Origin of the sequence: Devosia sp. UYZn731 (assembly GCF_040546795.1) — a bacterium.
Classification (GTDB): Bacteria; Pseudomonadota; Alphaproteobacteria; order Rhizobiales; family Devosiaceae; genus Devosia.
This window is the reverse complement of sequence record NZ_JBEPOL010000005.1, coordinates 1-230,021: the sequence shown is the minus strand read 5'-3', so window position 1 is coordinate 230,021 and position 230,021 is coordinate 1. Positions and strand designations below refer to the sequence as shown.

The following is a 230,021-nucleotide window of genomic DNA, read 5'->3' as shown; positions in this document are numbered from 1 at the left end:
AGCTTCCGCGGCAGCGCCATATTGCCGACCTCGGCCACGCCGGGATAACCGCGCGGCCCGCAAGGACCTGCCAGGAGCCGACGCGGATGCCGCGACGCCATGCCTGAGCGGTTGCGGCGCGGGCCGTGCTGTGACTGGTGCCGTTGCACCGGGACCAGTGGCCAGCGTGATCCGGCGTTCATAGACAGCGAAGGCAAGCAGGCACCCGGCGTCGAGCCGGGGCAGCATTCGGGAGCACCAACGACGACAGTGGGGATGGCCCTCGGGGCGTCGGCTGCAGGCGGTCGAGACCGCCTGCAGGTGCGCCGGTCAGCCGCGGTTTGGGTTGACCTGCTGCAGATTGTCGGCGTCGAAGAACACCATCGTGCTGCCGCCATTGCCATTGGGGACCCAGGCCAGGATGAGATCGCCCCAGGCTTCGACGCCGGTGGCAGTGACGCCGCGGTCGTGCAAGGCGCTGACCAGAGCGAATTCGGAGCGACCGTGAATGGTGGCGCCGTCGCTATTGAAAGCGCCGTTGTCGCTGGCTAAGGCCGGCACGATCGAGAGGCTGGCGACGGTCAGCATGGTGGCGATGGAGAGGGTTTTCATAGTTATGTTTCCTTCTGTTTTGAACACCAGCAGTGTCGCTCCCTTCCATTGCCTGAACATTGCAAGGTACTTTTATTTTCAACTGTTTAACTATGAAAAACCGCAACGGCACCCTGCCGAAAGCAGGGTGCCGTGCCGGTGCGACGCTGTGGAGGGATCAGCGTCAGACGTTGGGGAGCGCAGGCTCCATTTGAGGCGCGTGATGGTCCGGTGCGCGGGGCAGGAAGCGGCCGACGAAACGCGAGAACGCATCCACATAGGTCAGCATGACCGGCACCACGACCAGCGTCAGCAGGGTCGAACTGATGAGGCCGCCGATCACCGCATGGGCCATCGGGGCACTCTGCTGGCTGCCCTCGTGGATCGCCAAAGCCAGCGGCAGCATGCCGAAGATCATGGCCAGCGTGGTCATGATGATGGGACGGAAGCGGGTGAAGCCGGCCTCGATCAGGGCATCGACAAGGGTCGCGCCCTCGCGTCGCCGCTGATTGGCATTGTCGACCAGCAGGATCGCGTTCTTGACCACGAGACCCATCAGCATGACGAAGCCGATCATCGAATACATGTTGAGCGTCGATCCGCCCGCCAACAGGCCCAGCATCACTCCGACCAGCGAAAGCGGCAGCGCCATCATGATCGCCAGCGGCTGCAGGAAGCTGCCGAACTGGCTGGCCAGCACCAAGTAGATGAAAATCACCGCGAGCAGCAGCGCCGAAACCATGCTGCCGATCGTGTCGGTGAGCATTTCACCATCGCCGCCCTGGGCGATGGTGACGCCAGCCGGCAGTTGCAGCGCCGCGATGGCGGTATCGATATCAGCGGTGACGTCACCCAGCACGCGGCCTTCGATATCAGCCGTCACGCTGACCTGCCGGGTCAGGTTCTCCCGGTTGATCTCGCTGGGACCGACGGTGGGTTTGACCTCGGCAATCTGGTCCAGCCGGATCGCGACCGGCGTATCGGTCTGGCTCTGGGCGATCGGCAGGCTGCCGATGGCGTCCATGCTCTGGCGCAGGGCTTCGGGCAAGCGGACCACGACATCAAGCTGGTCGCCCTTGGCATTGGTCCATTCCGAGGCGGTTTCTCCGCCCAGCATGGCGCGAAGGGCAGACCCCGTCGCTTGCATGCCGACGCCCATGTCGCTGGCGGCCTGGCGGTCCAGCACAATATCGAGCATGGGCTGCGCCTGCTGCAGGCTGACATCGACGTCGACGGCACCCGGTACGGCCCGCATGGCGTCGGCAATTTGCGCCGCAGCGGTCGACAGGTCATCGAGATTTTGCCCGAGCAGCTTGATTTCAATCGGGCTACCGCCACCCAGACCGCCGCCGGAGCTGACGACGAAGGTGGCGCCCGGTATCGAGCGCAGCGCCTCGCGCACTGGCGCCGTCATCTCCAGCGAGGACTTGGCGCGGTCACCCGGATCGACAAGCGACACGACGACCGAGGCGCGGTTTTCGCCTGAGGCGGTGCCCGCATTGACGGTGGTATAGATGCTCTCGACCTCGGGCATGGCCTTCAACAGAGCCTCCACCTGATGGGCTTTGACCGCCGTATAGGCCGTGGACGAGCCGGCCCGGGTTTCAACATCGACCTGGATCTGGCTGTTGTCGGCCGCCGGCATGAATTCGGCACCAACCATGGGGAACAGCAGGAAGCTGCTGCCGAACGACATCAGGGCCACCAGCATGGTGATGATGCGGTGCCGCAGCGACCAGCTCAACACGGCGCGATAGCCATGCGACAGCTTGTCGAACCCCTTGTCGAACAGCCCGATCAGCCGGCCGATCGGACCGCGCTTGGCATTTGGCTGGGAGTCGGGGTCGTACCACACGCTCGACAGCATCGGATCGAGCGTGAAGCTGACGAACAGCGAAATCAGCACCGCCACGGCGACGGTGACGCCGAACTGCACGAAGAACTTGCCGATAATGCCATCCATGAAGGCCAGTGGCAGGAACACCGCCACGATCGACAGTGTCGTCGCCAGCACGGCGAGCCCGATCTCCTTGGTGCCATCGAGCGCCGCCTGAATATGGGATTTGCCCATATGCAGGTGGCGCGTGATGTTTTCGCGCACCACGATGGCATCGTCGATGAGAATGCCCACCGACAGCGTCAGCGCCAGCATGGTCATCATGTTGAGCGTGAAACCGAGCAAGCTCACCACGGTCAGCGTCCCGATGATCGAGATCGGCAGTGTCAGGCCGGTGATGATGGTCGAGCGCCAGGAATTGAGGAACAGGAAGACGATGACGACGGCCAGGACCGCGCCTTCGATAAGGGTCGCCTGCACGGTTTCGAAATTCTGCTCGACCGGTTCGGCCGAATTCTGCAGTACGTCGATCGACACATCCTGCGGCAAGCTGCCATCGCTGTTGAGCTTGGCAATGGCTGCCTCCACGGCATGGGCGATGGCGACGGTATTGCCGCCTTCGATCTTGACCACGTCGATGGCCAGCGCCTGTTCGCCATCGCGGAACGCCAGGCCCTCGGTATCGGATTGCCCTTGGATAACAGTGGCGACATCGCCCACCGTAATGGTCTCGCCGCCCTTGCTCGACACGATAATGTCGCGGAAACCGGCCACGGAGGGGACTTCGGCGTTGATCTGCACGGTCTGCACCAGCATGCCGTTGATGATCGAGCCGGTGGGCAGGGTCTGATTGTCCTGCTGCAAGGCCGAGATCACGTCGCTGACGCCGATGCCAAATGCATTGAGCAGGTCGGGATCGATGGAAATATTGACCTGGTTGTCGAGGCCCCCAACCACCGTGGCGCTGCCAACGCCGGAAATGGCGGTCAGGGCAGGTGAGACGATATCGTCGGCCAGAGCGGTCAGGTCCAGCACCGATTGGGTGGGGCTGCTCAGCGCCAGCGACATGATCGGGCTGGACGTCGGATTAAAGCGCAGCACCTGGGAGGTATCGGCCGTCTCGGGCATCTGGCCGACAATCGCCGCCAGCCGGTCGCGGACATCTTGCGCCGCGACGGCTGGGTCGGTCTCGAGGGTGAATTGCAGGATGACGGTCGAGTGACCGGCACTTGAGGTCGAGGTCACCGAATCGATGCCGCCCAGCGTATTGACCGCTTCTTCGATGGGCTTGGTAATTTCGGTCTCGACGGCTTCCGGCGATGCGCCCGTATAGGGTGTGAGCACGGCGACGACGGGAAAATCGACGTCGGGATACTGCTCGATGGGCAGGCTGCGATAGGCGGAAATGCCGAACACCATGATCGCCACCATGACCATGGTGGCAAAGACAGGATGGCGGACGCTGATGGCGGTCAGGAACATGGCTCAGTTCCCCTCAATGATGACGGGCGCGCCGTCGATCAGGCCTGACAGCGGCGTGCGCACGATGGTGTCGCCAGCCGCAACGCCCGAGCGCGCCTCGACCAGTTCGGCCGCGGCCCACTTGGTGCCGGTCTCGATGGTGTGTTCGGCGAGCACGCCATCCACGATCGCCATCACATAGCTGGCATCACCCCGCTGTTGGATGGCCTCGGCGGGCAGTGCCAGCACGTCGTCATCCTGTTGCACGACGATCTCGCCGGTGACGAACATGCCGCCGCGCAGCTTGCCTTCTTCATTGTCGAGGTCGAGATAGACCTTGATCGAGCGCGTCCCCGCCTCGGCAATCGGGCTGACCCGATCGACGGTGCCGGTGAACTGCTGCCCGGCCATGCCTTGCACGGTCAGCCGCACCGATTGACCGGCCACGATACGCGTTGAATCCTTAAGCGCGGCGACGACTTCCACCCGCACGCTCGACAGATCGACGAGCGACAGCATGGTCGTGCCGGGATTGACGATTTGCCCCGGCTCGATCGTGCGCGTGGCAATCGTGCCGGCAAACGGCGCCATCACGCGGGCTCGGCGCAGATTGGTTTCCGCCAGCGCGACCTGGGTCTGCTGGGTGGCGATCGTCGCCGTTAGCCGGTCGGCTTCGGCTTGCGCGGTATCAAGCGTCGTCTGCGCTGCCAGGCCCTTGTCGGCCAGCAAGCGCGTGCGATCGAGCGTCGCCTGAGCGGCACGCAACTGCACTTCGTTCGACGCCATGGTGCTGCGCTGCTGGTCCAGTTGCAGTTGCAGGTCGGTGGTGCCAACCTCGACCAGCAATTGACCTGCCGTGACGCTATCGCCGGGCCGCACATTGACGGCTTCGGCCAGCCCGCTGACCTGGGCGGCAATCGCCGCCTCCTGCATGGGATGGATCGTGCCAGTGACCTTCACCAGATCTTCGATCCGCTGCGGCGCGATGGTCACCACTTCCATGGGATGCAGCCGCATCGTGCGAACCGCCTCCGGCGCCGCTACGGTGGCTGCGACCGGCGCGGGCGGGAGCTGATTGATCAGCAGCATCGAGGCGCCGCCGGTTGCGATCACCAGCGCCACGCCGGGCCAAAACCATTTTGCCCGACGGCGGGGTGTTAGGGCGACGGTGGCGGTTTCGGCAACGGGATCGGACGGGTTCATTGCGGCCTCGCATGGCGAAAAAAGACGGCCGAGTGCGGCCTGTGATCTCACCAATGAGGGCTCTTGATTGCGTGAACGTTGCGGAGCGCGCAATGCAGCCGCAATGTCTGTCGCTAGACTGGGCGGAAATCAGATAGGATAGCGGCATGCGAATTTTGCTGGTCGAAGACGAGATGGACATGGCGGCAGCGCTGACAGCCGCGCTCAGCCGCCATGACATTGTCGTGGACCACGCCCGCACGCTGGAGATCGCCGAGGAGGCCTGCCGCAGCGGCGTGCACGACGCGGTGCTGCTCGATCGCAAGCTGCCCGACGGCGATGGCCTGTCGCTGATCCCGCTGCTGCGGCGCGAACAGGCCGGCCTGCCGATCATCGTGCTGTCGGCGCTCGGCAGTCCCGACCAGCGCGTTGCCGGGCTCGATCACGGGGCCGACGATTATCTCGCTAAGCCATTTTCCACCGATGAACTCCTGGCGCGATTGCGCGCCGTGATGCGGCGGCCCGCCCAGCTCGGGGAAAGCTCGGTCAGTGTCGGCAAATTGCGGTTCAACCTGACCGATCGCCTGGCCGAAGTGGAAGGCGAGCCGCTGGACCTGACCCGCCGCGAACTGCTGGCCCTCGAAATCCTCGTGCGCCGCTCGGGCCGCACGGTTGCGCGCAGTGCCCTCGAGGAAGCGGTTTACGGTTATGACGACGAAATCGCGTCCAATACGCTCGATGCCCATATCTCCCGGCTGCGCCGCAAGCTCGGCGACGCGGGCGTGGAAATCCACGGCATTCGCGGCTTGGGCTATCTGCTGAAGGCAACGGCATGAGGGGCTGGGGATCAACGTCGCTTCGCGGCCGGCTGACCTGGCGCATGGTGCTGATGCAGGCATTGGTGCTGCTGGCCTTTACCAGCGCTGTCGCCATTCCAATCTTGAGGCTTATCAGCGCCGAGCAGGGCCTCGACGACCGCGTCGTCAATGACATCGCCGACTCGGTGCACCGCAATACCGCGGGCGGATTGGATCTCACCCCCAACGACGCATTGCAGCGGGTTGCCGCCAATTACCCCACACTGTGGTTCTACGCTTCCGACGCCAACGGCGCCTCGGTACAGATGGGGCCGGTGCCGGCGCGCATCGTGCCCATGCTGGTGGGCTTGACCCGGCTGAACTCGGCCAATATCGCCGATATCGGTACGGGCGCGTCGACAGTCGCTATCGTGCGACGTCACGATAGCCAGGCCGGCCAGTTGTGGGTTCTGACTGCCGGCGGCCCGCAAATTGGCGCCAAGTCGATCGTGGGAGCCTTCGCCAATCCTATCTTCCTCGGCCTGCTGTTTGTCTTTACCGTGGCCTCGTTCCTGTTCATCCCGGTGATCGTGACGCGCCAGTTGCGCGGCGTCGACCACATCGCGGCGGAGGCGGACACCATCGATGTCGACCAGCGCGGCGTTCGCCTATCGTCCGCCCATGTGCCTGACGAATTGCATCCGCTGGTTCGGGCCGTGAACTCGGCCCTGCAACGGCTCGACGATGCCATGGAGCGCCGCCAACGCTTCCTTGCTGACGCCGCTCACGAATTACGCACCCCGATCGCCATTCTCTATACCCGCGTCGAGCTGTTGCCCGATGACGAGCAGCGCAGCCGCCTGATGCTCGATGTCGCGCGCCTGGGCAATCTGGCCAACCAGTTGCTGGACCTGCAACGGCTCGACGCCGACAGCACGGTGTTCCAACCGGTCAATCTGGTGAACCTGGCCGCGCAAGTCACAGCCGACATGGCACCCCTGGCAATCGCCGCCGGCGACGACATATCCTTCGATGCCGAGATCGACACTGTCACGGTGGCCGCCGACCCCGCCTCGCTGTCGCGCGCCATCGTCAATCTCATCCAGAACGCGGTCATTCACGGCGGCAAGAAAACCGCGATCCATGTCGCTGTCGGCCGCGACGGCTCGCTGCGTGTCGCCGATACCGGCCCCGGCATCGCCGAAGAGCATCGCTCGACCATCTTCGAGCCCTTCAACCGCATCGTGCCGCTCGATCAGGGCGCGGGGCTCGGGTTGAATCTGGTCCGCGATATCGTGGCTCGCCACCATGGCCACATCACTGTCGGCGATGCGCCTGGCGGCGGCGCCCTGTTCGAGATTTCCCTCCCGCTCGCCGCATCCCGCTCGCGCTGATCGTGCAGCGCTGTTGAACCAATGCCGTATCCTTGGCAGTAATGCGGGGCGGTCAAACGAGGCCGATGGGGGAGTGACAATGAGCCAACACACGCGGGCACTGGCCTGGGACCATGGCGTAACCAGCGTCGAAAGCCTTGGCGGCATGTTGGGCGCGACATCGTTCGTCCTGCCCGACGGGCGGCAGGTGGCCCCCTTCCAGATCGCGCCTTGGGCCAACGAGCCGGGCGGCGCGGAATTGCCGGGAATCTTGCGGCGCTTGCGCGGCGAATGGCCCTGCGTGCCGTTCGGCTCCGATGCCGACCGCGCGCCGATCGGCGACTGGCCGGGTTCGCACAGTGCCGGCACCCTCGACAGCTTTCCGCATGGCTTTGGCTCTAACAATGCGTGGACCTTTGTCGAGGGCGGCGCCGGGCTCGCAATGTCGATCGCCTATCCGGACGACCATCCGATCGCCTCGCTTGAACGCCGCATAACCCCGGACCCAACCAGCGCCGCCCTCGATTTCGAGCTGGTCATCAATGTCCGGCACAGCTGCGAATTGCCGCTGGGCCTGCATCCCTGTTTCCGCCTGCCGACGACCCCCGGCGCCATGCGCATCGAGATCGCCCCTGGCGTGAGCGGCATGACCTTTCCCGTCGCCACGGACGCCTCCTCAATCTTCCAGACCGATCAGTTCCTGCCACGCTGGCATGACGTAGCCCTGCGCGATGGCTCGCGGCTCGACGTCAGCCGCGTGCCGCTGCCGCATCACACCGAGGAACTGGTGCAACTCATCGACATGCCCGGTTCCGCCGAGTTGTGGAACACTGCCGAGGGCTATCGCGTCCGTCTTAAGTGGAACCGCGAGCATTTCCCAAGCGCGCTGCTGTGGTTCACCAATCGCGGCCGCACCTTTGCGCCGTGGAACGGCCGGCACCTCGCACTGGGGCTGGAGCCGATCTGCTCGGCCTTCGATCTCGGCCAGCAAATCTCGACGTCCGACAACCCCATCTCACGACGCGGCGTCGCCACGGCGCGAAAATTCACCGCCGGCGAGCGGTTCGTCACCCGCTATCGGGTGGAAGTCGAGCCCGCCGAGGTGCTTTAACCTCTTCACCTCTCCCTTCGGGGGAGAGGTCGACGCGCAGCGGCGGGTGAGGGGGCCTTCCCCGCACACCGCACCCGACAAAGGCCCCCTCACCCGTCTCGCAAGAGCGATCCGACCTCTCCCCCAAGAGAGAGGTGAAGACGTTCAGGCCTTATGCGCAAATCGCACCAGTACCGTGCGGATTTCCCTTGGCCGGAGGTCGACGCTCAGCGCCTTGCCATCGAGCGGCAAGGCCGCCCCCGGATGCTCGATCGGGTCGGCTGCACGCGCAGCGGCCGGCGAGCCGGTGAAAGTGACCGTCTGCGTAGCCGTACGGTTCGACAGGTTCTGCAGCCGCAGCGCCACCCAGCCATTGTCCTCGCCCGGCTTGGTCGTGACCAGCACTGGCGAAGTGGGATCGGTCGAGAAGAAGCTATCCGAACGCTTGCCGGTCGGGGCGATGTCGCGCATTGCAACGGGCGGCACCGCGACTTCGGCGGCAAAGCGCGCGGCTGCCGCAGTATCCACCGGACCGTCATGCGTCACCAGCCGATACCGGAGCGGGATGCGCCCGGACTGGCTGGCGGCGAAATTGACCAGCCAGTGATTGTTCAGCGCCCAGCTCATGATGGTTGGGCCTTCGGGCCGCAGTGTGCGCGCCCACTTGCCCGTCGTGATGCCACCCAGATGCACCAGCGGCGCATCCAGCGGCACGACCGTGACGCCGCGCTGGCCATCGCTGACATCCACCCAGCGGCCGACTGGATACCAGTCCTTGGCCGCGCCATCGAGCTGGTCGTCATTGGGCACGGCCGGAACGCCGTTGAGATCGAGCGTGAAATTGGCGGCGTCCAGCTTGAACGGAAAGGCGATGAACACCGCCTCGGCGTCCGAATGTTCGAGCTTGTCGATGCTCCAATCGACCACGACGCATTTGGTGGCCGCATCCAGCGCATAAACGACGCTCGCCGCCGAAACGCCGGGCGCCTCTATATGCACGGTGATCGAGGCGCGACCCTCGACAATCGTCGCCTCATCGAGCCTGACCATACTCGCCGTCTCGCGCTTCCACGGCGTATCGGTGTGGCCGGTGAAGAACTCCGGCTTGTCGAAGCTGATATCGGCGATGGCGAGGCGATCGTCGGGGGAATCGACGGTCTCATAGACATATTCACCCGGACCCCAGCCCTGATACTTGCCCGCGAAATCGTGGCTCTGCGCCTTGTCGAAGAACTCGGCGATGGCACCGGTCTGGCGGTCGATCCGCAGCCGGTAATGCGCATTCTCGATGGTGTCGCCATCGGCTTTGAGATCGCCTGCAGGAACGCCATGCTTGAGACTGAGAAAAGCGTAGCCCATCGGCGGCACGGTGCCGGACACGCGCCGGACTTCGGGCAGCGGGCGAGGGCCGCCCCAGGTGCTGCGGCGATTGAAGAAGGTATCGAGCATGCCGACCGGGGCAGCGCCACCGCGCGGTTCGGGTTCTTCTACAATGACCTGCCGCTCCCAAGGGAGCGTATTGAACACCAGAACCTCATCGATCCCCGATGGCTGGAAGGCTTCAGCGGGATCGAGATTGCCAAGATTGAAAATGCCTTCTGGACCTTTGGTGCCGAGTGGCGCTGCGAGGGCGTTTGCTGCCTTGGCGACCGAGCCGTGGCCTTCCATGGCGGCCGTATAAGCATAGCCGGCCTTGCGATTCCATTGCGCCCGGCTGAACAGGGAATGGGGCGCCTCGACCGAGGAATAAGCGCCCCAAGTGTGCTCGTCGAACAGCGTCATCGACTCGTAAATCTTGGCGGCATGTTCGCCATTCCACTGGCCTTCGCCCTTGGAGCGGCGCCAGGCCTCCAGACTTTCGCCAATGCCGACGATCTCGTGCGCCGCGCGGTTGACGCCCACTTCGAAGGCTGAGGACCCAACGCCATCGGCCCAGTGATCGGTCCAGTCACCGCGCTGGGTGCCGATCACGCCCGCATACCTCTCCTCTAGCAACCGCCCAAAATCGGTGACGGTGATGAACTCCATCCGGTACGGGCGGCCCTCGGCGTTCCAGCGCTTGACGAAGTCCGGCATGCGGGCATCGGGCGGGCCGTTATCGACGCGCACCGGATGGGTGGATTCGCAATAAAGGAAATCGAACGGATAGCTGTCGTCGACCTCCAACTCATCGATCCAACGCGGGAGCAGGCGATCGACCAGATCCCAATTGCCCAGCCCGGCCTGACTGCGGCCGAACAGGTAATGATAACCGTTCCAGGCCAGCACCTGTTTGCCGCTCGGCCCTTCCCAGCGGAAGGCCCCGGGGAACGGCTTTGGCCGCGCGCCGCGAATGGGATTGATCGCCGCGGTATAGAACTTGATGCCGAGATCGGCGAGGAGGTCGGCATAAAGCCAGGATACGCCATTGACGTCATCCTGCATCGCCGCCTCGACATGGAAGCCGAACTCGTCTCGCAGCGCGCGCAGCGGATACAGACTGCGATGCATCTGCTCGACATTGAGCAGCGGCGTCATGTTGTATTGCATAGCGGCGATGTCCACGCGGCCCTGCTCGTGCCAGTGGCGGAAGCGGGCAATCTCGGCCTTGGTGGCTTGCCGCAGATATTTGAGGAATGGCCCCGTGGTCTCGATGGTCCAGCGATATTGCGCCTCGGCCGGATAGCCGTCCGTGGCTTCGATCAGATCGAGCGCCTGGCCGACAAACTCGCCATGCTGGCGCAGCGCCAGCTCCTGATAATCGGTGAAGCCGATATCGGTATGGGCATGATTGGCGATGTAGATGGTCTTGATCTTGCTCATCGGTAATCCTCTGCGCGGCTAATTATCCTTGATCTGACGATCGCCCTTGGGGGCTGGGGTGGGGGCGTCCGCACCGTACTCCATGGCAGTGGAGCGTGAGCGATCGGCGCCTCACCCTCAATCCCTCCCCGAGGGGAGAGGGGCGGCTGGTGCTCGCCTTAGGGCTTGAGCGCCAGCCGGGTCCAGGCGCGCGGCGCGACGCTGAGGCGCACCGTGCCGCTTTCGCTGGGCAGCGCCTCCAGAATTTCGCCGCTCAGCAACGTCCGGTTGCCACTGGCCGGGGCGAAGGTTCCAGCGCCGATCCGGGCCTCGACGGTCTCGTCGCTGGGATTGAGCAGGGTCAGCGCGACCCCGGTGCCCTCAGCCTCAATGCGGGTGAGCAGGATGGGGCCAAGCTCGGTGGTCAGCAGCGACGCCGCCTCGTGCTTGACCGGACCGCGCTCCGCATAGACATGGGCAGCCAGCGGTTGTGCGCGGGCCAAGGCACCCTGCAGCGATTTGCCCAGCGACTGACGTTCCGATGGCAGCAGCCAGAAATTGAAGCGCAGTTCGCCACCCTGGTCGGCCTGGAAGTTGGTGCTCCAGTAATTGTTGGTCAGCCAGGCCAGCAGCGTCGGACGCTCGCGGGTGACGCGGCCATCGGGCTCGCCAAACCGGCCAAAGGTGAAGCCGCCGATCTGCCATAGCGGGGCATCGGGGCAGGCGACCGTCAGCTCGCGCTGGTCATCGCCGATGCGGATGAAGCGTTGCGTCGTGATGTAATGGCGGCTGGCATAGGGCAATTGCTCGCTATCGAGTTTTACCGTGGCGCCGCCGGTTTCATAATCGACATCCCAGTTTTCCCCCAGCGCCGCCGGCAGCGGGAGATAGATCGAATGCGCCTCGGGGTGCGGTTGCTTGGTGATGACAGCCTCGATCTGCAGGGCCGGATCCTCCGGCAGCAAGCGATAGAGCACGCGGACCTTGTCGCCATTGGCGAGCGCAAAAGACTGGGCGATCTCGGCACTGCCGCGCGAGAGCGTGGCCGTGGTTTCGTGGACCGTGGGCAGATCGCGCTGGGCTGTCCAATCCAGGTGCCAGGCCTTGTGCCAATCGGGGGATTCGAGATCGACCTGGTCGAACATGTCGCTGCGTACCCCCGAGGCGATTGCCTCGAGCACCGGCACGCCGAAGCGCAGGTTTTCCGCCGCCGCCCCGGCATATTCGACGCCATCGAGCTTGAGCGAAGTGACTCCGCCGGCGCTCTGGTCGAGCACGAGAGTGATCCGTCCATTGGACAATACTCCGTCGTTCGCCGACAGGCTGCCGGTTTCGGCCGGTAGCACGCCGTCGGCGCGCATGGTGACATAGGACAGCGCCGGCACCGCGATCGGCGCGGTCCAATAGGCGCGTGCATCCGACAGGTCCGACATCACCACATCCTGGCGCTGGATACGGTGCGACGATGGGCCGGTCGGCACCAGATCCTCATGCCCGGCGCCCTTTTTCGGGTCGGGCGCGCCCGCCAGCGGCGGCAGGTAGGGCAAGCGCAATGCCTGGGTCACGGCGAATGGATGCGGGTTGAACACCAGCAGGCGCGCTTCGTCCCCGCCGGCATCTGCGCCCAGTTGCTCCAGCGCGTCACGGCGTAGCATTCGCGCCACGCTGGCGCCGTCTGCGGCGGTTGCCAGCTTCAGCAATTGCTGGGTGCGCGTTTCGGGTGAATTGGGATGGCTGATCGAACGATCGGCGCCCCAGGTATGTTCGGCATAGAGCGCCAGCCCCGCCCGCGCGGTGTCATGCAGCATGGCGCGGCGGCGCGGGGTGGCGCCGGGATGGAAGGCCTCGGCCGCCAACGCCGCATCCAAATCGCGCTGGCCGCGCAAGGCTTGCGTCGTCTCGTGTGCGGTGCTACCGGCGCCGAAATTCCACCAGTCGGTCCAGTCGCCGCGCAGGGTCGGGATGCTCTCGGCAGGCTGGGCGCGGACGCGGTCGAAGAACTCCGAAATCGTGCCCATGCGCAGCTTGACGCCGCCATTGGACGCATTGCCGTCATTGAACTGCTGCACGAAATCGGGGAGCGCGTCCTGCGGCGCACCATTGTCATGGTAGCGGACATTGGTGATCTGCATCATCAGGAACGGATGGGTATAGCCATCGTCCTCGAAGCGCTTGGTCCAGGCCGGCACGCGGCGGCGCGCTTCGTCCATATCGGTGGGGATGCGGAGGGCCTTGTCGCTGGTGACGCCGTAGATGAAGCCATTATAGGCAGTGATGCTGCGTCCACCGGGGGCCTCCCAATTGAAGGCCCGCGGCCAGGGTTTTAGCGCGTGGCCATAGTGTTCGTTGATGGCCATGCTGATGCCGGTAATGCCGTGATCGAGCAGCGCATCGACCATGCCCCAAGGCAGGCCATTGACGTCGGTATTCATCGCCGAACGCACCGGAATGCCTAGGTCGCGGAAGAACTGGATGGATTTGAGCACGTCCACCACCATGCCGTGGTCCATCAGCGGGGTCATATGCCAGCCCATGCCGGCCACTTCGAACTGGCCGCGCTTGACGGCGGCGAGGAAGCGGTCGCGGTCGATATTGCTGGCGCTTTTCCACCAATCCATGGTCACGCCGGTCACTTCGCAGGTCCAGCGGAAACGGCTGTCGTCGGGATAGTTCTGCGTACGCTCGGCGATATCGAGCGCCTCGTCGATGAAGCGGCGGTGCAACTCCATCACCACGGGTTGGGGATGGGTGTAGCCAATATCGGTGTGGCTGTGATGGACGAAGAGGATTTCGTTGATCATGACAATGCTCAGGTTGGCGAGTGGGAAGCGGCGAAGGCGATGGATATGGGCGTGCCGACTCGGTGCTGCTGGACGATGTCGCCCAGCAGGCCTCGGTCGGCGTCGAAAGCGAAGACGGTCAGCGTGTCGGCGTCCTGGTTGGCGACGATGACGTGGCGGCCGGACGGGACAAATTCGAGCGCGCGCGGGGTGACGCCACCGCAGGGCCAGCGCCCGGTCTGGCGCAGCACGCCGGTTTTGGCATCGACGGCAAAGCCGACGATTTCGTCGCAGACACGCAGCGAGACTAGCAAGTGGCGGCCATCCGGCGACAGCACGATGCCAGCGGGCTGTACGATGGTGTCGCTGTAGGGCGGGACCGGGATTGTCGAGACAACGCCCAGGGCGCCATCTGCCGCCAGCGCGAAACTCATCACCGTGGGCGTGAGTTCGCTGACCATGAACAGGTGCCGCCCATCCTGCGAAAAGACGATGTGGCGCGGGCCAAGGCCGGGCGGCAGGACAAAATCGCGCTCGGGAGCCGCAGTGAGGTCGCCCTCACTGCCGAGCCGGTATGCGACCAAACGGTCGATGCCGAGATCGGCGACATAGAGCAATTGGCCATCGGGCGTCGCGATGACGCAATGCGCGTGGGCGGTGGTTTGCCGGTCGGCATTGGGACCGGAGCCGGTGTGACGGATATGGACGGCGGCCCGCAGCAGCGCACCATCCGCGGCGAGCGGGAAGATGGCGATGGATTGGTCGGGCCAGCCGGCGGGCGTGGCGCCGTTGTAGTTGGCGACGGCGAGAAAGCGGCCGTTCGGCGTGAGGCTGGCGTGGCAGGCCTCGTTGCCGCCGGTGGGGACCTGGTTGATCAGCGTGAGGTCGCCATTTGATGGATCGACACGATAGGCGGTGACGGCGCTTTCTCGCGTACCGGCGACCTCGCACGTAGCGTAAAGCCGGTCACCGGCGCGGTTCGTCACCAGCCAGCCGCTGTCGTCAATGCCCCCTGTCACGCCCAGAGCGACCAGTTTGCCGGTTGTCTCATCAAAGCTCAGTCGGCTGATTCCTGCGCCATTGGCCGCGCCATACTGCGGCATGGCGCGCGTCAGGCTGCCGACAAAAGCGTGAACAGGCATCGCACTCTCCTCAGGGCTTCGCGCGGCTTGCTGCCGCAGTTGGACGCTCCGAACCGGACCATCAAAAGCCAATTGACACGACTAGTATGGTAGCTCTACATTCGTTTGGCAAGAGCGGGAGGACGTCGGTGAACGACGCAAAAAATACAGTGCTGGTGACCGGCGCCGCCATGGGCATCGGCCGGGCCGTCGCGGAAGCGCTGGCGGCGGCAGGCAAGAACCTCGTGCTGCTGGATCGCGATGCCGTGGCACTGGAAAACACGGCCCGCGAGATCGGCGGATCAGTATTGACGCAAGTTGGCTCGGTCAGTGTGTTGGCCGATTGCGAAGCCGCAGTGCGGCTCGCGACCGAGAAATTTGGCGGGCTGGGCGGCGTTTCCCACAATGCCGGCATCCAGCGCTATGGCGACGTGGTGACCACCAGCGAAGCGCTGTGGGCCGAAGTGCTCTCGGTCAACCTGACCGGCGGTTTTCTTGTCGCCAAGGCGGCCATGCCGGAGCTGCGCCGCAACAAGGGCGCCATCGTCATCACCGCCTCGGTGCAGGGCATGGCCGCGCAAAAAGGGGCGCTTGCCTATGTCGTCGCCAAGCATGGCCTGATCGGTCTCGTGACCGGCATGGCCATGGATGAAGCGGCCAATGGCGTGCGCGTCCTGGGTGTGGCGCCGGGATCGGTGGATACGCCGATGCTGCGCGACGCGATCAATCTTGATCCCGATCCGGCTAGCCTCAATGTCGAAGTCGACACCATGCATCCGCTCGGCCGCCGCGCCCGGCCCGACGAAATCGCCAATGTGATCGCCTTCCTATTGTCCGAAAAAGCCTCGTTCATGACCGGCGAAACGGTGCGGGTCGATGGCGGTCTGCTCGCCCGCATTCCGGGCGCACCCACGAAATTTGGGAAGTAACGCGTATGAAGATCGTCGATATCAAAGCCACCACGATCGCGCTGCCGCTGGAGGCGCCGCTGCGCCACGCCTCGGGCGCCCACTGGGGCCGCTTCGTGCGCACCATGGTCGAGGTTATCACCGACGAGGGCCTGTCCGGCTGGGGCGAATTGGGCGGCGGCGGCGAGAGTGCCGAAAATTCGGTGACGAGCCTGCTGCCCTATCTTAAGGGTCACGATCCGCTGCAACTCGAACAGCTGCGCTGGAAGATCATGAACCCCGTCGCCAGCCTCTATAATTCGCGCATGCAGGTGCATGCCGCCATTGAAATGGCCTGCATGGACGTCGCCGGCAAGGCGCTCGGCATTCGCGCCTGCGATCTCATCGGCGGCGCGCTGCGCGAGTCGATCCCCTTCGCCAGCTACCTGTTCTATCGCTACGGCAATGCCGAAAATGGCTTTGGCGACGAGTTCTCGGCCGACGAGATCGTCAAGGAAGCCAAGCGGCAAAAATCGCTCAACGGCTTCAAGACCCACAAGCTCAAGGGCGGCGTGTTCAAGCCGGATCACGACGTCGAGGTGTTCTCGGCGCTGGCCGATGCCTTTCCCGGCGACAGCTTCCGGCTTGATCCCAACAGCGTCTGGTCGGTGGAAGATTCCATCCGCGTTGCCGGGCAGATCGCCCATATCCGCAACGACTATTTCGAGGACCCGTGCTTCGGTCTTGAAGGCATGCGGCGGCTGCGTGACCGCATTTCCATTCCCACCGCGACCAATACGGTGGTGGTCAACTTTGAACAGCTTGCCACCTGCATCCGCAACGAATCCGTCGATGTCATCCTGCTGGACACCACCTTCTGGGGCGGATTGCGCCAGGCCTATCGGGCCGGCCAAATCCTCGAAGCCTTCCAGTTCGGCACCAGCGTGCATTCCTCGGGCGAGGCGGGCGTGCAGCTTGCTTCAATGCTGCATCTGGGTGCGGCGCTGCCCAATATGAACTTCGCTGCCGATGCGCATTATCACCACCTGCTCGATGACATCATCGTCGGCGGCAAGATGAAATATGTCGATGGCGAGATCGCGCTGCCCAAGGGGCCGGGCCTCGGCGTCGAGGTCGATCGCGACAAGCTGGAGCACTATGCCGGCCATTACCGCGATGTCGGCGGCTACACCTATGATCGCGATCCGCAGCGGCCCGGCTGGTACTCGGTACAGCCCGAGAGCCGCTATGCCGATCCGCTGGCAAGGAGGGCTTGATTTGGCAACGGTCACCCTGCGCAACATCATCAAGATCTACGGCGAATTCGTCGCCATCAAGGGCGTCGATATCGATATCGAGGACGGCACCTTCGTGGTGCTGGTCGGCCCCTCCGGCTGCGGCAAGTCCACCTTGCTGCGCATGATCGCAGGGCTGGAAACCATCTCGCACGGCGAGCTCAAGATCGGCGGCAAGCTGGTCAACGACCTGCCGTCGCGCGATCGCGGCATAGCCATGGTGTTCCAGTCTTATGCGCTCTATCCGCATATGAGCGTGGCCGACAATCTCGGCTTTGGCCTCAAGATTTCCGGCGTCAGCAAGCCCGAGATCGACCGTCGCCGGGGCGATGCCGCCACCATGCTGGGGCTCGATCCCTATATGGATCGCCGGCCGTCGCAACTGTCGGGTGGGCAGCGCCAGCGCGTCGCCATCGGCCGCGCCATGGTGCGCCAGCCCGAAGTGTTCCTGTTCGACGAACCTCTATCCAATCTCGATGCCAAGCTGCGCAACCAGACACGCATCGAGATCAAGCGCTTGCAGCGCCAGCTCGGCGCCACTGTAGTGTTCGTCACCCACGACCAGGTCGAGGCCATGACGCTGGCCGACAAGATCGTGGTGCTGCAGGACGGGCTGGTCGCCCAGATCGGCACGCCGCTTGAGGTGTTCGAGCGGCCCAAAAACCAGTTCGTGGCCGGCTTCATGGGCGCGCCGTCGATGAATTTCATCGATGCGGTCGTGGGCGCCGACAATGCCATCGAGGCCGGTGGCGTCAGCCTGCCGGTGCCCGCCGATCGCTTCGACCTGCCGGCGCCGGGAACGCCGGTCACGCTAGGCATTCGCCCGGAAGATATCGTGCCGGAGGGGCATGGCACCCGGCCGGAGGTGGGCGCCGACTTTACCGCGACGGTCAATTTCGCCGAAATGCTCGGCAACGAGAGCCTGCTGTTCGCCGACTTCGGAGGCACCGAAGTGGTGGCGCGCATGCAGCAACCTAGACCCATCGAACCTGACCAGATCATCGGCTTCAGGATCGATGGCAGACGCGTTCATGTTTTCGACAAGAACAGCCAAATGTCGCTGCTTAGGTGACGCCTGGCCGCCGGATCACGGCAAAAACGGGAGAGAGAAGCATGTCATACCTCAAGACTATCGCTGCGCTTGGGCTGCTGACCACGGTTTCGGTGGGCAGTGTCTTCGCGCAGGATCTCAGCATCTATTCGGACAAGACCCCCTGGAATGCCGGCATGACTGGCGTTGCGGCGGACGCTTCGACGGCGTCGGGCCAGTCGATCAAACTGCAGGAAATCACGCCGACCGACAAATATCAGGCGTTCATGCAGACTTCGATCGCCGGCAACAACGTGCCGGCCTTCTTCACCTGGTGGAATGGCCAGCAGCTCAGCGACGTCGTCGCCACCGGCATTGCCGCCGACCTGACGCCCTATTGGGACAAGGCTATCGCCGATGGTGACTTCACCGCTGCCCAGCGCGATCTGGTCAGCGTCGATGGCAAGCCCTATGGCGTGCTGCTGAACGTCGCCAACTGGGTGGTGTTCTACAATACCGCCGCCTTCGAAAAGGCCGGAATCGCCGCTCCCCCCACCACCTGGGCAGAGCTGATGGCCGATGCCGACAAGCTCAAGGCGGCCGGCTATACGCCGTTCAACGCCCCCACCTCGGGCGGCTGGATGCCCTTCATCTGGTTCTCCCAGCTTGTGCTCGGCAATGATCCGGACGCCTTTGTGGGCCTGACCGACGGCTCGGTGCCCTATGACGGCCCGGCCGTGAAGAAAGCCTTCGAAATCTGGGGCGACATGTATTCCAAGGGCTACTTCACCGACCCGCGCGAACAGGACGATTCCAAGTTCTTCGCCAACGGCACGGCGGCCATGTTCCTGATTGGCGATTGGCATTCGGGCCAGTTCGCGGATCTCGGCATGAAGCCCGGCGTTGATTTCAAGACCTTCTTGATGCCATCGGTTGACCCTGCCGTGCCGCAGTCGGTCATCGTAGAAGCCTCCCCGATCGTGGTCTCCAAGGCCGCGCTCGATGCCAATCCCGATCTGGGCAAGGCCGTCCAGGCCATGATGGGCGCCGATGTCTCCAACGTTCTGGGCTCGCAGTCGCAGGTCTATAACGGCAACCTCAAGGGTACTCCGCCCAACGACATCATCAAGGCCGACAACGACCTGGTTGCTGCCGCCAAGCCACGTGCGCTGGTGCGCTGGTGGGAAGCCGTGCCGTCGCAGATCCAGGGTGATCTAGTGGCCGCAATGGGCGCCTTCATGCTCGATCCGACGCCCGAAACGGCGGCGAAGTCAATGAGCACGATGCAGGCCATCAACGCCGATTACTGGGCCAATAAGTAAGCCTCCCCTGCCGGTCGCGCCTTATGGTGCGGCCGGCATACACCGTAGGAAAATCCGCCATGATCACGACGGCCTCGGCATCGCTCAGCCCCGAAGTCTTGAAGGACGCCCGCCGGCGCGAACGGCGCGTCGCCTGGCGGCAGACGCGGGTTGCCTGGCTGTTCATCGCCCCTGCCGTGTTCATGGTCAGCGCATTCCTGCTGACCCCCGTAGTGTTCAACGTCATCCTCAGTTTCACCAAGTGGCAGAAGTTCACCGGGCTGGACAAGTTCGCCGGCTTCGCCAATTACGCACGCCTGTTCGCCGTGCCGTATTTTTCCGAGGCGCTCAGCAATACCGCCATCTGGGTGGTTGGCGCCATGGTGCTGCCGCTGGCGTTCGGGCTCGGCCTAGCGCTATTGCTGCGCAATATCCCGCTGCAGGAAACCTTCAAGAGCTTGTTCTTCCTGCCCAAGGTGCTGGCGCCGACCGCCGTGGGCGCGATCTGGTATTATGTCTATGCGCCCCACGGCGTACTCAATTCTGCCGTTGCCGGCATCACCGGCCAGCCCTTCGATGTTGGTTGGCTCTATTCCGCCCAGACCGTCACGCCCTCGGTGATCTTCACATTCGTCTGGCAGACCGTGGGCATCACCATGGTGCTGTTGCTGCTGGGCCTCGCCGCTATTCCGCGCGATCCGATCGAAGCTGCACGGGTCGACGGCGCTTCAGGGTGGCAGATTTTTCGCCACATCATCTGGCCGCTGCTGCTGCCCACGGTGCTGGTCGTGACCATCCTCAACGTCGCCGCAGGCTTCACCACCTTCGACCTGCTCTGGGTGATGGCGGGCGATTACCCTGGCAAGCGGACCCTCTCGCTGGCGGTCTATATGTACTACGAGAGCTTCTCCAACGGCGCCTGGGCCTATGGCTCGGCGGTCGCGGTGGTGCTGGGCGCCATGGTGATCGCGGTGACGGCGGCGTTGGCGGTGTTGCAGGCCCGCGTCGAAAAGAACATCCGGTAGGGCAGGACCATGAGCGTGGATATCACCAACCAGAATTTCATCAATGGCCTGATCGAACAGGAGCGCCGCGCGCAGCGACCCCGCGGGCGCTGGCTGGTCGTGCCGATCCTCGTGCTGACGATCGCCTACCTGACCCCGTTTTATTATCTCTTCGTCACCATCTTTAAGACCAGTGCCGAATATGCCCAGAAGGGCGTGCTTGAACTGCCCGCCTCGCTGGCGCCGTTCGCGGACAATGTCGTCCAGGCCTGGACCATTGCCCATCTTGGGCAGGCGGGCCTCAACTCGCTGAGCTATGCCGTCATCGGCGGCGCCATCGCCGTCGCCTTCGCTGCCGCCGCTGCCTTCGGCATGACGCGCCTCAACCTGATCGGCGCCAATGGCTGGTTCATGCTGATCTTCACCGGCACGCTGTTTCCGTTCCAGATGTATCTGGTGCCCCTGCTGTTCGGCTATCAGCGGCTGGGGCTGATCAATTCCTGGCTCGGCATGCTGCTGGTCTATGTGGCGATCTGCATTCCGTTTCCGCTGCTGGTGCTGCGCAACTCGTTCTCCGGCATCACCCGGGAGGTGGATGAAGCCGCGCGCATCGAGGGCGCGAGTGAGTGGCGGGTGTTCGTCTCCATGATCGTACCCAATGCCAAGGGTCCGCTGATCGCGCTATTCCTGCTGCAATTTACCTTCATCTGGAACGACTTGCTGTTCTCCTCCATCCTGGCCAATGGCATCGAAGTGCGCTCGATCATGGTGGCGCTACAATCATTGCAGGGCACCTATTCGACTATTGGGCCGAACGTGGTAATCACCGCCACCCTTATCTCCAGCATTCCAACTGTCCTGCTGTTTGTCGTGCTGCGAAAGTACTTCATGGCCGGTCTGCAACTTGGCAACAAATGACCAAACCCATGCCCGTCTCCGACCATAGCGGCGATGAGACCTATGCGTTCCGGCAGAACAGTGGCTCGATCGCCTCGCAGGTCTACGACTACCTGATGCAACGCATCCTCGACATGGAGTTGGAGCCGTTCCGCGAACTGTCGGAGGCCAAGCTGGCTGCTGAATTCGGCATCAGCCGCACCCCGGTGCGCGAAGCGCTGGCGCGGCTGGCCCGGCGCGGCCTCGTTGATATCCTGCCGCAGCGCGGCACGCGTGTTTCCCCGCTCAGCATCGAGCTGATCGCCAAGTCGAGGTTCATTCGCGAAGCGCTGGAGCGTCCCTTAGCGCGCATGGCGGCCGAGAAACTGACGCCCGAGATCGCGAGCCTGATGATGCGCGAAATCGCCCTGCAGCAGACCTTTGCAGGCCTCAGCGATGACCAGGCCTTCCTTGAATCGGACGATCGGTTCCATGCCCTGATCGCCCGCGCGGCGGGCTTTGAGTCGATTTGGGACGATGTGCGCGAAGCCAAGTTTCACATGGACCGGGTGCGCCGGCTGTCGCTGCTCAGCCAGCAGCACATGTACTTCATCATCGGCGAGCATCAGGAAATTATCGAACGGCTCAAGGCCCACGACGTGGCCGGCGCCGATGCCAGCATGGCCGTCCACCTGGTATCGGTGATGCGCGAACTCGACCTGATCCGCGAGCGCCATCCTGAATATTTTGCCCGCGAAGGTGCCCGGCAGCGCTAGGCCGCCTCAGGCTGGCGGCGTCCAGTCCTGCATCTGCAGCACGTTGCCGCCGAGCTTGGCAAAGGCGCGCTGGCGGCAGGAGAACACCAGGATCTGCTGGTCGCGCGATTGGCGGTGCAGGGCATCGAACATGCGCTCGATCCGGTCGTCATCGGAATAAACCAGCGCATCGTCGAGGATGACCGGCGTTGGGCGACCGTCGCGGGCCAGCAGGCGGGCAAAGGCCAGGCGGGTCAGCACTGATAGCTGTTCGCGCATGCCACCGCTGAGCCGGTCGACATCCTCGTCCTGCCCATTGCGGCGAACTGATTGAGGCAACAGGGTATTTTCGTCGAAGACGATGGAAATATCGTCGAATAACAGGCCGATCAGCGGCAGGAGTTCGCTGATAACGGGCTTGAGATAAAGGTCGCGGGCGGCTGAGCGGGCCGCGGCGAGGGCCTTGCGCAGGCGGTCGAGCACGGCGATCTCGGTTTCGAACTGCTCGACCCGTTGGGCCGCGGCGGCGAGGGATTCAGTGGCTTCGCGCCAGGCTTCCTCGACAGCGTTGTCGGACCGGGCGTGGATGTGACCATTGAGATCGGCCAGCGTTACGCGCAACTGGCCTATCTCCTGAGCGGCGGCGTCCTGCACCGAACGGGTGCGACGCAAGGTGGCTTCGGCGCCCGCCAGATCATGAGCGGCAGCGCGCAAGGGGACGGCGCGAGCCTCGGCGGTATCGTGCAGAGATTTCTGGGTAACGTGCTCTGCGGTCAGCGAAATTTCGCGCGATGACCGGTTGTTTTCGGGCCCTAGGACTGCTTCCAACGCCGCCAACTCGGCCTGAAGTGCGGCATGGGCGGTCTCGGCGGTGACGACGGCGGCGTCGGCCTGATTGCGCAGGGGTTGGGTCTCGCGAGCGTTGTTGCGGGTGGCGGCAACCTGCTGGGTGGCGGCGGCGAGGCGGTCTCGGGCCTGCTCGGGATCAGCCTTGAGTTCGAGGTCGCCGGCGCTAAGCGCGGCCAGCCGGGCGATCTCCTCATGCAGGTGCGGCAGGCCCTTGGGGGCGAGGTCGGTGAGGCGCTGGCGGGCGAGGTTGAGTTCAGCGCTTTTGTCGCGCGCTGCGACGAGTCGTTGACGGGCGGCGGCAAGGCTATCGACCCCCAAATCATCCAGCATGCTGGATTTCTTGTTCTCGGTCCGGTCGAGTGCCTGATCCGATTGCAGTGGTCGGTTCGAGCGCAAAGAGATTGTCCCGATGCCGGCGATGTCCAATCGAAGTGATCCGGCAAAACTGACATCGGTCGCGTCGGGAACGGCTTCATCCGCGATGGTGATCGAACCAGCTGCGCCGTCGGCATAATCGAGGCGCAAGGTCGGCAAGCTTGCGGCTTGAGCGGCGCGCAGACCGACGAGTTCGATTTCCAGTGCCTGCAACTGATCGACGGCGTGTTGGGGCAGCGACAGGAGGGTGAGGGCGGCCTGGCCATCCTCGACTTGTTTGCGGGCGGCGTCGGCCTGGAGCAGGCGCTGCCGCAAGTCGGTCAGGCGCTCGGCGGCGTCGCGGGCCAGGAGGGCGGCATCGAGGCGGGCGAGGAGGTCGCGGGCTTCGTGTTCGTCATGTTCGGCCACCTGAACGGCGGCGATTGCTTTCTCATTGCCGGCGATGGCGGCGGCGCGGCTTGCATTGGCCTCGTCACGGCGGTTTTGCGCCAGGATCGATTGGTGGCGCAGGTCCTCGGCGCGTTGCAGCGCGGCGCGGAATTCCAAGAGGGCCCGCGCGGCGGTGTCGCGGCGGTTGGCGGCCAGCGCGGCTTCGGCTTCGGCGGCCTTGAGGGCTTCGCTATGGGATTTGGCGGCTTCCAGCGCCTTGTCGGCGGCGGCGATGGCGGCGCGGCGGGCGGCGTCTTCGTTGGGGTTTTCCAGGTCCGCCAACCGGGTGAGGGCGATGCGGCGCTTGTCGAGGGCATCGCGCAGGCTGGTGACCTCGGTGGCGAGGCGTTGTTCGAGTGCGAGCCACTTATCGCGCTCTTCCAGAGCCGCCGCGTAGCGGCCGCCGGTTTTGGGGCGCAGGGTGGCGGTGACGAGGCGATAGAGTTCTTCTTCGCAGGCGGCCGCGATTTCGGCCATGCGGCGGCCGCCGGTAAGGGCCTCGACTTCGCCCTGCACGGAGGAGAGCAGGCTCTCGCGGACGCGCTTTTCGCTTTCCTCCTCGGTATTGCTACGTTTGTCGATGCCTGTAATGCCCTGGCGCACCCAAAGGAGGCCGGCTGGACCGGCAGTGCCGCCCCGGATCAGCCCGGCAATGAAGGTTTCGGCCTCGTCGGCCTGGGCCACGAGGCGGCCGGTGGCAAGGTCGGTGACGCTGGCGCGCTTGCCGCCATAGTATTGCTTGGTCAGGCGGAAGCGGCCCTCGTCGGTGGCGATATCGGCCTCGACCATGGGATTGCCGCCACTATACGGGCGCAGCAATTGCACGGCTTTGGGCGTGCCGGTATGGGGCTGGAAGAACAGGGCGTGCAGCGCCTCAAAGCAGGTCGATTTGCCATATTCGTTGGCGGCGCTCAGGACATTGACGCCATCGCTGATACCCTCGATGGCGACACCGCGACCGGCAAAGCGCTTGACGTTATGCAGCCGCAGCGCGGTGAGTTTCATGGCTCGACCGCCTCGGCATAGCTGAACAGGCGGACGAGAGCGGCGCGGGCAATGTCGCGTTCGACGGCAGAGCGGGCTGGGTCGTCGCTTTCGGCCAGCAGGGCCTGGGCGGCTTCGCGCAGGGCGCCGGCGCGATCGATCAGGTCGAGATCGTCGCTCTCGCAATCGGTGGCCAGGTCGGTTTCATCGAGTTCGAAATGGGCGAAGTCGTGCGATGCGGCCTCGGCGGCGGCCACCAGCGCGGTACGTCCACCCAGTCTTGTGCGACCCGAGGCGGCGATGCGCAAGAGAGTCTGGCGACGCAGTGGAGCGGCGGGCAGTAGCGCGTCCAGTGCCATGGCGCTGTCTTCGTCGCCCAACAGATGCAGCGGTATTGTGCGCCAGGCGAAGGCGGCGGTATCGACGGGTGTGATCTCCGGCAAGCTGCGCGGTCCGGCGATGGAGACCAGCAAGGCCTGTCCCGGCTTGTCGTGCTTGAAGCGGTCGGGCTCGGGAGTGCCGCTATAGCGGGTGCGATCGTTGACGGTGACCTGGCCGTGCCAATCGCCGAGCGCCAGATAGTCGAGCCCGGCGCGGGCGGCCCGGTCGGGCGCGATGACGTCGGAGGCGGCGGCATCCTCGGAAAAGTCCTGGATGGCGCCATGGGCGAGGCCGAGGCGGATGGTGCCGTCGCCGGTCGCGGCGCTGGTCATCCACTCGGTCAGATCGCGGCCGGGCCGTCGCGCGGTGCAGGGCGCAGGCAGCACGACGACGCCGGGGGCCACGGTGAGCGGCTCCGCGCGCAGGGCCAGCGTGACGTTGTCCGGCACCACGGCGCGCGCCGCTTCCCACAACTGGTCGGCGAGGAGGCTATCGTGATTGCCGGGCAGCACGATCCAGCGCAGGGGGGCGTGATGGGCCATTTCGGCGAGGGCCTGCCGGAGCATGGCGGGAGTCGGCGTTTCGGTATCGAAGGTGTCGCCGGCCAGCAGGATTGTGGTCGCGCCATTGGCGCGGGCCTGTTCGGCCAAGCGGCCAATTACCCCGTGGCGCGCCTCGCGCAGCCGCCCGCGCAGGTCCCCGGGCAGGTTGCCGAAACGCTTGCCGATATGCAGATCGGAGCTGTGCAGGAAACGAAACATGACTCCCCTTGGCCTAAACGGACCCAAGATGCAATCGCGCACTAGTATCGGCCCGATCAAGACCTAACGAGCAAGCGCAATCTCCCGCGTGATCCCGATATTTTCGAGGAATTTTCTGTCGTGGCTGATGACCAGCAGCGCGCCGTCATAGGCACGCAGGCCCGCCTCGACCGCTTCGATGGCAGTGATGTCGAGGTGGTTGGTGGGTTCGTCGAGGATCAGCAGCTCGGGCGGACGCGTCCCCCCAATAGTGGCAGCGAGGCCCGCGCGAAGCATTTCGCCGCCGCTGAGGGTGGCGACGGCTTGCAAGGCGGCGTCGGCCCGGAACATGAAGCGCGCGAGGGCCGACCGGCCGGTGTTCTCGTCGGCATCGGGGTTGAGGAGACGAAAGTTGTCGCGGATGCTCAAGGCGGGGTCGAGCAGGCTGACGGTCTGGTCGAGCAGGGCATAGCGGCCCAGGATGCGGGCGGTGCCGGATGTGGGCGGCAGCGCGCCGGTCAGCAGCCGCAACAGCGTGGTCTTGCCCGAGCCATTGGGGCCGGTGATGGCAACGCGCTCGGGGCCGATCAGGGTGAAGGAAAGGTCGCGGATGATCGAGTGGCCGGGAAGCGGGCCGCCGCTCAGGCTATCGCATTGCACGATGGTCTTGCCGGCGGCGAGACCCGTCGGCGCCAGCTTGACCGACAGCGGCGCGAGGATTTCCACCTGCGAGCGGGCTTCGCTCAGTGCTTCGCTGGCTTCGCCGCGCATTCGGCTGGCCAAGCGGGCATTGTCGCCACCGGTGTTTTCGGCGTTTTCCTTGCGGGCGCCGAGCAGGATTTTGGGAATGTCGCCGCGCTTGGCTTTGCGCGTGCCGGCGCCATCCTTGCGGGCCTTGCGTTCGGCCGCCTGTTGCAGTTTTTGATCGATTTCGCTGACTTTGCGCTCGGCCACGGCGAGGCCATGTTCGGCGGAGGCCAGCTCGAGCGCCTTGCGTTGCGCATAGTGCGCCCAATTGCCCCCATAGGTGCGAGCGCCCAGCGTGGTCAGCTCGACGATGGCGTCCATTTCGGCGAGCAGTTCGCGATCATGGCTGACCACGATGGCGCCGCCGCGCCATTGCCGCAGCAGGTCGGCAACCGCCGCGCGGCCGTCGGCATCGAGATTGTTGGTGGGCTCGTCGAGCAGGATCATGTCGGGTTGGAGGAGGATCAGCCCGGCCAGAGCCAGCCGCGTACGCTGGCCGCCGCTGAGCGTGCCGAGGAGGCGGTCGGGGGCAAGATCGGGCAGGCCGACTTGCGCCAGGGCCGCGGTAATCCGGTCGGGCAGGGTCCAGTCGGCCTCGCCGGCGTCCTCGATCGTGCCATTGCCGGCTTCGAGGCGAGCAAGGCGGTCAAGCGCTTCGGTGACGCCCAGCAGGTTGGCAAGGGCTTGACCGTCCTCGACCTGCACGGATTGGCGGAGCACGCCGAGGCTGCCGCTAATGGCCATGCTGCCGTCGGCGGGTATCAACTCGCCGGCGATCAGCCGGATCAGGGTGGATTTGCCGGTGCCATTGCGGCCGATCAGGCCCGTTCGGTGCGGACCGAAGGCGAGATCGAGGCCGGTGAAAAGCGGCTGATTATCAGGGGTGGCGTAGGACAGACGTTTGAGCGTAACCGAGGCGGGCATGGGCGGATTCCAGATGGGCGATGCGGGTGAGGCAGTCGGTCATCGTGAAATCCATTGGGTACCGTCCAGTCAGTGCTGCGTATGGCCTGAAAATAGGCCCGCGGGCGGTGATGTCAAGGCCACGGAGTGGCGGAGTGTCTTGGTGGAGCCCTGTGGCTCCCTACCCCCACCCTTGATCCCTCCCCACAAGGGGGAGGGAGACGATGAACACTGGCCGCTCAGCTATCGCCTCCCTCCCCCAATTGTGGGGAGGGATTGAGGGTGGGGGGCTCGAGAAAGGAAGATCAGGCGCAGGAGCGAAAGACCCTAAAACGACAAATCCAACACCTTGCCTTCGAACAGGCGGTCGCGGGAGCCTTCGAGGTGGGCGCGCATGGTGTCGCGGGCGGTTTCGGCATCGCCACGGGCGACGGCTTCGTAGATGGCGTTGTGCTCGTCGAAGACGCGCTCCAGCTTGATGCGCGGGCCCATCAGCGACAGGCCATGCAGGTGCATGCCGACGGCGATGTGCTGTTTCAGGGCGTCGATCGAGGCGGTGTAATAGTGGTTGTTCGCGGCCTCGGTGACGGCGCGGTGGAACTGGAAATCGGCATCGGTGCGGTGCAACTGGTGGCGGGTGGCGTCGCGCAGGTCGGCCAGGGCGGCGGCGATTTTCTGCACGGCCGCATCGTCGCGGCGCTGGGCGGCAAAATAGGCGGCGAAGGGCTCAATGGTCAGGCGGAATTCATAGCAGCGCTGGATATCGGCAATGGTCTTGACTGGGGAATAGCTCAGGGCCGAGGTGGGAGTCTCCTGCACGGCCACGAAGGTGCCGGCGCCCTGGCGCGAATAGACCATGCCGGCTTCGCGCAGGCGACCGAGGGCATCGCGGACCACCGGGCGGGACACGCTGAGGGCGGCCGAGAGTTCGTGCTCACCCGGCAGGCGGGAGCCGGCGGCGTAATCGCCCGACAGGATGCGTTCGCGCAATTGCTCGAAGACGCGATCGACCAGGTTCGGCTTGCTGGCCTTGTCGCCATCGGCTTTGACGGTATCGGGTTGTTGCGTCATTGCCCAAGCCTTGCAGTCAGTGAATGCGAATTGCCCTGCTGATGTGTCGCCTGCGCAGCGGATGCAAGCAAGCTGGCAAGCACATCGATATCGCCGAATCCACCGGATTTGACAACGCAACGCAGCGGACGAAGGTTTGGACGGTTGATCCAGAACCAAGGCAGGCCCGGCGCGGCCTCGCCCTGGGGCTCGACCATGGTGATGCCGAGGGCGCGCAGGATGGCGAGCGCCGTATCACCGCCGCCGGTGACGAGAGTGGCGGGTTGTTCGGTTGTGATCAGCGTGGTGACGCCAAGGCCGAAGCGGCGGGCGACCTGTTCGGGGTCGTCGGTGAGGGGGCCGGAGCAGCGCAGGATCAGGGGCAGGTGCTGGGGATTGGGCGGGACGGCGCCGGCGGGGGCGTCGAGGGGGAGAATGCCGCTTTGACGCAGATGATCGATTTGGGCGTCGGTGATCGGGTCGCGCGAGCCGAGGGCGAAGAGGGTTTGCGCGTCGGGTGCGAAGGCAGCGGGGCCCTGGGCCGGGTGGCCGAGCAGGCGGGCAAAGGCGATGCCGAGGCCGCGCGCGCCGACGGCGATGGCGCCGGACCAGTCGTGATCGGCGACGAAGGCGTCGAGATCGGCTTGGGTTTCGGCGTCGATGACCGCAGCGCGACGATGGGCGTGGGTAAACAGCGCGGCGATATCGATGGGTTTGTCGACGCCGCGACCGATCACCTGGCCATTCTGCGTCAGGCGCTGTTGGTCCGGCACGGCGGGGGCAACGACAAGCGCAGTGCGGCCCGTCATATCGGCGATGGCGTGGGCCTCGACGCCGGGATTGCCCTTGAGGCGGGAGTCGATTTTCTTGAGGATGATCGGCGGCTTGGCGGCGTTGAGCGCGGTGGCGGCTTGCGCGACGCGTGCGGTTGCCTCGAACGCGGGCAAGGCGCGCGAGGCGGTGTTGACGGCCACGATATCGGCGCCGGTGGCCAGTGCCGCCGCGATGCCGTCGAGCGTGATGGCGACGGCGACGCGGAGGCCGGCTGCAACGAAGGGCGTGGCGGTGTCGAGAGCGCCGGTCAGGTCATCGGCGATGATGGCCAGCCGGAGCGTCATGCGTTAAGGCCCCCCGGCACGAGGTGGCAGGCCACCATGTGGCCCGGCTCGATCTGGCGCCATTCGGGGATGGTTTGCGCGCAGACATCCTGCGCGATCGGGCAGCGGGTGTGGAAGCGGCAGCCGGTCGGCGGATTGAGCGGGCTGGGCACGTCGCCCTGCAGCACTTGGCGTTGGCGGGTTTTCTCCAGCACCGGATCGGCTTCCGGCACGGCGGAGAGCAGGGCCTTGGTGTAGGGATGCAGCGGATTGGCGAACAGCTGTTCGCGGGTGGCGAGTTCGGCGAGGCGGCCGAGATACATCACGCCGACGCGGTCGGAGATGTGGCGGACCACGGCCAGATCGTGGGCGATGAACAGGTAGGTCAGGCCGTATTTTTCCTGCAGGTCAAGCAGCAGGTTGATGATCTGGGCCTGGATCGACACGTCGAGCGCTGAGATGGCTTCGTCGCAAACGATGAACTTGGGCTCGCAGGCCAGAGCGCGCGCGATGGCGACGCGCTGGCGTTGGCCGCCACTGAGTTCATGCGGGTAGCGGCCGGCAAAGCGGACAGGCAGGCCCACATCGCCGAGCAGGCGGTTGATGCGCTCGGGCAGTTCGGCCTTGGTGCACAGCTTATGGAACAGGATCGGCTCGCCCACGGCTTCGCCGATGGTCATGCGCGGGTTCAGGGTCGAGTAGGGGTCCTGGAACACGATCTGCAGGTCGCGGCGCAGCGGGCGCATGGCCTTGTCGTCGAAGGTGGCGATGTTCTCGCCCTTGTACATCACCTTGCCGGAGGTGGCCTGATGCAGGTTCAAAATGGTGAAGCCGGTGGTGGACTTGCCGCAACCGGATTCGCCCACGAGCGACAGCGTTTCGCCCTCGATGATCTCGAAATTGACGTCGTCCAGTGCATGCACGGTCGCGCCGCGTTCGCCGAAGGCGCCGAGGCGGACATTGAAGTGCTTGACCAGGCTCTCGATTTTAAGCAGCGGCTCGCCTTGCATTATGCGGCCTCCAACTGGCGCTGGGCAACGAAACAGGCGACGCGGTGCGGACCGGAGCCGCCGAGCGGTTCCAGCGGCGGCACCGACTGGCGGCAGATATCCTCGGCCAACTGGCAGCGCGGCGCGAAGGGGCAGCCCTGCGGGCGCCGGCCCGGCTCGGGCGGCGTGCCGCCGATCGAGCTGAGGCGGTTGGTCGCCACGTCGCTGAGCTTGGGGATCGAGGCGAGCAGGCCGCGCGTATAAGGGTGGCTGGGGCGGGCGAACAGCTCTTCGACCGGCGCGTCTTCCACCACGGTGCCGGCATAGAGCACGGCGACGCGGTCGACGAGGCCGGCGATCAGCGCCAGGTCATGGGTGATCCAGACCACCGACATGCCCAGCTTGACGCGCAGTTCCTTCACCAGATCGACGATCTGGGCCTGGATGGTGACGTCGAGGGCAGTGGTGGGTTCGTCGGCAATGAGCAGTTCGGGATCGCAGGCGAGGCCGATGGCGATCATGACGCGCTGGCGCATGCCGCCGGAGAGTTCATGCGGAAAGGCCTCGAGGCGCTCGGCGGGGCTCGGGATACCCACAAGGCGCAGCAGTTCGGTGGCGCGCACGCGGGCGTCGGAGCGCTTCATGGCCTTGTGGTAGATCAGCGGCTCGCAGATCTGGTCGCCGATGCGCATCACCGGATTGAGCGAGGTCATCGGGTCCTGGAACACGAAGCCGACCTGACCGCCGCGAACCTTGCGCAGCTCGGATTTCGACATGGTCAGCAAGTCGCGGCCAGCAAAGTTGGCAGTGCCGGACTTGACCTTGATTTTGTTGGGCAGCAGCCGCATCAGGCTCAGCATGGTCAGCGATTTGCCGCAGCCGCTTTCGCCCACAATGCCCAGGGTCTCGCCCTTGTTCACGTGAAGGTTGATGCCGTCCACGATGGTGGCGGGACCGCGGCGGGTATCGATCTCGATGCTGAGACCCTTGACGTCGAGCAGGCGTTCGGGGGCAGGCATGGTCATGGCGTTCACTTGCTGCCTCGCGGATTGAGGGCATCGTTGAGGCCGTCGCCGAGGAAGCTGAAGCCCACGGTGGCGAGGCCCAGCACGGCGGCAGGCGCTGCCAGCAGATGCGGATAGTGCTGCCAGACGCGCAGGCCGTCGGAGATCATGTTGCCCCAGCTTGGCGTGGGCGGGTTGACGCCGACACCGAGAAAACTGAAGGCGCTTTCCAGCACCATGGCGGTGCCGAGGCCCGCGCTGACCGAAACGATCAAGGGGCCGACGGCATTGGGCACCACATAGCGCAGCAGGATGATGCGGGTGGTGAGGCCCAGCGCGCGGGCGGCGGTGATATAGGGGCGGCTGCGGATCGACAGCACCTGGGCGCGAACGAGGCGCGCATAAGGCGGCCAGGAGATGAGCGCCATCGAGCCGAACACCAGAATGAAGTCGACCCAGATGGTTTCGCGGAAGAACGGGTTCAGCGTTGCGAGATATTGGGCTTCCATCCAGCCGGCCAGCGGGGCCTTGAGCGAGGCGTTGATGACCACGACCAGCAGCAGGTTGGGAACCGACATGGTGACGTCGGTCAGCCACATGATGATGCGATCGAACCAGCCGCCGAAAAAGCCCGCTATGGCGCCGAGGGCGACGCCGATGGTCACCGCAATGGCGGTCACCACGATGGCGACCACGAAGGCGGTGCGGGTGCCATAGATGACGCGACTGAACACATCGCGGCCCAGATCGTCGGTGCCGAACAGGTGCGCCCAGGACGGAGCGGAATTGCGCGCGTTGAGGTCCTGGCTGAGGAAGTCATAGGGCGTCAGGTACGGACCGAAGGCGGCCGCAAAGGCCAGTACGACGATGACGAACAGGCCAAAGATCGCCAGCTTGTTGCGGACGAGGCGATACCAGGCATCGCGCCACAGGCTGGTCTTGGGTTCGTCGAGTTCGGCGGGAGTCATTGGGATGGTGGCCATGTCAGCGGCTCTTCATGGTGTCGGCGGCGCGCGGGTCGAGCAGCGGGTACAGCACGTCCACCAACAGGTTGGACAGCATCACGAGGAACGAGCCGATCAGGGTAATGGCGAGAATGACGGGGTAGTCGCTATCGGTCAGCGCCGAAACAGTCAGGCGGCCAAGGCCCGGCAGGCCAAACACCAGCTCGACGAAAATGGCGCCGTTGACGATGGTAATCATGATCAGGCCAAGCTGGGTGACGACGGGCGTCAGCACGGGACGCAGGATATGCTTGATGGCCACGATGGTCTCGGGCACGCCCTTGGCACGGGCGGTGCGCACGAAATCCTCGGACAGCACCTCGATCACGGCGGCGCGGGTCTGGCGCACAATCAAGGCGATCGGCTGGAACGACAGCACGATCAGCGGCAGGATGATGCGCGCATCGAAAATGCCGCCCCAGCCATAGGGCACCGGCACATTGGGTAGCAGCACCAAGAGGCCCACCATCAGCAGCGGACCGGCCACGTAAGGCGGGATGGCCCAGAGGAACAGGGCAGAGCCCAGGATGGTGTAGTCGATGCGGGTATTCTGGTTGAGCGCTGCGATCATGCCGAGCGGGATGGCGACCACGGCAGTGAGCACAATGGCGCATAGGCCGAGACTCATCGACACCGGCGCGGCGGCCGAAATGATGGCCCAGACCGAACGGCCCGAACTCAGCGAATTGCCGAAATTGCCATGCGCCAGATTGAGCAGATAGCTGATGAACTGTTCGATGAACGGACGGTTGAGCCCCGCCGTTTCCCGGATCGCCTCGATGCGCACGGGATCATAGGCCACGTCGCCCGGCGCGCGCAGGAAGATCAGCTTGATGGGGTCGCCCGCGCCGTAGAACGCCAGCGCATAGACGCCGAGCATGACTAGGATGACGGATGGAATCCAGAGCAGGAAACGTGACGCTATATAGCGCAGCATGGCGGCCTCCCGCAGTGAGAATGTCCCGCCCTGCACCATAATGCAGGGCGGGCGAGAGCAAGTTTAGGCTTAGCTGATGGAAATGTCCCAAGGGGCAACGACTTGCCAATCGAGGTTCTTTTCCATGCCGGCGACATTGGCATTGGCCCAGCGCGACATGGTCTGGCTGTACCACGGGATGAACATGTAATCGTCGTGGAACAGTTTTTGCGCGTCCTGCGCCTTGGTCACGCGTGCCGGATCATTGGCGGGCAGCGCCGAGGCTTCGGCGAGCAGGGCATCGATAGCGTCGTTCTTGTAGTTGCCAAGCTTGCCCTGGGCATTGCCCGAGGTCGAGGCGATGGAGCCGAGCAGATAGCTGGCCGCATCGGGAACACGGGTGCCGACGTCGTCGCGGAAAATCTGCACGGCGTTCTGGTCGGGGCCCGCATAGGCGTCCTGCTGCGGCTTCATGTCGACGGCGGTGATGCCCAGGTTCTGGCGCCACTGTTCGGCGATGAACTGCGCGGCCGCTTCGATTGCCGGGCCGGAAATACCGACGAACAGCAGCTTGGGCAGGCGCTCCGGGCCACCATAGGTGGACTCGGCGAGCAGCTTCTTGGCGGCTTCCGGATCGTAGGGGAAGGGCACGAAACCCGAGTCTTCAGCGCCGGGAACGGAATTGAGGATCTGGTCGGCCTTGACGTGCGGACCATCGGGGAACGAGGCCTTGAACAGGTCGTCGCGATTGACGGCCATGATCAGCGCCTGGCGCACCTTGGGATCGTCCATCGGCGCACGGCTGGCATTGAACCAGAAATGCTGGCTGGTGGGGATCAGCGGACCATCGGCGAATTCCTTGCCCAGGTCGGCCACGATGGTGGAGGTCACCAATTCGGTATGGGCATTGAATTCGCCCGACTTCAGCAACTGCGTCGCAGTCACATTGTCTTCGACCGAGGTGATCTCGATGCGGCTGAGCTTGGGCTTGGCGAGGAAGAAGTTCTCGTTGACTTCGAACACCAGCTTGCCGGCATCCAGATCGATCGAGGTCGGCTTGAACGGGCCGGATACGACGACGCCGTTCTGCGGCATGTACCAGTCCTGCACCTCGGCGCCATCAGCGCCGCGGGCCTGGGCCACCTTGACGATGGGCGCGATGTGGTTGGCAACGCGCATGAAGAAGATCGGATCGGCTGCGGCGAGCTTGACCACCACGGTGGTGGCGTCGGGCGCGGTGATGCCGGAGATTTCAGTGCCCGTGCCGCCGGTCACGTCGGTATAGCCGACGACGCCGCCGAGGACCTGGGAAATGCGCTGGTTCTTGGAAGCCGGCATTGCCGACAGTTCCCAGCTTCCCTTGATGTCGGCCGCGGTGATCGGGCTGCCATCGGAGAATTTCGCATCCGGGTTGACCATGAAGGTCCACTCGGTGTTGTCGGCATTGGGGTTCCAGGCGACGCAGATATAGGGGTGGATTTCGCCAGCCTGGTCGAAATACATCGGGGCGGCATGCCAGGCTGAATTCCAACGGTAGGGTGGGCCACCGCCGCGCAGGGGCGACCAATCCTGATCGAATGCCGGATGCGCGACCTTGAGCACCTGCTCGCCCTGGGCCATGACGATCTGCGCATTCATGCCAACCAGCGCCACGCCGATGGCAGTACCGAGGCTATATTTGAGCACGTCGCGACGCGACATGCCCGCGCCGATGCTGGCGCCAGTATCCTTGTGAGACATCCCTGTCCTCCCTTGTAGCTCGATCATGGTTCCTCCCTCGGTTTTGCAGACGGGCAATCCGAGGCGCCGTGACGATGGCCGGACATTTGCGCCGGATTGTAAAGATGTCAACATAATTTCGATGAGGATTCTGCGGTGAAATTGCCGACATATCAAAAAATCCAGCATATTCAGCATATTATGTGGATTCTAGGCTGTTGATGAGGACGGCTGTTGCAAATGGCAACTTGACAAGTTTGCGCGATTTGGGGAGTTGTCAGGGCAGCGATAGACACAAGGAGGCGCCAGTGAGCACGGACCTGAATGGCAAACGATGCCTGATCATCGGGGCAAGCTCGGGAATCGGCGCGGCGGTCGCGCGGCGGTTTGGCGAGCTCGGCGTGCGGCTGGTGATCGTGTGCAACGAGAATCGGGCCGGTGCCGATGCGGTAGCCGACGAGGTTCGGCAGGGCGGCGGATTGATCGACGTGTTGCAGGCGGACGTGGCCGATCCCAAAATTGCCGCGCAAGTGATCGACGACGCCGTCGAACTGCTCGGCGGGCTGGATATCCTGATCAATAATGCTGGCGCCATGTTCGGGCGCACCGCCATTGTGGACGCCACCGACGAGCAATATGCCAAAGTGATCGAGCTCAATATCGGCGGCGTGTTCTTCGCCTCGCGCCGGGCGGCGGCGATCATGCAGGCGCAGGGCCACGGGGCCATCATCAACACCACCTCGATCGCGGCGCGCACCGGCGGCGGCGGTGGGGCGGGCCTCTACGGCTCGGCCAAGGGCTTTGTCAGCACCATCACGCGCGTGCTGGCCAAGGAACTGGCGCTATCGGGCGTGCGCGTCAACGGCGTGGCGCCGGGGGTGATCACCACGCCATTCCACGAGCGCGCTTCGACGGCTGCGCAGCTCGAAGAGTCGCGCAAAGGCATTCCGATGGGGCGGCTGGGTACGCCCGAAGACTGCGTGGGGGCCTACGAGTTTCTCGCCAGCGCGGCGATGAGCGGCTACATCACCGGACAGATCATTGAAGTCAACGGCGGACAATTGATGCCATGAGCGAGATCAGCAAGACAGTCGGCATCACCATGGGCGACCCCGCCGGGGTGGGGCCCGAAATCATCGCCAAGGCACTGGCGGAAATGCCGGTGGAGCAGCGCCTGCTGACGCGGGTTTACGGCGATATCGACATGATGCGCGCGGCGGCCGGCTTTGTGGGCGCTGACATTCGGTTCAGCGAAGAGCGCAATCCCACCGATGGCTCGATCAGCGTCGATCATTCGCCCACCCCCGGCGGCATCGAAATCGGCAAGCTCGATCCGCGCGCCGGCGACGCCTCGTTCCGCTATATCGCCAGTGCGGTCAAAAGTTCGGTCAGCAACGAGATCGGCTGCATCGTCACCGCGCCGATCAACAAGGAAGCGCTGAACTCCGCCGGGCATCATTACGATGGCCATACCGGCATGCTGGCGGCACTGACGGGCTCGCGCTCGTCGTTCATGCTGCTGGCCGATACGCGCATGTCGGTGATCCATGTGTCGACCCACGTCTCGCTCAAGGACGCCATCGGCCGCGCCACCACCGCGCGGGTGCTGGAGACGATCCGGGCCGGCTACAACCATTTCCGCCGCATCGGCGTCGAAAATCCCCGCATCGCGGTGGCGGGCATCAACCCGCATTGCGGCGAGCATGGCCTGTTCGGCACCGAAGACGAGGACAATATCGCCCCGGCGGTGGAGCTGGCGCGGGCCGAGGGCATCAACGCCATGGGGCCGATTTCGCCCGATACGGTGTTTTACCGCTGCTATTCCGGCGTGTTCGATCTCGTGGTGGCGCAGTATCACGACCAGGGCCATATCCCGATGAAGCTGGTCGGCTTCGACACCACGGTCAACGTCTCGCTCGGCCTGCCCATCGACCGCACGTCGGTGGATCACGGTACGGCCTTCGACATTGCCGGTACCGGCAAGGCCAACCACGTCAACATGAACGCCGCCATCGCCTATGCGCGCAAGCTGGCGGGCACCCCCAAGATCATCGTCGAGGAAGCCGCCCAATGAGCCAGTTTGCCATCACCGGCGTCTACAGCGCCGCTGCGACCCCACTCAATGCCGATTTCTCGCCAGATCTCGGGCTGTTCGCCGAGCACTGCAAGCATCTGATCGCCGACGGCTGCCACGGTATCGCGCTGCTGGGCACCACCGGCGAGGCCAATTCGTTCTCGATTGCCGAACGCAAGACGATTCTGGAAAGCGCGCTGAAATCCGGGCTGACTCCGGACCAGTTGATGCCGGGGACGGGCCTGGCGTCGGTGCCCGATACGATCGAGCTGACGCGTCATGCGCTGTCGCTGGGCGTGACCAAGGTCGTCATGCTGCCGCCGTTCTATTACAAGGGCGTCACCGACGAGGGGCTGTTCGCCGCCTATGCGCAGATCATCGAAGGCGTGAAGGACGACCGGCTCAAGGTCATCCTCTACCATATCCCGCAAATGTCCGGCGTGCCGCTGACGCTGGGGCTGATCGAACGGCTGATCAAGGCGTTCCCCAATACCGTCGTCGGCATCAAGGATTCGGCCGGGCAGTTCGACAACATGCAGGCCATGGTTTCGGCCTTTCCGGGCTTTTCCGTGCTGGCTGGCGCCGACCCGCTGCTGCTGCCGCTGATACAGGCCGGTGGCGCCGGTTGCATCACCGCCACCTCGAACCTCGTGGCGCGTTCGCTCCGCACGGTGTTCGAGCACGGCGCCGACGCCAGCAAGGCGGCCGAGGTCGAAACCGCGCAGGCGCGCATCATGGCCTATCGCACGCTGTCGAACGACTACACGCAAATCCCGGCGATCAAGGCGATGATCGGCCTGCAGTCCAAGACGCCGAGCTGGTCGCGTGTGCGCGCGCCGATGCTGGCGCTGGACGAGGTCAAGCTCGCCGATCTCGCCACGAAGTTCGCTGCGCTCGAGGCAATCCATGGCTGAGGCGCTGCAACCCGAACAGATCGCCGAGCTGATGGATGGCGTGGTGCGGCCGGTTGATGCCGATCGCGCCGACGCCTTCCTGCCCTGCGGCACGGTGCAGAACCATGCCGCTAACCTCGCCTATCTGCCCGATGGCACGCTGACCTGCGTCTGGTTTGGCGGCACCATGGAAGGCATGGGCGACATCTCGGTCTACCTGTCGCGCCTCGTGCCCGGTAGCGATACCTGGTCCGCAGCCGAACAGCTTTCGGACGACGCCGCCAAGTCCGAACAGAACCCGCTGCTGTTCGTCGCGCCCGACGACAAGGTGTGGCTGCTTTATACCTCGCAGACGTCAGGTAACCAGGACGGCTCGGTGGTCAAGCGCCGCATCTCGAGCGATGGCGGCAAGAGTTTCGGCCCGGTCGATACGCTCTGCGACGTGCCGGGCACCTTTGTGCGCCAGCCGATCATCGTCAACGGACGCGGCGAATGGCTGTTGCCGCTGTTCCGCTGCATCAAAATCCCCGGCCAGCGCTGGACCGGCGACGCCGATTTCGCCTCGGTGCTGATCAGCGCCGATGGCGGCGCCAGTTGGAGCATGCACGACGTGCCCGATAGCATCGGCGCCGTGCACATGAACATCGTGCCGCTGGCCGGCGGCGAAATGGCGGCCTTCTATCGCCATCGCTTTGCCGAATACGTGCTGCGCAGCGTCTCCCTCGATGGCGGGCGGACCTGGTCCGCGCCACTGCCGACCAATTTGCCCAACAACAATTCCTCGGTGCAGGCGGTCAAGCTGCGCTCCGGCGGGATCGCCATCGTCTACAACCATTCCAGCGCCGCGACCTCATCAGACCGTCGCCTGTCGCTCTATGACGAGATCGAGGGCGACGAGCCGGAGGCTGCGCCCGTTGTCTCGGACTCGACCGAGCGCAAGGCCATTTGGGGCGTGCCACGCGCGCCGCTAAGCCTGGCTTTCTCGAGCGACGACGGCATGACCTTTACCGATCGGGTCGATCTGGAAACCGGCGACGGCTACTGCCTGACCAACAATTCCAAGGACGGGTTGAACCGCGAATTTTCCTATCCGTCGATTATCGAGGGATCGGATGGCGCGCTGCACATCGCGTTTACGTATTTTCGGCGCGCCATCAAATACGTGCGGCTGACGCAGTAGCGCGCGCCGTTAACGCCAAGTCATGAGGGCGGCCCCAATCGGGCCGTTCTTGGCCTATAGTGGGGCGATCCTTATCCGTCCCAGGTGAACCGTGACGTCTTCCGCCGCTGGCCCAGACCGCCTCATGACCACCAGCACCCGACGCCACAATGCGGTGTCGCTGCTGTTTCTGATGTGTGCGGCCTTTGCCTTCTGCCTGCGGTTTTTCGTATCGCCGCAAGTGCTGGACCTCGTGGTCGACTACTCCATCGATGCCGGCTCGTTCTACGAAAAGCTGCATTTCGGCACCTATGCGGTGCTGCTGCTGCTGCCGCTGGTGCTGTTCACGCGGCCCTTTGTGCTGGCCGGCGACGACATCGGCAAGTTCAAGGCGCTGCTGGCCTATTGCGGCTTTTTGCTGCTGCTGGTCGCCTATCTGTTTGCCTTCGGCCACAGCGGCTCGTCGGTGTTTGTCGTCGATACCTATATTGCGGCGGGTGCTGCCGGCCTGATCATGCTGGCGCTCAATCCCAGCGTGCGACGGGCACTGGGCGACCTGACGCTGATCATGCTGATCCTGAGCGCGGTCATCGGCCTCGTCGAGGAAATTACCCATCACCGGCTGCTGCCTTATCCCTATGTGGAACTGCAATTCCGCCCGATCGGGCTGTCCGAACATCCGCTGGCGCTGGGGGCACTTTGCGCCACGGCGGTGGGGTTTGTGGCGGTGACCAATTGGCGGCTTTGGGTTCGGGTGGCGGCGATCTTTATCCTGCTGATCGGGTGCGCAGCCTCGGGTGCGCGTTTCGCGCTGCTGCTGACCGCCGCCGAAATCCTGGCCTTGCTGATCTTCGTGCGCTGGCCCCGGCTGTCGCCACGTCATGAGCGGCAGGCCAAAGTGCTGGTGCTGCTGACCACGCTGATCGGTGGGGCGATCCTCGTCGCCATCCTGTTCGCCGCAGGGCTGCTGGGGCGGTTCAGTGACACCATTTTCGACGAGAATTTCTATGCCCGCGTCAACATCTATCAGGTGTTCAACTATGTGGACTGGAAGGACATTACCTTCGGCATGAAGGCCGCCGACCTGATCGGCATCGTGCGCGAGCAATTGCATTTGCCCGCCATTGAAAGCGCCCCGGTGGTGCTGATCCTGCTGCTGGGCCTGCCGATTGCGCTGGCTTTTGCGGTGCTGGTATTCTGGATGCTGTTGCGCCTGTTGCGCGGCGCCCCAATGCCGATCTGGATCGCCACCATCACCTTCCTGCTGGCCGCCTTGTCCAACAATACGCTGTCGGCCAAGACGCCGGTGGTGATGATGATCGTGGTGCTGATCCTGGCCTACAATTCCAGGCCAGCGCCGGCCCGCCCGGAGCGGGTCGAGGATGAGCCTCGATCACATTAAGGGCATTTACTGTCCCCGCGGTTTTCGCTGGGTTAGGGGCTTGCGAAGGATTAATCCAAGGTAAACGGGCCCGCCATGGCCCAAGGACATAACCTTGCTGCTGCGCTCAACTCTTATCTATGCCCCGGCGATCCTGCTGACGCGCATTTCGGCGCTGTTGCTGCTGGTCATCGCGACGCGGCTGATCGACCAGAGCGAATATGGCCTGCTGACGCTGGTCGTCACCGTTGGCGAAATGACCGATGTGGCGGTGACCAACTGGCTGCGCATTGCGCTGTTGCGGTTGGGGGGCAAGGGCGACGTGAGCCGGGGGAGCCTGTTTCTCGCAGGTCGGGTGCTGCTGGCGACCACCGCTTTGGGCATCGTCATCTCCATTGCCGGCGCCACCCTGATCGCACCCGAGCGCTGGGTGGAATTTTCCATCGCCGTTTGCAGCTATCTGGTCGCCGGGTCGATCGGCCGTTTCGCGCTGACCGTGCTGCAGATGCAGCAGCGGCATTCGACCTATTCGCTGCTCGAAGCACTGCGGGCGGCACTGCAGATGATCCTGCCTGTAGCGGCGATTTTCATCTTCCACAATTCGTTCCTGATGGTGTCGCTCGGCTCCTCGCTGGGCGTGTTGATCGCGGGGCTGGTGGCCAGCGCCATGGCGTTTGGCCGGGTCGCGCCGGGGCCGGCGCGGTTTACCCATCGCGCCTTCTTCGCCTTTGGCGTGCCGCTGATCGTGATGGCGCTGATGGGCTTTGGCCTCAATAGCGCCGAGCGGGTGTTCCTGAAAGTCTATTACGATGCGGGCGCGGTGGCGGTGTTCGCAGCCGCCTATGCGCTGGCGCGCCAGCCTATCGACATGGTGGCCAACGCCATCAATATGGGGGCTTTTCCCGAAGTGGTCAGCCGCTTCGACGAGCACGGCCCCTCGGCAGCGGCGGATTTCCTGTCGCACCTGATGGGCTTGATGATCCGGCTTTGCCTGCCGGTGGCGGCGCTGCTGATCGCGCTGGCGCCTGCGATCACCGAACTGGCGCTGCCGGCGCAATATCATGGCCATGTCGCGCAATTGTTTCCGCTTATCGCCTTCAGCGTGCTCTGCGCAAATTTGACCAGCTTCGTTTATGGCGATGTCGTGCATGCCCATAAGCGGCCGTGGTTGCTGAGCATTCCCACAGCTTTGGGCTCCATCGGCACGATCGCGCTGTCGCTGCTGCTGGTGCCGCCATATGCCGAGCTCGGCGCGGCCTCGGCGCTGGCGGGCGGATCGCTGGTGAGTCTGGTCGCGTGCCTGGTCATCAGCGAGCGGTTGACACCCATCCCGGTGCCATGGCGCCATATCGGCATTTCCATTGTCATTGCGCTGGCGACTGGGCTCGTGGCCAGCCTTGCCGCCGCGGCATTGGGGGAAGGGCCGACTATCGTGCGGCTGGCTGCTGGCGGATTGCTGGGCGGCGCGGTGTTCCTGGGCCTCAACGCGCTGTTCGATCCGGCGGCGACATTGCAATTGACCGGCAAGCTAAAGGCCCGGCTGGGCATGGCATGATGGCTGCGCGTACAATTTTACCGATTAAGAACGTTGGGATTTTGGGCGCCAATTGGCCCGCTCGATATGGCATCTTGCGCCCATTCGATGGGTCAGCCTTGCCACTGCCACGCCCATCGGTCGTCGATCCTCAGGTCAGCACCGCCATCGGATCGCCGCGTTGCGGACCCAGGAGCGCATCATGATTGCCGATCTTGCCAACATAGTCGTCGAGAAGCTGTGGAGCGCCAACGGGCTCGCGGCGGGCTTGTTGTTTTTGACGGCGTTCGGCAGTGCGCTCGTCGCCTATATCAAGATCGAAGAACACAAATCCTTGCTCGATTTCCTGAGCTTTGCCTTCCCCAAGGAGGTGATCATGCACCCCTCGGCGCGGGCCGACGTGCTGTTCTGGATCACCAAGCGGGCGATCATGCCGTTTTTCCTGATCCCGTTCGGCTTTGGTTTCGTCGCCGCGGTCGCCTATGGCACCAACCAGCTGATCGGCGGCGTGTTTCATCTCGATGGGCCGTTGATGGCCGGCCCGGCAAGCCCTTGGATCATCGTGCTGTTCACGCTGACCATGCTGGTGGCTTACGATATTTCCTATTACCTCTACCATGTGGCACAGCACAAAGTGCCGATCCTGTGGGAACTCCATAAGGTGCACCATTCGGCCGAGGTGATGGTTGGCATCACCAAGGATCGGGTGCATCCGGTCGACGAATTGCTCAACCGCGCCTGGGATGGGGTCATTCCGGGCATCTGTTTCGGGCTGTGGAGCGTGATCGCGCTCGACCCGGTCGAGCTGACCATTTTCGGCATCAATGTCTATGTGATCCGCAATATCCTGATGATGGATTTCGTGCGGCATACCCATTTCAAGATTTCGTTCGGGCCCCTCGACAATGTCGTGCTGTCGCCGCACTGGCACCAATTGCACCACAGCACCAATCCCAAGCATTACGACAAGAATTTCGGACTGCTGTTTTCGTTCTGGGACCGCATGTTCGGGACGGCCTGCGTGCCTGAGCCCGATGAGGATTTTAAGTTCGGGCTGCTCGATCGCGACCATCGCGATTACCAGTCGCTGTTCGGGCTTTACATCATGCCGCTTCAGAAGATGGGCGGACACGTGGCCAAATGGATCGGCCGGCGGCCTCGGGTGACCGCTCCGCCGCCGGAAAGTCCGCAGTCATGAATGCGCATGCCGCTATTGGGATGGCGGCAGATGAACGGCTTGAGGTCGTTCAATCAGGCGAGCGGCTAGCGGAGATCGGTCCCGCCTGGCTGGCGCTATGGCGCGAAGCCGATGGGCTGATTTTCCAGAGCCATGCCTGGATTTCGGCCTGGTGGACGACGCTGCCGGATCATCGCGACCGCGCCTTGCGGATCGGACTGGTCTGGAACGGCGAGCGACTGGTTGCCGTGCTGCCGCTGGCAATCAGCCGGCGCAAGGGCCTGCTCATGCTTGAATGGGCCGCCAACGCGCATAGCGACTACGAGGATGTGCTGGCGACGCCGGACTGTGCGCCGGAGCTATTGCAGCGGTTGTGGGCGCAGATGTCTGCCTTGGGCGGATATGATCTGGTGCGGCTCAATCGCCTGTTGCCGGGCGCGTTGGCCAATGCGCTGACCGGGGCCACGGGTGGTGTAAAACTGCGGCCCAATCATCGCGAGGAAATGAGCTATCGCGTCTCCGGGCAATGGGCGGACGGCGCGACCTGGTTCAACGAGCAGCCCAAGAAGACGCGGCAGAACTATCGGCGCGGGCGCAAGGCGCTGGAGGAGAGGGGTGCCGCGCAGTTCCGGCTGTTGCCAGCGGATGCGCCACTGGGGCCAGTGCTGGACCGGCTGGCGGCGCTCAAAGGCAAATGGCTATCGGCGCGCGCGATCGAGTCCGAATTGTTCGAGGACGGGGCTGTGCCTCTCGCCGCGCTAGTCGAGGCATTGGCGCAGGCGGGCGTGCTGCATGTGTTCGTGCTGGAGAGCCAAGGCACGGTCATCGCCGTGTCGATCAATTTCGTGCAGCGCGGCACGATGATGGCGTTCGTGACGACTTATGACCCCGATTTTGAGCGGGCGTCACCCGGCATGGTGCTGATGATGGATTACATCCAGTGGTCGATCGATCATGGGCTGCACACGGTGGATTTCCTGTGTGGCGCCGAGGCGTTCAAGCGCCGGTTTGCCACGGAGGCGGTGACGCTGAGCACGATTGCCGGGGCGGGGAGCGCCAAGGGCGTGGTGGCGGAGCTGGTGGATCGGACGCGGCATCAAGTGCAGGTGTTGCGAGCGCGGTGGCGGGAACGGGGTGCAGCTCCACAGGTGGAAGCGGCGGACTAACGCGATTAAGGACGAACACCGGTCTGCCTCCCTCCCCCTTGAGGGGAGGGATTGAGGGTGGGGGTGTCGAGGTCGGTCACACTCAGAATTCGAGGTTGGCTGGGGCGCCGACACCCCACCCTGGCCCTCCCCTCAAGGGGGAGGGGACCGATCGAGTATCTGGCCGGCTCGGGGCCTAAGCCACCAGCCGCGCGTCCGACTTGCGGCTCTTCTTCCAGGTCCACAGCCCGCGCGTGTCGATCAGCTTCTTGTTGCTGAGGGCTTCGGGGTCGATGAAGTTGAAGTGGCGGTGATCCACCAGCAGCACCACCACGTCGGCGCGATCGATGGCGGTCAGGGCATCGCGGAATTCGATGCCGAGGCCCTGCAGTTGCGGGGGCAGGGTATCGGTATGGGGCTCGCTGGCGATGATCTTGTGGGCGATGCCGGCCTCGTGCAGCAGGCGCACCACTTCGACGGCCGGGCTTTCGCGCAGGTCGTCGATATTGGGCTTGAAGGCCAGGCCCAGGCAGGCCACGGTCTGCTTCTTTTTCGGGTCGAGCACCGACTTGATCTCGTCCACCACCGCTTGCGGGCGAGCGCTGTTGATCTTGCGGGCGCGGGCCATCAGCTGGCTCTGCTTGGGAGCGGCGTCGATGATGAAATAGGGATCGACCGCGATGCAATGGCCGCCGACGCCGGGGCCGGGCTGCAGGATATTGACGCGCGGATGGCGGTTGGCCAGCTCGATCACTTCCCACACATTGATCTTGAGATGCGTGCACACCGATGCCAGCTCATTGGCGAAGGCAATGTTGACGTCGCGGAAGGCGTTTTCGCTGAGCTTGACCAGCTCGGCCGCCTCGGCAGAGGTGAGGAATAGCTCACCGGTCAGGAAACTCGAATAGAGCAGGCCGGTGGCTTCAGACGACTTGCGTGACAGGCCGCCGACGCTGCGATCGTTCTGCACCAGTTCGGTCAACACCTTGCCGGGCAAAACCCGCTCGGGGCTATAGGCGACCAGCACATCGGCGTCTTCGCCGGCGCTCGTGGGAAAGCTCAGGTCGGGACGCAGCGTCGCCAGCTCCTTGCACATCGAGCGGGTGGTGCCGACGGGCGAGGTGGACTCCAGCACCACCAGATCGCCCTTTTTGAGCACCGGCGCGATGGAGCGGGCGGCCGCATACACATAGGTGGTGTCCGGCCGGTGGTCCTCGGTCATCGGCGTGGGGACGGCGATGATGTAGGCGTCCGAGGTCTCTGGCTTGAGCGCGGCGCGCAGGTTGCCGTTGGAGACGACCTTCTGGATCAGGCCATCGAGGTCGGGCTCGACGATATGGACCTCGCCGCGATTGACCCTTTCGACGACGCTCTGGTTGACGTCGACGCCAAGCACCTTGAGGCCGCGGCTGGCGAAGATGGCGCAGGTGGGCAGGCCGATATAGCCCATGCCGACGACACAGACGGTCTTGAAATCACGCATCGCGCGCAAGCTCCTCGAGAATTCGCAAACTGGCCTTGCCGTCGCCGTAGGGATTGTGGCGCAGGCTCATCTGGCCATAGGCCTCCGCATTGTCGAGCAGCCGATTGGCCTCGCCGACGATGCGATTGGTATCGGTGCCGACCAGGATCGCGGTGCCGGCGCGCACGCCTTCGGGGCGTTCGGTATTGTCGCGCAGCACCAGCACCGGTTTGCCCAGCGATGGGGCTTCCTCCTGCACGCCGCCCGAGTCGGTCAGCACCAGATCGGCGCGCTTGAGCAGGTAGAGGAAGGGCAGGTAATCCTGCGGCTGGATCAGGTGAATGCCCGCGACATGGTCGAGCGCGGCGTGGACCGGCACCATCACCTTGGGATTGGGATGGACCGGGTAGACGATCTCGACATCGCCACGCTCGGCCAGCGTCTTGAGCGCGACGCAGATGCGCTCGATGCCAGTATCAAAGTTCTCGCGGCGGTGGCCGGTGACAAGGATGAGGCGCTTGGTGGGATCGAGGAAGTCGAAACGCTTGGCCATGGGCGCCGCGAGGCTGGCATCGGCATCGAAGCGTTCGCTGAAATGCAGCAGGGAATCCACCACAGTATTGCCGGAGACGAAGATGCGGTCGGCAGGCTCGTTCTCGGCCAGCAGGTTATCGCGGGCTTCGGTGGTGGGCACGAAATGCCAGGCGGCGATATCGCCGATGACCTTGCGGTTCAGCTCTTCGGGCCAGGGCGAATAGAGATCGTGGCTGCGCAGGCCCGCTTCGATGTGAGCGACGGGAATGCGCTTGTAGAAACTGGCGAGCGCCGCCGTCATCGCGGTGGTGGTATCGCCCTGTACCAGGACCACATCGGGGCGGGCAGCGTCGAGCACGGCTTCCATGCCTTTGAGGATGCGCGCTGTGACGTCGAACAGGCTCTGGCCGGGCGACATGATATCGAGATCGTAATGCACCGGCAGGCCGGTCATGGCGATAATGGCGTCGACCATTTCGCGATGCTGAGCGGTGACGCAGATTTCGGTATGGAAGCGCGGATCGGCGAGGGCGTCGCGCGCCACGGGAAAACATTTGATCGCCTCGGGGCGCGTCCCGAAGACGATGAGCAGGCGACGCGGCGGCCGATTTTCAGGGGTCATTGTCGTTCTTTCTGCAGCACCGGAAATTACCACGCCTCGCGCCGGAAAAGCATCAAAGCTCGCATTATCCTTAAGCTCTCCGGGCACCTCGGGATTAACGATGTTCCCTCTCAACAGCGGTGTCGAGCGATGTGACATGCTAAACAAGACATTAACAACACGGATGTGACGGCCATGCTGACCAAAAGAATAGCTCTGCTCGCGGCCAATCCGGCTTTTGGCGCTATCGTCGGCAGCAGCCTGCAAAGCGAAGCCCGGCTCAAGGTCTTCCCCTTCCAGTCGCTCGAGGCGGTGACCACCTTCATTCGCATATCGCCGATCGACATGGTGATCCTGGACGCCGATAGCGTGCCGGCCGATATTGTCGAGACTGTCACAGCGCTGCGCGACCTGCCCAAGCGGGCGCAGCAGGATCTGGCGCTGATGCTGCTGACACGCGCCGAGCCGGCGTTCCACGCCGCACTATTGGCCCAGGGCATCGATGTGGTGCATGGCAAGCCGGTGGCGCCGGGGCGGTTGCTGGAAAGCGTGCGCAGCCAGTTGAATATGCGCGCAGCGGGCCCGATCGTTGACGGCGTTTATCGCGGGCCGGAACGCCGCCGCCATGGCGGCGCCAGCCGCACGGCGCCGGTCGTGCCCCGGCATGACAATGTGATCCAGCTGTTCGGCCGGGCCAGCAAGACAGCCTGAGCGGTCCGCGCTTAAAGCGCTAACAAAGCCTCGTACTGATCGCCGATCCGTTCGACCGAGAAATCGGCCGCGCGCGTCTGCAGGCGGTTGGCGGACGTGGGACTTGCCAGCGTGCGCGCCATTGCGGCCGCAATAGCCCCCGCATCGCCGACCGGCGTCAGTTCTCCCAGGGCGCCGTTGTCCAGGATTTCGCGCGGACCATGGGGGCAATCGGTGCTGACCACCGGCACGCCGGCCGCCAGCGCTTCGACGAGGACATTGCCAAAGCCCTCGCTGGTCGAGGTCAATACGAACAGGTCGGACGCCAAAAGGCTCGGTCGGATATCGGCGACGAAGCCGGGCATCAGGACGTCCGCCTCAAGACCGCGCTCGGCCACCAGCGCCGTCAACTCGTCGCGCAGCGAACCATCGCCCAGGATGACGAGCTTGGCCGGCATGTTGCGGCGAAACAGGGCAAAGGCCTCGATCAGCGTGCGGTGATCCTTGACGGGCGCCAAGCGGCCGGCGGTGATGATGATGGGGATGTTGGCGGCGCGTATCGTCGCCAGAGTGCGCATCCATGCGCTGTCCTCGGCCGGCTTGAGTGACGGCGGGGGCAGGGGATTGTGGATGACCGCGATCTTGTCGGTTGCGATGCCGGCGCTGAGATCGCCCGCAATGCCTTGCGATACCGCAATGGCCCGTTTGGCGCGTCGCGCCATCAGGCCGGTAAACCGGCGCGCCAGTTCCGAGCCGGTGCGGCTATCGCGCAGCGTGGCGGCAGCGTGAAAGCTGGGATAGAATTTCGCCCGGCTGAGCGAAAGCCATAGGGCGAGCGCCGTCGTCAGGTTGGCGAATTCGGGGGCGCTGAACACGGCATCGGGCTGGTGGCGGCGGAAGTAAGCCGCCATGCGCAGCAGTCCGCGCAGCGTGGCGGGCTTGCCGAAGCGTTCGCCGGCAAACAGCGGGATGCCGAAATCCACCAGATGCACTTGGGGGGACACATGCACCCGGTTGGGGCCGAGACCATTCCAGACCAAAAGCGTCGTATCATGCCCGCGCCGCGCCAACTCATTGGCGACCAGCACCCAGACCCGCTCGGCGCCGCCGCCGATCAGGCTGGGGACGTGAAAGATCAGCTTGGCCATGCGGGTCGCTAGGCCGTCGGTTCGGAGCGCGGGCCGCGAATGTCGCTGACAATGCCCAAGCCGAGCGCCAGCACCAGGCCGAGCGCGAGACCGCCGGCGGCGCCGAGCGTGATCATCAGGATATTCCGCGGCGGCCAGCTGCGCGCCAGCGGTGGCACTGCTGTCGAGATCACGCGCACATTGCTGGTATCGAGATTGCCGCTTTCGCTGAGCTGCTGCGAGCGGCTGAGGAAGGCCTCGTAGACCGCGCTGCGCGATTTGGCTTCGCGCTCCAGTTCACGCAAGGCGATCTGCGCCTGGTTATCGGAGAACACCGCCGCGCGCTGGCTGTCGGACTTGGCGGTCAGCGCCTGCAATGCCGTGGTCGCCTCGTCGAGGCGGGTCTTGGCGGCGGCGATCATGCGGGTGCTTTCGCTGGCCACCTGGGCCTGCAACGCGTCCACATCGGTCTGTGCTTGCAGGATGATCGGGTGGCGGGCGCCATAGATCATCGACTGGCTCTGCAGCTTTTGCTGCGCAGTCGCCAGTTGTGCCCGCAACGCGTCCAGCGTGGCATTCTGGGCGGCGTCGCCGCTGCCGGTGCCGCCGGCACGCAAGCCGTCATAGGCCGATTGGGCGGCGATCACTGCGCCCTGCGCGGTGACGACCTGTTGGGTGAGCTGGTTGAGCAGCAGCGTGCTGGTCAATTCGCCGGCGCTCGACTGCAGGCCATTGGCGCGCTTGTAATCCTCGACGGCCGCATCGGCCAGGTTGACGGCCTTCTTGAGGTCTTCGAGGCGGCTATCGAGGCCGCTGACGATCTGGTTGGAACCGTCAGTTTCGGCGCGCGCGAGTTCGGCCTGAAAGGCCACAAAGACAGCGTTGGAGATGAGGATGGATTTGTCGATATCCTCGGTGGTGACTGCCATGGTGGCGACGAAGGATTTCTCGTCGGCGGTGACCTTGATGGCGGCGCGCAGGGCCGCCAGGGCCGCCACTTCCGGATCGATCTTGCCCGCCGGGTCGGCGAATTCGGGGTCGCTCGACAGGCGCAAATCGCTGACGACGCGGGTCAGCACATTGCCCGAAGTCATGACGCGCAACTTGCTGGCGGCGGCCAGCAACGCGCTGTCGGGCTGTTGGCCGGCGGTGACGGCGGCAGCGTCGCCGAGCACCTGCAGCCCGGCGGGGTCGATCAGGATGTCGGAAGTTACCGTATAGCTGGGCTTGCTGAGCACCCCATAGGCGCCGCCCGCGATGGCGCCGAGCATGGCCAGGATAGCGATCCACGGCAGGCCCTTGCGCAGCCAGACGGTGATCCGGCGCAGGTCGAGTTCGAGAAAATCGCCGATCTTGTCGAGCGTGACGGTTTCGGGTTGCGGCTTTGGCAAGGCTTGTGCCTGGACTTTGGCAGTCGCGCGTGGATCGGCAATGCGCACCATGGGACGCTCGCCGACGGCACGTGTGCGAGGGCGGGCCAAAAGGCGGCCAACCGCATCCGGCGTGGCGGGGGTCATGCTGTCCGAGGCGTTGGCCATCGTGGTGAGCTTCCGTGGCTTTGTTCGCCCCCTTTATAAGCCCGAACCACGGTCTGCCTGCGCGGCTTCTGGATTCTTGGTAAATCTCAGCGCGGCTGGCGTACCACCCCGTCGACCACTTCAAGCCGGCCGGCCCGGTTGGTGGTGTGTTTGAACTCGCAGCGCCAGCCGGGGGTATCGAGCGGACGGACGGGGCCAATGCGTACGTGGTTGAGATTGAGTTCGGTGATGTCCACGAGGCCCATGCCGCTGCCATAGCCACTGGTGCCGTCCTGCACCGGCAGGACCGGGAATGGGCCGCCCAGGATGAAGGCGCCGGCCGGACGCGCCGAGGCCTGATCGATCAGGATGGGGTTGGCGAGGTGAGGCAGGAACGGGCCGGCGAGGGTTTTGGCGTGAAACACCAGCATGGCGTCCGAGGAACTGCCGCGGCCGCCATCAGCGGCGAACAGCCAGAACCGGCCATCATGCTGCAACAGGGTGGCGTCGGAGAGTGGGGTATCGGCGATGAGCACGGCGTGGCGCACCCAGCGGTCGGGAAACTGCTCGGCGCGATAGAGATAGAGGTCGCGACCGCCGGCGGTTTCGGGGATCATCCAGAAGTCGCCATCATGCGCGAAGACTTGCGGATAGGACAGGTGGAACGGCTCCTCCAGCACCACGCGGGGCGTTCCGAAGGTGCCATCGTCATTGGCCTCGGCGACGGCGATGACGCCTTTTTGGGTGGCGTGGGGGAAGTCCTCGACGAAAAGCAAATAGCGGCCGTTGACCTCGACGGGGAAGGGATCAGCGTAGAACCGCGATCCATCCTCGGGCAGTTCCTCCCACGGCGGGGCGGGCAGGGTGGCGTAGCCGGTAGCAGTGCTATCGAAGCCGAGCCCGGCGAGGGGCTCAGGGTGAAAGCGATAGCCGACCCGCCAGTGGAAGGGCTTGTAGCGCAGCTTCAGGAACAGGCGGTGCGCCAGCTTGGGCGCAATTCCCAGCCAATAGGCGGCGGTCAGTGCGGTGGATGACTTCGCCGCCACGAGGGGCTGTGGCGTCGTCCTGCCCCCGGCAAACTCGCGGATGCAGCGCTCCAGCAGGTCGAGCGTGCGGATCAGAATGTCGTTGAGGGCGCGGGTAAGCCAGATGCGCTCGCTCACCATCGGGCGGGCCGTGCCGATCGGCTGGCCATCGAGCAGCACTTGAACCACAGGTTGGCCACCGGTGAGCACGCCACGTGCAGTGGCATCCAGCGTGTGATAACCATCGAACAGGATGCTCAGCGTTGGGATGTTCTGTGCGCTGTCGCGCTCCGACAGATTGATGATGAGATCGGGCGCTTCATGCTCGCCGTCGAGCGGGATTTTCGCCCGCGACGCAAGTCCAGGGCCGAAGCGCAGGCTTTCGAACACCAGGATATGATCCAGCCCGCTGGTTGTTCCGTTAAAGCTTGACGAAACACGAATGCGGTGGCCGGACTGGCGCAGGTGGTCGATCAATTCCGCATGCCAGCGGCGCGAAAATTGCGTGGGAAGGATGATGCTAATGGCGATAGACATAGCTCATCCTCCCTCGTGGTCCCGCCACGGAAACACTGCAATTTTAGCCGTTAAGGATGCCTTAAGGGACTTGGCGACGGACGGTCCCACTCGGCGTATTTCTACGCACAAGGCCTGCGTCGGGGCGAACGGACGACACGAAGATGACTGATACCAAGATCAAGGCACCCGATGCGGGACGCATCTGGCCGCCGTTTTATGCCTACCGCCCCTATCCGCAGAAAAAGGCGCCCGAGGCTGAGCCGCAATTCTGGCAGCAGCACCCGGTGATCGCCGAGCATCGCACAACCTTCCTCGATGCGCCCATGCATACGCTGACCATGCTCGAAACGCTGGAACTGGCGGACGAGGCGATGCGCTCGCGCCAGCCCCTGCACCACACGGTTATCAACGTGTCCAAGCTGGTCAACATGCACTCCAATCCGGAGCTGGCGCGCGACGTTTCGGAAGCCGACCTGATCAATATCGATGGCGCCGGCGTGGTTTGGGGCGCGCGGCTGCTGGGCATTGCGGTGCCCGAGCGCGTGGCGGGCGTCGAGATCATGGAGCGCCTGTTCAAGCTGTGCGCCGAGAACGGGTTCAAGCCCTATCTGCTGGGCGCCGAGAGCCAGGTGCTCGAGGCGGTGCAGGAGCGGTTGAAGCGCGACTATCCGGCGCTGCAGATCGCCGGCGCGCATGACGGCTATTTTACCGACGAAGAAAAGATCGTGCTCGACATCAATGCCTCGGGCGCCGATTGCCTGTTCGTCGCCATGTCGAGCCCGCGCAAGGAGCGGTTCCTCTACAAGTATCGCCTGGTGCTGACGCCCTATTTCATCATGGGCGTGGGCGGCAGTTTCGATGTCTATGGCGGCAAGGTGCGCCGCGCCCCGGCCTGGGTGCAGACGATCGGCATGGAATGGCTCTATCGCGTGCTGCAGGAGCCGCGCCGGCTGTGGCGGCGCTACTGGGACACCAATCGCGCCTATGCCAAAATGCTGTGGACCAGCTATTGGACGCAGCGGCGCGGCCCGCGCCCTTAACCTACACATCGGCATTGCATTGCAGCAAAAGGCCTGGCGGCGCGATAGTGGCCGGGCCGTAAGGGCCGGACATGTCTCGGCAGCGGAGACCGGCGAATGGCTAAAGCGGACGGGATGTTGGACGTTCTGGTGGCGACACCGGGCGGCGGCGGTGGGCAGGGTGGTATCGACCGCATGATGGCGTCGCTGCGCACCGAGGCGGAACGCCAGGGCCGGCCCGATCTTCGCATTCAGTTCGGCGCCTCGCGCGGACTCGGCCATATCGGCTTTTCGATCTGGCACATGAGCGTCTTCATCATCCGCATGCTGGCGCTTCGCCTGGCCGGCCGCCTCGATGTGCTCCACCTGAACCTCGCCATCCAGGGCAGCACCTGGCGCAAATTGATCCTCGCCTGGATCGCTCACGCCATTGGCGTGCCCTATGTGCTGCATCTGCATGGTGCCGAATATCAGGAATATTGGACCGATGCGCCGAGCCGCCGCAAACGCGCGATCGGCTGGCTGTTCGCCCATGCCGGCCGGGTCATCGTGCTCGGCAACACCTGGGCGCAATTTGTGACTTCGCGGGTTCCCGGTATCGGTCCGCGCGTCCTCATCGTCCCCAATGCGGCGCCGCGCCCGGTGCTGGCCCATCGTGGCGGTGGCAACCTGGTGCATATCTTGTTCCTGGGACGCGTCGGCGACCGCAAGGGCGTGCCCCAACTCGGGGAGGCCCTGTCGCGGATGCAGGGCGATCCGGGCTGGCGCGCCACTATTGCGGGCGATGGCCACGTCGAGGCGGCGCGCGTTGCGGCCAACGAAGCGGGCCTGGCGGAACGCGTCGATATTCCCGGCTGGGTCGGGCCCAACCAAGTCGCCGAACTGATTGCCAATGCCGATATCATGGTGCTGCCCTCGTTCCATGAGAACCTGCCGATCTCGGTGATCGAGGCGATGGCGGCCGGACTTGCAATCGTGGTGACACCGGTGGGCGCGGTCGAGGACATCATCACCGATGAGGTCAATGGGCTGCTGGTGCCGCCCGGCGATGTCGATGCGTTGACGGTGGCGTTGCAGCGGCTGGTGGCGGATCCCGAACTGCGAGCCCGGCTTGGACGGGCCGCCCTTGAAGTGCATCGGACGCGGCTCGATATGGAGCCCTATCTCGGCGCGATCACAAATGCGTGGCGGGGTGCCGCACAGCGCGCTGTGCATTAAGCTTAACGAAGGGTAAAGATTGGGTCGGCCGGCGCAGCGGTCTACTACAGTGGAACCAGTCGGAACGAAGCGGTTACGCTATGATTCATGAGACATCGGCCAAACTGACTGCGGGAGCCGTGCCGGTCTTTCCGGCCCGCGACGATACCGACCACGTCACCATCACGCAAATTCACGATGCCACGCGCTGGGATGCGTTGCTGGCCCTGGCCGACCGGCCCCATTTAACCCAGACCTTCGCCTATGGCGCCGCCAAGGCGACACAGAACTGGAAGCTGATCCGCGTCTGCCTGTCCATCGGCGATGTTCCGATCGCGCTTTGCCAGGTGCTGGAGAAGCGGGTTCTCGGCATTCGCGTGGTTTCGCGCATCAATCGCGGCCCGGTCATGCTGGAAACCAATCCGTCCAATGAGCGGGTGCTGGCGGCCTATCGGGCCATTCGCCAGCGCTGGGGCCATTGGTATTCGGGTCCGTTGTCGATCGCGCCGGCCCTGACCCAAAGCGACGAGAACGCCGCGCTGCTGCGCCAGGCCGGGTTCGTGTTTCGTGGCGTCAAAGGGTGGTGGTCGGGTCGCATCGACCTGACGCAGCCCGTCGAGGCCATCAAGGCGGGCTTCGCCTCGACCTTCCGCAACCGGCTGCGCAAGACGCTTGAGAGCGCGCTGACCCTGCGCGTCGCCAGCGATATCCAGACCGTCGACTGGATGATTGCCCGCCATGTGGAAAACATGCGCGACAAAGGATTTACGGCGGTCGACGCTAATTTTTTGATTAACCTAAGGGCGACCGCGCCGCAGGATTATATCGTTTTTCAGGCTATGCTGGATGACAAGCCGATTGCCGGCATGTCGGTGGTTCGCTTCGGCGACATTGCCGAATACCATACCGGCTGGTTCGGGCCCGAAGGGCGCGATGCCAATGCGGGGAATTTCCTGATGTGGGCCATCATGGCCGAGATGAAGGCGCGCGGTTGCACCACCTTCGATATCGGCGGGCTCTATGAAGGCCATGGCTATACTCAATTCAAACGCGGCATGAGACCGCTTGAATATCAGCTCGCGGGCGAGTGGGTCGCGTTTTAAGGGTGGGGTAATGTTTAAACTGGACGCGGCGCGAGGCGCCTATGTTCGCAGCCCGGCTATCGTGCGGCGAGCACTGGCACCGCTTTTGCGGTTGCTGCCGACCAGTTTTATCTATGGCCGCACCTATCGCGACTGGCGCGCCACCATTGCGCGTGGCGCCAGCGACGATCGTTTTGCCGCGGGCTTCCAGCTTAGTTCCCTGCGCCAGTTGATGGCCAAGGCGCTGGCCGGCAGTCCGTTCTACGCCGACGTGTTCGCGCGCACGTTCGGCCCGGATTTCGAGGCGGCGACCATGACGCTCGCCGATTTCCGCAAATTGCCGATCATCGACAAGCAGACGCTGGCGGCGGCGGGCGACGCCATGCTGGCGGTTCCCAAATCCAGCATGGATGTCGCCCGTACCAGCGGCTCCAATGGCGAGCCGCCGTTCAGCTTTTATCTCGACAAGGACCGCAGCGTCCGCGAGATCGCGTTCGTGCACCAGGTCTGGAGCCGCACCGGGTATGAGCCGGACCACGCCAAGGTGGTGATGCGCGGTTTCGCCACGCAAGTGCCCAGCGGCAGGAGCCACGAATGGTCGCCGGCACTGCGCGAACTGCGCCTCGCCGTGTTTCCGATGACGCGGGCCGATGCGGCCGTTTACCTCGACCTGATCGACCAGCGCCGCATCCGCTATCTCTACGGCTATCCGTCGGCCATCGAGACCTTTGCGCGCCATCTCAACCGGCTCGACCGCCGGCCCAAGCTGCCGCTGCTGGGCATCCTGCCGATTTCGGAGCCGCTATATGGCCACCAGCGTCGGCTATTCGACAAGATTTTCGGCGACACGCCAATCGCGCCATTTTATGGGCTCAGCGAAAAGACGCTGTTTGCCGCCGAGCTGAGCGGCCAGCCCGACATCTATGAATTCGATCCGCTGTATGGCGTGGCCGAACTCATCGGCGATGACGGCGCCCCCGTGACCCGGATCGGGCAGGAAGGACGCCTGATCGGCACCGGCTTCGTTTCCACCGGCATGCCCTTCATCCGCTATGACAGCCAGGATCGCGCCAAGCTGGTGCAACTTCCGAGCGCACAGAATGGCCAGCGCCTGCGCGTGAGCGGCATCATGCCCCGCCGCAAGCCCGATTTCCTGATCAGCCACGACGGCGACCGCATCGTGGCGATCGACCTGACACCGGAAGATCCGGCATTCTTCGAGGATATCGAGGGGTATCAGTTTTTCCAGAGCGTGCCGGGTCTCTGCGTCATCAAGTATGTGGCGACGCCCGGTGGCTGCGACCAAAAAGTCGAACGCATCCGCAGCGAACTCGCCCGCAAAGCCAAGGGCAAGCTCGACTTCGTGGTGCAGCGTGTCGAGGGGCTGGAAAACCCGGGCAGCGGCAAACGCGCCTATATCGATCAGCAGCTGGACCTTGCCGACTATTGAGCAGTGGGCGGCAATCCCAGCGGCGCCAGCAGCGTTTCGTCGGGCACGGCAGGGCCCGTCGGCACGATGAAGGTCATCCCATAAGGATTGGCATATTCCCAATACGCCCAGGCCATGCCGTAGCTTTCCGCCAGCGAGCGCGCGTCGGTGATATAGCGGTTGCGGTCCTCGGGAAGCGCGCCTGAATCGCCCTTGGCGTTCATGTCGATGACGCCGAATTCGCCCATGAAGAGACGATCGGCTGCGATACCCTGGCTCTTGGCCCAATCGACGCCCTGGGCGAACAGCTTGGCCATTTCTGCCTTGTCCCAGTTGCGGGCGTAATAATCATCGATATCGCCCGATATCTTCAGCCAGTTGGCCTGCTGTTCGACAAAGCCGACGCCGGCAGCGTCCATTCGTGCCGTCAAGTCGGCCTCGACATCTTTGCGACTGCGTGAACTGGCCGGCCAGGGCAGTCCCGAGGCCCAGCCGCCATCGTCTATGCGCTGATGGGTGAAGCTGTGGGGGTCGTACATGTGGAAGCTGTAAAGGATGTTGGGATCGTCGAACGCGGTGGCGTCCAGGTTCAGCAGGTCTGCGATGTCGCCACCGCAGGCGCCGGTCGCCACGATGGTGATGTCGGGACTGACGGCGCGGATCATCTGCACCTGCGCGGTCTGGATGCGCTGCCAGTCGTCGGTGCCGGTATCGTCGCAGGGATAGTAATGCGGCTCGTTATACGGTTCGATGGCGACTTTCTCGATGCCGACCGCCGCCAGCATTTTGGCGACATCAACCACCATGGCATTGTAGCGGGCAACGGGTTCAGAGTCCGCGCCCTGCTCGATGGCCTCCTGGCTATAGGCATCCACCTGCGAGCTGAAATGCAGGTTGAACACCACTTTGAGGCCCGCCGCCACGACGTGCCGCACAGCTTTATCCAGCACGTCGAGCGCCGCCTGCCGCTGCGCGCCGTCATTGGCCAGCAGAGGGCCCGGATCGACTGAGAGGCGCACGAAGTCGAAACCGAGGCCTTTCATGCGCTCGAACTGGTCTTGCGCGGGCCAGGCGTCAAGCGGTCGGTAACCGCTCAACCATTCCGACATGGTGTTATAGGGCGGCTGGCGGTAGTTTCCCGAAGCATCCAGCGGTGCCCAGTTGAGCCAATCGTGGACCCCAATGCCGCGATGCAAAACCAGGGGCGCAGCCTGCGCGGACCCCAGGGCCAGGAGACTGATCAAGGCGATGGCAAAACTGCGGTTTTTCACGATCGGGCTCCACGCCTTCTGGTGCGGTCATTGGCCCGCATGGCGCTCGTCGAGCGCCTTCGTGATTTTTAGCAGCATGCGCCGGCCTCGCCCTGGGCTTTCGCGCGATATGGTATATGCGGACGGACACGGATGAAGCTGGGCTGGTATCTGGCGCGACTGCGCAATATGAGCCCTGGCGAAGTTCTGCACCGGCTGGTGGAGAACCGGAAGCGCATTGAATCGCGCGGACGCCATGAGGGTTGGCAGCGATTTTCGGATGAGCCGTTGCCGACGGCGCTATCGGGTCTGAAGGCGACGTTCCTCGCTACCCCGGCCTCGCATCCCGCCACCACGGCTGCCGCGCAATCGATCATGGAGGGCCGATTTGCCGCCCTCGGTCTGGAATGGCCCCAGCGCATACCCGCCGACCTGTTTCCCGCCACGCTGTGGCGATTGTCGCCCGATACCGGCAGCGCCTGGCCTGCGGGCGCCTATTGCTTTGACATCAACTATCGCCAGACAGCAGGCGTCGGCGACATCAAATATGCCTGGGAGTTCAACCGGCTGCAATTTCTGCAGCCGCTGGCCGCACAGGTGGCGCTAACCGGCGGGACGGCAGAACTCGGCGTTATCGAGCATGCCATTGAAAGCTGGTACGCCGCCAACCCGCCGTTCCGCGGCATCGGCTGGGCCTCGGGCATCGAAGTGGGCCTGCGGGCCATCAGCCTGTTGCTCGTCGTGTCGCTCTGCGGCGAGCTTCTGTCGCAGACCACATTGACGCGGATCGGCGCGATCCTGCGCGCCAGCGCCTTCTGGCTGCACCGGTTTCCCTCCGATTTCTCGTCGGCCAACAACCACCTGATGGCCGAACTTGCCGCCCGCTATCTGATCGCCATAGCGCTGGATGACAAAACCGGCGCGACGCAAGTGCAGGTCGATGTCGAACGCGAGGTCATGCTGCAGATATTGCCCGACGGTGTGGGCGCCGAGCAGACGCCCACCTATGCGGCATTCACCGCCGAAATGGCACTGCTCTGTGCCCTGGTGGCGCAGAATGCCGGAACGCCATTCGCCGCCGAGGTTGTGGAGCGGCTGGGTCTGTTCGCCGATTTCATCTTCTGGATCAGCGGACCCGACGGAACGGTGCCGGCCATCGGCGACGATGACGAAGGTCGCGTGATCAGCCTCTGCCAGCCGGAACCCGATTATCCGGTCTCCGTTGCCGTCGCCATCCGCGGGTTCCTGGGTCAAAGCGCGCCAACCGCGGCGCCCCCGACCTTGCGCAATGGCCTCTTCGCGGCGCCCACTGCGCTCGATCAGATGACAAGCGGCGTCCGCACATTCCCGGTTGGCGGATATAGCGTGTGGCGCGGCAAGCACACCGGCCGCCATGTCGGCGCGGTGCTCGATCACGGCCCGCTCGGCTATCTGTCGATCGCAGCGCACGGCCATGCCGATGCCCTGTCGCTCAGGCTCACCATCGACGGAAAGCCGGTGCTGGTCGATCCCGGCACTTATCGCTACCAGGGCGGGGGAGCCTGGCGCGACTGGTTCCGCTCCAGCCAGGCGCACAACACCATGACGGTCTCCAATGCGAGCCAGAGCCTGGCTGCCGGGGCCTTCAACTGGTCGCACAAGGCGCGGACGCGTCTGGATGGCAACACCGACAGTCCCTGGCGCGTGACGGCCTCCCATGATGGCTATCAACGCCGCTTCGGCGTCCGGCACCAGCGCACCACTGCCGTGACGGAGCGGGGGATGTCCATTTCGGATCGCCTGTCGGGCGCAACCTCGCCGCTGGACTGCGTGCTGACCTTCCAGCTCGCGCCCGATCTGCTTGGCCAGATCGATGGCAATACGGTCGCGGTGAGCCGGGGCGGAAAGCCTGTTTTCAGGCTGGTCCTGCCCACCGACGCGATCCAGATCATCCGCGGGGGCGGCCCTACCGAGGGCGGGTGGGTCTCCACCCGGTTTGGCCACAAGGAACCCGCCGATCGCATTGTATGGAGCGGCGAGGTCGATACCAATGGGGTAACCACCAATATTGAGTTCGATCGTCGGCGCGTCGCCCGATAGGCGGCATTTTAGCGTTAACCGCGCCGCGAAGTAACGCGCCGCAGCGTGGTGAATCAATGCTAAATGCTGGCGTGAAACGTGCAGCCATGGACCACTGAGGCCATTGTGGATCGGCGGGCGTTCGACATGCGGCAGGCCAATGAACCAGGACAGTTTGCATCGTTGGCCCGTGGAGGCCCGGAAGCGGCGCCGCTACCGGATTCCGAGCCGGACCTATTTTGGCTATGCGGTGGGTTTCGTCGAAGGCGTGCTGGCAATATTGCTGGTGCTGATCGCGGCCCGCGCGCGTCCTGAATCCCCGCAAAGCTTCGCCCTGACAGTGCTGGTCGGCGGCGCCTACGGCGTGAGTTGCGCGCTGGCTTCGGCGCAGTACCTGCGATCGCTGGCCACGCGGCGCCCGATGATGCTGCGCTCGGTCTTGATCTGGATGGTCGGCGTTATCGTGCTGGTCGGCGCGATGCTGCTGTCGGGCGGCTATGCGCTGGACGGCGGATGGGCCATGCCGGTGGCGGCCGGACTGGGGCTGGTGGCGGCGCGATTGGCATTTATGGGGATCAGCTCCACGCTGATGCATGCCGGCCGGCTGCAGATCGAACGCGTCGCGCTGGTCGGCCGCGCGGCCGATCTGGCGCAGTTCCGCCAGAATGTCGAAGTGTGGCGCCAGGGTGCCCAAGTGGTGCGCTCGCTCACGCTGGACGACACCGGGGTGTCGCAAGCGCGGACCGTCGAGTTCGCCCGCGAATGCGTCGAATACCGCTGCGATACCGTGCTGCTGGTCGGCACGCATGGCGACGCCAGGACATTCAATGCGCTGGTCGCGCCGTTCCGCTCCTACGCGCTCAATGTCATGCTGGCGCCGTCTCAGACCAACGAACGCCAGATGCTGGTCGACCTGCTGCCGGTGGGCGCGACGCAGCCCGGGCGCGTCTTGGCCAAGCCGATCGGCGATACCGGCCGGCTGTTGAAGCGGGCTTTCGACGTTGTGGGGGCGGGTTTTGGCCTGCTGCTGCTGTCGCCGCTGTTCCTGATAGTGGCGGTATGGATCAAGTTCGATAGCCGTGGGCCAGTGCTGTTTTTGCAGGAGCGGCGTGGCTTCAACGGTGAGAGTTTCCAGATCTACAAATTCCGCTCGATGAGCGTGATGGAGGACGGTCGCTCCATGACACAGGCCGTGCCGGACGATCCGCGGATTACGGCGATCGGCGCCGTGCTACGCCGCACCAGCATCGACGAACTCCCGCAATTGATGAACGTGCTGCTCGGCAATATGAGCCTGGTGGGTCCGCGCCCGCACGCCATTTCGCACGATGCCGAACTGGCGCTGCGGTTCGAGCGCTATGCGCAGCGACAGCGCATCAAGCCCGGCATTACCGGCTGGGCGCAGGTCAATGGCTTTCGGGGCGATACCTCGACGCAGGAAAAGATCGAAGGGCGCACGCTGCACGATCTGTATTACGTCGAACACTGGTCGCTATGGTTCGACATCCGCATCCTCGTGCTGACTTTCCTGTCACGCAAAGTCCGTGACAACGCGCTCTAGCGCCCGCTGTCAGCCTCGTCGTGCCCAACAATTGAGCATGTGGAAACTCTGCCTATGCGGCTTGACAAAATGTGTCGTGGCGGCAAAAGTGAAACCGATTTCATAGTGTGAAAGCGCATGCGGATAGACCTCTCGCTGCTCGTGCCATATCTGCCGTTTATGCTGCAAGGCGCGCTATTGACGGCGCAGGTCTGCGTGCTGGCTTTGCTCGGCAGTCTGATCGTTGGCGCGCTGATGGCGGTGGCGCGCACCTCGGCCAATACGCTGCTGCGCCGGGCGGCGTCGGTCTATGCCGACCTGTTCCGCAATGTGCCCTTCATCGTGCAACTGTTCTTCTTCTATTACGGCCTGCCCGAGATCGGCATCTATATCGACGCCTTCACTACAGGGGTGGTGGCATTGTCGATTGCCGGTGGGGCATTCACCTCCGACGTTATCCGCTCAGGCATTCTGGCCATTGAGCCGGGCATTATCGAAGCGGCGCAGGTTAGCGGCCTCTCCAAGCGCAAGACCTTCACCACGATCGTGCTGCCCGTCGCGCTGCGTACCTCGGTGCGACCGATGGGATCGGTGTTCATCAACCTGATCTTGACCTCCTCCATCCTGTCGACCATCACGCTGAACGAGCTGACCGGCACCGCCAAGATCGTCGCTTCGGACACGTTCAAGCCGTTCGAGGTCTATGTCGTGCTGCTCGTCGCCTATGCCAGCCTGACCTATCTGGTGTCGTTGCTGATCGCGGCACTGCATCGTCGGCTCAACCGCGATCTCGGGGAGGCGGTTCGCTGATGCGCTATACCGAATTTACCCCATTCGACATCGTGCTGCTGGCGCAGGGGCTGGGCGTCTCGGTCGGATTGTTCCTCGCCACCACGGTGATCGGCCTGCTGATCGGCACACTCTGGGCCGTGGTGCGGTTCTATCGCGTGCCGGTGCTGATGCAGGTCATCACCTTCGTGGCCGAACTGCTAAAGAACTCGCCGGTGCTGGTGCAACTGTTCCTGGTGTTCTTTGGCTTCCCGGCCTTCTTCCATATCAATCTGGGTCCGGTCGAAGCTGCCGTCATCACGCTGTCGGGCAATACCGCAGCCTTCGTCTATGTGATCGCCGTTTCGTCTATCGAGAGCATCGGTCGCGACCAGATCGAGGCGGCCCGCGCCTTCGGGCTGACCAAGTGGCAGGTGCTGCGCCACATCATCGCGCCGCAGGCCATGGCCTTCGCCATCGGGCCGCTGACGGGATTGCTGGTCAATCAGTTGCAGGTCACGTCCTTGATCTCGGTGATCGGTGTGATGGACCTGACCAAGATCGGCAATATCCTCAACCTGCGCACGCTCAAGCCATTCATCGTCTGGGCCGTGGTCGGGGTGCTGTATTATCTGGCCGCCAAAATCATCGCCTATGCCGGCGCAACTCTGGAACGGCGCCTGCGGGCCCATACCGCCTGGAAAGGTCTCTGATCCATGATCAAGGCACAATCGGTCCGCAAGGTTTTCGGCAGCGTCACCGTCCTCGATAGCGTCGATCTCACCGTCGCGCCGGGTGAAGTGGTGTCGATCCTCGGCTCGTCAGGCTCGGGCAAGTCGACGCTGATCCGCTGCATCAACGGGCTGGAACGGCTCGACGGCGGCAGCATCACGGTCGACGATTTCGACGTGAGCAAGCCCAAGGAACTGGCCGAGGCCCGCAAGCGCAGCGGCACCGTGTTCCAGATGTTCAACCTCTACCCGCATATGACGGCGCTGCAGAACGTGACGCTGGCGCCGGTTGAAGTGCTCAAGCGCCCCAAGGCGGAAGCCGAGGCCGAGGGCAGGGCGCTGCTCGCATCCGTTGGCCTGGGTGACCGCGCCGACGCTTTCCCCAGCCAGCTTTCGGGCGGCCAGCGCCAGCGCGTCGGCATCTGCCGGGCTCTGGCGATGAAGCCGCGCTACCTGCTGCTCGATGAAGTCACCTCGGCGCTCGACCCCGAGATGACCGCCGACGTGCTCGATATCCTGGCCAAGCTGGCCAAGGAAGGCACCACCATGGTGTTCGTCACCCACGAGATCGAGTTCGCCCGCACCATCTCCTCGCGCGTGGTGTTCCTCGAAAAAGGCCGGCTGGTGGTCGATCTGCCGACCGAGCAGTTCTTTGCCGCCGATGGCGGCCTCGCCAATCCGCGCATCGCGCAGTTCCTCTCCAAGATGCGGAAAGACTAGACCATGCAGCTCCTCGCCAATGTCGAAGCCTATCCGGGCTTTGACACCACCATCGCCATGCTCAAGGATGGCGCGCCGGGCCTTGAGGCCATGGTCGCCGGCATGGGGCATGTCGAACGCGATGTCCGCGTTCGCTCCGTCGGCTTTGGCGGCTGGCCCAACATGTTGGGCAAGATGGAGTTCGACGCCGGCGTCATGAACGGCACCACGCGCGAAGTCGGCTCGGTCGGCGCGGTTCCCGATACGCTGCCGGTCTCGGCTTTGGCGCTGGAGGTGATGAAGCGCCTGCCCCACGTCATGCTGACGGGCGACGGCGCGCGCCGCTTTGCCACTGAAATCGGTTTCAAGATCGACGAGACGCTGTACGAAGACAGCAAGCGCGTCTGGTGGGAAAAGCTGGAAAAAGAGCTCACCGCTGAAGAGCTTGCCGCGTTCCCGAACATTCCGCTGGCGCCGCTGAGCCGCACCATCACCGATCCGGAGCGCGTTCGAGACACCACGGTGTTCCTGTCCTCGGACGTGAGCGATACCATTTCGGTCGCTACCTCGACCTCGGGCTGGGGCTGGAAATATCCGGGCCGCCTCGGCGACAGCCCCATTCCCGGCGCCGGCTTCTATGCCGATAGCCGCTATGGCGCGGCCGCCTGCACCCATACGGGCGAAATGACCATGCGCTGCTCGACCTCGCGCACCATCGTGCTGGCCATGAAGCTGGGGCGCTCGCTCGACGACGCCATCAAGCTGGCGGTCGAGGAACTTGCCGAATTGACCACGGGCTTTCTGGCAGGGGTCGTGATCCACGCGATTGACGCCGCCGGCAACCACAGGGTCGTGAACTTCAGATGCCAGGACGACATCTTCTATTGGTACTGGAATCCGAAAATGGCCGAGCCGGAGCGCCGGACGGCCGAGAAATCATCAATCTAAAGGGAGAACTGCAATGAAGCGTATTCTGACTACCCTGGCTGCGCTGGCGCTGGTCGCCAGCTCGGTTATCCCCGCAACCGCCGGCATGATCGACGACATCAAGTCCCGCGGCGTGGTCCGCATCGGCGTGTCGCTTGGCGGCGAGCCGATCGGCTTCCGCGATGCCCAGAACAACCCCGTGGGCTATGACGTCGATGTCGCCACCATGCTGGCCGAAAAGCTCGGCGTACCGGTGGAATTCACCGACGTTTCGGGCGATGCCCGCGTCTCCATGCTGGTCGCCGGCCAGCTCGATATCGTCGTCGCCAACACCTCGGCGACGCTGGAACGCGCCAAGTCGGTCAACTTCTCCATCCCCTACAACCGGGCTGGCCTGCGCATCATCGTGCAGAAGGACGCCGGCATCACGACGCTTGAAGGCCTGGCTGGCAAGAAGGTCGTGGTCGGTCGCGGCACTACGGGCGAAGCCTTCCTGAAGAAGGCCGTGCCGGACGCCGAACTGGTCTACACCGACAACTTCTCCCCCGATGGCGTGCTGCTGCTGCAGCAGAAGCGTGCCGACGCTGCGATCGAGGATTCGTCCTTGCTCGATTACCTGGCAACCACCAATGAGAACCTGGTGACCCTGCCGGGCCTCTATTCGAATGACCCGATCGGCATCGCTGTCGCCAAGGGCGATCCGGAATTCGTGCGCTGGATCGACATGTTCGTTTCCGACTACATCCAGTCGGGCGCTTATGACGCCAACTACAAGAAGTGGTGGGGCGAAAAGGCCAACCCGCCGGCTTTGACGCCACTCTGGTAAGCTCCAGGCAAGTCACACACACGATCTGGTCCCCTCCCCTTAAGGGGAGGGCTAGGGTGGGGGGAACTGTCCTCCGAGTGGAGCTTTAGCGGCCTCCACTCCAGCTGAAGCCTCCCCCCACTCCTAACCCCTCCCCTCAAGGGGGAGGGGAACCCGCTCCGCGACCCTACTCCGCTGTAGCGCGCGGGACGAACGTTGTTGGCACCAGCACTGGTTTGTCGCCCGGCTGGAACCGCTGCGGATCGATCACGAACCGCACCACCTGCTCGACATAGACCGCCTTGTCATAGCCGATCGAGGCGATCGGATAGGCCCCGAAATCGGTCAGCGACAGATTGTCGAACCCATAGAGCCGGAACCGCTGAGGTCTGTTCAGCACAAAGTCATCCCGGCAGGCGTCTAACACGCCCATCGCCATGGCGTCCGAGGAGCAGAACACCGCATCGGGCACTTCGTGGCGCTTGATTTCAGCCGCAGCGGCAAGACCGCTCGCATAGGAGTAGTCGCCCTGTATTTCGCGGACCAGCTCGATCCCGCTTTGCGTCAGGGCATCCTTGTAGGCCTGCGTCCGCGCCAGTTCCACCAGCGAGGAATTGCGGCCCGTGACCAGAACGGCCGTGTGCACGCCCTTGGCGGCAGCGTCGGCGACGGCCTGGCCGATGCCACTCGCATGGTCTGCGATCACCGCTGGCGACAAGGCATCGTGGCGCCCGTTCAGCATCACCACATGGTCGGAGCGGAACATGCGTCGCACCGTGGGGGCGTCGGCGAAATCGGAAAACACCAGAGCCGCATCGACGTGATAGGCGACGCCATTGCGCAAAAATTCCTCGACGCGGCCGACCGAGCCGACGCGGATCAAGATCACCTGTTTTCCAGTCGATTGAATTGCATCGAGCAACAGGTCGAACAGGTCGAGATCGGACAGGTCGTGGATATGGTTGACCACCACGGCGACGAGGTTGACGGTCTTTTTGGTGAGGCTCTGGGCGAGCAGGTTAGGCTTGTAGCCCAGTTCCTCGGCGGCCTTGATGACGCGCTCGCGCTTGTCGGCCGAAACCGGGCGCTTCTCGGTCGAGAGCGCGCGAGACGCGACGGCGCGGGACACGCCGGCCAGTTGGGCGACATCGGAAATGGTCGGGGCGGCCGGGCGTCCGTTGTCTTCGGCCATAGGCGATGCGTCCCTGTTTTCCGTTTTCACCAGCGGATTTCCCCAAACACCGGCGACAATCCTTCCACTATCATGTCTGTTCGAATCGGCAATCGTCTAGACGCTTGTTTCGCCAGCACTATCCTCGCAAACTACAGGTCAGCATGATCATCTGCATCGATATTGGCGGCTCGGCCATCAAGGGCGCCATCGCCACCAGCCCAGACGCCATCACGCCGCTCGAGCGCATCGTCACGCCCCTCGATGATCGCGCCGCCTTCGACGCCGCCATCGCTGCCGTGGTCGCGCAGGCGCCGGACGCCAGGGCGGTGTCGATCTCGATTACCGGCGTCGTCGATCCGCGCGACGGGCGCATCAAGGTCGCCAATATTCCCTGCATCGACGGACGCGCGCTGGCCGCCGACCTATCGGCGCAGTTGGGCAAGCCGGTGCTGGTCGCCAATGATGCCGACTGTTTTGCGCTGGCCGAAGCGGGTGCGGGGGCAGGGCGCGGTCACGCCATTGTCTTTGGCGTCATCCTCGGCACCGGCGTCGGCGGTGGATTGGTGGTGGACGGCAAGATCGTCAATGGCGCCGGCGGATTTGCGGGCGAATGGGGGCATGGGCCGGCGACGGCAACCAGTGCCGGCAATCCGCCCCTTGCGGTTCCACGGTTCCCCTGTGGCTGCGGTCAGGTCGGGTGCGTCGACACCATCGGGGCGGCGCGCGGCATCGAGCGGCTGCATCAGCATATCCACGCCATAGCGGCGACCAGCACGGACATTATTGCGGCCTGGCAGGCCGGTGACGTGGCGGCGGCGCGCACTGTCGACGTGTGGGTCGATCTCGTCGCTTCGCCACTGGCGCTGGTGATCAATGTCGTTGGTGCGTCCATCGTGCCGGTCGGCGGTGGGCTCGCCAATGCGCCGGCCCTGATCGCGCTGCTGGACCGGACCGTGCGCCAGCGCATCCTGCGCCGCACCGATGAGCCGCTGGTGGTGGTGGGACAATGCAAGGTCGAACCCGGCCTGATCGGCGCGGCCATTCTGGGCCTGGGGGCACATCATGACTGACATCCTGCTGGAAATTTGCGTCGATAACGCCGAAGGCCTCGCGGCGGCCATTGCGGGTGGGGCGGACCGGATCGAACTATGTTCCGCGTTGGAGCTGGGTGGCCTGACGCCATCGCCGGGCCTGATCCGTCAGGCGGCAAAGGCCTCGATCCCCGTCTACGCCATGGTGCGGCCACGGCCCGGCGATTTCATCTTCGGCGGCGCCGATGTCGAGATCATGCTCGCCGAGATCGACATTATCCGCGAAGCGGGTCTCGCCGGCGTGGTGCTGGGGGCCAGCCTGTCGGGCGGCGCGCTGGACGAGCAGACCCTGCGCCGGCTGACGACGCATGCTGCGGGTCTTGGGACGACCCTGCATCGCGCCATCGACTTGGTGCCTGATTTCGATCTGGCGGTAGACCTTGCCGCCGATCTTGGTTTCGAGCGCGTCTTGACCTCGGGTGGCGCGCGTCATGCGGTCGAGGGCATGGATACCATTGCAGCCATGATCGAGCGCGCCGCTGGCCGGATCGGCATTCTGGCTGGTTCGGGTGTGCGTCCGGGTAATGTCGGCACGCTGCTGGATCGCCTGCCGCTGACGCAGGTGCATGCATCCTGCTCCGCGCCCGCTCGCCCGGCCGACGCTGCGGCCGTCCGGCTCGGCTTTACCAACCCGGCCGGCAAGGAAACCAGCGCCGAAATCGTCGCCGAATTGAAACGCGCATTGCGGCGCTGATCGCATCAACCGGGAGCACTGTCGTGAGCCGCCGCGTGTCCTCCAAGATCGACTCCTGGCTCCTGGGCGTTTTGCGCTCATTCGTCGGCGTCGTTGTCGGCGTCGCGCTGATCGTCGGCATGGTGGCGTTGCTGTCCTGGACCGAAATCGGCGTCCTGCAGGCCGAACGGGCGCTGGAGCTGGGGACCGCGCCGGTGCTGGCCAAGCCCGATATCCTCGTCTGGACCATCCGCCCGCTGGCGCTGATCGGGATGATTGCCGGCTTCATGCTGGTCGGCGGGCCGCTGGCGGCCATTGCCAATCTGAGTTCGGGGTTTGGCGCCATGGTGCGGTTCGGCACGGCCATTTTCGCGGCGGCGCTCGGACTTGGCCTCGGCACGCTGACCATAGCGCTGGTCTGGCTGTTCTATCGGCCGTGGGTATCGCTCATCGTCGTGCTGGCCGGCGCGGCGGTGGTTGCGGGCATCCTCTATCTGGGCGTCCGCATCGCCGATGTCCGCTACACGTCCGATCCACTGCCGCCGCCCGACCCGGAGCCTCCGGCGGTCTAGCCGGGCGGCGACAACAGGTCGTGGCGCTGCTAAACTGTTCAGCGGCCTGACGGAACGGGCGGCGGTCGCCCGGCGTCATGCACAGGGAGGTATGCCATGCGTCTGATAAAGCTTCTCCAACTCGCCTTGATTGCCCTCGGCCTGACGCTGGGTGGCCTCGCGCCGCCGGTCACGGCCCAGGATGCCAACACTAGGGTGATCGTGCCCGATGTTCCGGGCGGTGCGCTGTTATCGGGCTGCTACCGCGTCACGGAGCGGCTCTACGGCCCCTATCGCATGGAGTTCTGCCTCGAGCAGCGTGGCACCTATCCGTCACCGGCGCCGGTGTCAGCTGCAATGGACGCCTGAGCTGGTCGGCCCAGGGCCGCGATGTCAGCATTAACCTGCGCCGCTCGTCCTGCGGCAATGGCGTTGCCTGGAGCGCGGATCGTCTCTCCTGCCGCGGCACGGGCCTCTTTGCCGGCATCCTGGCGCGGATCATCGTTCCCGACCTGCCGGCGATCGGCGCGCTGCGCTGCACCTATACGCCCACGGCCGGCAATGCGCGGCCGGTGACCATCGTGGCGCGACGCATCAACTGACGCATCGGGGCGCCGGTGTCTGTCACCGGCGTTCCGTTCTAGTGGCCCAGCATCAGCTTGATCACGAGGCCGATGACGCCGACGGCCGCGACGCCGCCGACCCAGAGGGCGACGAACCACAATAGCCGCGATCCGAGTGCTTGCGTGGCCATCAGTGATAGCCCTCCTGCGGATCGATCTTGCCGCGGAACACCCAATAGGCGTAGCCGGTATAGATCAGGATGATCGGCACCAGCACGGCCGCGCCGACCAGCAGGAATTGCAGCGAACTGTCGGGCGCTGCGGCGGCCTCGAAGGTCAGCGCCCCCGGAATGATGAAGGGGTAGAAGCTGATGCCGATGCCCGCAAAGCTCAGCACGAACAGGCCCAGCGCGGCCAGGAACGGTTGCAGATGCTTGTCATGGGTCAGTCCATGCCACAGCCCGTAGCTGCAGACCGCCAGCAGCAGCGGCACGATCGAGGAGAAGAATGCGGTCGGAAAGCCGAACCAGCGCTCGAAATAGACCGGGTTGAGCGTCGACGTCCAAATGCTGACCACGCCGATCAGAGCGACGGTGATCGCGGTCGTCACGAGAGCAATCCGCCTGGCGTGGGCCTGCAATTGGCCGCTGGTCTTGAGATTGAGCCAGGTGGCCCCCAGCAGCGCGTAGCCGATGACGACGGCAACGCCGGTCAGGACGCTGAACGGGGTCAGCCAGTCCCACCACCCGCCGCCATAGGCGCGGCCCTCGACCTTGATGCCTTGCACCAAGGCGCCCAGCGCGATCCCCTGGGTGAAGCCCGCCACCATCGAGCCGATGGAAAAGCCCCAATCCCACAGGTGGATCCAGGGCCCGGAACGCCAGCGGAATTCGAAGGCGACGCCGCGGAAAACCAGACCCAGCAGCATCAGCATGATCGGCATGTAAAGCGCGGGAAAGATGATGGCATAGGCCAGCGGGAACACCGCCATCAGCCCGCCGCCGCCCAGCACCAGCCAGGTCTCGTTGCCATCCCAGACCGGGGCGACCGAATTGGTCATGACATCGCGGTCATGCCGCGCGGGAAAGAGCGGGAACAGGATGCCGACGCCCAGATCAAAGCCATCCAGGATCACATAGGTCAGCACCACGAAGGCGATCAGCGCCGCCCAGATGAAGGGGAGATCAATGACCATGTTCGGCTCCCATCGGTGCGTCCTGATGCGGGCCGGGATTGATGCCGGCGGCTCGAACCGGCCCCTTGTCCAACTCCTCGTCGCCCGACAGCAGCGGCCGCCGCATCAATTGCAGCAGGTAGAGCACGCCGGCACCGAAGACGACGAAATAGACCACGATGAAGGCGATCAACGAGGTGCCGACGGCCGGCGCCGAAACCGGCGACAGGCTCTCGGACGTGCGCATCAGCCCATAGATGGTGAAGGGTTGCCGCCCCACTTCGGTGGTATACCAGCCGGCGAGCACGGCGACGAAACCCGACGGTCCCATCACCCAGGCGGCGCGATGCAGCCATTTCCAGTCGTAAAGCTTGCCGCGAATGCGCGCCAGGATCGACCATGCGCCGACCAGCAGCATCAGCACGCCCAGCCCCACCATGATGCGGAAGGTGAAGAACGGGATCAGCGCCTTGGGCCGGTCTTCCTTCGCCCAGGACTTGAGGCCCTTGAGCTCGCCATCCAGGCTATGGGTCAGCAGCAGCGAGCCCAGCTTGGGAATTTCGATGGCAAACCTGGTTTCCTCGGCCTCATCGTCAGGAATGCCGAACAGGATCAGCGGCGCGCCCTTCTGGTCTTCGTAATGGCCCTCCATGGCGGCGATCTTGGCCGGCTGGTGCTCCAGCGTATTGAGCCCATGCTGGTCGCCGACGAAAATCTGGATCGGGGTGACGAGCGCCGCCATCCACATCGCCATCGAGAAGATGATGCGCGCCGGATGGTTGTTTTTGTTCTTGAGCAGATGCCAGGCACCGACCGCGCCCACCGCGAAGGCGGTGGTGAGGAAGGATGCCAGCACCGTGTGCACGAGGCGATACGGGAAGGACGGGTTGAAGATGATCGCCCACCAATCAAGCGGAATGAACTGGCCGACCTCATTGATGCCGTAGCCTTGCGGCGTCTGCATCCAGCTATTGACCGCGATGATCCAGGTTGCCGAGATCAGTGTGCCGATCGCCACCATGCAGGTAGCGAAGAAATGCAGGCCGACACCGACGCGCTTGCGGCCGAACAGCATGATACCGAGGAACCCGGCTTCGAGGAAGAATGCTGTGAGCACCTCATAGCCCATCAGTGGGCCGACAACCGGCCCGGCCCGGTCCGAAAACACCGACCAATTGGTGCCGAACTGGTAGCTCATGACGATGCCGGTCACCACGCCCATGCCGAAGACGATGGCGAAGATGGTTTTCCAATAGTCGAACAGGCGCAGGTACGCGTCGTCCTTCTTGATCAGCCACAGCGCTTCCAGCATGGCCAGAAAACTCGCCAGCCCGATCGAAAACGAGGGGAAGATGAAGTGGAAGGAGATGGTGAAAGCGAACTGGATACGCGCCAGGGTTTCAGCATCAAGGCCCAAAAACATGGCGTCCCTCCAGTTGCTTGCCCAAGCAAATTCGACTTGCTCAAGCTAGACCACAGTTCAACCCGACACCACCGGCAAGGTGACGCGGGTCACGGTGACGCGCGACAAACGGCACGCTGTTCGCCTAGGCCATGAATGCCGGGTCGGGGATTGCTCCTGCTGGCGCTGGCCTCGATCAATACCGGCCTGGTCCCAGATCACTGATATCGATATCCGGCTTGGTGCCGGAGATCATGTCGGTCATCACCCGTGCCGAACCGCAGGCCATGGTCCAGCCCAGCGTGCCATGGCCACTGTTGATGTAGAGGTTGTCCAGTTTGCTGATGCCGACGATCGGCGTGCTGTCGGGCGTCATCGGCCGCATCCCCGTCCAGAATGTGGCCTTCACTGTATCCCCGGCGCCGGGGAATAGCTGGTTGACGACGAAGGCCAGGGTTTCCTTGCGATGGGGCGACAGGTCGGAATTATAGCCTGAAAGTTCCGCCATGCCGCCGACGCGGATGCGGTCGCCCAGCCGGGTGACGGCGATCTTGTAGCTCTCGTCCAGCACCGTCGAGACGGGTGCGGTGGCTTCCTTGATGATTGGCGCGGTAATCGAATAGCCCTTGACCGGGTAGATCGGCAGGTCGATGCCGATTGTACGGCCCAGCCTGGGCGAAAAGCTGCCCATGGCCATGATGTAACGATCGCCGGTAATGCGGCCCGCGCTGGTCTGTACGCCCGCGACTTTTCCGCTTTGCACGTCCAGCCCGTTGATGGTCACGCCATAGCGGAACACCACGCCCAGTTCGACCGCCATCGCGGCCAGCTTGGTGGTGAAGATATGGCAATCGCCGGTCTCGTCGCCGGGCAGGCGCAGGCCGCCGGCGATCGGCGCGTCAGATGCGCCCAGCCCCGGCTCGGCGCCGATGCAGCCGGCCTTGTCGAGCACCTCATAGGCCACCCCATATTGCGCCAGCACCTCGATGTCCTTGTGCGCATCGTCAACCTGATGCTGGGTGCGGAACAATTGCAGCGTGCCGGCCATGCGCTCGTCATAGGTGATGCCCGTGTCCGCGCGCAGCGCCTTGAGCACGTCGCGCGAATACTCGGCGACCCGCACCATGCGCGCCTTGTTGGTCGCGTAGCGCCCGGCGGTACAATTGGTCAGCACCTGGAACATCCAGCGCACCATGTAGGGATCGGCGACCGCTTTGACGATTAGCGGCGGATGCTTCATCAGCAGCCACTTGATGGCTTTGCGCGGAATGCCCGGCGCGGCCCAGGGCGACGCGTAGCCTGGCGAGACTTCCCCCGCATTGGCGAAGCTGGTTTCCAGGGCGACCCCGGGCTGGCGTTCGATGACTTCAACCTCGTGCCCGGCCTTGGCCAGATAATAGGCCGACGTGACCCCGATAACGCCGCCGCCAAGGACTATGACTTTCATATAGGGTCGCGCTCCGTTGCCTCTTTGCGGGCGATAGTGGCCTTGGCGGCGACGCCGCGCAATCGCAGAAATGCCCTGGTGGGACCGCCGACACCGCCCGTCCGCAACCTTACAGTCTGCGGGCCGTTGCGGCTGCAACCAGTCCGCTTGCGAAAGTGCATCCATGACCATGCCAGCCGCCGTTCCGCGCGCCACCTATCGGCTGCAGTTGAACAAGGATTTCGGCTTCGCCCAGGCGCTGGCGCTGGTGCCCTATCTATCGCGGCTCGGCATCAGCCATCTCTACCTGTCGCCGATCCTGCGCGCGCGTGCCGGCAGCGCGCATGGCTATGACACGGTCGAGCATCGCGAAATTAACCCAGAATTTGGGACCCTCGACGATTTTCGCCGTCTCGCTGCTGCGGCGCGTGAGCGCGAAATGGGGATTATCCTCGATTTCGTGCCCAACCATATGGGCATCGGCGGCACCGAAAATGTCTATTGGCTCGATGTGCTCAAACTCGGCAAGGCCAGCCGCTATGCCCATTGGTTCGATATCGACTGGGCCCCATCCGACGCCAGCCTGACCGGAAAAGTCCTCGTGCCGGTGCTCGGCTGCTCTTATGGCGAGGCACTGGCGGAGGGCCGCCTGGTGCTGAAATTCTCGGCTGAAACCAATAGTTTCGCCATTTGGGCCGATGACGCCAACTTGCTGCCGCTCGACCCGAAGACCTATCCGGCGTCCAGGGAAGTGGAGGCCATCAATGCGGACAGGAACCGCCTCGATCGCCTCGTCAAACAGCAAAACTGGCGAGTGGCCCGCTATTCGGTGGCACCCGACGACATCAATTATCGGCGCTTCTTCATCGTCAACGAACTGGCGGGCATTCGCATCGAAGAGCCCGAAGTGTTCGATCATGCCCATGGGTTGATCTTCCAGTTGATCGAGGAGGGGCTGGTCGATGGGCTGCGCATCGATCACATCGATGGGCTGCGTGATCCCAAGGCCTATGCGGTGAAGCTGCGCGAGAAATCGCCGCGACCGATCTATCTGGTGGTCGAGAAAATCCTGGCTGCCCATGGGCAGTTGCGGGGCGATTGGGGCGTGGATGGAACCACGGGCTATGAGTTTTCTACTCATCTGACCGCACTGGGCAGCGATCCGGCCGCTGAGGCCGGGTTGACTCAGGCCTACGAGGATTTCACCGGCGAGCGGCGCGCATTTGTCGAGATCGAAACTGAAGCCAAGTTGATCATCATCGACACCGAAATGGGCGCCGAGCTCGACCGGTTGGCAACGCTGGCGCGTGCAATTGCGGTGGGCAAAAACGCCACAAGCGACCTCACCCGCAATGGGTTGCGCAATGCGATCAGGGCATTGGTGGCGAACATGTTCGTCTACCGCACCTACGTGGATGGGGACGGCAGCAGCGAAACTGACCGTCGCAATGCCGGCGTGGCGCTAGCTGAAGCGCGGCGGGCAGCGCCGACGCTGGACCCGGCCGTGTTCGACTTCCTCGGCGACGTAATCGCCAAGCCGGCTGATGCGGCCAGTTTGGAATTTGTCCTCCGCCTCCAGCAATATACCGGGCCGGTGATGGCCAAGGGATTGGAGGATACGGCGCTTTATCGCGGTAACCGATTGATTGCGCTCAACGATGTCGGCGAGCGGCCGGACCGGTTCAATATCGGCATCGCGGCGTTTCACGATTTCAACGCGGCGCGGCTGGCGCAATTTCCTAGTGCCATGCTGACCACGTCCAGCCACGATACCAAGCGCGGGGAGGACACCCGTGCCCGCATTTTGACGTTGTCGGGTCGCGCCGGTGAATGGAAAACCGCCGTCGATGAATGGACGGCCTTGATTGGCCAAGCGACAGAGGGCATCGAGCGCAATGAGCTGTGGTATTTCTTCCAGATGCTGCTTGGTGCCTGGCCTGCAGATTTTCCGGAAACCGGCGCTTTGCCACCGGCGGCCCTGGACCAGTTCGGCCAGCGACTTCGGGCGGCGATGCAAAAATCGGTTCGTGAAGCGCGGGTCAATTCCAGCTGGACCAAGCCGAACGAGAGCTACGAAGCGGCGCTGGCTGGGCTGATTGATGCGGCATTGGCCGATGGGCTGGACAACGCATTTCTGAACGCCTTCAGGCGCTTCGCCGCGAGTATCGGCGAGCAAGGCGCCAGGATCGGGCTGGCGCAGACCGTGCTCAAGCTCACGGTGCCCGGCGTGCCCGACATCTATCAGGGGGCTGAACTGTGGGAGCAGAGCATGGTCGATCCCGACAATCGCCGCCCGGTCGATTTCGTCGCGCGCTGGCAATTGCTCGACAACGCCGATGCGCCGCTCGATATCGCCAATTGGCGCGATGGCTCGCTCAAGCTGCAGGTGATCGAGCGACTGCTGCGCCTGCGAGCCGATGACCCGGAGTTGTTTGCCAGGGGTTCGTATGAGCCCATTGCGGCGGGCGACCACGTGGTGGCGTTTGCGCGGCACCATGATGGACGATCGATGCTGGTGGCGGTGGCCTTGCATCCGTGGATTGCGCCAGCGACCGATCTGCGCCTGACCGGGACACGGGCGCAGACCCAGTGGCAGGATGCCTTCACCGGAGCAGCCAGCGTGCCCGACAGCGCAGCCTTGGCTGCTCTGTCGGTTGCAGTGTGGCGGTCGGTCTAGTCTTTCAGATTATCTTCCACTACGGCCTCGGGGCGGTCTTCGCCCTCGGCGACTTCCTGGTGCCAGACGCCGTCGCGGGTTTCGTATTCGATGCCGGTTGAGGTGCCCGAGACCTGCTGGCGCTGCGCCGCGTTGGCTGCAGCCTCGTGTGCGTCCTTGTGGGTGCGGAACGTTTCGGAGAACACGTCGCCCACCTTATAGGCGAAGCCACCATCGTGTTCGACGATATCGTAGGTAATCCTGGTCATTGCAGTCTCCTTGGAGTGGGCACAACGCGCCAGCCGGCCCCGAGTTCATGCTAGCTTGACGCCGCCCGTTTGGCTGCGCAAAAGCGACGCATGTCGCACGAAATCCATCCGCTCGACCGTTCCTTCTTCGACCGCCCCATGCTGGAGGTGGCGCGCGACCTGATCGGCACCACGCTTTTGGTCGATGGCGTGGGCGGCATTATCGTTGAAACGGAAGCCTACGATCCGTCCGATCCTGCCTCGCATACGTTCAACGGCCCAACGCTGCGCAATGCCGCGATGTTTGGTCCGGCCGGCCACGCCTATGTTTATAAAATCTACGGCATCCACTGGTGCCTCAACTTCGTCTGCCAGCCCGGCAGCGCTGTGCTGATCCGGGCGCTGCAGCCGACCCATGGCCTCGATACCATGGCCGAACGGCGTGGAGGGTTGGCGGCGCGGCAGTTGTGTTCCGGTCCCGGCAAGCTGTGCCAGGCGCTGGGCATAACGATCGCGCAGAATGCCATGCCGCTCGACGAGGCCCCGTTCACTCTGCTGCCTGCTTCCGCCGTGGCCGACATCGCCACCGGACCGCGCATCGGCCTCACCAAGGGCGTCGATACGCCTTGGCGGTTCGTGCTGCGGGGATCGCCATTTCTCAGCAAGCCGATCCCTGTCTCTTAGGTTCGCAAGCGCACCATAGGGAACATTTTTTGGCCTCACATGTTTTCATGCCGAGGCGTGGACGCGCGTCGACCGGACATGGCGGCATAGGGAACAGGACGGTTTTTCCGGTCTCCCATCCTGGCCAACGAAATGGCAGCCGAGCCCTTATCCCGCCCGCGTCACGCCTCACCAATTTTCCGAGGAGAGCATCATGCCCAGAGGGGATAAATCTGCCTATACGGACAAGCAGGAGCGCAAGGCCGACCACATAGCCGAGGGCTATGAGGATCGCGGCGTCTCCGAAAAGGAAGCCGAGCGGAGGGCCTGGGCCACCGTCCGGCTCCGGCCGCGGCAAGGATACTGGCCATCCCGCAACGCATAAGGGCGGCGAAAAAGGTGGCAAGGCCGCCGCGAACCGCACCGCCGCCGAACGCTCGGCATCCGCCAAGAAGGGCGCCGCGACGCGCAAGCGCAATGCCGAGAGCCACGCCGCGCACTAGCCGCGGATAAACTCGCGATTATCCACACTCGCGCCCGTGACCGCCTTGCGGCTCACCCCCGCTCATGATTCAAGGGCAGGGTGAACGCGCTGGATTCGACATACGACATGTTCGGCACGGGAAACGTGCGCAGGCCCCGCGACCCGCTGGCTGTGCTGCGCGATATCTTTGGCCATCAGAGCTTTCGCGGGCAGCAGGAAAAGGTGGTCCGCCACGTCACCGATGGCGGTGACGCGGTAGTGCTGTTTCCGACCGGCGCCGGCAAGTCGGCCTGCTTCCAGATACCCGCCATCTGCCGCCCCGGCGTCGGCATTGTCATCTCGCCGCTGATTGCCTTGATGCGCGACCAGGTCGAGGCTTTGCGTCAGGCGGGTGTGCCGGCGGCGGCGCTGAACTCCTCGCTGACCCCAGAAGAGTCCGCCGACGTGCGCCGCCAATTGCGCAATGGCGAGCTCGATCTGCTCTATGTCGCCCCCGAACGGGTCGCGACGCCGGGCTTTGCCAACATGCTGTCGGGCATCGATATTGCGCTGTTCGCCATTGATGAAGCCCATTGCGTGAGCCAGTGGGGGCATGATTTCCGACCGGAATATCGTGAGCTCAGCAAGCTGACCGAGCTGTTCCCCGGCGTCCCCCGCATCGCCCTGACCGCGACCGCCGATCCGACGACGCGCGAAGACATTATCGAGCGGCTGGGGCTGGAAACCGCCAAGGTTTTCACCACCAGCTTCGATCGTCCCAATATTGCCTATTCGATCGTCGAGCGCGACAAGGCGCGCGATCAATTGCTGAGTTTCCTCGCCGCGCACAAGGGCAGCTCGGGCATCGTCTATTGCCTGTCGCGCGCCAAGGTCGAAGACACCGCCGAATGGCTCTCGGGCAAGGGCATTCCCGCTCTGCCATATCATGCCGGGCTCAGCGCCGAGCGCCGCAACGCCAACCAGGACGCGTTCCTGCGCGAAGACAATATCTGCATGGTCGCGACCGTGGCCTTCGGCATGGGCATCGACAAGCCCGACGTCCGCTATGTCGCCCATATGGACCTGCCGGCCTCCATTGAAGCCTATTACCAGGAAACCGGGCGTGCTGGCCGCGATGGCGCGCCGGCCGATGCCTGGATGAGCTATGGCATGGCCGACGTGGTGCAGCGCCGCCGCATGATCGACGAGGGCAATGCGCCCGACGAGGTCAAGCGCGTCGAGCACACCAAGCTCAACGCACTGCTCGGCGTCTGCGAAACGGCAGATTGCCGCCGCAAGGCGATCCTGGCGCATTTCGGTGAGACCTATGAGGCGCCCTGCAATAATTGCGACACCTGCCGATCCCCGGTGGAGAGCTGGGACGGCACCGAGGCGGCCATCAAGGCGCTGGCGGCGATCTATCGCACCGGTCAGCGGTTCGGCGCGGCCCATGTCATTGATGTGCTGGTGGGCAAAGCGACCGAAAAAGTCGAGCGCTTCGGCCACCAGAACCAGGCCGTGTTTGGCGCCGGCAAGGATATCGACGCCAAGACCTGGCAATCGGTGCTCCGGCAATTGACCGCCAATAGCCTTGTGGTGGTCGACCACGCCGCCCATGGGGCGCTGACGCTGGGCGAGGGCGCCCGCGCCGTGTTCAAGCATGAGCGCAAGGTGACGCTGCGCAAGGACCAGCCGAAAAAGGCCGCCGATGTGCGCCGACAACTGGCGGGCGCGGTGCAATTGGCCGAGCCGGCGATGACGGTATTCAATGCCCTGCGCGCCGAGCGCCTGCGCATCGCCAAGGAACAGGGCGTGCCGCCTTATGTGGTATTCCAGGATGCCACCTTGCGCGCCATGGCGCTGGCGCGGCCGCGCCAATTGCATGACCTGCTGGAGCTGCCCGGGGTCGGCCAGGCCAAGCTGGAGCGCTACGGCGACGCGTTCTTGGCTGTTCTGGATCGGCATACGTAAATGCGCGTAAGTATTCAGCTATGTAGTCCTGCGTTGAAACTCGCGCGGTTAAGGTAAAGAGCGCGTTTCATTACCTGAAGTTCATCTCACCTGCTAGAAAATCTGCAGCGGTAATAAACCGTTAAGCATGATCTATTGGGGGCAGTGATGGCGAACTCTTTCAGGACGGAATCTTCCGGCGAAGCGCTGGTCCGTGCTTTTCGATCAAGCCCGGCCGCGTCATTGCCTGCTCCGTCATCGGTCAGCCACTCGATGTTTCGCAGCGACCCGGCGCCAGGCTTTCCCGGACTGCCGTCCCTGCCGCTGAGCCTGGGCGACTTCGGTTCGCGGCTGTGGCGCACCAAGGGCTGGGCGCTATCGACCGCCTTGGCGTTCGGCGCACTGGCAGTGGTCTTCTGTCAGGTGATGCCAGCTAATTATCGGGCCAGCGCGCAGATCTATATCGATCCGCAGAACCTGCAATTGCTGGAACGCGATCTCGCCCCCAATGCGGCAGGGGGCGATGCCGGCGTGGTGCTGATCGAAAGCCAGGCCCGCGTCATGGCCTCGCAATCGGTGCTGCGGGCAGTGGCCATCCAGCTCGATCTGGACCACGATCCCGAATTCGTCGGCAGCGGCAGCCCGCTCAAGGCGTGGCTCGATCACGTGCTCAACGGACCGCCCGGCGCCGATGTCGATGATCTGCAGCGCGCGGTGACGGCCCTGGGCAAGGCGGTTTACGTGGTTCGGCTCGACCGTACCTATGTGGTCGATGTGCATGCCGAATCCGAAAGCGCCACCCGCGCCGCCGAGATCGCCAATGCCGTTGTGCAGCAATATCTCAATCTGCGTGAAAGCCAGCGCGCCGGCCAGGCAGGGCGTGCCTCGGGCGAGTTCGAGGGGCGGCTGGCGCAATTGCTCAAGGAACTGGAAACGGCCGAAAACGCCGTCGAGAGCTTCAAGAGCGCCAACAATATCGTCGAGACGGGCGGGCAATCACTGCTCGAAGGCGAGGTCAGCCAAGCCAATCAGGGCCTGCTGTCGGCAAATGCGGCTGTCGCATCGGCGCAAATCCAGCTCGATCAGTTGCAAGCACTGGCCGGCGATCCGAACCGCATCATGGCGCTGCCGGAGGCCCAGGGGTCGCCCGATATGGTTCGGTTGCGTGGCGAGTTACAGGTTGCCAGCAGCGATGCCGCCGTGCTGTCCGCCACACTGGGTGCGCAGCATCCGCGCCTGTTGGCGGCAAAGGAGCGCGTGGCTGGCGCTCGCGCTGCACTCAATGCTGAAATTGACCGCTTGCTGGCCAGCGCCGAACTTAATCTCGATCGCGCCAAGGACAATGCCGCCTCGCTCGATGGCCGCGTTTCGGGGCTCACGGGGGACTTGCAGAGCACCGACAGCAAGCGGGTCCGCCTGCGCCAGTTGGAGCGCGAGGCAGACGCCAGCAAGGCCGTCTATGAGGATGCCCTGCTGCGCTCGCGCGAAACCGCCGAACAAGCGCAGATCGATACACTCAATGCCCAGGTGGTGTCGCAGGCCTCGCCGCCGGTCAGCCGCAGCTTTCCGCCCAAGTTGAGCCTTCTGCTCCCAGTGGCGCTGTTGTTTGGCCTCTTGGCGGGAGCGGGGATCGGGCTGGGTCTGCAGGGCATGCCCGCAAAGGGACGGGACCATGCGTGATCTGTCTCGCCGTGCCGTGGTCGCCGGGTTGCTGGTGGCCGGTGTTCTGCCCGCCCGTGCGCAACCGGCAACGCGCATTGAGATCGACGGCCATCGCATGACTTGGAATGGCCAAATCCTGCGGCTGCGCGGTGTTGCCATGGGCGATCCTGTCTATATCCGCGCCGGCCGCTCGCTGAGCGACTACATGACGGTGGCAACAGACTGGTCGGCCAATTGCGTGCGCATCAGCGTGCATCCTGGCCACTGGCGGTATGATCGCAACCAGATGGCAGCGCTGCTCGATGCCGATGTGCAGGCGGCGCGGGCGCAGGGCCTGTTCGTCATCATCGACTGGCACGCCATCGGCTTTCCCGGCATGTATCAGCCGATCCCTCCGCCCGAATGGGGGCTGCTGGCGGACGCTTATCTGTCCACCATCGAGGACGCAGCCGACTTCTGGCGCGCCATGGCAAAGGTCTACGGCAATGACCCGGCGATCCTGTTCGAGCTGTGGAACGAGCCGGTTACTGACGATCACCATTGGGTGTCCGACGGCGCCGGCTGGCCGCAGTTCCGCGCCGCATGGGTGGAGCTGACGGCGGCCATCCGCGCCATCAGCGACAATGTCATCCTCTGTGCGGGCGGCCGCTGGGCGCATGACCTGATCGGCGCGGCCGCTGCGCCGATGGACGATCCACGCACCGCCTATGCGTGGCACGTCTATCCCAACGAGGATCGCGACGACCCCGATCGCTGGTTCAAGAGCCTCGCGGGGTTGGCCGCGCAAAAGCCCATCGTCGTGACGGAATGGGGCTTCCTGCCTGATGGCCTCGGTGATCTGACCGGCGGGCTCGACGACTTTGCCCGCCCCTTCGTTGCCGACATTCTCGACGGGCTGGGACTGGGCCATACCGCCTGGTGCTACAGCCCGGGCGCCACCCCGGCATTGCTGGCCGCCGATGGCGCATCTCCCTCGGCCTATGGCCGCTTCGTGCGGGATCAGTTGCGAAGCTCGGCTGCTGCCGAACCGTTGATACTTGCGCCGGCAGACAGATCATGAGACGCCGCCTTTCGCCCCCCGCGCTGCGGCCCAAGCCGGTTCCGGCCCATGCTTTTCCCCGCTTCGAGACTGTGCAATTCGCCGGCCTGCCGGTGGCTCGGCTGGACCGCGCCCGCACAACGCAATTGCTGATCGACCTGGCGGTGAAGTTCCGCCGCGGTGATCGGCCCTGGATCTCCACCAGCGTCAATGGCCAGGTGCTGTCCAACGCGGCCCGCGATGGCGACCTGCGCGAGGCCATGCTGTTTGCCGATCTGGTCAGCGCCGATGGCCAGCCCATGGTGTTGGCGAGCCGACAGGTCACCGGCTTTGACTTGCCCGAGCGAGTGGCGACGACCGACCTGTTCCACGATGTGGCGCGGGCCGCCAAAAGCCGGCCGCTGACCATGTATTTTTTGGGTTCCAGCGAGGCCGAAAACGCCCGCGCGGTGGCCAATGTGCGCGCAACCTATCCGCATCTGCGCATTGTGGGGCGCATGCATGGCTATCATAGCCACGCCGAATGGATCAGGCGGGTCGCCGAGATCAATGCGGTGGGGCCGGACCTGCTCTGGGTGGCGCTAGGAGTGCCGCGCGAACAGCAGTTCTATATGCGTTTTGCCCATGCGCTGCCTAATGTCGGGCTGATCAAGACCAGCGGCGGGCTGTTCAATTTTCTTTCCAGTTCGGCCAGCCGCGCGCCGCAATGGCTGCAGGACAACGGGCTTGAATGGGCCTATCGGCTTGTTCAGGAACCGCGCCGCCTGCTCTTGCGCTATCTCACCACCAATCCGCATGCGGCCATGCTTATGCTCACCCAGCGCCAGTTCGGACGGCGAATTTGCCATCTCGGGCGTGATCGCCATGAGCGCTGACAGCCAGACGCTGGGCCGCGCCGTCGGCGGAATCGATGCCGGGCGCCTGCTGGTCATTGCCTTCGTGGTATTCACCATGCTGGTGCTGTGGACGCAGGCGCAACCCCTCGCCAGCCTGCAGAATTATGGCGTGCTGGATGATCCGACCCAGTCCAATGCGCTGCGCCGCAACCTGACCCTGGCCATTGCGGGCGGCGCGCTGTGGATGGTCGTCCGCGATGGACAGATGCGCCAGCTCTGGCATGCCATGAGCCCCGGGCTCCTGGCCATCTTCGTCTGGTTCGCGCTGACATCGGTGATCTCGCCCAGTCCCGGCCTGGCGCTGAACCGGCTGGTGCTGGCGGGCGTAGTCATCGTCATCGCTTTTTGCCTGCCGCAGCTATTCGCCCGATTTGCGGACTTCGTCACTAGCTACGGCGTGGCGGTGAGCATTGCGGTGGCGCTGTGTTTCCTGGGCGTGCTGTTCGTGCCTGACCTGGCGATCCATTCAGCGCGCGACAATGTCGAGCAGGGTCTGGCGGGCGACTGGCGCGGCGTGTTCCGCCACAAGAACGACCTGGCGCCGATGGCCATCCATTTCGTGTTCGCCGGCCTCCTGCTGTGGCGGGTGGCCAACAAGGGTTGGGGCGCCGTGGTGATCGCCGGCTCGATGATCTTGCTGATCATGTCGGGTGGCAAATCGGCGGCGTTGCTGGTGCTGCCGACGCTGGTGGCCGCAGCATTGATCGTTCGACTGCGCAACCCGATGGTTGTTGCCGTGGTGGCCTTCATGACCGTAGCCGGGCTGGCGCTGCTGACGCTCGGTTCAGTGGCGTTTCCCGCGGTCGGCGCCGTGGTCGCCCATCTCCCCGATCCAACCTTCACCGGCCGCGCCGATATCTGGACGCTTGGGCTGGAGGCTGCCGGTGCAAGGCCGCTGACCGGGTTCGGCTACAACATCTTCTGGGATACCGGCGCCGCCTATGGCCTCGCCAATTCGGGCGATACGGCGGCCCAGGTGTCCCACGCGCATAACGGTTTCCTCGATGTGGCCATTTCGGCAGGTTTGCCCGGCTTGCTGCTGGTGCTGATCTGGGCCGGCTATGCGCCGTTGAGGCACATTGCGACCATTCGCCGGAAGGCGCTTGACGCCACCGAGGCGGCCTTTCTCGAATTCCTGGTGCAGGGCTGGCTGTTCACGCTGATGATCTCCAGCCTCGAGGCAGTGCTGTTCAATCGCGGCGACTCCATCTGGTTCACCGGCCTGCTGTCGATCGTCTGCCTGCGGCTGTGGTCGCGCGCGCGATGACCCGTGTCCTGCAACTGGTCACCCGCGACGAGCCCGGCGGCGTGCAGGTGCTGACCCGCATGATCGAAGCGGGGTTGCGGGACCGCGACATCGAGGTGGTCACGCTGGCACTCGATATCGGCGGCAAGTTGCCAGCGCGTCTTGCCCATGCGGTCAAGGTGGTGCGAGCCTTGCTGGTGGGGCGCTACGACGCCGTGCTGTCGTATCAGGCGGCCGCCAGCGTGGTCGCGGCGGTGTTTGGCTGGATCGGGCACATTCCGGTGCGTGCCGTTCACCAAACGGCCATGCCGCATGCCGTGCGCCCTCATTGGCGCCTCCTTGACCTGTGCTGTGGCGCACTGGGTCTGCACACCGTGGTCATCGCCAATTCCCGGGCTACCGAACTGGCTTACGCACCTTATCCTGCCGCCTATCGGGCGCGCCTTCGCACCATCCTGCATGGCGTGTCGCCTCTGCCGCGGCCAAAGTTCTCGTTCAACTGGCGCTCGGCCCTGCTCATTCCGTCGCAAGCGCCCCTATTGGTGAGTACCGGCAGGCTGACGCCGCAGAAAAACCATGCGGTGGCTGTCGCGGTCTTGGCCAGACTCCCCAGCATGCATTTGATCATCGCCGGCGAAGGCAGCGAGCGCGGGGCGCTGGCGGCGCAAGCCAAAGCCCTGGGGGTCGCCGACCGGCTGCATCTGATCGGCGATCGGCCGCGCGACACTGTGGCGAGCCTGCTGGCCGCAGCCGATCTCTACGTCTTCCCCTCGATATGGGAAACCTTCGGCCTGGCGGTGGTCGAGGCCGGCATGACCGGCCTGCCCATCGTGGCGGCGGATTTGCCGGTGCTGCGGGAAGTCCTGCAGCCCGCCTGCGGGCATGGCCTGGCCCAGTTTCATCAGCCCGCCGATGCGGCGAGCCTCGCCGCTGTCGTGCGCTCCATGCTGGCCCAATATCCCGATGCCGCGCACCGCGCTGCTTCGGCCCGAGCGATGGCCGACCGACATGGCATTGCGCCGATGCTCGATGCCTATGAGCTTCTGCTTGAGGGCGCGAGGCGGGTCAGCAGATAGGCGGCGATCCGTCCAAGATCGAACAGGTTCCACATGACGGCCAGCCCAATCCCGCCCAGCAGGGTGATGGCGAGTCCGCCGAACCAGCCCACGACGCCGCCCAATCCCGCCATTATGAGGGCCGCGAGCAGCGCCGTGGCAATGGCTATGACTGTAGCGGTGCCGGCTTGCGTCCAGTCGATGGGCATGATCGCCGTCTTGCGGTCGGCGATAAGGAAATAGGCGAGGCCCGTGGCCTGGGTGGCCGTGAAGGCGGTGGCGGCGCCGATCAGCCCGAATGGCGGGATCAGGATCGCGCAGCTTGCCGCGGCCACTGCAACCATCAGCAGCGACGCCCGGACCTCGCGCCGGGCTGAGCCGGCGAAGTAGATGACTTGGCCGAAATAATAGGCGCGGAGCACGAGGCAGGCGGTGCCCAGCACCAGGATGGGCATCGCCGCCAGCGCGCTATCGCGATAGTCCGGCGCCAGCACGACGCTGATCACGCCGGTGCCGAACAACACGAAACCGACGACGCCGAATACCACGATGACCCAGAGCGTGACGAAGGCCCGCCTCAGGATGGTGCGGCTGGCTTCCCGCTCGGCTGCCAGCGCCTTGGCTTGCGACACATAGGCGGCGGCGATGGCTTCGCCGAGGACGACGAAGCTCTGGCGGATGATATCGGCCACCGCCCCATAGGGGCCCACGGCGCCGGCTCCGGCCCACCAGCCCAGCGCGATGCGGTCGAGATTGATCGACAGCGCCCCGGCCATCAAGGCCAGGATCAGCGGCCAGCCATAGGTCAACAGGGCCAGCACATCGCTGCGCTCGGGCGAGACAAATCCGGCTTTCCATATGCCCTGCCGCAACGCGAGCAGCACCGGCAGTGCTGCCAGGATATGCGTCAGGCCAATGGCTGCCAGCAGCGCCGTAGCATCCTTGAGCACCAGCAGCGTGGCGCAACCCAAGGCCAGCATCAGCACGCCGCGCAGCAGGCTGGCCACCGTCACCTGACCGACCAGCAGTTGCGCCCGGCCAACCTCCACGGCCGCGATGTGCACGACCAGCCCGAGCACGAGCGCGGCGATGCCGAGCCCTTGTGGGGCGCCGATTAGCCCAAATGCTATCGCGCCGCCCAGAACGATCAGGGCCGCAAGGGCGATAGCCCCCAGCAGCGCGCACAGGGCGACAGCCAGCCGCGTGGCGCGGGCCGGGGTGTAGACGCCGAAATGGGCGTGCAGCAGCCATTGGAACGCCGTGCCGAAGACGATGAAGCTTGTGGCGAAGCCCACGAGGTAGTGCCCGAACACGTCGGGCGGCGCCAGCCGGGTGAACAGCGCCACCGAGATGAGGTTGAGGACCGCCGCGGCAACGCGCGACACCAGATAGAGACTGGCATGGCGATCGTTCAAGGACGAAGCTCTTTATAAGTATACATGGATAAGTAGTTTCCAGTACAATTAACTCAGTAATGAAGTGTTCGGCGCGATGCAATTACAAATACCAAGGAATGTGTAACACAATTGCCCATGGTATTCGCGTTGTTGAGACATGTTTGAAATTTCTAAAAATAGATCCGGCCGGATCGTCATGCTGGTGCGCGCCTTTTCGGGCGGCGGGGCGCAGCGCGATGCGGTGGAACTGGCCAATGGGCTGCATCGTGATGGCTGGCCGATGGCTATTGCGACGCTGGATGTCGGCGGTCCACTGCGGGCATTGATCGAGCCGGACATGCCCGTGATCGACCTGGGGCAGGGGCGCAAGCGCCGCATGGCGCTTGCTGCGCCCGCGCTGGTCAGCATGCTGCGATCACTGCGTCCGGCCGTCGTCATTGCCTCCGAAGCGGCCGCGAATGGGTTGCTGGTGCTGGCCTCGCAAACGCTCGCGCGTAATATCCGGCCCCGCATCGTGCTGCGCGAGGTGGCGAGTCCCGTGCAGGCCCTTCGGGACGACCCATATGTTCAAAACCGTATGGCCTACCGGCTGGCGCCGCTGTTTTATCCGCTGGCCGATCGCGTGCTGAGTTTGACCGAAGGTGTGCGGCAGGACCTCATCGCCCGGTTCGGGGTGCGGCCGGAGCGGGCGATCAACCTGGGCACCAATGCGGTGTTGACCGAGGCGCGGCTTGCGGACATTTCGCAGCCGGCGGCGCGGACGCCAGGCCTGATTGTCGGCATCGGGCGCTTGTCGCCGGAAAAGGACTTCGCCACCTTGATCGCGGGTTTCGCCGCATTGCGTGAGGTGCGCGATGTGAGCTTGCGGATCCTGGGGGAGGGGCCGGAACGGGCAGCGCTGGAGCGGCAGATTGCGACGCTCGGCCTGACGGGGATCGTGCACCTGCCCGGCTTTGTGGCCGAACCGATCGACTATCTGCGTGAGGCCTCGCTGTTCGTCAGCACTTCGCGGCATGAGGGGTTCGGCAATGCCATCGTGGAGGCGTTGGCTTGCGGCGTGCCGGTGGTGGCGACCGACGCGCCGCATGGGCCGCGCGAGATTCTGCGCGACGGTGCCTTGGGCGCATTGGTGCCGCTTGGCGATCTATGCGGATTGGTTGACGCGATGGATGTGGCGCTCGATCGGCCGGCCGATCCGATGCTGCTGCAGGCGCGGGCGGCCGATTTCACCACCGAACGTGCCGTCGCCCGCTTTGCAGATGTGCTGGCGGGGCTCGGTGTCATCAAAACGCCGCTGGCCATGCTGGAAGTCGCATCATGATGACCGCAGCCGATGGCCTGCTGGGCATGTCGCGGCGGATGGCGCGGGCGGTTCCCTATCGACCGTTCCGGCTCGCACTGGAGCGGCCGGTCGTGACCTTCACCTTCGACGATTTCCCGCTTTCGGCAGCCGAGCACGCGGCGCCACTGCTGGAAGCGGCCGATGCGCGCGGCACGTTCTTTTTCGCCGATGGCCTGGCCGGCGGGTCCGAGAACGGACAGCCGATCGCCAGCCGCGACGTGGTGGCGGAGCTTGCCGCGCGCGGGCACGACATCGGTGGCCACACCAGCCAGCATATCAATGTGCAGCGCAGCACGACCAAAGACCTTATTGCCGATGTGACTGCCAACACCTCGGCGATCGCGACGCTGACCGGGCAAGCGCCGACCTCCTTCGCTTACCCGTTCGGCGTCGTGTCAATTCGCTCCAAGGCCGTGCTGGCGGCCCGCTATGCCGGCCTGCGCGGCATAGCGGGCGGCATCAATCGGGGCTGGATCGACCTGGCGCATTTGCGGGCGCAGGAACTGTACGACGTCAGCTCCAGCCTCGGCAGCATGTACGCATTGCTGGACGATCTCGAACGCGACGGCGGCTGGCTGATTTTCTACACCCACGACGTGCGGACCGATCCGTCCGGCATCGGATGCTCGCCGAGCTATTTTGGCGCGGTGCTGGAAATGGTCGTCAGCCGTGGCATTGCTGTCCAGACCATGGCGCAGACGCTGCAGGAGCTGTGAAATGGACGTCATGACCAAGCCCAGCGCCATCGCGCCGATGCACCCGGCCGATATTCCCGCAGTCGCGGCGATCTTCTATCGCGCTTTTCGCCGCCCCGATCAGCACCCGGACGACGAATTCCGCGCCTATCTCGAGCAGAGCTTCTTTGGCAGCCCCTCCTATGATCCGGCGCGGGCGGGCCTCGTGCATCGCGATGAGGATGGGCGGATCGACAGTGCGCTGCTGGTCATTCCGATGCAGGTCAGCGTGCATGGCCGCACCATCACCGGGCGCCTGATGAGCAATTACATGACCGATCCGCAGCGGCGAACCGGGGGCGGGGCCGGCATGGTGCTGACCATTCGCGCCCGCAACCAGGACTTCTGCTTTTCCGACAGTGCCAATGCGGTCAGCGCCGGGCACTGGAAAGCGGTTGGCGGCAAGGTATTGCCGATCCATAGCCTCGATTGGCGCATGGTGTTCCGGCCCGCCCGCTGGTTGGCGCTCCGCGCTCGCTCGCGCCTGCCGCCTTTCGTTCATCGGCTGGTGTCAGGTTTGGCGTTGCCTGTCGATGCAATGCTGCGACGCATGTTGCCCAAGATGTCCTCCGGACCGGTGGCGCATGTTGCGCCTATGTGTCGCCCCGCCTTCATTGCCGCTGCGCCACGCTTTGTGGAACGCTTTGCCGTCCATCCTGTATGGGCGCCCGACGAGCTTGGCTGGCTGCTCGACATGGCCGCCCGCAATACCGTCGATGGCCCGTTGCGGTTGCTGGAAGTGCATGACGATAGTGGCGCCCTCTGCGGCTGCTGCGCCGTCTACGCGCGGCCGGGCGCCACCGCCAAGGTCCTCAACATCATGACGACGCCCGGCAGCGAGGCCATCGTGGTGGGCCATCTGCTGGCCTATCTCGATGCGCTGGGATGCGTTGCCGCGCAGGGCATGGCGCAGCCATTCCTGCTGGAGGCGCTGGGGCAGCAGAAGCGCATGAGTTTCGTGCCGCGGGGCGCCTATTGCATCAGCACCAGGCATAACGAGATCGTCGATGCCGCGCTCAAGGGCGATTGCTACCTTGGGGGCCTGATGGGCGAGGATTGGAACCGGTTGGTGACCGACTTTCACGATTGATCGGCGCGGCGGCGCGCGGCATGGTGCGACCGTATCGAGATGCCGGAAGGTTCGCCCCGCCATGACTGAGCTTTCCGCCCCCCGCCCGCGCTTTGCCGTGCTCGATATCGCGCGCGGCGTCGCCATCATCGCCATGGCGATCTACCATTTCTGCTGGGACTTGGCCTATTTCCGGTTCATCGACGCCGATGTCGGCTATGGGCTGGGCTGGGTGATCTTCGGCCGGCTGGTGCTGACGGCCTTCCTGCTGCTGGTCGGCATCGGTCTAGTGCTCGGCCACGGGCGCGGTATTCGCTGGCCGGCCTTCTGGCGGCGCGAGGCCATAGTGGTGGGCGCCGCAGTCATCATTACGATCGCCACCTACTTCGCCTTCCCCGATAGCTTCGTCTATTTCGGCGTTTTGCATGCCATCGCGCTGACGAGCCTGTTGGCGCTGCCCTTCCTGCGCGCGCCGCTGGCCCTTGTGGTGGCGGTGGCAGCGATCGTCATCCTGCTCCCGGTAATCTACTCCGATCCGTTTTTTGATTTGAAGCAAACCTCGTGGATCGGCTTCTGGGTCAAGGCGCCGCCGACCAATGACCTGGTCTCGGTATTCCCGTGGCTGGGCATCGTGTTGCTCGGGGTGATCGGCGCGCGGATGGTGCTGGAATCGGGCGCCGCAGTTTGGCTCGCCGCGATCCGGCCGGACAATCGGCTGGCCCGTACGCTGTCGAAAATGGGCCGCTGGAGCCTGATCATTTATCTCGTGCATCAGCCGACCCTGCTCGGCATTCTGTTTCCGCTGGCGGGGATATTGCATCCCGAAGTGGCGGCGCGGGAAAGCCAGTTCCTGGCCTCGTGCCACTCCACCTGCGAAGAAGGCGGCACTTCGCCCCAGCTTTGCGTCACCTATTGCCAATGCGGGCTCAAGGGCGTCGCCGACAACGATTTATGGAATGCCGTCTATACCGGCATGGTCACTGCTGCCGAGCAATCCAAGCTCGACGAAACCACGCGCCAGTGCTCGGCACTAATTTATCCTGTTGCACCATCGGCACAGTAGTTTGCGCTGTCACAAAATATCGATAATCGAGTGCCGTTAGCCTCAATTAGGTCTTGAACAGCCTAAAAAATGGGCTTTGTATACGTCCATACGCGATTTGCCCGAACAGGGGCCGGTTTCTCCGACTCCCCTCGCCCGGGCGCCCCAATTGTTGAAGTCTGGATTTCCCGTGACCACCGAAAAGGTTGGCCGTGCGTATCTGCGCGGCGACTCCCGAGCCCATGTTGCCGATGCCCATGTGGGTAAAGGCCAAAGGCCGCTGACCCGCATCACCATCTATTCGCTGCGCCATCCTTGGCAGGCCTCCATCGCAATCGGGGCGACGATTATCGCCTCGGTGCTGCAATTGATGATCCCGCGCCTGTTGGGGCACGCGGTCGACCAGGCCCAGGGTATTTTGAGCACCGGCGCCGAGGGCGCGCAACAGGCGCTGCTGTGGAGCGCGCTGATCCTGCTCGGCGTGTCAGTGGCGCGCGGGTTTTTCACGCTGGCGCAGAACTATTATTCGGAAGCCGTTGGCCATCAGGTCGGCTACGAATTGCGGCTCGCCTTTTACGACAAGGTGCAGCGGCTGTCCTATTCCTATCATGACAAGGTCCATACCGGCGACCTTATCACCATGGGCCTGCTCGACCTCGATGGCGTGCGCATGTTCTTTTCCACGGGCCTCGTGCGCACGGTGCTGTTGGCCGTGCTGATCGGGGTCGGCGCGTTCATGTTGCTCTCCACCGATTGGTTGCTGGGGCTGCTGGCGCTGAGCTTCGTGCCCTTCGTGGCCTGGCGCTCCTCGGTGGCGCAACTCACCCTGCGGGCGACCTGGGTCACCCTGCAGGACAAGCTTTCGGCCATGACCCGCGTCATGGAAGAAAACCTCGGCGGCATTCGTGTCGTGCGGGCCTTTTCGGCGCAGAAGTTCGAGCTCGACAAGTTCGACCGGGCCTCCAAGGAGGCGCTGGAGCTGTCGCATGACCGCGTCAATATTCGCGTACGCAACACCTCGGCGATGACCTTCTCGTTCTTTACAGCGATGGGGCTGGTGCTGTGGTTCGGCGGCAATAAGGTGATCGCCGGCGACATGAGCGTGGGCACGCTGGCCTCGTTCCTGACCTTCATGACCATTTTGCAGATGCCGGTTCGTCAGCTCGGCCTGATGGTCAATTCCTTCGCCCGCGCCTCAACCTGCGGCGACCGCCTGTTTGCCTTTCTCGACGAGCCGCTGGCCATCGCGGACGTGCCGGGTGTGCCCGACCTCAAGGTCACCAAGGGCACGCTTAAGTTCGAGAATGTGCACTTCACCTATCCGGGCGCCAATCATCCGACGCTGGACGGCGTCAGCTTCGAGGCCGTAGCCGGCCAGACCGTGGGCATTGTCGGCGCACCGGGCAGCGGCAAGTCGACGCTCGCCCATCTGATCCCGCGTTTTTACGATGTCAGCTCCGGCAAGATCACCATCGATGGCCAGGATGTTGGCCAGGTGTCGCTGCAATCGCTGCGCCGCTCGGTCGCGGTAGTGCAGCAGGACTCGTTCCTGTTCACCACTACAATCGAGAACAACATCGCCTATGGCGATCCGTGGTCCAAGGAAACCAAGATCGAAAAGGCCGCCGAAAGCGCGCAACTGCACAATTACATCATGGGTCTGCCCTCGGGCTACGAGACCATTGTGGGCGAGCGTGGCGTGTCGCTGTCGGGCGGGCAACGTCAGCGCCTGTCGATTGCGCGGTCGCTGGTGCTCAAGCCGGCTGTCATGGTGTTCGATGACTCCACCGCCGCCATCGATGCCGGCACCGAACACCGCATCCGCAGCGCCATGCGCCGCTATGCCAGCAACCGGGTGACGCTGATTATTTCCCATCGGCTGAGTTCGCTGATGCATGCCGATATGATCCTGTTCCTCGATGATGGCAGGATCGTCGAACGTGGCAGCCACGAGGAATTGCTGGCCAAGGGCGGTCGCTACAGCGCGCTCTATGACCTGCAGACCCGCCCCAGCGAAGACCTCGAAATCGGGAGCGCCGCACAATGAGCGCCATCGAAGAAGACGAGCGCGACGTCGCCAGCTTTCCCGGCCAGCGCCCCCCGCGCGCCAGCGTGGGCTCGCACCGCATCGAGGAAGAGGTCTTCGGCAAGGCCTATGATCCCAAGACGGTGCGCCGCATCTGGGCCTTCGTTTCGCCCTACCGGGCCAAGATCGTTCTCTCGGTCATCGCCGTGCTGGTGTTTACCGCCAGCCAATTGGCGATCCCGCTGATTATCGGGCGTGCCATCGATAGCGGCATGATCAAGGGCGGCGACCAGGCCAACCTGCTCTGGGCGGTCGGCGCCTTTGCGGTGGCTGTCCTCGTCAACTTCGGCGCCTCCTATGTGCAGGAAACCCAGGTCGGCGCGGTGGCGGAAAACGTGCTGTTCGACATGCGCCGCGCCATGTTCGCCCAGCTCCAACGCGTCTCGCTCAGTTTCATGGACAAGACCGAAGTCGGCCGGCTGATGAGCCGGTTGCAGGGCGACGTCAATTCCATGCAGGAATTCCTCGAAACCTCGGTGATTTCGGTCGGCGATATCGTGTTGCTGGTCGGCATCGTCGTCGTGCTGTTGAGCCTGGATTTCCGGCTCGGGCTGCTGACGCTCTCCACCATGCCGGTGCTGTTCATCGTGCGCATCTTCTGGCTGCCGCCGGCCAAGCGTGCCTTCTGGGCGGCGCACGAAACCAATTCGATCACCGCCGGCGCCATGGCCGAAGGCATCAATGGCGTGCGCACGGTGCAGAACCTGGATCGCCAGAAGGTCAATTTCGACCTCTATGACGACAAGGCCTATACCAACCTTTTGACCCAGCTCACCGGCTCGCGCTTTGCGCAGGTCATGGTGCCGATTGTCGATAGCCTGACCGGCATCGCCATGGCTATCGTCGTGGTGGTGGGTGGCTCGCTGGTGCTCAATGGCGGGATGGAAATCGGCGTCATCGTGACGTTCCTGTTCTATATCCAGCGCTTTTTTGATCCGATCCGCTCGCTGACGATGCAATATTCGATCATGCAGCGGGCCATGACCTCGGGCCGCCGCATCACCGAAGTGCTCGATATTCCCGCTTCGATCAATGACAAGCCCGACGCCGTGGTGCTGACGCGCGACATGGATGGCTCGGTCGAATTCAAGGACGTGGTGTTCGGCTATAGCGCCGACCGGCCGGTGCTCAAGAATGTCAGCTTCACGGTTCTGCCCGGCGAGACGGTGGCGCTGGTTGGCCCGACGGGATCGGGGAAAACCTCGGCCATGTCGCTGGTGCATCGCTTCTACGAAGTTCAATCCGGCGCGGTGATCGTGGGCGGCCACGATGTGCGCGACATCACCCAGGAATCGCTGGGCGAACAGGTCGCCATGGTGCTCCAGGAGCCGTTCCTGTTCACCGGCAGCGTGTTCGACAATATCCGCTACAACAAGGCTTCGGCGACGCTGGACGATGTAATCGCCGCCGCCAAGGCAGTGGGGGCGCACGAGTTCATTTCGCGCCTGCCGGGCGGCTATGACAGCGTGCTGGAACAGCGCGGTTCCAACCTGTCGCTGGGGCAGCGGCAATTGCTGAGCTTTGCCCGCGCGCTGGTGGCCGATGCCAAAATCCTCGTGCTGGACGAGGCGACGGCCAATATCGACAGCTATACCGAACGGCAAATCCAGAAGGCGCTGCTGATCCTGCTCGAAGGGCGCACCGGCATGGTCATCGCCCATCGGCTGGCCACCATTCGCGGGGCGGATCGCATCATCGTGCTGCAGAATGGCGAGCTGATCGAGACCGGCAACCATGATGAGCTGATGGATCTGAACGGGCTCTACGCCAAGCTGTACAATATGAACTACTCGTCGTTTGACGATATTCCCGATGAGATGATCGCGGGGAATGGACCGAAGGCGGCGTCGACTTAAGGCGATTAAGACAGGCTTGCAGCGCCGTTGAGAGATAAGACGAGACGAACCAAAGCATTCCCCACCCACGGTCTTCCCGCGGACTTGATCCGCGGGTCGTTCACCGCTTGTGCCGGCCTGAGGGTGGCCCGCGGGTTAAGCCCGCGGGAAGGCGGGGGGCGATTGAGATTGAAAGGCGGTAGCGGAAATAGATGGTGCCTGACCAAGCACGGGCCCCACTCTAGCCCTTTCCCTCAAGGGCACGATCGTATCGCTTTGCAGAGTGCGGCTGCATCACAATGTCTCTGCCCCGCGGGAGGGCGCGGCCCACCCTTTCGTTCAGCCCCCGTTCAACCCCCGCTGTTAGGGTCGCGCCAACTCAGCCCAGGTGATCCATGCGCATATCCGTCTCCGTTCTCGCTTTGCTTGCTCTCACCGCGCCCGGCTTCGCCGCCGAGGCGATCACCTACAAAGGCACGCTCAATGGCGCGCCGATCGTGGTGGAGTTGACCGATCCGGCCGATGGCCCGGTGGTGGGGCGCTATAGCTATATCGAGCATGGCGTCGATATTCCGCTGCAGGCGGCCGAGGGCGCGGCGGGGCAAGTCGCCTTGACCGAGGAGGCGCCCTGCGCGCCGGGGCTCTGCCCGGTGGATGACGACTACAACGTCACGTCCTGGCCGGTGGCGGCAACCTGGACGCTGTCGATGGCGGTCGACGGGAGCATAACCGGCACCTGGCAGGCCCGGGGCAAATCCAAGACACTGGCCATTGACCTGCAAAAAGCCGGCCAGCGCACCTTGCCCGATGGCACCGAACACACCCCCCATGGCCTGCCCGATAGCGCCGACGCGCTGTTCTACTCTCCTGACGCGGAATTGTCGGCCCAGACCGACCCTTATGACGTCATCAAGCTGGCCATTCCGCTTATCGAGGGGCCCCTCGAGACGCTGGACGGTTCGCACTTCCGCTACGTCACCGACCCGCGCACCAAGTTCGCTTTTCCGCGCCTGGTCGATCTGGTCGATGGCGGCGATATCGCTCCTGCCAACCTGGCCATGGCCACCGCGCATGCCGGCATCAGCCTTGGCGCTTTCGATTGCCTGTCGCAGATCTACGCCGGCTTTGGCGGCCGCGACGACATGCTCGACATGGGGATCGGCACGCTGGCGGGCTATGACGACGAAACTGTCACCATGACCTACCTGTCGCCAACGCTCACCACCTGGACGGAATCGGGCAGCACCTGGTGCGCCGGCGCCTACCCCAACAATCACGACAATGTCTTCATGATCGACACCGGGACCGGTGAGCCCCTGGCCCTTGCCCGTGTGTTCAAGGACTGGGTCGCGGTGAGCAACACCACCGATTATTCCGCGCCGGTCGACCAGGCTGCCGCGCGCGCCGCCCCCCAAGACTACACCTGGCAGGCCGGCCAGACGCTGATCGACTACGTCATCGCCAACAAGACCACCGAGGATGCCGCCTCCGACGACGATTGCGGCATCAATGACCTGATCGCCAGCAATCTGGGCGTCCGCTTCCTGCCGGGCGATAAGGTGGTGTTCGATCTTGAGGGTCTGCCGCATGCCATCCTTGCCTGTGGCGAGGACCTGCTCACGGTCAAGCTGGCAGATATTCCCGAACTGCTGGCTCCGACTGCCGCCGAAGTGTTTCCCTCGCTCGCCGCAAAATAAGCGCCCTCCGGCATGACCTCATGCCGGATCGCGCCTAGCGCGACTGTCATCCAGGGTTCACAAGACCTCCAGAATTGGCGGAGGAATCATGAGCATCTGGATCGGTGTGGCCATGCTGGCGGCGGTGTTCACCACCTCCGCCATCTCGGGCGTTTTCGGCATGGCGGGCGGGCTGATCCTCCTGGCGCTGCTGCTGATCGTCCTGCCGGTGGGCACCGCCATCGCCGTGCAGGGCGTGATCCAGATCGTCGCCAATGGCTCGCGCGCCATCCTGTCCCGCAAGTTCATCAACTGGCGCATTCTGGGCACCATGATGATGGGCCTTGCAACGGCCGGCGTGATCCTGTGGATCGCCCGCTATACGCCCGCTTTGGCGACCGTCTACATCGCCGTCGGCCTGATGCCGATCCTGGTTTGGATACCGGCGTCCTGGCTGCAACTCGACGCCGCCAAGCCCGTGCATGCCTTCGTCTGCGGCTTTGTCGGCGGCGGGCTCAACCTGACGGTGGGGGTTTCCGGGCCCTCGATCGACATCTTCTTCATCCGCACCACGCTGGATCGGCGCACCGTGGTGGCCACCAAGGCGGCGATGCAGGTGCTGTCCCATATCGCCAAGGTCGTGTTCTATTGGCAGGCCACCATGGTGCTGACCTCGCTCGAATGGGGCGCCGTCGCGCTGGCCGCGCCCTTCGCCATCGCCGGCACCAGCGCCGGCTACTGGGTGCTGCAGCGCATGACCGACGTCAATTTCCGCGTCTGGATGCGCTGGATCGTCACGGGTATCGGGGTTTATTATCTGGTGCAGGGCACCTTGCTGCTGATCTAGGACCATCTTGTCGCTATGGTGTGCCATCTGGGGAGATGGCATGCATAGTTTCGACAGCGTCACCGCGCGCTTGATTTTGCTCCTGGCGGAAACCGGCTCGATCGGTCGCGCCGCCGAGCGCGAGGGCATCGCGTCCTCTGCCGTCAGCCGGCGCGTATCGGACCTCGAAAGCCGGCTCGGCGTGGTGCTGTTCGATCGCTCCGCCCAAGGTGTGCGGCTGACCAGCGCCGGAGAGGCTTATGCGCAAGCCTGCCGCAGCGTGTTGCGCGCCATCGCCGATCTGGATGCCGTGATGGTGGATTTCGGCAATGGCCAGCGCGGCAGCCTGCGCCTGGCCTGCACAAGTTCGGCCCTGACCGGCCGGTTACCCGAATTGCTCGCGCGCTTTGCCAAGGAGCACAAGGCGATCGTGCTGGAAATTCAGGAGATGAGCGCCGCCAAGGCACTGCTGGCGCTGGACGAGGGGCGCGCGGATATCGCCATCGTCTCCGACAATTACGATTTTGCCCGCTTCGAGATCAAACCCTTCGAGGACGATCGCGTCTGGGTGGTGGCGCCGCCCGATCACCCGCTCGCCAAGGTGATCGAGCCGCGCAAGGACATCGCTTTCGATGCGGTAATCGTCCACGACATTGTGGGCATCCATCATGCCGGCTCGCTCGATCGGCTGTTGATCGAAGCCGCTAACAAGGCCGGCAAGCCGCTGGGCGAAACTGTGCGAGTGGAGAGCTTTCCGGCATTGGTGCGCATGGTGGAGGCCGGCTTCGGTGTCGGCTTTTTGCGCAGCAACAGCCTGCATCTGCTGGCGGGGACCGACCTGATCTGCGCGCCGCTGGCCGAGCCTTGGGCGCTGCGCCAACTGCTGGTGGCGCGGCGTAAGTCCAGCCCACTGTCGGCCGCCATGAAGCGCTTCATCACGCTCTGCGCCGACACCTACACACCCTCGATGTAACCCCTTGCGACAATAAGGGCCTTGAGCCGGTTTCGCTTCCGCACTAGAGCGGAGGCAGGGAGATGCCGCATGTCCACGTCGCGCAGGTTCAGCAAGGAGATCGGGACGGCCCTTGCCGTGCTGGCGCTCTATCTGCTGACCATCCTGACGCCGCTGCATCAGGCCCGCGCCACCCAGCTCGACTTCGCCGCCCTCGGCTATCAGACCATAGAAACCGGCTGGGTGCTGTGCTCGGCGGAGACTGACCGCAACGAGGGCAAAAGCCTCGTCACCAAATGTCCGGCCGCCGGTATCGGCAAGCAGCAACTGGTTGTGCCGACCTTGGCGGTCATCGCCGTTGGTGCGCCCACAATGGTGCTCACGGTCGGCTATGCGGAGTTGGCCCATCATCTGGTCGCGCCCCGCCTCAATCCGTCCGCGCCACCCCGAGCCCCTCCGGCAATCGCCTGATCCCGCGGCCTTCTGGCCGCTTCAGTTCCTTTGTTTCCTGGAGAGATCCAATGCTTCGCGCCTTTTTCCGAGCCGCCTTCGCGGCCGTCGTCATGCTGTCATCCACCGCCGCCTTCGCCCAGGAGGGCCACGGTCCAGCGGCTCCCGTCGCCGTCGGCACGCTCGAATTGAGTGGCGGCTTTGCCCGCGCCACACTGCCCAATGCCCCCGTTGGCGGGGCTTTCGTGACCATCACCAATAAGGGGGCGACCGATGACCGGCTGGTCTCGGTGTCGTCGCCCGCCGCTGATGTCGGGCAAATCCACGATATGTCGATGGAGGGTGACGTCATGAAAATGCGCCAGCTCCCCGATGGCGTCGTCATCCCGGCCGGAGAGACCGTGACTTTGGAGCCCGCCGGCCTGCACATGATGTTCATGGGGCTCAAGCAGCCCTTCGTTGAGGGTCAGACCGTCAAGATCACCCTGACTTTCGAGGCTGCGGGCAGAGTCGATCTCGACGTGCCGGTGCTCGGTGCTGCCGCCGATTCGGCGATGCATATGGACCATTAGGGGCGGGCGATGATCAGATCTTTTCGTCTGTGGCTCTGGGTGGCGGTTGTCGCCCTGGGCCTGACCGCCGGCGCCGCGGCGCTGCTGCTGCGCCAACCGGCGCAAGCGGCTCGCAGCTTCGGCGGCGGTACCTATTCGCTGGTCGACCAGAACGGCAAGGCGGTGGACCAGACCATGTTCCAGGGTCATCCGTCGGTGCTGTTCTTTGGCTATACGCATTGCCCCGACGTGTGCCCCACCACCATGGCCGAGATGGCTTCGTGGTTCCAGGAATTAGGTAATGAGGGCAAGGACTTACGGGCCTATTTCGTCACCGTCGACCCGGGACGCGACACCACCGCGGTGCTGGGCGATTATGTGAGTTGGGTGTCTGACCGCATCACCGGAGTGACCGGCGATCCGGCAGAAATTGCCAAGATTATCAAGGCCTGGGGCATCTTTGCCGAGAAGGTGCCGCTGGGGGATGGCGAATATTCGATGGACCATACGGCCTCGGTCTTCCTGCTCAACACCAAGGGCGAATTCGAGGGCACTATCGCTTATGGCGAGGCTAATGACACGGCCTTGGGCAAGCTGCGGAACCTCTTGGCCAAGTCTTGAGCTTGCGGGGCGGGTGCGAATCCGCCCCGCCTTGGTTAAGGTGATTGCAATAAGCATGCTGGAGTTCTTGCGATGCAGCCACGGATCAACATCATCACCATCGGGGTCGATGACCTCGAACGCGCCTTCGCGTTTTATCGGGCGCTGTTCGACTTGCCCGATGACAGCATCGGGGCCGGCGAGGATCATGTCGCCTTTTTCATGAGCGATGATTTTTCCTTCGTGCTGTTTCCGCGCGAACAGATTGCCCAAACCTCGGGCAAGGAAGTCGCCATCACCGGGACGGCGCAGTTCGTGCTCAGCCATGCGGCGGAGAGCCCCGAAGAGGTCGATGAGATTCTGGACCAGGTGCTGGTCGCCGGCGGAGCCATCATTACGCCGGGCACGCAATCGGAATGGGGCTATTCGGCCTATTTCGAGGATAGCGAAGGCAATGTGTGGGAATTGATGGCGACCGCGAAGGCCAACTAGATCTCGCCGTTCCGCGCCCGGAACGCCGCCCGCGCGGTCTCCACCTCGGCGTGATGCTCTTCCGCCCACATCCACACCCCGCAGAATGCCGCGCCGAGGCTGCGGCCGAGGTCAGTGAGGGTATAGTCGACATGCGGCGGGATCACCGGATGGACGGTGCGCTTGATCAGCCCGTCATATTCCATCTGGCGCAGCGTCTTGGTCAGCATCTTCTGGCTGATGTCGCCGACGAGGCGCCCGATCTGGGTGAAGCGCACCGTGCCATGCTCGTTCAGTGTCTCGAGGATCAGCATGGTCCACTTGTCGGCAACCTGGCCGATGACATTGCGCACCAGTGCCTCCAACGCCGGATCGAGCGGCTCCATCGCCACGCGTTCCGACCATCGATAGATTTTTGGTGGCGCAGAGGGCCTATTCACTGACACTCTCCTTTGGGTGTGTATCGAACTTTCGGGAGCCTACTTCCATATGGAGAGTGTGAGGCATATCTGTGCTTCACGCAACCTAGGACGAAGGACATCGCCATGCAGATCACCGGCAACACCATTCTCATCACCGGCGGCGGCTCAGGCATCGGCCAGGGTCTGGCCGAGGCGTTTCACCAGCGCGGCAATCAGGTCATCATCTCCGGCCGCCGCCAGTCGGCGCTGGACGAGGTCATCGCGGCCAATCCCGGCATGGTCGGCTATACGGTCGACATGGCCGACAAGGCGGATGTGGCTGAGTTCGCCAGCCGCGTGGTCTCTGCCCATCCAGCGCTCAATGCCGTCATCAACAATGCGGGCATCATGGTGGATGAGGATGTGGTCGGCGGGGACTATCTCGATATCGCCGAGGCCACTATCGCCACCAACCTGCTGGGGCCGATCCGGCTGATCGCGGCACTGCTGCCGCAGTTGCAGCGCCAGCCCAGGGCTGCAGTGTTGACCGTGTCGTCGGGGCTGGCTTTCGTGCCCAGGGCGTCGACGCCGACCTACAGCGCCACCAAGGCGGCGATCCATTCCTATTCGCAGTCGCTGCGCTATCTGCTGCGCGACACGGCGGTGGAGGTCATCGAGATCGCGCCGCCTTATGTGCAGACGTTTTTGCAGGGGGCGCATCAGGCCAGCGATCCCAATGCCATGCCGCTGGATGCCTATCTGGCTGAAACCATGGAATTGCTGGCCAGCGCGGCTGGTGGGGAGATTTTGGTCGAGCGGGTCAAGCCGCTTCGCTTTGCCACCGAGACGGGCAATGGGCAGGCGGTGTTTGATCTTATCAATCCGCAGTGAATGGTGAAGAAGCGCCCCCTGGAAGGGGGCACCCGATTATCCCCACACTCGGTCTTCCCGCGGGCTTGATCCGCGGGCCACTCGCCGCTTGTGCCGGACTGAGAGTGGCCCGCGGGAAGGGCCGGTGGGTGGGGTGGCATACGTGTAAACGAAAGAGGGCCGCGAGATACGCCTCGGCCTGCGCCGGGGTGACATCGTGGGTGGGGATGGCAGAGGCTGCCAGGCGAAGTTTATTCGGCAGCCTTAAAACCCGCCGCCAGTCTTGAACCCTGTCGGGCCCTTGCGAGTGCCTTGCGAGCCGGTGCGGGGGCGCGAGAAGCCGCCGCTGGAGCCGGAACTGGGGCGCGAGCCAGAATTGCCCGATGGCCAGTTGAAGCCGCCGCCGGACCGGGACTTGCCGCCGCCGATACTGGAATCGGGCCAGTCAAAGCCGCCGCCATTGCCGGACCAGGGGCCCGAATTGCTGCGCCCATTATTGGGCAGGCCGACGCCGCCGCCCCAATCGGTGGTGCCGGCTTGCCAGTTCTGGCTTTTCTGCCACTGGCCCCAATAGGTCGCCGCCGAAATGCCGCCGCGCAGGAAATCGTTGAGCAGGTCGCCCACGAGACGGTCCTCGCGGAAAGTCGAGCGGGGATCGTCGAATCGCTGCTTCTTGAACTCCCACTGGATGTCTTCCAACTCGCGACGTCGCGCAGCGAGCGTTTTGAGGCGATCCTTCTGCTCCAGCGTTTCGCTGTCCTCATCCTTGATGCGGGCGCGGGCATCGTCGATCTGGGCCACGATAGTGTCGTCCTGGCCGGTGCGGGTCAGGCGGGCTTCGGCCAACAGGGTCTGAATATCCTCGCGGCCGAGACCCGCGGCAAGGGCGGCGAGGGCTTCGGCAAAAGCGGGGTCATTGCCTTCCGACAGGCTGGCCAAGGCCTTGGCGGTGTCGTCGCGCTTGTCCTCGGCGGCGACGATTTCGGCGTCGATGGCCGCAATGCGGCTCTGGATGGCTTCGAGCGCATCGCGGATTGGCTTGCCGCCAGCGGCGTCGATGGCTTGCGTTTCCAGCGCATCTGCCTCAGCCTCGGCCTGTTTTGCCAGCGTGATCTGCCGCTCGGCATGCTCGCGCAGCCGCAGCGGGATTTCATTGAGCATGGCGAAGTTGGGCCGGGCCTTTTCGAATTTGACCAGCCCCGCAACAAGGCTATCGAGATAGCGGATCAGGTTGTTGGCGCGGTAGCCGCTGGTGCCGTAGCCGCGCTCCCACAGATACATGAACAGCCCGTCGTCGCGATAAGGGCGGCCCTTCTGCTCGCGGTCGGCCTCGGCCTGCTCGGTCTTGCGCATCGATTGGGCCGCGATATCGGCCAGCTCGGTGGCGTCCTTGCGCTTGGCGGCAAAGCTGGGCTCTTTGGCGATGCTGGCGCCGATGCGCGCGGCCAGCGCCTTGAGTTCGGCTTGGTGCGCATCGAGTTCCTTGAGCGCTGCGCCGCGGTTCTCGGTCGCCTGGACCAGCCCGGCATCGATCGCCGCCAGTTCCTTTTCGGACTGGCTCAAATCCTTGGCATGCGCCCTCATCATTTCGCGGGCCTTGATCTCGGCCTGCGAAATACGTCCGTCCAGTTCGGTCTGGATTGCGGGATCGAGCCGCAATTGCGCCAGTTGGCGGAACAGCTCGGCCTCGGTCTCGCGAATCTTGGAAATGCGCTCGGCCGAACGGGCCAGGCGCTTACTGATCTCATCCTCTTCGCGACGGATATCGCGCATCGCTTCATCGAGCGAGGCGAGGGCTTCGGGTCCGCGGATGCTCATTGCTCTACCACCGCGTCAACGCGCCGCCCAAGGTGGGCATGAGATATTCGACATCGAGGAAACCATCGGACTTGCGACCGACCTCGTTGGTCTGGATGATGCCATCGTCCTGCTTGTCGGCGGCGACGGCATTGTAGACGCTTTCGGGGACCCGGAGCGCCCACATGGCGACGGTTTCGGTCTGCCCGGTTTCCTCGTTGAGGATGGGTAGCGACAGCGCCTGGTCGTCCGGATCGATGGCCTCGACGATGATGTAATAATTGGTCGCCGCGGTGTTGACCTGGGGAATGGTCCAGACCCCCGATTGCACGCCGGGCCGGTTGACCACGCGCAGGGTATATTGCTGGCGCAACTGGTCGCGCAAAGCCGTCAGATGGCCCAGCGCCGCCTCGGCTTGCGGGCGATTGCCTTCGGCCGCATAGGCCTTGCCACGCGTGCGCCAGTCTTCGGCCTGGACCACGGCCTGCTGCACCTTGGTCTCTTCGAAAATGGTCTGGTAGATGGCGTCCATCTGCGCCGGCAGGCCTTCGACCAACTCGATCCGCGCCTGCTCGGCGATGTTGGCCTGATAGGGCTTGTAGACCAGGTAATAGCCACCAAGGAACACAGCCAGCGCCACGACCACGCCGACCACCGGCCGGCCCCATTTGCCGCGGCTGGTATAGAGCCGCGCCAGGGTGGTGCCGAAGCTGGGCTTGGGGGGATCGTAGACGAAGCGGCTCTCGGCCAGCGCCGAAACGCCCGCCTTGAGGATGTCGTCGGTGACCTCGATGCCCTGCTGGTGGTAAATCGCACGCAGCTTGTCGATCAACTGCTGCTCGCGGGTGACCCCGTCGAGCTCGCGCGTCGCCAAATCCTGACGATGGCGCAGTGTGTCCACCACGTCCATCGCCAGCATGATTTCGTCCAGCGGCGCCGCCGGTTTGGCCGTCACGTCACTCATCGTCGTGGGTCACCGTATCGGGGTGTTCCTTCAGGACTTGGTTTCGAGCAGGAGCGCATTGCCCTCGGCTGCCAACGTCGCGAGGCGCCGCTTGCCATCCTCGACCGCATCGCGGATTTCGGCCGAATTCTTGGTCGAGGCCACGCGCATCTCGTTGATGATGGTACGGCTCTTTTCCTGGAAGTTGATGACGCTATCGAGCAGCTTCTTGACTGCGTCGGCGCGAATGGTGGGGCCATAGCCGGCCTTGATTGCCTCTTCCTGCACCTTGTCGCCAATCTCGGAGAGGGTTTCGAGGCTCTTGCTCATCCCTTCCTTCATGGCGTTGAGGGTTTCTGTGGATTCATGCAGGCCGAACATGCCGGTGAACGAGGCGGAGAGTGCGGTCAGCACGGTCTCGTTGGTCGAAAAGAACGAGATGGACTGCTGGTAGACACGTTCCTTGGCATTGGTGGTCTGCATCAGGCGCGCCATCACCACTTCGGTGGTGCTGTAGGAAATCGTCAGATTGTCCGAGAGGTCCTTGGTGATCTGGTAGCGACCCTCTTCGTTCTGCATGTCGCGCAGCTTCTCGTCGCGGTCCATTTCCAGCCGAGCGCGTTCTGCCGGAACGGTGCCCGCATAGGCCGCAACCGCAGCCGAGGACGCTTCCAGAATAGCTTTCTTTTCGGCCAGGCGCTTTTCGGCAGTTTCCAGCACTTCGAGCGCCATCACTTCGGCCTGCTTGAGCGCGCCGCGGAAATCGCGATAGGCCTCGAGAATGGTGTGCTCGCGATCGATCTGGTCCTTGGTGTCGGCGGTGACCGACAGGTAGATGTCCCGAATCTTGTTGAAGCGCTGGGAGATGTCGCCGCGGCTGACTTTCATCCACACATTGGAGGCGCGCTCCAGCAGGTCGATCTTGTTGTCGGAGAGCTGGTCGACCATGCCCTTGGCGTCATCACGAATGGAATCAAACCCCTTGGTGATCTCTTCGTAGCGCTCGCCGATCTTCATGGCGGCGATCTGCACGCGCACCACTTCGTTGAACGCACTGGCCTGGCTCAGCGTGCGGCCGATCAGCACGACACGGGTTTCATCCAGTTCGGTGATCTGGGAGAGGAGGCCGGTAATCGGCTGCTCGCCCTGCTGCTCGGGCCAAATGCCCAGGTCGCGGATGGCGGTGACCGCTTTGTCCAGGTATTGCAGGGGGCGTTCGGCGATAACAGTCGTCGGCGGCGTCGCACTCAATGTAGCATTGGCGGTGTCGTCGGTCATATTTCGCTCCCCGTAGTGAACGCCGCGGACGGGCGTTGTGCGCTTGGCGCGCTTATAGATTGCCGCTGGTCGGCAGGCTGACAATTGCAACTGCCTCTCAGGCCAACTATTTAGCTCATATTGGTGCGAAAAAGCCGCACGTAAAGAGCGAGATGGCACCACATGGCGGGCAAATGTAGAACCGGGCTTTCGGGCCACAATGGGGCGCTGCCGCAGATGGGCCAAAACCAAGTTGCCGGGGGCCCGCGCTGATGGAGTTCGGAGGCCGCTATCATGTCGCCGCGCCACGCCGGAGCGTTTGGGCGGCACTCAACGATACCGCGGTGCTCAAGGCCGCGATTCCGGGCTGCCACCGCATCGATTGGGCCGGGGAGACGGCCTTGGACCTCGAGATCAAGGTCAATCTCGGCGTGGTCCATCCGGTGTTCAAGGGCGGGCTGTCGCTGTCGGGCATCGTGCCGGCCGAACGCTATACGCTGACCGGCAAGGGCAAGGGCGGGCTGCTCGGATTGGCGGAAGGCGCGGCCGATATCGTCCTCACCGACGCTGGCGATGAGACCGAACTGGTTTTCACCGCTACCGGCGGCGCGTCCGGCCAGATCATGCGGCTGGGCAAGGCCATCATCGGCAACTCGGCGCAAAAGGTCATCGACGGCTTTTTCGAGCGTTTTGGGGCGGCGATGGGCGCCACGGTGACGCCCCTGCCGCCGCCGTCTTAAGAGGGGCTTAACCACGCCCCTATCTGCCTCAAAAGCATCACGATTGGACCCGCTTTGTTGGGTTAGGAAACAGCTAACGTTTTCCCCGCAATGCCAGCCAATCGATGTGACATGACCGACCGCACCCAAGATACCATCGCCCTGTTCGCCATCGCGCTGGCCGCCATGCTGGCGGTGTCCTCCGCTGACGGGAACCTCGCCGATCTGTTTGCTCACATAATGGCCTGGTTCTAAGTCACGATCTGCCTGTCGCGGCGTACTCCCGCCCAAATTTTGACCATCCGGAAAAAATTGCTGCTTTTCCTCTTGCGGGGCGAACGTTTGCACGATTGTATCGCCAGTCAGCGCACGGGGATTGTCCGCTGGAGCCACGCTCCAACGCTCATGTGCGATACAGGGAGCATCCAATGACACTGACTTCTTTGACCAAGGCCATTGCCGGCGGCGTCGCACTGAGCGCCATCGCAGCAGGCGCCGCTTTTGCCGACCCGGCCGTGATCTATGACGGCGGCGGCAAGTTCGACAAATCCTTCAACGAGGCCGCCTATAACGGCGCCGAGATGTACAAGAAGGAAACCGGCGGCACCTACGGCGAATTCGAAATCACCAATGACGCCCAGCGCGAGCAGGCTTTGCGCCAGTTCGCCTCGCGCGGTTACAGCCCGATCGTTACCCCGGGCTACAATTTCGTCACGGCTCTGCAGGCTGTGGCCCCTGAATTCCCCGATCTGCACTTCGTGATTCTCGACGCCGTCGTCGATCTGCCGAACGTGCGCTCGGTGCTGTTCAAGGAACAGGAAGGCTCCTACCTCGTCGGCATGCTCGCCGCCATGAAGTCCGAAAGCGGCACCATCGGCGTGATCCCGGCCTTCAATCTCGATCTGCTGGAAGCCTTTGCTTGCGGCTACAAGCAGGGCGCACACGCTGCCCGCCCGGACATCAAGGTTCTCGAGACCTATATCGGTTCGGGCTTTGACGCCTTCAACGACCCCGCAAAGGCCACCGAAGTCGCCAAGAGCCAGCTCGATCAGGGCGCGGACGTGCTGTACCAAGTCGCCGGCGGTGCCGGTGCGGGTGTGCTGCAGGCCGCGGCCGACGCCGGCAAGTGGGGCATTGGCGTCGATAGCAACCAGAACTACCTGCATCCCGGCAATGTGCTGACCTCGATGACCAAGCGCGTCGACGTCGCCACCTACAATGCCTTCATGGATGAGAAGAACGGCAAGTGGACTGCCGGCGTGCTGAATCTGGGCCTGGCCGAAGACGGCGTCGGCGCTGCGTTCGACGACAACAACAAGGCGCTGATCACCCCGGAAATGACTGCCGCGGTCGACAAGGCTCGCGCCGATATCGTCGCCGGCACGCTCAAGGTGCACGACTTCCGCGAAGACAAGGCTTGCCCGGTCTGATGGCAGCACAGGTTTAGTCGCCTTATGGCAACCCAGACCTCATCGAAGCAGCGGCTGGAAACAGCCGCTGCTTTGGCGCCCGCAATTGAATTGCGCGGCATCAACAAGCATTTCGGTGCGGTCCACGCCAATCGGGATATCGACCTGATCGTGCGGCGCGGCACCGTGCATGGCATCGTGGGCGAAAACGGCGCCGGCAAATCGACGCTGATGTCGATCCTTTATGGTTTTTACACTGCCGACAGCGGCGAAATTCTCGTCAACGGCAAGCCGCAGACCATCACCGACAGCCGCCACGCCCTGGCGCTTGGCATCGGCATGGTGCACCAGCATTTCATGCTGGTCGAAAACTTCTCGGTCCTCGAAAACGTTGTGCTCGGCGCCGAAGACAGCCCGCTGCTCGCCAAGACGCTCAACCATGCGCGCGCCCAGCTCAAGCGCCTGGCGACTGACTATGGCCTGGAAGTCGATCCCGATGCGATCATCGAGGACCTTTCGGTGGGCCAGCAGCAGCGCGTCGAAATTCTCAAGGCGCTGTATCGCGGCGCCGAAATCCTCATTCTGGACGAGCCCACCGGTGTGCTCACACCGGCCGAGGCCGACCACCTGTTCCGCATCCTGCGCACGCTGCGCGATGAGGGCAAGACCATCCTCCTGATCACGCACAAGCTGCGCGAAATCATGGCGATCACCGACGAAGTCTCGGTCATGCGCCAGGGCGCCATGGTCAAGACGCTCGTGACCGCCGAAACCTCGCCGCCCGAACTGGCCGAGGCCATGGTGGGCCGCCGCGTGCTGCTGCGCGTGGAAAAAGGCCCCGCGGCACCCGGCAAGGTGATGCTGGAAGTGCAGAACCTGGTCGTCACCGACGATTTTGGCATTCCGCGCATCAAGGATGTCAGCTTCTCCGTGCGTGCCGGCGAAATCGTCGGCATTGCGGGCGTTTCGGGAAATGGGCAATCCGAACTGCTGGAATCCATTTCCGGGATGCGCGACCAGTTGCTCGGTTCGGTCATGCTCAACGGCCAGCCGCTATCGTTGCAGGGCGATGACGGCGCGCACCGCGCCCGCCTCGCGGGACTGGCGCATGTGCCCGAAGACCGTCAGCGCATGGGGCTGGTCACAGTGTTCCAGGAATGGGAAAACTCCATCCTTGGCTATCACCATGAGTATGGCAGCGGCCCCGGCCTCGATATCGCCAAGGCCAAGGCCGAGGCCAAGGAGCGCATCGCCAAGTTCGATATCCGCCCCGCAAATTCCGATCTCAAGACCGCCAATTTCTCGGGCGGTAACCAGCAGAAGATCGTGCTGGCCCGCGAGATGGAGGGCAATCCCGACGTGCTGATCGTCGGCCAGCCGACGCGCGGCGTCGATATCGGCGCCATCGAATTCATTCACAACCAGATCATCAAGATGCGCGACGCCGGCAAGGCGATCCTGCTCGTCTCGGTGGAACTGGACGAAATCCGCTCGCTGTCCGACCGTATCCTGGTGCTGTTCGACGGCCATATCGTTGGCGAAGCCGACCCTGCGACGGCCGACGAAGGCGAGCTGGGCCTGCTGATGGCAGGCGTCACCAAGGACGGCCATGCCCCCGATGCCGGTCCCGGCACCGTGCCGGCCCATGAAACCCTGATCGAGAAGAACCTCACGCAAATGAGCCCGCAGGATAACAAGGACAAGTCGGGGTTGGACGAATGAGCGCCCGCGTCCCTCTCCCGCGCTGGGTCGATGTGGCCCTCTTGCCGGTTCTCAACGTCGTGCTGGCCTTCCTGATCGGCGGGCTGATCGTGCTGTCGGTCGGCCAGAACCCGCTCGATGCGGTCGGCTACATGATCTATGGCGCCTTCGGCTACGGCAGCGGCTTCGGCTACACGCTCTATTACACCACCGATTTCATCTTCGCCGGCTTGGCCGTGTCGCTGGCCTTCCATGCCGGCATGTTCAATATCGGGCCCGAAGGGCAAGCCTATGTGGCGGGGCTCGGCGTCATCATCGTGGCGCTCATGTTCAACGGGCTGCATTGGGCATTGATGTTCCCACTGATGATCATCGCCGGTGGCCTGTTCGGGGCGTTCTGGGCGTTTATCCCGGGCTACCTGCAGGCCAAGCGCGGCAGCCATATCGTCATCACCACGATCCTCTTCAACTTCATCGCCATCTCGCTGATGGGCTATGTGATCACCAAGATCCTCAAGCCCGCCGGCGTCGATTCCGACGAAAGCGCACCGATCCAGGCAATTTCGCGCGTGCCGCAATTGCGCGAATTCCTTGCCCTGTTCAAGAATTCGCCGGTCAACCTGACCTTCCTGCTGGCCATCGTAGCGCTGTTTTTCGTGTATTGGCTGGTCTGGCGTACCAAGTTTGGCTACGCCATGCGCACGCTGGGCCGCAACCCGACGGCGGCGCGCTATGCGGGCATTTCTTCGTCGCGCATGATCATGACCACGATGGCGCTCAGCGGCGCGCTGGCCGCCATGGTGGCGGTCAACAATGTGGGCGGCGTGCAGGGCCGGCTGATCCTCAATTTCGTCGCCGGGGCCGGTTTTGTGGGCGTCGCGGTGGCCTTCATGGGCAAGGCCCATCCGGTGGGCGTGGCGCTGGCCTCGCTGCTGTTCGGCGCGCTCTACCAGGGCGGGCAGGAACTGGCCTTTTCGATGCCCGGCATCACGCGCGAGATGATCGTGACCATCCAGGCTCTGGTGATCCTGTTCACCGGCGCCATGGGGGACATGCTGCGGATACCGCTGGAAAAACTTTTTGCGCGATGGCAGCGCCCGGCCGGAGGCGGATGATGCAGTATTTCAACGATCTGGTCTTGATCCTCGATTCCACGGTTCGCCTTGCCGTCCCGCTGATTTTGGCGTGTCTGGCGGGGCTGTATTCGGAACGCTCGGGCATTGTCGATATCGGGCTTGAGGGCAAGCTGCTGGGCGCGGCCTTTGCCGCCGCCGCCATGGCGGCAGTCAGCGGTTCGCCCTGGCTTGGCCTGCTCGCCGGTATCGGCGTGGCGCTGTGCATGTCGGCCATCCACGGCATCGCCTCGATCAACCTCAAGGGGGATCAGACCATTTCCGGCGTGGCGCTGAACTTCCTCGCCGCGGGCCTGACCACGTTCCTAGGCCAGAGCTGGTTTCATCGCGGCGGCTTCACGCCCCAACTCAGCGCTGATCAACGCTTCAATCCGATCACGCTGCCCTTTGCCGATCAGGTCAAGGACGTGCCGGTTCTGGGCGGGCTCTATTCCGAGCTTATCTCGGGCCATAACATACTGACCTATGTGGCCTTCATCGCCGTGCCGGTGACGGCCTTCGTGCTGTTCAAGACCCGCTTCGGCCTGCGCCTGCGGGCCGTGGGTGAAAACCCCAAGGCGCTCGATACCGCCGGCATCTCGGTCACCGGGCTGCGCTATAAGGCGCTGGTCATCACCGCCGTTTTGGTGGGCACCGGCGGCACCTATCTATCGATCGCCCAATCGGCCGGCTTCAACAACAATATGTCCGCCGGGCGCGGCTATATTGCGCTGGCGGCGCTGATTTTCGCCAAGTGGAAACCCTGGCCGGCTTTGCTGGTCTGCCTCTTGTTCGGCTTTCTCGATGCGATGCAGTTCCGGCTGCAGGGCATCAAGTTCCCGGTGATCGGCGAGGTGCCGGTGCAGGCCATTCAGGCGCTGCCCTATATCCTGACCATCATCCTGCTTGCCGGCTTCATCGGCCGCGCAGTGGCGCCAAAGGCGTCGGGCATTCCCTATACCAAAGAACGCTAAGCGCTTCCGGCGCAGAGGACGAGCGATGTCACAGACTCCGACGGACAAGGCCTTATACGAGGCCGCCGAAGCCATTCGCGCCAAGGCCTATGCGCCCTATTCGAAATTCTCGGTGGGCGCCGCGATCCTGGCCGATGACGGAAAAATCTATTCGGGCTGCAATATCGAGAACGCCGCCTATCCGCAGGGCAATTGCGCCGAGGCTTCGGCCATTTCCGCGATGATCGCGGGCGGCGGCAAGCGCATCACCCGCATCTACGTGACCGGCCCCGGCTCGGCCCCCGTCACCCCCTGCGGCGGCTGCCGCCAGCGCATCCGCGAATTCGCCGATCTCGATGTCACCGTGATTTCCCATGGCGTCGAGGGTGAGGCGCTGGTCTGCACGCTGGAACAATTGCTGCCACATAGCTTCGGCCCGGAGTATTTGGGGAAATGAGCAAAGCTCTCAAGACCATCCACAAGATCGCCGGCAGCGAGCCGATTGCCGCTGCCATCGTGCTGGGCTCGGGCCTGTCGGCGCTGGGCGATGAGCTCACCGACAAGGTCATCATCCCGTTTTCCAGCCTCAAGGGCTTTCCTGCGGGCGGGGTATCGGGCCATGGCCGTGACCTGCTGATTGGCACGATGGGCGGCAAGCGGGTCGCTATCCTGACCGGCCGCGAGCACTATTACGAACACGGCAACGCCGCCGCCATGCTGCCGGCGCTTGAGACACTGGCCGATCTCGGCGCGAAGACCCTGCTGCTGACCAATTCGGCCGGCTCGCTCGACGAGCGCTTCCGCCCCGGCGACCTCATGCTGATTTCCGACCATATCAATTATGCCGGCATGAACCCTTTGATCGGCGAGCCGACCGATCGGCGCTTCGTCAACATGGTGGATTGCTACGCGCCCGATCTGCGCGCCAAGGCCAAGGGCCTCGCCGAAAAGCTGGACATCCGCCTCAATGAGGGCATTTATCTCTGGTACTCGGGCCCCAGCTTCGAAACCGTCGCCGAAATCCAGATGGCCATCCGGCTCGGCGCCCACGCGGTGGGCATGTCGACCGCGCCCGAAGTTATTCTGGCGCGGTTCCTGGGGCTGAAAGTGTGGGCCTGCTCGTCCATCACCAATATGGGCGCGGGGCTTTCGAACGAAAATATCAGCCATGAGCATACCAAGACCATGGCAGTGCAAGGCGCGGAAAAACTGAGAAAACTCATCCCCGCGCTGGTGGAGGAACTATGAGCCTCAAAGTCGTGGACAGCACGCAGCATACCGTGGGTCACAAGCGCAATCCGGGTTTTCCGCTCGATCTCGATTGGGTCGGCCGGGTGCGGATGAACCGCTCGGCGCTGGAGCGCCGCGCCGGCAGCATCGGCGCGCGGCGGACGGTCAAGAAGGACTATCAGCTGGCGTGGCTCTTGAAGGCCATCACGCTGATGGACCTGACCACGCTCAATTCCGACGATACCGATGGACGGGTGGAACGGCTCTGCGCCAAGGCGCGCAATCCTCTGCGCCGCGATATCATTGAGGGGCTGGGGATCGAGGGCTTGCGGATTTTGCCGGGCGCGGTGTGCGTCTATCACCCGTTCGTCAAAACCTCGGTCGCGGCGTTGGCCGGCACCGGTATTCCGGTTGCGGCGGTGTCGACGGCGTTCCCGCATGGGCTGGCGCCGCTGGAAACCAAGCTGCGCGAGATCGAGCTATCGGTCGCCGATGGGGCCAAGGAAATCGATATCGTCATCGAACGCGGCATGGTTTTGCGCGGCGACTGGCAGGCGCTGTACGATCAGGTCAAGGCCTTCCGCAAGGCCTGTGGCGACGCCCATATCAAGACCATTCTGGGTACCGGCGAACTGGCCACCCAGACCAATATCGCCAAGGCTTCGTTGGTTTGCATGCTGGCGGGCGCGGATTTCATCAAGACCTCGACCGGCAAGGAAAAGGTCAATGCCAATCTGGTCACCAGCCTGACCATGATCCGCATGATCCGCTGGTTCGCCGAGGAAACCGGTATCGAAATCGGCTACAAGCCGGCCGGCGGCATCGCCCATTCCAAAGACGCGCTCAACTACATGGCGCTGATGAAGGAAGAACTGGGCACGCACTGGTTGCAGCCGCACCTGTTCCGGTTCGGCGCGTCGAGCTTGCTCACCGATATCGAGCGGCAGTTGGAGCACGGCCTGACCGGGCATTATTCGGCCGATTATCGCCAGCCGATGGTTTGAAGGAGCATGGCGATGAAGCAGGTTGCTGCGATGGCAATCGCTTGCTTTCTAAGCTCTGTGGTCGCGTCGCAGGCGTGTGATGTCGCCTACGACCCCGCTTTCACTTGGGACAGGGCTGTCGATCAGGCAGACGTGGTATTCGTCGGACGCGTCATACAAGCATCGCCGGAAACGAGTGACAGTTGGGGGCGCGCCCAGTTTGAGGTCGATAGCTGGATCAAGGGCGGCTCTGGAACACGCTTCGTTGCGGCGAACGGTAGCGGTAGCAATTGCGTAATGGAGTTTGGGGTTGGCTCGCAGCGTCTGATCTTCGTGGGCGAATGGCTCACGCTAAGTGATGGAAAAGTAGTCGCGGTTGCGGACGACGTCGGTCCCCCGTACCCCGTGACTTCTCTTTCCGATCCGCCAACGCCAGAGCAGCAGGCTAAACTGGACTATCTCAAAACCATCACTGACGTTCGTTAGTCGCGCCACTTGGCTGCAGACGGAGCAATGCAATGAACAAGATCGCGCAAATCTTCCAATCCCTCGATTACGGCCCGGCGCCGGAGGGCCCCGAGCAGGCCAATGCCTGGCTCGATAGCCATGGCCGCACCTTCGGCCACTTCATCGACGGCGAATGGACCAAGCCAGGCAAAACCTTCGCCTCGGACAATCCCGCGACCGGCAAACCCCTGGCGCAGATCACCGACGGCACTGCCGCCGATGTGGACCTCGCGGTCAAAGCCGCCCGCGCCGCCTTCCCGCTGTGGAGCGCACTCTCTGGCTACGAGCGCGGCAAATATCTCTACGCCATAGCCCGCGCCGTCCAGAAGCATGCTCGCCTGTTCGCCGTGCTGGAAACCATGGACAATGGCAAGCCGATCCGCGAGAGCCGCGATATCGATATCCCGCTGGTGGCCCGCCACTTCTACCACCATGCCGGCTGGGCCCAGCACCTCGCGAGAGAATTCCCCGATGCGGTGCCCTATGGCGTCTGCGGCCAGGTCATCCCGTGGAATTTCCCGCTGTTGATGCTGGCCTGGAAGATCGCCCCGGCTCTGGCCGCCGGCAATACCGTCATTCTCAAGCCGGCCGAATTCACCTCGCTGACCGCACTGCTGTTCGCCGAAATCTGCGACCGCGTCGGCCTGCCCAAGGGCGTGGTCAATATCGTCACCGGCGAGGGCGGCACCGGTCAGGCTATCGTGGCCCATGAGGGCATCGACAAGATCGCCTTCACCGGCTCCACCGAAGTTGGCAAGGCCATCCGCGCAGTCACCGCCGGCACTGGCAAGGGTCTCTCGCTCGAGCTGGGTGGCAAGTCCCCCTACATCGTCTTCGAGGACGCCGATATCGATAGCGCCATCGAGGGCCTCGTTGACGCCATCTGGTTCAATCAGGGCCAGGTCTGCTGCGCCGGCTCCCGTCTGCTGGTTCAGGAGAGCATCGAAGAGCGCTTCATCACCAAGCTCAAGCTGCGCATGTCGACGCTGCGCGTCGGCGATCCGCTCGACAAATCCGTCGATATCGGCGCGCTGGTGGCTCCGGTGCAGGTCGCTAGGATCAAGGAGCTGATGGCGCGTGGCGCCGCCGAAGGCGCGGTGATCTACGAGCCCGATGGCATGACCCTGCCGGGCGCTGGCTGCTTCCTCAAGCCAGCCCTCGTCACCAACGTTTCGCCGGCCAATACGCTGGTGGCCGAAGAAATCTTCGGGCCGGTGCTGGTCGCCATGAGCTTCCGGACGCCCGAGGAAGCCGTGGCGCTCGCCAACAATACCAAATACGGCCTCGCCGCCACCATCTGGAGCGAGAACATCAATCTCGCCCTCGATATTGCCCCCAAGATCAAGGCCGGCGTGGTCTGGATCAACGGCACCAACAATTTCGACGCCGCCGTCGGCTTTGGCGGCTACAAGGAAAGCGGCTTCGGTCGCGAAGGCGGCCGCGAGGGCATGAGCGCCTATCTCAAGCCGAGATGGGAGAAGGACCTCAAGCTGGCGCCCGTTGCCAAGCCCGCCCCCGAAAAATCCGCTAACCCGCTCGACACCGCCCATCTCGACCAGACCGCCAAAATGTATATCGGCGGCAAGCAGGCGCGGCCGGATAGCGGTTACAACCGCCCCGTGCTCGACCCCTTCGGCAAGCTGGTCGGCGAAGTCGGCGACGGCAACCGCAAGGATATCCGCAATGCCGTCGAGGCCGCCCGTGGGGCGCTGGGTTGGGCGACGACCGCGGCGCATTCGCGGGCGCAAATCCTCTACTTCCTCGCGGAAAACCTCGATTATCGTCGCTACGAATTCGCGGCGCGGATCAAGGCGCAGACCGGCGAGGATGGTGCGGTGGAAGTCGCGCTGTCGGTGGAGCGGCTGTTTGCTTTTGCGGGCTGGGCCGACAAATATGATGGCGCGGTGCACAATCCGCCGCAGCGTACCGTGGCGGTCGCCATGGTCGAAGCGCTCGGCGTTATCGGCATTGTGGCCCCGCCGTCCCGGCCGCTGCTTGGCTCCATCGCGCTGATTGCCCCGGCTCTGGCCATGGGCAATCCTGTGGTGTTGGTGCCCTCGGCGCAGTCGCCGTTGAGTATCACCGACCTGTATCAGGTTATCGAAACCTCCGACGTGCCCTCGGGCGTCATCAATATCGTCACCGGCGATAGTGTCGCATTGGCGAAAACGCTAGCCGAACACGATGGCGTCGATGGGCTGTGGTTCGCCGGCGACGCGGAAGCCTCCACCATGGTGGAGAAGGCATCGATCACCAATCTCAAGCAGACCTGGACCAGCCGGGGATTGTACTACGATCTGGCGGATCGCCTGTTCGAGGGGGATTACTTCCTCGGCAAGGCGACGCAGGTCAAGAATGTGTGGATTCCATACGGGGCTTAGCAGAAGGCCCCCTCACCCGGCGCTACGCGCCGACCTCTCCCCCAGAGGGAGAGGTGTGCACCGAGCTCTCTTCACCTCTCCCTCTGGGGGAGAGGTCGGCGCGTAGCGCCGGGTGAGGGGGCCTTTCAGTTTGGTAGCCAAAAATGGTCTTCCTCCCCCAAGAAGTCATTGCCAACAAGCGCGACGGTCGCGTTCTGAGCGCTGACGAAATCGCCACCTTCATCGCTGGCTTCGGCTCGGGCTCCGTCTCGCATGCTCAGGCGGCCGCCTTCGCCATGGCGGTGTATTTCCGCGACATGAGCATGCCCGAACGCGTCGCGTTGACGCTGGCGATGCGGGATTCGGGGACCGTGCTCGATTGGTCGGATCTCGACGGCCCGGTCGCCGACAAGCATTCAACCGGCGGCGTGGGCGACAATGTCAGCCTGATGCTGGCGCCGATCCTCGCGGCTATCGGCATTTATGTGCCGATGATTTCGGGGCGCGGGCTGGGCCATACCGGGGGCACGCTCGACAAGTTCGATGCCATTCCCGGCTACACCACCAGCCCGGATAATGCGCTATTCCGCCAGGTGGTGAAGTCGGCCGGCTGCGCCATTATCGGCCAGACCGCCGACCTCGCCCCGGCCGACAAGACGCTCTATTCCATCCGTGACGTCACCGGCACAGTGGAATCTATTGCGCTGATCACCGCCTCGATCTTGTCCAAGAAGCTGGCGGCCGGGCTTGGTGCGCTGGTGCTCGACGTCAAGACCGGCTCGGGGGCGTTCATGCCGACGCTGGAAAAGTCGCGCGATTTGGCCCAGAGCCTCGTCGAGGTGGCAAATGGCGCGGGCCTCAAGACCGGGGCACTGATCACCGATATGAACGAGCCGCTGGCGACGGCCGCCGGCAATGGGCTGGAAGTGCGCAATGCCGTCGATTTCCTCACCGGGCGGCATCAGGATGCGCGGCTCAAGGAGGTGACGCTGTCGCTCTGCGCCGTTGTGGCGGAAATGACGGGTGTGGCGACGAGCCCCGAGGCGGGCCGTGGCATGGTCGAGGATGCGCTCAATAGCGGCCGCGCCACTGAGCGCTTCGCCCGCATGGTGGCGGCGCTGGGTGGGCCGGCCGATTTCGTCGAGAACATGGACGCTCATCTGCAGCCGGCGCCGATTGTCCGCGATGTGTTCGCGACCGAGCAGGGCGTGATTGCCGAGATCGACACGCGGGGCGTCGGCATGGCGGTCGTTGCGCTTGGCGGTGGGCGGGCGACGCCGACCGATGCCATCGATCACCGGGTGGGGTTTGATCGCCTGTTGGGGCTGGGTGCGCTGGTGGATGCGTCCATGCCGATCGCGCGTATTCACGCCCGCGACGAGGCTTCGGCCGCCGATGCCGAAAGCCGCGTCAAATCCGCCTATCGGTTGGGCGAACACGCTCCGGCGAACCCGCTGATTGCCGACCGTATCGCTCCCACGAACTGAGGATAGTTCAATGCCACGCGCCATCCTCCTCATTCTCGATAGCGTCGGCATTGGCGGCGCGCCGGACGCCGACGCCTATGGTGATGTCGGCTCGAACACCGTCGGCCACATCGCCGAATTCGCCGCTACCGGCAAAGCCGACCGAGAGGGTTTGCGCGCCGGGCCGCTCAACGTGCCCAATATGGACGCAATGGGGCTGGGCGCGGCGATCGAGCTATCGACCGGCATTTTGCCGCCGAACCTGTCGACTACGCCCAAGGGCGGGCGCTTTGGCGTCGGTCGCGAAGTGTCGCGCGGCAAGGACACGCCATCGGGGCATTGGGAAATTGCCGGGGTGCCGGTGCCGTTCGACTGGGGCTATTTCCCCCAGACCGAGCCGACTTTTCCGCCCGAGCTGATCGCGGAATTTATTGAGCGCGCCAAGCTGCCGGGGATTCTGGGCGACAAGCACGCTTCGGGCACCGATATCATCGCCGAACTAGGCGAGGAGAGCATCCGTAGCGGCAGGCCCATCGTCTATACGTCGATCGACAGTGTGTTCCAGATCGCCGCGCATGAGGGGCATTTCGGGCTCGACCGGCTGTATGAGATTTGCCAGATCGCGTTTGAATTGACCGCGCCGCTGATGATCGGCCGCGTCATCGCCCGGCCGTTCATCGGCGAGAATGCCACAACGTTCAAGCGTACCGGCAACCGGCGCGATTTTGCCATTTCGCCGCCCGAGCCGACCCTGCTCGATCGCAACAAGGCGGCCGGGCGGCAAGTGTTCGCCATCGGCAAGATTTCCGACATTTACGCCGGCCACGGCGTGACCCACAAACTCAAGGGAACGGGCCTGCCGCAACTGTTCGACAAGACGCTGGAGGCGCTGGAAATGGCGGCCGACGGCGCATTCGTCATGACCAATTTCGTCGATTTCGACAGCGAATACGGCCATCGCCGCGATGTACCCGGCTATGCGGCGGCGCTCGAACTGTTCGATGCGCGCCTGCCCGAACTGATCGCCAAGCTCAGGCACGACGATCTTTTGATCCTGACGGCGGACCACGGCAATGACCCGACCTGGAAGGGGACCGATCACACCCGCGAACAGATCCCCATCCTGGTGTTTTCCCCAGCCCTTGCGCAAGGCGAGATTGGCATTCGCTCTACGTTCGCCGATATTGGCGAAAGCATTGCGCACTGGCTGGGCCTGGCGCCCGGCCGCCATGGCCGCAGCTTCCTTTAACTGATTGGATCAACCGATGAATGATGTCAGCCGCCCGAACGTGACCGTCATCGATCACCCGCTGATCCAGCACAAGCTGACCATCATGCGCAACAAGGAGACCTCGATCGCGGGGTTCCGCCGGCTGCTGCGCGAGATCGCCCACCTGATGTGCTACGAGGTGACGCGCGATCTGGAGCTGGAGATGATCCCCATCGAGACGCCGATGGCGCTGATGGACAGCCCTGCGATCAAGGGCAAGAAACTGGTGTTCGCCTCGATCCTGCGCGCCGGCAATGGCCTGCTCGATGGCATGCTCGACCTGGTGCCGGCAGCGCGCGTCGCCCATATCGGGCTCTATCGCGACCACGAAACGCTGGAGCCGGTGGAATATTACTTTAAAGCCCCGGCCGATTTGGCCAACCGGCTGATCATCGTGGTCGATCCGATGCTGGCGACCGGCAATTCGGCGACCGCGGCGATTGAAAAGCTCAAGGAACGCGGCGCTAACGATATCCGTTTTCTTTGCCTGCTGGCGGCGCCCGAGGGTATCAAGAACTTCAGCGAGGCCCAGCCCGACGTGCCGATCTTCACCGCCGCGATCGACAGCCACCTCAACGAGAAGGGCTATATCATCCCCGGCCTCGGCGATGCCGGCGACCGCATGTACGGGACCAAGTAACTATTCGGCTGGCGTGACCGGTGGCAGGTCGAGCTCCGCCAGGGCACTGATATTGTCCTGCCGCATCTGGCTCAACTGGCCGATGAACGCTTCGACATCGTCGCCATAGGCGCGGCGGCTGATGGCGAAAAGCGCAATGCCGTCCCCCAGCTTGGTATAGCGATAGGCGTTCCATTCCAGGATCGGGGTTGGGCCGCTGTCGTCGCTGAGCAAGAAATCGAGGATGACCTCGCCGGTGTCCGGGTTGCTGATCTGCTTGTAGTTGACCATCGGATCGCTCGCCTTGCGCTGTTCCAGCCCGGCGATCTGGCCGTCGGCCGCACCTTGCGGAGTCGCCGCGCTGGTTATCGCATCCAGCATGAACATGGCCTCATAGCTCTCCGACTGCTGCCCTTGCTGCAGGTATTCCTGCTTGAAGTAGTCAGGCGTCGGATGCGAGGTCCAGGACAGCCCATAGCTGTCGCCCAGGAAATCGATGGGGCCGGGAACGCCCAGTGCCTCCACGATTGTCTCCTGGGCCATGGCGGCCTGGCTTAGGCCCACGACGAGCATGAGGCCCAGGGTTGCGGCGCGCAGGCTGGAAAGCAAAGTCATCGGCCCATCTCCAAATCGGCAATGGGCCGACCCTATCATCCCTTGAGCGGCAGCCCCAGCGCGATCAGTTCCTTGCGCAGGCTCTTGGGATCGGTGAAGTGGATGCCCTTCATGCCGAACTTGCGGGCCGAAACGATATTGGGCTCGCTGTCATCGATGAATACGCAGTTTTCCGGCGCGATACCGTAGCGTTCGCAGAACACCCGGTAGAGACGCGGATCGGGCTTCACCAGACCCTCGAGGCCCGACACGATCACGCCATCGAACTTTTCGAGGAACGGCCATTCGGGCAAACAGCTCACCCACTTCTCCCAGGAGAAATTGGTGATGGCAAAGGTGGGAATTTCCTCGGCGATCAATTCGTCATGGATGTCGATCGTGCCCTGGATGAACTCGCCCAGGGTTTCCTTCCAGCGCAGGTCGAAGGCCTGGATTTCGCGCCAGTATTTGGGAAAGCGCGTAATCAGCTTGGCGACGCCTTCGGAATAGATCTCGCCGGCGTCGAATTCCAGGTTCCAGTCCAGTGTGCAGATATTGTCCTTGAACCACTGCGCATCCTCCTCGGTCTCGAAGAGCTTGCGGAACAGATACATCGGGTTCCAGTCGACGAAGACGCCGCCCAGATCGAACACGGGAATAAGCGTATCGTCCATTTTCTTGACCATCGCGAGAGGGGAAACTCCCCGGCTTGTGGCATGGGCCATGCGGGCGTGCAAGCGGCGAACAGGCGCAAACGCTGTCGCCGATGGAGCGGTCCATTTTTCGGCTGGATGGGGATCGACGGGGCTAGCAGCCGGTGGTGTTGTCGGGGTCGACGACGATGCTGCCGCCGAAGCGGGGCAGGTAGAAATTCTCGCGCCGGAGCTGGACCGGCTGATTGTAGACGATGCTGGTAATCGGCGTATAGGCGTAGGACGCGGTGGCCACGATCACGTAGGCACTGGCCGAGATATTGGTCATCGCGGCGGGCAGGGGATAGGCCGCCCCCACCGTCAGCGCCGTTGCGCCGCCGGCGCTCTTGGACCATTTGACTTCGGTCGTGCCATCCGACTTGACGAAAATCGAGCTGACCACCTGTTGCAGCGGCGTGCTGGAATAGGGGGCCATGATCCCCGCGGAGGCCTGAAAGAAGTCCTTGATATCGCAGGCGGCAATTTTGACATTGGAGCGCGACACCAGGTCGCCCATGGAGCCGGCCACCGTCTGCACCCGACGATCCACCGAAATCATCGAGCTGGCCTCGACGCTGCCCACATAAAGCAGCAGCATGACGGGCACGACCAGCGCGAATTCCACCGCCGCGACGCCTGTGGCATCGTCGCGAAACTGCCCGATGATCCTGCGCAGGCGCCGCAATAGGCTCATGACGAGAAGGGCTCGTTGCGGAATACCTGCACGGCGCCCAGCAGGCGCGTGCCATCGGGCTGATCGTTAGAGGCGAATGCCCCCATGCGCAGGATGATGGGCCATTTGTAATAGACCTGCACGATTACCGTGCTCGAGCCCTGTCCCCCATTGAAGTCCTCGGTCAGCACCCAGGGGCAGGTTGTCGTGCAGGTGGTGGAAAGTGGTGGTGTGATAGTCGCCGACGTGAAATTGCTGACGGTCGACACGCGCACTTGCAGTGCGTGACAGTCCTGGAACAGCCCATAGAGCCGGTTGCAGATCAAATCCTCGAACTTGGCCACGGTGTAGTTCTGCGCCTGCAATTGACCGGTGCGGATTTGCCGGCTGGCATCGAGCACGGCGCTGTCCAGCACGGCGCTGGACAGGAACACCACGGAGGTCTCCAGGATCGCCCCCAAAATGGCGAAAAAGGGCGTCGCCAGAATGCCGAACTCGATCGCGGTGACGCCGCTTTCGTCGCGCCAGAAGCGGGCCAATGGGGCCGCGAGCGAGCGGCCGATCAGCGATGCAAGCGAATGGGTCATTGGGACGCGCCGGTTTCTAACGCTTGAACGTTAGGGCGCTATGGCTAATCGGTGGTTAGCAATGGCCGCGACGATCCGCTAAAAGCGACGACCCAGTTAACTGCGAGTTAAGGCGAACCCCGTAGTTGCGGCTGCTATTGCCCGGCGGTGCTCTTGATCATATTGGCGGAGTCGACCTGCGTGCTGGTGAAGGTGTTCTCGTCGCCCAGCATGATGGTGGGCTGGCATACCGGCGCACAGGCCAGGCTCGTGCGCGCGGCGCCCTGATAGACCGTCATCGTGCCGGCCTGCAGCTGCACGACGTCGATCAGCGTGTCGGCGACCGGATTGCCATTGCCGTCGAGCACGATCAGGTTGGTCTGGCCAAAGCTCTTGCCGGTCAGCACCAGGGTCTGCGGGTCCTGGATGGTCACATCGGCAATGCCGGGATTGCCGACGATCACCGTCGCCGCGGGGGAGTTGATGCGCAGCACCCGAGCCATGTTCACATTGACGGTGATCGGTGCATCTTCCTCCGCCCATGCCGAAACGGGGCTCGCCGCCAGTGCCAGGGAAAGCAGCAGCACGAGAGCGGTGAACTTGGCCATGGAACTCTTCCGGAAACGGATACGCTACGACTTGGCATTTTCGCGTGGAATGGTGAATAATTGGCAAACAAAGCGTCGTAGTCATCGTTGGCGGGGTATCTTTGGTTATGCTTTGCTCGCTGCCGCCATTCGTCCGGTGGTCCACTATTTTGCAGGATTTCGGCAGTATTACTGGACTTGTCAGTACTATAGCCCACAGGGTCGTGGTTTCGTTAAAAGGCGACGTATTCTGTTAAGCCTTTGAAAATAATAATAAAATGCGAATTAGATGATCGGCAAGCTCGCGGCGATTAACGCAATTTCAAGAACTGGCGAATAACGTTGCCTCAAGTTCGATGTGTGACGTGTCGAACCATGGCGTCACTGGATGACGTGAGCAAGGAGCCACTATGAAGAAGATTTTTGCACAATTTGCGCAGGACGAGTCCGGTGCAACCGCTATCGAATACGGCCTGATCGCCGCGCTGATTTCCGTGGCTCTGATTGCTGCGGCTACCCTGGTCGGCGGCAACCTCGGCACGTTGTTCACCAATATCGCTGGCCGCCTGAACGTTACCGTCCCGGCCGCTTGATAAGCGGGTCAGTTGCCAAGCGCAGCCGACCATAGAGCGTGATGGCAACGGATCCAAAAGGGGAGAAGCAATATTGCTTCTCCCCTTTTTCATTGGTGCTTCCTTAATGCGCTTGCCTCAAAATCGAGCCAAGCGGGCTAAACCCGCAAGGTTCCGAGGCGCCGTCATGTCAACCATCGCACTGCTGTTCTTTCCCTTTGGCATGGCCCTGGCGGCATCGTCCGACCTGCTAACGATGAAAATTTCCAATAAGCTGGTGCTGCTGCTGGTCGCCGGCTTCTTCATTGTGGCCATCGCCATCAACCTGCCGCTGCAGCAATTGGCGCTACATGTGATGTGCGCACTGTTGGTGCTGGCCGTCGGCTTCACCCTGTTTGCCCTGCGCTGGATCGGCGGCGGTGACGCCAAGCTGGCGGCGGCGACCACGTTGTGGCTGGGCTACGGTCTGACGCCGATGTTCGTGGTTTACGCCGGCATGCTCGGCGGTGTGCTGACCCTGGCGATACTGGGTCTGCGCGGGATTCCGCTGACGCCGTTCCTGGCGCGCTACACCTGGCTCGAACGCCTGCACAATCCGAAATCAGGCGTCCCCTATGGCATTGCCATGGCGGCGGCGGGCATGATTGTTTATTCCAACTCGGTAATCTTTCAGCAACTTACTGCCTGAACATTTGCTGCGGGACGGTTGTTTCTTGCATCTGGTTTTGCCGATCAGTATCGGGCTGAAGGCCATTATTCCCGCTCTTGTTTGCAAAATGCAAATATTTACAGATCGGTAACCGCAACTGCAAAGCTCCGGTTAACCAAACTTTGACCCTTTAAGTAGAGAGTTCCCCCGGTGGGTTGGGCGCGGTGCGCCACAGAACCGGAGTGAGTAATGAAACCGGCGCGTATTATCCTGTTGCTCGTGGCGATCGTCGCTGGCGGGCTGGCGGCATTCCTGGTGACCCGGGGCGGCTCTGCGCCCACCACGCAGGTCGTCACCAACGAAGTGATCCAGCAGGAAGCCAAAACCCAGATCCTGGTGGCCAAGGGCCAGATCGGCATGGGCGAACGGCTCACCGCCGATACCGTGGCGTGGCAGGACTGGCCCGAAGGCGCGATCCGCCCCGAATATGTGACCATCACCGCCATGCCCGATGCCCCCACGGTGCTGACCGGCGCGGTGGCGCGCTTTGAATTTTTCCCCGGCGAGCCGATCCGCGAGCAGAAGCTGGTCCGCAGCGAGCAGGGCTACCTGTCGGCAGTGCTGAGCAAGGGCATGCGCGGCGTCTCGGTGCCGGTCGTTGCCTCCTCCAGCGCCGGCGGCTATATCGTGCCCAACGATCATGTCGATGTGCTGCTCTCCCATTCGACTGAGCAGGGACAGGTGTCCGAAGTCGTGTTGTCCAATGTGCGCGTGCTGGCGATTGGCAACCGCCTCGGCGAAGTGGGGGCCTCGGGCGGCGCGGCGGATGCCGATGCGGAAGCCGGGCCCCAGGCGCAGGTTTTCGTCGACAATTCCATCGCTACGCTCGAACTCACCCCCGGCCAGGCTGAAACCCTGGTCAACGCCGTGTCGCGCGGCACCCTGTCGCTGTCGCTGCGCTCGGTCACCGATTTCGACGATGCCACGATCGCCTCGCGGGACGCTACCACGACGTCGGTCCGCCTCATCCGGTTCGGGCAGGAACAAAGCGTCATGTCCGGCGTGTCCCGCCAGCCGGAGGGCGAACAGCCCGCCGCCGTGGAGCCTGCGGCCTATGCCGCGCCCGCCGCGCCGCGGGTGATATTGCCGCCACCGGTCCAGCCCCAGGTCACGGTCCAGTAGGCGCGAGGAGATCATCATGTTCACCGTTTCAAACTATCCTCGCTCCACCCTGCGCCGCGCCGGCCTTGCCGCCGTGCTGCTCGGCGCCCTGCTCGCGGGCTCCGCGCTGGGCACCTCCAGCGCCTATGCCCAGCAGCAGGCGCAGATGACCATTGCCGATTTCGGCCGCACCCGCAGCGTAGCGCTCGAGACCAACAAGTCGATGATCCTCGACCTGCCGGCCGATGTGTCCGAAGTCATCGTCTCCCAGCCCTCGGTGGCCGGCGCCATCATGCGCACCTCGCGCCGCGCCATCATCCAGGGCGTGTTGGGCGGCAACACCAATATCCTCTTCCTCAACGCACAGGGTCAGGCCATCGCGGTCCTCGATCTGCGCGTCGCCAAGGAGCCATCCCAGGTCGGCGAGGCGCTGGAAGGCGCATTGGCGCGCATCCTGCCTGGCTCCCATATCCAGGTCGATTCCGTTACCTTGGGTGACGAGACCAACCGTGTCGTGCTCTCGGGCATGGTGCAGTCGAGCGAAGACCTCGATCGCGCCATGGCGATTGCCGTCCAGTATGCCGGCGATCCCAAGAACGTCGCCAGCGTGCTCGACGTCGGCGGCGGCCAGCAGGTCATGTTGCAGGTCACTGTCTCGGAAATCCGCCGCGATGTTGCCAAGCAGCTCGGCATCAACCTGTCCGGCACGATGACCATCGGTGGCTCGAGCTTCGGCTTCAACAATGCCATGGCCGACGTCTCGTCGCCCGGCAGCATGGCCAACAATTCGGTGGCTGGTGCCTTCCCGCTCGGGAGTGTCAATATCAACGCCTCGATCCAGGCACTGGAAGACCGTGGCGCCCTGCGTATCCTGGCGCAGCCGACGCTGACGGCGGTCTCGGGACAGCCGGCCGAATTCAAGGCCGGCGGCCAGTTCCCGATTTACACCTCCGATGGCAATGGCGGCCAGAACGTTACCTACAAGGACTATGGCGTCACGCTCAATTTTACCCCGACGGTCAAGTCCAACGGCCAGATCGGCCTGCTCGTGGATACCGGCGTGTCCGAACTGCAAGCCGGCTCCAATGCCCTGACCGATCGCAGCACCAAGACTTCGGTCGAGCTGCCGCCCGGCTCGACCCTGTCGATCGGCGGCCTGCTGCAGGACAATGTGCGCCAGCGCATCCAGCAATTGCCGGGCCTGGGCAATATTCCGATCCTGGGCGCATTGTTCCGCTCGCGCGAATATATCAGCTCGCAGACCGAATTGGTGATCATGGTTACCCCCTATCTGGTGAGCGCAACCCGCCAGGCGCCTGAACTGCCCACTGACCGCAGCGTCACCGCCTCGGATGCCGAAGCGATGTTCCTCGGGCGGATGGAAACCCAATATGGCGTGGGCGGCCAGCCCGGTATGCGCGGTGGCTTCAAGGGCTCGGTCGGCTTCGTGCTCGACTGATCCCCGTGCGGACGGCAATGGACGCAATGCTCCGGGCAACCGGTATCAAGGAGAATAGGTTGTCATGAGTTTTCTCAACCCCGAGCCCAAAACGGTCGAAGAGCCGGCGGCGGAAATCGCTGGCGGCGCCCGGCTGATCCCGCGCATCACCATCCAGGCCTTTTGCGAGCATTCCCAGACCGCCCAACTGGTGGAAAGCGCCATCCATGACCGCCGCATGTCCAAGGTCGCGCTGACCACGCATAATGGCGGCCTCGATGGGGCCATCGAAACCTACAAGTCCAACCCGACGCCCAACCTCATCATGGTGGAAACCACCCTGCCACCCGGCGAGATTCCCGGGGCGCTGGCCCGCCTGGCCGAGGTCTGCGATGCCTCGACGCGCCTGATCCTGCTCGGCCACGTCAATGACGTGATGCTGTATCGCGAGCTGATCCGCGGCGGCGTCTCCGAATATATCGTGCTGCCCGCTTCCGCCCAGTCGATCGTCACCGCCATCACCGAGCTCTTCGCCTCCGAAAACGCGGCTCCCATCGGGCGCACGGTCGGCTTTGTGTCGGCCAAGGGGGGCGCCGGCTCGTCCACCGTCGCGCACAACGTGGCTTGGGCCATCTCGCAGTCGCTGCGCCAGGATGCACTGATCCTCGACATGGACCTGGCCTTTGGCACGGCCGGGCTGAATTTCAACCAGGATCCGCCGCATGGCCTCGCAGACGCGCTGAACGTCAACCAGAAGCTCGACCAGACCATGCTCGATCGCCTGATGAGCAAGGCCGCCAACCATATCAACCTGCTGACCGCGCCGGTCACGCTTGACCGCACCTATGATTTCGAGGAGCGCGATTTCGAGCAGATCGTCGAGCTGAGCCAGACCGCCATCCCTGTCGTGGTGCTGGATATTCCCCATGCGTGGAACTCGTGGATCCGCCATACCCTGGCGACTATCGACGAAGTGGTGATCGTGGCCGAGCCGGATCTGGCCAACCTGCGCAATGCCAAGAACCTGGCCGATACCATCAAGGCTTTGCGCCCGGCCGAAACGGCACCAAACCTGATCATCAACAAGTTCGGTCTGCCGCGCCGTCCCGAAATCAGCGCCAACGAGTTCGCCTCATCGATCGAATGCCGCCTGCTGGGCACCATCCCGTTCGACGCGGCTCTGTTCGGCACGGCGGCCAATAACGGGCAGATGATTGCCGAGGTTTCCGCCAACAACAAGATCAACGACATCTACCGCGCGGTCGGCCTGCATGTGACGGGCCGCCAGGCGGTGCAATCGGCGGGCAGGGGCTCGTCCCTCAAAATGTCATCCTTATTCAAGAAACGGGCCTGATCGGACTTTCTGACCCCGGCACGTTGAAACGGTAGAACTCATGTTTGGCAAGCGCACATCATTTGGCGGCAATACCCCCGGGGTCGCGGAGGTCGCGCGTCCGATCGCCAGTCCCGCGCGTACCGCTGAACCCGTCCGCCGGGCCAGCGACAACGACAGCGCCGCCGCGCGCCTGCGCAACAATGACGAAGTGGTCGACGTTCGTTCCCCGGTCGATGCGCAGCGCGACAAGGACTATTTCGCCACCAAGTCGGCGATCTTCAACGCGCTGATCGACTCCATCGATCTGAGCCAGCTCGCCACCATGGACCAGGACGCGGCGCGCGAGGAAATCCGCGACATCGTCGCCGAAATCATCGCGCTCAAATCCATCATCATGTCGATCTCCGAGCAGGAAGACCTGCTGGAGGACATCTGCAACGACGTGCTGGGTTATGGCCCGCTGGAGCCGCTGCTTGCCCGTGACGACATCTCCGACATCATGGTGAATGGGTCGCAGAAGTGCTACATCGAAGTCGCCGGCCGGGTGAAGCTCACCAATGTGCGCTTCCGCGACGACGCCCACCTGATGAATGTGTGCCAGCGCATCGTGTCCCAGGTCGGCCGCCGCGTCGATGAAAGCTCCCCCATTTGCGACGCCCGCTTGCCTGACGGCAGCCGCGTCAACGTCATCGCTCCGCCGCTCGCCATCGATGGCGCTGCACTTACCATTCGTAAGTTCAAGAAGGACAAGCTGACGCTCCAGCAACTGGTCAAATACGGCTCGATCTCGCCCGAAGGGGCCGAGGTGCTGCGTATCCTGGGCCGGGTGCGCGCCAATGTGCTGATATCGGGCGGTACCGGCTCAGGCAAGACCACGCTGCTCAACTGCATGACCGCCTTCATCGAAAAAGACGAGCGCGTCATCACCTGCGAAGACTCCGCCGAATTGCAATTGCAGCAGCCGCACGTGGTGCGCCTCGAAACCCGCCCGCCCAATCTTGAGGGCGAAGGCGAAATCACCATGCGCGACCTGATCAAGAATTGCCTGCGTATGCGCCCCGAACGCATCATCGTGGGCGAAGTGCGCGGACCCGAGAGCTTCGATCTGCTCCAGGCCATGAACACCGGCCATGACGGCTCGATGGGCACGCTGCACGCCAACAGCCCGCGCGAAGCCCTCAGCCGCCTTGAATCCATGATCACCATGGGCGGCTATGCGCTGCCCAGCCGCACCATTCGCGAAATGATCTGCTCGTCCATCGACGTGGTGGTCCAGGCCGCCCGCCTGCGCGACGGCTCGCGCCGCATCACCCACATCACCGAAGTGCTCGGCATGGAAGGCGACGTGATCGTCACCCAGGACGTGTTCCTCTACGACATCATGGGCGAAGACAGCTCAGGCATGCTGATGGGCCGCCACCGCTCCACCGGCATCACCAAGCCGCAATTCACCGAGCGCGCCAAATATTTCAACGAAGAAGCTAACCTGGTCGAGGCATTGGAAAAGTCCAATACCGAGCACCGCGAACTGCTGGATTCGTGAGGCCATGAGCCCTCTTCTCCTCGCCCTCCTGGCCATGATCGCCATCGGCGCCGCCGGCTTTGCGCTCGTTCCCAACCTGCTGGGCGGCAGCCGCGCCGACAAGCGCCGCAAGGCGTTCCAGGGCGATATCCAGGTCAACCGGCGCGAGATGGACGCCGCCAAGGTCCGCGAATCCCGTCGCAAAAACGTGCAGCAGGCGCTCAAGTCGCAGACCGACGCCCTCAATGCCAAAAAGCGCGTGCCGCTGCCGGCGCTGCTGTTTCAGGCCAACATGACGCTGACCCCGGCCAAGTTCATCCGCAACAGCGTTATTTTTGGCGTGGTGCTGTTGGTCATCCTGTTCATCGTGCAGGTGCCGATCTATTTCGCCGCCATCTTCGCGGTGGCCGGCGCTTACCTGCTGCCGCGCATGTGGATCAATCGCAAGCGCAAGAAGTATCAGAACCAGTTCCTAGACGAGTTGCCCAATGCGGTCGAAGCCATCGTGCGCGGCGTCAAGACCGGCCTGCCGCTCAACGATTCCATTCGCGCGGTGGCCAAGGATGCCAAGGAGCCGGTGAAATCCGAGTTTGCCCGCATCCTTGACCAGCAGGCCTTCGGCATGTCAATGACCGAGGCCGTCTCGGTGTTGCTCGACCGCGTGCCGCTGCCCGAGGTCAATTTCTTCGTCGTCGTCATCACCGTGCAGCAGCAGGCCGGTGGCAATCTCAGCGAAGCCTTGGGGAACCTGGCGCGCGTGCTGCGCGACCGCAAGAAGATGAAGATGAAGATCAAGGCCATGTCGTCCGAAGCCAAGGCCTCGGCGATGATCATCGGCTCACTGCCCTTCGTGGTCGGAGGCCTGGTGTCTGCGACCTCGCCGCTCTATCTGCAGCCGTTCTGGACCACCCAGCTCGGCATGATCTGGGCCGGCGTGGGTGCCTTCATGCTGTGCCTTGGTATTTTCGTGATGACCAAGATGGTTCAATTCGACTTTTAGTCCGGCAGAAGCGTGAGCCCGTCATGAACTTTATCGATCTGCTGACCTCGCGGGACTTCCTGATTTCGGTGCTGGCCGCCATCTCGGCCGGCGCCGTGGTGTTCACCTTCGGCACCTCGTTCCTGACCAAGACCGAAATGCGTACCCGCATCAAGCGCGTCGCGCTGGAACGCGACAAGCTGCGCGCCGAGGAAATGGCTCGCCTGCGCGGCGGTGGCGCGTCCGATGCTCGCGGCACGATGCGCCGCCCGGCCGAAACCAAGACCTATATGAAGAACATCGTCGAGCGCTTCGACCTCAAGAAGGCGTTCCAGGACCACGCCACCGTCGACAAGCTGGCCATGTCCGGCTTTCGCGGGCAGGGGCACCTGACCACGTTCCTGTTTCTGCGCTTCGTCACCCCGCTTATCATTTTCGTGCTGGTGACGGGGTATCTGTTCCTGGCGCCCGGCGGGCGGCCAGCCTATCTCAATGTGGTCTACGGCTTTGGCGCGGGCCTGCTCGGCTCCTATCTGCCCGTCGTCCTGTTGAAGAATTCGACGGTCAAGCGGCAGAAGTCGATCAAGCGCGCCTGGCCCGATTGCCTCGATCTGATGCTGCTTTGCGTGGAGTCCGGCATGTCGGTGGAACACGCCATCAAGCGGGTGGCCAAGGAGATCGGCGGCCAAAGCGCTGAACTTGCCGAAGAGCTGACACTGACCAATGCTGAGCTGTCGTTCCTCGAAGATCGCAGCCGCGCCTATGAAAACCTTGGACGCCGCACCGGGCTGGACAGTGTGCGCGCGGTGATGTCGGCGCTGATCCAGGCCGATCGCTACGGCACCTCGGTTGGCCAGGCGCTGCGCGTCATGGCCGAGGAAAGCCGCGAAGCCCGCATGATGGAGGCCGAAAAGAAGGCCGCGTCGTTGCCACCCAAGATGACTGTGCCGCTGATCCTGTTCTTCCTGCCGGTCCTGTTCATCGTCATCATCGCACCCGCCCTGATCAAGGTGTTCGCCATTCAGGGCAATCCGATAGGGTAATTCCTGACCGATCAGTCTGGCGGCACTGCCATCGCCATCCAGGCCCATAGCGGCGATGTCGAAGCGGTGGCCGAGACGGTGGCTGATGTGCCGCATGGGCAAGGATAAGGACATGAGGTGGCCAGCTTCGTGGCCTATCTGGTGGGGCCGGAATCCGGCTTCACCACCGGCTCTGCCCTGACCATTGAGGGCCGTTACCTAACCTGACATTCAGCTTTTGGGGATGGCGTCCCAGCGGTTCTGCTGGGTCAGCAGCGAGCGCACATAGGCCATGTTGGCCTCGACCTGGTCGGGCGGCAGTTCGGCCGCATAGATTGCCCGGCACTCGTCGAACCGCCCCTGCAGGCCCAGCACCAGAGCCAGGTTCTGCCGGATCTGGCTTGTCGCGCCGCGCATGCTCACGGCACGGCGCAGATGCTGCTCGGCCGAGGTCAGGTCATTGGTCATGGCGAAGCTGAGGCCAAAATTGGCTTCGACCGACGCCTCACCGGGGGCGAGCGCCAAGGCCTGGCCATAGAGTTGCCGCGCTTCGGGGCTGCGGCCCATCTGGTCGAGAATGGCGCCCTTGACCGAGAGCGCATTCCAGTCCGGCGCGTCGGGCCGGATCGAGCGGTCCATCACCGCCAATGCCTGCTCGAACTGCCCCTCGGCCGTCAGGGCCTTGGCATAGGCGACGCTGATTTCGACATCGTTGGGATAGCGCGCCATGCTCACCTGGAGCACCGCGACGGCCTGGCCGCTTTGGCCCTGGGCGCGCAAGGCGGCGGCAAAATTGATGGCAATGTTGCGGTCGTCGGGATTGGATTTGTAGCGGGCGCTCAGTTCTGCAAGGCTCTGCTGGCTTTGTGCGCGCGGCTGGCCGGAATAATCGGGCGAAACCGTGCTGTTCATCGCGCAGCCCGCCATCGCCACGGCGGCAACGCCGGCAAGCAGCAAAATGCGGACGGATCTGGCAAAACCGGGGGCAGGCAACACGGTGACGCACTCCACTCGGCAAGCTCGCGCCGACGTCCCAGCAATAAAACATTAACCCTAACGCGCCGTTAAAACCGGCCCGCGCCGTGGGCTGGCATCTTCCCATATAGTTGACTTTAACAACTAAATAATTGACTGTGTCAAACATCACCGCGAGACAGATCATGACCATTTCCGACGACATTGCCGCGATGCGGGCGTTCAACCGGTTTTACACCCGCATTATCGGCCTGCTCGAAGAGGGTATGCACCACAGCCCCTATGCCCTCAGCGAAGCGCGCGTAGTCCATGAAATCGGCAAGCGCAACGCCACCACGGCAAGCGAACTGTGCGAGGCTTTGGCGATGGACCGGGGTCAGATGAGCCGTCTGGTTTGGCGCCTCAGCGATCTGGGTCTGCTGGCGAGCCTTCCCGGCGCCGACAAGCGCTCCAACACCTTGGCGCTGACCCCGCAGGGCGACACGGTCTATAGCGACCTCAACGCCGCCAGCGATACTGATGCGGAAAACCTGCTGACGCCGCTCGATCCGCTTGGCCGGATCGATCTGGTTACCGCCATGCGCCGCATCGAGGCCATTCTGGCCGGGCCGGCGCCGGGCGGCACACTGACCCTGCGGCCTCCCCGCATTGGCGAAATCGGTCAGTTGATCGCACGGCAGGGCCTGCTCTATCACCTCGAACAGGGCTGGAACCGCGAGTTCGAACTGCTGATTACCCGCATCTATGCCGAATTCGATGCCGCGCCCGACCCCGCCACTAAGGCGCTGTGGGTGGCCGACTATGCAGGCGAACTAGCCGGTTCCATCTTTGTGCTGCCGGCCCCAGACGACGAGCGCACCGCCCAGTTGCGCATGCTCTATGTCGAGCCGGCCTTTCGCGGGCTGGGGATCGGCAGGGCGCTGGTGGATGAAGTGGTGCGCTTCAGCCGCGCTGCCGGCTATCGCCGCATCATCCTGTGGACCCAGGATTGCCTGGCCCCAGCGCGCCGCATCTATCTGGGGGCTGGGTTCGAGCTGATCGAAGAGGAAAAGCACCATTCTTTTGGCGCGGACCTCAACGGGCAATATTGGGCGCTGGACCTTCAATAGCCCCGGCTGCGATCCACCACGTTGATCAGCGGCTTGCCCGCCTCATGCGCCTTGATGATCGCCGCGTAATAGGCCACCCCGGCTTCCTCGTTCGAAATCGCCGCGATATGGGGCGTGATGTAGCAATTGGGGATATCCCAGAGCGGGCTATCGGCTGGCAGGGGTTCCACCTCGAACACGTCAAGGCTGGCCGCGCCCAGCGTGCCATCGCCGAGGGCCCGGACGATATCAGCCTCGCGCTGATGCCCGCCGCGCGCCGGATTGACGAGCACCGGCCCGCCATCGAGCCCGCCGCGCCGTAGCTTGCCGAAGGTATCGGCGTTCAAAATGCCCGCTGTGTCCGGAGTCAACGGCAGCAGGTTGACCAGGATATCGGTGCCGGCCAGGAACGCGTCAAAGCTCTCGGCTCCGGCAAAACCCTCAACGCCGTCGATCGCCTTGGGCGTCCGGCTCCAGCTCCGCACGGTAAACCCCAGCGGCAACAGCCGTCGCGCGGCGTCCTGCCCCAAAACGCCCATGCCCATGATGCCGACGACGGTCTGCGACGCGGCCGGTGGATAAAGCTGCACCCAGCGCCGCGCCGCCTGATCGGCCTGGAACCGCGTGTGGAGGCGGTGATGCATGGTTACATGCGCCACCACATAATCGCTCATCCGCTGGCTCAGGTCCTCATCGACGAAGCGCACCACCGGTGCATCCGGCAGGTGCGGATGCTTGAGCAGCGCATCGACGCCCGCACCAAGCGACAGGATGGCCGTGAGGTTATCCAGACCATCGAACGCGTCAGGCTTGGGCTTCCACACGAAAATATAGCGCACGGCCTTGGGATCGTAACCGTCGCCGCGCCGCACGACGGGGTAGGGGGCCAGCGCCGCACGAAATTTTTCGGCCCAGCTCGCCTCGTCGACATCGCTCAAATGCAGCAGCAGCATCGTGGTCTCCCCCGTTCAAACAAATCGAGCCGCACCCGGGGGCGCGGCTCGCAAAACAGTATGCCGTCCCGACCAGGCCTTACGGCGTGGCAGGGGCCGCAGCGGGAGCCGGTGTGGCCGCCGGGGCAGGTGTCGCAGCAGGCGCTGCCGGAGCAGGCGTTGCGGCAGGCGCCGCCGGAGCAGGCGTCGCGGCGGGAGCTGGCGTCGCTTCAGTGGTCGCTGGAGCAGGCGCAGCCCCGGTGGTGCCACTGGTGGTGGCAGTACCTTCGACCTGCGTTTCGCTCTGGGTCGCAGTGGGCGTTGCCGTAGCGTCGGCCGGAGTGGCCGCTGCTGGCTCGGCGCCGGTTGCCGGGGCGGTCGCATCAGCGGGTGCCGCCGGGGCGTCGGCTGCGGGAGCGGCAGCGTCGGCAGTCGGGAACGGCACCGGCGTGGCCGACAGCGTCTGCAGATAGGCCAGGATGTCGGCCCGTTCTTCCGGCGATTTGACGCCGGAGAAGTTCATCTTGGTGCCTTCGACATAGGCCTTGGGCGCGGTGATGAAGGTGTTGATATTCTCATAGGTCCAGATATCGCCTTCGGCGTTATGGGCCTTCATGCCATCCGAATAGGCGAAATCGGCGATGCTGCCTTCGGGACGACCGACGACGCCATACAGATGCGGACCCTGCTTGCTGGGCTCACCCTCGCCGAAATTGTGGCACGACTGGCACTTGCGCACGGCGGCCTGGCCGCGCGTGGCGTCGGCGCTGGCCAGCAGCGTCGCCAGTGGCACTGCCGCTACAGCCGGGGCGCCAGCTTCGGCGGCAACAACCGGCTCAGGCTCGGGCAGGGCATAGCCCGGCCCAACGTCTTCACGCGGTGCATAAATGGCTTCGGCAACGAAGCCGACGCCCATCACGAACAACAGGGTGCCGAGGACGGCGCCGATGATCTTGTTAAATTCGAACGAATCCATTTGGTCTCTCTGCCAGTCCATCCCCTGCGGACGATGCGCCAATCCCGCTAAACTTTCGATTCCGCAAGCGAAATCGCCTCAACAACGGGCTAAGCGCGCGCGGAAGATAGTATCTAGGAACGCCCCGCGCAACAGCCCTTTCCTGCCTGCGACAATTCCCCACCGCCGATTAGCCCTGCTCCGGCAGGCGCGCTCAATTGACTCGCTATCCAGCCGGGTTCAAAAGCCTGCCCATCAGATCAGGATGCGTGTGAATGACCTACAAGATTGCCTTCCAGGGTGAGCCCGGTGCCTTCAGCCATGCCGCCACCAATAATGTGTTCCCCGGACAGGAAGCGATCGGCTGCGTCACCTTCGAGGAGACGATTGCGGCGGTGCAGACCGGCAAGACCGATTTCGCCGTCGTCCCGGTGGAAAATTCGCTCTACGGCCGCATCACCGATATTCATCACCTGCTGCCCAATAGCGGTCTCTATATCGTTGGCGAAACCTACCTGCGCGTCGAGATGACCCTGCTGGCCGTTCCTGGCGCAATCCTCGACGACGTCAAATCGGTGCAATCGCTCTCGGTCGCCCTGGGCCAGTGCCGCAAGTTCATCGCCGAGCACGGCTTCCGCACCATCAATTCCGTCGACACAGCCGGCTCTGCTCGCGAAGTCTCGCAAAAGGCCGACAAATCCGTCGCCGCCATCGCCTCGCGCTTTGCCGGTGAACTTTATGGCCTCAACGTACTGGCCGAAAATATCGAAGACGCCGCCCACAACACCACGCGCTTCCTCGTGCTGTCGCGCGAAAAGACCGAGGCCGCCCCGGCTCCCGGCGTCAAGACCACCTTCGTCTTCCGCGTCCGCAACGTGCCCGCCGCGCTCTATAAAGCCATGGGCGGCTTTGCCACCAATGGCGTCAACATGACCAAGCTGGAAAGCTACATGGTGGGCGGCGCCTTCACCGCCACGCAGTTTTACGCCGATATCGAAGGCCATCCCAGCGACCTCAGCGTCCAGCACGCGTTCGAGGAATTGGGTTTCTTCACGGACCAGTTTCACGTCCTGGGCGTCTATCCGTCGGCGAACACGAAGTAGCGCCGCCCTCTTGCCTTCGCCGCATTTCTCTCACATATAGCCGTTGGGAGGTTGGCGCGGACGTGTTCCTCGCCAACCGGGTCAGGTCCGGAAGGAAGCAGCCCCAACGAGACCTTCACGGGTCGATGCCAGCCTCCTACTATGCTCCGATGACAGTGAGCAGATTCACCCCCACAGTGGTCGCGAAAGGGCAATATGGCTTCGCCTGACACGCCATCGTCGCCCTATCTGGTCCTGGCGCGCAAATACCGCCCGGTCAGCTTTTCCACGCTGATCGGCCAGGATGCCATGGTCCAGACGCTGGGCAATGCGTTCAAGCAGAACCGCATCCACCACGCCTTCATCCTCACCGGCGTGCGCGGCGTGGGGAAAACCACGACGGCCCGCATTTTGGCCCGTGCCTTCAATTATGAGGACGCGTCCGGCAAGCACCCGACGCTGGATCTCGATGTCGAAGGCATCCATTGCCGCGCCATCATCGAAGGTCGTCATGTCGACGTCATCGAAATGGACGCCGCCTCCAATACCGGCATCGGCGACATTCGCGAGATCATCGACTCGGTCAAATACGCCCCGGCCTCCGCGCCCTACAAAGTCTACATCATCGACGAAGTGCACATGCTCTCGACGGCGGCCTTCAATGGCCTGCTGAAGACGCTCGAAGAGCCGCCGCCCTATGTGAAGTTCATCTTCGCCACCACCGAGATCCGTAAGGTGCCGGTCACCATCCTCAGCCGCTGCCAGCGCTTCGACCTGCGCCGGGTGACGCCGGATGTGATGACCCATCACCTGGAGGACCTGCTGGCCAAGGAGGGCATTCCCTCCGAGCCCGAGGCCTTGGCCATGATCGTGCGCGCCGGCGAAGGTTCGGTGCGCGACAATCAGTCCCTGCTCGACCAGGCGATCGCCCATGGCGACGGCGCCGTCACTGCGCCCACCGTCAAGGCCATGCTCGGTCTCGGCGACCGCGCGCGGATCATCGACCTGTTCGAGGACCTGCTCGGAGGCCGCATCGGGGACGCGCTCGACACCATGCGCGCCCTCTACGATGCCGGCGCCGATCCGCAGACGCTGGTGGCCGATCTGGCCGATTTCACCCACCTGGTCACTCGCATCAAGGTCGTGCCGGCCGCTGCCGACGACGTGTCGCTGACCCCCGACGAGCGCAATCGTGGTGCCGATCTGGCCGGCAAGCTGCCGATGCGCGCGCTGACCCGCGCCTGGCAAATCCTGTTCAAGGGCTATGACGAGGTCGCCCGTGCCGGCAACGCCATCCAGGCCGCCGAAATGGTGCTGATCCGCCTGGCCTATGCCGCCGATCTGCCAAGCCCCGACGATGTGATCGCAAAACTGTCCAATCAGCCGGCTCCGGCTTTGCCGCAGATGGCCCCATTGCCGCCGCGAGGGCCTTCGGGTGGCTCCTCGGCCATGCGGCAGGAAGCTCCCCAGCAGCAGCAAGCGCCCGCGATTTCAGCGCCCGCGCCGCAGCCCGCCGTGCCTTCCGCCTTGGCGCGCATCGAATCCTATGCCGAGCTGATCGCTTTGGCGGGTGCCAAGCGCGACATCGTGCTCAAGATCGCGCTCGAATCCACCATGCGGCCGGTTTCGTTTGGCCAGGGCAGCATAGAAGTCGCCCTGGTGGACGGCACCGATCCGGGCATTATCGCCACGCTCTCGGCGCGGCTTCAGGCCTGGACCGGCGAACGTTGGCTGGTCAACGTCTCCAACAAGGCGCCCGAGGGCAAGACCGTCCGCGAGGAGCGTGTTGCCCGCGAAAAGGCCGCCCATGACCAGGCCCATGAAGACCCGCTGGTGCAGGCCATTCTTGAAACATTTCCGGGCGCCAAGGTGGTCAATGTCAAGCTGCGTGACGACGCTGTAGTCGTGGCGCCCGAAACCGTGGCCCCGCCAGAACCTGAAGAGGACGACGAATGAAAGATCTCATGGGCATGATGAAGGCCGCCGGCGAGATGAAGGCCAAGATGGAAACCATGCAGGCCGAACTGGCCGACATGGTCATCGAAGGGCGCTCGGGCGGTGGCCTGGTCACCGTCTCGTTGTCCGGCAAGGGCGATATGAAGAGCCTCAAGATCGATCCGTCCCTGTTCAAGGAAGACGATATCGGCGTGCTGGAGGATTTGATCCTGGCCGCGCATAACGATGCCAAGAGCAAGGTCGAGGCCGAAACCCAGTCCCGCATGGCTGAAGTGACCGCGGGATTGCCGATCCCACCGGGCATGAAGCTGCCGTTTTAATCCGCCGCCTTCCTTCTCCCCTCGTGGGAGAAGGTGCCCTGTAGGGGCGGATGAGGGGGTTCTTCCCACCGTCCCGCCCCCTCATCCGGCGCTGCGCGCCACCTTCTCCCACAAGGGGGGAAGGGAAGCAGAGAATTGGAAATGGCCGGCGGACCCGAAATCGAGCAGCTGATCCAACTCCTGTCCCGCCTGCCGGGGCTGGGGCCGCGTTCGGCTCGCCGCGCGGTGCTGCATCTGATCAAGAAGAAGGATCAGTTGATGATCCCGCTTTCGGCTGCGCTGGACCGGGCAGTGCTTGCCGTGCGTGTCTGCGAAACCTGCGGCAATGTCGATACCCAGAGCCCCTGCGCCATCTGCGCCGATCCGCGCCGCGCCGAAACCGGCATGCTGATCGTGGTCGAGGATGTTGCGGACCTGTGGGCGCTCGAGCGCGCCGGCGTCGGCGCCGTACGTTATCATGTGCTGGGGGGCGTACTGTCCCCGCTGGACGGCGTTGGCCCCGACGATCTTTCCATCGATCAATTACTGGCTCGCGCGCCGCACTATCGCGAGATCGTGCTGGCTGTGAATGCGACCGTCGAAGGCCAGACCACGGCCCATTACATCACCGATCGCCTCGGTCCCGACGGCCCAAAAATAACCCGCCTCGCCCACGGTGTTCCCGTGGGCGGCGAGCTGGACTATCTCGATGAAGGCACGCTGAGCCAGGCGCTCAAGGCGCGCACGCAGATTTAGGCCGCCAGCACTCTGCGAAAAAGTGGGACTAGTGCACGCCGCGCTCGGGCTTGAAGTCGTCGCCGTCGTCCCACTCTGTCTCGTCGAGGATGCCCGGCTCTTCGTCCTCGTCATCGAGATAAACGTCCTCGTCGGGGCCCTCGATCGCCTCGCGCGCCTCGACATCGTCAGGTGATAGGCTTTCGATATGCGCTTCCTGCTCCAGCGCTGGCGCCAGATTGGCGTAATCGTTGGTGTCGTTGGCATTATCTTCGTCGGTGGTCAGGGCGCCGATGGCACGATCCACCTCGCCAAGCAGTGCCGCCGGGTCCTCGTCGCCCCAATCGGCGCTTTCGCGCCCGGCCAGCTCGCTGCGGATTTCGCGCAGCCGCTCCAGGCGCTCTTCCACGGGGCGGTCATCGCCGAACAGCAGTTCCTCGATTTCGGCCTGGCTATAGGGCTGCGAAATGCCGGGCTGGTCGGCGTTATCGAAGTTGGTTTCCTGCGGCATCATGCTGCCGTGACTATGAGTTTGGCTCATGCTGGTCATCCCTCGCTGTTGAGCTATCGAACAGACAGAACGCCCCAGACCGCCCGAAGGTCTCAAAATACTTGGCCGCGGAACCAAGGCGCGGCCCAAAAGTTGGTCCCCATCAACCCGGAGCACACCATGGCCAACCTGCGCAAAGGCTCAAACGTCAGCTGGACCTGGGGCGAACACCAAGCCCATGGCAAGATCGTCGACCGCTTCACCGCCCGGGTGACGCGGACGCTGCAGGGCACCAAAGTGGTGCGTGAGGCCAGCAAGGATGAGCCCGCCTACCTGATCGAACAGCCCGATGGCGCCAAGGTCATCAAGTCTGCCAGCGAGCTTCGCGCCAACTGATCGCGTTCAGCCACAGTTCACGCGCCAAAGCCCAAATGCAGCCACCACTGCAATTGGGATTTGTCATGCCGGGCCGTACGATCTGGATATCTGCTATCGCAGCGATGCTCTTGCCGCTGTTATCAGCACCGAGTTTCGCCGACGAGCCGTTTCGACTGTTTGGTTGTAGCGTCAGGGATTCGGAAAGTGACTTCATCTCGCTCTATGGCGTGGAGCAGGACGACGGCACCTGGACCAGGCTGCAATTCCTCATTGCGAAAAACGGGATTATCGCCGCACTGGTCCCGGGCCAACCGCTGGCTGGCTCGGGACCGTTCTATTTCTCCAATTCGGATGGTCCAGAAGGCTATTACGCGCAGGTCCGCTTCAACTGGGATGGGCGCGGTTATCTCCTGCATATGCTTGATATTCCGCCGGCGCCGGGCCAGGACGATGATATGGGCGGCCGCTGGGCCGGCTTACAGATCACGGAGCCGACCGGCGCCAGCTATGATCTGCCGTGCGGGGAGACCGACGAATATATCGGCTATATGGCCCGAGCGATGAATTGCGACATGACCAACCGCTACGGTGCCGCCGGCTGCGATTTTGACGCGCGCCCCGAGCGTGCCGCCGACGATAAATTGCCCGAGGGCTTTGCGCCCTAGGCTCTTATTCGCCGGCCAGCCGCTGCAGCTCTTCGAAATCCATCTCGTCGATCCTCTTGCTGCGGCCGGTCACTTTGCCCGTCGATATCAGGATTTCGCCGATATCGTCATTGGCCTGGCGGAAATGGGTCTGCAGCTTCTTCACCCGCTCATCCAGCCGGCCCACATCGGCCAGCAGCTCGCGCACTTCTTTCTGGATCAAATGGGCCTGTTCGCGCATTCGCACATCGCGCAGCAGCGCCTGGATCACCTGGATCGACAGCATCAGCAGCGCCGGCGACACGATTACCACCCGCGCCCGGCTGGCGCGTTGCACCACATCCTCGAAATGCTCGTGAATATCGGCAAAGATCGACTCCGATGGCACGAACATGAACGCCGTGTCCTGCGTCTCGCCGGGGATCAGGTATTTTTCCGAGATTGCCCGCACATGCACGGCGATATCCTGCTTGAAGCCGCTCTGTGCCGCCCGCAACACCTCGGGATTGTCCGCCGAGGCAATCCGCTGCCAGCTTTCCAGCGGAAACTTGGCATCGATGACCAGGCTCGGCGCGCCATTGGGCATGATAATCAGGCAGTCTGGCCGGTAGCCGTTCGACAGCGTCGACTGAAACGAATAGGCGTTCGGCGCGAGGCCGTCGCCGACAATCGCCTCCATCCGCCCTTGCCCGAAGGCGCCGCGCGTCTGCTTGTTGGACAGAATCGATTGCAGCGACACGATCTCGCTCGAGAGCGACGTCATCGTCGACTGCGCCCTGTCGATCACCGCCAGCCGCTCATGCAGCTTGTTGAGCCCCTCGTCGGTCTTGGCGCGGGTCTCCTGCAACGCCTGCCCGACGCGCTGGCTGGTCGAATCCAGCCGGTCGTTGACCATCTGGCTCAACTCGGCCGTGCGCGAGCCGAACATCTCGGACATCGACTGCACGCGCCCGGTCATTTCCGACTGCACTTGCATCAGCCCGGCGATATGACGTTCCATGGCGGCCGAGCGATCCAGCGCCTCCTGGGCTTCCTGCGCCCGCGCTGCGCCGGCTCGTATCGCCGCAATCAGCATGATGACCAGCAACAGCCCGATCAGCCCGACGCCCCCCGCAATGGCATAGCCGAGCGTGACCGCGAAATCCCCGAGCGCAAACAGCACAGTTTCCATCAGACCATCCATAGAGCGATTCGCCTGTTCGCGGAATGTTCCAGTTTAGGCCGGCGACGGTTGACCGCGCGGCGGAAAATACCATATCGAGAGGCAACACCCCATTTGGACGCTCCTTCATGGCTATCCGCCCTATTCTCGTTTTGCCTGATGCGCGCCTGCGCGCCGTTGCCGATCCCATCGAGGCGGTCGACGACGATATCAAGGCCCTCGCCAAGGACATGCTCGACACCATGTACGATGCGCCCGGCATTGGCCTGGCCGCGCCGCAGATCGGCGTGATGAAGCGCATCGTCGTCATGGATCTCGCCAAGGAAGGCGAGAAGCCCGAGCCGATGGTGCTGATCAACCCTGAAATCACCAAATTCTCCGACGTGGTGCAGACCACCGAGGAGGGGTGCCTGTCGATTCCCGAGCTCTATTACGACGTCGAGCGGCCCGATGCCGTCACTGTCAAATATACCGATCTGGATGGCAACGAGGTCATCAAGGACGCCGAGGGCAAGCTGGCAGTCTGCATCCAGCACGAACTCGATCACCTCGATGGCGTACTCTATATCGATTATCTGTCACGCCTGAAGCGCGACCGCGTCATCAAGAAATTCGACAAAGCCGCCAAGCGCGCTGCGGGGTAGAGCTTTACTTTTCTTCTCCCCGTCGGGGAGAAGGTGGCGCGCAGCGCCGGATGAGGGTGTCTGCCCTGAAATCCCCCTCACCCGCCCTTCGGGCACCCTCTCCCCGACGGGGAGAGGAATAGATCGGAGCCCCCTATGCGCATTGTCTTCATGGGTACGCCCGATTTCTCCGTCCCTACCTTGCTCGAGATCATCTCGTCCGGCCACGAAGTCGTGGCGGTCTATACCCGGGCGCCAAAGCCTGCCGGCCGCGGCCAGTCCGAGCGCAAGTCGCCGGTGCATCTGGCGGCCGAAGCCGCTGGCATTCCGGTCCTCACGCCGCGCTCGCTCAAGGGTGCCGACGAACAGGGTGTGTTCGCGTTGCACGATGCCGACCTGGGGATCGTCGTGGCCTATGGCCTGCTGCTGCCCAAGCCTATCCTCGATGCACCGCGTCTCGGCTGCCTCAACCTGCACGGTTCGCTCCTGCCGCGCTGGCGTGGCGCCGCGCCGATCCAGCGCGCAATCATGGCCGGCGACGCGCAGACCGGCGTCATGGTCATGCAGATGGACGAGGGCCTCGATACCGGCCCGGTTGCGCTGGGCGAAGTCATCCCGATCGCCCCCGATATGACCGCCGGCGAGCTGCATGACGCCATGATGCGCATCGGCGCCGACTTGATGGGCCGCGCACTGGCAGCGCTCGATCGCGGCAGCCTGGATTTCAAGCCGCAGCCCGACGAGGGGGCGGTCTACGCCAAGAAGATCGAGAAGGTCGAGGCCCGCATCGACTGGAACCAGTCAGCAGAGGCCGTCCACAATCACATTCGCGGCCTGTCGCCGTTTCCCGGCGCCTGGTTCGAGCTGGAACTGGCGGGTAAGCCGGTGCGGGTCAAGGCTTTGCGCTCGACGCTGGGAGCCGGCTCAGGCGCTCCCGGCACGTTGCTGCCCGATTTGACCATCGCCTGCGCCACGGGCGCTGTCCGGCTGGTGCAGATCCAGCGCGAAGGCAAGACCCCGATGGATGCGGCAACGTTTCTGCGTGGGGCAGGGGCCCTGCCCGGAACAGTGTCATGATCAGAGGTGTTACTACAGTCTCGATCGGTCCCTTCCCCCTTGAGGGGAGGGCTAGGGTGGGGGTGTCGAAGCTCGCGCGCGCTCGATGTCCGACACTCCCACCCCTAACCCCTCCCCTCAAGGGGGAGGGGAAGACACGCCCGGTGTCCGCCTGATGCCCCGCTATCGCGTCACCGTGGAGTATGACGGAACGCCCTTCAACGGCTGGCAGCGCCAGCCCCATAGCCCATCCGTGCAGCAGGCGCTCGAAACCGCGATTCAAAACTTCTCTGGCGAGACCGTCACCACCCAGGCAGCCGGCCGCACCGACACCGGCGTGCATGCGCTCGGCCAGGTGGCTCATTTCGATCTTGTCCGCGAGTGGGACCCGTTCCGCATTCGCGAGGCGCTGAATTTCCACCTGCGGCCCAACCCGGTGGCGATCATCGAGGCGGAGGCGGTCCCGGATACCTTCGAGGCGCGCTTCTCGGCCAAGGCGCGGCATTACGAGTATCGCATCCTCAATCGGCGTGCTCCGGCGGTGATCGAAGCCAATCACGTCTGGCACCTGCCGATGGACCTCGACGCCGAGCCGATGCACGCCGCCGCCCAACTCATCCTGGGCACGCACGATTTCACCACCTTCCGCGCTGCCGAATGCCAGGCCAAGTCGCCCATCCGAACGCTCGATCGCTTCGATGTCCGGCGCGAGGCCGACCACATCGTCATCACCGCCAGCGCTCGCAGCTTCCTGCATCATCAGGTGCGCTCGCTCGTTGGCTCGCTCAAAATGGTGGGTGAAGGGAAATGGCGCCCCGCCGATTTCCGTGCCGCGCTCGACGCGAAGGATCGCCGGCGCTGCGGCGCCCTGGCCCCGTCGCGGGGGCTCTATCTCATGAAGGTGGATTACTAAGCAGCCGCTGTGTTTCGGTAACGCACTGAGCACCGACCCTCACCTTCCTTCCCGCGGACTTGATCCGCGGGCCTCCATCAGCATGGCACAAGCGGCGGGTGGCCCGCGGGTCAAGCCCGCGGGAGGTGGGAGGGGGATGGGAATATTGGGATAGGAAGAACGGCAGTTGGGGATGCGAAAACCGTTGTTGGAAACGGATCGCGCCAATGCCGAACGCTAGACGCCTGGCATCGCCACCATGCCGCCCAGCAATAGCAGGCCAATGCCCGACCCGACCAGCTGGGCCACGATGAACATGGCGATCTGCAGCGGCGGCAGGGTGACGATCAGCCGGGCAATGTTGATCTCGACGATGATCACCACGATGCCGATGGCGATGATCACCACGTCGGCCGGCAGGCCCGATAGCAATAGTCCCAGCGACAGGATCGAGGTGAAGAACGTCGCCCAGTTGTCAGCCACGAGGAACGGCACGAAGCCGTCCAGCCGCCCCATCTGCCGCAGCACCAGGTAAGATACTGCAAACTGGATCACGAACAGCATCCCGCCCAGGATCACCGCCTGCGTCGCGGCGCCGGGAGCGCTCGGCACGCCAAAAAGCTGCGGACCGAAAGCGCCCAGGGCGCTGGCGACCACGAAGGCGATGAACGAGCCGATCAACCCGCGCTGGCTGAAATCGAAATGGGTGGGCGCCTGCCGGTTGCCGGTGAGCAGGGCAAAGCAGCCACGCGCCGCATCCACCAGCTCATCGAGAAAGGTCGAGGAATTCTGAGACAAAAGGCAACTCGATCAGATGGGGGAAGCGGCAGGATTGTTCAGCATGTAGAGCGTCAACGGCATGCCGACAAGCAGGACGACGGTTAAAACCGCAAATGCCAGGGCCACGCCGATCGACCAGGTGCCCGCGGCGCGGCCCAGGCTATAGAGCAGGAACACCAGGCCCAGCAGCACGATGGGCACTGTCTCGATGCTGATCGCCGCCAGCACCGACCCTGCGACCAGGTAGAACACCATGCCGTAAATCCCCGGCACCAGCACGCGCAGCAGCGGCACGTCGGACTTGACCGCCAGCTTGGTCACCACGATGCCGATCAGCAGCGCCACCAGCCCCAGCGACTGCACTAACAGGTTGGCGAGCAGCCCTGGCAAGGACGGCATGCCGCCCTGCACCGACCCCATGGCGATGGCCAGAAAGGCGAACAGGAAAAAGATTACCAGCGCCTTGGCCAGTGCGCCGAACGAAAAGCCGAATCGGTCCTGCCAGCCCGGCCGTAGCCGCACGATATCGACCCAGCCCAGCCATGCGTCGCGCAGCGCTGCCCAGAGTTTCATGTCGTGTGCCCAAAAAACCGCGTCATGAAGGCCGCGTAGATCGCGGTCAATCCGGTGACGTCGGCGATCAGCACATGCTCGTCGGCCTTGTGCATCGAGGGGCCGACCAGCCCGCATTCCACCACAGTGCCATACTGCGCCACGAAGCGCGCGTCCGAGGTGCCGCCGCCGGTCGAGAGGCTTGGCCGGCGCCCGGTCATTTCAAAAATGATGTCGCCCAGCGTATCCACGGCGGGTCCCAGTGGCGACAGGAACGACAGCGACGGCACCCCGGCCACCGCGAACGTCACCTTGACCTGGCCTGCATCCACCGTGGCGATCCGCCCACGGACCCAGTCGGCCAGTGTCTGCGGCGACCACAGGTCATTGTAGCGGATGTTGAACTTGAGCGTGCCCCTGGCGGGGATCACATTGCCGGTCGGGTTGCCGACATCGATCGAAGTCACTTCCAGATTGCTGGCCGGAAAATGCGCCGTGCCCTTATCGATGGTCTCCCCGCTCAGCGCCGTCACGATGGCGGCGAGCACCGGGAGCGGATTATTGGCTTTCTCGGGATAGGCCACATGCCCCTGCATGCCCTCGACCGTCACCACCCCGCTCAGCGATCCGCGCCGGCCGATCTTGATGCTGTCGCCCAGTTCGGCGGCCGAACTCGGCTCGCCCACAATGGCAAAATCGAAAGTGTGCCCCTGCGCCTTGGCCCAGGCCAGCAGCTTTTCGGTGCCGTTGACGCCGTCGGCTTCCTCGTCGTTGGTGATGGCCAGCATGATGGTGCCGGCCTGGGTGGGAATCTGCGCCGCCGCGGCCACGAATGCTGCCACTCCACTCTTCATGTCGGCCGCGCCACGTCCGTAAATCTTGCCGTCGGCCTCGCGCGGCACGAACGGGTCGCTGGTCCAGTTCGCCAGGTCGCCGGGCGGCACCACATCGGTATGGCCTGCGAACAACAGGCGTCTGCCGCCGCCGTTGCGGATCGCGAACAGGTTGTCGACCGGATAGGAGCCATCGCCCTCAAAGCGCAGCCGCGTCACCTCAAAGCCCAGCGTGGTCAGCGCGCCTTCGAGCACAGCCAGCACGCCTGCATCCTCGGGCGTCACCGAGGGGCAGGCCATCATGGCTTTGAGCAGGGGGACGGGATCGCCCGTGGAAATATCAGTCACTGTCATCCCGTCCTTGTTGTCTTAAGCCGCTGGAGCCCAGGTCCCGCCCGCCGGATCGGCGCCATAGGAGTTGTTGCCCACCGTGCCGCGCAGAAAACCCAGCACGATCAGGATATAGATGGCGAAAGCCGCAAGGGCTAGCGACAGCAATGCCAGTCCGCCCAGGATCGGCCCGATCATCGAGGTTACGGCTGCGGCGTCGACCGGAGCGGCCGACTGAGGTGTGACCACACCCAGCAGCGTGAGCACGAAGCCCAGGCCAAACCAGATTTGAAAATCGATGCCACTCTTGTCCCGGTCATGCCGGCGCTTGATCGACAGGCAATATGACGGATAGGCCAGCAGCACGAAGACGACCAGGTTGCCCAGTGGATTGAGCCCTGCGCTGGCTGTCGTCACATTCTGCTCGCGCACATACGTCGTCGCGCCAAGCCCGACCAGCGAGAAGATGATGGTCAGCACAATGCCCGCTACAAACAAACCGATTACGCCAAGCCACCAGGTCTTGCGCGAAACGCGCCCGTCGCGCGTCAGGTAGACCGACCGTATCCAATCCATTTTTCCCCCAGAAGCCACAATGCCGAACCCCTCGCCGGCATCCTCAGCATAGGTGAATCGCCCTGCGCTCGCCAGCAGCACAAAGCAACGCGCCCACCCCGGTCTCCGGGATGGGCGGCTGGCAGGTCAGTTCGGCTGAGGCGATCAGGCGGCGACGGTGCCGCCGAGCGGGTTCTGGCCATACTGGTTGGCCGCAGGTTCGCCTTCCTTGATGCCCAGCATGTAGATCAGGTAGATCGCGCCGAGCAGCGGGATCAGGGCCACCAGCGTCCACCAGCCGGACTTGGACTGGTCGTGCCAGCGCTTGGCGTAGAGTGCTACGGCCGGATAGATCAGGATCAGCGAACCGATAGTCGCCAGGTACTGCAGCGGCCCAAAGATCATGCCCAGAATAGAGCCGAGAATGGCCAGGACGATATTGGCGCCGATCAGCAGCAGAACGCCGGCCCAGAAAGGCTCGCGATTGATACGGCCGTCGAAGCTCGTGAACAGATACTTCCAGTCTTGATTGAACATGTGTGTCCCCAAATCTTGATGAAGCGGCCCTCAAACTGCCGCGGTACTCGGTATCGGGAGTATTCCCGCCCCTGTCCGTCTTCTATGGATAAGAAAATGAACGCTCAATGACTAGCCGGTTCAGTCTGTCAGGGGCCTAGCCGGCGATTCCCCTCCCAATGGATCCGCCCCATGAACATTGGAGCCAGGACGCCCCGAAAGGCAACCCAGAACGACGAACAGATAAAGTCCATACAATGAAAACAAGCCGTTGGCCGCATCCAGCCATCGCTCCTGGCTCGGAACCACCACGCCCTGGCCAAGATCAACCATCGCGAAACCAACGCCGAACACGGCAGGCAGGCTGATCAGTCCCCAAGCCACCAGGTAGCCCAAGACGTCCCAGCCCCCCTTATCGCGGTCATGCTGGCGCTTCACACCCAGGCAATACAGCGGATAGGCGGTAATTCCCAACAGGATCAGCGACCCCGAGCCAAAGGCACGGATCAGGTTCAAGATGCCGGTGCCAAAGGTGGCGCTCGTCGGGGCGCCCAGGCTTGCCATCATGGGCCAGGCCACCGCACTGAGCCAAACGAGGCCCAGCACGACGCCGATTACCGCCAAGCCGATCATGCCGCGCCACCATTGCCCACGGGCAATACGGCCCCGGGTCGAAAAATACAGCGAAATCATCATCCCCCCTGATGATTGGCAGCGTGGTTCAGTCGCGCAGCAGCTCGTTGATGCCGGTCTTGCTGCGCGTCTGTGCATCGACGGTCTTGACGATCACGGCACAGTAAAGCGACGGCCCCCAATTGTGCCCCGGCATCGGCTTGCCCGGTAGCGAGCCCGACACCACCACCGAATAAGGCGGCACCTTGCCGATATGGATTTCGCCCGTTGCCCGGTCGACGATCTTGGTGGAGGCGCCGAGGAACACGCCCATCGAGATCACCGAGCCTTCGCCCACCACGACGCCTTCGACCACTTCGGAGCGCGCGCCGATAAAGCAATTGTCCTCGATGATGACCGGCCCGGCCTGCAGCGGCTCCAGCACGCCCCCAATGCCGACGCCACCCGACACATGCACGTTCTTGCCGATCTGCGCGCAGGACCCGATGGTGACCCAGGTATCCACCATGGTGTTCTCACCCACATAGGCGCCCAGATTGACCAAGCTGGGCATCAGGATCACGCCCTTGGCGATATGGGCCGAGCGGCGCACCACGGCGCCCGGCACGGCGCGGAAGCCTGCCTCACGGAACGTGTTCTCATCCCAGCCCTCGAACTTGGTCGGAACCTTGTCCCAATAGGACGAGCCGCCTGGTCCGCCGGGGATCATCACGTTCTCATTGAGCCGGAAGCTGAGCAGCACGGCCTTCTTGAGCCACTGGTTGACCTGCCAGGTGCCATCGATCTTTTCGGCGACGCGGGCCTTGCCGCTATCGAGCAGCGCCAGCGCTTCCTCGACTGCCTCGCGAACTGCGCCCCTGGTGGCGGAGTTGACCTCGGCGCGCGCCTCGAAAGCGTCGTTGATGGTCTGGGCGAGATCGGTATGCGACATGGCGACACTTTCGGTGGGGGCGTTATGTGCTGGGGACATTACCCACCAAAGGTGTGGTGTCAATTGTGCGCGCAAGCGGCTGCGGCCGGTGCACCGCGGTCACGAGGACCACCGAAATCGTCATCAACAGATACCACGACCCCAGCTTCTCCCATGAAACCAGCGCCCAGCCGTCCTGCTGGTTCGGATAGATCCAGGCATGCGACCAGGTGCCGATGTTTTCGGCGATCCAGATGAACAGCGCCACCAGGAGGAAGGCCAGCAGGATCGGCATCGAGAACCGATAGCGGAGCACTCGATAATGCATCCAGGTCCGCCCATAGAGCAGGGCCAGCGCGCCGAACAGCACCCAGCGCAGGTCCACCATATAATGGTGCGAGAAAAAGTTGATATAGATTGCCCCGGCCAGCACTGCCGTCATCCAGAAAGGCGGATAATGCGCAAAACGGATGTCGAAAATTCGCAGGATGCGCGCCATGTAGGAGCCCACGCAGGCATACATGAAGCCTGAAAACAGCGGCACGCCGGCAATGCGAAACAGCGCCTCTTCGGGGTAGAGCCACGAGCCGGCCCCAGTCTTGAACAGCTCCATCGCGGTCCCCACCACGTGGAAGATGAGGATGACCTTGGCTTCGTCCAGCGTTTCCAGCTTGAACGCCAGCATGCCGGCCTGGATCAGGCAGGCGGCCACGAACCATAAGTCGTAGCGCGCCAGCCCGATGCCGTCCGGCCACCACAGCCGCGTCAGCAGCATCATGGCCAGCATCAGCCCGCCGAACAGGCAGGCCCACCCCTGCTTGATGCCGAACACCAGAAATTCCACCAGCGCACCGGCCGGCCCGCTCTGCGGCAGCATGGCCAGCACGCGATGCGCCGCGGCATCGATCCGTGCTTCCACACTTGTGAATTGCCCCATCCCCGTTACCCTTGCCCCTCGGTCGCCGCGCCGTTATGCCGTTCACAAGATCTCGGAATTGTGGCGCAACTGATTTGCTCCCCGCTAATCCGCGCGACCCGGAGAGCCGCCTTGGCCAAAGCCCCACCGACCCCGTTACGCACTGCCGGCCAGGACGTCGCCGCCGCCAAGCGCGCCCCGCAGACACCCCAGACCGAGTCGCCGGCCTTTCGCCTGGCCTATGCGGATGCCGAATTTCTCGAGGCCGACGAAACCCGCGGCATTCGCTTCCAGCTTGAATATCTCAAGACCCAGACGCGCCTGAACGAGGCTGGGATCAATTCCACCGTCGTGCTGTTCGGTGGCGCCCGCATTCCCGAGCCCGGCAAGCCCGCCTGGGCCGCCAAGAACGATGTGCAGAAGGCCAATCTGGAAAAGGCCTCGCGCTATTACGACGAGGCCCGGCGCTTCGCCCAATTGGCCGCGCTGACCTCCAAGTCGCTCGGCTTCAAGGATTATGTCGTCGTCACCGGCGGCGGCCCGGGCGTCATGGAGGCCGGCAATCGTGGTGCCAGCGATATCGGCGCCCCCTCCATCGGGCTCAATATCGTGCTGCCGCACGAGCAGGCGCCCAATCACTACGTCACCCCCGCGCTGAGCTTCAATTTCCACTATTTCGCCACCCGGAAAATCCACTTCCTGCTGCGCGCCCGCGCCGTGGCGGTCTTTCCCGGCGGCTTCGGCACGCTCGACGAGTTCTTCGAAACCCTGACCCTGATCCAGACCGGCCGTATGGAGCGCATCCCGCTGCTGCTGTTCGGCGCCGAATTCTGGGGCAAGGTCATCAATTTCGAGGCCCTCGCCGAAGCCGGTACCATCGCCCCTACCGACCCCAGCCTGTTCAGCATCGTCGACAGCGCCGAAGAAGGCTGGGACGTGATCCGCCAGTTTTACGACCTGCCCGACGTGGGCGACGCGCCGGGCTGGTGAGCGAGTTTGCGGCCTGTCTGAGGAGCAAAAAATGACAGTCGAAGTCGTCCGAACCGGGGGATGCCTGTGCGGAGCGGTCAGATATGAGGTGCGAGGCGAGCCCTACATTTCCGGGCTCTGCCACTGCACGATCTGTCGCAAGCTGACCGGATCTTCTTTCTCGGCGACGGCCAACTGGCATCGATCCCAATTTCATATGACGGGCGAACTGCAGACCTACGAACACCGGTCTTTTTGCCCGACCTGCGGTTCGCGCCTATTCTATTTGTTCGATGAGGGTCTGGAAGTATTCCTTGGCCCTCTGGACACCGCACCAAACGATATCAAGCCGATGCTCGAAGTCTGGACAGTTCGCCGGGAGCACTGGCTTCCCCCTGTTTCAGGGGCAATTTCATACCATGACAATCCGCCAAAAATTTAGGTTGCACTGACGCATCCCAGCTCTTCCATTTGCTTGGTTGTAACGTTTGCAATGGCAGTGTCACAATCGCGCTGTAACGCCTGGCTGGGCGTGATTTGGGGATAGTCTTGGAAACGTTTGATCTCGTCGTCATCGGCAGTGGTCCCGCCGGCCGCCGCGCCGCCATTCAGGCGGCCAAGCTCGGCAAATCCGTCCTCGTCGTGGAGAACCGCCTCCGCCTTGGCGGCGTCTCGGTTCATACCGGCACTATTCCCAGTAAGACCCTGCGCGAGACCGTGCTCAATCTGTCCGGTTGGCGCGAACGCGGGTTTTATGGCCTCGCCTATCGGGTCAAGAAGGACATCGAAGGCAAGGACCTCGGCGCCCGCCTGCGCATGACCCTGGACCACGAAATTGAGGTGCTTGAGCATCAGTTCGCCCGCAATGGCGTGCGCACGCTGAGCGGCAAGGCGCGCTTTCTCGACGTCAACCACATCGCCGTCACCACCGCAGAGGGTGATGAAACCAAGATTGGTTTCGGCGCCGCGGTGATCGCCGTCGGCACCGCCCCCTACCGGCCGGCCAATATCCCGTTCAACGACCATTCCGTACTCGACAGCGACAGCCTCGTCGCCGAGCCGCGCGTGCCGCGCAGCCTGACCGTGGTTGGCGCCGGCGTGATCGGCATCGAATATGCCACGATTTTCTCGGCGCTGGACGTGCCGGTCACCATCATCGAACCGCGCGATACCATCTTGGATTTCATCGATCGTGAAATCATCGAAGAATTCACCCACGAGATGCGCAAGCGCGGCATGACCATCCGCTTCGGCTCCAAGGTCGATCATGTCGAGTTGGACGAACAGGGCTGGGCCGTTGCCGTGCTCACCGACGGACGCCGCATCCGCTCCGACATGTTGCTCTATGCCGCCGGTCGCTCTGGCGCCACGGCCGACCTGGGGCTCGAGAACTGCGGCATTGCCGTCCACGACCGCGGACGCATCAAGGTCGATCCCATCACCTTCCAGACCAATGTCCGAAATATCTATGCTGCTGGCGACGTCATCGGCTTTCCCTCGCTCGCCTCGACGTCGATGGAACAGGGCCGTATCGCCGGCCTCCATGCCTGCGGCGCCGCCATGCCGCCCGCGCCCGAATTTTTTCCCTATGGCATTTATGCCGTGCCGGAAATCTCCACCATCGGGCTGACCGAACAGCAGGTCCGTGCGCAGGGCATTCCCTATGAAAACGGCATTGCGCGTTTCCGCGAAACCTCGCGTGGCCACATCATGGGGCTGCAATCGGGCATGATGAAGCTGATCTTCTCGCTCGAAACCCGCAAGCTGCTCGGCGCCCACATCGTGGGTGAAGGCGCCACCGAGCTGATCCATATTGGTCAAGCCGTGCTCAACCTCGGCGGTACGCTGGATTACTTCGTCGAGAACGCCTTCAATTATCCAACGCTGGCGGAGGCGTACAAGATCGCCGCTTTGGACGCGTGGAACCGCATGCCGCGCGATATCCCGCTGGCGCCGGTTGCAGATTCGGAAACCGAAGCGGCTCCCGTCAAGACGAAGTAGACCCCTCGTCCGGCGCTGCGAGCAAGGCCCGGCAGGGCAATGGCCGAGCGAAGCGGAGGCCGGTGAGGGTGCTGGCGCAAACCCCGCCGCCGCCCTAAGCTCCCTTAAAGTCACCGAGAGCCCCATCATGAGCGAAGCCTTTGACGCCATCATCATCGGCGCCGGCCAGTCCGGCCCCTTCCTTGCGGCGAAACTGGCCACGGCCGGCTGGAAAACCGCGCTGATCGAGCGCACCCATTTGGGCGGCACTTGCGTCAACGATGGCTGCACCCCCACCAAGACCCTGGTCGCCAGCGCCCGCGCCGCATGGTCGGCGCGCCACGCCGCCGATTGGGGTGTCACCGTCTCGGGCGGCGTGACCGTCGACATGAAAGCCGTCAAGGCGCGCAAGGACAAGGTGGTCAATGCCTCGGTCCAGAGCCTGACCGACTGGCTCGGCGGCCTCGAACATCTCGAAATCATCCGCGGCTCGGGCAGCTTCGTGTCGCCCACCGAGGTGACTGTGAATGGCCGCACCCTGACCGCGCCGAAATTCTTCATCAATGCCGGCGCCACCGCCAGCGTGCCCGATTGGCCGGGCCTGTCCTCGGTGCCGTATCTCACCAATACGACGATGATGGATATCGACACGCTGCCCGATCACCTGGTGATCGCCGGGGCCAGTTACATCGGGCTCGAATTCGCCCAGATGTACGCGCGCTTCGGCAGCAAGGTTACCGTCATCGAGCGCGGCCCACGCGCCGCGTCGCGCGAGGACGAGGATATCTCCGCCTCGATCCGCCAAATCCTGGAGGCCGACGGCGTCTCCTTCCTGTTCGACACCACCGTTGAATCAGTGGTCAAAGCGGGGCAGGGCGTGCTGTTGTCGCTCAATACCGACGGCCGCCTTGCGTCCACCGAGGCCAGCCACCTGCTGATCGCGCTCGGCCGCACGCCCAACAGCGCTGACCTCAACCTTGCGGCGGCGGGTCTATCCACCGACAAGCGCGGCTATATCCCGGTCGATGATAACCTGCGCACCAGCCAACCTGGCATCTGGGCCATGGGCGACATCAACGGCCGCGGCGCCTTCACCCACACCTCCTACAACGATTTTGAGATCGTCGCGGACAATGTGCTGGACCAGGGTAGCCGCTCCATCGCCCATCGCATCCCGGTCTATGGTCTGTTCATCGACCCGCCTCTGGGTCGCATCGGCATCTCGGAGCACGAGGCCCGCGCCTCCGGCAAAAAGGTATTGATGGGCACCATGCCGATGTCAAAAATCAGTCGCGCCAAGGAGAAGGGCGAAACCCAGGGCCTGATGAAAGTCCTGATCGATGCCGAGACCAAACGCGTCCTCGGCGCCGCCATCCTGGGTATCGGCGGCGACGAGATCGTCCATTCCCTGCTGCAACTGATGGCCGGCGACCTGCCCTACACCGTGATGCAACAAACCGTGCACATCCACCCCACGGTCAGCGAATTGATCCCGACCCTGCTGGCCGATTTGAAGCCGCTGGAGTGATCCTGTTGGTCTGGCGCTGCCGATCCGACGTTACCAGCCTGACGGTGTCCGCCAAACTATCCCCACCCACCGCCTTCCCGCGGGCTTGACCCGCGGGCCACTCCCAACACGGCACACCGCTGATCAAGTCAACGGGAAGCGGCGCCACCCGTCAAACGCGCGCAATGAGCATTGCGTCTAACGCTACTTGAGCAGTTCCTCGATGAATTCCTTCTCGGTCTCGATTCCGGCCCATTCATCCGGACTGTCGGCCTGGAACACCAGCGTATAGGGACCCTTGTAGCCAGCCTCTTCGGCCGCCTGCAGGCATTGGCCGTAGTCTGACTCGTCCAGCTTGCCGTCAACGAAATCGGCCTTGGCATGGCAGGTCTCGGCCAGCCCGAAAATGGCGCGCAGATCGTCATATTTGGTAGGACCGCCCCAATTGCCGAAATCGCCATTGAGCCCGATGCGTCCGTCCAGCTTGTCGAGCAGGTAATGCACATGCGCCGGTTCGGCCAGCAGGTCGAACCAGTTCTCGGTTGTCAGCCGCACCTTGGAGCCGGCATTGCGCTCGGCGAGGGTCGTCAGCGCCTTGACCGACAGGTCCAGCGCATCGCGGGTCGGTTTCTGCTTGCCGGCGATGACGCGGGCGCGTTCGGCCCCAAGCTGGTTGGCGATCTCGATCCAACTCCAGATCCAATCGGTATCGCGCGCGCTGGTCGCCGGATCGCTGATATCGCCTGCATCAATCAGCAGCGTCTGCAAGGTGACATCGGCATTGCTCAACGCGCTGCGCAATTCGCCCAGATAGATTGGGTCCTTGCTGGGCAGGTGAAACGACACCAGTTCCAGCCGGTTGATGCCGCGGTTGGCGATGGCGGAGGGAATATCGAGCAGCGACTCATCGACCTCGCCATAGGTCTCCTGCACAGGCCCAATCTCAAGACTGTCGAGATTGTGCGGATAGGTCGTGCCCAGCATGCGGTGCAGCGACCAGGTGGAGACCGCGATACGGTCGGCAGAGTTGAAAGCCATCGAAAACGTCCTCATTCGTGTTGAGGGCGACACTGCCCCGGCGCGATGGCCGGTTCAAGGCACTAAAGCTTGCGCTGCGCCAGATAGATGTGGTCGCACGCCAGCACCGTCTCGCCGCGCTGGTTGAGCACCCGCACCGCCTCGGTGATGCGGCCATGATCGGCCCGCTTGGGATCGGGGTCGAGCCCGGTAATGGTCAGCGTCGTATGGATCGTGTCGCCGATAAACACGGGCTTGGGAAACCGCAGCCGTTCATAACCATAGGAAAACGCCAGCGGATTGATCTCGCTGGCGGTCAGGCCAATGCCGATTGCGAATGTCATCGTCCCATGGGCAATCCGCTGCCCCCAGGGGGAGGCCTTCATCGCCTCCGCGTCCATGTGATGCGGAAAAAAATCGCCCGTATGACCGGCATGCACCACGAAATCGGCCTCGGTGATGGTGCGCCCGTACGTCTTGCGCTCTTCCCCCAGCACATAGTCCTCGAAATGGCGTGGCCGCTCCATCAAAAACTCTCCCGATACAGGCGATTGATCTCGGCCACGATCAGGGCAGGGCTCTCCTTGCCCAGCAGCCCGGCGTTCAGCCGCTTGCTCGCCGCGTCCTGGAACGCCATGTACCCATTGTGCCGCGGCCGCACCCAGCTCGCTTCCAGCGTCCGCCGCGTATCGCGGTAAAACCCGTCCACTGCCGCGTTGACGGCGTCATCTTCCCAAGCCAGGCCATGCCCCGGCTGCCCGCCGGACTCGGCATAAATCGTGCTCTGGATACCGCCACTGGCGACCCAATAGGCATAATCGATCGCCGCCTCGCGGTTCGCTGAGAATGCGGATACCGCAATCCCCGTCCCGCCCAGCGCCGACCCCACCGGCCCGAGCCCGCCCGCATTTGGAATATCGGCGAATTTCAACCGGCCGGGCCGGAAACCTTTGAGCGCATAGCTGAGGTAGCCATAGCCATACGGCATCACGCTTACGACGGGATGCTCGTGCGCCATCGCCTCGGACGCAGCGATCGGGTCCATGGCGAAATTGCTCGGCTCGATCAGCGCCACCAGTTCGCGTAGATGCTCCACCACATCCGCCCCCGCCGCCGCCTCGATCAGCTCGCCCGCGCCCGTATTGCAGGCGTGCCCCAGATTGCCCGCCAGCGTGTAAAACGTCATCAGGCTATGCGGCGCCAGCATCGGCAGCACCACTTGCCCCGCCTTCGCCAGCCCGATTACATCCGCCCAGCTCGTCGCCGGCCCCTCCACGATATCAGCCCGATAGGCCTGCACCTGCGTCGCCGCATCGATGGGAAACGCCCACTGATGGCCGGCCCAATTATAGCTCGGGTAGGATTGCCCGACACTGTGCCGCGCCATCTCGTCCCGCTCATCCTCGCGCCCTGCCACGTCGAGCGGCGCCAGGCACCCTTCATCGGTAATCTGCCCCACATGGGGATGATCGATGACGATCAGGTCATATTCCCGCGCCAGTTCCTCCACTGGAAACGTCTCGAAGTCCTGCAGGCTGCGTTGGTCCCAATCGATCTGCACCCCGGTCTTGTCGCGCCACAGCGCCGACGTCGCCACCATCGGGTCATAGCCGCGCGGATGCTTCCAGGTCATGCCCTTGAGGGTAATGCTCACAAGCCGAACTCCGCCCGGATTTTTGCGCTCTGCTCGCCGATCAGCGGCGCGGCGCGCGTGGTCTGCGCCCGCTTGCCATTGATGCGCAGTGGCGACTTGGTCGTGGTGATCGACACATTGTCTTCCCGCGTCACCGTCTGCAGCATGTCGAGCGCCCTAAAGCCTTCGCTCGCCATCAGTTCGGGCCAATCCAGCACCTTGGCGCACCAGATATCGGCCGGCTCCAGAATGCCCAGCCAATGCTCCGTCGTCTGGCCCGACAGCCGCTCGGCGATCAACTGCTTGATCGCGTCACGCGCCGTGAACCAGCTCTTGGGATCGGCATAAGTGCCCAGCGCCTCGATCTCCAGCAGCTTTTGCAGCTTGCCCAGCGGTGTCATCGCGATCGCCAGATATCCATCCGCCGTGGGATACACGCCATAGGGCGCCGACAGATAAGCATGCGCCGAGCGGAATTCGCTGCGCTTCGGCACCCGCCGTCCGTCATTGAGATGTGTAGTCAAAACCTCGAACTGGAAATCCACCAGTACTTCCAGGAGACTCGTCTCGATATGCGCGCCTTGGCCGGAAATGCCGCGCCGCACCAAAGCCGCCAAAATCCCCTGTGCCACCGCCGCGCCAGCCAGCATATCGGCAATCGCCAGCCCGAACGGCACCGGCCCCTGGTCATGATCGCCATTGAGCCACATCACGCCGCTTCGAGCCTGCGCCAACAGGTCCTGTCCCGGCCGATCCACCCACGGGCCTTCATCGCCATAGCCCGTGATCGAGGCATAAACCACGCCCGGATTGATCGCCTTGACCGCGTTGTAATCCAGCCCCAGCCGTTCGATCACGCCGGGTCGAAAATTCTGCAGCACCACGTCGGCCTTGAGCAGTAGCTTGCGCAGCGCCGCCAGATCGTCAGCATTCTTGAGGTCAAGCGCCAGGCTCTCCTTGGATCGGTTGATGGCATGGAAAATCGTCGAATCCCCGCCTATTTCGGTATCGCTCAGGTAGAGCCGCCGGCTGAGGTCGCCCCCATCCGGCCGCTCGATCTTGATCACCCGCGCGCCAAGATCCTGCAGCCGCAGGCTAGCATAGGGGCCACTGAGAAACTGGCACATGTCGACCACGACGAGGCCGTCGAGAAGAGGGGTATCGGCTTGGGTCATGGTGTACTCGGAACGAAGGTGGCGTGCTGCGCGAAAAGCCCCTCCCACTTGAGGGGAGGGGTTGGGGTGGGGGTGTCGTGCTCGTCAAGATCACCGGGGTTACCGCACCCCCGACACCCCCACCCTGGCCCTCCCCTCAAGGGGGAGCGAACCGCCCGGTGGCGCTCGATGCTCGCGCTACTTAGTTTCACCGGTGGCCCCCACAAAATCTTCCGGCCGGCGGTACTTCACGGTCTGGATATGCTCGCAATACAGCACCAGTTCACCCTCGCCCTTGAACACTTCATAGCTGGCGCGGCAGAGCCCGAGCTTCTGGTATTTCGGCGATTTCTCGAGATTGGTGCGGATCGTATAAATGGTGTCGCCGATAAAGGTCGGCTTGATGAAGCGCAGCCGGTCATAGCCATAGGAAAAGGCATTGACGCAATTGGTCGCCACCAGCCCCAGCCCGGCCGAAAACACGAAGGCGCCGGCCACTAGCCGCTTGCCGAATTGCCCCTCGGTCTGCGCGAAAATATCGTCCGCCACATAGGGGTGCATGTCGGTGACCAGCGCATTGAACGCCATCGATTCCCCCTCGGAAATCGTGCGGCGCAGCGAGCGAATTTTGTGCCCGACCTGCCAGTCCTCGTAGAACCAGTTCTCGGCGTTCCACACCGGAATATCGGCATGCGCCTCGGGCATGGTCTTGGGATGGGTGGAGTGCACGCCCACGGTGTGTTCGAACTCGCTCATGACCTGCCTCGTTGCCTGAGAGCCACCGCACTGAAGGCCCCTCCCCCTTGAGGGGAGGGGTTGGAGTGGGGGTGTTGTGCCCCCAGCCGACCGGGGAGGATGGTCGAGCCCCGACACCGCCACCCTAGCCCTCCCCTCAAGGGGGAGGGGACCAGATCGTGGCTCTCAAACATCACAACCCCGCCCTCACCAAAGTCGCCGGCTTTGCCGCCGACTCAAACGCCGCCTCGACCAGCGCCATCGTGTGCCACGCATCCTCGACCGAGGTGACCAGCACCGTGTCCTCGCCCGCCGCAAAGCGCTGCAGATTGCTCATCGTGCCGATAAAGGCATGCGGGAACCAGCCCCCGCTCAAGGGCACCTGTGTCCAGTCCTCGCCTTTGCGGGTGATCCAGAGTTCGTCCGGCTCGCCCACAGGATAGTTCAGCAGCAGGCCCAGCTTGACCATGGCCGCGCCCTCGGTGCCTTCGAACCGAAAGCTGGCGTCCTGGAATTCGCGGCCAAAATCATGGTTGTGGTTGATGCTCATCGTGGTGCGCACCCCGTCCTCGAAATCGATCAGCGCCGAGGTCCGCGTCTGCGCCAGATCGGTCGATGGATGTCCCATCGTCCGCGCATGCACGCCCACCGGATTGCCCAGCATGGCGCGGATCAGATCGAGATAGTGGATGGAATGTACCGCGATCTCGACGCGCGGCGCGCCCTTGAGAAATGGGAACAATTCCCATGGCGTCACGAGGTTCAGGTGCACCTCGGTGTCGATGAGCTTGCCCAGCCAGCCGCGCTCCAGTGCATCGGCCACCGCGAGCATCATCGGAGAGAATCGCAACTGGAAATTGACCGCCGCTACCAGCCCTTTGGCGCGGCACAGCCTCAGAATAGCACTCGCCTCGTCAAGGTCGCGCCCCATCGGTTTTTGCAGCAACACCGCCGCGCCGTCCGGAAGCTTCGGCAACACATCCAGATGCGCGACCGGGGGCAGGGCCAGGTCATAGATCGCATTGGGCGTGGCGATCGCCTCTTCCAGCGTGGCGAATGCCGGCAGGTCCCACTTGGCCGCCATGGCACTCGCCTTGTCGCGATCGATGTCGAACACGCCGGCCACCGGCAAATTGGCCAGCCGATAGGCCGGCAGATGCGCATCGTTGACGATGCCACCGGCGCCGATGATCACGATGGGGCGCGGTGCGCTGGGCCGCGGCCAGCTTTGGCGCAATGCCGAATAATCCGCGCTCAACTCCGCCTCCTCGCGACGATCTGCGATCATCATTCTTATGTGAATAATCTTTTCACATGCGAGTTATGGACACAAGAGGGACGCGAACCAGAAATCCAGCATGCTTGAAAATAGAGCCTTCACAGATGAATCAAAATCCTAGTCGAGGTGGAACACCTCCTCGCTCGATGCCCACCACTCGCCATCTGTCCGCGTTATCAACGGGCTCTGCATCGGCATGCACACGGCCCACCACTCCTGCGTGCGCGGATCGGCCGCCATCGTCGCCATGTCGGCGTCGTGGTCTGTGCCCACATATTCGTAATAGGCGAACAGCAGGTTTTCCGGTTCACGCAGGAAAATCGAATAATTGGTAATCCCGCTGGCCTTGATCTGCTTGAGCACGTCCGGCCACACCGCGGCGTGGACCCTTTTGTATTCAGCAATCTGCTCGGGCTTCAGCCCAATAACGGCGCCATATCGTTTCATAGTGTCCTCTATATTACCGCAAATTCGATCGATCCCCTCCCCCTTGAGGGGAGGCTAGGGTGGGGGTGTCGTGCCATCAAGTCGCTCGGTGAGGAGCCCTACACCCCGACCCTCCCCTCCAGGTCGACTGCGCTCATCTCAAACCCCGTAAATCCGCTCCGCATTGCCATGCCAAAGCTTTGCCTGCTCGTCCTCGCTCGCCCCTTTGACGATCTCGCGCGTCGCCTCGACCCAGCGCGTGAGCGAGCCGGTCAGCGTCACCACCGGATGATCCGAGCCCCACACCACGCGGTCCCAGCCAAAGCTCTCGATGATATGCTCGACAAATGGCCGTAGGTCCGCAACCGTCCAGTCCGCGCCCGCATAGGCCACGATCCCCGACACCTTGGCCGCCACATTGGGCAGCTTGGCGAGTTCGGTGATATAGCCGCGCCACGGATCGAGCCCCTTGCCGGCCACATCGGGCACGCCGCAATGATCGAGGATGAACTGCACATCTGGCGCCCGCTGCGCCAGCATCGTGCCGATCGGCAATTGATCGGCCCGCACACACAGATCGAAGCTCAAATCATAATCGGGCAGGTGGCGAATGTTCTCCACGAACAGGTCGCTCTGGCTCAACTCATCCGGCGCCTGATGCAAAATGCGCCGCACGCCCTTCACATGGGCATGTTCGCTCAACTGCTCGATCTGGTCGACAAACCCCATGCCCTCGGGCCGGCAGGCCGCAATCGCCCCCACAATGCCCGGCAGGCTCAGCATGAACTCCGTCTCGGCTACGATGTCCTTGTCCGCAACATCCACTTCCATATGCAGCGCCCCGGTGATCCCCAGCCCGCGCGCCTCCGAGAAATAATTCTCCACCGGCCAGGGCCGATTGATCGCCGGCGCCCCCTCCAGCCAAGGGTAGGAAAACCGCTCCGGATAAACCAGATGCAGATGGGTATCGAGAATGCGCATGCGTCGTTCCTCCTAGGCGCTTGGCGTTGAGCGCCGCGATAGTTCCTGCCCCGCGTCCCGCAACAGGTTCAATACCTGCTGCGTATTGGGGGCGTCGAGCTTGTCGAGCCGTTGCGTATAGGGACAGGTCAGCACGGCGATCACCGAACCCATCGGCCCGAAGATCGGCACCGACAGGTTGGACACGCCCGGCGTCTGGGCGCTCGGCATATTCTCGTAGCCCTGCTCGCGCACCCCGTCGAGCCGGGCGGCAAGGCCTTTGGGCAGCTTCTCGGGCGTGCCGATATCCTGCTCTTCCAGCATCAGCAGGCGCTCCTCAGGTCGCGAAAACGCCAGGAACACATGTCCGGACCCGGTATTGACCAGGCCGATGCGCGAGCCCACCCGGATCGAGACGTTCCAATAGCCGGGGCTGTCGACCTGGGCGATGACGACCAGGATATTGCGGTCCTGCACCACCAGATGCACCGCCTGCTCCGCGTTGAGCGCAAACTGCCGCAGTACCGGCGTGGCCTGGCTGATCAGCCGCCGCATCGGTGGTCGCGCGTGCCCCAGTTCGAACAGCTTGAGGGTTACCTCGTAACGGTCTTCCAGCGTGCGCCGCACATAGTCGCGCCGCACCAGCCGGTCGAGCATGCGGTAGATTTCATTGGGGGAGCGTTCCAGCGCCTTGGCGATCTCGGCCTGGCTGAGACCGTCATCGGTGGCAGCCAGCAGCTCTAGAATATCCAGGCCCTTGTCGAGCGCCGGCGCGCGATAGCGCTCAATGTCGTCATCCAGTGCCACGGATATCCTCCCCAAGGCGGCTGCACCCATAATGGTACCCATTCACCCGCGAATTGCTAGCGTTCCGTTAGCATCCACAACCCATTTCCCCCACATCGGCCCGTTGACGGCGTGGCGAAGTTTATGCTTACCTACGAATAGACTTTTCAAATATGGATGATCAAGCCTCAAAGCGAGGCGGCATCGGAAGGTCCCCTGTGGAGGAGAAATCAATGGCAACCAAGTTCCTGGCCAAGGCCCTTCTGGCCTCGGTGGCCCTGGCGACGCTGTCGGGCGCCGTCATGGCGCAAGAATTCGATTATGGCTCGTTCCCCGGCTATACCCTCAAGGTAAAGCTCATCGGCGGCACGCAGTACGAAAAGCTCTATACCCGTATTCCCGAGTGGGAAGCGCTGACCGGCGCCAAGGTCGAAATCGTTTCATCCAAGAACCATTTCGACCTGGACCGTGAAATCAAGCAGGACATTGCGTCCGGCCAGATCACCTGGTGCGTTGGCTCCAATCACACCAGCTTCGCCCCCCAGTATGGCGATCTCTATATCGACCTAAGCAAGGTCATCCCGGCCTCCGAGCTGGCCAAATACGTCCCTGGCACGCTGCAGGCCTCGATGGTCGATGGCCGCCTGGTGCAACTGCCGCGCGTCACCGACGTGTCCAACCTCTACTATCGCAAGGACCTCTATGAGGACCCCGCGAAGATGGAAGCCTACAAGGCCAAGTTCGGCAGCGATCTGGCGCCGCCCAAGACCTTCGACGAATTCAAGCAGCAGATTATCTTCTTCGCCGATGCCCCCAACCTTTACGGGACTGCATTCGCCGGCAAGGACGAAGGCATGTCCGGCCGCTTCATGGAAATCCTGCGCGCCAATGGCGGCGACCTGTTCGACGCCAACTGGAAGCCGACCTTCAATTCGCCCGAGGGCGTCGCGGCCCTCAACTGGTTCAAGGACATCTATGACGCCGGCGCCGTGCCGGCCGGCACCGTGAACTACACCTGGGACGAAATCGGCCAGGCCATGGCCGCCGGCCAGTTGGCCGTCGATCTGGATTGGCCGGGCTTTGCGGGTTTCTACAGCGATCCGACCGCCTCCAAGATCGCCGATCACCTTGGCTTCGCCGTTGCGCCCGTGGGCACCTCCGGCAAGCGTGGCGGCTGGTCCGGTTCGCACTCGTTCTCCGTGACCGAAGCCTGTGACAACAAGCCGGCCGCCGTTTCCCTGGCCGTGTTCCTGACCAATGACGATAGCGAACTGATGGAAGCCGAAGCCGGCAACCTGCCGACCCGTTCGGCCACGTTCGATGCCGCGGTGAAGTATTTCAACGAGAACGGCAAGACCGCTTTGGCTGAGATGTTCCCGATCTGGCAGGCCTCGCTTGCCGATGCCCGCACGCCGCCATTGATCCCACAGTGGATTGAAGTCAGCAACGTGCTCTGGCCCCAGCTCCAGGCTGCCATCGTGGGCGAAAAGACCCCCCAGGAAGCGCTCGACCAGGCTGCAGCCGAAGCGACCACCATCCTGGAAGATGCCGGCGTTTTGGTGCAGTAAGCCAAATGGCCGTCCGGTTCGCCGGGCGGCCAAGTTCCCTGAGCTATGAGCGTGGCACGAACCCCCACCCCTGCCCTCCCCGCAAGGCGGAGGGAGCGCTAGAACCGATAGCTCGTGCTTCGGGAAACAATAATTTCAGTCGTCTCCCTCCCCTTGTGGGGAGGGATCTAGGGTGGGGGTCGCTTTTCTTGACCGCAGACGTTCAATCATTGCCGCAATTTAAAACCAAGGACCGTGTGTCCTGGTTCGCCTCGCCGCGCGCCATTCCCTATGTGCTGCTGCTGCCGGCGATCGTGGTCATCCTGTCGGTGGTGCTGGTGCCGCTGCTGGTCTCGTTCTGGACCAGCTTCACCGCCTATAACCTGACCAAGCCCGCCACGCTGTTCCAGTTCATCGGGCTGCGCAATTATCAGCGCCTGCTGACCAATGCGGATTTCTGGTGGGCTTTCGGGCGCACCTTCGTGTTCGTCACCATCACGCTCAATCTGGAAATGCTGCTGGGCCTGGGCCTGGCGCTGCTGGTCAACAAGATCACCTGGGGTCAGCGCACGCTGCGCACCATCATGATGTTCCCCATGATGTTCTCGCCCATTCTGGTGGGTTTCCAGTTCAAATACATCTTCAACGACAGCATAGGCCTGCTCAACAACGCCCTGTTCGACCTGCACATCATCAGCCAGCCCATTCCGTGGCTGGTCGATGGCACGCTGGCCAATTTCTCCATCATCTTCGCCGAAATCTGGATGAGTACCTCGGTGTTCGCCATTCTGCTGCTGGCGGGCCTGATGGCGCTGCCCAAGGAGCCGCTGGAGGCCGCGCGCGTCGATGGCTGCAACCCGCTCCAGGTGTTTCAGCACATCACGCTGCCGTTCCTGATGCCCTTTGTTTACATCGCCATGACCATCCGCTCGCTCGATGTCGCCCGGGCCTATGACATGGTCAAGATCATGACCAATGGCGGTCCCGCCGGGCGCACCGAGCTGCTGTGGACGCTGATGACCCGCACCGGCTACCAGAATTCCCAAATGGGCATGGCCAACGCTATGGGCTATGTGTCGATCATCCTGTCGATCGTCTTCACCTTCTATTTCTACCGCAAGCTGGTCGCCGCGCGCACCTTTATGGGAGGCGCACAATGAGCCGGCTCACCATCGAAAAGCCTTGGCAGCGCTGGCTGATCCGCTTCGGCGTCTTCGTCGCCATGGCCATCCTCACGGTGCCGGGCCTCTGGGTCGTTTTGACCGCGTTCCGGCCAAATATCGAAGTGCTGGCCCGTCCCGCCGTCTGGATTCCGCAGAACCCGACGCTGGATAACTTTGCCCGCCTGTTCGGCCTGTCGTCGGCCCAGCAGGGCCTGCCGGTGGCGCAGTATTTCATCAACTCGCTGGTGATCTCGATCACCTCGACCGTTGTCGCTGTCGTCATCGGCATGGCGGGTGGCTATTCGTTCGCCCGCTTCAGCTTCAAGGGCAAAGCCACGCTGTTCCTGGCCTTCATGCTCAGCCGCACGGTGCCCGGCGTGGCGCTCAGCCTGCCGCTATTCATCATCTGGGCGCGGCTGGGGCTGATCGATACCAGCTTCGGCATGATCCTGGTCTATATGGCGGTCAATATCCCCTTCACCATCTGGCTCACCGACGGCTTCTTCCGCCAGATTCCGGTGGACCTGTCTGAAGCCGCCCAGATCGATGGCTGCACCCGCTGGCAGGCCTTCTGGAAGGTCGAGTTCCCACTCGCCCGCTCGGGCCTGGCCTCGGCCGCCATATTCGCCTTCCTCACCTCGTGGAATGAATATGCGTTGGCGAGCCAACTCACCCGCACCACGGCATCCAAGACCATGCCGGTCGGCCTGATGGATTTTACCGCCCAATTCACCGTCGACTGGACCGGCATGAGCGCCATGGCCGTGCTCATCATCATCCCGGCGCTGGTCCTCACCTTCGTTGTACAGAAACACCTGATCGCCGGCCTCACCTTCGGCGGCGTCAAGTAAGGATAACCCATGGCTCCCGTTCGCCTGGAAAAAGTCGTCAAGACCTACGGCAAGATCGAAACGGTGCATGGCATCGATCTCGATATCGCCCACAATGAATTCGTGGTTTTGGTCGGCCCCTCGGGCTGCGGCAAGTCGACCACCCTGCGGATGATCGCGGGGCTGGAGGAGATCACCGGTGGCACCATTTCCATCGGCGACCGCGTCGTCAACGACCTGCCGCCGCGCGCCCGCAACATCTCCATGGTGTTCCAGTCCTACGCGCTCTATCCGCACATGACCGTGCGCGACAATCTCGGCTTCGGGCTCAAGATCGCCAATATGCCGGAAACCGAAATCAAGACCCGTGTCGATGAGGCCGCCGAGATCCTGAGCCTCGGGCCCTACATGGATCGCCTGCCGGCCAACCTGTCGGGCGGCCAGCGCCAGCGCGTGGCCATGGGCCGCGCCATCGTCCGCAATCCCGACGTGTTCCTGTTCGACGAGCCCCTGTCCAACCTCGATGCCAAGCTGCGCGGCCAGATGCGCGTCGAAATCAAAAAGCTGCACCAGCGCGTCCAGACGACGGTGATCTACGTCACCCACGATCAGGTCGAGGCCATGACCCTGGCCGACCGCATCGTCATCATGCGCGATGGCCATATCGAGCAGATCGGCACGCCCTCGGACGTGTTCGAGCACCCTGTGAACACCTTCGTCGCCGGCTTCATCGGCTCCCCGCCGATGAACCAGCTCGATGCCACGGTCAAGGCCGGCAAGGCGGTGCTGAGCGACGGCGTGGAAGTGCCGCTGCCCGCCGATAGCGCTGTGACCGAAGGTCAGTCCATCATCCTGGGGTTCCGCCCGGAGAGCCTCGCGCCTGCGGGCCATTCCCTGCACGGCACCGAGAACGCCATTTCGATCACCCGCACCATCGCCATCGCCGAGCCGCTGGGCACCGAAACCATCCTGTTCACCGATCTGGGCGGCAAGGAAGTTCAGGGCAAAATGCTCAATCCCCGCGTCGTCAAGCCCGGCGAGAGTCTGGACTTCACGCTGGATCTGACGCGGCTGCATGTGTTTGATGCGGCGAGTGGAAAGAGTGTGCGTGCGTGATGATAAATTTTGCCATGGGCCACCCCCTCCCCAACCCTCCCCGCAAGGGGGAGGGTGCCTCTCCACTCTTTGAACTGGATCGTGCCGTCCCACCGGCAGACACCCTCCCCCTTGCGGGGAGGGAGGGGAGGGGGTCCCTCCGTGGCACCGCCCGAGGAAACGTCTAGATGGCCAAAATCACCCGAATCGAACTGCTGATGGTTGACCTCAAGCCCAAGGTCAAGCGCGTCGACGCCATCCAGTCCTTCGTCAGCCAGGAAACCCCCATCGTCCGCATCACGGACAGCGATGGCGTCACCGGCACCGGCTATAGCTATACCATTGGCACCGGCGGCCATTCCGTCATGGAATTGCTCAACCGCACGCTCTGCCCCGCGGTTCTTGGTCGCGATGCCTATGACATCGAATCCATCTGGCGCGACCTGCTGTTCCTCACTCACGCCACCACCATCGGCGCCATCACCGCCATCGCCATGGCGGCGATCGATACCGCGCTGTGGGATCTCAAATGCCGCAAGCTCGGCCTGCCGCTGCACAAGCTGGCCGGCGGGGCGCAACGCGAAATCCCGCTCTACACCACCGAAGGCGGCTGGCTGCATCTGGAACAATCCGCGCTGGTCGAGGACGCGCTGCGCGCCAAGGCCCTCGGCTTCAAGGGCGCCAAGCTCAAGGTTGGCCGCCCGATCCACGAGGACGTCGCCCGTATCACCGCCGTGCGCGAAGCCGTCGGGCCGGGCTTTGAAATCTTCACCGATGCTAACCAGGCCTTCGCGGTCGATGAAGCCATCCGCCGCGCCCGCGCCTATGAGCCGCTCGATATCGGCTGGCTCGAAGAGCCACTCCCCGCCGACGATATCTCCGGCCATGTCCGCCTCAGCGAACATACCAGCCTGCCCATCGCCGTCGGCGAGAGCCTCTATTCCGTCAGCCATTTCCGCGAATACCTGCAGCGCCACGCCGCCTCGGTGATCCAGGTCGATGTCGGTCGCATCGGCGGCATCACGCCCTGGCTCAAGGTTGCCCATATGGCCGAGTGCTTCAATATCGTCGTCAGCCCGCATTTCCTGATGGAACTGCACGTCTCGCTCTGCGCCGCCGTGCCCAATGCGCGCTGGGTGGAATACATCCCACAATTGGATGACTTGACCACTGAGCACATGACGATCCAGAACGGTAAGGCTCGGCCTTCCGACGCCCCCGGCCTCGGCATCGCCTGGGACTTTGCCGCCATCGACCGCCAAGTGGTCGAAGGCAGCCGTTCCATCATTCAATAGGAACCAACCATGTCCGATATTTCCGGCAAAATCGTCCTCATCACCGCTGCCGCCCAAGGCATCGGCCGCGCCTCGGTCGAGGCTTTCGTCAAGGCCGGCTGCAAGGTCATCGCCACCGATATTAACGCCGAAAAGCTCAAGGAGCTGGACGGCACGCCCAATGTGACCACCCGCATCCTCAACGTGCTCTCGACCGATGACGTCAACAAAGCCGTCGCCGAAATCGGCCACATCGACATCCTCTTCAACTGCGCCGGTGTGGTGCACAACGGCACCGTGCTGGAGATGAGCGACAAGGACCTCGATTTTGCCCTGGACCTCAATGTCCGGGCCCAGGTCCGCACCATTCAGGCCGTGCTGCCGCAGATGCTCGAGCGCAAGGACGGCGCTATCATCAACATGTCGACGGTGGCCTCCTCGGTCAAAGGCGTGCCGAACCGCGCTGCCTATTCCATCTCCAAGGCCGCCGTGATTGGGCTGACCAAGTCGATTGCGGCCGATTATGTCACGCAGGGCATCCGCATCAACGCCATCGCCCCTGCCACGGTCGATAGCCCCTCATTGCACGAGCGCTGGCATGCCACCGGTGATTTCGAAGCCGCCAAGAAGGCGTTCATCGCCCGCCAGCCCATTGGCCGCATCGGCCAGCCCGAGGAAATCGCCGACCTCGCCGTCTATCTCGCCGGCGCCACCTACACGACCGGCCAGGTTCACGTCATCGACGGTGGCTGGACGGCGTAGACGACCCATCCGGCCCGTCGGGGCACTTTCTCCCCGTCGGGGAGAAGAATGGGCTCCGCGCCCGCCAAACATGCGATGCCCCTTATTCCTCTCCCCGTCGGGGAGAGGGTGGATCGGCGAAGCCGAGACGGGTGAGGGTGCTTTTCAGGATAATATCCATGACCAAGATCACCGCCCTGCGCACCCACGATCTCCGCTTCCCCACCTCGGACGCCCTCGACGGCTCCGATGCGATGAACCCGGATCCCGATTACTCCGCCGCCTACGTCATCCTCGAAACCGACGGCGCCCACGCAGGTCATGGCCTCACCTTCACTATCGGCCGCGGCAATGAAGTGGTCGTCGCCGCCATCAAGGCGTTGACCTCGCGCGTCGTCGGGCTCGACCTCGCCTGGATCGCTGAAAATCCCGGCCGCTTCTGGCGCCACGTCACCGGCGACAGCCAGCTGCGCTGGATCGGCCCCGACAAGGGCGCCATGCACCTCGCCACCGGCGCCGTCGTCAATGCGGTGTGGGACCTGCTCGCCAAGGATGCCGGCAAGCCGGTCTGGCAATTCGTCGCCGACATGACCCCCGAGCAACTGGTCTCGATCATCGACTTCCGCTATCTCACCGACGCCATCACGCCCGAAGAAGCGCTCGCCATTTTCCGCAAAGCCGAAGCCGGCAAGGCCGAGCGCGTCGCGACCCTTAAGGCACAGGGCTACCAGTGCTACACCACCTCGGCCGGCTGGCTCGGCTACTCGAACGAGAAGCTGACCCGCCTCGCCACCGAGGCCGTCGCCGAAGGCTTCAACCACATCAAGATGAAGGTCGGCCGCGATCTTGAGGATGATATCCGGCGCCTGGAAATCGTCCGCTCGATCATGGGGCCCGATCGCTTCCTGATGATCGACGCCAACCAGGTCTGGGAAGTCGACCAGGCGATCGATTGGGTCAAGCACCTGTCCCGCTTCAACCCCTATTTCATCGAGGAGCCGACCAGCCCCGACGACGTCTCCGGCCATCGCGCCATCCGCCAGGCGATTGCCCCCGTGAAGGTCGCGACCGGCGAAATGTGCCAGAACCGTATCCTGTTCAAGCAGTTCATCAAAGACGGCGCCATCGACATCGTCCAGATCGACGCCTGCCGCATCGGGGGCCTCAACGAGGTGCTATCGGTGCTGCTCATGGCTGCCAAGTATAACCTCCCCGTCTGGCCCCACGCCGGCGGCGTCGGCCTCTGCGAATATGTGCAGCACCTGTCGATGATCGATTATCTGGTCGTCTCGGGCACCAAGGACGGCCGCGTGATCGAATATGTCGATCACCTGCACGAGCATTTCCTCGACCCCTGCGTGATCCAGAACGCCGCCTACATGCCACCAAGCCAAGCCGGTTTCTCGATCCAGATGAAGCCGGAATCGATCGCCAAATATGAGTTCCTGGGCTAGGGCCGTTTGGGTATTGTCCCAAAATCACCCCATCCACCGTCCTTCTCGCGGGCTTGACCCGCGGGCCACTCTCAACACGGCACAAGCGGCATGAGACCCGCGGATCAAGTCCGCGGGTCGAACTGAATCAAATCCCAAGAGTGGAGAGAAACCTCCCCTTGATGGGGGGAGGTAGGAGCAGGTGCCCGTCACACGCACCGAGGCTACATCCCCGTCACCAGATACTGCCCCATGAACCAAACCTCCCTTGCCAAGAACGGCAAAGTCGTCTGCCAGCTCTGATATTTGCTGGTCGGTGTCGGCGATGGTTCCGCTCGGATTCCCACGCGCCCCGCGATCATCAGTGCCCGCCGCATATGCAGCGGATCGCTGACCACCAGCACCGAGCCTAGCCCGTTCGCCTCCAGCACCGGCTTGGCGAATTGCAGGTTCTGGATCGTGGTCCGCGACTTGTCCTCCAGCAGGACATCATCCGCCGGCACGCCCTCGGCCACCAGCCAGTTCTTGCTGGCCTGCGCCTCGGTCAGGTCATCCTCCGGGCTCAGCCCGCCCGTCACGACGATCCGCCGCACTTGCCCGCTCTCGAACAGGTCAGCGGCGTGGCGCAACCGCTCCACCAGCACCGGCGTCGGCGTCGATCCGATCACCGCCGCGCCCAGCACCAAAGCCGCATCGGCTTTATCCGTCGAGCTCTGACCGGCAAACCGCCAGATATCCACCGCCATGCCGCCCCCGACCAGGAGGACGAGGACGACAAGCGCAACGATCAGTTTATAGACGCGCCGGACTAGGCCCATTCGCCCTTGCGCATCACCGGTTCGGTCGTGCCATCGGCGTGGACGCCATCGATATCCACCTTGTCCGAGCCGATCATCCAGTCGATATGGATCAGGCTCTTGTTGCCGCCCTGCGTGAAAATCTGCTCCTGGCTCAGGCTCTTGCCGTCGATGAAGCAATCCGCATAGCACTGCCCCTGCGCGATATGGCAGGAGGCATTCTCGTCATAAAGCGTATTGAAGAACAAAATCCCCGAAGCCGAAATTGGCGACGAATGCGGCACCAGCGCCACCTCGCCCAGCCGGCGCGCGCCCTCGTCGGTGTCCAGCACCTTGTTGAAAACGTCCTGCCCCTTGGCGGCCTTGAGCTCCACCAGGCGCCCGTTCTCGAAGCGGCCCTGCATTTCCTCGATCAGCGAACCATTGTGGCTCAGCGGCTTGGTCGCCGCCACATAGCCATCGACCCGCTCGCGATGCGGCGTGGTGAACACTTCCTCGGTGGGAATATTGGGATTGCAGGTGACGCCGTTCTTGGCCTCGGACGCGCCGCCCTTCCAGCGGTGGCCATCGGCTAGCCCCACCGTCAGGTCGGTGCCCGGCCCGGTATAGTGCAAGGACGCGAACTTCTTCTCGTTGAGCCAGGTCCAGCGCTTCTTGAGATTGGCATTGTGCTCTTTCCACGCCGCGATCGGATCGGGCTGGTCGACGCGGCTAGCCGCGAAGATCGCATCGGCCAGCTTGCCCACCGCGACATCGTCGGCGTCATTGGGGAACACAAGCTTGGCCCAGGCCAGCGTCGGATAGCTGACGATGTTCCAGTTGATGTCGAAGCCGGTGATCAGCTCGAGGGCAGGGCGGTAGGCAGCCGAATTGGCGCGGTTGGCGCGCGATACCTTGGCCGGGTCCTGTCCCGCCAGCATCATCGGATTGTCGCCCGAAATCGCCAGCCGCGCGGCATTGTTCTTGTAGGCCTCAGCCATGCCCGAATAGAGCCAGCCGGCCGCGCGATCAAAGCTGGCGTCATTGGCGTATTTGTAACGCATCAACGTGGCTTCTTCGTCCGAATAGATCGTCGTCACGAGGCCCGCACCGGCCTTGTAGGCATGCTCGGTGATCCGCCGTACCAGCGGCGCCGCGGTCATCGGCGCGGTGATGATGAGGTCCTGCCCCTCCGCCAGTTGCAGCCCCACCTTGATGGCGACTTCGCCGAGCTTGTCGAGCTTTACCGGATCGATGGGAGGAGTGGTCATGACATGTTCCGAAACAGGATTGATTTGCGCGTTACCCTAACCAGCCATCGCGGCAAGGCAAGGGCAAGAATGGGAACTCTGAGGGCAGACGGCCTCAACCGGCGCTGCGCGCCACCTTCTCCCGATGGGGGAGAAGAATAAGAAGCGTCGTGCTTTCTATTCCTCGCCCCGTCGGGAATAGGGTGGATCGGCATAGGGCCTCGCCTCCGCGTCCGCAACGCATGTGTTGAAGCGTTGCGTCGTCGCAATCCTGGTTTGATCCAGATCAAAGCCCCCACCCGGCAACGCGCTTATTCCATCTTGCATCCAAATGGAGTGAGCCCAATGCCTGCCGATACCATTGTCGTCATCTGTGCTGTCGTCGCATTTTTCAGCGTTTTCATGGGAGCGCTCGGCTACGGCCAGTGGATCACGCGCGACCTTCCCTGATCTAGCGCCGGCTGCACCTGCCAGCGTTGCATTCACGCAACACAACTCGTCCGACCGCGAATTTCGCGGTTGGCAAAGCCGAACTGTTTGGCTACAAATCGTCCACCGCATCAGATCGAACGACAGGGGAGGCGTTGTATGACAGATATGTTCACCGGCTTCCCTATGGGCACCTCTCGGCTTCTCCGAGGTTAGGTCCCCATCCGCGGCCCGCCCTGGTGCCGCCCGCGGTTTTTTCATCACAACCCCTCTGAGTGCCGGGTCGATTTCTCTCCCGCCACGGTTGTGCCTTTCATGTCTACCCTTGAGGGCCGGCGCGCCAAAATCGTGGCCGGGTCACCATTATGTCGTCCAAGAAATCCGGTTTTAGTGCCGACGCTTTCCGCAATGTCCTTGGTTTCACCATGGGCTATTGGCGCCAGCAGCCGCTTCGCGCTGCCCTGATCGCCGTTCTGGTGCTGGTGGCCACCCTGGCCGAAGCCCTGGTTCCGCTGTTCGCCGGCCATATGGTCGATGCAGTGGCATCGGGCAGTGGCCAGGATGCCCAGTTCTGGAGTGCGGCGGTCACCGCATTCCTCGTCATGTCGGGGCTTTACCTCGGCTCGGTGGTGCTGCGGCAGTTCGTGTTCTTCAACATCATCACCTTCACGCTGCGCATCATGAGCGACGTGACGGCGAATGCCTTTCATCGCGTCCAGCGCTTCTCCACCGATTGGCATGCCAACAGCTTCGCCGGCTCCACGGTGCGCAAGATCACGCGCGGCATGGGCGCGATCGATCTGCTCAATGACGTGCTGCTGGTGGCGCTGTTGCCGTCGCTGACCATGCTGGTCGGCGCCAGCGTGATTCTCGGCATGGCGTGGCCGGTCATGGGCCTGGTCGTGGGTCTGGGGTCGCTGATCTATGTCGTCGTCACCATCGCCCTGGCGGTCAACTTCGTCGCGCCCGCCGCGACCCTGGCCAACGCCTGGGATACCCGCATGGGTGGCGCGCTGGCCGATGCCGTCAGTTGCAACCCCGTGGTCAAGGCCTTCGGCGCCGAAACGCGCGAGGAGGCTCGGCTCACCCATGTCGTCGGCAAATGGCGCAAGCGCACGCGCCGCACCTGGCAGCGCGGCACGCTGAACGGCGGTGCACAGGGCCTGATGATGGTCATCATGCAGACGGCCATTCTGGGCACGGCCCTGCTGCTGTGGCAGCAGGGTGCGGCGACGCCGGGCGATATCACCTTCGTGCTGTCCATGTTCTTCGTGCTGTCGGGTCATCTGCGCGATGTCGGCCAGCACGTGCGCAACCTGCAGCGTTCGGTCAACGACATGGAAGAACTGGTGGCCCTGCACAGCCAGTCCCTCGGCATCGATGACAAGCCGGGTGCCGGCGTGATCAAGATCGGCAAGGGTGCCATCGCCTTCGAGAATGTGACATTCCAATACGGTTCGCACGCCACCGCGCTCTACCGGGATTTCTCGGTCAAGATTGCGCCCGGCGAACGGGTCGGGCTGGTGGGTCATTCGGGTTCGGGCAAGACCACTTTCGTCAAGCTGATCCAGCGTCTCTATGACGTGAACCAGGGCCAGATCGTCATCGATGGGCAGAACATCGCCACGGTGAAGCAGGCCTCCCTGCGCCAGCAGATCGCCATCGTGCAGCAGGAGCCGGTGTTGTTTCATCGGTCCCTGGCCGAGAACATCGCCTATGCCCGCCCCGGCGCCACCCGCGCCGAGATCGAGCTGGCGGCGCGGCAGGCCTCGGCACACGACTTCATCATGTCCTTGCCCAAGGGCTATGAGACCATGGTGGGCGAACGCGGCGTCAAGCTGTCGGGCGGCGAACGCCAGCGCGTTGCCATCGCCCGTGCGTTCCTCGCCGACGCGCCGATCCTGATCCTGGACGAGGCGACATCCAGCCTCGACAGCGAAAGCGAAGTTCTGATCCAGAACGCGATGGAACGCCTGATGGTTGGCCGCACCACGCTGGTGATTGCCCACCGCCTGTCGACAGTGCGGGCGCTGGATCGCCTCTTGGTGTTCGACAAGGGCCGCATCGTCGAGGAAGGCACCCACGAACTCCTCGTGCGCCAGCCCGCCGGCATCTACCGCCGTCTGTTCGAGCGCCAGGCGCTGGAACTCACCAAGGGCCTCGCCATCGCCGGAGAGTAAAAAAGCGCCGGGGAGCAATCCCCGGCGTTTGCATTTCAGACCGCTTTGCCGGTTTGGCTATCGATGATCTGGCCCGTGGCGGTGCCGGTGATGACCTTCACATAGGCCTTGGCCACGTCGGCGGCTTTCTGGCCGCCTGCCGGGTCCTGGCCCATCCCGCTCAGCGTTTCGGCAACCCATGGCGGGCTGACGACGTTGAGCCGAACCTTGCCTTTGAGGTCGAGCGCCGCGCTGCGCACAAAGCCTTCAAGGCCCGCATTGATCATGCCGATCGCCGCCGCCGCCGGCATCGCGACCCGCGCCAGCGTGCCCGAGGTCACCGTGATCGAGCCGCCCGGTTTGATATATTTCATGCCCGTCCGGATGACGTTGACCTGCCCCATCAGCTTGTAGCCCAGGCTGAACGCATAGTCCTCGTCGCTCAATTCGGTGATCGGCTTGAACGCCCCGCCACCCGCCGCGCTGACGATCGCGTCCACCTCGCCGATCGCCGCAAACAGCTTTTCCAGCGACGCCTTGTCCTGGATGTCGGCGCGATACTCGCCGGCACTGCGCGATACGGTGATCACCTCATGCCCCGCAAGGGCGGTGACGATTTCGGCACCGATCGTGCCGGTTGCTCCAATGACTATGACTTTCATGTCAGATCACATCCAGGGTTACGGTGAAGCCCGCAATCGTCGCGATCGCGGAAGGCGAAGGCAATTCACCACGAATGCGCCGAGTGGGGAAGGCCGCTTTGCGCTACCATTGACGAACAATGCCTTCGCCTTGTCGGACATGGTGAGACCAGCAGGCCCGGCCTATATCAGCGTCAGATCAATTCATCGGGAGACAATCAATGATCGATGCCCGCATCCAGACCGACGTCCGCTCGGCCCCCATTCTGCCGCTGACCACCAAGCTGGGTCCGGTCCACATCGCCGTCACCGAAAAAGCCAAGGCGCTTGCCATCTGGCGCGATGTCGTCGGTCTTGAGCTCATCGCCGAAACCGGCAACCTGCTGACCCTGGGTGCCGGCGGCAAGCCCTTGATCGTGCTCGAAACCGGCGCCACCCGTCCATCCGTTCCCCGTACCATCGGCCTCTACCACGTCGCCATCCACGTACCGACCCGGCCCGATCTTGCACAAATGGCCGTCCGCGCCCTGCAGCGCCAGGTGCAGATTTCGCCCACCGACCACCTGGTGTCCGAAGCCATTTATCTCTGGGATCTCGACCACAATGGCATCGAAATCACCTTCGAAACCCCCTGGCGCGGCACGCTGGCCGATCCAAAACTGGGCCATTACGCCGTCACCACCGAGGGCAAACCGCATTCGGGCCGTGAGCCGATCGATCTCGATGGCCTGCTCGACGAGCTTGGCGACAAGCCGGTGCTCGTCCCCTCCATGCCCGCCGGCACGCGCATCGGCCACGTCCACGTCCATGTCAACGACCTGCACATGGCGATGGATTTCTACCGCGATGTGATCGGTTTTGCCGGGTACCTCCTGATCACCTCGTTCGGCATGGGCGATGTTGGCCTCGACTACGCCCCCCACGCCATCGCCTTCAATATCTGGTCCGGCGAGAACGCCGCCCTGCCGCCCGCCGGCGCCGCCGGCCTGCGCTGGTTCACCATCGTGCTGCCCGATACGGCAACGCTCGAGGGTGTCCGCGCCCGCCTGACCGCCGCCAAGGCGCCGGTGTCGAATATCGATGGCGGCATCGAAACCCAGGACCCGTTCGGCAACCGCATCAAGCTGCTGGTCGCCTGAAGGCTCGACCAAACCGAGACAAACCGCTAATCCTCCCGTTCATTGAGCGGGAGGATTTTTCATGCGCACAGCGGCCGATATCATCGCCTTCTGGTTCGAGCAGCACGGCCCCGACGACTGGTTCGGCGGCAAGGCGGAATTCGATGCCGAAATCGCCGAAGGCTTCGCACAAACCCATGCCCATGTCGCCAAGGGCGAAGCCTGGCAGTGGCGCGCCACCGGCGTCGGTCGGCTGGCCGAAATCATCGTGCTCGACCAGTTCTCGCGCCAATTGTTCCGCAAGCGGCCTGAAGCCTTCGCCCAGGACAAGATGGCCCTGGTCCTGGCCCAGGAAGCCATCGCCCAAGGCGCGGACGAAGTGGTCAGCCCGGTACAACGTCCGTTCTTCTACCTGCCGTTCATGCACGCCGAGTCGCTGCCCGTCCAAGACGAGGGCCTCAAACTGTACTCCGCCCTGGGCGACGCCGATCAACTCGGCTTTATGCAGAAACACCACGACTGCATCGCGCAGTTCGGACGTTTCCCGGTCCGCAACGCGGCGCTGGGACGGGCATCGACGCCCGAGGAAGTGGATTATCTCGCTCAGATTGGCGATCGGAGTTTTTGACCTTTTCTCACCTCTCCCTTTGGGGGAGAGGTCGGCCGAAGGCCGGGTGAGGGGGCCTTCCCCGAACACCAGACCAAGAAAGGCCCCCTCACCCGGCTCGCAAGAGCGACCCGACTCTCCCCGAAGGGGCGAGGTGAGACCTACCTTACCAACCCCGGCTCCACCAACGCCCCGCGTTGCCCGATGACGATCCCCGCCACTCGATGCGCCGCCGCCGCCGCGTCCTGCAAGGACTTGCCTGCCAACCGCGCGCTCAAATACGCCCCATTGAAGGAATCTCCGGCACCAGTCGGGTCTACCACCACCGCCCCCGCCGGTGGCGCTACGGTGACCCGCTCGCCAGCCGTCGCGATCAGCGCCGGATTGGCCCCGTCCTTGACCACGACCTCCTCGACCCCCAGTTCCAGATACCGATCGGCGGTCTCTTCCACCGAAGCATCCCCAAACACCGGCGCTTCGTCCGAATGCGTCGGCAGCACGATATCGCAAACGCTCGCCGCCGCGGTCAGCATCGAGGCCATCACGCGCTGGCTGCTCCACAGCGCCGGCCGCAAATTTGGATCGAACACAATTTTCGCGCCCGCATCGCGTGCCTTGACGATCGCCCCCAGCAACCGCCCCCGCGCCCGGGGATGCAGGATCGCCATGGTGATGCCCGAGAAATATACCATGCTGGCGCCCTCCAGCGCCACGTTCAGCGCGTCCTTGTCCTCGGCCATCAGCTTGGCCGCCGATTGGTCGCGCCAATAGGTGAAATGGCGGTCGCCATGCTCCTGGTGGATCATGTAAAGCCCCGGCCGCCGTCCCTTGACCGTACCGATGAACTGCGTGCCAATGCCGTTGCTGTCGAGAAACTTGCGGATATCGCCCGAATAGCGGTCCTCGCCCAAGGCGGTAAAATAATCCACCTCCCAGGCAGGGTCCAGCAGCGCCCGCATATACCAGGCCGTATTGAGCGTATCGCCCGCATAGCCCAGCCGGTACTGGCGATCCTCGCCTCCGGCCATTTCGATCATGCACTCGCCAATGCTCACGAACCGCTGTGCCAAGCTCAAAATCTCCATTGCGTCCCTATGGGTTATGCCGTCAAACCCACCTGCGCCGCAAGATTGCGCATAGTCTTCCATACAAGTTTGGAAGGCCTTATGCTGCGCCCTGTTGTTTGGAGATTCTGCCGCCATGACCCGCCTGAGCGCCAAAACCCTTGCCGGATCGCCTACGGGCTTTGCCGTCCCCGACTATGACCGCAGCACGGTGACCCCTGGCATCGTCCATCTCGGCATCGGCGCCTTTCACCGCGCCCATATGGCGGTCTATGTCGATAGCCTGCTGGCGAGCCATCCCAGCTGGGGCATTGTCGGCGCCAGCCTGCGTCGCCCCGATACCAAGGAGGCGCTCGAGCCGCAGGACGGGCTTTACACCGTCGCCGTGCGCGACGCTTCGGGCACCAAGGCGCGGGTGATCGGCTCGATCCTCAAGGTGCTCGATGCCAATACCCAGCGCAGCGAACTGCTCGACCTGATGGCTTCGCCCGCCATCCGCATCGTCTCGCTGACTGTCACCGAAAAGGGCTATTGCTATGCGCCCGCAACCGGCGAACTCGATCCGAACCATCCCGATATCGTGCACGACCTGGCCAATCCCGATGCCCCACGCAGCGCACCGGGCATGATCGTGGCGGCTCTGGCCCAGCGCCGCGCCGCCGACATCCGCCCGTTCACGGTGATGAGTTGCGATAATCTCCCCTCCAATGGTCCCACCACCCGCCGCATCGTCGTCCGCTTCGCCGAATTGCGCGATCCCGCTTTGGGCGCCTGGGTCGCCGAACACGTCGCCTTCCCCGGCACCATGATCGACCGCATCGTTCCTTCCACCACCGACGCCGACCGCGCCATGGTCACTTCCCTGACCGGGCTCGAAGATGCCTGGCCGATCATGACCGAGCCCTTCACCCAATGGGTCATCGAGGACCATTTCCCCCTCGGCCGCCCACCCTTCGAAACCGTCGGCGCGCAAGTGGTCAAGGATGTCGAACCGTTCGAGCGCATGAAGCTGCGCATGCTCAATGGCAGCCATTCGACGCTGGCCTATTTGGGCTATCTCGCCGGCCATCAATATGTCTCGGACGCCATGGGCGATCCGGCCTTCGTCAAGCTGATCCACAACCTGATGACCGAAGAAGCCATCCCGACCCTCGACATGCCCGGCGTCGACCTACCCGGTTATCGCGATCAATTGCTGGAGCGCTTCCGCAACCCCGCCCTGCAGCACCGCACCTGGCAGATCGCCATGGACGGCACACAAAAACTTCCCCAACGCCTGCTCGGCACCATCCGCGACCGCCTCAAGGCCGACCAACCCATCACCCACCTCGCCTTGGGCGTCGCCGCCTGGATGCGCTACGTCATGGGCATCGACGAGAACGGCGACACCATCGACGTGAAGGACCCGCTCGCCATGCGCATGATGGCGATTGCCGCGGGGGCAGGGGGCGATCCAGAAGCGCTATTCGACGGATTATCCGCGCTGACCGAAGTGTTCGGCACCGATCTGGCGGACAACGAGGTGTTTCAGGGCACAGTGATCGAGCATCTGGAAAGCCTGTTTGAGATCGGATCGGCGCAGACGGTGGCGGAACTTGTAGGCGACTGAATAATCAGTCGACACCCTCCCCCTTCGCGGGGAGGGATCAAGGGTGGGGGGATGTTTAGCCCCAATCCTACCATCGTGGCTCCAAACACCCCCACCCTGCCTCCCCCTGAAAGGGGGAGGAGCAGCTCCATTCTTGGGACTCAATTTAGTTAAACCTACGGAACGAACTCCTCCCCCTCCCAGGGGAGGCCGGGTGGGGGTCTTACCGCAACCCTTAAACCCAGCCGTTCAGCGCCCGATCAAAAATATCCAGCGCCCGCGCCTTGGTCAGCTCGATCGGATTGCCACCCGCCGTCGGATCGACAATCGCCATCTCCCCGATCAGATCGCGCTTGCTATCATCCACATTGAACTGCCGCAGCGTATGGGGAACATCCAGCCGCACCCGCAGCGCCAGCACCGCATGCTGGAACGCCTCAAAGCTCGGCGACAATCCCAGATACGCCGCCAGCCGCGCTATCCGCTGCTCGATGGCCGAGCGGTTGACCGCCAGCACGTAGGGCATGAACACCGCATTGGTCATGCCGTGATGGGTATCGTACAGCGCCCCCACCGGATGGCTCAGCGCATGGATGGCGCCCAGCCCCTTCTGGAACGCCGTCGCCCCCATCGCCGCCGCGCTCATCATGTGCCCGCGCGCCTCGATATCATTGGGATCGAGATAAACCTTGGGCAGGTTCTCGAAGACCAGCCGAATACCCTCGACCGCGATGCCATCCGCCAGCGGATGATAGCCCGGCGCGCAATAGGCCTCGAGGCAATGCGCCAGCGCATCCATGCCGGTGCCCACCGTGATGAATTTGGGCATGCCCACCGTCAGTTCCGGATCGGCGATCACCACCTTGGGCATCATCAGCGGGTGAAAGATTACCTTTTTGGTATGCGTCGTCTCGTCGGTGATCACTCCGGCGCGGCCCACTTCCGAGCCGGTCCCCGCCGTGGTTGGCACCGCGACGATCGGAAAAATCCCCTTGGGATCGGCGCGGGTCCACCAGTCGCCCACATCCTCAAAATCCCACATCGGCCGCGTTTGCCCCGCCATGAAGGCGATGACCTTGCCGGTATCGAGCCCCGAGCCGCCGCCAAAGGCGATCACGCCGTCATAGCCGCCCGCGCGCAACACCGCGATCCCCGCTTCCACATTGGCCGAGATCGGATTGGGCTTCACATCCGCGAACACGCCCGCCTCGACCCCTGCGGCCTTTAGCAGCGCCAGCGTCTTCTGCGTCACCGGCAGATTGACCAGCCCTGCATCCGTCACCAGCAACGGCTTGCTGATACCCGCGGTCTTCAGCGCCTCAGGCAATTCGGCGATCCGACCCGCACCGAACTTGATTGCGGTCGGGTAGTTCCAGTTGGCTTTGGTGCTCATGGCGCCCTCATTGTTCCCGATACTCCCCCGCCCACTGTGTCATCCCCGCGAACGCGGGGATCCATCCTGATATGTCGGGGATGGGCCCGGCCTGCGCCGGGGTGACATCGCGTGTTTGGATAGTGCGTGGTTTTATACGCTCTTGAAATGATAACTCTTTGGCTGCGTCAAATTCGCATAGCCGATCTCGCTCAACGCGCCGCCCTTGCCGGTATCCTTGACCCCGGTCCAAACCAGCCCCGGATCGAGATAATCGCAGCGATTGGCGAACACCGTGCCGGTCTCGACCCGCGCGCCGATCTTGCCCGCCGCATCCAGGTCCTCGGTCCAGATCGAGGCCGTCAACCCATAAGGACTGTCATTCATCAGCGTGATGGCTTCCTCATCATCGGCCACCTTCATAATGCCGACCACCGGCCCAAAGCTTTCCTCGCGCATCACCGACATCTGGTGGTTCACATTGGTCAACACCTCCGGAGCCAGATACGGCGAGCCGTCCTTATCGAGCGCATGACTTGAATTCAAATGCCGCTTCGCCCCACCGCGCACGGCTTCCTCGGTCTGTCCGCGCACGTGATCGGCAAAATTCCCCCGCGCCATCGGCCCGACCACGGTCGCTTCATCCAGCGGATTGCCCAGCGTCCACCCCTTGGCATTCTCGACGAACCGCTCGACAAACCCGTTATAGACGCTCGCATCGACATAAATCCGCTCCACCCCGCAGCAGCTCTGCCCGGAGTTGAAGAACGAACCGTCGACCAGGTTCTCGACCGCATTGTCCAAATTGGCGTCGCCCCGCACATAGGCCGGGTCCTTGCCGCCCAGTTCCAGTCCGAGCGTCGCGAACGTCCCCGCCGCCGCCTTTTCGATCCTGCGACCACCCTCGACCGAGCCGGTGAAATTGATGTGGTCGATGGCGCCCGAGGCGATCAGTTTTTCGGTGTCCGCATGCCCCAGCACCAGATTTTGAAAAATCCCTTCAGGAAGTCCAGCATGCTTGCTCGCTTCGGCAAATCTCTCCCCCGCCAACAGCGTTTGGCTCGCATGCTTGAGGATCACCGCATTGCCCGCCATCAGCCCCGGCACGATCGAATTGACCGCCGTCAAAAACGGATAATTCCACGGCGCAATCACCATCACCGTGCCCAGCGCCTCGCGCGTAATATACCGCGTAAACCCCGGTTTATCATTTTTTTCCAATGGCTTGAGACTCGCCTCCGCGATCGCAATCATATGCCGCGCGCGCTCTTCCACGCCGCGCTTCTCCCCGCCGAACCGCACCGGCCGCCCCACCTGCCAGGCCAGTTCCTGCACGATTTCGTCGTTCATCTCCAGCAGCGCGTCGACAAAATGACTCATCACCTTGGCCCGCTCCGCCACCGTGATCTCATGCCAGCTTTGCCGCGCAGCCTTGGCTCGCACCACTGCCGCCTCGATCTCCGCGCCGCTCGCCAGCGGTCGCTCGGCGTAAACGCTGCCGTCGATGGGGGAGATGATTTTGACTGTCTCGGTCATGGCGGATTCCTGATTTCCACGGCGTCATTCCCGCGTAAGCGGGAACCCATTCTTGCTGGTGTAGCTGGTCGAAGACGAGGTTCCCGCTTTCGCGGAATGACACCGTGCTTGAAAATTGCGCTTTCAATAAGCACTCGCATCGTAGCGAGGCAATGGCCTAGCTGCGTTCGAACCCGCGCTTGAGTTCCCAATCGGTCACGCGCCGATCATACTCGAACTGCTCCCATTCCGCCGTATGCACGTAGTGCCCCACCACATCCTCGCCGAACACCTCGCGCAGCAGAACCGAATGGCGCAGCGTTTCGGTGGCTTCGCGCAGGGTCTTGGGGATTTCGCGCAGCTTTTCGGTGACATAGGCGTCGCCGACGAAGGCGGGCTCCAGCGGCAGCTTGTCCTCGATCCCCTTGATGCCCGCCGCGATCAGCGCCGCCATCGCCAGATACGGGTTCAAATCCGCCCCACCGATCCGGCATTCGACCCGAATGGCCTTGCCACCCTCGCCACACAGCCGGAACCCCGCCGTGCGATTATCCGAACTCCAGATCGCCTTGGTGGGCGCAAACGTCCCCGCCTGGAAGCGCTTGTAGGAATTGATATAGGGCGCGAGGAAGTACGTGATGTCGCGCGCATGGGCGATCTGCCCGGCCATGAAATGCGCCATCGTCTGGCTCATGCCACGTTCGGCACTGGGGTCGGCGAACACCGGCTTGCCCGACTTGTCGGCCAGCGACATGTGGATGTGGCTCGATGAGCCGGCGAGACCAAAATCCCACTTGGCCATGAAGGTCACGGCCTTGCCTTGGGCATAGGCGATTTCCTTGGTGGCGTTCTTGAGCACCACATGCCGGTCGGCCATGGTCAGTGCATCGGCATATTTGACGTTGATTTCTTCCTGCCCCGGACCCCACTCGCCCTTGGACGATTCCACCGGAATGCCCGAGGCCTGCAGGTGCTTGCGCAGCGCCCGCATCACCCCTTCTTCCTTGCTCGTCTGGAAGATGTGGTAATCCTCGATGTAATAGCCGGACGTCTTGAGGTCGCGGTGCCCCTTGTCGTGCACCGTGCGGAAATCGTCGTCGAACAGGTAAAATTCCAGCTCCGTCGCCGCGTTGCAGGTATAGCCCATCGCCGCCAGCCGCTCGATCTGGCGCTTGAGAATGGCGCGCGGGCTATGCGGAATGGGCTTGTGATGATGGTGATCTGAAAGGTCACACAGCACCAGCGCCGTGCCCTCCAGCCACGTGGCTTTCATCAGCGTCGTCAAATCGGGCTTCAGCACGAAATCGCCATAGCCCTTGGCCCAGTTGGCGGCCTCGTAGCCGGGCACCGGCTCCATATCGATATCGTCGGCCAAGAGGTAATCGCAGCCGTGGGTCTCGTCATGGGCGGTCTCGAGGAAAAACTCGGCCTGCAACCGCTTGCCCATCAGTCGCCCCTGCATATCGGGAAAGGCGACGAGCACGGTATCGATCGTGCCGGCGGCGACGTCGGCCTTGAGCGCGTCGAGCGAATAGGCGGCCATGCGAAACTCCCACAGTGTTCTTGATTGCGGGGCCACAGCGAACCGCGGCCCCGCTTGGCGTTACGCCTTCTGATGTTCCATCGCGAATTCTTCTTCTGGCGACAGGATCAGCTTGTGCCGCCCCACCACCGCGAAGTAGACGACGCCCACAGCGCACCATGCCACGACCCAGATCACGCCCTTGAAGAAGTTCGGGTCCTGCAACTGGTAGAACAGCGTCACGGCCGCGATGATGATGGTCAAAACCGCGCCCGGAATGCCCACTGGGGAGCGGAATGGCCGCTCGATATTGGGCAGATTGCGGCGCAGGATGATGAAGCTGAGCGCTTGCATGATGTAGCTCAGCATCGCGCCGAACACCGCCATATTGAGCAGTACCGAGCCGATGATGTCATCGCCAAGCTGGGTTTCGCCCTCGCCGCCGCCGCCATTGACGAACCAGATGACCAGCATGACCAGAAGGCCCAGCAGCGCGCCCGAGATCATGGCGATATGGGGGGTCTTGTATTTGGGATGCGTCACCGACAGCGCCGACGGGAAATAGCCGGCCCGGCTGAGCGAATAGACCTGGCGGCCCTGCGCATACAAGATGGTGTGGAACGAGGCGATGAGCCCGATCAATGCCACCACGCCGAAGAGCGGTGCTGCGGCATCGCCATAGATGTTGCGGATGCCCAGCAGCGCCGGCTCCAGCGACGAGCCCAGCGCGAAGCTGCCCACGCCATGGATCGATGGGTTGAGCAGCACGATCATGAACGCGCTGAGCAGCAGGGTGCAGAACCCTAACAGAATGCCGCGTGGCATGTCGCGCTTGGGATCGACCGATTCCTCGGCGGCCAGCGGCACCTGCTCGATGGCGAGGAACAGCCAGACCGCGAAGGGCAGGGTGGCCAGGACCCCCTGCCAGCCAAAGGGGAACCAGGAGCCATTGCCCTCGGGCAATTCGACTGCCCCACCGTCCGGCCCGACGCCGATATTGAGTGCCCAGCGACCAAAATCGATATTGGGAAACGCGCTGAACCAGAAGAACACGAGGCCTGCCAGCGAGATCAGCGTCACAACCAGCGTGACCTTGTAGCTGAGCGCTACGCCATAAATGTTCAGCGCCAGGAATATGGCGAAAAACACGATCCACAGGATGGGGTACAGAGCCGTGTCCAGCCCCGTAATGGAGCCGAAATAGCCGGAGATAAAGGTGACGATCACCGCCGGCGTCAGTACATATTCGACGTTTTCAAACAGGCCGGTGACAAAGCCGCCCCACGGCCCCATCGAGGTGCGCGCGAATGAATAGGCGGCCCCGGTATGGGGCAGTGCCGGGCTCATCTCGGCAATCGAGGAGACCAAGCCCAGATACATGACGGCGATGATGGCCGCTGCCACCATCATGCCGCCCCAGCCGCCGGTGATGAAACCGAAGTTCCAGCCCGAGAAATGCCCGGAGATCACCGCGCCCACGCCCAGCGCCCAGAGCGACCAGATGCCCGCATAGCGCGTCAGGCCGCGCTTTTCGAAGTAGTCACTCTCTCGCGTCGCATAGGCGACGCTGCCGACTTTTTTCGTCTCTGCCATAGTTCAAGCCCCCAGTTTTAAGCCCCAATCTTGTCGTCTAGCGAGCCGCTGCCCTGCCGCGCGCCTCATGCGCGGCCACGAGGCATCGGGCCAGCCGGGCTGCCCAGAAGGCGACCCCGGCGGGTTCGAGAATTTCAGTGTTGCGAATTTCGATCATGGTGGCGTCGAGCCCACGCCCGTCGCCATGCTTTTCCAGCGTCAGCGTCACCCCGTTGAGCGCCGCATAGGGCTCGTTCCAGCCCAGGTCGAGCGTCGGGTCTTCGGCCTTGAGCGCGTCGAACAGCTTTTGCGTATAGCCCGTGTCGCGGCCGTGGATCAGTCCGATCGGCCAGGGCCGCTGCACATTGAGGTAAATCGGCGTGAACGAGTGCATGCAGACCAGAACGGTGGGCAAACCACGCCCGGCGCGCCGGTCCAGCAGCCGCTCGATGGCAAGATGGAACGGCGCGTGATAGTCCCCAATCCGCCGCGCTCGTTCCTCCGGGCTCACGTCGATATTGGCGGCGATCGCCGTGGCTTCCGACAGCGTGCGGATCAACTCGGGCGAGTCTGTTTCGCGGTTGCAGTCGATGATCAGCCGCGACACCGTCGAATGCACCAGCGGCGCATCGAGCAGGTCGACCAGCGCCTGACACACCGATAGCGCACCGGGGTCCCAGGCGATGTGTTCCAGCCGCTGCGCCAGCGTCAGGCCCAGATCGCCATAGCGCTCGGGAATGCGATTGGAGGCGTGGTCGCAAACCAGTACGAAGGGCGAGCGCCCCTCGGGATTGATGGTGATTGCCGGCGGCAGTTGGCTCGCCTCCAGGCGCGCCTCTGCACGATCGTCAAGCATGCCGTGCCCCAGCCGGATCGCCGATCCGGACTTCCATCCTCATGCGCCGGCCCTCACCAGCGATCATGAAAGATTAACGACAGATGAAAGCCTTTTGCTTCCCCTGTCAAAGGCCTGGTGCGTCCCCTGTGGATAATTTTGACCGGAAGGTCAAATGGCTGGCGCCGTGCGGTGGATTTTCTAGCCACGCCCGTCTCCCACAAACCTGCTCCTCCCCCTCGAGGGGGAGGCCGGGTGGGGGTGCGAGAGCCCCAATTACAGAATAAGAACCCCCACCTTGATCCGCCCCCTTCCAGGTGGAGGCGTCGACTGCAATGATCGGTACTAACGCTGCATCGCTCCCCTCAGCCTACGCCGCGTCCACTCCGTCCATTGCCAGGAACTCCTCGGCACTCATGGCGATCTTGGCATCGATCTTGCCGATTTTCGCGTGATCCTTGCCCACGAAATCCAGCCGGTCGAGCACGCTACGAATGACGTTGAGTCGGCCGCGGCGCTTGTCATTGGCGCGGATGATGGTCCAGCGCGCGTGTGCCGTGTCAGTGCGCTTGAGCATTTCGTCGCGCGCCTCCGAATAGGGCTGCCACTTGTCGAGCGCCTTGAGATCGATCGGCGACAGCTTCCATACCTTGAGCGGATCATGACGGCGGTCATGGAACCGCTTGAACTGCATTTCCTTGCCGATCGACAGCCAGAACTTAAACAGATGAATGCCGTCATTGGTCAGGCGTTTTTCGAATTCCGGCGCTTCCTCCAGGAAATGCTCGGTCTGCTCAGGCGTGCAAAACCCCATCACCAGCTCGACCCCGGCTCGGTTATACCACGAGCGATCGAACAACACGGTTTCGCCGGCCGCCGGCAGCCAGTCGACATAGCGCTGAAAATACCATTGCGTGCTTTCGCGGTCGTTGGGCTTGGGCAACGCGACATTCAGGTTGTAGCGCGGATTGAGATTTTCCAGATAAGTCTTGATCGTGCCGCCCTTGCCCGCGGCGTCGCGGCCTTCGAACACCAGCATGATGCGCTCGCCAGTCTTGGCCAGATGGGCCTGCAGCAGCACCAATTGCTTTTGCAGATCAAGCATTTCGGCCTCGTAGACGTCCCAATCGAGCTTGTCCGCGTAGGGATACCCGCCGGACGTCATGGCGTTCTTCTTGATGTCCTTGGGCAATTTGGGATTTTCGATGTCGAAGTCGTCGAACGGATTGCTCACCTGTCTCTCCCTTGTCGCATTGAACGTGCTATGAAGATCGCTTGTGTGCAAGTGGCTCCGGCCGCTGTGGTTTTTTTACGGTGTCGATGCTCGTTTCCAGTTCCCCCCAACCGCGTAGCTTTGTCGTAACGCTAATGTCGCGCCTGCTCAGCCGGGCCACGCTGCTACTCGTACTGGCCGGCGTGCTGCTGGCTCTGGTGCTCTCCGCCGGGCTGAACCCCATCAATGCGCTGCTGGCTTGGCTCATCATGGGGGTGGTGGCAGCGCTATTGCCGGCTGCCGAAATCCGTGTCGAAACCGTCATGCCCGGCGCCAGCGAGATCGCCACCGATGACGAACAATGGATCGCCGCTTTCGCCGATGCGTTGACCGACCCCTGCCTGCTGCTCGACCGGCGCGCGCTCGTCACCCACGCCAATAGCGCTGCGGCGCGAAAGTTTCCTAACCTGATCGCCGGCAATCCGGTCACCTTCTACCTGCGCAATCCGGATCTGGTGCAGGCCATCGACGGCGCCGGCCGTAGCGGCACGACACGCACATTCGAATTGCACGAAACCCTGCCCTCCGAGACCTGGGACAAGGTCGTCGTCACCCCGCTGCGGCGTCCCGATACCGAATGGTTCGAAGACGAAGGCCGCCTCCTGATTGTGACCTTCCAGAGCCTGACCGAGCTCAAGCGCGTCGACGCGATGCGCTCCGATTTCATCGCCAATGCCAGCCACGAACTGCGCACGCCACTGGCCTCGCTGCTGGGCTTCATCGATACCTTGCTGGGGCCGGCCGCCAAGGATACGGCGGCGCGGGAGAAATTCCTCGTCATCATGCGCGGGCAGGCCGAGCGGATGAGCAAGCTGATCGATGACCTGCTCAGCCTGTCGCGCATCGAGATGCATCAGCATGTGCGCCCCACCGGCAGTATCGACCTCGCGGCGCTGCTGCGCGAAGTGCGCGACGGCCTGCAGACGCAAGCTCGCGCCGCCAATGTCGAAATTATCATGACCCTACCGGACGGCCCCGCCACCACCACCGGCGATCGCAGCCAGCTTTACGAAGTGTTTGAAAACCTGATCGACAACGCCGTCAAATACGGCTCCAACGGCAAGACCGTCGAGGTCCAGCTTGGGGCGGCCGGCCGCGTCGGGTTCGCCCATCAGGTCAGCGTCACCGACCACGGGCCAGGCGTCGAACCCGAGCATGTGCCACGCCTGACAGAGCGGTTTTATCGCATCGATGCCGATACCAGCCGCAAGAAAAAGGGCACTGGCCTTGGCCTCGCCATCGTCAAGCACATCGTGCACCGCCACCGTGGCGTGCTGACCATCAAGAGCAAGCCCGGGGAGGGCATGCGGGTCGACGTGCTGCTGCCGTGAGGCTCTAGACTGACCGCAGCGCCCGTCCCTCTGCGTCGAACAGATGCACCACGGCGGGGTCCAGCCCGACATGCACTTCCGTGTGCAGATGCAGATCCGGCGCCCCGTCCAGCTTGACCGTCAGGTGATTGCCATCGGCCAGCAGCACGTGGATCAGCGCATACTCGCCGAACTGCTCGATAACCTCGATCGTGCCGGTGAACTGCGCATTCGCAGTGTCGGTCAGGCCCAGATGTTCCGGCCGCACACCCAGGCTCGCGGCCTTGGCCGCCTGCGGATTGCTGGTGACGATGGTCTTGCCGCCCGGTAGCGTCAACGTTGATCCCTTGGGGGTCACCGCGACAAAATTCATCGTGTGATTGGCGATGAAGCCGGCCACGAAGGTGTTGACCGGATGGCGGTACAGCTCCAGCGGCGTCCCCACCTGTTCGATGCGCCCGGCATTGAGCACCACGATGCGATCGGCCAGCGTCATGGCCTCGACCTGATCGTGGGTGACGTAGATCATCGTCGCGTCGAGGGTGTCGTGCAGCTTGGCGATCTCGACGCGGGTCTGGCCGCGCAAAGCGGCATCGAGATTGGATAGTGGCTCGTCGAACAGGAATACCTTGGGCTGGCGCACGATGGCGCGGCCAATGGCGACGCGCTGGCGCTGTCCGCCGGACAGGGCCTTAGGCATGCGATCCAGATAGGGCTCGATCTGCAGGATCCGTGCCGCCTCTCGGACACGCTTGTCGACCTCGGCCTTGGGCGTCTTGGCCAGTTTGAGCCCGAAGGCCATGTTGTCGTAGACGCTCATATGGGGATAGAGCGCGTAGCTCTGGAACACCATGGCGATACCGCGTTGCGGCGAGGGGACATCATTGACCACCTTGCCGCCGATGCGCACCTCCCCGCCGGTGATATGCTCCAGCCCCGCGATCATCCGCAACAGTGTGGACTTCCCGCACCCGGACGGCCCCACAAAGACCACGAACTCGCCCGACTTGATGGTCAGATCGACCCCGTGCAGCACCGGCACATTGCCGTAGGACTTGTGCACGCCGCTCAGTTGAACATCGCTCATCGTGGTCTCCTTTTTGTCTTCGTCCAAGCGCCGGGCGTCGGCTCCCCTCCCCCTTGAGGGGAGGGGTCGGGGGTGGGGGTGTCGTGGCCACCACGCACTCGATCGGCGTCGTGGCCACCGCGCACTCGATGGTCGTCGCAACCTCGACACCCCCACCCTAACCCTCCCCTCAAGGGGGAGGGGATCAGATCGGGGCTCCGCAACTACAGAGCTTACCCCGCGGCAACCGCGCCTTACGCCGTCTCAACCATCAGCGTCGCGATCTGGAACGGCCGCAGCTCCAGCACCACGGTGTTGTCCACCACGCTCACCTTGCCCTCGTCGCCCTCTTCCATCAGGTTCACCAGCTTGGCCGATTTGATCTTCAACCCAAACTTGATCGTCGCGATCGCCCGCGTATTGGCGGTCTCGAAAACCCGCATCACCAAGGCGCCGGATTTTTCAGCCTTCTTCACCGTCTCGACGGTGACGTTCTGCGCATCGCAGGTCGCAAAAGCGAAGCTCTCGCTCGCCCCAGACGCCGAACCCGGCTTGACCGAACCCAGCACCGCGATGGGGTTGTTGAACCGCTCCGCCGCGCGATGCACCTGCGCCAGATCGGCAACGCCATCGTGGATGAAGAGGCCATAGCGCAGGCGATGCTCGCCCAGATCCGCCTTGGGATCGGGGAAGCTGGAGCCGCGCAGCAGCGTCAGCCGCACGGTCTGTTCCAGGGCGTCATAGCCATACTTGCAATCGTTGAGCAGCGCAGCGCCAAAGTCCGTTTCGCTCATATCCACCCAGCGATGCATCGAGGCTTCAAAGCGGGCCTTGTCCCAAGAAGTATTGCGATGGGTCGCCCGCTTGACGTGGCCGAACTGGATTTCCGAGCGGATTTCCGAGACGTTGAGGTCGAACGGGAAACACGCCTTGAGCACGGTGGCGCGCTCCTGCCAGTCGACAAAGGTGTCGAATTCGAGCTGGCGCGCGCCGGCTTCAAGCGAAATGACCTGCACGACCTTTGACAGGTTATAGCTGCGCTCGATGCGGATCGCGGCGCGATGCGGGCCGGTTTCGACCACAGTGATGCTCGCCTTGCTGTCGCTGAGCGGCCAGAACTGCTCCTCGAAATAGCGGTCGATGTCCCAAGCGTCCCACTCCATTGGCTTGTCTTCATAGGCAACCAGGCGATTGCCCGTCTGGCCCTTGGCTATGACTTCGCGGTTGCGGCTCTTGTCGAGGATCGAGGTGATCTCACCGGCCTTGTCGAAGCTGACCTTGATCAGATCGTTTTCGAGCAGGCTGGTCGTCGCCTTCAAGCTCGACTTGGCGGCCGCAGTGCCGGACACGACCTCAATGCCGGTCCAGCCCAGCGGTGCCAGTGCGCTGACCGGCGCGGCATAGCTGGTCTCGCCACCGGCGCCGACGAGCTTCTGCAGGGGCTGGGTCGTGCCGCCTTGAGCCAGACCCGCGCCATCCAGCGCCGCGTCGCTGCCGAGACTGACCAGCGCATTGGTGCGGCTCTGGCTGGTGAAGTTGAACAACCGCGTGCCGCTCTTGGCGCCGGGAATAGCCGCCGCCGCCGAGTGCCACGGCCCATTGGCCGAGGCCAACGTCGAGAACAGCTCGCCATATTCATTGTCGCTATCGACATAGACCTCAGGGATCGAAGTTCCCGGCAGGATGTCGTGGAACTGGTTGATGAGAATGGTTTCCCAGAACGTGTTGATCTGGGCGCTGGGATAGGCTGCGCCGCTCTGCGCATGGGCTAGGGCGCTGAGCAGTTCCAGCTCCTTCATCACCCGCTCGCCCTGGCGGTTATTGGCCTTGTTCTTGGCAACCGAAGTCAGCGTGCCACGATGATATTGCAGGTACAGCTCGCCATTCCATTCGGGGAAGCGGGCCGGATCGGCCTCCATCGCGGTGCCGAGACGATCGAGGAAGGGCGCAATGCCTTCGAGCTTGAGTTTTGGCGCGCCGGGAATGCCGCGCTCCAGCCGCGTACCGCGCTCGATCATGGCGCGGGTCGGGCCGCCGCCGCCGTCGCCATAGCCGTAGCACAGCAGCACTTCGTCATGGGCCTGCTTGGGCTCATAGCGGGTCCAGGCGCCCATGACTTCGCTGACCGAGAGGTCCGAGTTATAGGTGGTGTAAATCTGCTCGCTGCCGAATTTCTGGGCGGTAATCAGCTGCGCCTTGGTCTTGGTGCCGTCGATGCCGCGCCAGAAGAAGGTGTCATAGGGATGCCGGTCGGTATCGTTCCAGCTGAGCTTGCTGGTGACGAAATATTCCAGCCCCGAGCGCTCCATCACCTGGGGCAGGTTGGCCGAATAACCGAAGGTGTCGGGCAACCAAACGGTCTTTGGCGTGACGCCGAATTCCTCGATATGGAAGCGGCGGCCGCGCATGATCTGGCGCACCAGGCTCTCGCCCGAGACGATGTTGACGTCGGGCTCGACCCACATCGCGCCTTCGATTTCGAACTGGCCGGATTTGACCTTTTCCTTCAGCCGCGCCCAGGTTTCCGGGTAGTCGGTCTTGAGGAAATTGAACAGCACCGACTGGTTGTACATGAAGACAAACTGCGGATATTCCAGCATCAGCTCCATCACCGTGGCGAAGCTGCGCCCGGTCTTGTCGCGGGTATGCATGACGCGCCACAGCCAGCCGACATCGAGATGGGTATGCCCCACCGCCGTGATGGTGGGCATCACCTCGGTGTCCTTGAGCTGGTAGATCTTGGCGGCGATCTTCTCGGCCGCGCCCAGCGTGGCTTCGAAGGCATCGGTATGCGCGCCGCGCCGGTCGAGAGCGCGCAGCGCGTCATTGACCAGCTTGGTGATGGCATGGCGACGCGGATCGGCCTGATGCAGGCGGGTCGCCACTTCCAGCGGCGTTTGCAGGTCGTAATAGAGTTTTTCGGCGCGCTCGTTGCGGATGAAGAATTCGACGGTGAAGCCGACCAGCAGGCGCGGGAAGAAGGTGAAGGCGTTGACGTGGACCACGCGCTTGGTGCCGGCCTTGGCCTTGCGCATCACCACCACTTCATTGTGGTTGCCGTCGATGGCCTGCGCTGTCGCGCCATCGAGATAGGCGAGGCACTGCGGATCGGTGCCGCCGGGCCGGTCGCTCCACTGCGAGGTGACGCGCATAATAAAGGTCTTGCCGGCCGCTTCCTTGGGCACGGTTATTTCAGCGGCGAACCAGGTATTATCCTGGCTGCGCGCCCAGACGGTGCGCGCGTCGAACTGTTTCCAGCCGCGCCAATCGGTCTTCAGCGCTTTGTCGGCGCTCAGGTTTTCCTCGATATAATGCCACTGGAATGGCACTTCGAGCGGCGTCAGGATTTTGGCGTGCAGATCGGCGCACAGCCGCAGCAGTTTCCCCTCGGTTTTCAGATCGTCGTCCAGCAATCCAAGCTTGGTGGACAGGGGATTGGAATAGGTCATCCTTTAACTCCGACACCGGCGAAACCTGTGTTCATGTTGCGCCGTAACAAGAAATAGACGCCGACCGCCGGCGCTGCGTAGATAATGGAATAGGCCGCGAGGAACCCGTACTGGATCGCCCCGTTCTGGCCGAAGGCAGCATAGAGGCCCACCGACATGGGGAAACCCTGTTCGGTGCGCGAAAAGATCAGCGGCAAGAGGAACTCGTTCCAGGCGCCGGTGAAGGTAAAGAACCACACTACCGCAATGCCCGCGCGCGACAGCGGCAGCACGATGCGGGTGACGATGTGCCAAAGGCTGGCGCCCTCGACATAAGCGGCCTCTTCCAGCTCGACCGGCACCGTATCGAAGAAGTTCTTGAGCAGCAGCAGGGTGAAGGGCAGGTTGAGAATGGTCAGCGCCAGCACGACGCCGTAATTGTTCAAGAGGCCCATGGATTGCGAGACGAAATACATTGGCACCAGCACGCCGATCGAGGGCAGCATGCGCATCACTACCAGCGCCCAGAGGAACGCATTGCGGCCGGGGATTTTGAGCCGCGACAGGGGATAGGCGGCGGCAATGCCGACGATCACCGTCAGCGTGGCGGTGCCGGCGGCGATATAGACCGAGTTGAGGAACTGGCGGCCGGCATCGCCGCTCATCGCCTGGGCGAAATTGCCCAGGGTGACGCCCTGCGGTATGGCCAGTCGGCCGGTTGCGGCGGGGTCGAATGCGTTGAGGATGAGCCAGGCAAACGGGCTGATCCAGATCAGCGCCATGAACGACAGCGCCAGAGCCATGGCGCGGGAATGGCCTTCGTTTTCCATTATTTAGGCTCCCGCAGCAGGCGCAGATAGATCAGCGACATGGCGCCCACGATCAGCAGCATGGCCACCGAAATGGCGCTGCCATAGCCCAGTTTCCCGGTGCCGAAACTCTGTTTGTACATGAAGATGGCCAGGGTCTCGCTCTGTCGTCCCGGCCCGCCGCCGGTCAGCGCGTAGATCAGCGGGAAATAGGTGAAGGTCCAGATGGTGATGAACAGCATATTGGTGGCGATATGCGGCCGGATGATCGGCAGGATGACCAGCCAGACGCGCTGGAACGGCGTCGCGCCATCCACTTTGGCGGCCTCCACCACTTCACGCGAGACCGAATCCAGCGCCGCCGAAAACAGCAGATAGCTCCAGGCGGTGCCCTTCCAGATATTGGCGATGGTCACCACCGGCAGCGCGAATTCGCTGATGAAATTGACCGGCTTGAAGCCCAGCGGGGTGATGATGAGGTTATTGATCAGCCCGGTCTGCGAGGTGGTCGCCGACCACAGGAATGCCGCCACGATATCGGGCAAGAGCCAGCCCAGCATGATGGCCACTTCGATGAAGCTGCGCAGGTTGGATTTCGTGGTGCGCAACGCTCCCGCCAGCAGGAAGCCGAGCACGCTCTGACCCACAATGGCGGAGAAGAACGTGAAGATCACCGTGGTCCACAGCGCATCGAGGAACCCCTTGCGGGTCCACAGGCGCACGTAATTTTCGAAGCCAACCCAGCTCCAGTTGACCGACTTGCGGCCCACGAGTTCGAGATCGGTGAAAGAGAAACTGAAGGCCCAGGCGGTGAAATAGATCAGCGCGGCGAGCAGCAAAAAGGCCGGCAACATGCCGAGGACGAGCAGCCAGACATTGGATGCCAGCCAGGGATTGATCTGGTTTTTCATCGCCATTGTTTCGACTGCCCCTGATGGCTTTAATGCTCGTCACCACCACCGGTCCTTCCCGCGGACTTGATCCGCGGGCCTGTTGCCGCACGCACGGCTCCAAGTGGCTTGCTGAGCGACCCGCGGATCAAGTCCGCGGGAAGCAAGTGTGGTGGAGCATCCGCAAGTGCTCTCAAAAACTCCCGTACTGGCGGCGCAGGGAGAACCCATGCGCCGCCGTGCCGGGAGGGCCTCGGTATTACTGGTAGACTTCGACCGCGTCTGCGCCGAACTCGTCGACCAGGGCGTCGTGATATTCCTTGACCACGTCTTCAACGGTGCCGCCGTCCAGGATATCGGCGGTTGCCTGCTGGATCAGCGCCGAAACGGTCTGGTAGCCGGGGACGGTGTCACGGCCCGTCGTGGTGGCGGCGAGCGCCGTCGCCTTGGCCAGATAGGCGTCAGCGGTATATTCCGGGGATTCCGAAATGTCCGTGCGCACGCCCATGCGGTGGTTGGCGATGGTCCAGGCCTCGAAGTTAGCCTTGTCGAAAATGGCCTCGACCAGCTTGAACGCCGTGTCCTTGTCGGCGGCCTTTTCGTTCACGCCCACAGCCCAGCCGCCGGAGATATTGGTGGTGGCATTGGTGCCCGGATCGCCCGAGCCCGGCCATGGCGTCCAGCCGACCAGCGCATCGCGCTCTTCGCGGCTGGGGACATTGGCACCCGTGCAATCCCACAGGCACGCATCTTCCCACGAGCCGGAGGCGAGAATGCCGATGGTGTTGTTGGCCATGGCTTCACGCACCGAAGCGCCGATATCGGTGGCGTAGTTGAGGTCGGGAGCGGTCAGTTCCTTGCCGACATAGACGTCGTGATAAAGCTGCAGCGTCTTGCGGATGCCGGGGCTATCGCCGATCCACTTGCCGCTGGTACGGTCGCGCAAACGGTTGCGGTCGCCCTCGGGCACGTCAGCCCCGAGCAGTGCCATGTAGAAGCCCTGCATCGTGGTGGCTTCGCCCTGCTTGGTGCCGGCCGGAAGCTGGAACGCATATTCGACGCCCGCATCCTTGAGCTTCTGCGCCGCATCGAGCACGTCGGCCCAGCTCTTGGGCTCCCACGGCATGGCAATGCCGGCCTTGGTGAAATTGGCCTTGTTGTACCACAGCATGCGCACGTCGGTGTCGGTGGGCAGGGAATAGACCTTGCCGTCATAGGAGCCGACTTCGATCAGGCCCTTGAGGTAATACTGATACTGGTCCCAGCCCTTGGCCAGCTCATCCAGCGGGTGCAGGTAGCCGGCCGAAGCCAGTTCGCTCACCATGAAGCTGTCCATCAGCACCACATCGGCGGCAGTGCCGGCCGACAGGTCGAGCGCCACGCGCTGGTCATAGCCCTGGTCGGGCAGCTTGATGGCGGTGACCTTTTCGCCGGTCGCTTTTTCGAAATTGGCGACACCTGGTTCCACGAGGCCCGACAGCCAGGTGGCATACATAAAGGTGATTTCTGCATGCGCTGGCATGACCGATGCTGCAGCCATGGCCACAGCGGCGACCGTCGCCATTAGATTCCGTTTGAGCATGAACTCCTCCTCAGGTGCTCGCACCGCGACAATGCGCGGCCTTTGCGCCGAACCCTCCTCCGACGCCGGCAGAGGTAATCATGTTAATTGCAACGTTGCAATGGTGGCCGGCAAAAAGAGTCGAGCGACTTACGTCGTCTGTGTTTATCGTCATTATTATGAATAGCTTAGAGTACATTCGTCCTGTGAATATCCGCTGTTGAAGGGCGTACCTCATCCTGCATCGTTGCAAAATCTTCGTTGTTTTGAATCCTGGTGACAGGGTGTAAAAGACCGCTGGAGACAATCGGACAGACAATGGCTGGCGGCAAAGACAAAGGCAGCGGAAACGGCGCGGGGGCGATTGGCCAGCGCGCCACGCTGCGCACGATTTCCGAACTGACCGGCCTCAGCCAGTCGACGGTTTCGCTGTCGCTGCGCGGCGGCACCGCGCTCAAGGAGGAAACGCGCCGTAAGGTGGCCGAGGCCGCCAAGGCCGTCGGTTATGTGCCCGACCGGGCCGGCGTGCGCCTGCGAACCGGCAAGACCAATGTCATCGCCCTGGTACTTGATGGCGGCGACGATTCCATCGATTTCGCCCGCCAGATGATCCAGGGCATCGGCCAGGCCATTCGGGGCTCGCGCTACCACCTGACGGTGATCCCCGAATTCGTGCGCACCCAATCGGTGGAAACCGTGCGCTACGTGCTCGATAACCGCACCGCCGACGGCGTGATCATCACCCATACCGGGCCGCGCGACCGGCGGGTGCAATTGCTGATGGACGCCAATTTCCCCTTCGTCAGCCACGGCCGCACCGAGTTCTTCACCCAGCACGCCTATCACGACTTCCATTCCGAAGCCTTTGCCACCGTGGCGGCCGAGCGGCTGGCCTCCAAGGGCTGCAAGCATCTGCTGATGCTGGTGGGCGATGACAGCACCACCAATCACCACAATATCGTCACCGCCTTCCATCACGCCACCGCCCGGCTGGGCATTGTCGGCACGATCATGGATAGTGCTGCCCTGCGCGGCGGGCCCGACGAAATCCGCCAGCTTGGCCTGGATATCGCTCACCGGGCCGACCGGCCCGATGGCATCATCTGCGATAGCGAAATGCGCACCCTCGCTTTGATTGGCGGCCTTCAGGATGGCGGCCTGAAGCTCGGGCAGGGCATCGAGCTGATCTACAAGCAGACCTCGGACATCCTGCCGACGCTGTTCCCCAGGCTCGACAGCATCGTGGAGGACGTGTTCACCGCCGGCGGGGAACTCACCCGCCTGCTGCTCCGCCGCATCAATGGCGAGGCGCCCGAAACCCTGCAAACCTTGTTCGAGCCATCACCCCGCTGGCGCAGCTAGGCCGTCACCCTTCGCGCCTAATCCGTCCAGACTGACGAAGGCAGCAGCGATAATGTTCCTCATCATGGATCTCCGTTCCCTTTACCACTAAGGACGGCCCGAACCGCGCCGATCCGGCAGCAGGGGCCACAGATCACCGGACACTTACTCGGCGGGCCTGGGATGCTTGGGGTCCTTGGATATGCCTCCCGTCTGCCTGATCCGCGCTTTTACGCTCAGGCCGGTCTTGCGCACCCTATGCTCGGTCTTGGCCCAATAGAATGGCCGGTCCAGCAGTTCATGCAGGGCGCGCAGCGTAGCGATGGCCAGCAGCAGCCAATAGAATGGTAGCAGCAATTGCAGGACCATCAGCCGGTAACGCCGCTGCCGGTGCAGGCCGATCAGGGTCAGCGCCAGGGTGGTGGAATAGCCAAAGCACAGCAGCCCGAGATGCAGCGCTGCCCAGGTCCAGCCGAAGCCACCGAACAGGTACTGGTTCATCGCCGTCTGCACCAACAGTGTCGGCAACAGCGCCGTATGCAGCAGCGGCGATACGATCATCGACAGCACGGTGATCTTGAAGGCAAACATGGAGCGCCAGCCCATCTCGCGCCGCAGCGTGATCGGATAACGGGTGTGCACGATAAAGGTCTGCATCCAGCCCTTCATCCAGCGCGTGCGCTGGCCCAGCCAGCTTCGCCATTGCGTCGGGGCTTCCTCCAGCGTGTGCGAGGCGAGCATCGCGGTGCGATAGCCGCTGCGGGCGAGCCGCACGCCCAGGTCCGCGTCCTCGGTCACGTTGAACGCGTCCCAGCCGCCGATGTCGCGCAACGCGGCAATGCGGAAGTGGTTGGAGGTTCCACCCAGCGGCATCGGCAATTGCCATTCCGCCAGCGCCGGCAGCAGCGTGCCGAACAGCCCGGCATATTCCCCCGCGAACAAGCCCGCCAGCCAGTGCTCGTCGGCATTGTCGATGAGCAGTTCGGCCTGCAGGCATTGCACGTCTGGCTGGTCGCGAAACGCTGCCGCGGCCTGCCAGAGCTGGTCTGGGTGCGGCCGGTCCTCGGCGTCGAATACCACCACAAAATCGCCCCGGCACGCCGGCAGCGCGAAACCCAGCGCCTTGGGCTTGGTGCGCGGCGCCGCATCGGGTACGCAGATCAGCGAAAAACTACCGTCGTCCGGCAGGCGGCCCACCGCATCGATCGTGGCGCGCGAGCGGTCCTCCACGACGAATTTGATGTCGAGTTTTTCCGGCGGATAATCTAGCGCCCGCAGCGCGGCGTATAATTGGGGCACCATATGCGCCTCGTCGCGCAGCGGCACCAGCACCGAATAGACCGGCAGTTCCGCATCGTCCGGCCGCTCCGGCGGCGCTGGCGGCCCGCCCTGAACCAGCCCGCGCCAGCTTGCTGCCAGCCGCAACACTGCGGGCAGGCCCAGCAGCACCACGCTCAGCGGCAACAGCCAGCTCAGCCCGAGGAACGGCACCATAACGATGATCCCAACCAGCAGCGTCAGCGCCACCACAAAGACGATCCGCACCGGCCGGGTCAGTTCCAACTGCGCTGTGGCAAAGGGCCAGCGCCGCGCCAGCCCTTGCCGCGCATTGTCGACCAGCGCTTCCGAGCTGGCCTGCACCATATAACTGCGGATCGCCGCCTCGGGCACGAAGCACACCCGGCTATGCAGTTGCGGCCGTTCGCGCAGCCGGGTTCGCAGCGCCAGGATTTCAAAGAAACCGGGGGCCGAGAAGAACACGTGGCGATCGATCAGCCGCAGTGGCACGGCGCGCGCCCGCGCCAGTTCTGCCAGTGGATAGTGTTCGGCATGAACCGACAGGCCGCGGGGGATCACATCGAAAAAGGCGAAGCCGGCCCAGCGCGCCGCCCTCTCCATGACCGGGATCTGACCAAGATTGAGCGTATTGGCGCAATAGCTGAGCGGGTCGACCTCACGCTCCAGCGCGCGTTCCAGTACCTGCTCGGCGGTCAAACCCTGGGCATCGTCCGTGCCGATTACCGCCGCAATGAGGTCCAGTGCATCGGACATGGCTCAACCGGCCCGAGACGAGGTCAATTGAGTATCGCGGGCAATAGCCCAATACCCATCGGCCATGCGCACTGTTCGCGCGCGATGCGACGTCCCCAAAAAGATCAACTGGCGCTGCCCCGCCTGTTTTACTCTACGGGCATACTGTCATAATTGTACAATTGCGCAAGTGCTTGTAAGTAAGCAAAAAACCGCCGCCCGATGGGGCAGCGGTGCTGACTGTTTTGATGATTTTAGCCTTAGTGCTTGGCGTCGAACTGATGCGGATTGAAGTGGTACGCCGTCGAGCAGAACTCACACACCACTTCGATCTCGCCATCGACCGCCATCTCCTCGCGGTCCTCGGCGGTGAAGCTGGTCGCCAGCATATCCTCGATCCGATCGACCGAGCAGGTGCAGCGTTCCACGAGCGTAGTCGGCGTAAACACCCGCACCCCGGTCTCGTGATAGAGCCGGAACAGCATCCGTTCGGGCGACAGGTCCGGATCGGCCAGTTCGATATCTTCCAGCGTCATCAACAGCGTCTTGGCTTCGTTCCACACATCGGGCTCGACGAAGTCGGGGTCCGAAGTATGCGGATTGTCGAAGTCGCCATCGCCGGGCAGGTCGGCCATCATCGATTGCCCATGCTCGGGCAGATGCTGGATCAGCACGCCGCCGGCGCGCCAATGGGCGCGGTGATCGCCCTTCTGCATGAATTCGGCAACCGCCAGCCGCACCATTGTGGGGATCTGTTCGGACTGCATGAAGTAGGTATGCGCGACTTCCTCAAGGCTCTCCCCCTCGAGCGCCACGATGCCCTGATAACGCTCCATGTCGGCGCCCTGGTCGATGGTCATAGCGAGATGGCCATGGCCCAGCAGTTCGCCTGGCTTGGTCTTGCCCTCTTCCGAAGCCTTCAGCAGCGCGTCGTGGTCATAGCGCGCATAGCCGCGGATCCCGTCCGGCGCGTCGAAATCGACGACGATCAGGTTCACTGGACCATCGGTATGGGTCTGCATGATGAAGCGGCCATCGAATTTCAGCGACGAGCCGATCAGCGAGGCCAGCACCACCGCCTCCCCCAGCAGCCGGGCGACCGGCGCGGGATAGTTGTGGCGGCTCAGAATAGTATCGAGCGCCTCGCCCAGCCGCACCGAGCGGCCACGGGTATCGAGCTTGTCGAGCGTGAACGGCACGACCGCATCATCGCCGGTTTCCGGGCGATCGAGGCCGAGGGAACTCATCAGTGTGTCAGGCATGGCGGTCGCGTCCGTCGTCATTTTATCGGTTTCTTTCGGCAGGCTTGGCCTCCCGGTGTCGATCCAAACCACAACGTCATTCCCGCGCAAGCGAGAACCCATTCTGCTCTGCTGGCGATAACCAGAGAATGGATTCCCGCCTTCGCGGGAATGACACCGTGATTGAACAGAGAGCGGTTTAACCCAGAAATCTGTTCTTAATTCGTCTCTACGCCGAAGGCCCAGCACAGGATGGCTTTTTGTGCATGGAGGCGGTTTTCGGCCTCGTCCCACACCACCGATTGAGCACCGTCGATCACCTCGTCGGTTACCTCGTCGCCGCGATGAGCGGGCAGGTCGTGCATGAAGAGAGCGTTCTTGTCCGCCAAGGCCATCAAATTGGTGTTGACCTGGTAGGGTTTCAAGACCCGGCGGCGCTCGGCGATATCCACGTCACCCATCGACACCCAGGTATCGGTGATGACGAGGTCGGCGCCTTCCACCGCTTCGCGCGGGTCCTCGATGAGCGTCACATACTTGCCCGCCCGACGGATGTCCTGCATCAGGTCTTTTTCAGGGCTGTACTCGTCCGGCACCGCAATGGTCAGGTGGCACTCGAACACCTCGGCCGCGTTGACCCAGGAATGCAGCACATTGTTGCTGTCGCCAACCCAGGCCACCTTGGCGCCCTTGATGTTGCCGCGGTGTTCCTCGAACGTCATCAGGTCCGCCATGATCTGGCAGGGATGCGCGCGGCGCGTCAGGCCATTGATGACCGGCACGGTCGCGGCTTCGGCCAGGTCGAGCAGGTCGGCATGGCTGAGAATGCGGATCATGATCGCATCGACATAGCGGCTGAGCACTTTGGCGGTGTCGCTGAGGGTTTCTTCGCGGCTGAGCTGCATTTCCTGGCCGGAGAGCATGATTGTTTCCCCGCCGAGCTGGCGCATGCCGACGTCGAAGCTGACGCGGGTGCGGGTGGACTGGCGCTCGAAGATCATGGCCAGGACCTTGTCCTGCAACAGTTTTGGCCGGTCGCCCTGCTTGAGGCGGGCTTTAAGCGAGCCTGCGGCGGCGAGCATGCCGCGCAATTCGGAATAGTCGAAATCGTCGATCGAGAGAAAATGCCTTGGTGTGCCGGTCGATGTCATGGGCCGGGTTCCTTTGTGACGCATAGAAAAGCGGGCGGCACCCTACGGGCACCGCAATGAGTGCTGCCTCCGCCTCAGGGTGGAGGAAACAAACCGCGTCGTCGCCGTCCGAAATATTGAGGTGCGTCCTGCATCAGTCGACCGCCGGCACCGAAGCCGTTTCCGCCTCGATCGCGGTGAAGGCTGCCGCGATCTTTTCGATGGCCTCTTCGATATCGGCCTCCGATACGATCAGCGGCGGCAGCAAGCGCAGAACATTGTCGCCGGCGCCGATGGCCAGCAATTTGTGATCATCGCGCAGCCGGGCGACAAAGTCGCGCACCGGCGGGGTGATCTTGATACCGGCCAACAGGCCCTTGCCGCGCTGCTCGACCACGAAATCAGGAAACCGTTGAGCGAGTTGCTGCAGGTGCCAGGCCAATTTCTGGCCCATTTGGTTGACCTGGTCGAGGAAGCCCGGCGCCAGAATACGGTCGAGCACCGCATTGCCGACCGCTGTCGCCAGCGGATTGCCCCCATAGGTCGAGCCATGCGTGCCGGGCACCATCGATGCGGCAACATCGCCCTTGGCGAGACACGCCCCCAGCGGGAAGCCGCCACCGATGGCCTTGGCCACCGCGACGATGTCAGGCGTGATGCCGCTCCATTCGAAGGCGAAGAAGCGCCCGGTCCGGCCATAGCCGCACTGGACTTCGTCGAGCACCAGCAGCATGCCATGCTTGTCGCAGAGCGCGCGCAGCCCCTGCATGAATTCATTGGTCATGGCGGTCACGCCACCTTCGCCCTGCACGGTCTCGATCAGGATAGCGCAGGTCTGCGGGGTAATGGCCGCCTCGACGGCGGCCAGATCGCCCGGCGCCACATGCTTGAACCCCGGCATGGCCGGACCGAAGCCCTCCAGGTAGCTCGGATTGCCACCTGCCGCGATCGTGCCCATGGTGCGGCCGTGAAAGCTGCCGGTGAAGGCGATGATCTCGAAGCGCTCGGGCTCGCCCTTGGCAAAGAAATAGTGCCGCGCCGTCTTGATGGCGCATTCCAGCGCCTCTGCGCCCGAATTGGTGAAGAATACCGCCTCGGCGAAGGTGGCATCGACAAGCCGCTGGGCCAGCCGTTCCTGCTCGGGAATAGTGAACACGTTGGACGTGTGCCAGACTTTTTCGGCCGCCCCCTTCAGCGCCGCGACCAGATGCGCGTCGCCATGGCCGAGCGCATTGACGGCGATGCCGGAATGGAAATCGAGATAAGCCACGCCGTTCTGGTCAAAAAGGCGCATGCCTTCGCCGCGCTCAAACGAGAGTTCGGACCGAGCATAGGTGCCAAAAAGCGCAGACATGGACATTGACCTTCATTAGGTGTGACAGACAAGGCACAGGGCGATGACGGAATTATCACTGGCCCTGAAAAAACCAAAAACGCGCTCCAGTTATGCAGCGCGTTCCGGCCCTGACATAGAGCATTTTTGCTTTGAAAGTCAATGTTTGCGCGCCAAGTGACTGAATTGACTCAGCCTTTCTTTACGCGATGTTAACCAGTCGTTTTTCCGGGGAAAATGGGCTTGGACTCTTGATCCCGATTCCACCGATAGCGTAGTATAGAACGCGTTGGGGACACGATATCTCGTGTGGCGGACCCACCTAACATACGACGTATAGCGATATTTGGCGACCAGGCCATTCTGGGAGCGCAATGAAGGATTCTGCTTTGACGATGGTTTCAGGAGCGCAGCCCATGGGCTGGACCGACGAGCGCGTCGAGACGTTGAAGAAGCTCTGGATGGAGGGCCTGAGCGCCAGCCAGATCGCGGGCGAACTGGGCGAAGGGGTGACCCGCAACGCCGTCATCGGCAAGGTCCACCGGCTTAAACTTTCGGCCCGGGCCAAGCCCACCAATTCGGCGCCCCGCGCCCGTCCGGCAGCGCGTCCCGCGCCGCGCCGGGTGGCCAGCCCTGCCTCGACCATCGGCAATGCGATGGCGGGGATGAACAAGGCCCGCGCCAGCATGAACAGCCGGCCGCAGACCATGGGCGCCACCGCCCTGGCCTCGAACCCCGAGATCGAAGCGCAGCTTTATGTGGCGCCGGCGAGCCAGGAAATCTTCATTCCCGAAGACAAGCGCCTGAGCCTGCTGCAACTGACCGAGGACACCTGCAAGTGGCCCATCGGCGATCCACTCAACAAGGACTTCTACTTCTGCGGCGGCCACGCCCAGGACACGAGCCCCTACTGTGAATTCCATGCCCGCAAGGCCTACCACCAGGTCGACCGCAAGCGGCGCTGAAATCTCCCGTTCCCTCCCGAAACTGGGGCGCCAATGGCGCCCCTTTTGTTTGTGCAAGAAACGCCCATGCGAGCGTCCCTCCGACACAAGGCCATGGCCGTCTGCGATGCCAAGATCGCCCAGAAAAGGGACCGGGCGTAGGGCTGTCCTTCTACGCCTTCTTCGCCAACAAAAATGACGACCCGGACCTCTTGATGGAAGCGGCAACCTGGTGGATTCAAACCCACCGTCTCGAGCATTTCGAGAAAGCCACCAAAATCAGGGCAATGCTTGAAGCGCTGGCCTGAAGTGGCGACTACGCCTTGGGGCCTGCCCCATAGCGCAACCCATCCACCAGGAGCGACACCATGCGGCGGGCTTGGGTCAGATCGCCGTTTGGCGCGGAGCGGCTGAGGCCGCCGACAGCTTCGAGCAGATCGTCCGGATCGATATCGCCACGGATTTCGCCCGCGGCAGTGGCGGCATCCAGCAAGCTTTGCAGGGCAGGGCGGAGACGCTCGCAGAAATAGGCCGGCAAGGGATCGAACGCCGGATTGCCGGAGTGGAGCGCCGCTGCGAGCCCGCGTTTGGTGTTAATGAAATCCACGTAGCGCTGCATCCACAGACCGAGTGCCTCGCCCGGACTATGCACAGAAGCCAGCACCGGCGCGGCATCGGCACAGGCGTCGATCTCGTTGCGGAACACCGCCACCACCAGGTCGACGCGCTGCGGAAAATGCCGATACAGCGTGCCGACGCCAACACCGGCCTTATCCGCGATCTCGCGCACCGGCGCTTCGACACCCGAGCAGGTGAACACCGCCATCGCCGCCTTGAGCAAGGCATCCAGATTGCGCACCGCATCGGCGCGCGGCGCCCGCGGTTTCCTCGCTGACTGACCGATGTCGTCTCCTGCTGCAGGCACGTCTGCGCTCACGGCGAAAATTTCCTCTTGCAAAAACGGAACAATGTTCCGTATATAGACGGAATGCTGTTCCGTTTAGATCAATATAGCTCATCGCGGCGCCATTGACCACACAGCAGCGCAAAAAGGATATCATCATGACTGATCAACGCATCGCCCTCGTCACCGGGGCCAATCAGGGCGTCGGCCTGCAGCTCGCCAAGGAACTCGTCGCCAATGGCGTCACCGTCCTGCTCGGCTCGCGCAACGCCGAAAAAGGCGAAGCTGCCGCCAAGTCAATTGGGGCAGGGGCCATTGCCATCCAGATCGACGTGACCGACGCCGCCTCGATCGCCGCCGCCGCCGAACGCATTCGAACCGAGTTCGGTCGCCTCGACCTGCTGGTCAACAATGCCGGCATTTCCAACAACCGGACAGGCCCGGTCACCATGGCGGAATTCACCAAGACCAGCGCTGCCAGCATCGTCTCCATCGACGAAGTCCGCGCCATCTGGGATACCAATGTATTTGGTGTACTCGCCGTCTACCAGGCCATGTTGCCGCTGCTGCGCCTGTCGTCCGATGCGCGCATCGTCAACGTCTCAAGCGGCGTCGGTTCGCTCGCCGCCAATGCCGATCCGGCCTTTCCCTACCGCGCTATCTATACGCCGGGTTATGCCGCCTCCAAGACGGCCCTCAACGGCATCACGCTGGCCATGATGATCGAGCTTGAAGGCAGCGGCATCAAGGTGAACCTGGTCTCGCCCGGCTTTACCAGCACCGCGCTCAATAATTTCGAGGGCACTGAATCCATCGAGGACGGCTCCCGCGAAGTGGTCCGCGTTGCCCTGTTTGGCCCCGACGCTCCCAGCGGGACCTTCACCATGTGGGACAATACGACCATCCCGTGGTGAGCGGCACAACAGTCCCCAACCGAACCAAGGAGACCATTATGCAATACCGCTCCCTCGGAAAAACCGGCATCAAAGTCAGCCCCTATTGCCTGGGCGCGATGATGTTCGGCAAGCTCGGTAATCCCGATCATGACGACGGCATCGCCATCATCCACAAGGCGCTGGACGCCGGCATCAATTTCATCGACACCGCCGACCGCTACAGCGCCGGCGAGTCAGAGGAGATCGTCGGCAAGGCGCTCAAGGGCCGGCGCGACACTGTGGTGCTGGCCACCAAATTCTTCGGCCCCATGGGCACCGATCCCAACCAGCAGGGTGGCTCGCGGCGCTGGATCATGCAGGCGGTCGACGCTTCGCTCCGGCGCCTGCAAACCGACTATATCGATCTCTACCAGATCCACCGTCCCACGCCCGATACCGATATCGAGGAAACCCTGTCGGCGCTGACCGACCTGATGCGGGCCGGCAAGGTGCGCGCCATTGGCTCGTCCACCTTCCCGGTTTCCGAGATCGTCGAGGCGCAGTGGGTCGCCGAAAAGCGCGGTCTCGCCCGTTTTCGGACCGAGCAGCCGCCCTATTCCATGCTGGATCGCGGCATCGAGCGCGACATGCTGCCCACAGCGCAACGCTATGGCATGGGGGTGATGGTGTGGAGTCCCCTGTCCAAGGGCATGCTCACTGGCCGCTACCGCAAGGGCCAGCCCCTGCCCGATAGCCTGCGGGCGAAGTTCATGCCCAAGCAGATGAGCGATGAACGCAGCCTCGACGCTGTCGAACAGCTCATCCCGCTGGCCGAGGAGGCCGGAATGTCCCTTACCCATATGGCGATGGCCTTCGTCATGGCCCATCCGGGTGTGACCTCGGCCTTGCTCGGCCCGCGCACCATGGCCCATCTCGATGACCTGTTGGCCGGCGCCGAAGTCCGGCTCACCGACGAGATGCTCGACCGCATCGACCAGATCGTCCCGCCCGGCACCGATGTCGGCCTCAACGAGGCCAACTACAATCCGCCGGCGATTACCACACCAAGCCTGCGCCGCCGCCCGATGGCCGAACGCGTCGCCGTATAATCGATCCCGAGGGGGGATTTAACCCCCTCGGTCCATCTCACATGAACTTGCGGCCGGCGACCCAGATCCCGCTGATAACCGGCAGCCCGTCCACCACGCGCACGCGGAGCAGGTCCGCCCGCAGCCCGGTCTCGACCCGCCCCCGGTCCGCAAATCCCAATACCGCCGCCGGCCGGCTGCTCACCATGGCCACGGCGTCATGCATCGCCACCCCGCGCTGCGCCAGGATGAACGCTGCCTGCAACATGCTGGCCGGCACATAGTCCGAGGTCAAAATATCCAGCAGCCCCTCGTCGGCCAGTGCGGCGGCGCTGACATTGCCCGAATGGGAGCCGCCCAGCACGATATTGGGCGCGCCCATCACATTCTGCATGCCCAGTTGGCGGGCATATCGCGCCGCTTCCAGCGTGGTCGGAAATTCGCTGATGGCGATGCCATCGGCATGGGCGCGGTCAACGTCGCCCAGTGTCGTATCGTCGTGGCTGGCCATCGGCAGTCCACGCGCTTTTGCCGCCTCGGCGATCCAGAGACGTGCGGGCCCGACATGAAGCGCCTGCGACTGCTGACGCCCGGCAATATAGACGTCCCATTCCGCGTCGCTCCACACCACGCCATTCTTCTTGCGCCGATAGGCGCGATAAATGTCCAGATTGTGCCACTGCCCCTGGCCCGGCGTGTGATCCATCATGCTGACGAGGCGAAGATCTGGATTGTCCATATGCCGCTTGGCCAGATCCAGCAGCCCGGCATCGGACAATTCGCAACGGAAGTGGAAATAGTGATCGGCCTTGAGCACGCCCGCTGCCTTGGCCTGGTTTACCGCGCCGATCGCCGCTTCCAGCATCGCGGTGCGCGCGCCCTGGCTGTCGTAATCGCCCATAGATAGCGAATCCAGCACCGTGGTGATGCCCGCTCCCAGAACCTGCCAGTCATGCGCCAGTACCGCCGCCACCGGCGCGGGCCAGCGCACTGCGGGGCGGGGATTGAGGTGGTGCTCAATGTTGTCGGTGTGCAGGTCGATGATCCCCGGCAGCAGATAATCGCCCTCGAAATCAAGCGCCTCACCCGTCCCGCCTGCGCCTTCCTCGACCGCCGTGATCGTGCTGCCCTCGATGCGCACCGATCCGTTCATGGTGCGATCGGCCAGCACGATGCGGGCATTGCTAAGTGTCTGTGACATGAGATGAATCGATCCGGCTGGTTGTTGCTGCGCGATTAGGTGGCAATGATGACGGTGCGATGACAGGAAGTGGTTATGCTGCGCCATTGCAGACACCAATGCATCCCATGCACCGGTCTTCCCGCGGACTTGATCCGCGGGCCTCTCACAACGCGGCATGTGCGATGAGCGACCCCCGGATCAAGTCCGGGGGCAGCACGGTGGCGAGGATGGGGGAGTTTCACCGCAACATCCCGTTCGCGCACCCAAATACTAGCGATCAATCACGTCCTGGCGCATCTCACTCGGCGTAATCCCATAGGCATTGCGAAAATGCTCGTAGAACTGCGTCAGCGAGCTGAAGCCAGACTGAAACGCGATGTTGGACACCGACAGGTTGCCCTCGAACAGCAGCGAGCGGGCGCGGATCAGTCGCATCCGCACCACGAATTTCTGCACCGAGATATGCATCACCTTGGCAAACAGGTTGGTGGCGTAATTGGGATGCAGCCCCACCACGTCGGCAATGGATTGCGCCGTCAGCGGGTCGGTCAGGTTCTCAACGATATGGCGCACCATGCGCACCACATAGCGCACCGGGGCGGCGGTGCGGGTTCGGGCGCTGGAATTTTCGATCCAGGCCGGCAGCAGCAGGTCCCAGCCGGTCAAGGCGGCGCGGCGGAACATGGCGGCAATCTCGGTCTTGACGATATCGGTGCGCAAGCTGTTGCCGCTGCGATAATCGCCATGCCAGCGATCGAGCGTATCGATCCCGATGCTTTCGGGTCGCAATTGCACCACGCCGCCTCCCATCAGGGTTTCGGTGAGCAGGCCCAGTTGCGGCATATCCAGGAAGGCATCCACCGGCAGGTAAATATTGACCTGCCGTCCCCTTGCGGTCTCGGGGCTCAGCGCCACGGTCTGGTGCGGAATGCCGGCCCAGAACGCCACCAGCCGGTCCGATCCCACCGTCACCGGGCGGCTATCGACCAGGTAGTCCATCGTGCCGGCGGTGAGCCAGTTGAACTCGATATGGCCATGGCTGTGCGGCTCCGCCATGAGCTGGGGCGGAAACGAGCGCACCCCGAACCGGCCAAAGGCGCGGCCCGACGCGTAGAATTTACGATCGGGGCGCGGGGTGGGGCGGGGGGCCTTGCCGCGGCCGATGCGAACGAGGTCGCCCGCGGCGTTCAGCTCATCCATACAAGAGCGTTCATATCTTTGAATCCCGGAATAAGTCTCTAACAAACCGGATTGTTTGCGCGCTGGCAAGGGATAGGATTTTGGCTCAAGCACGGACCTACGGCCGAAGAGTGTAATTCGGCGCGGCGATCAACGCCGTTCCGCTGCTATGGGAGGAATGATGAGAAAACATGCAATTGCCCTTGGCGGGGCAGGCTTGCTGCTGGGCGTTTCCCTGATCGCCACGCAGGCGCAGATGGCTTTCGCGGCCGAGTTGCCCGATCCGCCGGCCTTCGCTGCGCAGAGCTCGCCGGTCTTTGTTGGCGTCTCCGATATCCAGGAATACAAGGCGCTGCCAGAATACCACCAGCCCGCCTGGATGGATAAATTCGTGGCCGATGGCACGCTGCCGCCGGTTGCCGAGCGCCTGCCCAAGGAGCCGCTGGTGTTCAAGACCGGCAATATGCCAGACGGCGTTGGCGTCTATGGCGACGTGATGCGTCACGTCATCGGCGGCCGGCCGGAAGGCTGGAACTATATCGGCGGCCAGTCTCAGGGTTGGGGCGGCATCGATATCGGCCTCTCCGAATGCCTGACGCGTACCGGCCCGCTGTTCGAGGTCAAGGCCGACGAACTCGAGCCCCTGCCGAACCTGGCCAAGAGCTGGGAATGGTCCGAAGATGGCCACCAGTTGACCATGCATCTGATCGAAGGCGCAAAGTGGTCCGATGGCGTCCCGTTCAACGCCGACGACGCGATGTTCTATTGGAACGACAACGTCAACGATCCCAATGTGACCCCGCTCAATGGCGCGACGCCCGAAACCTTCGGTGTCGGCACCACGCTTGAAAAGGTCGACGACTATACGATCAAGTGGACCTTCAAGGAGGTCCGTCCGACCCAGTACCTCTATGCCATGGCATACGGCACCTTCTGCCCCGGCCCGAGCCATATCCTCAAGCCCCAGCATCCCAAGTACAATACCGCCAACACCTACGATCAGTACAAGAACGCCTTCCCGCCCGAATTCATGAACATGCCGGTAATGGGCGCCTGGGTACCGGTTGAATACCGTCCCGACGATATCGTCGTCATGCGCCGCAATCCCTACTACTGGAAGACCGACGAGAACGGCAATCAGCTGCCCTATCTCGACGAATTGCAGTATCGCCTCTCCACTTGGGCCGATCGTGACGTGCAGGCCGTGGCCGGCTCGGGCGATTTCTCCAACCTCGAACAGGCCGAAAGCTATGTCGAGGCGCTCAAGCGCTCCGCCGAGCCGACCGCTCCGGCGCGTCTGCAGTTCGGTGCCCGCACCATCGGCTATGCGCTACGCATGAACTTCTCGGCCAATGGCTGGGGCGAACCCGATGCTCGCGGCCAGGCCGTGCGCGAACTCAACCGCCAGCTCGACTTCCGCAAGGCTGTCTCGATGGCCATCGATCGGCAGCGCCTGGGCGACAGCCTGGTGCGTGGTCCGTTCACCGCCATCTATCCGGGCGGCCTCTATGCCGGCACCACCTTCTACGACAAGGCCTCGACCGTCTATTACGGCTATGACGTCGCCGCAGCCAATGCGCTGCTCGACGGCCTTGGCCTCAAGGACACCGATGGCAATGGCGTTCGCAACTTCCCGGCCGGTACGGCTGGTGGTGGCGATCTGGAAGTCACGGTCCTCGCCAATACCGATTACGGCACCGATACTAACCTGGCCGAAGGCGTCATCGCGCAACTGGAGCCGCTTGGCATCCGCGTGATTGCCAACTTCCAGACCGGTACCGCCCGTGACGATATGGCTGAATCAGGCAAGTATGACTGGTCGGTGGAACGCCAGGGCGCCGAAATGGTGGCCGTGGTGCAGGGGACTTCGGCACTCGCGCCGACCGGTCCGCGTACCCACCCCTTCCATCGCGCCGGCACTGACGGCACGTTGGACCTGCTCCCCTTCGAGCAGGAACTGGTCACCGACGTGAACAGCTTCATTGCCACCTCCGACGCGACCGAACGCGCCGACCTGATGAAGAAGTATCAGCATACCTTCACCGAAAACGTCTACTCGGTCGGCCTGACCCAGTATCCCGGTGCGCTGATCGTCAACAAGCGCTTCTCCAACATCCCCGTGGGTGCCCCTGTCTTCATGTTCAACTGGGCTGAAGACAACATCATCCGCGAGCGCGTCTACGTGGCTGCCGACAAGCAAGGCAATTTCGAGCTGCATCCCAACACCCTGCCGGGTGCCCCGGGTTCCGCCGGCCCGATCAGCGAGTAATCGCTGACGCCATGAACACGGGCAGGGGGTTCGCTCCCTGCCCACCCAAGCATCGCGCAAAAAAGCGGGCACCCGTTTTTTGCTCGAAGATGCGACTAAGAAGTTTACCGAAAGGCCGCAGCGATGCTCCGATTTCTGACCATGCGCATCCTGAGCGCCATCCCGTTGCTGCTCCTGCTCAGCGTCGTAACCTTCACCATCATCCAAGCGCCTCCGGGCGACTACGGCGACTACATCAAGTCGATGCTGATGAACCAGGGCGGCGTCCCCGCCGAACAAGCCGAAATCCAGGCCGAAGCCTACCGCGCCGCCAACGGGCTCAACGAGCCGATGGTCATGCAATATTTCAACTGGATCGGCGGCATCGTGACCCGCTTCGATTTCGGTCATTCGCTGTATTACAACAAGCCCGTCGGCACCGTGGTGCTGGAACGGCTGCCCGCCACCATCGCACTGGCGCTGACCTGTCACATCCTGGCCTCTGTGCTCGGCATTGGCCTCGGCATTTTGGCCGCCACCCGCCAATATAGCTGGGTTGATACCACGCTGGGCATCATCTCATTCCTCGGCATGACCATCCCGCGCTTCCTGCTCGCGATCATCATCCTCTACATCATGGTCTTCCGCCTCAACGTACAGGAAGTGGGCATGTTCTTCTCGGCCAAATACGGCGGGGCGCCCTGGAGCTGGGACAAGTTCGTCAACCTCGTCTACCACGTCTGGCCGGTGGTCTTCATCGCCACCTTCGGCGGGCTGGCCTATAATATGCGCGTCATGCGCGCCAACCTGCTCGACGTGCTCAACGCCCAGTATATCGAAACCGCGCGCGCCAAGGGCTTGCCCGAAGCTGCGGTGATCATGAAGCATGCCGTGCCCAATGCGCTGCATCCCCTCATCGCCTATCAGGGCGTCGTGCTGCCCTATATGCTGAGTGGCGAAATCGAAGTGGCCATCGTCTTCGGCCTCGCCACGGTTGGTCCCGCCATTGTCGGCTCCATGGGCGTCGGCGACGTGTTCGTCACCGCCACCTTCATGCTGGTACTGGCGACAACGCTGATCATCGGCAATATCATCGCCGACCTGCTGCTCGTCATCATCGATCCGCGTATTCGCCTCGGGGGAGAAGCCTGATGGTCGACGAGATCAACACCAAATCCTCCATCCCGCTGCCCACCGACGCTGGCGTGGCCATGCCCACCCCGGCCGAAGAAGCCACCAATCCTGTGCAGACGCGCTTTTCGCACGGTAATGAGGGTTATGCGACACTGGTCTGGCGCCGCTTCAAGCGCTCGCCCATGGGCATGATCGGCCTGGTCCTCGTCTGCTTCCTGCTGGTGGTCTCGGTGTTTGCCGATTTCTTCGCACCGATGGACCCCAAGGCGGCCAACCTGCCGTTCGCCCCGCCCGATGTCATTGCCTTCGAGGACCCGGCCGGCGCCTTCAGCCTCATCCCCTATGTCTACCCCATCGGCGACAGCGGCGAGTTCGACCCCATAACCTTCCAGCCCCTCAACGGACCGGATAAGTCCAATCCGACCCCAACGCGCCTCTTCGTGACCGGCTACGACTACAAGCTGCTCTGGTTCATCCCGGCCAATATCCACTTCTTCGGCACCACCGATGGGCGCCCGATCCAGCTGCTCGGAACCGACAAGTTCGGCCGCGATATCCTGTCGCGCGGCATTGTGGGCTCGCGCATCTCGCTGATGATCGCCCTCGCCGTGGTTACCCTCACCACCATCGTCGGCACGCTGGTCGGCATTACCTCCGGCTATCTCGGCGGCCGCACCGATGCCTGGGTGCAGCGCTTCGTCGAGTTCGTGCTCGCCTTCCCGCAATTACCGCTCTACCTGGCGCTGACCTCGCTCATCCCCGTGACGGCGCCGTCCAATGTGTTCCTCACCTTCGTCATCGCCGTCATGGCGATCTTGGGCTGGGCGCAACTGAGCCGGGAAGTGCGCTCAAAAACCCTGTCGCTCGCCCGCATCGAATACGTTCGCGCCGCCATCGCGGTGGGCTCCAGCGATGCGCGCATCATCACGCGCCACATCCTGCCCAACGTGCTCAGCCACATCATCGTGGCCATCACCCTGGCTATTCCCAGCGTCGTGCTGCTCGAGAGCTTCCTTGGTTTCCTCGGCTTTGCGGTGAAGCCCCCGCTGATCTCCTGGGGCCTGATGCTGCAGGATACCGGCACCTTCTCGGTGATCGGCTCCTATCCATGGATCCTGTCGCCGGTGGTGTTCGTACTGATCACCGTCTTTGCCTTCAACGCGCTGGGCGACGGCCTGCGCGATGCCATCGATCCGTATTGAGTAGGGCAAGACCATGACCGACACCAACTTGCCTGTTTCCAACACCCGCCACGATCTCGGCTCCCATGGCCGCGAACTGATCCTCAACGCCCGCAATATCGGCGTCGATTTCAAGGTCGAGGGCGGCATCGTCCACGCCGTCCGCGACGTGTCGTTCCAGCTCCACAAGGGCGAAACCATTGCCCTCGTCGGTGAAAGCGGCTCCGGCAAATCGGTCACCGCCCGCGCCCTGATGAAACTGCTCACCAAGCGCGCCACCATCGCGCCGCAGACCCAGATCACGCTATCGGGCCAGGACATCGTCAAGATGAGCGACCGCGATATGCGCAAGCTGCGCGGCAACGACATCGCCATGATCTTCCAGGAGCCGATGAGCTCGCTCAACCCGGTCTACACCATCGGCCAACAGATCTGCGAGGTGATCCATCTCCACAACAAGATGAACCGCCGCCAGGCCATGGAAAAGGCTCGCGACCTGCTCGAAGAGGTGCAGATTCCCGACCCTGGCGCTCGCCTACTGCAATATCCGCACCAGCTTTCGGGCGGCCAGCGCCAGCGCGTCATGATCGCCATGGCCCTCGCCAACCGGCCGGACGTGCTGATCGCCGACGAGCCCACCACGGCGCTCGACGTGACCGTGCAGGCGCAGATTCTCAACCTGATCAAGGACCTCAAGGACAAATACGGCATGGCGGTGATCCTGATCACCCATGACCTCACCGTGGTCCGCCAGTTCAGCGAATATGTCTACGTCATGCAGAACGGACGGGTGCAGGAGCACAATGCCACTGAAGCTTTGTTCGCCAATCCCACCCACGCCTATACCAAACACCTGCTGGCCTCTGAGCCCAAGGGTACCGCCAATCCGCTCGGCGACATGCGCGAGACGGTGCTGGAGGGCAAGAACGTCAAGGTTGCCTTCACGCTCAAGCGCGGCGGCTTCTTCAAGCCCGATTTCTTCGAGCTACGCGCCGTCGACAATCTCGATATCAAGCTGCAACGCCACGAAACGCTGGGCATTGTGGGTGAATCAGGCTCCGGCAAGACCACGTTTGGCCAAGCCCTGATACGCCTGATCAACAACCAGGGCGGCGAAATCTATTTCGATGGCGAGCGCATCGATACCAAGGACCGCCAGCAGATGCGACCGCTGCGTAGCCGTATGCAGATCGTGTTCCAGGACCCGTTCTCATCGCTCAATCCGCGCATGTCGATCCGCCAGATCATCGAGGAAGGCCTGATCGTCAACAATATCGGGGCCAACCGTGGTGAACGCGGCGATCGGGTGCGTCAGGCACTGCGCGATGCCGGCATGCCCGATAAGATCCTGCAGCGCTTCCCGCATGAATTCTCCGGCGGCCAGCGCCAGCGCATCGCCATCGCCCGGGCTATCGCGCTTGAGCCCGAATTCATCCTGCTCGACGAGCCGACCTCGGCGCTCGATCTCTCCGTGCAAGCCCAGATCATCGACCTGCTGCGCAAGCTGCAGGACGAAAAGGGCCTCAGCTATCTTTTTATCTCGCACGATCTCAAGGTCGTCCGAGCCCTCTGTCACCGCGTTATGGTCATGCAAAACGGCAAAATCGTCGAGCAGGGCCCCGTCGCCGACGTTCTCACCAATCCGCAAACCGATTACACAAGGCGCCTTGTCCGCGCTGCGTTTGAAATAGCCGCCTAGGAGCATTTTATGGCAAATCCCAAGATTACCTTTATCGGCGCCGGCTCGGCCGTGTTCATGAAGAACATCGTCGGCGATATCCTGCAGCGCCCGGCTTTGGCCGGCGCTACCATCCGCCTGATGGACATCAATCCGACCCGTCTCGAAGAGAGCGAAGTCATCGCCCGCAAGCTGATCGCCACCCTCGGCGTTTCGGCCCAGGTCGAGACCTATTCCAACCAGCGTCAGGCACTGGACGGCACCAATTTCGTCGTCGTCTGCTTCCAGATCGGTGGCTACGAGCCCTCGACGGTCATCGATTTCGACGTGCCGAAAAAGTACAACCTGCGCCAGACCATTGCCGATACTCTCGGCGTTGGCGGCATCATGCGCGGCCTGCGCACCGTGCCCCATCTGTGGAGCATTTGCGAAGACATGCTGCAGGTGGCCCCCGAGGCGGTCATGCTGCAATACGTCAACCCTATGGCCATCAACACCTGGGCCATTGCCGAAAAATACCCCACCATCAAGCAGGTCGGCCTCTGCCACTCGGTGCAGGGCACAGCGATGGAACTGGCCCACGATCTCGATATTCCCTACGAGGAAATCCGCTATCGCTCGGCCGGCATCAATCACATGGCCTTCTACCTCAAGTTCGAGCATCGCCTAGCCGACGGCTCCTATCGCGATCTCTATCCTGATCTGCTGGCTGCCTATGCCTCCGGCAAGGCGCCCAAGGCCAGCAAGTGGAATCCGCGCCAGAACAATAAAGTGCGCTATGAAATGCTCACCCGCCTCGGCTATTTCGTCACCGAAAGCTCCGAGCATTTCGCCGAATACACGCCCTACTTCATCAAGGAAGGCCGCGAGGACCTGATCGAGAAGTTCGGCGTTCCGCTCGATGAATACCCCAAGCGCTGCATCGAGCAGATCGCCAAGTGGAAGAAGACCAGTCAGGATTACCGCAACGCCGACCGCATCGAAGTGGCGCAGTCCAAGGAATACGCCTCCTCCATCGTCAACTCGGTGTGGACTGGCGAGCCTTCGGTGATTTACGGCAACGTCCGCAACAACGGCGTCATCACCTCGCTGCCCAATAACGCCGCCGTCGAAGTGCCGTGCCTCGTCGATGCCTCGGGCATCCAGCCCACCTTCATCGGCGATCTGCCCCCGCAGCTGACCGCACTGATCCGCACCAATATCAACGTGCAGGAACTCACCGTCGCGGCCCTGATGACCGAAAACCGCGAGCACATCTACCACGCCGCCATGATGGACCCCCACACCGCCGCCGAACTCGATCTCGACCAGATTTGGAACCTGGTCGACGATCTCCTCATCGCCCACGGCACCATGCTGCCCGAATGGGCCCGCCTCTCCCGCAAGCAGCAGGTCGCGTAAGCGGCTCTGGACTAGTCCTCCCTGCTTGCACAACGGCCCCGATGCGAAAGCACCGGGGCCGATTGGTTTGGGGAGCATGCACCTCAGTGAGCCAGCATCCCTTCCACCGTCTGCACCACCAACAGCACCGCAAACACCGCCAGCGCCACAGAGGTCACCCGCTCCACCCGCGCCGACGTCAACAACCCCCGCGCCGACTTCTGCGCCACCATCCCCAGGCTCATCCACCCGATCGCCGTAACCACCACCAGCACCGCGAACACACCCAGATACGGCACTCTCGCCACGAACCCCACCTGCGGAAAAATCGCAAACGCAAACACCGGTCCCTTGGGGTTGATCAACGTCGTCGCGAACACCCGCCATAGGGTAATTCCGCGCTCTTTCAGATCGGCCCGCCCCGCTGCGCTCCACAGCTTCCACCCCGACCAGATCAGAAATGCCGCCGCGATAAACTTGGCCACCACCGGCACCAGCGGCTGGCTCGTCGCCACTGCGCCGACAACTTCCGTCCAAAACGTGATGGCAATAAAATAGCCGCCCAGCTCACCCGCCAAAAACGGCAGCGACTTGACCACCCCGCGACTGGCGCCAACGGCGGCCATCAATGTGTTGGTTGGCCCTGGCACCGCAAGCAGCGCCAGCACCGCGAGGATAAACGGCACAAGGTCGTTCATCCCATCTCCTGGACCGCAGCAAGAAATTCAGCATGCTGCATCGCCTGACCCGCCGCGGCGCGATATTCCTTCACCAGCGAATTGAAAGTCTCCTGGGCGAACCGCTTCAGCTTGGGGTCGCGATCCATTTCCCGCCGCGCCACGTCCTGGCTCAACAGACCCAATCCGCTCAGCACCGGATAGTGCAACTGCGTCTCGATATGCGGTAAGCCACCGAGATAATTGGGAAAATCCTCTTGCCGCGGCATCTGGCTCTGCCAGCGCGCCAGCCGTTCCTTGGTTTCGGGGTGAATGCGGTTGGCCTTCACCTCCCGCCAGAAGGGTGTGTCGTCCCGCTCGGTGACGTAATGCGTGTTCACGAACGTGCGGAAATCATCGACCTGCCGCCCCACCCGGGCATTGTAATCCGCTCTATCCTTGTCGGTTATGTCCCTGGGATTCTTCATGAAATGCTGCGCGAACAGCATCATCTGCACGATAGTCCCATGGATGGAAGTGGACTCCAGCGGCTCGAGAAAACTCGAACTCAGTCCCACCCCGATGCAATTGCCGATCCACGCATTCTCCAGCCGCCCAATCTGGAATTTGATGTCGCTGCGCACCTCGATCTCATGCCCCAGCACCCGCTCCACCTCGAGCTTGGCCTCCTCAGGCGTTGAGAATTCATCGGAATACACATAGCCGCAGCCATAGCGCGTCCGCGTCGGAATCTGCCACATCCAACCCGAGCTTTGCGCCCAAGCCCTTGTATAATTTGCCAATTCTTCGCCGGGCTTGATGTCGATCCAGAACGGCAGCGCCCGATTGACCGGCAATTCCTTCGCGTAGGACACCCATGGCGCCTTGAGTTCCTTGACGATAATCTGCTTGCGGAACCCGGTCGCATCAATGAAGAAATCGCCTTCGAATCGCTGGTTATCGTCCAGCACCAGCGCGGTGATCAGCCCACTCTCCGCATCGCGCTCGACACTCGCCACCGTCGCATCGACGATATCTACACCCTTGGATTTGCTGGCAAAAAACTTGCCGACCAGCGCCTGATCGAAGTGATAGGCGTGATGAAACGGCCCCAGCGGCACCAGCGATCCATCCGCCTTGCGCGCATAAGGCGCCTTCTTTTGCTCCAGCAGTGGCTGGAACAGATGCATCTCCTGCACTGCCCGCCCCGCCGCCACCGCATAAACGTTGAGATAATCCGACGGCGCCCCCGCCGGCGCCTGGATCACCTGATGCGGATCGTCGATCGGCCCGTAATAGGTAAAACCCTTGCGCCGCCAGTCTTCATGGCGAATGCCTAGCTTGAAACTGGCATCGGTCTTGCGGAAAAACTCGAACTCGTCGATCTTGAAATGCTTGAGCAGCACACGGAACGCCGCCGTCGTTGCTTCACCGACGCCGACGGTTGGAATCTTGGATGACTCCACCACCGAAATCTTGGCGTTCAGCCCCTTCCGCCGCGCCTCGTCCTGAATGATGAAGGCCGCGATCCAGCCGGCGGTCCCGCCGCCCACAATGACGAAATGCGCAGGTTTTTCCATGCGTTATGCTCTCCCCACCCCACTCTAAAACCAAGCCGGGCGCCCCACAAGGGACGCCCGGTTCGGGAGGGGTTCTTTTGTGTGCTGGGGACGTTTAGTGATGCCCGCCCGTCATCTCGCGCAGCTCTTCCACGGAGCGGACGCGCTTGCGCGCGGCGCCTTCCCAATCGGTGGTCTTGACCGTTGACTTGGCCATGCGCTCCTTGGCGGCCGGCACCGCGTCGGCATATTGCGGCAGCCACTGGGCCTGCGCCACGACCATCTCGTCGACCATGGCCCAGACCTCGTCGGGTGTGCAGATAGCGCCGACCAGCGGGTCGTGCAAAACGGCCAGCTTGAGCGTATCCAAATTGCCCGTCATCGCGGCTTCCACCGACAGGCGCTGCACCGAAACCGACACCGAACAGGTCGCGGCGCAAGCGGTCGGCAGGGTGATGCCTTCGATCATGTTGATGCCGAAACGATCGACATAGCCGGGGCTTTCGATGATGGCGTCATCGGGCAGGTTGGTGATGATGCCGTTGTTGCGGCGGTTGAAATGGCCGCGATAGGCGCGCCCGGTTTCCATCGCCTCGATGATGTAGCTGGCGTGTTCGGTGGTCCGCTTGTGCTCGGACAGGGGCTTGTTGGCCTGCTCCTTGAACATCGGGAAATCGGTTTCGAACCAGTTGCGGCGCTCGGTCGAGTGGCGCAGATAGCCGCCGGTCTCGCCGTGGATCCAATCGCTCATGTCGATCCAGCGATTGATCTCGTTCGGACGCTTGCGATACCAGGGCAGGTATTCGCTGAGGTGCCCGTTGCTTTCGGTGGAATAGACCCCGAAGCGCTTGAGCACGTCGATGCGCACCTTTTCCTGCTTGGAATAGACCGGGTGCCGCTCGAAACCAGCGATCAGCTCATCCGCCTCGATCTTGCGGCCCTTGGCGCGAATATCGATGTACCAGGTCTGGTGATTGATGCCTGAGCACACGTAATCGAGCTCGCTGTCCTCGACTCCCAGAACCTGCGCAATCTGATGAGCGCCATGCTGCACGCCATGGCACAGGCCAACCACGTTGACGCCGCCATATTGCTCGGCCGCCCAGGTGTTCATCGCCATGGGGTTGGCATAGTTGAGGAACAGCGCGCCGGGCTCGGCAACTTCGCGGATGTCCTTGCAGAAGTCGAGGATCACCGGAATATTGCGCTGCCCATAGAGAATGCCGCCGGCGCAGATGGTGTCGCCCACGCACTGATCGACGCCGTACTTCAGCGGAATCTTGATATCGGTCGCAAAGGCCTCGAGCCCGCCGACCCGCACGCAGCTCATGATGTAGCGCGCACCCGTAATGGCGGCGCGGCGATCGGTGGTGGCGGTCACCTTGGCGGGTAAATTATTGACCGAAACGATCATGTCGATGATCTGCTTGGCCATATCCAGATTGGCCGGATTGATGTCGGTCAACGCGAATTCGCAGTCGACGAATTCGGGTACCTTGAGCAGATCCGAGATCAGCGTCTTGGTGAAGCCGATCGAGCCGGCGCCGATGACGGTAACTTTGAAGGCCATCAATCTCTCCCTGCCGCGTTGCGGCTAATTTCTCTGCTCCATGTCTAGCGGCAGGGGCCGGATCGGTGTAGAGAAAACTTATGCGCGGGCGGGTAATTTTGTGCTCGATGATCTGATTGCCTACGGCCATAAACTGCGGGTGCTGGCGCTGCCGAAAAGCGCCGTGCCGCTGCACGCCATGGCGATCAGCGCCGGCTACGAACAGCGCGTCAACGAGGTCTATTCCTGGGATGGCTTGCAGCGCGGCACAGCGCCGTTCCTGGTATTGCAGCACACCATAGCGGGGCAGGGCAGGCTGGATTATGCCGGAGCCCAACACCGCCTGACGCCGGGGCAGACCATGGTGTTGAGCCTGCCGCATGCCCACCGCTACTGGCTCGAACGCGGCCAGAGCTGGGAGTATTTCTGGATCGTGCTGCACGGTCGCGAAGCGCTGCGCATCGCCCGTGAGGTGATCGACGCAGCCGGCCCCGTGCTGACCCTGCCGGAGCCGGTAATCGACAGGATGGCTGACGCTTGTCTGGCGCTGATTGATCGGCCGGGGATTTTGCCCGGCGAGGCCTCGAGCGCCGCCTACGCTGCCATCGTCGCGCTGCATGATGGGGTATTCAGCACCAATGCCGAGCCGAGGCCAGCTTTGCCACCGGCTATCGCGCGGGCCGTGGCCTATGTCGATGCCAACCTTGCCAGTGCCATCAATGTCGAGCGTATGGCGTCGGTCGCGCAGATGAGCCGCGCCCATTTCGTGCGGCAATTCTCGGCGGCTTTGGGGGCCTCCCCATCGGTCTTCGTCTTCGAGCGGCGGCTGGAGCGGGTCGAGCGGCTGCTGCTGGCCACCGATATGAGTGTCGTCGCCATCGCTGCGGCGACAGGCTTCGCCAATGCCAATTATTTGGCCAAGGCGTTCCGGCGCAAACATGGGCTGGCCCCCTTGGAATATCGCGTCGCGATGCGTTCGGCGGTTGGCGCTTAGGCTCTTGCCCCACGCCCCCTCTCGGTGCAGTATTGACTTGCGTACCTCAAATCGCGCCCCGCCCGACAAGAAACTGTCATATCGTCAATAATTGCGTCCGTTCCCTGGATGCAGCGACAGGCTATCGGGCGGCGAACCCCATTTCGAACATCCCCAAAGGGAGCCTATTATGGAATACCGCAAACTCGGCCCGAGCGGCGCGATCGTGACCAATTATGCTCTGGGCACGATGACCTTCGGCCATGAGGCCGACGAGGCCATGTCGGGTCAGCTGATGGATGATTACGTCGCTGCCGGTGGCAATTTCATCGATACAGCCAACGTTTATAACGCCGGCGTTTCCGAGGAAATCATCGGCCGTTGGCTCAAGGCGCACAAAAGCGAGGCCGAGCAGCTCGTCATCGCCACCAAGGCTCGTTTTCCCATGGGCACTGGCCCCAATGAAATCGGCATCTCGCGCCGCCATCTCGGCAAGGCGCTGGACGATAGCCTGCGCCGCTTGCAGGTCGAGCAGATCGACCTCTACCAGATGCACGCCTGGGACGCGCTGACGCCGCTGGAGGAAACGCTGCGCTTCCTCGACGACAGCGTGCGCAATGGCAAGATCGCCTATTACGGCTTCTCCAATTTCCTCGGCTGGCAATTGACCAAGGCCGTGTGGATGGCCAAGGCCAATGGCTATACGGCCCCGGTGACACTACAGCCGCAATACAATTTGCTGATGCGCGATATCGAGCACGAAATTGTGCCTGCGGTGCTGGATGCCGGCATGGGGCTGATGCCCTGGTCGCCGCTCGGCGGCGGCTGGCTCAGCGGCAAATATCAGCGCGACGTGACCCCGACCGGCGACACCCGCCTGGGCGAAAATCCCAAGCGCGGCATGGAGGCCTTCGACAAGCGCAATGCCCGCGAACAGACGTGGCAGGTCATCGATGCCGTGGCCGCCATCGCCAAGGCGCGCGGCGTCAGCTCGGCCCAGATCGCGTTGGCGTGGGTCGCGGCACAGCCGGCCGTTACCTCGGTTCTCCTGGGCGCCCGCACCCGCGAGCAGCTCGCCGATAACCTCGCCGCCACGTCCCTGACGCTGACCAGTGATGAACTCGCCACGCTCGACGCCGTCAGCAAGCCCGACATGGCGGAATATCCCTATGGCACCGGCGGCATCAACCAACGCCACCGCAAGATCGAAGGCGGGCGGTAATCTTCTTCACCTCTCCCTGGGGGGAGAGGTCGGCGCACAGCGCCGGGTGAGGGGGCCTTCCCCCTCGCACCTCACCCGGCAAAGGCCCCCTCACCTGACCCAAGAGGGTCGACCTCTCTCCAAAGGGAGAGGTGAAGGCTGTTCAACTCGCCATTCCGTCGCTAGCCTCGCCTCATTACTCCCAGCCCATCGGACCCGCGTGGCCTTCACCCTGCGTCAACTGCAATACTTCGTCGCCGTCTGCGAAACCCAGACGGTGTCGGGCGCGGCCCATGTCGTTTCCGTCTCCCAATCCGCGGTCACCGATGCGATCAAGGACCTTGAACACGATCTGGGCGTAACCTTGTTCGAGCGCCACCGGCGCGGGCTGACCATGACCAATAAGGGTCAGCAATTCTATCGCCACGCCACCCGCATTCTCTCCAGCGTTTCCGACGCCCGCCACAGCTTTTCCGACGAAGTCCCCGCCGAAGCCGGCTCGCTGCATCTGGGCGTTACCTCGCTGGTGGCCGGTTACATTCTCTCCGACCTGCTGGCCCGCTACCGCCGCGCCCAGCCTTCGGTCAACGTCACTGCCATCGAGGACAACGGCGATTATCTGGAGCATCTACTTATCGGCGGCGAACTCGACGTGGCCGTCATGGTCATTTCCAACATGCGCGACCGCGTCGCCTTGCAGGCCGAGATTTTCGAGACCTCACCTTATCGCCTCTGGCTGCCGCTGGGTCACCGGCTGGCCGGCGCCGAGATCATCGAGATCAACGACATCGCCAAGGAACCGCTGATCATGCTGACGGTGGACGAGACCGAGGAAAATACCGGCAAGCTCCTGTCGGCCTTGGGCGCCCGCCCGCAAGTGGCGTTCCGCACGCGCTCCGTGGAAGCCGTGCGCAGTCTGGTGGCGACCGGGGCAGGGGTCGCCATCCTGCCCGATCTAATCTATCGGCCCTGGTCGCTGGAAGGCGACCGCATCGAAAGCCGCGACATTGCCGGCGTACTGCCGGTGGTGCAGGTCGGCATGGTGTGGCGCAAGGGCTCGACCTTGCCGCGCGCCGCGCGGGACTTCATCTTCATGGCTCAGGCCCATCATCCTCGTCAGCGGCCCTGATGAGGTATCGGTTTTTCCGATACGAGGCTTCGTCACAAAAGATTTGCGAAAGTTAACGGGCGCTCTAAGCTCTCCCCAGGGAGCCATGCGCTCCGCGCCCGCTCCCGAGCGCGACCGGTCTTCAAGGCCGGCTCGGTTCGTTCAGGAACAGGGAGACTGCAATGAAATCGACACTGCGGACAGCCACAGCGCTTTCGATGGTGCTGCTGTTCACCGGCCAGTTAATGGCCCAGGATATGATGACGACGCTCGGGACCAATGAGGGCGAGCTCAATATCGTCGCCTGGCCGGGATATATCGAGCGCGGCGAAAGTGATCCCGGCTATGACTGGGTCACCGGCTTTGAGAAAGCCAGTGGCTGCAAGGTCAACGTCAAGACTGCCGCCACCTCCGACGAAATGGTCACGCTGATGAACGGCGGCGGCTTCGATCTCGTCACCGCCTCAGGCGATGCTTCCTTGCGTCTCGTGGCCGGCAAGAAGGTGGTCCCGGTCAATACCGACCTGATCCCGAGCTGGTCCACAGTCGACAAGCGCTTGCAGGACGCGCCTTGGTACACTGTGGATGGCAAGCATTATGGCGTGCCCTATCAGTGGGGCCCCAATGTCCTGATGTACAACACCACGACCTTTCCCAAGGCGCCGACAAGCTGGAACGTCGTCTTCGAAAAGATGGACCTGCCCGACGGCAAGACCAATGAGGGCCGCGTGCAGGCCTATGACGGCCCCATCTACATCGCCGATGCCGCCAATTACCTGATGGCCGCCAAGCCCGACCTCGGCATCAAGGACCCCTACCAGCTCAACGAAACCCAATACACCGCTGCGCTCGATCTGCTCAAAGGCCAGCGCGCCCTGGTCGGTCGCTACTGGCATGACGCGGCCGTCCAGGTCGATGATTTCATGAATGAGGGCGTCGTGGCCTCCGGCTCCTGGCCGTTCCAGGTCAATACGCTGATCGCCTCAAAGCAGCCCATCGCCTCCACCATCCCGGCCGAAGGCGCCACCGGCTGGGCCGATACCACCATGCTGGCCGCCGATGCCGCCCACCCCAATTGCGCCTATGCCTGGATGGAGCACTCGCTCAACCCGCAGGTTCAGGGTGATGTCGCCGCCTGGTTCGGCTCGGTCCCAACCGTGCCCGCCGCCTGTACCGCTAGCGAACTGCTGGGCGAAACCGGTTGCGCCACCAACGGTTTCGACAATTTCGACAAGATCAAGTTCTGGAAGACTCCGACCGCGCAATGCGAAGGGCGCGGGCAATGCGTGCCCTATTCGCGCTGGGTCTCGGACTACATCGCCGTCATGGGCAGCTGACGGTGATCGGAGGGAGATAGCATGACGTCGGCCGTCTCCCTCCACCAGGTTTCGCGCCATTTCGGTGCCGTCCGCGCTATGGACGGCGTCGATCTGGAAATCGCGCCCGGCGAGTTCTTCGCCATGCTCGGCCCCTCTGGCTCGGGCAAGACCACGTGCCTGCGCGTCATTGCCGGGTTCGAGCAACCGACCTCCGGCCACATCGAAATCTTCGGCGAAACCGCCGAAGGCGTGCCGCCCTATCGGCGCAACGTAAACACCGTATTCCAGGACTACGCGCTGTTTCCGCATTTGAACGTGCTCGACAACGTCGCCTACTCGCTGATGCTGAAAAAGGTAGACAAGGCCGAGCGCCACCGTCAGGCCGAAGACGCCTTGGCTATGGTCAAGCTCTCCGGCTACGGCGCCCGCCGCCCCGGCCAGCTCTCGGGCGGCCAGCGCCAGCGCGTCGCCTTGGCCCGCGCCATCGTCAACCGCCCCAAGGTCTTGCTGCTCGACGAGCCGCTGGGCGCGCTCGATCTCAAGCTGCGCGAGAGCATGCAGGAGGAACTCAAAAGCCTGCAGCGCTCGCTCGGCATTACTTTCATTTTCGTCACCCACGATCAGGGGGAAGCCCTGTCCATGGCCGATCGGGTCGCGGTGTTCAGCGATGGCAGGGTGATGCAGGTCGGCACGCCCGAGGAAATCTACAACCACCCCAATTCGCGCTTCGTCGCCGATTTCGTTGGCTCGTCCAATGTGCTGCCGCCCGATTTCGTCGCGCCCATGGCCGGCCAGCGCGCCTGGGCGAGCCTGCGCCCCGAAGCCATCCAGATTGTCCCGCCCGCCGGCGCCGCCATGCAGGGCCTTGTGTTGGCCAAAAGCTTCATGGGCTCGACCACCCGGCTTGGCCTCGATCTCAACGGCACGTCCATCCACGCGGTCGTCCCCGCCTCCGGCAGCACCGCCAATATCGGCGACACGGTCGGCGTCGCGTTTGCGCCCGAAGCCCTCCACCTGATGGAGCGCGAGGCGTGACCACGCTCGACAGCGGCGCCATCCTTCCCCGGCGCGGCGGCATCTTCGGCGCGCTGTCCGATGCCTTCTGGCGCCATCCCAAACTGCTGGTCTTCCTGATGCTGACCCCGCCCGTCCTCTGGCTCGGCATCATCTATCTCGGCTCGCTGCTGGCGCTGCTGCTGCAGAGTTTCTATTCGCTCGATGAATTCTCCGGCTTGGTCGTTCCCGAATTCACCCTCAGCACCTACGCCCAGCTCTTCCGCCCCTCCAACTTCGACATCATCGTCCGCACCGTGCTCATGGCGGCAGTGGTCACGCTGGCCTCGGGTGTTGTCGCTTTCCCCATCGCCTACATGGCCGCGCGCTATGCCAAGGGAAAATGGAAGGCCTTGTTCTACCTCGGCGTCATGCTGCCGCTGTGGTCGAGCTATCTGGTCAAGGTCTACGCCTGGAAACTGATCCTCGCCAAGGAGGGCATTCTCAATTGGGTGTTCGAGGACCTCCATCTCACGCCGCTGCTCGATGCATTCCTGTCCATCCCCGTCATCGGCGGCAATTCGCTCTCGGTGAGCTATACCGGTACGTTCCTGGTCTTCCTCTATATCTGGCTGCCCTACATGATCCTGCCGACGCAGGCGGCGCTGGAGCGCGTCCCGGTCAACCTGATCGACGCCTCGGGCGATCTCGGCGCCACGCCAACACAGACCTTCTGGCACGTCATTTTTCCGTTGGCTTTGCCCGGCCTCGTCGCCGGCTCGATCTTCACCTTCTCGCTGACGCTGGGCGATTACATCATTCCCAATATCGTCGGCTCTTCCCGCCAGATCATCGGCCAGGCCGTCTATGCCCAACAGGGCAGCGCCGGGAATATTCCACTGGCAGCGGCGTTTACGGTCGTGCCGATCATCATCATGGGGCTGTATTTGTGGATGGCCAAACGGCTTGGGGCGTTCAATGCGCTCTAGGTCAGGATTAGCCCTCTTCACCTCTCCCTTCGGGGGAGAGGTCGACGCGCAGCGTCGGGTGAGGGGGCCTTCCCCAACCACCGCGCCCAGCGAAGGGGGGGGGGGGGGGGGGGGGGGGGGGGGGGGCGGCGCGCCCCGCGGAGCCCCCGGGGCCGCCAGAGCACGCAGCGCTGCACA

Annotated in this window: 202 protein-coding genes, 1 other RNA gene and 4 pseudogenes (1 of these 207 running past the window's edge); 122 read left to right on the top strand and 85 right to left on the bottom strand. The window is 63.4% G+C overall.

The genetic code is table 11. The features are described from left to right. The 4 genes and pseudogenes from ABIB57_RS14070 to ABIB57_RS14055 all read right to left on the bottom strand — a co-directional run. A pseudogene (locus ABIB57_RS14070) lies at positions 1-62 on the bottom strand (dihydroxy-acid dehydratase); its annotated part reaches 333 nt to the left of the window's first position; the annotation flags it as partial. A gap of 247 nt (positions 63-309) precedes the next feature. Continuing rightward, positions 310-591 (bottom strand): hypothetical protein, encoded by a 282-nt coding sequence (locus tag ABIB57_RS14065; RefSeq protein ID WP_354041624.1) that lies wholly within the window; start codon positions 589-591, stop codon positions 310-312. Positions 592-754: 163 nt separating this feature from the next. After that, positions 755-3,889: an efflux RND transporter permease subunit gene (locus ABIB57_RS14060; RefSeq protein WP_354041623.1), complete on the bottom strand. Its 3,135-nt coding sequence runs from the start codon at positions 3,887-3,889 to the stop codon at positions 755-757. 3 nt (positions 3,890-3,892) lie between these two features. After that, positions 3,893-5,071 carry an efflux RND transporter periplasmic adaptor subunit gene (locus ABIB57_RS14055; protein WP_354041622.1) on the bottom strand — a complete coding sequence of 393 codons (1,179 nt, stop codon included), beginning with the start codon at positions 5,069-5,071 and terminating at the stop codon, positions 3,893-3,895. 146 nt (positions 5,072-5,217) lie between these two features. On the opposite strand from ABIB57_RS14055, the gene ABIB57_RS14050 reads away from it, so the two are divergent. The 3 genes from ABIB57_RS14050 (at position 5,218) to ABIB57_RS14040 (ending at position 8,331) form a co-directional block, all read left to right on the top strand. Beyond that, positions 5,218-5,886, top strand: a complete 669-nt coding sequence (locus ABIB57_RS14050; RefSeq protein ID WP_354041620.1) for a response regulator transcription factor — start codon at positions 5,218-5,220, stop codon at positions 5,884-5,886. Beyond that, positions 5,883-7,241, top strand: a complete 1,359-nt coding sequence (locus tag ABIB57_RS14045; protein WP_354041619.1) for a sensor histidine kinase — start codon at positions 5,883-5,885, stop codon at positions 7,239-7,241. The genes ABIB57_RS14050 and ABIB57_RS14045 overlap by 4 nt, the downstream gene beginning before the upstream one ends. A gap of 79 nt (positions 7,242-7,320) precedes the next feature. After that, positions 7,321-8,331, top strand: coding sequence for a hypothetical protein (locus ABIB57_RS14040; protein ID WP_354041618.1), 1,011 nt, complete (start codon positions 7,321-7,323; stop codon positions 8,329-8,331). A gap of 144 nt (positions 8,332-8,475) precedes the next feature. On the opposite strand, the gene ABIB57_RS14035 is transcribed toward ABIB57_RS14040, so the two are convergent. From ABIB57_RS14035 to ABIB57_RS14025, 3 genes are all read right to left on the bottom strand, one after another. Continuing rightward, entirely contained in the window at positions 8,476-11,112 is a 2,637-nt protein-coding gene (locus ABIB57_RS14035; RefSeq protein ID WP_354041617.1) for a glycoside hydrolase family 38 N-terminal domain-containing protein, read from the bottom strand. A gap of 158 nt (positions 11,113-11,270) precedes the next feature. Then, complete coding sequence (locus tag ABIB57_RS14030; protein ID WP_354041616.1) at positions 11,271-13,892, bottom strand: glycoside hydrolase family 38 N-terminal domain-containing protein; 2,622 nt, start codon at positions 13,890-13,892, stop codon at positions 11,271-11,273. A gap of 8 nt (positions 13,893-13,900) precedes the next feature. Then, entirely contained in the window at positions 13,901-15,013 is a 1,113-nt protein-coding gene (locus ABIB57_RS14025) for a lactonase family protein (protein WP_354041615.1), read from the bottom strand. Between the two features lie 128 nt (positions 15,014-15,141). Between ABIB57_RS14025 and ABIB57_RS14020 the strand changes: the two genes are divergently transcribed. The 7 genes from ABIB57_RS14020 to ABIB57_RS13990 are packed head-to-tail and all read left to right on the top strand — an operon-like array spanning position 15,142 to position 22,161. Beyond that, positions 15,142-15,921: an SDR family NAD(P)-dependent oxidoreductase gene (locus tag ABIB57_RS14020; protein WP_354041613.1), complete on the top strand. Its 780-nt coding sequence runs from the start codon at positions 15,142-15,144 to the stop codon at positions 15,919-15,921. Between the two features lie 5 nt (positions 15,922-15,926). Further along, on the top strand, positions 15,927-17,156 hold the full coding sequence (locus ABIB57_RS14015; protein ID WP_354041612.1) for an enolase C-terminal domain-like protein: 1,230 nt from the start codon (positions 15,927-15,929) through the stop codon (positions 17,154-17,156). Position 17,157: 1 nt separating this feature from the next. Further along, positions 17,158-18,246 (top strand): ABC transporter ATP-binding protein, encoded by a 1,089-nt coding sequence (locus tag ABIB57_RS14010; RefSeq protein ID WP_354041611.1) that lies wholly within the window; start codon positions 17,158-17,160, stop codon positions 18,244-18,246. Between the two features lie 41 nt (positions 18,247-18,287). Further along, the gene (locus ABIB57_RS14005; protein ID WP_354041609.1) at positions 18,288-19,526 is read left to right on the top strand and encodes an ABC transporter substrate-binding protein; all 1,239 of its coding nucleotides are present in this window, start codon (positions 18,288-18,290) and stop codon (positions 19,524-19,526) included. A 59-nt stretch (positions 19,527-19,585) separates the two neighbouring features. Continuing rightward, positions 19,586-20,530 (top strand): carbohydrate ABC transporter permease, encoded by a 945-nt coding sequence (locus ABIB57_RS14000; RefSeq protein ID WP_354041608.1) that lies wholly within the window; start codon positions 19,586-19,588, stop codon positions 20,528-20,530. Positions 20,531-20,539: 9 nt separating this feature from the next. Next, on the top strand, positions 20,540-21,427 hold the full coding sequence (locus tag ABIB57_RS13995; RefSeq protein WP_354041606.1) for a carbohydrate ABC transporter permease: 888 nt from the start codon (positions 20,540-20,542) through the stop codon (positions 21,425-21,427). Beyond that, positions 21,424-22,161, top strand: coding sequence for a GntR family transcriptional regulator (locus tag ABIB57_RS13990; protein WP_354041605.1), 738 nt, complete (start codon positions 21,424-21,426; stop codon positions 22,159-22,161). Before ABIB57_RS13995 ends, ABIB57_RS13990 begins: the two co-directional genes overlap by 4 nt. Positions 22,162-22,167: 6 nt before the next feature. Here ABIB57_RS13990 and ABIB57_RS13985 read toward each other — a convergent pair whose 3' ends face one another. The 10 genes from ABIB57_RS13985 to ABIB57_RS13940 form a co-directional block, all read right to left on the bottom strand. After that, positions 22,168-24,798: an AAA family ATPase gene (locus tag ABIB57_RS13985; protein WP_354041604.1), complete on the bottom strand. Its 2,631-nt coding sequence runs from the start codon at positions 24,796-24,798 to the stop codon at positions 22,168-22,170. Further along, on the bottom strand, positions 24,795-25,919 hold the full coding sequence (locus tag ABIB57_RS13980) for a metallophosphoesterase family protein (protein ID WP_354041602.1): 1,125 nt from the start codon (positions 25,917-25,919) through the stop codon (positions 24,795-24,797). Before ABIB57_RS13980 ends, ABIB57_RS13985 begins: the two co-directional genes overlap by 4 nt. Before the next feature lie 63 nt (positions 25,920-25,982). Beyond that, complete coding sequence (locus ABIB57_RS13975; protein ID WP_354041601.1) at positions 25,983-27,569, bottom strand: ABC-F family ATP-binding cassette domain-containing protein; 1,587 nt, start codon at positions 27,567-27,569, stop codon at positions 25,983-25,985. Between the two features lie 306 nt (positions 27,570-27,875). Continuing rightward, on the bottom strand, positions 27,876-28,619 hold the full coding sequence (locus ABIB57_RS13970) for a FadR/GntR family transcriptional regulator (RefSeq protein ID WP_354041600.1): 744 nt from the start codon (positions 28,617-28,619) through the stop codon (positions 27,876-27,878). Further along, positions 28,616-29,716: a four-carbon acid sugar kinase family protein gene (locus ABIB57_RS13965; protein WP_354041599.1), complete on the bottom strand. Its 1,101-nt coding sequence runs from the start codon at positions 29,714-29,716 to the stop codon at positions 28,616-28,618. The genes ABIB57_RS13970 and ABIB57_RS13965 overlap by 4 nt, the downstream gene beginning before the upstream one ends. After that, a complete protein-coding gene (locus ABIB57_RS13960; protein ID WP_354041598.1) occupies positions 29,713-30,705 on the bottom strand; it encodes an ABC transporter ATP-binding protein in 993 nt (330 codons plus the stop codon). The genes ABIB57_RS13965 and ABIB57_RS13960 overlap by 4 nt, the downstream gene beginning before the upstream one ends. Beyond that, a complete protein-coding gene (locus ABIB57_RS13955) occupies positions 30,705-31,709 on the bottom strand; it encodes an ABC transporter ATP-binding protein (RefSeq protein ID WP_354041597.1) in 1,005 nt (334 codons plus the stop codon). Before ABIB57_RS13955 ends, ABIB57_RS13960 begins: the two co-directional genes overlap by 1 nt. A gap of 5 nt (positions 31,710-31,714) precedes the next feature. Then, on the bottom strand, positions 31,715-32,671 hold the full coding sequence (locus ABIB57_RS13950) for an ABC transporter permease (RefSeq protein ID WP_354041595.1): 957 nt from the start codon (positions 32,669-32,671) through the stop codon (positions 31,715-31,717). A gap of 1 nt (position 32,672) precedes the next feature. Further along, the gene (locus tag ABIB57_RS13945; RefSeq protein WP_299723450.1) at positions 32,673-33,629 is read right to left on the bottom strand and encodes an ABC transporter permease; all 957 of its coding nucleotides are present in this window, start codon (positions 33,627-33,629) and stop codon (positions 32,673-32,675) included. Between the two features lie 69 nt (positions 33,630-33,698). Next, positions 33,699-35,348 (bottom strand): ABC transporter substrate-binding protein, encoded by a 1,650-nt coding sequence (locus tag ABIB57_RS13940; protein ID WP_354041594.1) that lies wholly within the window; start codon positions 35,346-35,348, stop codon positions 33,699-33,701. Positions 35,349-35,635: 287 nt separating this feature from the next. Here ABIB57_RS13940 and ABIB57_RS13935 point away from each other — a divergent pair, with 287 nt between their 5' ends. The 8 genes from ABIB57_RS13935 (at position 35,636) to ABIB57_RS13900 (ending at position 44,711) form a co-directional block, all read left to right on the top strand. After that, complete coding sequence (locus tag ABIB57_RS13935) at positions 35,636-36,400, top strand: SDR family NAD(P)-dependent oxidoreductase (protein ID WP_354041592.1); 765 nt, start codon at positions 35,636-35,638, stop codon at positions 36,398-36,400. Positions 36,401-36,405: 5 nt separating this feature from the next. Continuing rightward, complete coding sequence (gene pdxA / locus ABIB57_RS13930) at positions 36,406-37,401, top strand: 4-hydroxythreonine-4-phosphate dehydrogenase PdxA (protein WP_354041910.1); 996 nt, start codon at positions 36,406-36,408, stop codon at positions 37,399-37,401. After that, positions 37,398-38,315 carry a dihydrodipicolinate synthase family protein gene (locus tag ABIB57_RS13925; protein WP_354041591.1) on the top strand — a complete coding sequence of 306 codons (918 nt, stop codon included), beginning with the start codon at positions 37,398-37,400 and terminating at the stop codon, positions 38,313-38,315. The genes pdxA and ABIB57_RS13925 overlap by 4 nt, the downstream gene beginning before the upstream one ends. Next, entirely contained in the window at positions 38,308-39,474 is a 1,167-nt protein-coding gene (locus ABIB57_RS13920; RefSeq protein ID WP_354041590.1) for a sialidase family protein, read from the top strand. Before ABIB57_RS13925 ends, ABIB57_RS13920 begins: the two co-directional genes overlap by 8 nt. A 124-nt stretch (positions 39,475-39,598) precedes the next feature. After that, positions 39,599-40,855, top strand: coding sequence for a VpsF family polysaccharide biosynthesis protein (locus ABIB57_RS13915; RefSeq protein ID WP_354041588.1), 1,257 nt, complete (start codon positions 39,599-39,601; stop codon positions 40,853-40,855). A gap of 94 nt (positions 40,856-40,949) precedes the next feature. Next, a complete protein-coding gene (locus ABIB57_RS13910; protein WP_354041587.1) occupies positions 40,950-42,389 on the top strand; it encodes a lipopolysaccharide biosynthesis protein in 1,440 nt (479 codons plus the stop codon). 181 nt (positions 42,390-42,570) lie between these two features. Continuing rightward, positions 42,571-43,566, top strand: coding sequence for a sterol desaturase family protein (locus ABIB57_RS13905; RefSeq protein WP_354041586.1), 996 nt, complete (start codon positions 42,571-42,573; stop codon positions 43,564-43,566). Then, a complete protein-coding gene (locus ABIB57_RS13900) occupies positions 43,509-44,711 on the top strand; it encodes a GNAT family N-acetyltransferase (RefSeq protein WP_354041585.1) in 1,203 nt (400 codons plus the stop codon). Before ABIB57_RS13905 ends, ABIB57_RS13900 begins: the two co-directional genes overlap by 58 nt. A gap of 175 nt (positions 44,712-44,886) precedes the next feature. Here ABIB57_RS13900 and wecC read toward each other — a convergent pair whose 3' ends face one another. Both wecC and wecB read right to left on the bottom strand, forming a co-directional pair. Then, positions 44,887-46,173, bottom strand: coding sequence for a UDP-N-acetyl-D-mannosamine dehydrogenase (wecC, locus tag ABIB57_RS13895; RefSeq protein WP_354041584.1), 1,287 nt, complete (start codon positions 46,171-46,173; stop codon positions 44,887-44,889). After that, on the bottom strand, positions 46,166-47,308 hold the full coding sequence (gene wecB / locus ABIB57_RS13890; protein WP_354041583.1) for a non-hydrolyzing UDP-N-acetylglucosamine 2-epimerase: 1,143 nt from the start codon (positions 47,306-47,308) through the stop codon (positions 46,166-46,168). The genes wecC and wecB overlap by 8 nt, the downstream gene beginning before the upstream one ends. A gap of 174 nt (positions 47,309-47,482) precedes the next feature. Here wecB and ABIB57_RS13885 point away from each other — a divergent pair, with 174 nt between their 5' ends. Next, positions 47,483-47,998, top strand: a complete 516-nt coding sequence (locus ABIB57_RS13885) for a hypothetical protein (protein WP_354041582.1) — start codon at positions 47,483-47,485, stop codon at positions 47,996-47,998. Positions 47,999-48,009: 11 nt separating this feature from the next. Here ABIB57_RS13885 and ABIB57_RS13880 read toward each other — a convergent pair whose 3' ends face one another. The 3 genes from ABIB57_RS13880 to ABIB57_RS13870 all read right to left on the bottom strand — a co-directional run bounded on the left by ABIB57_RS13880 (position 48,010) and on the right by ABIB57_RS13870 (position 52,183). Beyond that, on the bottom strand, positions 48,010-49,125 hold the full coding sequence (locus ABIB57_RS13880) for a glycosyltransferase (protein ID WP_354041581.1): 1,116 nt from the start codon (positions 49,123-49,125) through the stop codon (positions 48,010-48,012). 8 nt (positions 49,126-49,133) lie between these two features. Beyond that, positions 49,134-50,642: a GumC family protein gene (locus ABIB57_RS13875; protein ID WP_354041580.1), complete on the bottom strand. Its 1,509-nt coding sequence runs from the start codon at positions 50,640-50,642 to the stop codon at positions 49,134-49,136. An 86-nt stretch (positions 50,643-50,728) separates the two neighbouring features. Beyond that, the gene (locus ABIB57_RS13870; protein WP_354041578.1) at positions 50,729-52,183 is read right to left on the bottom strand and encodes a glucosamine inositolphosphorylceramide transferase family protein; all 1,455 of its coding nucleotides are present in this window, start codon (positions 52,181-52,183) and stop codon (positions 50,729-50,731) included. Between the two features lie 143 nt (positions 52,184-52,326). Here ABIB57_RS13870 and ABIB57_RS13865 point away from each other — a divergent pair, with 143 nt between their 5' ends. The 4 genes from ABIB57_RS13865 (at position 52,327) to ABIB57_RS13850 (ending at position 56,913) form a co-directional block, all read left to right on the top strand. Then, the gene (locus tag ABIB57_RS13865; protein ID WP_354041577.1) at positions 52,327-53,205 is read left to right on the top strand and encodes a WecB/TagA/CpsF family glycosyltransferase; all 879 of its coding nucleotides are present in this window, start codon (positions 52,327-52,329) and stop codon (positions 53,203-53,205) included. Positions 53,206-53,301: 96 nt separating this feature from the next. Further along, on the top strand, positions 53,302-54,402 hold the full coding sequence (locus ABIB57_RS13860) for a glycosyltransferase family 4 protein (RefSeq protein ID WP_354041576.1): 1,101 nt from the start codon (positions 53,302-53,304) through the stop codon (positions 54,400-54,402). Positions 54,403-54,482: 80 nt separating this feature from the next. Next, on the top strand, positions 54,483-55,484 hold the full coding sequence (locus ABIB57_RS13855) for a lipid II:glycine glycyltransferase FemX (RefSeq protein WP_354041575.1): 1,002 nt from the start codon (positions 54,483-54,485) through the stop codon (positions 55,482-55,484). 10 nt (positions 55,485-55,494) lie between these two features. Further along, positions 55,495-56,913 carry a phenylacetate--CoA ligase family protein gene (locus tag ABIB57_RS13850; RefSeq protein WP_354041574.1) on the top strand — a complete coding sequence of 473 codons (1,419 nt, stop codon included), beginning with the start codon at positions 55,495-55,497 and terminating at the stop codon, positions 56,911-56,913. Here the strand turns inward: ABIB57_RS13850 and ABIB57_RS13845 are convergent. Beyond that, complete coding sequence (locus tag ABIB57_RS13845) at positions 56,907-58,163, bottom strand: glycoside hydrolase family 5 protein (protein WP_354041573.1); 1,257 nt, start codon at positions 58,161-58,163, stop codon at positions 56,907-56,909. The two genes, ABIB57_RS13850 and ABIB57_RS13845, sit on opposite strands and share 7 nt — an antisense overlap. Positions 58,164-58,295: 132 nt before the next feature. Here ABIB57_RS13845 and ABIB57_RS13840 point away from each other — a divergent pair, with 132 nt between their 5' ends. From ABIB57_RS13840 to ABIB57_RS13810, 7 genes are all read left to right on the top strand, one after another. Next, positions 58,296-60,221 carry a heparinase II/III family protein gene (locus ABIB57_RS13840; RefSeq protein ID WP_354041572.1) on the top strand — a complete coding sequence of 642 codons (1,926 nt, stop codon included), beginning with the start codon at positions 58,296-58,298 and terminating at the stop codon, positions 60,219-60,221. A gap of 139 nt (positions 60,222-60,360) precedes the next feature. Beyond that, complete coding sequence (locus ABIB57_RS13835; RefSeq protein ID WP_354041571.1) at positions 60,361-61,761, top strand: exopolysaccharide biosynthesis polyprenyl glycosylphosphotransferase; 1,401 nt, start codon at positions 60,361-60,363, stop codon at positions 61,759-61,761. A gap of 117 nt (positions 61,762-61,878) precedes the next feature. Continuing rightward, positions 61,879-62,550 carry an amino acid ABC transporter permease gene (locus ABIB57_RS13830; protein ID WP_354041569.1) on the top strand — a complete coding sequence of 224 codons (672 nt, stop codon included), beginning with the start codon at positions 61,879-61,881 and terminating at the stop codon, positions 62,548-62,550. After that, positions 62,550-63,221, top strand: a complete 672-nt coding sequence (locus ABIB57_RS13825) for an amino acid ABC transporter permease (RefSeq protein ID WP_354041568.1) — start codon at positions 62,550-62,552, stop codon at positions 63,219-63,221. The genes ABIB57_RS13830 and ABIB57_RS13825 overlap by 1 nt, the downstream gene beginning before the upstream one ends. Positions 63,222-63,224: 3 nt before the next feature. Further along, positions 63,225-63,959 (top strand): amino acid ABC transporter ATP-binding protein, encoded by a 735-nt coding sequence (locus tag ABIB57_RS13820; RefSeq protein WP_354041567.1) that lies wholly within the window; start codon positions 63,225-63,227, stop codon positions 63,957-63,959. A gap of 3 nt (positions 63,960-63,962) precedes the next feature. After that, positions 63,963-64,886 carry an isoaspartyl peptidase/L-asparaginase gene (locus ABIB57_RS13815; RefSeq protein ID WP_354041566.1) on the top strand — a complete coding sequence of 308 codons (924 nt, stop codon included), beginning with the start codon at positions 63,963-63,965 and terminating at the stop codon, positions 64,884-64,886. A gap of 13 nt (positions 64,887-64,899) precedes the next feature. Further along, entirely contained in the window at positions 64,900-65,691 is a 792-nt protein-coding gene (locus tag ABIB57_RS13810) for a transporter substrate-binding domain-containing protein (RefSeq protein WP_354041565.1), read from the top strand. Positions 65,692-65,857: 166 nt separating this feature from the next. Here the strand turns inward: ABIB57_RS13810 and ABIB57_RS13805 are convergent, their stop codons facing one another. Continuing rightward, complete coding sequence (locus tag ABIB57_RS13805; RefSeq protein ID WP_354041564.1) at positions 65,858-66,862, bottom strand: LacI family DNA-binding transcriptional regulator; 1,005 nt, start codon at positions 66,860-66,862, stop codon at positions 65,858-65,860. Between the two features lie 143 nt (positions 66,863-67,005). Between ABIB57_RS13805 and ABIB57_RS13800 the strand changes: the two genes are divergently transcribed. The 4 genes from ABIB57_RS13800 to ABIB57_RS13785 all read left to right on the top strand — a co-directional run bounded on the left by ABIB57_RS13800 (position 67,006) and on the right by ABIB57_RS13785 (position 69,528). Further along, complete coding sequence (locus tag ABIB57_RS13800; RefSeq protein ID WP_354041563.1) at positions 67,006-67,914, top strand: ROK family protein; 909 nt, start codon at positions 67,006-67,008, stop codon at positions 67,912-67,914. Further along, on the top strand, positions 67,907-68,629 hold the full coding sequence (locus tag ABIB57_RS13795; protein WP_354041562.1) for a copper homeostasis protein CutC: 723 nt from the start codon (positions 67,907-67,909) through the stop codon (positions 68,627-68,629). The genes ABIB57_RS13800 and ABIB57_RS13795 overlap by 8 nt, the downstream gene beginning before the upstream one ends. A gap of 23 nt (positions 68,630-68,652) precedes the next feature. Then, positions 68,653-69,180, top strand: a complete 528-nt coding sequence (locus tag ABIB57_RS13790; protein WP_354041561.1) for a TMEM43 family protein — start codon at positions 68,653-68,655, stop codon at positions 69,178-69,180. Between the two features lie 96 nt (positions 69,181-69,276). After that, the gene (locus ABIB57_RS13785) at positions 69,277-69,528 is read left to right on the top strand and encodes a hypothetical protein (protein WP_354041560.1); all 252 of its coding nucleotides are present in this window, start codon (positions 69,277-69,279) and stop codon (positions 69,526-69,528) included. A gap of 384 nt (positions 69,529-69,912) precedes the next feature. Here ABIB57_RS13785 and cydB read toward each other — a convergent pair whose 3' ends face one another. The 3 genes from cydB to ABIB57_RS13770 form a co-directional block, all read right to left on the bottom strand. After that, the gene (cydB, locus tag ABIB57_RS13780) at positions 69,913-70,917 is read right to left on the bottom strand and encodes a cytochrome d ubiquinol oxidase subunit II (RefSeq protein WP_354041559.1); all 1,005 of its coding nucleotides are present in this window, start codon (positions 70,915-70,917) and stop codon (positions 69,913-69,915) included. Beyond that, on the bottom strand, positions 70,907-72,319 hold the full coding sequence (locus tag ABIB57_RS13775; RefSeq protein WP_354041558.1) for a cytochrome ubiquinol oxidase subunit I: 1,413 nt from the start codon (positions 72,317-72,319) through the stop codon (positions 70,907-70,909). The genes cydB and ABIB57_RS13775 overlap by 11 nt, the downstream gene beginning before the upstream one ends. A 175-nt stretch (positions 72,320-72,494) precedes the next feature. Next, positions 72,495-73,745, bottom strand: a complete 1,251-nt coding sequence (locus ABIB57_RS13770) for a D-amino acid dehydrogenase (protein WP_354041557.1) — start codon at positions 73,743-73,745, stop codon at positions 72,495-72,497. A 163-nt stretch (positions 73,746-73,908) separates the two neighbouring features. On the opposite strand from ABIB57_RS13770, the gene treY reads away from it, so the two are divergent. Then, positions 73,909-76,401, top strand: a complete 2,493-nt coding sequence (gene treY / locus ABIB57_RS13765; RefSeq protein ID WP_354041556.1) for a malto-oligosyltrehalose synthase — start codon at positions 73,909-73,911, stop codon at positions 76,399-76,401. Here the strand turns inward: treY and ABIB57_RS13760 are convergent. Beyond that, positions 76,398-76,649, bottom strand: coding sequence for a hypothetical protein (locus ABIB57_RS13760; protein ID WP_299729325.1), 252 nt, complete (start codon positions 76,647-76,649; stop codon positions 76,398-76,400). The two genes, treY and ABIB57_RS13760, sit on opposite strands and share 4 nt — an antisense overlap. Positions 76,650-76,739: 90 nt before the next feature. On the opposite strand from ABIB57_RS13760, the gene ABIB57_RS13755 reads away from it, so the two are divergent. The 8 genes and pseudogenes from ABIB57_RS13755 to ABIB57_RS13720 all read left to right on the top strand — a co-directional run bounded on the left by ABIB57_RS13755 (position 76,740) and on the right by ABIB57_RS13720 (position 85,623). Next, positions 76,740-77,312, top strand: a complete 573-nt coding sequence (locus tag ABIB57_RS13755; protein ID WP_354041555.1) for a DNA-3-methyladenine glycosylase — start codon at positions 76,740-76,742, stop codon at positions 77,310-77,312. Positions 77,313-77,505: 193 nt separating this feature from the next. Next, a pseudogene (locus tag ABIB57_RS13750) lies at positions 77,506-77,794 on the top strand (plasmid stabilization protein). 107 nt (positions 77,795-77,901) lie between these two features. Next, positions 77,902-79,725 (top strand): DNA helicase RecQ, encoded by a 1,824-nt coding sequence (recQ, locus tag ABIB57_RS13745; protein WP_354041554.1) that lies wholly within the window; start codon positions 77,902-77,904, stop codon positions 79,723-79,725. Between the two features lie 252 nt (positions 79,726-79,977). Continuing rightward, entirely contained in the window at positions 79,978-81,384 is a 1,407-nt protein-coding gene (locus ABIB57_RS13740) for a GumC family protein (protein WP_354041553.1), read from the top strand. After that, positions 81,377-82,426, top strand: coding sequence for a glycoside hydrolase family 5 protein (locus ABIB57_RS13735; RefSeq protein WP_354041552.1), 1,050 nt, complete (start codon positions 81,377-81,379; stop codon positions 82,424-82,426). The genes ABIB57_RS13740 and ABIB57_RS13735 overlap by 8 nt, the downstream gene beginning before the upstream one ends. Beyond that, complete coding sequence (locus ABIB57_RS13730) at positions 82,423-83,280, top strand: WecB/TagA/CpsF family glycosyltransferase (RefSeq protein WP_354041551.1); 858 nt, start codon at positions 82,423-82,425, stop codon at positions 83,278-83,280. Before ABIB57_RS13735 ends, ABIB57_RS13730 begins: the two co-directional genes overlap by 4 nt. After that, positions 83,270-84,568 carry an O-antigen ligase family protein gene (locus tag ABIB57_RS13725; RefSeq protein WP_354041550.1) on the top strand — a complete coding sequence of 433 codons (1,299 nt, stop codon included), beginning with the start codon at positions 83,270-83,272 and terminating at the stop codon, positions 84,566-84,568. The genes ABIB57_RS13730 and ABIB57_RS13725 overlap by 11 nt, the downstream gene beginning before the upstream one ends. After that, positions 84,565-85,623 (top strand): glycosyltransferase family 4 protein, encoded by a 1,059-nt coding sequence (locus ABIB57_RS13720; protein ID WP_354041549.1) that lies wholly within the window; start codon positions 84,565-84,567, stop codon positions 85,621-85,623. Before ABIB57_RS13725 ends, ABIB57_RS13720 begins: the two co-directional genes overlap by 4 nt. On the opposite strand, the gene ABIB57_RS13715 is transcribed toward ABIB57_RS13720, so the two are convergent. Then, positions 85,581-87,017 (bottom strand): lipopolysaccharide biosynthesis protein, encoded by a 1,437-nt coding sequence (locus ABIB57_RS13715; protein ID WP_354041548.1) that lies wholly within the window; start codon positions 87,015-87,017, stop codon positions 85,581-85,583. The genes ABIB57_RS13720 and ABIB57_RS13715 overlap by 43 nt on opposite strands. 139 nt (positions 87,018-87,156) lie before the next feature. On the opposite strand from ABIB57_RS13715, the gene ABIB57_RS13710 reads away from it, so the two are divergent. The 13 genes from ABIB57_RS13710 (at position 87,157) to ABIB57_RS13650 (ending at position 100,654) form a co-directional block, all read left to right on the top strand. Next, a complete protein-coding gene (locus tag ABIB57_RS13710; RefSeq protein ID WP_354041547.1) occupies positions 87,157-88,320 on the top strand; it encodes a glycosyltransferase in 1,164 nt (387 codons plus the stop codon). After that, entirely contained in the window at positions 88,317-89,057 is a 741-nt protein-coding gene (locus tag ABIB57_RS13705) for a polysaccharide deacetylase family protein (protein ID WP_354041546.1), read from the top strand. Before ABIB57_RS13710 ends, ABIB57_RS13705 begins: the two co-directional genes overlap by 4 nt. A gap of 1 nt (position 89,058) precedes the next feature. Further along, positions 89,059-90,165 carry a GNAT family protein gene (locus ABIB57_RS13700; protein WP_354041545.1) on the top strand — a complete coding sequence of 369 codons (1,107 nt, stop codon included), beginning with the start codon at positions 89,059-89,061 and terminating at the stop codon, positions 90,163-90,165. A 61-nt stretch (positions 90,166-90,226) separates the two neighbouring features. Continuing rightward, on the top strand, positions 90,227-91,207 hold the full coding sequence (locus ABIB57_RS13695) for a heparan-alpha-glucosaminide N-acetyltransferase (protein ID WP_354041543.1): 981 nt from the start codon (positions 90,227-90,229) through the stop codon (positions 91,205-91,207). A gap of 169 nt (positions 91,208-91,376) precedes the next feature. After that, positions 91,377-93,233, top strand: coding sequence for an ABC transporter ATP-binding protein (locus tag ABIB57_RS13690; RefSeq protein WP_354041542.1), 1,857 nt, complete (start codon positions 91,377-91,379; stop codon positions 93,231-93,233). Continuing rightward, complete coding sequence (locus ABIB57_RS13685) at positions 93,230-95,128, top strand: ABC transporter ATP-binding protein (protein ID WP_354041541.1); 1,899 nt, start codon at positions 93,230-93,232, stop codon at positions 95,126-95,128. The genes ABIB57_RS13690 and ABIB57_RS13685 overlap by 4 nt, the downstream gene beginning before the upstream one ends. 374 nt (positions 95,129-95,502) lie before the next feature. Further along, complete coding sequence (locus tag ABIB57_RS13680) at positions 95,503-96,804, top strand: hypothetical protein (RefSeq protein ID WP_354041540.1); 1,302 nt, start codon at positions 95,503-95,505, stop codon at positions 96,802-96,804. An 88-nt stretch (positions 96,805-96,892) separates the two neighbouring features. Then, complete coding sequence (locus ABIB57_RS13675) at positions 96,893-97,630, top strand: TSUP family transporter (RefSeq protein WP_354041539.1); 738 nt, start codon at positions 96,893-96,895, stop codon at positions 97,628-97,630. A gap of 40 nt (positions 97,631-97,670) precedes the next feature. Continuing rightward, positions 97,671-98,582, top strand: coding sequence for a LysR family transcriptional regulator (locus ABIB57_RS13670; RefSeq protein WP_354041538.1), 912 nt, complete (start codon positions 97,671-97,673; stop codon positions 98,580-98,582). Between the two features lie 69 nt (positions 98,583-98,651). Continuing rightward, entirely contained in the window at positions 98,652-99,032 is a 381-nt protein-coding gene (locus tag ABIB57_RS13665) for a hypothetical protein (RefSeq protein ID WP_354041537.1), read from the top strand. A gap of 50 nt (positions 99,033-99,082) precedes the next feature. Further along, positions 99,083-99,583, top strand: a complete 501-nt coding sequence (locus ABIB57_RS13660) for a copper chaperone PCu(A)C (RefSeq protein ID WP_354041536.1) — start codon at positions 99,083-99,085, stop codon at positions 99,581-99,583. Between the two features lie 9 nt (positions 99,584-99,592). Beyond that, complete coding sequence (locus ABIB57_RS13655) at positions 99,593-100,183, top strand: SCO family protein (protein ID WP_354041535.1); 591 nt, start codon at positions 99,593-99,595, stop codon at positions 100,181-100,183. Between the two features lie 72 nt (positions 100,184-100,255). Then, positions 100,256-100,654: a VOC family protein gene (locus ABIB57_RS13650; RefSeq protein ID WP_354041533.1), complete on the top strand. Its 399-nt coding sequence runs from the start codon at positions 100,256-100,258 to the stop codon at positions 100,652-100,654. Here ABIB57_RS13650 and ABIB57_RS13645 read toward each other — a convergent pair. Then, positions 100,651-101,019 carry a winged helix-turn-helix transcriptional regulator gene (locus tag ABIB57_RS13645; protein WP_354041909.1) on the bottom strand — a complete coding sequence of 123 codons (369 nt, stop codon included), beginning with the start codon at positions 101,017-101,019 and terminating at the stop codon, positions 100,651-100,653. The genes ABIB57_RS13650 and ABIB57_RS13645 overlap by 4 nt on opposite strands. A 159-nt stretch (positions 101,020-101,178) precedes the next feature. Between ABIB57_RS13645 and ABIB57_RS13640 the strand changes: the two genes are divergently transcribed. Further along, positions 101,179-101,925 carry an SDR family oxidoreductase gene (locus ABIB57_RS13640; protein WP_354041532.1) on the top strand — a complete coding sequence of 249 codons (747 nt, stop codon included), beginning with the start codon at positions 101,179-101,181 and terminating at the stop codon, positions 101,923-101,925. A gap of 243 nt (positions 101,926-102,168) precedes the next feature. On the opposite strand, the gene ABIB57_RS13635 is transcribed toward ABIB57_RS13640, so the two are convergent. Genes ABIB57_RS13635 through ABIB57_RS13625 form a run of 3 tightly spaced genes read right to left on the bottom strand, consistent with a single transcriptional unit; the run spans position 102,169 to position 105,922 of the window. Beyond that, entirely contained in the window at positions 102,169-103,722 is a 1,554-nt protein-coding gene (locus ABIB57_RS13635; RefSeq protein ID WP_354041531.1) for a coiled-coil domain-containing protein, read from the bottom strand. A 4-nt stretch (positions 103,723-103,726) separates the two neighbouring features. Next, positions 103,727-104,665 carry a DUF6384 family protein gene (locus ABIB57_RS13630; RefSeq protein WP_354041530.1) on the bottom strand — a complete coding sequence of 313 codons (939 nt, stop codon included), beginning with the start codon at positions 104,663-104,665 and terminating at the stop codon, positions 103,727-103,729. A gap of 30 nt (positions 104,666-104,695) precedes the next feature. Beyond that, entirely contained in the window at positions 104,696-105,922 is a 1,227-nt protein-coding gene (locus tag ABIB57_RS13625; protein ID WP_354041529.1) for a cell surface protein, read from the bottom strand. A 251-nt stretch (positions 105,923-106,173) separates the two neighbouring features. Between ABIB57_RS13625 and ABIB57_RS13620 the strand changes: the two genes are divergently transcribed. The 14 genes and pseudogenes from ABIB57_RS13620 to upp all read left to right on the top strand — a co-directional run bounded on the left by ABIB57_RS13620 (position 106,174) and on the right by upp (position 120,251). Next, positions 106,174-106,641, top strand: coding sequence for an SRPBCC family protein (locus tag ABIB57_RS13620; protein ID WP_354041528.1), 468 nt, complete (start codon positions 106,174-106,176; stop codon positions 106,639-106,641). 111 nt (positions 106,642-106,752) lie between these two features. Next, positions 106,753-106,875: a hypothetical protein gene (locus ABIB57_RS13615; RefSeq protein ID WP_354041526.1), complete on the top strand. Its 123-nt coding sequence runs from the start codon at positions 106,753-106,755 to the stop codon at positions 106,873-106,875. Positions 106,876-107,063: 188 nt separating this feature from the next. Continuing rightward, complete coding sequence (locus ABIB57_RS13610) at positions 107,064-108,050, top strand: BMP family lipoprotein (RefSeq protein WP_502914403.1); 987 nt, start codon at positions 107,064-107,066, stop codon at positions 108,048-108,050. A gap of 24 nt (positions 108,051-108,074) precedes the next feature. Beyond that, positions 108,075-109,625: pseudogene (locus tag ABIB57_RS13605) on the top strand (ABC transporter ATP-binding protein); the annotation flags it as partial. 122 nt (positions 109,626-109,747) lie between these two features. Beyond that, entirely contained in the window at positions 109,748-110,845 is a 1,098-nt protein-coding gene (locus tag ABIB57_RS13600; protein WP_354041525.1) for an ABC transporter permease, read from the top strand. Continuing rightward, entirely contained in the window at positions 110,845-111,816 is a 972-nt protein-coding gene (locus ABIB57_RS13595) for an ABC transporter permease (RefSeq protein ID WP_354041524.1), read from the top strand. Before ABIB57_RS13600 ends, ABIB57_RS13595 begins: the two co-directional genes overlap by 1 nt. A 25-nt stretch (positions 111,817-111,841) precedes the next feature. Beyond that, positions 111,842-112,252: a cytidine deaminase gene (locus ABIB57_RS13590; protein WP_354041523.1), complete on the top strand. Its 411-nt coding sequence runs from the start codon at positions 111,842-111,844 to the stop codon at positions 112,250-112,252. Then, a complete protein-coding gene (locus ABIB57_RS13585; RefSeq protein WP_354041521.1) occupies positions 112,249-113,043 on the top strand; it encodes a purine-nucleoside phosphorylase in 795 nt (264 codons plus the stop codon). Before ABIB57_RS13590 ends, ABIB57_RS13585 begins: the two co-directional genes overlap by 4 nt. Then, a complete protein-coding gene (gene deoC / locus ABIB57_RS13580; protein ID WP_354041520.1) occupies positions 113,040-114,029 on the top strand; it encodes a deoxyribose-phosphate aldolase in 990 nt (329 codons plus the stop codon). Before ABIB57_RS13585 ends, deoC begins: the two co-directional genes overlap by 4 nt. A gap of 12 nt (positions 114,030-114,041) precedes the next feature. Continuing rightward, the gene (locus ABIB57_RS13575) at positions 114,042-114,494 is read left to right on the top strand and encodes a hypothetical protein (protein WP_354041519.1); all 453 of its coding nucleotides are present in this window, start codon (positions 114,042-114,044) and stop codon (positions 114,492-114,494) included. A gap of 32 nt (positions 114,495-114,526) precedes the next feature. Further along, positions 114,527-116,896, top strand: coding sequence for an aldehyde dehydrogenase family protein (locus ABIB57_RS13570; protein ID WP_354041518.1), 2,370 nt, complete (start codon positions 114,527-114,529; stop codon positions 116,894-116,896). Positions 116,897-117,039: 143 nt separating this feature from the next. Beyond that, positions 117,040-118,362, top strand: a complete 1,323-nt coding sequence (deoA, locus tag ABIB57_RS13565) for a thymidine phosphorylase (protein ID WP_354041517.1) — start codon at positions 117,040-117,042, stop codon at positions 118,360-118,362. A 10-nt stretch (positions 118,363-118,372) separates the two neighbouring features. Further along, the gene (locus ABIB57_RS13560; RefSeq protein ID WP_354041515.1) at positions 118,373-119,590 is read left to right on the top strand and encodes a phosphopentomutase; all 1,218 of its coding nucleotides are present in this window, start codon (positions 118,373-118,375) and stop codon (positions 119,588-119,590) included. A 16-nt stretch (positions 119,591-119,606) separates the two neighbouring features. After that, the gene (gene upp / locus ABIB57_RS13555) at positions 119,607-120,251 is read left to right on the top strand and encodes a uracil phosphoribosyltransferase (RefSeq protein ID WP_354041514.1); all 645 of its coding nucleotides are present in this window, start codon (positions 119,607-119,609) and stop codon (positions 120,249-120,251) included. Here the strand turns inward: upp and ABIB57_RS13550 are convergent, their stop codons facing one another. The 5 genes from ABIB57_RS13550 to ABIB57_RS13530 all read right to left on the bottom strand — a co-directional run bounded on the left by ABIB57_RS13550 (position 120,252) and on the right by ABIB57_RS13530 (position 123,363). After that, a complete protein-coding gene (locus ABIB57_RS13550) occupies positions 120,252-120,845 on the bottom strand; it encodes an HI_0983 family protein (protein ID WP_354041512.1) in 594 nt (197 codons plus the stop codon). A gap of 35 nt (positions 120,846-120,880) precedes the next feature. Then, a complete protein-coding gene (locus tag ABIB57_RS13545) occupies positions 120,881-121,498 on the bottom strand; it encodes an HAD family hydrolase (RefSeq protein WP_354041511.1) in 618 nt (205 codons plus the stop codon). 133 nt (positions 121,499-121,631) lie between these two features. After that, entirely contained in the window at positions 121,632-122,210 is a 579-nt protein-coding gene (locus ABIB57_RS13540; RefSeq protein ID WP_354041510.1) for a TadE/TadG family type IV pilus assembly protein, read from the bottom strand. Continuing rightward, positions 122,207-122,776 (bottom strand): TadE/TadG family type IV pilus assembly protein, encoded by a 570-nt coding sequence (locus ABIB57_RS13535; protein ID WP_354041509.1) that lies wholly within the window; start codon positions 122,774-122,776, stop codon positions 122,207-122,209. Before ABIB57_RS13535 ends, ABIB57_RS13540 begins: the two co-directional genes overlap by 4 nt. Positions 122,777-122,910: 134 nt before the next feature. Next, positions 122,911-123,363 (bottom strand): pilus assembly protein N-terminal domain-containing protein, encoded by a 453-nt coding sequence (locus ABIB57_RS13530; RefSeq protein ID WP_354041507.1) that lies wholly within the window; start codon positions 123,361-123,363, stop codon positions 122,911-122,913. Between the two features lie 389 nt (positions 123,364-123,752). On the opposite strand from ABIB57_RS13530, the gene ABIB57_RS13525 reads away from it, so the two are divergent. The 8 genes from ABIB57_RS13525 (at position 123,753) to ABIB57_RS13490 (ending at position 132,042) form a co-directional block, all read left to right on the top strand. Further along, positions 123,753-123,935 (top strand): Flp family type IVb pilin, encoded by a 183-nt coding sequence (locus ABIB57_RS13525; RefSeq protein ID WP_354041506.1) that lies wholly within the window; start codon positions 123,753-123,755, stop codon positions 123,933-123,935. A 166-nt stretch (positions 123,936-124,101) separates the two neighbouring features. Continuing rightward, positions 124,102-124,602, top strand: a complete 501-nt coding sequence (locus tag ABIB57_RS13520) for an A24 family peptidase (RefSeq protein WP_354041504.1) — start codon at positions 124,102-124,104, stop codon at positions 124,600-124,602. A 210-nt stretch (positions 124,603-124,812) separates the two neighbouring features. Continuing rightward, complete coding sequence (gene cpaB / locus ABIB57_RS13515) at positions 124,813-125,745, top strand: Flp pilus assembly protein CpaB (protein ID WP_354041503.1); 933 nt, start codon at positions 124,813-124,815, stop codon at positions 125,743-125,745. 16 nt (positions 125,746-125,761) lie between these two features. Beyond that, positions 125,762-127,183 (top strand): type II and III secretion system protein family protein, encoded by a 1,422-nt coding sequence (locus tag ABIB57_RS13510; protein WP_354041502.1) that lies wholly within the window; start codon positions 125,762-125,764, stop codon positions 127,181-127,183. Positions 127,184-127,247: 64 nt separating this feature from the next. Beyond that, on the top strand, positions 127,248-128,516 hold the full coding sequence (locus ABIB57_RS13505) for a CpaE/TadZ family protein (RefSeq protein ID WP_354041501.1): 1,269 nt from the start codon (positions 127,248-127,250) through the stop codon (positions 128,514-128,516). Positions 128,517-128,556: 40 nt separating this feature from the next. Next, the gene (locus ABIB57_RS13500) at positions 128,557-130,041 is read left to right on the top strand and encodes a TadA family conjugal transfer-associated ATPase (RefSeq protein WP_354041500.1); all 1,485 of its coding nucleotides are present in this window, start codon (positions 128,557-128,559) and stop codon (positions 130,039-130,041) included. Between the two features lie 4 nt (positions 130,042-130,045). Beyond that, positions 130,046-131,020 (top strand): type II secretion system F family protein, encoded by a 975-nt coding sequence (locus tag ABIB57_RS13495; RefSeq protein ID WP_354041499.1) that lies wholly within the window; start codon positions 130,046-130,048, stop codon positions 131,018-131,020. Between the two features lie 23 nt (positions 131,021-131,043). Beyond that, complete coding sequence (locus ABIB57_RS13490) at positions 131,044-132,042, top strand: type II secretion system F family protein (RefSeq protein ID WP_354041497.1); 999 nt, start codon at positions 131,044-131,046, stop codon at positions 132,040-132,042. Positions 132,043-132,252: 210 nt separating this feature from the next. Here the strand turns inward: ABIB57_RS13490 and ABIB57_RS13480 are convergent, their stop codons facing one another. Next, the gene (locus tag ABIB57_RS13480; protein WP_354041494.1) at positions 132,253-133,017 is read right to left on the bottom strand and encodes a tetratricopeptide repeat protein; all 765 of its coding nucleotides are present in this window, start codon (positions 133,015-133,017) and stop codon (positions 132,253-132,255) included. 164 nt (positions 133,018-133,181) lie between these two features. Between ABIB57_RS13480 and ABIB57_RS13475 the strand changes: the two genes are divergently transcribed. Further along, positions 133,182-134,105, top strand: a complete 924-nt coding sequence (locus ABIB57_RS13475; protein ID WP_354041493.1) for a bifunctional helix-turn-helix transcriptional regulator/GNAT family N-acetyltransferase — start codon at positions 133,182-133,184, stop codon at positions 134,103-134,105. Here ABIB57_RS13475 and ABIB57_RS13470 read toward each other — a convergent pair. Continuing rightward, positions 134,099-135,037 carry a 2-hydroxyacid dehydrogenase gene (locus ABIB57_RS13470; RefSeq protein WP_354041491.1) on the bottom strand — a complete coding sequence of 313 codons (939 nt, stop codon included), beginning with the start codon at positions 135,035-135,037 and terminating at the stop codon, positions 134,099-134,101. The two genes, ABIB57_RS13475 and ABIB57_RS13470, sit on opposite strands and share 7 nt — an antisense overlap. Before the next feature lie 79 nt (positions 135,038-135,116). After that, positions 135,117-135,992, bottom strand: a complete 876-nt coding sequence (locus tag ABIB57_RS13465) for a c-type cytochrome (protein ID WP_354041490.1) — start codon at positions 135,990-135,992, stop codon at positions 135,117-135,119. A gap of 254 nt (positions 135,993-136,246) precedes the next feature. On the opposite strand from ABIB57_RS13465, the gene ABIB57_RS13460 reads away from it, so the two are divergent. The 5 genes from ABIB57_RS13460 to recR all read left to right on the top strand — a co-directional run bounded on the left by ABIB57_RS13460 (position 136,247) and on the right by recR (position 140,064). Beyond that, positions 136,247-137,074, top strand: coding sequence for a prephenate dehydratase (locus ABIB57_RS13460; protein WP_354041488.1), 828 nt, complete (start codon positions 136,247-136,249; stop codon positions 137,072-137,074). Positions 137,075-137,119: 45 nt separating this feature from the next. Beyond that, an RNA gene (ffs, locus tag ABIB57_RS13455) (signal recognition particle sRNA small type) lies at positions 137,120-137,215 on the top strand. 54 nt (positions 137,216-137,269) lie between these two features. Then, positions 137,270-139,009, top strand: a complete 1,740-nt coding sequence (locus tag ABIB57_RS13450; RefSeq protein WP_354041487.1) for a DNA polymerase III subunit gamma/tau — start codon at positions 137,270-137,272, stop codon at positions 139,007-139,009. Next, on the top strand, positions 139,006-139,329 hold the full coding sequence (locus tag ABIB57_RS13445; protein WP_354041486.1) for a YbaB/EbfC family nucleoid-associated protein: 324 nt from the start codon (positions 139,006-139,008) through the stop codon (positions 139,327-139,329). Before ABIB57_RS13450 ends, ABIB57_RS13445 begins: the two co-directional genes overlap by 4 nt. 141 nt (positions 139,330-139,470) lie before the next feature. Next, complete coding sequence (recR, locus tag ABIB57_RS13440) at positions 139,471-140,064, top strand: recombination mediator RecR (RefSeq protein WP_354041484.1); 594 nt, start codon at positions 139,471-139,473, stop codon at positions 140,062-140,064. Positions 140,065-140,092: 28 nt separating this feature from the next. Here the strand turns inward: recR and ABIB57_RS13435 are convergent, their stop codons facing one another. Next, complete coding sequence (locus tag ABIB57_RS13435; protein WP_354041483.1) at positions 140,093-140,584, bottom strand: hypothetical protein; 492 nt, start codon at positions 140,582-140,584, stop codon at positions 140,093-140,095. 129 nt (positions 140,585-140,713) lie between these two features. Here ABIB57_RS13435 and ABIB57_RS13430 point away from each other — a divergent pair, with 129 nt between their 5' ends. Further along, positions 140,714-140,929, top strand: a complete 216-nt coding sequence (locus ABIB57_RS13430; protein WP_354041481.1) for a hypervirulence associated TUDOR domain-containing protein — start codon at positions 140,714-140,716, stop codon at positions 140,927-140,929. 65 nt (positions 140,930-140,994) lie between these two features. Further along, positions 140,995-141,576 carry a hypothetical protein gene (locus tag ABIB57_RS13425; protein WP_354041480.1) on the top strand — a complete coding sequence of 194 codons (582 nt, stop codon included), beginning with the start codon at positions 140,995-140,997 and terminating at the stop codon, positions 141,574-141,576. Positions 141,577-141,580: 4 nt separating this feature from the next. Here the strand turns inward: ABIB57_RS13425 and ABIB57_RS13420 are convergent, their stop codons facing one another. After that, positions 141,581-142,726, bottom strand: coding sequence for a DNA recombination protein RmuC (locus ABIB57_RS13420; protein WP_354041479.1), 1,146 nt, complete (start codon positions 142,724-142,726; stop codon positions 141,581-141,583). 119 nt (positions 142,727-142,845) lie between these two features. On the opposite strand from ABIB57_RS13420, the gene def reads away from it, so the two are divergent. The 3 genes from def (at position 142,846) to truA (ending at position 145,309) form a co-directional block, all read left to right on the top strand. Then, positions 142,846-143,361 (top strand): peptide deformylase, encoded by a 516-nt coding sequence (def, locus tag ABIB57_RS13415; protein ID WP_354041478.1) that lies wholly within the window; start codon positions 142,846-142,848, stop codon positions 143,359-143,361. 135 nt (positions 143,362-143,496) lie between these two features. After that, on the top strand, positions 143,497-144,417 hold the full coding sequence (gene fmt / locus ABIB57_RS13410) for a methionyl-tRNA formyltransferase (RefSeq protein ID WP_354041476.1): 921 nt from the start codon (positions 143,497-143,499) through the stop codon (positions 144,415-144,417). Between the two features lie 154 nt (positions 144,418-144,571). Next, positions 144,572-145,309, top strand: coding sequence for a tRNA pseudouridine(38-40) synthase TruA (gene truA / locus ABIB57_RS13405; protein ID WP_354041475.1), 738 nt, complete (start codon positions 144,572-144,574; stop codon positions 145,307-145,309). Positions 145,310-145,525: 216 nt separating this feature from the next. On the opposite strand, the gene ABIB57_RS13400 is transcribed toward truA, so the two are convergent. The 8 genes from ABIB57_RS13400 to ABIB57_RS13365 form a co-directional block, all read right to left on the bottom strand. Then, complete coding sequence (locus tag ABIB57_RS13400; protein ID WP_354041473.1) at positions 145,526-146,086, bottom strand: hypothetical protein; 561 nt, start codon at positions 146,084-146,086, stop codon at positions 145,526-145,528. Positions 146,087-146,098: 12 nt separating this feature from the next. Beyond that, positions 146,099-146,641 (bottom strand): hypothetical protein, encoded by a 543-nt coding sequence (locus ABIB57_RS13395; RefSeq protein WP_354041472.1) that lies wholly within the window; start codon positions 146,639-146,641, stop codon positions 146,099-146,101. After that, a complete protein-coding gene (gene dapE / locus ABIB57_RS13390; RefSeq protein WP_354041471.1) occupies positions 146,638-147,801 on the bottom strand; it encodes a succinyl-diaminopimelate desuccinylase in 1,164 nt (387 codons plus the stop codon). The genes ABIB57_RS13395 and dapE overlap by 4 nt, the downstream gene beginning before the upstream one ends. Before the next feature lie 21 nt (positions 147,802-147,822). After that, positions 147,823-148,359, bottom strand: a complete 537-nt coding sequence (locus ABIB57_RS13385; protein WP_299726838.1) for a DUF805 domain-containing protein — start codon at positions 148,357-148,359, stop codon at positions 147,823-147,825. A 144-nt stretch (positions 148,360-148,503) separates the two neighbouring features. Further along, positions 148,504-148,875 carry a DUF805 domain-containing protein gene (locus ABIB57_RS13380; protein ID WP_354041470.1) on the bottom strand — a complete coding sequence of 124 codons (372 nt, stop codon included), beginning with the start codon at positions 148,873-148,875 and terminating at the stop codon, positions 148,504-148,506. 120 nt (positions 148,876-148,995) lie between these two features. Then, positions 148,996-149,547: a DUF805 domain-containing protein gene (locus ABIB57_RS13375; protein WP_354041468.1), complete on the bottom strand. Its 552-nt coding sequence runs from the start codon at positions 149,545-149,547 to the stop codon at positions 148,996-148,998. Positions 149,548-149,575: 28 nt separating this feature from the next. Beyond that, positions 149,576-150,418 carry a 2,3,4,5-tetrahydropyridine-2,6-dicarboxylate N-succinyltransferase gene (gene dapD / locus ABIB57_RS13370; RefSeq protein ID WP_354041467.1) on the bottom strand — a complete coding sequence of 281 codons (843 nt, stop codon included), beginning with the start codon at positions 150,416-150,418 and terminating at the stop codon, positions 149,576-149,578. A gap of 22 nt (positions 150,419-150,440) precedes the next feature. Continuing rightward, complete coding sequence (locus tag ABIB57_RS13365; RefSeq protein WP_354041466.1) at positions 150,441-151,334, bottom strand: DUF817 domain-containing protein; 894 nt, start codon at positions 151,332-151,334, stop codon at positions 150,441-150,443. A gap of 111 nt (positions 151,335-151,445) precedes the next feature. Between ABIB57_RS13365 and ABIB57_RS13360 the strand changes: the two genes are divergently transcribed. The 4 genes from ABIB57_RS13360 (at position 151,446) to ABIB57_RS13345 (ending at position 155,790) form a co-directional block, all read left to right on the top strand. Then, complete coding sequence (locus tag ABIB57_RS13360; protein ID WP_299726823.1) at positions 151,446-152,303, top strand: LOG family protein; 858 nt, start codon at positions 151,446-151,448, stop codon at positions 152,301-152,303. Between the two features lie 31 nt (positions 152,304-152,334). Further along, entirely contained in the window at positions 152,335-152,724 is a 390-nt protein-coding gene (locus ABIB57_RS13355) for a GFA family protein (protein WP_354041464.1), read from the top strand. Between the two features lie 107 nt (positions 152,725-152,831). Then, positions 152,832-154,283, top strand: coding sequence for a Si-specific NAD(P)(+) transhydrogenase (gene sthA / locus ABIB57_RS13350; RefSeq protein ID WP_354041462.1), 1,452 nt, complete (start codon positions 152,832-152,834; stop codon positions 154,281-154,283). Between the two features lie 127 nt (positions 154,284-154,410). Next, positions 154,411-155,790 carry an FAD-containing oxidoreductase gene (locus tag ABIB57_RS13345; protein WP_354041461.1) on the top strand — a complete coding sequence of 460 codons (1,380 nt, stop codon included), beginning with the start codon at positions 154,411-154,413 and terminating at the stop codon, positions 155,788-155,790. A 183-nt stretch (positions 155,791-155,973) separates the two neighbouring features. Here ABIB57_RS13345 and ABIB57_RS13340 read toward each other — a convergent pair whose 3' ends face one another. From ABIB57_RS13340 to ABIB57_RS13300, 9 genes are all read right to left on the bottom strand, one after another. Further along, complete coding sequence (locus ABIB57_RS13340; protein WP_354041460.1) at positions 155,974-156,807, bottom strand: sugar phosphate isomerase/epimerase family protein; 834 nt, start codon at positions 156,805-156,807, stop codon at positions 155,974-155,976. Between the two features lie 62 nt (positions 156,808-156,869). After that, positions 156,870-157,313, bottom strand: a complete 444-nt coding sequence (locus ABIB57_RS13335; RefSeq protein ID WP_354041458.1) for a MaoC family dehydratase — start codon at positions 157,311-157,313, stop codon at positions 156,870-156,872. Continuing rightward, positions 157,313-158,440: an extracellular solute-binding protein gene (locus ABIB57_RS13330; RefSeq protein WP_354041457.1), complete on the bottom strand. Its 1,128-nt coding sequence runs from the start codon at positions 158,438-158,440 to the stop codon at positions 157,313-157,315. The genes ABIB57_RS13335 and ABIB57_RS13330 overlap by 1 nt, the downstream gene beginning before the upstream one ends. After that, the gene (locus ABIB57_RS13325; protein WP_354041456.1) at positions 158,437-159,594 is read right to left on the bottom strand and encodes a CaiB/BaiF CoA transferase family protein; all 1,158 of its coding nucleotides are present in this window, start codon (positions 159,592-159,594) and stop codon (positions 158,437-158,439) included. Before ABIB57_RS13325 ends, ABIB57_RS13330 begins: the two co-directional genes overlap by 4 nt. 177 nt (positions 159,595-159,771) lie before the next feature. Further along, positions 159,772-160,329 (bottom strand): MaoC family dehydratase, encoded by a 558-nt coding sequence (locus tag ABIB57_RS13320; RefSeq protein ID WP_354041455.1) that lies wholly within the window; start codon positions 160,327-160,329, stop codon positions 159,772-159,774. 172 nt (positions 160,330-160,501) lie between these two features. After that, entirely contained in the window at positions 160,502-161,596 is a 1,095-nt protein-coding gene (locus tag ABIB57_RS13315) for a Gfo/Idh/MocA family protein (protein WP_502914402.1), read from the bottom strand. 108 nt (positions 161,597-161,704) lie between these two features. Further along, positions 161,705-162,034: an L-rhamnose mutarotase gene (locus ABIB57_RS13310; protein ID WP_354041453.1), complete on the bottom strand. Its 330-nt coding sequence runs from the start codon at positions 162,032-162,034 to the stop codon at positions 161,705-161,707. Between the two features lie 138 nt (positions 162,035-162,172). After that, on the bottom strand, positions 162,173-162,994 hold the full coding sequence (locus tag ABIB57_RS13305; protein WP_354041452.1) for an amidohydrolase family protein: 822 nt from the start codon (positions 162,992-162,994) through the stop codon (positions 162,173-162,175). A gap of 12 nt (positions 162,995-163,006) precedes the next feature. Further along, positions 163,007-163,780, bottom strand: a complete 774-nt coding sequence (locus ABIB57_RS13300; RefSeq protein ID WP_354041450.1) for an IclR family transcriptional regulator — start codon at positions 163,778-163,780, stop codon at positions 163,007-163,009. A gap of 212 nt (positions 163,781-163,992) precedes the next feature. On the opposite strand from ABIB57_RS13300, the gene ABIB57_RS13295 reads away from it, so the two are divergent. From ABIB57_RS13295 to ABIB57_RS13265, 7 genes are all read left to right on the top strand, one after another. Further along, on the top strand, positions 163,993-165,327 hold the full coding sequence (locus tag ABIB57_RS13295) for an ABC transporter substrate-binding protein (protein WP_354041448.1): 1,335 nt from the start codon (positions 163,993-163,995) through the stop codon (positions 165,325-165,327). A 263-nt stretch (positions 165,328-165,590) separates the two neighbouring features. Continuing rightward, positions 165,591-166,466, top strand: a complete 876-nt coding sequence (locus tag ABIB57_RS13290) for a carbohydrate ABC transporter permease (RefSeq protein ID WP_502914401.1) — start codon at positions 165,591-165,593, stop codon at positions 166,464-166,466. Further along, the gene (locus ABIB57_RS13285; protein WP_354041447.1) at positions 166,463-167,320 is read left to right on the top strand and encodes a carbohydrate ABC transporter permease; all 858 of its coding nucleotides are present in this window, start codon (positions 166,463-166,465) and stop codon (positions 167,318-167,320) included. The genes ABIB57_RS13290 and ABIB57_RS13285 overlap by 4 nt, the downstream gene beginning before the upstream one ends. Before the next feature lie 9 nt (positions 167,321-167,329). Then, a complete protein-coding gene (locus ABIB57_RS13280) occupies positions 167,330-168,415 on the top strand; it encodes an ABC transporter ATP-binding protein (protein ID WP_354041445.1) in 1,086 nt (361 codons plus the stop codon). A gap of 167 nt (positions 168,416-168,582) precedes the next feature. After that, the gene (locus ABIB57_RS13275; RefSeq protein WP_354041444.1) at positions 168,583-169,689 is read left to right on the top strand and encodes a mandelate racemase/muconate lactonizing enzyme family protein; all 1,107 of its coding nucleotides are present in this window, start codon (positions 168,583-168,585) and stop codon (positions 169,687-169,689) included. 9 nt (positions 169,690-169,698) lie between these two features. Further along, the gene (locus ABIB57_RS13270; protein WP_354041443.1) at positions 169,699-170,430 is read left to right on the top strand and encodes an SDR family oxidoreductase; all 732 of its coding nucleotides are present in this window, start codon (positions 169,699-169,701) and stop codon (positions 170,428-170,430) included. Positions 170,431-170,588: 158 nt separating this feature from the next. Beyond that, positions 170,589-171,863: an L-fuconate dehydratase gene (locus ABIB57_RS13265; protein WP_354041441.1), complete on the top strand. Its 1,275-nt coding sequence runs from the start codon at positions 170,589-170,591 to the stop codon at positions 171,861-171,863. Positions 171,864-172,066: 203 nt separating this feature from the next. Here ABIB57_RS13265 and ABIB57_RS13260 read toward each other — a convergent pair whose 3' ends face one another. Both ABIB57_RS13260 and ABIB57_RS13255 read right to left on the bottom strand, forming a co-directional pair. Beyond that, positions 172,067-172,660 carry a YdcF family protein gene (locus ABIB57_RS13260; RefSeq protein WP_354041440.1) on the bottom strand — a complete coding sequence of 198 codons (594 nt, stop codon included), beginning with the start codon at positions 172,658-172,660 and terminating at the stop codon, positions 172,067-172,069. Then, entirely contained in the window at positions 172,651-173,889 is a 1,239-nt protein-coding gene (locus ABIB57_RS13255) for an aminopeptidase (protein ID WP_354041439.1), read from the bottom strand. Before ABIB57_RS13255 ends, ABIB57_RS13260 begins: the two co-directional genes overlap by 10 nt. Positions 173,890-174,662: 773 nt before the next feature. Here ABIB57_RS13255 and ABIB57_RS13250 point away from each other — a divergent pair. Then, entirely contained in the window at positions 174,663-176,477 is a 1,815-nt protein-coding gene (locus ABIB57_RS13250) for an ABC transporter ATP-binding protein (RefSeq protein WP_354041438.1), read from the top strand. Positions 176,478-176,512: 35 nt separating this feature from the next. Here ABIB57_RS13250 and ABIB57_RS13245 read toward each other — a convergent pair whose 3' ends face one another. Then, positions 176,513-177,118, bottom strand: coding sequence for a short chain dehydrogenase (locus ABIB57_RS13245; protein ID WP_354041437.1), 606 nt, complete (start codon positions 177,116-177,118; stop codon positions 176,513-176,515). 200 nt (positions 177,119-177,318) lie between these two features. Between ABIB57_RS13245 and ABIB57_RS13240 the strand changes: the two genes are divergently transcribed. Both ABIB57_RS13240 and ABIB57_RS13235 read left to right on the top strand, forming a co-directional pair. Then, on the top strand, positions 177,319-178,236 hold the full coding sequence (locus ABIB57_RS13240; RefSeq protein WP_354041436.1) for a VOC family protein: 918 nt from the start codon (positions 177,319-177,321) through the stop codon (positions 178,234-178,236). 61 nt (positions 178,237-178,297) lie between these two features. Then, positions 178,298-178,843, top strand: coding sequence for a DUF924 family protein (locus ABIB57_RS13235; protein WP_354041434.1), 546 nt, complete (start codon positions 178,298-178,300; stop codon positions 178,841-178,843). A 140-nt stretch (positions 178,844-178,983) separates the two neighbouring features. Here the strand turns inward: ABIB57_RS13235 and ABIB57_RS13230 are convergent, their stop codons facing one another. Further along, on the bottom strand, positions 178,984-179,892 hold the full coding sequence (locus tag ABIB57_RS13230) for a sugar kinase (RefSeq protein WP_354041433.1): 909 nt from the start codon (positions 179,890-179,892) through the stop codon (positions 178,984-178,986). A 130-nt stretch (positions 179,893-180,022) separates the two neighbouring features. On the opposite strand from ABIB57_RS13230, the gene ABIB57_RS13225 reads away from it, so the two are divergent. Continuing rightward, positions 180,023-181,495: a mannitol dehydrogenase family protein gene (locus tag ABIB57_RS13225; RefSeq protein WP_354041431.1), complete on the top strand. Its 1,473-nt coding sequence runs from the start codon at positions 180,023-180,025 to the stop codon at positions 181,493-181,495. 214 nt (positions 181,496-181,709) lie between these two features. Here the strand turns inward: ABIB57_RS13225 and ABIB57_RS13220 are convergent, their stop codons facing one another. The 6 genes from ABIB57_RS13220 to ppk2 all read right to left on the bottom strand — a co-directional run bounded on the left by ABIB57_RS13220 (position 181,710) and on the right by ppk2 (position 189,524). Further along, positions 181,710-182,867, bottom strand: coding sequence for an iron-containing alcohol dehydrogenase (locus ABIB57_RS13220; RefSeq protein WP_354041430.1), 1,158 nt, complete (start codon positions 182,865-182,867; stop codon positions 181,710-181,712). A gap of 132 nt (positions 182,868-182,999) precedes the next feature. Next, on the bottom strand, positions 183,000-184,382 hold the full coding sequence (locus ABIB57_RS13215) for an aldehyde dehydrogenase family protein (protein ID WP_354041429.1): 1,383 nt from the start codon (positions 184,380-184,382) through the stop codon (positions 183,000-183,002). A gap of 157 nt (positions 184,383-184,539) precedes the next feature. Then, positions 184,540-185,904 (bottom strand): glutamine synthetase family protein, encoded by a 1,365-nt coding sequence (locus tag ABIB57_RS13210; protein ID WP_354041427.1) that lies wholly within the window; start codon positions 185,902-185,904, stop codon positions 184,540-184,542. A 60-nt stretch (positions 185,905-185,964) separates the two neighbouring features. Continuing rightward, complete coding sequence (locus ABIB57_RS13205; protein ID WP_354041426.1) at positions 185,965-187,476, bottom strand: amino acid permease; 1,512 nt, start codon at positions 187,474-187,476, stop codon at positions 185,965-185,967. Positions 187,477-187,513: 37 nt separating this feature from the next. Further along, entirely contained in the window at positions 187,514-188,311 is a 798-nt protein-coding gene (locus ABIB57_RS13200; RefSeq protein ID WP_354041424.1) for an N-formylglutamate amidohydrolase, read from the bottom strand. Positions 188,312-188,660: 349 nt separating this feature from the next. After that, complete coding sequence (gene ppk2 / locus ABIB57_RS13195; protein ID WP_354041423.1) at positions 188,661-189,524, bottom strand: polyphosphate kinase 2; 864 nt, start codon at positions 189,522-189,524, stop codon at positions 188,661-188,663. Between the two features lie 134 nt (positions 189,525-189,658). On the opposite strand from ppk2, the gene ABIB57_RS13190 reads away from it, so the two are divergent. Next, entirely contained in the window at positions 189,659-190,894 is a 1,236-nt protein-coding gene (locus tag ABIB57_RS13190) for a sensor histidine kinase (protein WP_354041422.1), read from the top strand. 4 nt (positions 190,895-190,898) lie between these two features. Here the strand turns inward: ABIB57_RS13190 and ABIB57_RS13185 are convergent, their stop codons facing one another. The 5 genes from ABIB57_RS13185 to ABIB57_RS13165 all read right to left on the bottom strand — a co-directional run bounded on the left by ABIB57_RS13185 (position 190,899) and on the right by ABIB57_RS13165 (position 198,648). Beyond that, positions 190,899-191,960, bottom strand: a complete 1,062-nt coding sequence (locus ABIB57_RS13185) for an ABC transporter ATP-binding protein (protein WP_354041421.1) — start codon at positions 191,958-191,960, stop codon at positions 190,899-190,901. A gap of 233 nt (positions 191,961-192,193) precedes the next feature. Continuing rightward, positions 192,194-195,388 (bottom strand): alpha-mannosidase, encoded by a 3,195-nt coding sequence (locus tag ABIB57_RS13180; RefSeq protein ID WP_354041420.1) that lies wholly within the window; start codon positions 195,386-195,388, stop codon positions 192,194-192,196. Beyond that, positions 195,385-196,197, bottom strand: a complete 813-nt coding sequence (locus ABIB57_RS13175; RefSeq protein WP_354041419.1) for a carbohydrate ABC transporter permease — start codon at positions 196,195-196,197, stop codon at positions 195,385-195,387. The genes ABIB57_RS13180 and ABIB57_RS13175 overlap by 4 nt, the downstream gene beginning before the upstream one ends. Next, the gene (locus tag ABIB57_RS13170; protein WP_354041418.1) at positions 196,197-197,093 is read right to left on the bottom strand and encodes a carbohydrate ABC transporter permease; all 897 of its coding nucleotides are present in this window, start codon (positions 197,091-197,093) and stop codon (positions 196,197-196,199) included. The genes ABIB57_RS13175 and ABIB57_RS13170 overlap by 1 nt, the downstream gene beginning before the upstream one ends. A 232-nt stretch (positions 197,094-197,325) precedes the next feature. Continuing rightward, positions 197,326-198,648, bottom strand: coding sequence for an extracellular solute-binding protein (locus tag ABIB57_RS13165; protein WP_354041417.1), 1,323 nt, complete (start codon positions 198,646-198,648; stop codon positions 197,326-197,328). A 297-nt stretch (positions 198,649-198,945) separates the two neighbouring features. On the opposite strand from ABIB57_RS13165, the gene ABIB57_RS13160 reads away from it, so the two are divergent. Continuing rightward, the gene (locus ABIB57_RS13160) at positions 198,946-199,989 is read left to right on the top strand and encodes a LacI family transcriptional regulator (protein ID WP_354041416.1); all 1,044 of its coding nucleotides are present in this window, start codon (positions 198,946-198,948) and stop codon (positions 199,987-199,989) included. A gap of 144 nt (positions 199,990-200,133) precedes the next feature. Here the strand turns inward: ABIB57_RS13160 and ABIB57_RS13155 are convergent, their stop codons facing one another. The 4 genes from ABIB57_RS13155 to ABIB57_RS13140 all read right to left on the bottom strand — a co-directional run bounded on the left by ABIB57_RS13155 (position 200,134) and on the right by ABIB57_RS13140 (position 205,730). Beyond that, on the bottom strand, positions 200,134-202,020 hold the full coding sequence (locus ABIB57_RS13155) for a glycosyltransferase family 2 protein (RefSeq protein ID WP_354041415.1): 1,887 nt from the start codon (positions 202,018-202,020) through the stop codon (positions 200,134-200,136). Between the two features lie 239 nt (positions 202,021-202,259). After that, positions 202,260-203,246 carry an Hsp33 family molecular chaperone gene (locus tag ABIB57_RS13150; RefSeq protein ID WP_502914400.1) on the bottom strand — a complete coding sequence of 329 codons (987 nt, stop codon included), beginning with the start codon at positions 203,244-203,246 and terminating at the stop codon, positions 202,260-202,262. A 212-nt stretch (positions 203,247-203,458) separates the two neighbouring features. Continuing rightward, positions 203,459-204,391, bottom strand: coding sequence for an ornithine carbamoyltransferase (gene argF, locus ABIB57_RS13145; RefSeq protein WP_354041413.1), 933 nt, complete (start codon positions 204,389-204,391; stop codon positions 203,459-203,461). Positions 204,392-204,524: 133 nt separating this feature from the next. Further along, positions 204,525-205,730 carry an aspartate aminotransferase family protein gene (locus tag ABIB57_RS13140; protein ID WP_354041412.1) on the bottom strand — a complete coding sequence of 402 codons (1,206 nt, stop codon included), beginning with the start codon at positions 205,728-205,730 and terminating at the stop codon, positions 204,525-204,527. 389 nt (positions 205,731-206,119) lie between these two features. Between ABIB57_RS13140 and ABIB57_RS13135 the strand changes: the two genes are divergently transcribed. Together ABIB57_RS13135 and ABIB57_RS13130 are read left to right on the top strand one after the other, a co-directional pair. After that, positions 206,120-206,668, top strand: coding sequence for a GcrA family cell cycle regulator (locus ABIB57_RS13135; protein ID WP_354041410.1), 549 nt, complete (start codon positions 206,120-206,122; stop codon positions 206,666-206,668). A 66-nt stretch (positions 206,669-206,734) separates the two neighbouring features. Further along, a pseudogene (locus ABIB57_RS13130) lies at positions 206,735-206,955 on the top strand (DUF6500 family protein). Between the two features lie 8 nt (positions 206,956-206,963). Here ABIB57_RS13130 and ABIB57_RS13125 read toward each other — a convergent pair. Next, on the bottom strand, positions 206,964-207,584 hold the full coding sequence (locus ABIB57_RS13125; RefSeq protein WP_502914392.1) for a TetR/AcrR family transcriptional regulator: 621 nt from the start codon (positions 207,582-207,584) through the stop codon (positions 206,964-206,966). A gap of 125 nt (positions 207,585-207,709) precedes the next feature. Between ABIB57_RS13125 and ABIB57_RS13120 the strand changes: the two genes are divergently transcribed. Both ABIB57_RS13120 and ABIB57_RS13115 read left to right on the top strand, forming a co-directional pair. Continuing rightward, positions 207,710-208,465 carry an SDR family NAD(P)-dependent oxidoreductase gene (locus tag ABIB57_RS13120; protein ID WP_354041409.1) on the top strand — a complete coding sequence of 252 codons (756 nt, stop codon included), beginning with the start codon at positions 207,710-207,712 and terminating at the stop codon, positions 208,463-208,465. 38 nt (positions 208,466-208,503) lie between these two features. Further along, positions 208,504-209,535 carry an aldo/keto reductase gene (locus tag ABIB57_RS13115; protein WP_354041408.1) on the top strand — a complete coding sequence of 344 codons (1,032 nt, stop codon included), beginning with the start codon at positions 208,504-208,506 and terminating at the stop codon, positions 209,533-209,535. A gap of 37 nt (positions 209,536-209,572) precedes the next feature. On the opposite strand, the gene ABIB57_RS13110 is transcribed toward ABIB57_RS13115, so the two are convergent. Together ABIB57_RS13110 and ABIB57_RS13105 are read right to left on the bottom strand one after the other, a co-directional pair. Beyond that, entirely contained in the window at positions 209,573-210,715 is a 1,143-nt protein-coding gene (locus ABIB57_RS13110) for an alpha-D-ribose 1-methylphosphonate 5-triphosphate diphosphatase (protein WP_354041406.1), read from the bottom strand. A 252-nt stretch (positions 210,716-210,967) separates the two neighbouring features. Continuing rightward, positions 210,968-211,897, bottom strand: coding sequence for a helix-turn-helix domain-containing protein (locus tag ABIB57_RS13105; RefSeq protein ID WP_354041405.1), 930 nt, complete (start codon positions 211,895-211,897; stop codon positions 210,968-210,970). Between the two features lie 160 nt (positions 211,898-212,057). On the opposite strand from ABIB57_RS13105, the gene ABIB57_RS13100 reads away from it, so the two are divergent. The 5 genes from ABIB57_RS13100 (at position 212,058) to ABIB57_RS13080 (ending at position 219,518) form a co-directional block, all read left to right on the top strand. After that, positions 212,058-214,145 carry an ABC transporter substrate-binding protein gene (locus tag ABIB57_RS13100; protein WP_354041403.1) on the top strand — a complete coding sequence of 696 codons (2,088 nt, stop codon included), beginning with the start codon at positions 212,058-212,060 and terminating at the stop codon, positions 214,143-214,145. A gap of 123 nt (positions 214,146-214,268) precedes the next feature. Next, the gene (locus tag ABIB57_RS13095; RefSeq protein WP_354041402.1) at positions 214,269-215,276 is read left to right on the top strand and encodes an ABC transporter permease; all 1,008 of its coding nucleotides are present in this window, start codon (positions 214,269-214,271) and stop codon (positions 215,274-215,276) included. A 59-nt stretch (positions 215,277-215,335) separates the two neighbouring features. Beyond that, entirely contained in the window at positions 215,336-216,460 is a 1,125-nt protein-coding gene (locus ABIB57_RS13090; protein ID WP_354041903.1) for an ABC transporter permease, read from the top strand. Between the two features lie 13 nt (positions 216,461-216,473). Next, the gene (locus ABIB57_RS13085) at positions 216,474-218,138 is read left to right on the top strand and encodes an ABC transporter ATP-binding protein (protein WP_354041400.1); all 1,665 of its coding nucleotides are present in this window, start codon (positions 216,474-216,476) and stop codon (positions 218,136-218,138) included. Between the two features lie 9 nt (positions 218,139-218,147). Beyond that, a complete protein-coding gene (locus tag ABIB57_RS13080) occupies positions 218,148-219,518 on the top strand; it encodes an alpha-glucosidase/alpha-galactosidase (protein WP_354041399.1) in 1,371 nt (456 codons plus the stop codon). A gap of 83 nt (positions 219,519-219,601) precedes the next feature. On the opposite strand, the gene ABIB57_RS13075 is transcribed toward ABIB57_RS13080, so the two are convergent. The 3 genes from ABIB57_RS13075 to ABIB57_RS13065 all read right to left on the bottom strand — a co-directional run bounded on the left by ABIB57_RS13075 (position 219,602) and on the right by ABIB57_RS13065 (position 223,282). Further along, a complete protein-coding gene (locus tag ABIB57_RS13075; RefSeq protein ID WP_354041398.1) occupies positions 219,602-220,195 on the bottom strand; it encodes a LysE family translocator in 594 nt (197 codons plus the stop codon). Continuing rightward, a complete protein-coding gene (locus ABIB57_RS13070; protein WP_354041397.1) occupies positions 220,192-221,733 on the bottom strand; it encodes a tryptophan halogenase family protein in 1,542 nt (513 codons plus the stop codon). The genes ABIB57_RS13075 and ABIB57_RS13070 overlap by 4 nt, the downstream gene beginning before the upstream one ends. Positions 221,734-221,827: 94 nt before the next feature. After that, positions 221,828-223,282, bottom strand: coding sequence for an alpha-glucosidase/alpha-galactosidase (locus tag ABIB57_RS13065; RefSeq protein ID WP_354041396.1), 1,455 nt, complete (start codon positions 223,280-223,282; stop codon positions 221,828-221,830). Positions 223,283-223,382: 100 nt separating this feature from the next. Here ABIB57_RS13065 and ABIB57_RS13060 point away from each other — a divergent pair, with 100 nt between their 5' ends. The 6 genes from ABIB57_RS13060 (at position 223,383) to ABIB57_RS13035 (ending at position 229,844) form a co-directional block, all read left to right on the top strand. Beyond that, complete coding sequence (locus tag ABIB57_RS13060; protein WP_354041394.1) at positions 223,383-224,255, top strand: AraC family transcriptional regulator; 873 nt, start codon at positions 223,383-223,385, stop codon at positions 224,253-224,255. A 169-nt stretch (positions 224,256-224,424) separates the two neighbouring features. Then, complete coding sequence (locus ABIB57_RS13055) at positions 224,425-225,456, top strand: aldo/keto reductase (protein WP_354041393.1); 1,032 nt, start codon at positions 224,425-224,427, stop codon at positions 225,454-225,456. 199 nt (positions 225,457-225,655) lie between these two features. Continuing rightward, a complete protein-coding gene (locus ABIB57_RS13050; RefSeq protein ID WP_354041391.1) occupies positions 225,656-226,564 on the top strand; it encodes a LysR family transcriptional regulator in 909 nt (302 codons plus the stop codon). A gap of 161 nt (positions 226,565-226,725) precedes the next feature. Further along, positions 226,726-227,880: an ABC transporter substrate-binding protein gene (locus tag ABIB57_RS13045; RefSeq protein WP_354041390.1), complete on the top strand. Its 1,155-nt coding sequence runs from the start codon at positions 226,726-226,728 to the stop codon at positions 227,878-227,880. Positions 227,881-227,901: 21 nt separating this feature from the next. Continuing rightward, positions 227,902-228,897, top strand: a complete 996-nt coding sequence (locus tag ABIB57_RS13040) for an ABC transporter ATP-binding protein (RefSeq protein ID WP_354041388.1) — start codon at positions 227,902-227,904, stop codon at positions 228,895-228,897. After that, positions 228,894-229,844, top strand: coding sequence for an ABC transporter permease (locus tag ABIB57_RS13035; RefSeq protein WP_354041387.1), 951 nt, complete (start codon positions 228,894-228,896; stop codon positions 229,842-229,844). Before ABIB57_RS13040 ends, ABIB57_RS13035 begins: the two co-directional genes overlap by 4 nt. Positions 229,845-230,021: the final 177 nt, after the last annotated feature.

What these genes read in the sequence shown, in the direction of transcription:
- ABIB57_RS14065 (WP_354041624.1), bottom strand. Translation starts at nt 591, where the DNA reads ATGAAAACCCTCTCCATCGCCACCATGCTGACCGTCGCCAGCCTCTCG.
- ABIB57_RS14060 (WP_354041623.1), bottom strand. Translation starts at nt 3,889, where the DNA reads ATGTTCCTGACCGCCATCAGCGTCCGCCATCCTGTCTTTGCCACCATG.
- ABIB57_RS14055 (WP_354041622.1), bottom strand. Translation starts at nt 5,071, where the DNA reads ATGAACCCGTCCGATCCCGTTGCCGAAACCGCCACCGTCGCCCTAACA.
- ABIB57_RS14050 (WP_354041620.1), top strand. Translation starts at nt 5,218, where the DNA reads ATGCGAATTTTGCTGGTCGAAGACGAGATGGACATGGCGGCAGCGCTG.
- ABIB57_RS14045 (WP_354041619.1), top strand. Translation starts at nt 5,883, where the DNA reads ATGAGGGGCTGGGGATCAACGTCGCTTCGCGGCCGGCTGACCTGGCGC.
- ABIB57_RS14040 (WP_354041618.1), top strand. Translation starts at nt 7,321, where the DNA reads ATGAGCCAACACACGCGGGCACTGGCCTGGGACCATGGCGTAACCAGC.
- ABIB57_RS14035 (WP_354041617.1), bottom strand. Translation starts at nt 11,112, where the DNA reads ATGAGCAAGATCAAGACCATCTACATCGCCAATCATGCCCATACCGAT.
- ABIB57_RS14030 (WP_354041616.1), bottom strand. Translation starts at nt 13,892, where the DNA reads ATGATCAACGAAATCCTCTTCGTCCATCACAGCCACACCGATATTGGC.
- ABIB57_RS14025 (WP_354041615.1), bottom strand. Translation starts at nt 15,013, where the DNA reads ATGCCTGTTCACGCTTTTGTCGGCAGCCTGACGCGCGCCATGCCGCAG.
- ABIB57_RS14015 (WP_354041612.1), top strand. Translation starts at nt 15,927, where the DNA reads ATGAAGATCGTCGATATCAAAGCCACCACGATCGCGCTGCCGCTGGAG.
- ABIB57_RS14005 (WP_354041609.1), top strand. Translation starts at nt 18,288, where the DNA reads ATGTCATACCTCAAGACTATCGCTGCGCTTGGGCTGCTGACCACGGTT.
- ABIB57_RS14000 (WP_354041608.1), top strand. Translation starts at nt 19,586, where the DNA reads ATGATCACGACGGCCTCGGCATCGCTCAGCCCCGAAGTCTTGAAGGAC.
- ABIB57_RS13995 (WP_354041606.1), top strand. Translation starts at nt 20,540, where the DNA reads ATGAGCGTGGATATCACCAACCAGAATTTCATCAATGGCCTGATCGAA.
- ABIB57_RS13990 (WP_354041605.1), top strand. Translation starts at nt 21,424, where the DNA reads ATGACCAAACCCATGCCCGTCTCCGACCATAGCGGCGATGAGACCTAT.
- ABIB57_RS13985 (WP_354041604.1), bottom strand. Translation starts at nt 24,798, where the DNA reads ATGAAACTCACCGCGCTGCGGCTGCATAACGTCAAGCGCTTTGCCGGT.
- ABIB57_RS13980 (WP_354041602.1), bottom strand. Translation starts at nt 25,919, where the DNA reads ATGTTTCGTTTCCTGCACAGCTCCGATCTGCATATCGGCAAGCGTTTC.
- ABIB57_RS13975 (WP_354041601.1), bottom strand. Translation starts at nt 27,569, where the DNA reads ATGCCCGCCTCGGTTACGCTCAAACGTCTGTCCTACGCCACCCCTGAT.
- ABIB57_RS13970 (WP_354041600.1), bottom strand. Translation starts at nt 28,619, where the DNA reads ATGACGCAACAACCCGATACCGTCAAAGCCGATGGCGACAAGGCCAGC.
- ABIB57_RS13965 (WP_354041599.1), bottom strand. Translation starts at nt 29,716, where the DNA reads ATGACGCTCCGGCTGGCCATCATCGCCGATGACCTGACCGGCGCTCTC.
- ABIB57_RS13960 (WP_354041598.1), bottom strand. Translation starts at nt 30,705, where the DNA reads ATGCAAGGCGAGCCGCTGCTTAAAATCGAGAGCCTGGTCAAGCACTTC.
- ABIB57_RS13955 (WP_354041597.1), bottom strand. Translation starts at nt 31,709, where the DNA reads ATGACCATGCCTGCCCCCGAACGCCTGCTCGACGTCAAGGGTCTCAGC.
- ABIB57_RS13950 (WP_354041595.1), bottom strand. Translation starts at nt 32,671, where the DNA reads ATGGCCACCATCCCAATGACTCCCGCCGAACTCGACGAACCCAAGACC.
- ABIB57_RS13945 (WP_299723450.1), bottom strand. Translation starts at nt 33,629, where the DNA reads ATGCTGCGCTATATAGCGTCACGTTTCCTGCTCTGGATTCCATCCGTC.
- ABIB57_RS13940 (WP_354041594.1), bottom strand. Translation starts at nt 35,348, where the DNA reads ATGTCTCACAAGGATACTGGCGCCAGCATCGGCGCGGGCATGTCGCGT.
- ABIB57_RS13925 (WP_354041591.1), top strand. Translation starts at nt 37,398, where the DNA reads ATGAGCCAGTTTGCCATCACCGGCGTCTACAGCGCCGCTGCGACCCCA.
- ABIB57_RS13920 (WP_354041590.1), top strand. Translation starts at nt 38,308, where the DNA reads ATGGCTGAGGCGCTGCAACCCGAACAGATCGCCGAGCTGATGGATGGC.
- ABIB57_RS13915 (WP_354041588.1), top strand. Translation starts at nt 39,599, where the DNA reads ATGACCACCAGCACCCGACGCCACAATGCGGTGTCGCTGCTGTTTCTG.
- ABIB57_RS13905 (WP_354041586.1), top strand. Translation starts at nt 42,571, where the DNA reads ATGATTGCCGATCTTGCCAACATAGTCGTCGAGAAGCTGTGGAGCGCC.
- ABIB57_RS13900 (WP_354041585.1), top strand. Translation starts at nt 43,509, where the DNA reads ATGGATCGGCCGGCGGCCTCGGGTGACCGCTCCGCCGCCGGAAAGTCC.
- wecC (WP_354041584.1), bottom strand. Translation starts at nt 46,173, where the DNA reads ATGCGTGATTTCAAGACCGTCTGTGTCGTCGGCATGGGCTATATCGGC.
- wecB (WP_354041583.1), bottom strand. Translation starts at nt 47,308, where the DNA reads ATGACCCCTGAAAATCGGCCGCCGCGTCGCCTGCTCATCGTCTTCGGG.
- ABIB57_RS13885 (WP_354041582.1), top strand. Translation starts at nt 47,483, where the DNA reads ATGCTGACCAAAAGAATAGCTCTGCTCGCGGCCAATCCGGCTTTTGGC.
- ABIB57_RS13880 (WP_354041581.1), bottom strand. Translation starts at nt 49,125, where the DNA reads ATGGCCAAGCTGATCTTTCACGTCCCCAGCCTGATCGGCGGCGGCGCC.
- ABIB57_RS13875 (WP_354041580.1), bottom strand. Translation starts at nt 50,642, where the DNA reads ATGGCCAACGCCTCGGACAGCATGACCCCCGCCACGCCGGATGCGGTT.
- ABIB57_RS13870 (WP_354041578.1), bottom strand. Translation starts at nt 52,183, where the DNA reads ATGTCTATCGCCATTAGCATCATCCTTCCCACGCAATTTTCGCGCCGC.
- ABIB57_RS13865 (WP_354041577.1), top strand. Translation starts at nt 52,327, where the DNA reads ATGACTGATACCAAGATCAAGGCACCCGATGCGGGACGCATCTGGCCG.
- ABIB57_RS13860 (WP_354041576.1), top strand. Translation starts at nt 53,302, where the DNA reads ATGGCTAAAGCGGACGGGATGTTGGACGTTCTGGTGGCGACACCGGGC.
- ABIB57_RS13855 (WP_354041575.1), top strand. Translation starts at nt 54,483, where the DNA reads ATGATTCATGAGACATCGGCCAAACTGACTGCGGGAGCCGTGCCGGTC.
- ABIB57_RS13850 (WP_354041574.1), top strand. Translation starts at nt 55,495, where the DNA reads ATGTTTAAACTGGACGCGGCGCGAGGCGCCTATGTTCGCAGCCCGGCT.
- ABIB57_RS13840 (WP_354041572.1), top strand. Translation starts at nt 58,296, where the DNA reads ATGAAGCTGGGCTGGTATCTGGCGCGACTGCGCAATATGAGCCCTGGC.
- ABIB57_RS13835 (WP_354041571.1), top strand. Translation starts at nt 60,361, where the DNA reads ATGAACCAGGACAGTTTGCATCGTTGGCCCGTGGAGGCCCGGAAGCGG.
- ABIB57_RS13830 (WP_354041569.1), top strand. Translation starts at nt 61,879, where the DNA reads ATGCGGATAGACCTCTCGCTGCTCGTGCCATATCTGCCGTTTATGCTG.
- ABIB57_RS13825 (WP_354041568.1), top strand. Translation starts at nt 62,550, where the DNA reads ATGCGCTATACCGAATTTACCCCATTCGACATCGTGCTGCTGGCGCAG.
- ABIB57_RS13820 (WP_354041567.1), top strand. Translation starts at nt 63,225, where the DNA reads ATGATCAAGGCACAATCGGTCCGCAAGGTTTTCGGCAGCGTCACCGTC.
- ABIB57_RS13815 (WP_354041566.1), top strand. Translation starts at nt 63,963, where the DNA reads ATGCAGCTCCTCGCCAATGTCGAAGCCTATCCGGGCTTTGACACCACC.
- ABIB57_RS13810 (WP_354041565.1), top strand. Translation starts at nt 64,900, where the DNA reads ATGAAGCGTATTCTGACTACCCTGGCTGCGCTGGCGCTGGTCGCCAGC.
- ABIB57_RS13805 (WP_354041564.1), bottom strand. Translation starts at nt 66,862, where the DNA reads ATGGCCGAAGACAACGGACGCCCGGCCGCCCCGACCATTTCCGATGTC.
- ABIB57_RS13800 (WP_354041563.1), top strand. Translation starts at nt 67,006, where the DNA reads ATGATCATCTGCATCGATATTGGCGGCTCGGCCATCAAGGGCGCCATC.
- ABIB57_RS13795 (WP_354041562.1), top strand. Translation starts at nt 67,907, where the DNA reads ATGACTGACATCCTGCTGGAAATTTGCGTCGATAACGCCGAAGGCCTC.
- ABIB57_RS13785 (WP_354041560.1), top strand. Translation starts at nt 69,277, where the DNA reads ATGCGTCTGATAAAGCTTCTCCAACTCGCCTTGATTGCCCTCGGCCTG.
- cydB (WP_354041559.1), bottom strand. Translation starts at nt 70,917, where the DNA reads ATGGTCATTGATCTCCCCTTCATCTGGGCGGCGCTGATCGCCTTCGTG.
- ABIB57_RS13775 (WP_354041558.1), bottom strand. Translation starts at nt 72,319, where the DNA reads ATGTTTTTGGGCCTTGATGCTGAAACCCTGGCGCGTATCCAGTTCGCT.
- ABIB57_RS13770 (WP_354041557.1), bottom strand. Translation starts at nt 73,745, where the DNA reads ATGAAAGTCATAGTCCTTGGCGGCGGCGTTATCGGGGTCACGTCGGCC.
- treY (WP_354041556.1), top strand. Translation starts at nt 73,909, where the DNA reads ATGACCATGCCAGCCGCCGTTCCGCGCGCCACCTATCGGCTGCAGTTG.
- ABIB57_RS13760 (WP_299729325.1), bottom strand. Translation starts at nt 76,649, where the DNA reads ATGACCAGGATTACCTACGATATCGTCGAACACGATGGTGGCTTCGCC.
- ABIB57_RS13755 (WP_354041555.1), top strand. Translation starts at nt 76,740, where the DNA reads ATGTCGCACGAAATCCATCCGCTCGACCGTTCCTTCTTCGACCGCCCC.
- recQ (WP_354041554.1), top strand. Translation starts at nt 77,902, where the DNA reads ATGTTCGGCACGGGAAACGTGCGCAGGCCCCGCGACCCGCTGGCTGTG.
- ABIB57_RS13740 (WP_354041553.1), top strand. Translation starts at nt 79,978, where the DNA reads ATGTTTCGCAGCGACCCGGCGCCAGGCTTTCCCGGACTGCCGTCCCTG.
- ABIB57_RS13735 (WP_354041552.1), top strand. Translation starts at nt 81,377, where the DNA reads ATGCGTGATCTGTCTCGCCGTGCCGTGGTCGCCGGGTTGCTGGTGGCC.
- ABIB57_RS13730 (WP_354041551.1), top strand. Translation starts at nt 82,423, where the DNA reads ATGAGACGCCGCCTTTCGCCCCCCGCGCTGCGGCCCAAGCCGGTTCCG.
- ABIB57_RS13725 (WP_354041550.1), top strand. Translation starts at nt 83,270, where the DNA reads ATGAGCGCTGACAGCCAGACGCTGGGCCGCGCCGTCGGCGGAATCGAT.
- ABIB57_RS13720 (WP_354041549.1), top strand. Translation starts at nt 84,565, where the DNA reads ATGACCCGTGTCCTGCAACTGGTCACCCGCGACGAGCCCGGCGGCGTG.
- ABIB57_RS13710 (WP_354041547.1), top strand. Translation starts at nt 87,157, where the DNA reads ATGTTTGAAATTTCTAAAAATAGATCCGGCCGGATCGTCATGCTGGTG.
- ABIB57_RS13705 (WP_354041546.1), top strand. Translation starts at nt 88,317, where the DNA reads ATGATGACCGCAGCCGATGGCCTGCTGGGCATGTCGCGGCGGATGGCG.
- ABIB57_RS13700 (WP_354041545.1), top strand. Translation starts at nt 89,059, where the DNA reads ATGGACGTCATGACCAAGCCCAGCGCCATCGCGCCGATGCACCCGGCC.
- ABIB57_RS13695 (WP_354041543.1), top strand. Translation starts at nt 90,227, where the DNA reads ATGACTGAGCTTTCCGCCCCCCGCCCGCGCTTTGCCGTGCTCGATATC.
- ABIB57_RS13685 (WP_354041541.1), top strand. Translation starts at nt 93,230, where the DNA reads ATGAGCGCCATCGAAGAAGACGAGCGCGACGTCGCCAGCTTTCCCGGC.
- ABIB57_RS13680 (WP_354041540.1), top strand. Translation starts at nt 95,503, where the DNA reads ATGCGCATATCCGTCTCCGTTCTCGCTTTGCTTGCTCTCACCGCGCCC.
- ABIB57_RS13675 (WP_354041539.1), top strand. Translation starts at nt 96,893, where the DNA reads ATGAGCATCTGGATCGGTGTGGCCATGCTGGCGGCGGTGTTCACCACC.
- ABIB57_RS13670 (WP_354041538.1), top strand. Translation starts at nt 97,671, where the DNA reads ATGCATAGTTTCGACAGCGTCACCGCGCGCTTGATTTTGCTCCTGGCG.
- ABIB57_RS13665 (WP_354041537.1), top strand. Translation starts at nt 98,652, where the DNA reads ATGTCCACGTCGCGCAGGTTCAGCAAGGAGATCGGGACGGCCCTTGCC.
- ABIB57_RS13660 (WP_354041536.1), top strand. Translation starts at nt 99,083, where the DNA reads ATGCTTCGCGCCTTTTTCCGAGCCGCCTTCGCGGCCGTCGTCATGCTG.
- ABIB57_RS13655 (WP_354041535.1), top strand. Translation starts at nt 99,593, where the DNA reads ATGATCAGATCTTTTCGTCTGTGGCTCTGGGTGGCGGTTGTCGCCCTG.
- ABIB57_RS13650 (WP_354041533.1), top strand. Translation starts at nt 100,256, where the DNA reads ATGCAGCCACGGATCAACATCATCACCATCGGGGTCGATGACCTCGAA.
- ABIB57_RS13645 (WP_354041909.1), bottom strand. Translation starts at nt 101,019, where the DNA reads ATGGAGCCGCTCGATCCGGCGTTGGAGGCACTGGTGCGCAATGTCATC.
- ABIB57_RS13640 (WP_354041532.1), top strand. Translation starts at nt 101,179, where the DNA reads ATGCAGATCACCGGCAACACCATTCTCATCACCGGCGGCGGCTCAGGC.
- ABIB57_RS13635 (WP_354041531.1), bottom strand. Translation starts at nt 103,722, where the DNA reads ATGAGCATCCGCGGACCCGAAGCCCTCGCCTCGCTCGATGAAGCGATG.
- ABIB57_RS13630 (WP_354041530.1), bottom strand. Translation starts at nt 104,665, where the DNA reads ATGAGTGACGTGACGGCCAAACCGGCGGCGCCGCTGGACGAAATCATG.
- ABIB57_RS13625 (WP_354041529.1), bottom strand. Translation starts at nt 105,922, where the DNA reads ATGACCGACGACACCGCCAATGCTACATTGAGTGCGACGCCGCCGACG.
- ABIB57_RS13620 (WP_354041528.1), top strand. Translation starts at nt 106,174, where the DNA reads ATGGAGTTCGGAGGCCGCTATCATGTCGCCGCGCCACGCCGGAGCGTT.
- ABIB57_RS13615 (WP_354041526.1), top strand. Translation starts at nt 106,753, where the DNA reads ATGACCGACCGCACCCAAGATACCATCGCCCTGTTCGCCATCGCGCTG.
- ABIB57_RS13600 (WP_354041525.1), top strand. Translation starts at nt 109,748, where the DNA reads ATGAGCGCCCGCGTCCCTCTCCCGCGCTGGGTCGATGTGGCCCTCTTG.
- ABIB57_RS13595 (WP_354041524.1), top strand. Translation starts at nt 110,845, where the DNA reads ATGCAGTATTTCAACGATCTGGTCTTGATCCTCGATTCCACGGTTCGC.
- ABIB57_RS13590 (WP_354041523.1), top strand. Translation starts at nt 111,842, where the DNA reads ATGTCACAGACTCCGACGGACAAGGCCTTATACGAGGCCGCCGAAGCC.
- ABIB57_RS13585 (WP_354041521.1), top strand. Translation starts at nt 112,249, where the DNA reads ATGAGCAAAGCTCTCAAGACCATCCACAAGATCGCCGGCAGCGAGCCG.
- deoC (WP_354041520.1), top strand. Translation starts at nt 113,040, where the DNA reads ATGAGCCTCAAAGTCGTGGACAGCACGCAGCATACCGTGGGTCACAAG.
- ABIB57_RS13575 (WP_354041519.1), top strand. Translation starts at nt 114,042, where the DNA reads ATGAAGCAGGTTGCTGCGATGGCAATCGCTTGCTTTCTAAGCTCTGTG.
- ABIB57_RS13570 (WP_354041518.1), top strand. Translation starts at nt 114,527, where the DNA reads ATGAACAAGATCGCGCAAATCTTCCAATCCCTCGATTACGGCCCGGCG.
- deoA (WP_354041517.1), top strand. Translation starts at nt 117,040, where the DNA reads ATGGTCTTCCTCCCCCAAGAAGTCATTGCCAACAAGCGCGACGGTCGC.
- ABIB57_RS13560 (WP_354041515.1), top strand. Translation starts at nt 118,373, where the DNA reads ATGCCACGCGCCATCCTCCTCATTCTCGATAGCGTCGGCATTGGCGGC.
- upp (WP_354041514.1), top strand. Translation starts at nt 119,607, where the DNA reads ATGAATGATGTCAGCCGCCCGAACGTGACCGTCATCGATCACCCGCTG.
- ABIB57_RS13550 (WP_354041512.1), bottom strand. Translation starts at nt 120,845, where the DNA reads ATGACTTTGCTTTCCAGCCTGCGCGCCGCAACCCTGGGCCTCATGCTC.
- ABIB57_RS13545 (WP_354041511.1), bottom strand. Translation starts at nt 121,498, where the DNA reads ATGGACGATACGCTTATTCCCGTGTTCGATCTGGGCGGCGTCTTCGTC.
- ABIB57_RS13540 (WP_354041510.1), bottom strand. Translation starts at nt 122,210, where the DNA reads ATGAGCCTATTGCGGCGCCTGCGCAGGATCATCGGGCAGTTTCGCGAC.
- ABIB57_RS13535 (WP_354041509.1), bottom strand. Translation starts at nt 122,776, where the DNA reads ATGACCCATTCGCTTGCATCGCTGATCGGCCGCTCGCTCGCGGCCCCA.
- ABIB57_RS13530 (WP_354041507.1), bottom strand. Translation starts at nt 123,363, where the DNA reads ATGGCCAAGTTCACCGCTCTCGTGCTGCTGCTTTCCCTGGCACTGGCG.
- ABIB57_RS13525 (WP_354041506.1), top strand. Translation starts at nt 123,753, where the DNA reads ATGAAGAAGATTTTTGCACAATTTGCGCAGGACGAGTCCGGTGCAACC.
- ABIB57_RS13520 (WP_354041504.1), top strand. Translation starts at nt 124,102, where the DNA reads ATGTCAACCATCGCACTGCTGTTCTTTCCCTTTGGCATGGCCCTGGCG.
- cpaB (WP_354041503.1), top strand. Translation starts at nt 124,813, where the DNA reads ATGAAACCGGCGCGTATTATCCTGTTGCTCGTGGCGATCGTCGCTGGC.
- ABIB57_RS13510 (WP_354041502.1), top strand. Translation starts at nt 125,762, where the DNA reads ATGTTCACCGTTTCAAACTATCCTCGCTCCACCCTGCGCCGCGCCGGC.
- ABIB57_RS13505 (WP_354041501.1), top strand. Translation starts at nt 127,248, where the DNA reads ATGAGTTTTCTCAACCCCGAGCCCAAAACGGTCGAAGAGCCGGCGGCG.
- ABIB57_RS13500 (WP_354041500.1), top strand. Translation starts at nt 128,557, where the DNA reads ATGTTTGGCAAGCGCACATCATTTGGCGGCAATACCCCCGGGGTCGCG.
- ABIB57_RS13495 (WP_354041499.1), top strand. Translation starts at nt 130,046, where the DNA reads ATGAGCCCTCTTCTCCTCGCCCTCCTGGCCATGATCGCCATCGGCGCC.
- ABIB57_RS13490 (WP_354041497.1), top strand. Translation starts at nt 131,044, where the DNA reads ATGAACTTTATCGATCTGCTGACCTCGCGGGACTTCCTGATTTCGGTG.
- ABIB57_RS13475 (WP_354041493.1), top strand. Translation starts at nt 133,182, where the DNA reads ATGACCATTTCCGACGACATTGCCGCGATGCGGGCGTTCAACCGGTTT.
- ABIB57_RS13470 (WP_354041491.1), bottom strand. Translation starts at nt 135,037, where the DNA reads ATGCTGCTGCTGCATTTGAGCGATGTCGACGAGGCGAGCTGGGCCGAA.
- ABIB57_RS13465 (WP_354041490.1), bottom strand. Translation starts at nt 135,992, where the DNA reads ATGGATTCGTTCGAATTTAACAAGATCATCGGCGCCGTCCTCGGCACC.
- ABIB57_RS13460 (WP_354041488.1), top strand. Translation starts at nt 136,247, where the DNA reads ATGACCTACAAGATTGCCTTCCAGGGTGAGCCCGGTGCCTTCAGCCAT.
- ABIB57_RS13450 (WP_354041487.1), top strand. Translation starts at nt 137,270, where the DNA reads ATGGCTTCGCCTGACACGCCATCGTCGCCCTATCTGGTCCTGGCGCGC.
- ABIB57_RS13445 (WP_354041486.1), top strand. Translation starts at nt 139,006, where the DNA reads ATGAAAGATCTCATGGGCATGATGAAGGCCGCCGGCGAGATGAAGGCC.
- recR (WP_354041484.1), top strand. Translation starts at nt 139,471, where the DNA reads ATGGCCGGCGGACCCGAAATCGAGCAGCTGATCCAACTCCTGTCCCGC.
- ABIB57_RS13435 (WP_354041483.1), bottom strand. Translation starts at nt 140,584, where the DNA reads ATGAGCCAAACTCATAGTCACGGCAGCATGATGCCGCAGGAAACCAAC.
- ABIB57_RS13430 (WP_354041481.1), top strand. Translation starts at nt 140,714, where the DNA reads ATGGCCAACCTGCGCAAAGGCTCAAACGTCAGCTGGACCTGGGGCGAA.
- ABIB57_RS13425 (WP_354041480.1), top strand. Translation starts at nt 140,995, where the DNA reads ATGCCGGGCCGTACGATCTGGATATCTGCTATCGCAGCGATGCTCTTG.
- ABIB57_RS13420 (WP_354041479.1), bottom strand. Translation starts at nt 142,726, where the DNA reads ATGGAAACTGTGCTGTTTGCGCTCGGGGATTTCGCGGTCACGCTCGGC.
- def (WP_354041478.1), top strand. Translation starts at nt 142,846, where the DNA reads ATGGCTATCCGCCCTATTCTCGTTTTGCCTGATGCGCGCCTGCGCGCC.
- fmt (WP_354041476.1), top strand. Translation starts at nt 143,497, where the DNA reads ATGCGCATTGTCTTCATGGGTACGCCCGATTTCTCCGTCCCTACCTTG.
- truA (WP_354041475.1), top strand. Translation starts at nt 144,572, where the DNA reads ATGCCCCGCTATCGCGTCACCGTGGAGTATGACGGAACGCCCTTCAAC.
- ABIB57_RS13395 (WP_354041472.1), bottom strand. Translation starts at nt 146,641, where the DNA reads ATGAAACTCTGGGCAGCGCTGCGCGACGCATGGCTGGGCTGGGTCGAT.
- ABIB57_RS13385 (WP_299726838.1), bottom strand. Translation starts at nt 148,359, where the DNA reads ATGGATTGGATACGGTCGGTCTACCTGACGCGCGACGGGCGCGTTTCG.
- ABIB57_RS13380 (WP_354041470.1), bottom strand. Translation starts at nt 148,875, where the DNA reads ATGTTCAATCAAGACTGGAAGTATCTGTTCACGAGCTTCGACGGCCGT.
- ABIB57_RS13375 (WP_354041468.1), bottom strand. Translation starts at nt 149,547, where the DNA reads ATGATTTCGCTGTATTTTTCGACCCGGGGCCGTATTGCCCGTGGGCAA.
- dapD (WP_354041467.1), bottom strand. Translation starts at nt 150,418, where the DNA reads ATGTCGCATACCGATCTCGCCCAGACCATCAACGACGCTTTCGAGGCG.
- ABIB57_RS13365 (WP_354041466.1), bottom strand. Translation starts at nt 151,334, where the DNA reads ATGGGGCAATTCACAAGTGTGGAAGCACGGATCGATGCCGCGGCGCAT.
- ABIB57_RS13355 (WP_354041464.1), top strand. Translation starts at nt 152,335, where the DNA reads ATGACAGTCGAAGTCGTCCGAACCGGGGGATGCCTGTGCGGAGCGGTC.
- ABIB57_RS13345 (WP_354041461.1), top strand. Translation starts at nt 154,411, where the DNA reads ATGAGCGAAGCCTTTGACGCCATCATCATCGGCGCCGGCCAGTCCGGC.
- ABIB57_RS13340 (WP_354041460.1), bottom strand. Translation starts at nt 156,807, where the DNA reads ATGGCTTTCAACTCTGCCGACCGTATCGCGGTCTCCACCTGGTCGCTG.
- ABIB57_RS13335 (WP_354041458.1), bottom strand. Translation starts at nt 157,313, where the DNA reads ATGGAGCGGCCACGCCATTTCGAGGACTATGTGCTGGGGGAAGAGCGC.
- ABIB57_RS13325 (WP_354041456.1), bottom strand. Translation starts at nt 159,594, where the DNA reads ATGACCCAAGCCGATACCCCTCTTCTCGACGGCCTCGTCGTGGTCGAC.
- ABIB57_RS13320 (WP_354041455.1), bottom strand. Translation starts at nt 160,329, where the DNA reads ATGAGCGAGTTCGAACACACCGTGGGCGTGCACTCCACCCATCCCAAG.
- ABIB57_RS13315 (WP_502914402.1), bottom strand. Translation starts at nt 161,596, where the DNA reads ATGATCGCAGATCGTCGCGAGGAGGCGGAGTTGAGCGCGGATTATTCG.
- ABIB57_RS13310 (WP_354041453.1), bottom strand. Translation starts at nt 162,034, where the DNA reads ATGAAACGATATGGCGCCGTTATTGGGCTGAAGCCCGAGCAGATTGCT.
- ABIB57_RS13305 (WP_354041452.1), bottom strand. Translation starts at nt 162,994, where the DNA reads ATGCGCATTCTCGATACCCATCTGCATCTGGTTTATCCGGAGCGGTTT.
- ABIB57_RS13295 (WP_354041448.1), top strand. Translation starts at nt 163,993, where the DNA reads ATGGCAACCAAGTTCCTGGCCAAGGCCCTTCTGGCCTCGGTGGCCCTG.
- ABIB57_RS13285 (WP_354041447.1), top strand. Translation starts at nt 166,463, where the DNA reads ATGAGCCGGCTCACCATCGAAAAGCCTTGGCAGCGCTGGCTGATCCGC.
- ABIB57_RS13280 (WP_354041445.1), top strand. Translation starts at nt 167,330, where the DNA reads ATGGCTCCCGTTCGCCTGGAAAAAGTCGTCAAGACCTACGGCAAGATC.
- ABIB57_RS13275 (WP_354041444.1), top strand. Translation starts at nt 168,583, where the DNA reads ATGGCCAAAATCACCCGAATCGAACTGCTGATGGTTGACCTCAAGCCC.
- ABIB57_RS13270 (WP_354041443.1), top strand. Translation starts at nt 169,699, where the DNA reads ATGTCCGATATTTCCGGCAAAATCGTCCTCATCACCGCTGCCGCCCAA.
- ABIB57_RS13265 (WP_354041441.1), top strand. Translation starts at nt 170,589, where the DNA reads ATGACCAAGATCACCGCCCTGCGCACCCACGATCTCCGCTTCCCCACC.
- ABIB57_RS13260 (WP_354041440.1), bottom strand. Translation starts at nt 172,660, where the DNA reads ATGGGCCTAGTCCGGCGCGTCTATAAACTGATCGTTGCGCTTGTCGTC.
- ABIB57_RS13255 (WP_354041439.1), bottom strand. Translation starts at nt 173,889, where the DNA reads ATGACCACTCCTCCCATCGATCCGGTAAAGCTCGACAAGCTCGGCGAA.
- ABIB57_RS13250 (WP_354041438.1), top strand. Translation starts at nt 174,663, where the DNA reads ATGTCGTCCAAGAAATCCGGTTTTAGTGCCGACGCTTTCCGCAATGTC.
- ABIB57_RS13245 (WP_354041437.1), bottom strand. Translation starts at nt 177,118, where the DNA reads ATGAAAGTCATAGTCATTGGAGCAACCGGCACGATCGGTGCCGAAATC.
- ABIB57_RS13240 (WP_354041436.1), top strand. Translation starts at nt 177,319, where the DNA reads ATGATCGATGCCCGCATCCAGACCGACGTCCGCTCGGCCCCCATTCTG.
- ABIB57_RS13235 (WP_354041434.1), top strand. Translation starts at nt 178,298, where the DNA reads ATGCGCACAGCGGCCGATATCATCGCCTTCTGGTTCGAGCAGCACGGC.
- ABIB57_RS13225 (WP_354041431.1), top strand. Translation starts at nt 180,023, where the DNA reads ATGACCCGCCTGAGCGCCAAAACCCTTGCCGGATCGCCTACGGGCTTT.
- ABIB57_RS13220 (WP_354041430.1), bottom strand. Translation starts at nt 182,867, where the DNA reads ATGAGCACCAAAGCCAACTGGAACTACCCGACCGCAATCAAGTTCGGT.
- ABIB57_RS13215 (WP_354041429.1), bottom strand. Translation starts at nt 184,382, where the DNA reads ATGACCGAGACAGTCAAAATCATCTCCCCCATCGACGGCAGCGTTTAC.
- ABIB57_RS13210 (WP_354041427.1), bottom strand. Translation starts at nt 185,904, where the DNA reads ATGGCCGCCTATTCGCTCGACGCGCTCAAGGCCGACGTCGCCGCCGGC.
- ABIB57_RS13205 (WP_354041426.1), bottom strand. Translation starts at nt 187,476, where the DNA reads ATGGCAGAGACGAAAAAAGTCGGCAGCGTCGCCTATGCGACGCGAGAG.
- ABIB57_RS13200 (WP_354041424.1), bottom strand. Translation starts at nt 188,311, where the DNA reads ATGCTTGACGATCGTGCAGAGGCGCGCCTGGAGGCGAGCCAACTGCCG.
- ABIB57_RS13190 (WP_354041422.1), top strand. Translation starts at nt 189,659, where the DNA reads ATGTCGCGCCTGCTCAGCCGGGCCACGCTGCTACTCGTACTGGCCGGC.
- ABIB57_RS13185 (WP_354041421.1), bottom strand. Translation starts at nt 191,960, where the DNA reads ATGAGCGATGTTCAACTGAGCGGCGTGCACAAGTCCTACGGCAATGTG.
- ABIB57_RS13180 (WP_354041420.1), bottom strand. Translation starts at nt 195,388, where the DNA reads ATGACCTATTCCAATCCCCTGTCCACCAAGCTTGGATTGCTGGACGAC.
- ABIB57_RS13175 (WP_354041419.1), bottom strand. Translation starts at nt 196,197, where the DNA reads ATGGAAAACGAAGGCCATTCCCGCGCCATGGCTCTGGCGCTGTCGTTC.
- ABIB57_RS13170 (WP_354041418.1), bottom strand. Translation starts at nt 197,093, where the DNA reads ATGGCGATGAAAAACCAGATCAATCCCTGGCTGGCATCCAATGTCTGG.
- ABIB57_RS13165 (WP_354041417.1), bottom strand. Translation starts at nt 198,648, where the DNA reads ATGCTCAAACGGAATCTAATGGCGACGGTCGCCGCTGTGGCCATGGCT.
- ABIB57_RS13160 (WP_354041416.1), top strand. Translation starts at nt 198,946, where the DNA reads ATGGCTGGCGGCAAAGACAAAGGCAGCGGAAACGGCGCGGGGGCGATT.
- ABIB57_RS13155 (WP_354041415.1), bottom strand. Translation starts at nt 202,020, where the DNA reads ATGTCCGATGCACTGGACCTCATTGCGGCGGTAATCGGCACGGACGAT.
- ABIB57_RS13150 (WP_502914400.1), bottom strand. Translation starts at nt 203,246, where the DNA reads ATGAGTTCCCTCGGCCTCGATCGCCCGGAAACCGGCGATGATGCGGTC.
- argF (WP_354041413.1), bottom strand. Translation starts at nt 204,391, where the DNA reads ATGACATCGACCGGCACACCAAGGCATTTTCTCTCGATCGACGATTTC.
- ABIB57_RS13140 (WP_354041412.1), bottom strand. Translation starts at nt 205,730, where the DNA reads ATGTCCATGTCTGCGCTTTTTGGCACCTATGCTCGGTCCGAACTCTCG.
- ABIB57_RS13135 (WP_354041410.1), top strand. Translation starts at nt 206,120, where the DNA reads ATGGGCTGGACCGACGAGCGCGTCGAGACGTTGAAGAAGCTCTGGATG.
- ABIB57_RS13120 (WP_354041409.1), top strand. Translation starts at nt 207,710, where the DNA reads ATGACTGATCAACGCATCGCCCTCGTCACCGGGGCCAATCAGGGCGTC.
- ABIB57_RS13115 (WP_354041408.1), top strand. Translation starts at nt 208,504, where the DNA reads ATGCAATACCGCTCCCTCGGAAAAACCGGCATCAAAGTCAGCCCCTAT.
- ABIB57_RS13110 (WP_354041406.1), bottom strand. Translation starts at nt 210,715, where the DNA reads ATGTCACAGACACTTAGCAATGCCCGCATCGTGCTGGCCGATCGCACC.
- ABIB57_RS13105 (WP_354041405.1), bottom strand. Translation starts at nt 211,897, where the DNA reads ATGGATGAGCTGAACGCCGCGGGCGACCTCGTTCGCATCGGCCGCGGC.
- ABIB57_RS13100 (WP_354041403.1), top strand. Translation starts at nt 212,058, where the DNA reads ATGAGAAAACATGCAATTGCCCTTGGCGGGGCAGGCTTGCTGCTGGGC.
- ABIB57_RS13095 (WP_354041402.1), top strand. Translation starts at nt 214,269, where the DNA reads ATGCTCCGATTTCTGACCATGCGCATCCTGAGCGCCATCCCGTTGCTG.
- ABIB57_RS13090 (WP_354041903.1), top strand. Translation starts at nt 215,336, where the DNA reads ATGCCCACCCCGGCCGAAGAAGCCACCAATCCTGTGCAGACGCGCTTT.
- ABIB57_RS13085 (WP_354041400.1), top strand. Translation starts at nt 216,474, where the DNA reads ATGACCGACACCAACTTGCCTGTTTCCAACACCCGCCACGATCTCGGC.
- ABIB57_RS13080 (WP_354041399.1), top strand. Translation starts at nt 218,148, where the DNA reads ATGGCAAATCCCAAGATTACCTTTATCGGCGCCGGCTCGGCCGTGTTC.
- ABIB57_RS13075 (WP_354041398.1), bottom strand. Translation starts at nt 220,195, where the DNA reads ATGAACGACCTTGTGCCGTTTATCCTCGCGGTGCTGGCGCTGCTTGCG.
- ABIB57_RS13070 (WP_354041397.1), bottom strand. Translation starts at nt 221,733, where the DNA reads ATGGAAAAACCTGCGCATTTCGTCATTGTGGGCGGCGGGACCGCCGGC.
- ABIB57_RS13065 (WP_354041396.1), bottom strand. Translation starts at nt 223,282, where the DNA reads ATGGCCTTCAAAGTTACCGTCATCGGCGCCGGCTCGATCGGCTTCACC.
- ABIB57_RS13055 (WP_354041393.1), top strand. Translation starts at nt 224,425, where the DNA reads ATGGAATACCGCAAACTCGGCCCGAGCGGCGCGATCGTGACCAATTAT.
- ABIB57_RS13045 (WP_354041390.1), top strand. Translation starts at nt 226,726, where the DNA reads ATGAAATCGACACTGCGGACAGCCACAGCGCTTTCGATGGTGCTGCTG.
- ABIB57_RS13040 (WP_354041388.1), top strand. Translation starts at nt 227,902, where the DNA reads ATGACGTCGGCCGTCTCCCTCCACCAGGTTTCGCGCCATTTCGGTGCC.